Consider the following 230,686-nt stretch of genomic DNA (forward strand, 5'->3'; position numbering starts at 1 on the left):
AGCGGCGTTGATTATGCCAACCCCTGTTTTCATCATTTCAAATTCCTTTTTACCCAACACATAACTTTTTTGAGCGGGAACATGAACGCTGATAAAATCGGAATTTTTCAATACAGATTCCAAATCAATGCTCTCTAGCTCAAACTTTACAGCTTGTCCATCATAAAAAGGAACTTCCAAAGTTGTACTCTCAATAATTTGATCATTGAAAATCACTTTCATTCCCAATCCAAGCGCCATTTTTGCTACGGCTTGACCAATACGTCCAAAGCCAATAATTCCGATAGTCTTTCCTCTTAATTCGGAGCCGCCTGCATAACTTTTTTTAAGTTGTTTGAACTTGCTATCGCCTTCCAAGGGCATATTTCGGTTTGAATCGTACAAAAACCGAACTCCTCCAAACAAATGGGCAAAAACCAATTCGGCAACAGATTCTGATGAAGCAGCTGGAGTATTGATGACATGTACACCTTTTGATTTTGCGTAGGTCACGTCGATATTGTCCATACCAACGCCACCACGACCAATCAATTTTAAACTAGGGCAGGAGTCAATCAGGGATTGCCTGGCTTCGGTGGCACTTCTCACCAATAAAGCGCTTATAGTATTGGTATTGATAAAATTTTCTAATTGTTCTTGGGCCACTTTTGTGGTTATAACTTCAAACCCTTCTGATTGAAGTTTATCTATTCCAGACGGGGCAATACCGTCGTTGGCTAAAATCTTCATTCTATGTTATCCTTTCTTTTCCAATTCGCTCATGATATCAACTAACACACCCACGCTTTCCAACGGAAGGGCGTTGTACATGGAAGCTCTATATCCTCCAACCGAGCGGTGACCATTGATTCCGTTGATTCCAGCTTCTTTACATTTTTCATCGAAAATCTCTTTCAACGTTTCATCTGTAATGTTAAAGGTGGCGTTCATGTTAGAACGGTCTTCTTTAGCTGCAAATCCTGAGAAAACGGGATTCAATTCGATTTCGGAATAAATAAGGTTCGCTTTTCGTTCGTTGATTTCTTCTATTGCAGCTATGCCTCCTAAATCCTTCAACCATTGCATGGTAAGCATGGAGGTGTAAATCGCAAAAACAGGAGGGGTATTAAACATGCTATCCTTCCCTGCATGAACGGAATAGTCTAGCATAGACGGGATTTTTCTAGATACTTTCCCTAAAATATCTTCCTTCACTACCACCAATGTAGTTCCAGCAGGCCCCATATTCTTTTGTGCTCCAGCATAGATTAAATCGAATTTTGAAAAATCCAATTGACGTGAGAAAATATCGGAACTCATATCACATACCAATGGAACATTTGTTTTGGGAAAATCTTTTATCTGTGTTCCAAAGATGGTATTGTTGGAAGTAAGGTGTAGGTAATCCAAATCTTTGGGAATAGTATACCCTTTGGGTATATAGTTGAAGTTTTGGTCTTGTGAAGAGGCCACTTCCATAATCTCACCAAACAATCTAGCCTCTTTTATGGCCTTTAGGCTCCATGTTCCGGTGTTTACATAACCTGCTTTTTTCTCCAGAAGATTATAAGCAGACATTAAAAATTGGGTGCTGGCACCCCCTTGAAGAAACAATGCTTGGTATCCTTTGCCTTCCAATCCCAATAACTCCAAAGCTAGGGACCGTGCTTTGTCCATAATTGCAACAAACTCCTTGCTTCGGTGTGAAATCTCTATTAATGAGAGTCCTATGCCATCTAGTTCAACAACTGCTTCAGATGCTTTTTGCATTACTTCTTGAGGTAAAATACAAGGGCCTGCGCTAAAATTGTGCTTTTTCATGTGTTCGTTTAAAGGGTCATTACTGCAGGATTCTAGAAGAACATCCGGCAGAGTTGTTTTTAATTAAGCGGTAAAGGTCTTAAAAAATCTTGGATATGAAAACTGATTGGTTTCCCTAAAGTTCTAGCAGAAATTTCATGGTGTCGATACCATCGGCGTAATCATCCAACTGGGGTTTTTGGGTTTGGCCAAATGCAACTTCGTTGGCAAACAAGCCATGGGAAACTATACACTGAATGTCTCCTTCTTGAGTAGTCAATTTGTTTTTTAACGCATCCTCTGAATCGTAAAACGAGTAAAACACTGAGGCAATGGGGGAAGAAAAACTCTCATCCTCTTTTAAAATTACAAACCCATTATCCAGAATTTTGAATTCGCTCATCAAATAAACCGCTTTGTTGTAATCGTAATTGTTGGCGTATTTGTTTTGATTGATAATATCTTTATAAGCGAACAATGCATTAAAAAGTTGGTCGAAATCATAGTTTTTAGGAAGGTAGATTTTGGAAACATTTCGACACCCCAATCCCCAATACCTAAAAATATCCTCACCCAAAGCAGTTAGTTGTTTTTCTGTTTCGTTCCCAGTAAGAACGGCCACTGCATTTCTATTTTTTCGAATAATATTGGGCTTTTTGCCAAAGTAATATTCAAAATAGCGACTGGTATTATTACTTCCTGTTGCAATTACGGCATCAAAATGGTCAAACTTTCCTTCGGTAAATTCAATTGCATCCTTTAGTTCAGGTTCTTGATGAACCAAAAAATCTGATAAAAAAGGAAGCAGAACCTTATCATTTGAAGATGTTTTAGCCAGTACCTTATTGCCCGAAAGTAAAATACAAATGAAGTCATGAAATCCCACCAACGGAATGTTACCAGCCATAATCACACCAATGGTTTTAGATTGTCTTTTATCCCTTAATGAATAGTTTGAAAGCCATTGATCTAGATTTTCTTCCGTCAACAATGAAGACCAATGTTGTAATGAATGCATTAGATTTTCTTGTGTAAACCAGGAATTCTGCTGCTCAGCCCTGGTCAATGCATCATCTAGGGATAAAAATTGCTCCGGGGACCGGGAATTACGATTATCACAAAATTCCCTTAGATAATTTCCAAGTTTAACAAAAGCTTTCAATCTTCGGTTATCTGCCGTCATTATATTTGTACACTAATTTGGTAGGGTTTATTTTTGTCCCCCAAAAGTAAGCATGCTGAACTGATTTCAGTATAAAGGAAAAGGAAAATTATGGCAATTATCATAACAGACGAATGCATCAACTGTGGAGCTTGCGAGCCAGAGTGCCCAAACACCGCAATTTATGAAGGTGCTGATGAATGGCGATATAGTGATGGAACTTCTTTGGCAGGAGATGTTGTGCTTCCCGATGGCAAAGCTGTGAACGCTGATGAGGTACAAGAGCCCGTGAGCGATGAAATCTATTATATAGCCCCTGACAAGTGCACCGAATGCATGGGTTTCCATGAAGAACCACAATGCGCAGCTGTATGCCCGGTGGATTGCTGTATACCTGATGAAGACAGGGAAGAGTCTGAAGAGGTGCTTCTGGGAAAACAAAAATTTATGCACCCCGATGGTTAATTGCTAAAGCATTTTAGCTGCTATTTCCTTGAATAATTTTGCACAGACCATTGCAGTCATATCATTGATGTCCTTAGTTGGGTTGTATTCAACGATATCTGCGCCCACAAGCGGAGCTTCAATTTTCTGTATGATGTGGATTACTTGCCGGGTGCTTAACCCACCGGGTTCATGGTGCGAAACTCCTGGAGCGTATGCAGGGTCCAGAGCATCCATATCCAAAGAGAGGTATACTGGATTTTTAAATGCAGGCATTTGAAAGGAATGAAAATCCTTCATCTCATTGATTTTTACTCCAAACTTTTTGGCATTGACTCTCTGGGTATCGTTCAAGGTGCGGATACCTACTTGATATAAATTTTCGGCCAGCCCATTTTTCATGATGTTGTAAAAAGGGCAGGCATGTGAATATGGGTCGCCTTCAAAACTTTCATACAAATCGCCGTGCGCATCAATATGTAGAATATCTAACTGCCCGTGAATTGAGTGAAATGCCTGGATAATGGGAAAAGTAACGGAGTGATCACCACCGAACGTTATCATAGGGCTTCCGATTTCCAAATGTTTTGCAGTGGTTTCTGCAATATCAAAATAATCCTTGATGTTGTAATCACCTGTATCCTTAAATAAATCGGATACTATATTATTACCGTCCTCAGCATAATAATTAGCAGAATTACTGTGATATGCCTTTCGAATCAGAGGTGGAGCTAGGCTCGGACCTCTTAAAAAAGAGGATTTATTATCATATAAGATTCCTTGAATTGTAATTTTACCCATAGTCCAAAGTTAAAAATTGAAAAGAGAAGACTAAACATTAATTCTAACTTCAGCAAAGACCGTATCCTGGCATTTCTTGTTACTTTTGCGTGATCTTGGAAAATGAATCAATGGAAGAAAAGGAAAAGGAATATAGTGGATTCTGGAAGAATGCAGGTTGTATTCTCTCTGTGATTGCCATCTTTGGAATCCTAGCAGTGATTGTTATAGCTGTTTATATGTTTGCAAAAGGTTTTTAGTCCCACAAAACATGGTTTTCCATACAAAACTTCGGCTTATATTTGCAGCCTTAAATCAATGAACAATCGTCAATGTTTAGTAGACAGAAATCAACAACTATAGATTTGAATTCTGACTACTGAAATCTGATAGTAAAATATCTTTTTAATGAAAGCTGGTATTGTAGGATTACCCAACGTGGGAAAATCAACCCTTTTTAACTGCCTGTCCAACGCGAAGGCTCAAAGCGCCAATTTCCCATTCTGTACCATTGAACCCAATATTGGGGTAGTTAATGTTCCGGACCAAAGGTTGGAGAAATTGGAAGAATTGGTAGACCCGGAACGAGTTATTCCAGCTACCGTTGAAATCGTTGATATTGCCGGCTTGGTCAAAGGTGCAAGTAAAGGAGAGGGACTTGGCAACCAGTTTTTGGGAAATATTCGAGAAACAGATGCAATTCTTCATGTATTACGCTGCTTTGACAATGATAACATTGTGCATGTTGATGGTTCTATAGATCCTATAAGAGATAAGGAAACCATTGATATGGAACTCCAGTTAAAAGATTTGGAAAGCGTTGAAAAGAAGTTGGACAAGGTAAAACGTGCAGCAAAAACAGGAAACAAAGAAGCTCAAAAGGAAGCGGCGATTTTAGCACTACTGAAGGAAGGTCTCGAAGCGGGAACATCCGTACGTGCGATTGATGTGAGTGAAGATGGACGAACGGAATTTGTAAAACCCTTGCAGTTGATCACGGATAAACCCGTAATGTATGTGTGCAATGTGGATGAAGGAGCTGCAACAGAGGGGAATGCCTATGTTGAAAAAGTAAAAGAAGCCGTGGCCAATGAAAATGCAGAAGTTATTTTTCTTGCCGTGGGAACCGAAGCGGATATCACAGAACTGGAAACCTACGAAGAGCGCCAAATGTTCTTGGAAGACGTAGGTCTTTCCGAACCAGGATCGGCTAAACTGATTCGTGGGGCCTATACTTTATTGGATTTGGAAACTTATTTTACCGCAGGTGTAAAAGAAGTTAGGGCTTGGACCATACCCGTTGGTGCAACCGCTCCACAAGCAGCAGGTGTTATCCATACCGATTTTGAAAAAGGATTTATTCGTGCAGAAGTTATTTCCTATACTGATTATGTGCACTATGGTACCGAAGCCAAAGTCAAAGAAGCCGGGAAAATGCGTGTGGAAGGAAAAGAGTATATTGTTAAGGATGGAGATGTAATGCATTTTCGTTTCAACGTATAAGTTTTGTATATACGGTATGGTACGAATTGGGCCAATTCCCTAAAACTAATTCTTGCCGAACACCAAATATGCATTTGTTTTACCGAATATAGGTATATCAACAGCATTTGTTGATTACTTTCTATTGCCCACACTTTTATTTTTATAGCTAAATTTTATATTAGCGAGGATTAACCCTAACTAATGTCACAAACCCAGTATACAGAGGAAAATATTCGGTCGTTGGATTGGAAGGAGCATATTCGCATGCGTCCTGGAATGTATATTGGTAAACTTGGTGATGGCTCTTCGGCCGATGATGGTATTTATATTCTCCTTAAGGAGGTCATCGATAACTGTATTGATGAGTTTGTGATGGGTGCCGGTAAAACTATCGACATTAATATCCGGGAAAATGTTGTCAATGTAAGGGACTATGGTCGTGGCATTCCCTTGGGAAAAGTGGTTGATGTAGTATCTAAAATGAACACCGGTGGAAAATATGATACCCGAGCATTTAAGAAATCTGTTGGATTAAATGGGGTAGGTACTAAAGCCGTCAACGCACTATCTAATTTTTTTAAGGTTGAGTCCATTAGAGATGGCAAAATAAAAGCCGCTGAATTTAAAGCCGGTAATCTGGTGAATGAAGAATTGGAAGATTCTTCAAAACGAAGGGGCACCAAAGTAAGCTTTGTTCCGGATGAATCCATTTTTAAAAAATACAAGTATAGAAACGAGTATGTAGAACGCATGCTCAAAAACTATGTGTACCTGAATCCAGGACTTACTATTGTTTTCAATGGCGAAAAATTCTTTTCAGAGAATGGCTTAAAGGATTTGTTAGAGGATAACAATAACCAGGAAGATTTCCTTTATCCCATAATTCACCTAAAAGGAGACGATATTGAAGTAGCCATTACACATAGTAGAACACAGTATAGCGAAGAATATCATTCCTTCGTAAACGGACAGCATACAACGCAAGGTGGAACCCATCAGGCAGCATTTCGGGAGGCAATTGTAAAGACCATCAGGGATTTTTACGGCAAAAACTACGATGCTTCCGATATTCGAAAATCTATTATCTCTGCAGTTTCCATAAAGGTGATGGAGCCGGTTTTCGAAAGTCAGACAAAAACCAAGCTAGGTTCGACCGATATGGGAGGGAAACTGCCCACAGTGCGCACCTACATCAACGATTTTGTTGGAAAGTATCTTGATAATTATTTACATAAGAACCAAACCACGGCTGAAGCCATTCAGCGAAAAATTGTACAAGCAGAAAAAGAACGCAAAGAGCTTTCCGGTATTCGAAAACTGGCTCGAGACCGAGCCAAAAAAGCAAGTCTGCACAATAAAAAACTTCGTGATTGCCGTGTTCATCTTCAAGACATGAAGAAGGACAGAAGATTGGAGTCCACATTATTTATAACAGAGGGGGATTCAGCTTCAGGGTCAATCACCAAATCAAGGGATGTGAATACCCAAGCTGTTTTTAGTTTACGGGGAAAACCTTTGAACTCCTACGGGATGTCCAAGAAAATCGTTTATGAGAACGAAGAATTCAACTTGCTTCAAGCGGCATTGAATATTGAGGAGTCCATGGAAGACCTCCGATACAATAATATTGTTATCGCGACGGATGCCGATGTAGATGGAATGCATATAAGATTACTATTGATTACATTCTTTCTTCAATTTTTTCCGGAATTGATCAAGGAAAACCATCTGTACATTCTTCAAACACCTCTTTTTAGAGTGCGAAACAAAAAGGAAACTATTTATTGTTATAGTGAGGAGGAAAGAAGAAATGCAATTCAAAAACTGACCGGCAAACCAGAAATTACCCGATTTAAGGGATTGGGTGAGATTTCCCCAGATGAATTCCAACATTTTATTGGAGATGATATCCGTTTGGAGCCAGTGATGTTGGACAAAGCCATGAGTATTGATAACTTATTGAAATTCTATATGGGCAAGAATACCCCGGATCGTCAGGAATTCATCATAAAAAACCTTAAAGTAGAACTTGATTTAATAGAAGAAAAATAACTATAAACCAATAAAATGCATTCCTTCTAAATGGAAGAGAACGAAGAACTGAATGATGAAGGTTTAGAGAACCAAGACAATTCCCAAGATACACTTACCCGGGTAACCGGCATGTACAAGGATTGGTTTTTGGACTATGCTTCCTATGTGATTTTAGAACGTGCAGTTCCTGCCATCGAAGATGGCTTCAAGCCTGTGCAACGCAGGATTATGCATGCGTTGAAGGAATTGGACGACGGACGATACAATAAAGTGGCCAATGTTGTTGGGCATACTATGCAATACCATCCTCACGGTGATGCCAGTATTGCGGATGCAATGGTGCAGATTGGGCAAAAAGATTTACTTATTGATACCCAAGGAAACTGGGGTAACATTCTTACAGGTGACGGCGCCGCCGCTTCCCGATATATTGAAGCCAGACTTTCAAAATTTGGTCTTGAGGTAGTTTATAGCCCAAAAATCACAGAATGGCAGCTGTCCTATGATGGACGTAAAAAAGAACCGGTAAATCTTCCGGTAAAATTCCCTTTACTGCTTGCTCAAGGAGCTGAGGGTATAGCGGTTGGATTGTCAACTAAGATTTTACCGCACAATTTTAACGAATTGATAGATGCTTCCATAAAGCATTTACGTGGACAGGGGTTTAAGTTATTTCCCGATTTTCCTACAGCAGGAATTATTGATGTTACCAACTATAATGAGGGTTTACGTGGCGGCAAAATTCGAGTTCGCGCCAAGATATCGACCTTCGACAAAAACACCTTGGTCATCAAGGAAATACCCTATGGAACCAACACTTCATCCCTTATCGATTCCATTTTAAAGGCCAACGATAAAGGTAAGATCAAGGTCAAAAGGATTGAAGATAATACTGCGGCAGAAGTGGAGATATTGGTTCACTTGCCCAGTGGTATTTCTCCGGATAAAACCATCGATGCGCTTTACGCCTTCACCGCTTGCGAATCTTCCATATCGCCTTTGGGCTGTATCATAGAGGACAACAAACCGTTGTTTATCGGAGTTCGTGAAATGTTGGAGCGTTCTACTGATTATACCGTTGAATTATTAAAAGCAGAGCTTGAAATTCAGCTCGGTGAATTGGAGGAACAATGGCATTTTGCCTCTTTGGAGCGTATTTTTATCGAAAACAGAATCTATCGCGATATTGAAGAAGAGGAGACCTGGGAGGGGGTCATAGCGGCAATTGACAAAGGTTTGAAGCCTCATACAAAAAATCTGAAAAGAGCCGTGACCGAAGAAGATATTGTTCGGTTGACCGAAATCCGGATCAAAAGAATTTCCAAATTCGATTTAGAGAAAGCCCAACAGTTAATTGAGGGCTTAGAGGAAAAAATTGCACAGACCAAACATCATTTGGAGCACTTGGTGGATTATGCCATCGATTATTTCAAGGAACTCAAAAAGAAGTATGGAAAAGGTCGAGAACGAAAATCGGAAATAAAAATATTCGATGATATCGAGGCTACGAAAGTAGTAATTCGAAATACCAAACTGTATGTTAATCGTGAGGAAGGGTTTATTGGAACTTCCTTAAGAAAAGATGAATATGTCACCGATTGTAGTGATATAGACAACATTATTGTCTTTACCAAAAAAGGGGAGATGATGGTGACAAAAGTGGATTCCAAAACATTTATTGGCAAAAACATCATCCATGTTAGTGTCTTTAAAAAGAAGGATAATCGCACCACCTATAATATGATCTATAAAGATGGGAGGGGAGGTCCTAGCTATATAAAAAGATTCAACGTAACCGGGGTAACCCGCGATAAAATGTACGAGTTGGCCGGAGGGAAACCGTCAGCGGAGGTGCTTTATTTTTCAGCAAATCCAAATGGAGAGGCCGAGGTAATAACCGTTATGCTGCGTCAATCTGGTAGTATCAAAAAGTTGAAATGGGATCTTGATTTTGCCGATTTAATAATAAAAGGTAGGGCTTCCAAAGGAAATTTGGTCACCAAATATGCAGTCAAACGAATTGAACTCAAGGAAAAAGGAGTTTCAACACTAAAACCCAGAAAAATCTGGTTCGATGATATTGTAAGTCGATTAAATGTTGACGGAAGGGGAGAACTCTTGGGTGACTTTAAAGGGGATGACCTTTTATTGATTATGGATCAGAAGGGAAAAGTAAAAACAATTCCGCCAGATTTGTTGACTCGCTTTAATGACGATATGATCGTGTTAGAAAAATGGAATCCTAAAAAACCAATTTCTGTTGTCCATTATGAAGGCGAAAAAGAACGCTATTATATAAAGCGCTTTTTGATAGAAAACGCGAACAGGGAGGAATTGGTGATTTCGGAACACCCTAAGTCACATCTCGAACTGGCTTCTACAGATTGGAGGCCAATGATTGAAATTGAGTTTTCAAAACCTAGGGGAAAGGATGCCAAGCCAAGCCAACAGGTGGATATTGAGAATTTCATATCAGTAAAAGGTATAAAAGCCGTAGGAAATCAGCTAACCTCAGAAAAAGTCAAGAATATTAACACATTACCCTCATTACCTTTTGAAGAGCCGAAAGAGCCCATTCCAGAAGAGATGGAGGTGATAGATGAGGAAAGCGTGGACTTTTCGAGCGAAAATATGGATTCGAAAGATGATAGTTCAGAACAAACTACTTTGTTTTAATGCATTATTCTACCTATTTTGCCGACCAAGTTGTACACACCTAACCCAAAAGCATAAATTTTTTATATGGATCTCACCAACCCGTTAGTCTACGGCGTACCTGTTTTTATTGCCTTTATTTTATTTGAACTCACATACAGTAAAACGCATGGTGATGATCATTTGTACAATTGGAAAGATTTAGCGGCCAGTGGTTTTATGGGTGTTGGGTCTGCCCTATTGGGACCATTATTTAAAGTAATATTCGCGATAGTGCTTTTTGAATCCGTATACGAATTGTGCAATCCAATTGTAAACGATGTTAGACAAAATGTCCTTGGGTACAAATCTTTTGGTTATGCATGGTATATTTGGCTGCTTTGTCAACTAGCAGATGATTTTACCTATTATTGGTTTCACAGAGCCAACCATGAGATACGAATTTTATGGGCAGCGCATATTGTACATCACTCGTCGGATAACTACAATTTAGGAACAGCAGTGCGCAACGGATGGTTTACCATTCTGTACAAGCCACTTTTTTATATGTGGATGCCGGCCATCGGTTTTCCGCCGGAAATGGTTGTGGTCTGTTTGGGAATCGAAGCACTGTGGCAATTTCAACTGCACTCCGTTTATGTGCCTAAGATGGGGTTTATTGAAAAAATATTCAATACCCATACCATGCACCAAGTACACCATGCCCAGAATGTGGAATATTTGGATAAAAACCATGGGGGATTCTTAAATATTTTTGATAAAATGTTTGGAACTTGGAAAGAACTGGATGATGATATTGATGTGAAATATGGGGTAATTCATGCCCCAGAGTCATACAATCCAGTTGTGATCCTCACTCATGAGTTTAAGGATATTTGGAATGACATGAAGAAATCGAAAAAGCTTTCCCACAAATTCATGTATGTTTTCGGCCCACCGGGGTGGAGCCATGACGGAAGTACTTTAACTGTAAAACAGCAGCAAAAACTTCAGAAAAAGCACGAAAAGCTACACCCAAAATTGGCGTATCAACGGCCCAATTAATTAGTCCTCCAATACTTCATTGTCCTTGGTTTTGTTCTTTTTCATCCTGAGATCAAAGAACTCCACCATAAGAGAGAAGGCTATGGCAAAATAGAGATACCCTTTCGGAATAGCCCCAACTTCATTATCGAAAACGATTAAATGGGATAAGTGTGCCGCCTCGGCAATTAGCATAAACCCAATCAGAATAAGGAATGACAATCCGAGCACTTGAACGGAGGGATGCCTGTTCACAAACTCACCAACAGGATTGGCGAACAGCATCATAATAATAACAGATACAACAACCGCTGTAATCATCAACACCAAGGCGTCGGTGGGATTTGGAGAAATACCATTGGTCATTCCGATGGCCGTAAGTATGGAATCGAATGAGAAAACAATGTTGATAACGGTTATTTGAATAATTGCATTTGTAAGAGAAGAGGACCTGGATTTGGTAACCTCACGCTCATCATGACCTCTATCTTCAATTTTTTCATGTATTTCCTTCGTACTCTTATATAAAAGAAAGAGTCCGCCTAAAAACAAAATTACGGCTTGCCAACTAATACCTCCAGTAACCCAACTTTCGTCAAGCACCAAAAAGGGTTTTTTCATTTTAGTTAGCCAGGTTATTCCAAAAAGCAAGAGTATTCTCATGCCCATTGCCAAGACCAATCCAACGTTGGTGGCCTTCCTTCTGTCCTTCTTTTCAAGCTTTCCTGCGGCTATAGAAATAAAAATAATGTTGTCTATTCCTAATATTATCTCCAAAAAGGTCAGGGTAAGCAATGCCATCCAGGCATCTGGGCTGGTAAAAATCTCAAACATGGTCAGTGTATTTTAAAAGCGGTTCCTTTAAATTTACGTTTATCGCCAATGGCGTTATATTCAAATGTATAAGAAGAATCTGAAGTTGTCAATATTTTTATGTGGATAGATTTCTCCTCTGCTTTGTTTTTAGGATTAAGATTCTTGAGAACATATTCGCAGTCGTTGATCCATCGTACTGAAGATGTATCTTGTTTACCTTCAAAAAAATCGACCTCCGTATCTAAACTTCTAATAAAAGTTGTGGTTTTATCCTCGCCATCAATATTGGTAGTGAACGAGAACTCGCCTGTTTTGAAATTATTACAATTGCGTTCCGGAGGTGCTTCGCAGGCCGCTAAAAGAACCAATCCCGTAAAAAGGAATAAAGATTTAAGCATAGCTGCAAAGTAAAAGCAAAGAATGGAATTTAAGGAACTGTCCTATGTATTTTTTGCGTTAAAAGACTCGAAGGAACCATCGGAATAGAAAATAACAATTTTAACTGCCTCCCTTTCGTTTTGTGAAACAATGGTTTTCGTTATAGCTGACTTAATTTTTTCTTGTGAGCTGTTATCCTCGATAGGAGAGGTGGTTGCCATTTGCGGCTTGGCAGGAAATTCCCCTTTGCCATTTAAGAGCCAATACAAATTCACTTCAGGATAAGTTTGAACAACCTTAAGAACGAAATCAAGACTAGGTCTATTTCTGCCATTCAACAAATGGGAAATACTAGATCGTTGCACACCAATTTTATCGGCAAAGGTAGAAACCGTTAACCCGTAATGCGTTATTATGGTTCGAATTCGCTCTATCATTAAATCATTCACAATTGTACCATTTATCTATATAAAAATAGCTAATAAATAGTTGTATACCAAGTAAAGATGTTAATCAAATTCATGTAAAAGGTTAAAATATACATTAAATAAAACAGATTAAATAATTGATTAGTAGCTTGTTATGCGTTATTCATAATATTGTTCAATTTCTTGTTTACAACTGTATCAATATCACATCAAACACGAGACTCATGTAAATTAATTGAAACAAAATAATTTACATATGTAACTTTTTTATGATTTACTTTTGTAAACTTGGCGAGATAAAAATGTAATGATGAACCACGGGAATTTCAAGGAGGAATCTATTAAGGGCAGGTACATCACTTTGGATAGGTTGGAAAACTATTTGACCAAATTGAAAATTTCCGAAACAAAAGTAGAAGGTGAATCGGTGAATGGACGACCTATCAAATCCTTGTTACTCGGCAAAGGGTCCTTAAAGATTTTGATGTGGTCCCAAATGCACGGCAACGAATCAACCACTACAAAAGCGGTATTGGATTTGGTCAATTTCTTGAAATCCCAAAATAAAATTGCCCAATCAATAGTTGAAACGTGCACCTTATTAATTGTTCCAATATTAAACCCAGATGGCGCGAAAAACTATACGCGAGTAAATGCGAATGCTGTGGACTTGAATAGGGATGCCAAACAATTGACGCAGCCAGAAAGTAAAGTACTTTGTAAACTCTTCAATGAATTCAAACCAGCTTATTGTTTCAATTTACATGATCAACGTACTCTTTTTAGCGTGGGGAATAGTAATAAACCTGCTACGGTTTCCTTTTTGTCCCCTTCAAGCGATGAGAGCAGAAAGTTAACCCCAACAAGGGAAACAGCTATGAGGTTGATCGTGGCCATGAATGCAAAATTGCAAGCATTGATTCCTGGGCAAGTGGGTAGGTATGATGATGGATTTAACGAAAATTGCGTTGGGGATTCGTTCCAAATGGAAGCTGTTCCAACAATTTTATTTGAGGCTGGCCATTACCCAAATGATTATCAAAGGGAGAAAACTAGGGAATTTATTTTTTATGCACTGGTCGGTGGCATTGAAACAATTTCGAATGGGAATATTGAGGAATTCAAAACGGATGATTATTTCAAGATTCCGGAAAATGAAAAATTGTTCTACGATATCCTTGTGTACAATGCTGAAAATGTCAATTCAGAATTGGAAAGTAATACCGGTGTTGGAATTCGCTATAAAGAGGTGCTAGAGGATAACATGATAAATTTTGTTCCCGAGATTGCAGAAATTGAGAATGTAGAGGGCTTTTTTGGTCATGAAACTTTCGATTGCACAAATACAGAAGATTTGAATCTGCTTAATAAAAGGAAAGATGTTCTGGATTTGCTTCAAGATGTAAGAAAATTGTGATGCATTTTGAGTAAACGTTACATTTTGTTTAAAAAATCGCCAATTTTTTTAAATATAATTTCTTAATTAACTAATTTTGCTGCAAATAATCACACAATGAGCAAAGTAAAATTAGACGAGATTGACCACCAGATTTTAGATATGTTGATTGACAATACACGTACACCGTTCACGGATATTGCCAAAAAATTGCTGATCTCTGCGGGAACGGTCCACGTAAGAGTTAAGAAAATGGAAGAATCCGGAATCATTAAAGGTTCTTCTTTGACTTTGGATTATGTTAAACTCGGTTACTCGTTTATTGCATATGTGGGTATTTTTCTTGAGAAAACCCATCAGACCAAATTTGTATTGGAACGTCTCAACCAAATACCTTATGTTACCGTTGCTCATATTACCACAGGAAAGTTCAACATCTTCTGTAAGATAAGGGCAAAGGATACGACACATGCAAAGAATATCATTTTTAAGATTGATGATATTGATGGTATCAGTAGAACGGAGACCATGATCTCTCTTGAAGAAAGTATCAACGATAAAAAACGTTTGATGCATACCATTTTCAACGAACTTTAATTTACAATTACTTAAACAATGCGTGTATCTGATCTTTCCACTTCGGAATACAATCCCTTTTATCATAATTATATTTTATCCGCAGGAGAAAATACGTTGTTAGCCGAATTGAAGAATGGAAAGGCTGAATTGATTTCTTTCCTCGAAAATTTGGCGGAAGATAAATTGGGGCATGCCTATGCAGATGGTAAATGGACTTTAGCGGAACTTTTGATTCATATAATTGATGCTGAACGTGTTTTTCAATACAGAGCATTACGTTTTGCTCGAAATGACAAAACTGCCTTAGCTGGATTTGATCAAGATGTATATGTTCCACAATCAAATGCGGGAGCGAGGACCAAGCAAGATATAATAGAGGAGTACAAGACTGTAAGGGCGTCGACCCAAAGTCTGTTTCGTTCTTTTGATGATGAAGCGTTAAAAAGGGTTGGTGTGGCCAGTGGTTCAGAAATGAGCACAAGGGCCATGGGCTTTATAATTTGTGGACATCAGGCCCATCACCTAAAAATTATTCACGAACGCTACCTAGGACAAGAGTAGATATTTACTATAGGCTATTATTTTCAGTATCGTTCTCTGATTCCATTTCCTGATTCGGCATAGGATTTTCTTCAGTTCCTAAAACAGCTTCTGACTTTGAGGATTTGTCCAGTTCCTTTTCAATGTTTTCTTCGAAATTGGAGATAAAATTGGAAAGACTCTTGCTTATTTTAACCAAATAAATGGCATCGATAGTTTTTACTTCAACCGCTTCTATGATTTCTCCGTTGGGTTTTTTAAGGGTGATAATATCTTCATCCCCATAACCGTAGGGGTAAGAATCAATAAGAACTGCGGCCACATCGTGGTCCAGTTTTTTGTAATCGATTAGGATTCGTTTCATGGTAGATCAGGTTTTTGATTTCTCATCCTAATCTATAAATTTTTAAAACTGATAAACGTAAAGAGTTGTAAACGATGGGTTTTAGTATATGTACCTATTGTTCTTTGTAGTAAGCGAATGCTTTTTCGAAAAGATTTTCAGGAACTCTAACATCAGTAACCGCATTTCCAATGGCGTGCAACAATACAAAGTTTACCTCGCCATGAGAATTCTTTTTATCATAGATCAAAAGCTGCAGTATCGCATGTATATCGTCCTGGTCAAACTCCACCCGTTGAAAATGATTTAGAAAAGTCTCCTTTATCTCTTGAAGCGATAGTTTTGACAAGCCCTTGAGCTCATGTGAAAGATATCCTTCAAGGATCATTCCAATAGCAATCGCTTCCCCATGAAGTAAAGTCGGTTTGTCTTTGCTCTCCAGAAAATAGGATTCTATGGCATGGCCCAGAGTATGACCAAAATTCAAGATTTTCCGAAGACCTTGTTCCGTAGGGTCTTGACTAACGACGTCATTTTTTATGGCTATAGAATGTTTTATACACTTAGCATCTGCAAAATTGTCCATCGAACGCAGACTTTTCCAGTACTCGGCATCTATGATCAGACCATGTTTCAGCATTTCGGCAAAACCACTTTTTATCTGTCTTGTTTCGAGGGTTTTCAAAAATTCAGGAAAAACCAATACCATTTGTGGTTGATTGATAACCCCGATTTGGTTTTTGAGTGCCCCAAGGTCAACACCGGTTTTTCCTCCTATAGAAGCATCAACCATGGCCAGTAGGGTAGTGGGAACGTTAATGAAGTCTATCCCTCTTTTAAAAGTAGAGGCCACAAAACCACCAAGATCGGTGAGCACCCCGCCACCAAGATTGATTAGAAGACTTCTTCTGTCGCCCCCTTGATCAGAGAGCCATTCCCAAACCAATGAACATGTGCCAATATGTTTATGGATTTCTCCGGCCTTTATTTCAAAGACATCATCAGGTGCCATTCCAAGTTTGTTCATAAACTCAGGTAGGCAGTGCACTTTAGTGTTTTCATCAACCAAAACAAATACTTTGGAATAATCACTCTTGGCAATATGTTGCGTAAGCGAAGCTTGGGCGAGCTCCTCCATATGAACTTCGTAAGCGAGTGATTTGATTGATTCCATAATTTGGTTTGCAGTGCAAAATAAAGACTATTTTAATAGATAATCTTCCCAAAGACCGACTTATATTTGAATCTTTAAAAGATTCCTAATAATGCATCCGAATTTTGAGAATACCGCAACGGCATTTCAACTAAAAACCGACTCCGAATTAGAACGAGCTTACTTTCTTTTCAGATTAATTGCGAACGAACCACTGGTAAAAATTGGCACAGCTGTAACCAATTTCGCGTTAAAGGCCCACCTTCCTATTGAAGGTTTGGTCAGGGCTACCGTGTTTGACCATTTTTGTGGGGGAGTAAACGAAGAAGATTGCCTGCCAATCATTGACAAAATGTATGGAAAGGGAGTCTGTTCCATTTTGGATTATTCTGTGGAAGGAAAGGAAATCGAAGATCAATTTGATTTTGCATTGTCCAAAACACTGGAGGTACTAAACTTTGTAAAGGAAAAAGATGCCATCCCATTTGCTGTTTTTAAACCCACCGGCTTTGGACGTTTTGAACTGTATGAAAAAGTCAGTGCTGGGATAGCATTGAATGAAGAAGAATCCCAGGCTTGGGAGCGTATTCTAAATCGGTATGACCAGGTGTGTAAAAAGGCGCATGATTTAGAAGTGGCTTTGCTTATTGATGCGGAGGAAAGCTGGATGCAAGACGCCGCGGATGACATCACCCTGGATATGATGCGAAAGTACAATACCAAGAAAACCATTGTGTACAATACGCTTCAGATGTACCGTTGGGATAGAATGGATTATCTAAAAAAGATATTGGATATCGCTAAATCCGAAGGATTTAAGATTGGACTCAAAGTGGTCCGAGGCGCTTATATGGAAAAAGAAAATGACAGGGCTGAAGAAATGGGATACCAAAGCCCAATTTGTGCATCGAAAAAAGCAACGGATGAGAACTTCGATGCCGCAATTACTTTTATGATGGAGCATTTAAACAGCCTTTCCATTTTTGCCGGAACCCATAATGAGGAAAGCTGCTTAAAGTTGATCAAGCAGATGGAGGAAAAGGGAGTAGCTCCAAATGACTCGAACATTTGGTTTGGCCAATTGTATGGAATGAGCGATCATATTACCTATAACTTAACGGCCGAAGAATTTAATGCTGCCAAGTATGTACCTTATGGTCCAGTAAAAGATGTTATGCCCTATTTGATTCGTCGCGCAGAGGAAAACACTTCCGTGGCCGGACAAACCACCCGTGAACTTTCACTATTGCAAAAGGAAAAGAAAAGAAGGAAGTTGGACCTTTAATTTTCAGGTTGTACATCAACAACGGTGATTTGGTTTTCACAATTCTTTGCCGTTAAAATCATTTCTTTTCCATCAACAGATTGTGAAATATGATAGGTTTTACAAGGCTTGGATTTGGTGTCACTTTTACCAAAGTCGATGTCCCCATCAGTCAAAAAAGACTTTATTAATAGTGTATCTTTTTCTTGGTTGAACTCTTCAGAAAAAACTATTGGTTTAGAACGCATGTCCTTCAAAACCCGGCAATTGGGAAAATAACAGAATTCAATTCCATTTTCACCAGATTTTTTCTTTAAAAAGAAAACAAGAAATACAATTCCAATAGATAGTCCAACCAGATACCATCCCAAGCGTCTCAAAAATGCCATTCGCTATTAAAAAATAAGAAAGTTAATATCGTTGTATGTAAGTCCGAACCAATCCCCAACAGATTTATTGGTCAATATGCCATGATACATATACAATCCGTTTCGTAAGCCTTTATCAAAGCGTAATGAATTTTCCATTCCGCCATCTTCTCCCAATTTTAAAAGATAAGGAGTGAAAATATTACTGATGGAAATCGAGGAAGTTCTAGGATAACGCGATGGAATATTGGGAACTCCATAGTGGATTACCTCAAATTTTTCAATGGTAGGTTTGTCGTGACTGGTCACTTCCGAAGTTTCAAAACAGCCACCCATATCAATACTCACATCAATAATCACAGCTCCTTTTTTCATGTTTTCGACCATGGTGCTGGAAACCACAATGGGGGAGCGGTCCTTTCCTCGGGTCGCTCCGATAGCAACATCGCACCGTTTCAATGCCTTCAATAAATTTTTAGGTTGAATGGTCGAAGTGTATACCGTTTGATTCAGATTGGTCTGTATGTTTCGCAACTTAGTAATTGAATTATCAAATACTTTAATGTTCGCGCCAAGCCCCAAAGCGGAACGGGCAGCAAACTCACCAACAGTTCCAGCTCCGATAATGACCACTTCAACCGGAGGTACTCCGCTTATATTTCCAAACATCAGACCGTTTCCTTTATTTGTGGTAGCCATCAATTCCGCAGCAACCAGTATGGAAGAAATGCCAGCTATCTCACTCAATGAGCGAACTGCGGGATATTTACCATCTTCATCGCGAATGTATTCAAAGGCAATTGCCGTCAAACGCTTTTTGGCCATGGCCTCAAAATATTCCTTGCTCTGCGTTTTAATCTGCAAAGCAGAAATAACCGTGGTCTGCGGATTCAGCAAATCAATTTCAGAAAGGGTAGGAGGTTCCACCTTAAGAATTAATGGACAAGAAAACACCTTTTTGGTGTCTCGGGTAATCTCCCCTCCGGCATTAGTATAGTCAGCATCTGAAAAATTAGCGCCTTCGCCTGCACCGGACTCAATCAACACCCGATGCCCATGGGCAGTAATGGCATTGACCGCATCCGGGGTAAGACAAATTCGTTTTTCTTGGTATTGATTTTCTTTGGGAATGCCAATAAAGAGTTCTCCCTTTTGCTTTAGAATCTCTAAAGTCTCTTCTTGAGGTAAAAGTTGTTGCTTGCTAAACGGAGAGGATGGTTGATTCATACAATGTAAATCTGTTGATGATCCCTAGGCTATGGGAACAAATTTACATTTTTTTTGCAACGGTCTTCTGACGCTTCTCAAGTTTCTCTCGTTCTTTACGGAGTTCTTCCTTTTCTTTTAGAATTTGAAGCTCTGTGTCCATTGCATCCAAATCAATTCCATGTACATGTTTGTCAAACAATTTAACCCTAATAAAATATACAATGGGTACTATGACCATGGTTACCGCGATTACATATAAAATTTCATTTTCATCCACATTTGAATCGGTTGCAATCGCAGAATACAACTGAAAACTAAACATGGCAATCGGAATCAATATAGCATGATACCACCATTGCTTATTGGTGACAAACCAAATAATCAATAAAATTAATGGAACAATTTTTTGCAGATAATACCAAAGTGCGGTTCTAGCATCTGCAAATCCATTGGAGGTGACTTCAAAGAAAATCAAATCCAATACCTCGGTATCATTAGATGTATACTTATAAGAATACGTCAAAACGGGTGATAATGCTATAAACAAGGTAATCAACCCTTCTATAATCAGCTTTTTTTGAATATGTTTTTTGCTGCGCATACACTAATAACTGTAGAAGCTATTTTTTATTGTATAAAAAAACCCCTTGTAAAAAGGGGTTTTTTAAAGAAATACAATTAATATTTCTCAATGCTTGTGAATCTTGCTTCTCTCTACTTGAGTAGTTTGATTCTCATCTATGTCAATAACGTTGGTAGCAACCGCTGTCATTGCCAAAAATGCAACAGCAAGTAATCCAAAAAATAGTCTTTTAGTGTTCATCGTAAAAGAGTTTTTGGTTAATAAATGAATTCATTTCAATAACAAATGTAGGAAATTTTACTTACCCTACGTGCATTTCACCGATAAAAATTGCATTTCATCCTAAAACAAAAGCATTTTATCGACAGATTTGCCGTTTATCGAAACTTCAAAAAAGATAGATGTAATTACTTTCAATCAGCACTAAACTCGATTGAACGAGTGTTTTCATCGATAAAGTGTAAGTAAACGGAGACAATTTCTTCGGGTAGTAGCGATTCAATTTTCTCTGGCCATTCTATAAAAATCCATGCATCGGAATTCAAGTAATCTTCCAGTCCCAAATCCAAAGCTTCCATTTCATTTTCAATCCGGTAAAAATCAAAATGATAGGCCAAAAGATTTCCATTTTGATCATGATATTCGTTGACCAATCCAAAAGTTGGACTGTTGGCATTATCAATTCCCCTTAAGTTTTTGACGATTGATTTAATCAAGGTCGTTTTTCCGGCACCCATATCACCGTAAAAGCAAAGGATTTGGTTTTTTACATTGTCCAATACATATTGTGCCGCTAGGTGCAGTTCATCTTTATGAAATGTCATCTTCAACATTCTATTTTGGCTCCAAAACTACAAAAGGTACAATCATTTCTTCAAGAGAAACCCCACCATGTTGATATGTATTTCGGTAATAACCCACATAATGGTTGTAATTGTTGGGGTAGGCAAAGAACATATCGTTTTTGGCAAAGATGAAACAACTGCTCAAGTTGATATTGGGGAGATGAATATTTTGCGGCTTTTCGGCAGCAAGCACATCTCTTTTTTCATAGGTAAGACTTCTACCTGTTTTATACCTTAAATTAAGACTGGTATCACGATCTCCTATAACCTTGGATGGCTGCTTTACATTTATGGTCCCATGATCAGTGGTCAGAACCAATTTCATCCCCATGTTTTGGGCTGATTGGATAATCTCTAACAAAGGTGAATTCTTAAACCAACTTAAAGTAAGCGAACGATATGCTTTATCATTTGATGCCAGTTCCTTGATGACTTCCATCTCTGTTTTGGAATGGGAAAGCATGTCCACAAAATTATAGACCAAGACGGTGAGGTCGTTATCCTTTTGGGACCTGAAGTTTTGGGCCAATTGTTTTCCTTGTCTAAGACTACTTATCTTATGGTATTCCCATTTTAAATCTAAACCGAGACGTTTTAGTTGAGCTCCCAAAAATTCAGCTTCAAACAAATTTTTCCCGCCCTCTTCGGTGTCATTTTTCCACCAATCCGGATGTCTTTTTTCCATGTCAAGTGGCATCAATCCAGAAAAAATGGCATTTCGGGCATACTGTGTAGCGGTGGGTAAAATACTGAAGTAGGAGTCTTCAAGTTTTTTCTTGTAATGCATGCTCAGCGTTTCTTCAAAAGCCAGCCATTGATCAAACCGAAGGTTGTCTATGACAACCAATAAGGTCTTGTTGCCTTCGAGTTCCGGTTGTATTTTTTTTCGGAAAAGTGTGTGCGACATAATAGGTCCATCACCATCTTGAAACCAATCGGGGTAATTTTTGTCTATAAACTTGCTGAACTGCGAATTGGCCTCAACTTTTTGGGATTCCAATATTTCGGTCATTCCGGTATCCTCGATTTCCTCGAGCTGTAGTTCCCAATAAATAAGTTTTTTATAGAGTTCGGTCCATTCCTCATGACTGTTCACCATTGAAAGGTCCATGGCAATTTTCCGAAACTCTTGCTGGTAATTTGCAGTCGTCTTTTCAGAAACCAATCGGGAATTGTCCAAGCTTTTTTTGAGTGACAACAGAATTTGGTTTGGGTTTACAGGTTTAATAAGGTAATCGGCAATCTTGGAGCCAATGGCCTCATCCATAATATACTCTTCCTCACTTTTGGTAATCATTACAACAGGGACGGAGGCATCCAATTTTTTTAACTCGTTTAGAGTTTCCAAACCGGAGATGCCGGGCATATTCTCATCCAAAAAGACGATATCGAAAAAGGATTTTCGAAGTTCCTCCAAGGCGTCCTGTCCACTTTGACTGGTTACGACCTTGTAGTTTTTGTTTTCTAGAAAAAGTATGTGCGGCTTTAATAGGTCAATTTCATCATCGACCCACAGAATAGTAATCTTGTTCATATAGTGTTTATCTTTGCGCTACTAAAAACTAACTTTCTTGGCAGACACCAATAAGCTCAAAGTATTTAACGATCCAATTTACGGTTTTATTGGAACTCCAAATCAACTTATTTTTGACCTGATTGCCCATCCGTACTTTCAGCGGTTGAGGAGGATTTCACAAATGGGGATGTCTTACCTTGTTTATCCCGGGGCACACCATACCAGATTTCACCATGCACTGGGCAGTATGCACTTGATGACCAAGGCAATCCAAATCCTTAGATGGAAGGGTGTAGAAATAGAACAAGAAGAAGAAACGGGGCTGTTATGCGCCATTCTTTTACATGATATTGGCCATGGACCTTTTTCCCATGCACTCGAAGGGTTCTTTATTAAAGGCATAAACCACGAGAAGCTTTCACTGGAGTTTATGCAAGACCTAAATAGAAAATTTGATGGCAGGTTGGATATTGCGATTTCTATTTTCAAGGGTGAGTACCCCAAACCATTTATGAATCAGTTGGTGTCCAGTCAGTTGGATATGGACCGTCTGGATTATTTAAAGCGCGACAGTTTTTATGCTGGTGTAACCGAAGGTAACATCAATTCGGAACGATTGATATCAATGTTGAATGTTGTTGATGGCAATTTAGTAGTAGAAGAAAAGGGAATCTATGCCGTAGAGAAATTTTTAATGGCCCGAAGATTCATGTACTGGCAGGTGTATCTGCACAAAACAGGATTGATGGCCGAACAGTTGCTCGTTCGAATTATGCATAGAACAAGACAATTACTGTCAGATGGGGTTGAAATTCAAGGAGGGCAGACCGTGCTGTCTTTTCTGCAACATGATGACAATATTATGTTAGATTCCAAAGTTTTGGCGCAGTTTGCCCTTTTGGATGATATTGATGTGCTGGCGGCTATAAAAGCATGGCAATTTCATGATGATTTTGTGTTATCAAAGCTTTGCCAAATGTTATTGAACAGGAATTTGTTGAACATCAAAATAAAAAACAAACCATTTGTCCCACAGAAAATTGAAGCCAAACTAACAACTGTCACAAACAATTTAGGCATTTCGGCATCAGAGGCATCCTATTTTGTATTTCAAGGTGAGATTTCGAACAAGGCCTATAGTGAAGAGCATCAGGCCATACGAGTACTCAAGAAAAATGGGAAAGTGACCGATGTTCTCAAAGAATCGGACCAATTGAGCCTTAAAGCACTATCTAAAACGGTGACAAAATATTATTGCTGTTTCCCCAAAGAAAGCGTTTAACAAATTTTGTTACTTTTGCACAAATGAAATTTACAGCCACCCAAATTGCCGGAATTTTAGAGGGAGAAGTTGAGGGTAATCCTCAGATTGCTGTTCACAAATTATCGAAGATTGAAGAAGGGGAAAAAGGATCGTTGACCTTTTTGTCCAATCCAAAATATACCTCGTATATCTATTCCACCAAAGCATCTATAACCATTGTCAATAAGGATTTTGTTCCAGAACAATCTTTATCCACAACATTGATCAAGGTTGATGATGCCTATAAATCCTTTTCCAAATTATTGGAATACTACAATCAGGTCAAAAACAATAAGGTTGGTATTGAAAGCCCCTCTTATGTTTCTGAAACTGCTGCTTATGGCGAAGGCTTTTATCTTGGTGCATTCTCCTACCTTGGTAATAATGTGAACATTGGTAAAGATGTTAAGGTTTATCCCAATGTATATATTGGTGATAATGTGACCATCGGAGATAATGTGGTCATTTTTGCTGGAGCTAAGATTTATTCTGAATCAATAATAGGAAACGGATGTGTTATACATAGCGGAGCCATTATCGGTGCAGATGGTTTTGGATTTACACCAAATTCCAATGGAGAATACAGCAAAGTGCCACAAACGGGAAACGTAATTTTGGAAGAGAACGTAGATGTTGGCGCTGGAACGACAATTGATCGCGCCACTTTAGGTTCTACAGTTCTCAGACAGGGAGTGAAGCTTGACAATCAAATACAAATAGCCCATAATGTAGAAATTGGTGAGCATACGGCTATTGCAGCGCAAACGGGAATTGCCGGTTCTACCAAGATTGGAAGAAATTGTTTGATAGGCGGGCAGGTTGGCATTGTAGGACATATAACCATTGGAGATAGAGTAAGGATACAAGCACAATCAGGTATTGGTAGAAATGTTAAAGATGATGAAGTTCTTCAAGGGTCTCCAGCATTAAATTATGGTGACTACAACAAATCATATGTTCATTTTAAAAACTTGCCAAAACTGGTAAATAAAATCAACGACATAGAAAAAAAGGTCGAAGGTGAGCAAAACTAGCACGAAACAACGCACAATAAAGGAAAATGTAACCCTAAAAGGAGTAGGGTTACATACCGGAGAAAATGTCACGATGACTTTTGTTCCGGCAAAGGAAAACCATGGATTTGCTTTTAAAAGAGTGGATCTTGAAGGTGAACCAATCATAGAGGCCGATGCCAACTATGTGGTAAACACCCAGCGTGGGACAAATTTGGAAAAGAAAGGTGTTAAAATCCAAACTTCCGAACATGTACTTGCAGCTTTGGTAGGTCTGGATATTGATAATATTCTAATAGAATTGGATGCTCCAGAACCACCAATTATGGATGGTTCCTCCAAGTTTTTTGTACAAGCCCTTGAAAAAGCTGGTATTGTAGAACAAGATAAAGATAGAGAGGAATATGTTGTCAGAGATGTCATTTCATATCGAGACGAGGCTACGGGCAGTGAGATTACGGTGATTCCTTCGGATACCTATCAGATCACCACTATGGTGGATTTTGGAACCAAGGTGCTTGGAACCCAAAATGCAACGCTCGAGAAAATTTCTGATTTCAAAACTGAAATAGCAGATGCTCGAACATTCAGTTTTTTGCATGAACTTGAAATGCTATTGGAGCATGGATTGATCAAAGGTGGAGACCTGAACAATGCAATTGTTTATGTGGATAAGGAGATATCCGAATCTACCATGAAGAAATTGGAGAAAGCTTTTGATAAAAAGAAGCTTTCGGTTAAAACCAATGGCATATTAGACAATCTTACACTTCATTATCCAAATGAGGCCGCTCGACATAAATTACTTGATGTTGTCGGAGATTTGGCTTTAACAGGAACTAGGATCAAGGGAAAAGTAATAGCAAATAAGCCAGGACATTTTACAAATACCCAGTTTGCAAAAAAGCTTCAGAAGATAATAAAACAAGAAAGGCGCAATTATGTTCCTGAGGTAGATTTGACAGTTCCTCCAGTAAAGGATGTCAATCAAATTATGGACATGCTTCCGCACAGACCTCCATTTTTATTGGTCGATAAAATATTGGAACTGTCCAAGGAACACGTAATTGGCTTGAAAAATGTGACCATGAACGAGCCCTTTTTTGTAGGGCATTTTCCAGGAGCACCCGTAATGCCCGGAGTACTTCAAATAGAAGCCATGGCCCAAACAGGAGGCATTTTGGTGTTGAGTACAGTTCCAGACCCCGAGAATTATCTCACCTATCTCTTAAAAATAGACAACGTACGATATAAACATCAGGTGGTGCCGGGAGACACACTTATTTTTAAACTTGATCTTTTATCTCCGATCAGAAGAGGTATCTGTCAAATGCAAGGCCGCGCCTATGCCAATGGCAGACTAGTTTCAGAAGCAGAAATCATGGCGCAAATCACAAAAGTAAAGTGAGAATAATATGAATCAACCACTTGCCTACGTACACCCAGGAGCAAAAATTGCCAAAAATGTGGTCATAGAGCCTTTTACCACCATTCATAACAATGTTACCATTGGTGAAGGAACATGGATTGGCTCCAACGTCACCATAATGGAAGGTGCTCGAATAGGAAAGAATTGCAACATTTTTCCAGGTGCAGTTATTTCTGCCATGCCACAAGATTTAAAATATCAAGGAGAGGAAACCACGGTACATATTGGTAATAATACCACCATTCGCGAATGTGCTACAATTAATAAAGGTACGGCCGATCGCATGAAAACGGTAATTGGAAATAATTGCTTGATTATGGCGTATTGTCATGTTGCACACGATTGTTTAGTGGGCGATGGCTGTATTTTCAGCAATGATTCCACCTTGGCAGGTCATGTAACCATTGGGGAAAATGTGGTTTTGGCCGGAATGGTCGCGGTACATCAATTTGTTTCTATAGGTAACCATGCATTTGTAACAGGTGGTTCCCTTGTAAGAAAAGATGTGCCTCCTTATGTAAAAGCTGCTAGGGAGCCTCTTTCGTATGTGGGAATCAATTCCATTGGATTACGAAGAAGAGGGTTTACGGCGGACAAGATTAGGGAAGTTCAGAACATCTACAGAATACTTTACCAAAAAAATTACAACAATTCGCAAGCTGCGTCAATTATTGAAGCAGAAATGGAGGCCACTCCAGAGCGTGATGAAATTTTGCAGTTCATCCGAGATTCACAACGTGGTATTATGAAAGGTTACTTCAGTTCAAACTAAGATTATGGCAAATACTTCAGATATACGAAAAGGGTTGTGCATCAAGTACAATCATGACATTTTTAAAATCATAGAATTTCTTCATGTTAAGCCAGGAAAGGGACCTGCTTTTGTTCGTACAAAATTAAAAAGTGTTACTACCGGAAAGGTTATTGATAATACCTTCTCAGCAGGGCATAAAATTGATGATGTGCGTGTGGAAACAAGGTCATATCAGTATTTGTACCCAGAAGGTGATACTTTCCATTTTATGAATACGGATGACTACAACCAGATTTCACTTGAGAAAAACTCTTTGGACGCTCCGGATTTGTTGAAGGAAGGGGAAATAGTCACCATTCTTTTTAATACAGAGGACAGCATGCCACTTTCTGTAGAAATGCCTGCAAGTGTTATTCTTGAAGTTACACATACTGAGCCTGGAGTAAAAGGAAATACGGCGACCAATGCCACCAAACCAGCTACGGTTGAGACAGGGGCTAGAATCAATGTTCCACTTTTTATTAATGAAGGAGATAAAATAAAAGTGGAAACAGAGAAGGGGAACTATATGGAACGAGTTAAAGAATAATCGGGAATGAAATTTCCTAAAACTTACACTTTAAAGGAGATAGCGGAAATCATTGATTCAAAGTTTGTTGGAGATGAAAACTTTCCAGTGCTAGGAATGAATGAAATCCATGTTGTTGAAGAAGGAGATATCGTTTTTGTGGATCACCCCAAATATTATGACAAGGCCCTGGAATGCAAAGCATCCGTAGTGCTTATCAACAAAGAAGTGGCATGCCCGGAAGGGAAAGCACTTCTAATTTCTGAAGAGCCATTCACCGATTTCAATAAACTAACCCATTTTTTTTCACCCTTCACAAAAGCGAACAATGCTATCGCTGAATCAGCGGTAATTGGCAAGGATACTGTCATACAACCCAATGTATTTATCGGGAATAATGTGCAAATAGGTGAAAACTGCCTAATACACGCCAATGTTTCCATTTACGATAATTGCGTTATTGGAGATAACGTCGTTATCCACAGTGGCACTGTTCTTGGCTCCGACGCATTTTACTATAAAAAAAGAACCGAAGGGTTCGAAAGACTTTTGTCCAGTGGACGCGTGGTTATAGAAGACAACGTGGATATCGGCGCATCATGCACCATTGATAGGGGAGTGACCGGGGATACCACAATAAAAGAATGGACCAAATTGGATAATCAGATCCAAATCGGACATGACACTGTAATCGGTAGAAAATGTCAAATAGCTTCCCATACAGGTATTGCAGGATGTGTAGTTATTGAAGATGAGGTTGTTCTGTGGGGACAAGTTGGAGTAATTAGCGCCATTACCATTGGAAAAGGAGCAGTGGTATATGCCCAATCAGGTGTTGCAAAAAGCTTGGAGGGTGGTAAAACATATTTTGGAAGCCCCGCAGAAGAGGCAAGATCTAAAATGCGTGAAATCACCACCATTAAAAACCTTCCTTCATTGCTTAAATCCTTGAAAGGAAATACCGAATGAATTACTTTAACTTTTAGAGGCAATAGTATACTTTTGTCGTGGCTAATAAATAAAAAATATGAGCGTCTTAGTAAACAAAGATTCAAAAATAATAGTGCAAGGTTTCACTGGAAGTGAAGGTACTTTCCATGCAGGTCAGATGATTGAGTATGGAACTAACGTGGTCGGAGGTGTAACCCCTGGAAAAGGAGGGCAAGAGCATCTGGGAAAACCTGTTTTCAATACAGTTGAAGATGCCGTTAAAGAAGTTGGCGCGGATACCACTATCATTTTTGTTCCACCAGCTTTTGCAGCAGATGCAATTATGGAGGCCGCAAGTGCAGGCATTAAGGTGATTATCACCATCACAGAAGGAATTCCTGTAGCGGATATGGTTAAGGCGAACGATTATATCAAGAAATTCGATTGTACACTGGTTGGTCCAAACTGTCCTGGTGTCATCACCCCAGAAGAAGCCAAAGTTGGAATTATGCCTGGCTTCGTTTTCAAAAAAGGAACTGTTGGTATTGTTTCTAAATCTGGTACATTGACCTATGAAGCTGCTGACCAGGTTGTTCGACAAGGACTTGGAATTACTACTGCAATTGGAATTGGCGGGGATCCCATTATCGGGACCACGACCAAGAGTGCTGTTGAGTTATTGATCAATGATCCAGAAACCGAATGTGTGGTAATGATCGGAGAAATTGGAGGTCAACTGGAAGCGGATGCAGCCAAGTGGTATAAAGAAAGTGGAAGTAAAAAACCGATAGTTGGCTTTATTGCAGGCGAAACTGCACCAGCTGGAAGAACCATGGGACACGCAGGTGCCATTGTAGGAGGTAGTGATGATACTGCCCAGGCCAAAAAACGCATTATGACAGAATGTGGTATTCATGTTGTTGAATCTCCTGCAGAAATTGGTGTAAAAGTCAAAGAAGTAATAGGATAATCAATAGTTAAATCTATTGTAAATCCCGTTTAATGCGGGATTTTTTTGTGCCAAAACATAAAACAAAAACTATATTTGGTTAGATAACCGGACAAACTAACATTGAACATTATGAAACTTTTAGAAGGCAAGAACGTAATCATCACAGGGGCCAGTAGAGGAATTGGAAGAGGTATCGCCCAAGTATTCGGCCAGCATGGGGCCAATGTGGCTTTTACCTACAGCTCGAGCGAAGCTCCGGCCCTTGAACTTGAAAAGGAACTGTTGAATATGGGGGTGAAGGCCAGGGCGTTTAAAAGTAATGCGGCAAGCTATTCCGAATCAGAGGAATTGATCAAGCAAGTCTTGGAGAACTTTGATTCAATAGACGTATTGATCAATAACGCTGGAATTACCAAAGACAATCTATTGATGCGAATGGGAGAGGAAGATTTCGATAAAGTAATCGAAATCAACCTAAAATCTGTCTTCAATATGACCAAAGCAGTGCAGCGTACCATGCTAAAACAACGCAAAGGTTCCATTATTAATATGAGTAGTGTAGTGGGTGTAAAAGGAAATGCCGGACAAACCAACTATGCCGCGTCCAAAGCAGGGATGATAGGTTTTACCAAATCCGTGGCTTTAGAACTGGGATCACGAAACATTCGTTGCAATGCCATAGCACCTGGGTTTATCGAAACTGAAATGACAGATAAACTCGATGAGAAAACTGTCCAGGGTTGGCGAGATGCCATTCCATTGAAAAGAGGAGGAAGTCCAGAAGATGTAGCCAACGCATGTATATTCTTGGCCTCTGACCTTTCGGCTTATGTTACGGGACAAGTGCTTAATGTTGATGGTGGTATGTTAACCTAACAGTGAATGGAAATACGTACGGTGCTCTTGATTCTTTTGGCTGTTCTTGCAGCTTTTGTCATCGTATATTATCAATATTTCTATAAAAATAAGAGAAAAGGTCAATTCTATACAGTATTGGCAGTATTGCGTTTTTGTACGCTCCTAAGCGTATTTGTAGTATTGGTGAACCCCAAATTCATCAAGAAGGAGTACTTTTTGGAAAAAGCCAACTTGGTCATCTTAACCGATAACTCTTCATCAATTGAACTCGGCGGTAGAGAGCAACTTGCGAATATCATTAGTTCCATCACTGGCAATAGCGATCTAAAAGAACGGTTCAGCATAGAACAATACACCTTTGCTTCGCAATTAGCGCAAAGCGACTCCTTAAACTTTCATGGAACAAACACGAATATTGCCAACGCAATTTCAAAAATTGATGAGATTTATGCTAGTGGGGCCAGTACGATTTTATTGTTTACTGACGGAAATCAAACATTGGGAAGAGATTATGAATTTCTGAATTTGGGTGAAAACATTTCGGTGCATCCCGTTGTAGTGGGAGATACGACCCAATATGAGGATATTTCAATCGGATTGGTGAATAGCAACACCTATGCCTTTTTAAAGAATAAGTTCCCCGTAGAAGTTGCTGTAAACTATACAGGAAACAGAACTATTTCCAAGACCATTAGTATTTCCCTTGATGGAATTACCAAGTTTAGACAAAAGTTGAATTTTGGAAGTAATGAAAACAGTAAGATCATAAATGCTGTATTGGAAGCGGAATCCGTGGGAGTTAAAAGCATTGTTGTTCAAGTAGAAACCCTATCAACAGAAAAGAATACGTTCAATAATAGAAAAGAAATTGCTGTTGAAGTCATAGACGAAAAAACCACGGTCACAATAGTTTCAGAAATCTCGCATCCAGATATTGGAGCTTTTAAAAAATCCATTGAGACCAACGAGCAACGTGTGGTCAATATTAAAAAACCGAGTGAAGCTTTAAACGGAAATGATGAAACTGACCTATTTATATTATACCAACCAACGAGCAGGTTCAAGCCCATATATGATTATCTAAATAAAAGGGGAACCAGCACCCTTACAGTTACCGGACCCAAAACCAATTGGAGTTTTCTAAATAGTGTACAAACCAGTTTTTTCAAAGAAAACTTCAATCAACCAGAAGAAATAGAGCCGGTATTGAACACCGCGTTCGATGCATTCGGACTTTCTGATTTTTCTATGGATAATTTCCCTCCCCTAGAAAGTAATTTGGGTGATATTGATTTAAAGATTGACAGTGATATTTTGGTTCATCAAAAAATTAGGGGAGTAGATTTGGATAAGCCCTTATTTGCCGTGTTAGAAGATGCATCAAAAAGAGAAGCAGTTTTATTTGGCGAGAATATTTGGAGATGGAGGGCTCAAACCTACCGAAATACCCAAAGTTTCAATGAATTCGATGAATTTATGGGCAAACTTATGGTGTATCTGACCAGTAATGGCAGAAAGAGCAGATTGGAATTGGATTACAAGCTAATTTTTGAAAATTCAAGTGAGGCAAAGATTCGAGCATATAGTTTTGACGAAAGCTTCAGTTTCGATTCAAATTCAACCCTAATTCTTAAATGCAGCTCCAAAGATGGTAACTTTGTACGCGAATTGCCAATGTTATTGAGGGGTAACTACTTTGAAGCCGACCTTAGTGATTTTCCGGCTGGGGAATATACATTTACGGTCACCAAACAGGGAGAAAACAGCAAACGCTCCGGTACATTTAAAATTCTTGAATTCAATCCAGAAAAATTGATGATTTCTGCGAATTATCAAAAACTACATCGACTAGCGGAAAAAGCAAATGGCGAAGTTTTTTATATGGATAAAATGAATTCTTTGGTTGATAAACTGAACACTTCCAATCAATTTATTCCTATACAAAAGAGCAGACAAAATGTCGTATCTTTAATCGATTTTCGAATCTTACTCGGATTAGTTGTTTTGACCCTCTCATTAGAATGGTTTATCAGAAAATTTAACGGATTAATATAAAATAAAACTCATGGATAGATTACCAAAAATTGCATTACCAGTAATAGTGGCCATAATTATTGCTGTAATATTAATTTCTAAATCAGCAATTACTATTGGCTCTGGTGAAGCAGGTGTGCTTTACAAAACTTTTGGAGGCGGTGTTGTAACAGATAAAGCTGCTTTAGGGGAAGGTTTTCATTTAGTGGCTCCTTGGAACAAAGTATATGTTTATGAAGTTAGACAGCAAGAGGTTTTTGAAAAAATGCAAGTACTTTCTTCCAATGGTTTAGAAATAAAACTTGACGCATCGGCATGGTTTCAACCAAAATTTGAAGATTTGGGAAGATTACACCAAGAAAAAGGAGAATCTTATGTAGATCGCATATTGTTGCCTACCATTCGTTCCGCTGCCAGAAGTGTGGTAGGGAGATATACTCCAGAACAATTGTATTCGAGCAAAAGGGATGCTATTCAACAAGAAATCTTTGAAGAGACAAAGAAAATTGTAGATGGCCAATACATTCAATTGAACGAGGTGCTTGTAAGGGATGTTACGCTTCCACCAACAATCAAAGAGGCAATTGAGAGGAAATTAAAGCAGGAACAAGAATCATTGGAATATGAATTTAGACTTGTTACCGCAAAGAAAGAAGCGGAAAAAGTAACTATTGAAGCTCAAGGTAAAGCCGATGCCAACCGTATTTTAAGTGCTTCCTTGACTGATAAAATACTTCAAGATAAAGGAATAGATGCTACTTTGGAGCTTTCTAAATCACCAAATTCAAAAGTTGTCATTGTTGGCAGCGGTGATTCTGGTCTACCTTTGATTTTGGGAAATAACTAAATTGTGTTTTTTTGATATAAAAATATATTCTACTTTTGAAGTCGTAATGAAAAACAAAAACACACATCACCACCATTTTTATACTTGCCCTCAAGCGAGATAGAAATGTATTGTTGTTTGTAAAACATATTCTAACCCGTTTGAGAAATCAAACGGGTTTTGTTTTTAATGCCGTTTTGGTTTCCGAACAAAAATTAAAAGTAAAATGACAAAGATTCGCATTGCAGTTCAAAAAAGTGGACGTTTAAACGAAGATTCCCTGAAGATGCTAAAGGACTGCGGCATATCCATAGATAACGGTAAGGATCAGCTAAAGGCCACAGCTAGAAATTTTCCGTTGGAGGTGTTTTACCTTCGAAATGGTGACATCCCGCAATACCTAAAGGACGGGGTGGTAGACATTGCCATAATCGGAGAAAACGTTTTGATTGAGAAGGGCAATGATATCTCAATTGTAGAAAGACTGAATTTTTCCAAGTGCAAGGTTTCGCTTGCCATTCCAAAATCCGTAGCATATAATTCAATAAAAGACTTCCAAGGTAAACGCATTGCTACTTCTTACCCTAATACGGTCAAAGAATATTTTAAAAAGAAAGGTGTAAACGCGGACTTGCACATAATTAATGGTTCTGTGGAAATAGCCCCCAACATTGGTTTGGCGGATGGAATCTGCGATATTGTTTCCAGTGGAAGTACACTTTTTAAAAATAATTTGAAAGAAGTAGAGGTTATTTTGAAAAGTGAGGCGGTACTCGCGGTGTCGCCAAAAATATCAGAAGAGCAAAGAGAAACTCTTGAAAAACTTCAGTTTCGAATTAAGTCGGTATTGCAAGCGAGGCAAAACAAATATGTATTGCTGAATGCTCCAAATGAAAAATTGGATGAAATTATCTCAATTCTACCTGGAATGCGAAGCCCTACGGTGTTGCCGTTGGCAGAAGAAGGATGGAGTTCCGTCCACACAGTTATAAATCGCGACACTTTTTGGGAAGTGATTGACGAATTGAAACAGGCTGGAGCCGAAGGAATTTTGGTTTGTCCAATCGAAAAAATGGTATTGTAATGCAGCGTATTGAATATCCACAGCGAGAAAATTGGTCTACGTTTTTAAAACGGCCCACACAAACTGTTTCCGATATTGAAAGCACGGTCAATTCAATTTTTGAAGAAGTCAAAACCGGTGGTGACTCTGTTGTGGCCAACTATACCGAAAAATTTGACAGGGTCAAGTTGAATTCTTTTGCGGTTTCCAAGAATGAATTAAAAGGAGCGTCCGAACAAGTATCTGATGATTTGAAACAGGCGATTGCCTTGGCCAAAAACAATATTGAAAAGTTTCACGTTGCCCAAAAAACTGAAAAAGTTGAAGTTGAAACCCTGCCCGGGGTGTTGTGTTGGCAAGAAAAACGGCCAATCCAAAAAGTAGGGTTGTACATTCCCGGAGGAACAGCACCCTTATTTTCCACCATTTTAATGTTAGCTATTCCTGCTAAACTAGCCGGTTGTAAGGAAATAATCTTATGCACACCCCCGGACAGCAATGGAAAAATCAATCCTACCATTTTGTATGTCGCTAACCTTTGCGGAGTAACCGAGGTATTCAAAGTTGGAGGCATCCAAGCCATAGCGGCAATGACGTTTGGAACCGAAACTATCCCAAATGTCTTCAAAATTTTTGGCCCGGGGAATCAATATGTAACCGTTGCAAAACAATTGGCAACAAAATATGGTGTTGCTATTGATATGCCAGCGGGGCCCAGCGAATTGCTGGTCGTTGCTGATGATTCGGCTGAGCCGTCCTTTGTAGCTTCAGATTTGTTGAGCCAGGCTGAACATGGAGGCGATAGTCAAGTAATTTTGGTATCTAAATCTGTAAGCTTGCTCAATGCAGTGGAAAAGGAAATTATGGAGCAGATAGCAGTGCTTCCGCGCAAAGAAATTGCGGAAAAGGCTATTGCCAATAGTAAACTGATTTTGGTTGAAAATGACAGCACCGCAGTTGATTTGATTAACGAGTATGGTCCTGAGCATTACATCATCTGCGTGGAAAACGAAGATTTTTATTTGAACAACATCCAAAATGCAGGCTCCGTGTTCATCGGAAATTATACCTCGGAAAGCGCTGGAGATTATGCCTCTGGCACCAATCATACCTTACCCACAAATGGTTATGCAAAACAATATAGCGGCGTTAATCTGGATAGTTTTATGAAGAGCATGACATTTCAGAAAATCAATAAGAACGGAATTGAGAATATTGGGAGGGCAGTTGAGTTAATGGCGGATGCCGAAGGTTTACAGGCACATAAAAATGCCATGACTTTGCGATTAAAAAGTATAGAAAAGAATTAAATGTCAGGTCGAGCGCAGTCGAGACCTAAACAAGGATGAAAAATTTTGATTTAAACATATTGGTTCGGGAAACGGTAAAAGACCTAAAACCCTATTCTTCGGCAAGGGACGAATATGTGTCCGATGGCTCCGATATGATTTTCTTGGATGCCAATGAAAACCCATTTGAAAACGGTGTCAATCGTTACCCTGACCCTCAACAAAGGAGTTTAAAGGCGATTTTGGCAAAGCAAAAAGGAGTTTTAGAAGAAAACACTCTATTGGGAAATGGAAGTGATGAAGTTTTGGATTTGATTTTCAGAGCTTTTTGTGAACCAGGTCAAGACAATATAATCACCATGCCGCCAACCTATGGCATGTACAAAGTGTTAAGTGGTATAAACGCCATTGAAAATAGGGAAGTTTTACTTACGCCAGATTATGAGTTGGACGTTCCAAGCATATTAAAGAATACGGGCACCAGGACAAAGTTGATGTTTATATGCTCTCCCAACAATCCTACCGGCAATGCATTCTCAAAACAACATATTAAAGAATTATTAGATGCTTTTAAGGGTTTGATTGTGATTGATGAGGCTTATATCGACTTTGCAGAACATGAAAGTTGGGTGACTTCCCTTGCGCAATACCCTAATTTATTGGTAACGCAAACACTGTCAAAAGCCTATGGGATGGCTGGTATTCGATTGGGGATTTGTTATGCTTCCAAAGAGGTGATAGCCATCCTGAATAAAATAAAGCCGCCGTACAACGTAAATCAGTTGACCCAAGATAGAGCGCTTGATCGAGTAGTAGCTCCAAAACTTGTTGCAGCAGAAGTGGATAGAATTTTGACGGAACGAGATACACTTGTCAAAACCTTGAATAGATTATCATTTGTAGAAACGGTAAACCCAAGCGATGCGAATTTTGTATTGGTCAAGGTGGATAATGCGGATAAGCGATACAATGAATTATTAAAAGCACAAATTGTGGTTAGAAATAGGAGCAATCAACCGTTATGTGAGAATACCTTACGTTTTACTGTTGGCACTTCCGAAGAAAATGAAAAATTGATCACGATTTTAAAAGAAATGGAATAATGGGCAAAAAGGTACTTTTTATAGATCGGGATGGAACGATTATCAGGGAACCCGCCGATGAGCAGATAGATTCCTTCGAGAAACTGGAATTCTATTCAAAGGCATTCACTTTTTTAGGAAAAATAGCAAAGGAATTGGATTTCGAACTCGTCATGATTACCAATCAAGATGGTCTGGGAACAGAAGTTTATCCCGAGGAAACTTTTTGGCCTGTACATAATTTTATACTTAAATCCTTTGAAAATGAAGGAGTTGTTTTTGACGAGGTATTTATTGATAGAACTTTTGCAAAAGACAATGCAGATACACGAAAGCCTGGTACAGGAATGCTCGCCGAATACTTTACCGAAGCTTATAACCTAAAGAGTTCGTTCGTAATTGGCGATCGATTGACCGATATTGAACTTGCCAAAAATTTAGGAGCAAAGGGAATTTTCATCAATGATGAAACCAACTTGGGAACGGATGAGATTACGGTTAAGCGTGCCGAGTTGGACACTTATATTGCGTTGGAGAGCAATGATTGGGAAAAGATATATGAATTTTTAAAATTGGAATCCAGAGTTTCCAAAATTTCAAGGAAGACGAATGAAACTGACATCATTATTAAACTTAATCTTGATGGAACAGGGAAGAGCAATATTGAAACAGGCTTATCCTTTTTTGACCATATGCTTGACCAATTGGCAAGACACGGCCAAATGGATCTGGAAATAAAAGTGAAGGGCGATTTGCAGGTAGATGAGCACCACACTATTGAAGATACGGCAATTGCGTTGGGAGAGGTATTCTCAAAAGCGTTAGGAAACAAACTAGGTATGGAGCGTTATGGTTTCTGTTTGCCTATGGATGATTGTCTTGCTCAAGTTGCTATCGATTTTGGTGGCAGGAATTGGTTGGTCTGGGATGCGGATTTTAAACGTGAAAAAGTGGGAGACATGCCGACCGAGATGTTTTTGCATTTTTTCAAATCGTTTTCAGATGGAGCGAAAGCAAATTTAAATATCAAAGCGGAGGGCACCAATGAACACCATAAGATTGAAGCAATTTTCAAGGCATTTGCAAAATCCATAAAAATGGCCGTAAAGCGAGATCCGGATAAAATGGTGTTGCCGTCAACCAAAGGAATGCTTTAGAAAGTATGAAATATGAAGTTTGAGGTGCGAAATAATCAATCCCATTTGTGAAATTGGCGCAATTCGTGTCAATGCAAAAAAATTAGAAAGGCATAAAGTGAAAATAGTTATAATCGATTACGGAGCGGGTAACATCCAAAGCATCAAGTTTGCCATAAGGCGTTTGGGGTACGATGCCGTATTGAGTGATAAGGTCGAAGAAATCCAAAATGCGGATAAAGTTATATTTCCCGGGGTAGGCGAGGCCAGTTCCGCAATGCAAAAACTTAGGGTCAGTGGGTTGGACAAGCTTGTTCCTGAACTAAGGCAACCCGTTTTGGGCATTTGTTTAGGCATGCAGCTGATGTGCAACTCATCCGAAGAGGGAAATACAGATGGCCTTGGTATTTTTGATTTGGATGTGGTGAGATTCCCAAACACGGTCAAAGTGCCACAAATAGGATGGAATCAAATTGAGGATTTAAAATCGGACCTATTCAAAGAAGTTCAGGATAAATCATACATCTATTTAGTGCACAGTTTTTATGCCCCCAAAGGAGAAAATACGATTGCGGTGAGTGAGTATGCCTTACCCTATAGTGCGGCTTTGCAAAAAAATAATTTTTATGGAACGCAGTTCCACCCTGAGAAAAGTGGGATGGTGGGCGAAAGAATTTTACAGAATTTTCTAGATCTGGCGTAATGGAGAGATTAACGATATCAACCGATAAAACTAAAATGGATATACCATTGATCCATCAATATTTAAGTCAACAGTCGTATTGGGCAAAGGGCAGAAGTGTTGAGTTGGTAGAGAAAAGTATTGATAATTCGCTTTGTTTTGGAGTATTTGATGAAAATGAAAATCAAATCGCTTTTGCCAGGATAGCGACCGATTTTGTGGTATTTGCCTGGCTTATGGATGTATTTGTAAAAGAATCCCATAAAGGAATAGGTGTTGGAAAACTGCTAATGGATGCCATTGTTTACCATCCAGATTTAACACCGGTAAAAGGTATTGGATTGCGAACCAATGATGCACATAACTTTTACAGAAAGTACGGTTTTGATTCCATTCCGGACCCTGAGACTTGGATGTTTAAAATGAGAAGTAAATGAGAATTATTCCTGCTATAGATATTATTGAAGGAAAGTGTGTCCGACTGTCCAAGGGTGACTATGATACCAAAAAGGTATATAATGAAAGCCCACTGGAAGTGGCCAAACAGTTTGAAGAGCATGGTATCGAATACTTGCATTTGGTTGATTTGGATGGAGCAAAATCCAAACACATCGTCAATCATAAGATATTGGAAACTATTGCTTTAAAAACCAATCTCAAGATTGATTTTGGAGGTGGCTTAAAAACCAATGAGGATTTACACATTGCCTTTGAAAGTGGAGCAACCCAGATAACTGGTGGAAGTATCGCTGTGAAGGATAAAGAAACCTTTTTGGGTTGGTTGAAAACTTATGGAGCTAAAAAAATTATTCTTGGTGCTGATGCCATGGATGAGAAAGTAGCAGTTTCAGGATGGCAGGAAGAATCGGACCAAGCTTTGCTTCCGTTCATTAAATCATATCAGAGCAAAGGAGTGAGCTATGTGATTTGCACGGACATTAGCAAAGATGGAATGCTTGAAGGACCCTCTTTCGAACTTTATGAAAGGATACTGGACAAGACCAAAAAAATTGAAACCCTGGTTACCGGAAGCGGAGTAGAAGATAGGGAAGTCATAGGAGTCAATTTGATAGCCAGTGGAGGTATATCGAGTTTTGATGAACTGCCCAAACTAGCCGAATTGGGTTGTGAAGGGACCATAATTGGCAAAGCCATTTATGAGAATCGAATCAGTTTAAAACAATTGGAAGCATATATTTTAGAAAATGGCAAGCGATAATATTTTTAAGAACGAATTTATTCAGAATGCCTGCTATCGGCTGGATGAAAGCTTACGCATGATCAAAATATGTTTGGACAAGCTGGATGAAGCAGTGATTTGGCAAAAACCCAACGAGTCTGCCAACAGCATCGGAAACCTGATTTTGCATCTGTGCGGTAACATCACTCAATATGGCATTGCCTCGCTGGAAGGTTTGGAAGATAATAGAAATCGAGATAAAGAATTTGAAACCCTTTCAGGATATTCTAAACAAGAACTTTTTCAAAAACTTTCAGAAACTGTGGAAAAAGCCAAACAAAACTTTTCCCATGCACCCGAGCACGAGTTACTTCGTAAAAGGTCGGTTCAAGGGTTTGAGTTCTCTGGAATTGGCAACATTGTTCATGTGGTGGAGCATTTCTCCTATCACACCGGACAGATTGCGCTATGGACCAAATTGTTGAATAATGGCGATTTGGGATTTTATGATGGGATGAATCTCAATGCAAAAAACAAGAATTGAATGTTGACAAAACGAATTATACCTTGTTTAGATATTAAAAACGGAAGAACCGTTAAAGGAATCAACTTTGTTGATTTGCGTGATGCTGGAGATCCTGTGGAACTAGCTGAAATATACGCACGCGAAGGTGCGGATGAATTGGTCTTTCTGGATATTTCTGCAACAGAAGAAAGAAGAAAGACGCTGGCCGATTTGGTCTACCATGTTGCTGAAAAAGTGAATATTCCATTTACCGTAGGCGGCGGAATTTCATCAATAGAAGATGTGGATATTTTGCTTAAAAATGGTGCAGATAAAGTTTCCATAAACTCTTCAGCAGTAAAAAGGCCTGACTTGATCAACGAGTTGGTGGCCAAGTTTGGATCTCAATGCATTGTGGTGGCCATTGACGCAAAACAAATAGAGGAAAATTGGAAAGTGCATCTTGTAGGAGGCAAAGTTCCTACGGAAACAGACCTTTTCGAATGGGCGAAAGAAGTAGAGGAAAGAGGAGCTGGAGAAATCCTTTTCACATCAATGGATCATGATGGCACTAAAAATGGCTTCGCCAATCAAGCTTTGGCCAAATTGTCGAGTGAACTTAATATTCCCATAATCGCATCCGGTGGAGCTGGTGCGGTGTCCCATTTCACCGATACTTTTATCGACGGAAAAGCAGATGCGGCATTAGCTGCCAGCATTTTTCATTTTAAGGAAATAGAAATAAAGCAGTTGAAAGAAGAATTAAAAAAAGATGGAATCCCTATCAGACTATAAAAATGGAAATAGACTTTAATAAAAATCAAGATGGTTTAGTACCCGTAATTGTTCAAGATGTAAAAACCAAAAATGTCTTGATGCTGGGCTATATGAACCAAGAAGCTTTGGATGCCACTGAGCAGACCAAAAAAGTAACCTTTTATAGCCGCAGCAAACAACGACTATGGACAAAAGGTGAAGAGAGTGGAAACTTTTTGGAATTGGTCGACATAAAAAATGATTGTGACAATGATACATTACTGGTTTTCGTAAACCCAGTTGGACCCACATGTCACAAAGGTACCGATACTTGTTGGGGCGAATCCAACAGCCAAGAATACGGTTTTTTATCCCAATTGGAGGAAATCATAACGGCTAGGAAAAATGATGTTGAGAATCCAGATAGCTATGTAGCTTCTTTGTTCAGAAAAGGAATTAACAAGATAGCCCAAAAAGTAGGAGAGGAGGCGGTAGAGACCGTTATCGAGGCAAAAGATTCCAATGACGAACTCTTCTTAAACGAAAGTGCCGACTTGTTGTTCCACTATCTTATTTTATTACAATCCAAGGGTTATCAGTTGAATGATATAGTAAAAGTGCTTCAAGAACGCCATAAATAGCTTGGTTAAACACTAGCGTTAAGTTTTATTTAAATGCATAGCCCTTAAACTGAAATAGTTTAATTTTATGTAATGGCTATGAATACAAGAAAAGGGTTTCGTTTCACTACTTACGAAGCGCCCGACCAAACCCCTTTTGAAAAGCTCTTTGAGATTTTTCAAGAACTCATTACCCATACTTCTGGTGACGTTGAAGAGGCGTTGGATTGGCTCAGGGAACTTGATAAAGAATATGAGCTTACCGATGACGACTATACAATTGATGACTTTATCGAGGATTTAAAAGCAAAGGGTTTTATCCGTGAAGAATTTGATGCCGATGGACAGCAGGACAATGGAGAAGAAGATGGTGAAGACGGCGGCAATGGCAATCTTTCCATTACGGCTAAGCTTGAACGTATGTTGAGGCAACGAGCTCTTGACCAAATTTTTGGCAAATTAAAACGAAGCGGGGCAGGAAATCATAAAACCGGAAAGTCGGGTAGGGGCGATGAGCACACTGGAGAGTTTCGGGAATATCGGTTTGGAGATTCATTGGAGCATATCTCGATGACCGAAAGCCTAAAAAATGCACAGATCAATCATGGAATCGGAAATTTTTCCCTGAGCGAGGAGGATTTAGTTGTTGAGGACACCCAATACAAGGCCCAGATGAGTACTGTTTTGATGATTGATATCAGCCACAGCATGATTCTTTATGGAGAAGACCGGATAACTCCTGCGAAAAAAGTGGCAATGGCACTTGCCGAGTTAATTACCACCCGGTATCCGAAGGATACTCTGGATATTTTGGTCTTTGGAAACGATGCCTGGCCCATTCCTATCAAAGATTTACCCTATTTAAAGGTAGGTCCCTACCATACCAATACGGTTGCGGGACTTCAGCTCGCTATGGACATGTTGCGAAGAAAGCGGAACACCAACAAGCAGATTTTTATGATTACCGATGGCAAGCCTTCCTGTTTACGACTTCCCAATGGAGACTATTATAAAAACAGTGTCGGGCTGGACGATTATATCGTCGAAAAATGTTATGCCATGGCACAACAGGCTAGAAAATTGCATATACCCATAACCACCTTTATGATCGCCCAAGACCCATATCTAATGCAATTTGTAAGAGAGTTTACCAAAGCAAATAAGGGGAAGGCCTTTTATACAGGTTTAAAGGGTTTGGGTGAAATGATTTTTGAAGATTACGAACAAAATAGAAGAAAGCGAATCAAATAATTTGTGCAATTAGTAAAATTCGTGTCAACATAAGCTATTAATGAAAATGAATCATATCAACATAAAAAATCTGGGGCAACTAAAAGCCTCCGGATATCAGAGTAAAAGCATTAAAGATGAACTTCGGGAGAACCTTCTTCAAAAATTATCGAAAGGGGAAGAGACATTTCCTGGAGTGTGGGGTTATGAAAATTCAGTGATTCCAGAGTTAGAACGGGCAATACTCTCCAGACACAATATTAATCTTTTAGGCTTACGTGGTCAGGCAAAAACACGATTGGCCCGGTTGATGGTGCAATTACTGGATGAATGGATTCCCATTGTTGAGGGATCAGAGGTGCATGACGACCCTTTTGAGCCCATATCGCGATATGCAAACGAACTTATAAAAGAAAAAAGTGATGAAACTCCAATAAGCTGGATACACAGAGAGGAACGATTTTATGAAAAATTGGCCACTCCAGATGTGACCGTAGCCGATTTGATTGGAGATGTAGACCCTATAAAGGCGGCCAATCTTAAGCTTTCATATGCAGATGATAGGGTGATTCATTTCGGAATGATTCCACGTGCAAATCGATGCATTTTCGTAATAAATGAACTTCCCGACCTTCAAGCAAGAATTCAAGTAGCATTATTTAATATACTGCAAGAAGGCGATATACAAATTAGGGGATTCAAACTACGACTTCCTTTGGACCTTCAATTTGTGTTTACCGCAAATCCAGAAGATTATACCAATAGAGGAAGTATTGTTACTCCACTTAAGGACAGGATTGGCTCACAAATCCTTACACATTACCCGGAAGATATTGAAACCGCCAAAAGAATTACAAAGCAGGAGGCCTTACTAGATAAAAGACAGTCAGATGCCGTATATGTGCCAGAAATTGCTTTGGATGTGTTAGAACAAATCAGTTTTGAGGCTAGAAATAGCGAATACGTAGATGCAAAGAGCGGGGTAAGTGCGCGTATGAGCATTACAGCATTTGAAAACCTGTTAAGTACCGCCGAGCGAAGGATAATTAAATCCGGGGATAAGAAAACAACGGTTCGCTTAACGGATTTCATGGGTGTTGTCCCTTCCATAACCGGGAAAATTGAATTGGTTTATGAGGGAGAGCAGGAGGGAGCGGGTTCTGTAGCTGAAAATCTCGTAGAGGAAGCTATCAAAACATTGTTTTCCAATTATTTCCCGAAAATTGATAAACTGCAACGCAAAGATGCCGAAACTGTTTATGATGATTTGATAAGTTGGTTCTTTGAAGTGCAAGGGTTTGAGCTTCTTGATGAGGACACGGATACTGAATATCGTAAGAAATTGGATTCCGTACCTCCTTTAAGCCGACTTTTAGAAGAGTATCAACCGGACGTTCCCAAAGAAGATTCATATTTCATAAAAGAACTTTTGCTTTGGGGACTTGTGGCCCATAAAAAATTAAGCAAACATAGATTTGTGAAAGGAGTTCAATTCAAAGATCTATACGGAAGTTACATTCGGGACCTATAAACCTATTACTGCCAAACATTAAGATTGTTGTTGTAGTCGTCAAACTTATAGGCTCCAACCAATCTTTTTCTATACCAAAATGACAATAAGGTCAATGGTGTCAGTAGAGTATAAAGCACTAAGGTTATTATGCTTATTGGCCTGAAAGTGGTTGGTAATACGTGCTCCTGAAATTGGGAATAGGAGTTCACCACCATTGCACTGTCATAAATTTTGAAAAGGTAAACTATCAAAATTGCATAAACGGCATATTCTAAATTACGCATTTTAGGGTCCGGCAATTCACCTTCGCTTATTTTAAACCAAATTACATACAGGTAAAGGAAATGGACGATTCCTAAAATGGGAATTATAAAATTGTCAGGTTTCAAAAAATAAAATCTGTTTGTATAAATGCCATAGAAGTTTAAGACAATCAACACTAACAGGGTGAAAAATATAATCAAATTGACGCTCTTCCAATTGAATATTTTAAGAAGTATGCCCATTTTTTAAAGATTTGGAGTTTAATTATGCTGTAAAGAAAAAGATTACATCTTGCGTGATTAAAATATTTCGATATAGGGGATACTATACTAGATTATTGGAATAGAAAGGCCGGTTTTTGCTATTTCATCAATTTAATAAGCCCATTGTACCTAAATATAAATCCCTTCCGCAGCCAAATGCTATTTTTTCGTATTTTGTGTGAAACCTTTGGTTATGAAAGATTGGCTTTTGATAATTCTGATTATACTGGCGGTGTATGTCTTCTTAAGTGTTTTGCTGTATATATTTCAGGATCGATTCCTATTTAAACCTGAAAAACTACCAAAAGATTTTCAGTTCGATTATACCAATCAGGAAATTGAGGAATATAATGTGGAGACCAGGGATGGTGCCGTAATCAATGGAGTAAGATTCAAGGCAAAGACTCCCAAGGGGGTTGTCTTTTATCTAAAGGGTAATTCAAAAAGTATAAAAGGTTGGGGCAAATTTGCTGTGGATTTCACTCGGCACGGTTATGATGTGATCATGGTAGATTATCGGGGATTCGGCAAAAGTACGGGCCGAAGAACCCAAAAGGCCGTTAAACGTGACATGCAGGTAATCTATAATAAAATAAAGGACAACGTCACAGAAAAATATATCATTCTGTATGGACGTTCACTCGGTTCTGGATTTGCAACAAAGTTGGCGTCCATGAATAATCCAAGAATGCTGATTTTGGATGCACCCTATTATAGTTTGAGCAAGGTGGCAAAAAAGTTTATTCCGTTTATGCCATTATCATTATTGATAAAATTCCCGATGCCAACCTACAAATGGCTCAAATACGTTAATTGTCCCATCCATATTATTCATGGTACCGACGACAAGTTGATTCCATATAAAACCAGTGTAAAACTATCCAAGATCAAGCCAGACCGCACCAAACTCTATACGGTGATAGGAGGTGGACACAAGAATTTGAACAACTTTGAATCTTATCATAAAATGTTATCTGAAATTATACATTCACGCCCTAAAAAGATTGATTTAGAGGGATCTAGCATCGATGTTGTCCATACCTCAAAGCGCGCCAATGCGAAAGCTTAAACGGATAGTTCTTTTAGTTTTAACCTTTTTGACCCTATTTGTTACCATGGTTTATTTTCTTCAGGAAAAACTCATTTTTTTACCTACTACGCTTCCAACGGACTACAGCTACTCTTTTGATAAGGATTTTAGTGAATTTTTCCTCGATGCCCCGGATGGAGCAAGATTAAACGCGCTTCAGTTTCATGTGAAAAGCCCAAAAGGTCTCATTTTGTATTTCCATGGAAATGCCGGAGACTTGTCGCGCTGGGGAAAAATTGTAGAGCCATTTTCCGATTTAGGATATGAAGTGTTGATCATGGATTATCGTAGTTATGGCAAAAGCAAGGGTAGACTAAGTGAAAATGCACTTCATGGCGATGCCCAACTATTTTATGATTACGCAAGAGAGAAATTTGGAGAAGACCAAATTGTGGTTCTAGGTCGTTCACTTGGAGCGAGCATCGCCACTAAGGTTGCCTCAAACAATAATCCTCGAAAGCTTATTTTGGAAACCCCATTTTACAGTTTGCTCGATGTGGCCCAGGAACGTTTTCCGTTTCTGCCAGTGCGGCTTTTGCTGAAATATAAATTTAGATCTTCCAACTATATACAAAACGTTTCATCCCCACTACGAATTTTTCATGGCACTGCGGACAATGTGGTACCATACGAGTCGGGAACCAAGCTTTTTGATGCCGCTCCTATAGCCGATAAAAAGTTTTACACCATTGAAAATGGAGGACATAATGACTTGGCAACTTTTGAATCCTATCAAAAGGCGATTCAAAAAGAATTGGAATAGTTATATAAAAAGGTCAGACGACAAATACCGATCTCCCCGATCGCATACAACGGAAACAATAGTACCGCTTTGAAGTGATTCTGCTAATCGCAGTGCCACTGTTGCAGCTCCACCACTACTTACCCCGGCAAAAATACCTTCTTCCTTGGCCAAGCGTTTAGCCATTTCTTCCGCTTCGGTTTGACTGACCTCCATAACAGTGTCAACCTTTTTGGGGTTGAAGATTTTAGGAAGATATTCCTCGGGCCATTTTCGAATACCTGGAATTCTGGAATCATCAGTTGGTTGTACGCCAACAATTTGCACATCTTTATTTTGTTCCTTTAAATAGGTAGAAGTGCCCATAATGGTGCCCGTGGTGCCCATACTCGATACAAAATGGGTGATTTCGCCATTCGTGTCCTTCCAGATTTCAGGTCCGGTGGTTTTATAATGCGCTTGCCAATTGTCGTTGTTGGCAAACTGGTTCAACATCTGGTATCCGTCATTCATTACTTTAGCTTCTGCATAATCACGTGCGCCTTCTATACCTATGTCAGATGAAGTCAAAGTCACTTTGGCTCCATATGCCTTCATAGTCTGTACCCTTTCTTTTGTCGAATTTTCTGGCATGACCAACTCTATATCCAGTCCAAAAACTCCCGCAATCATGGCCAATGCGATTCCGGTGTTCCCACTAGTGGCTTCTATTAATTTGGAATTGGTATTAAAATCTCCCCGCTCCAATCCACTTTTTATCATGTTGTAAGCAGGTCTATCTTTCACACTACCTCCGGGATTGTGTCCTTCAAGCTTAAAATATAATTTGACATTGGAATTGGTATTCAAAACACGGGATTCCACTAGTGGTGTATTCCCGATAAGGTCTAGAATGCTTTTAGACATTTGTAGGCGTTTTTATTTTGATTTCAGGAGTATGAAATACTGTTGAATTTGCGGGTACAGAATCAGTGATCCAAGCATTTCCACCAATTACGGAGTTTTCACCGATTACGGTTTCCCCACCCAAAATGGTGGCATTGGCATAAATAGTGACGTTAGACATAATGGTAGGGTGCCTTTTGGTCTTTTGCAGGCTCTTTGCAACATAAAGTGCACCTAAGGTAACTCCTTGATAAACTTTTACGTTGTCGTGTATCACAGCCGTCTCGCCAATTACAACACCTGTCGCATGGTCGATAAAGAACGAATTACCAATTTGAGCTCCTGGGTTGATGTCCACACCTGTTTGTCGGTGTGCATATTCTGTCATTAATCGGGGAACCAACGGAAACCCTCTTATATACAGTTCGTGCGCCAAGCGGTAGATTGCAATAGCATAAAACCCAGGATAAGCCATATATATTTCCTGAATTGAAAGGGATGCAGGGTCACATTTTAAGATGGCTTCTGCATCTAGGTTCAATTTTTCCAATATTTCGGGAAGCTTCGCTACATAATTTTCCCAAACCTTACTGCACGGTCTCTTTAGTTCCCAACAGGCTAAATCTACCAATCGGTTAAACTTTTCTTCGAGGACTTCCAAGTTTTCAGCTACCGGAGTGTTAACATCGAACAAAGTATAGAAAAGTGTATTGGTAAAGTCTTCTGTTTCTTGTTTTAATCTATAGTCTAAATAGGGTTGTTTTTTGTGCCTATTCAATTCTGAGATGATTTTTTCCTTATCCATATCCGAAATAAAGTTTAAAAATAGCCAAATGGTTACCACTCAGATAAAGAAATGGCTAACTTTAGCTAAAAAATAACACATCATCGTTGTACTGTGAATAATACCCTAATAACTAAAGACGCGTTTGGCATATTAAAGGAATTGGCCAAGAACAATAACAAGGAATGGTTTGAGAAGAACAAACCTATTTTTAAACAACACGAAGTAGGTGTCAAGTCATTTTTTCTTGCTTTGCAAGAACACTTGGATGTGCATGATGAAATTGAAAAGATGAAAATGTTTCGAATCTACCGGGATGTTCGCTTTTCAAAAGATAAAACCCCTTACAAAACGCATTTTGCAGCATCTTTTTCTAGGCTGGGAGCAAGGCTTCGGGGTGGCTACTACCTTCAATTAAGACCTGGTGGAAGTTTTGCCGCTACAGGATTTTGGGGACCTGAAAAGGAAGATTTATTCCGGATTCGAAAAGAATTTGAAATGGACGCTACGGAGTTTCGAAATGTGATCAATGAAAAGTCCTTTAAACAGATTTGGGGAGATTTAGTAGGGGAAGAGGTCAAGACCGCTCCAAAAGGATTTGATAAGGAACACCCCAATATTGATTTGATCAAGAGAAAACAATTCATTTTTGTCCGTAATTTTACGGACAGCCAAGTGCATTCAAAAGATTTCCTACAAGAAGTGGACAAGTCTTTTAAAGCGATTAGGCCTTACTTTGATTTAATGAGTGATGTTCTGACCACGAATTTAAACGGAGAATCTTTGCTAGACTAACACTTCTGCCTCCAAAAGTTGCACCTGATCCTTAAGTCGTTCTACCACGATATTCATCATTCGCTTGTTCAGTGCAGATGAGTTTTGGATGTATATTTGATATTCTTCGACGGCGAACTGACCTATAACCATTCCCTTAAGGGAATTTCTGAATTTGATATCCTTTTGGATTGAATTTTCAATGTACTCCATCCGCTTTTCCAATGTCAACTCATAGAATGCGCTCTTGTGTTTTCGGATATAGTTTTTAAAAACTTCTAGGAAGAGCGGGTTCTGAAGCTTGATTATTGGACGCAAAGTTTGGTTTTGAAAACGCTCGTCAGAGCTCATATCATCATGCAAAAGACTTTGTTTAAGCTCAGGTCTGATGCCCTTGAGGTAATTGGATCTTGAATCCATGGCCGTAAGTTTCCCTTAAAATTACATAATCATAATACCGACATATCTCGAGGTGATTTTAGTTTTTAACGATGTTATGAACAGCCTGTATTTATTCATAACTTAGTCTCTTCCTAAAAAACGACACATGAAATTTGGAAAGGTTGAGCATCCAGAGTTAATTGATTTTACCATCCCGCAAGACCATCCCGAAACGGAGGTGGTGCTCTCTAAAAACAAGACCAATACCATACCTAACATCTATGTGGGGTGTGCGAAGTGGAACCGACAAGACCTTAAAAATTTCTATCCAAGGGGCACCAAGGATGAGTTGGTTTATTATTCTTCCCAATTCAATAGTATAGAACTGAACGCGACCTTCTACCGGATTTTTCCTGCGGAACAGTATCAAAAATGGTATGATAAAACCCCGGAAGGATTCAAGTTTTTTCCGAAAATGATTCAAAATGTGAGCCATTTGCGTCGATTGAATGATAAGGTTTACGAAATAACCGACAGCTATCTTGAAGTCACTTCTTTATTAAAAGAAAAGCTGGGAACCATTTTTCTTCAGATGCACAATAATTTTGGTCCCAAGAATTGGGACAGAGTAGTTCGTTTTGTTGAATATTGGCCTAAAGAATTTCCTTTGGCCCTGGAGTTCCGTCATACAGATTGGTTCAACGATGAAAAGGTGGCTCAAGAGCTATACCATTTATTGCAAGAGAACAATATGGTCAATGTTTTGGTTGATACAGCGGGTAGAAGGGATTTAATGCATATGCGTTTGACCAACAACGAAGCTTTTGTGCGTTACGTAGGAGCCAATCACAAATCGGATTATCCTAGGTTGGATGATTGGGTAGACCGTATAGCTTCATGGAAAGATAAAGGGCTTGAGAACATACACTTTTTTGTACACCAAAATTTGGAACTCGAATCTCCTTTATTATCCGCATATTTTTTAGAAAAATTGAATAAAAAACTAGGTTCCCAGCTTATCATACCGAGTACCTTGAACAAGGCAAAACCAGATACATTGTTTTAATACGGTATGCCAACCTCTACGAAAGTATTCTTTGTGTGATGTTTGGGAGGAACTGGTGCCGCCATGCAGCAGGTAGAACCCAAATAGAAAAGAGACAGCTCTTGAAGTTTAACTACTTTGTTTCCTTCCGAAATACCTTTTGCCAATTTAATGGTTCCCACCGCCGGTCCACCAACAATGGACAAATACCAGGTTTTACCATTACCATCAACAATATCGATATTATAGCGTTCATTTCTAAATGCAGGCAAAGAAGGATTTTCTTTATAAATCCAAGGGCGCAATACTACCAAATCCCCAGGAACATGCTGAATTCTAGTTATGGTCCCATCAATCGGGGCATGGATACGGTGGTAATTCTTGTTGTGTAAAAATACATTGGTGAACGTATAATCTTTAGGAATTTGTTTATCATCAACACCAAAGACAGCCGCAACTGTTCTTATATCAGATTTTATAGATACCAAACGCAAATTATCTATATGGTCCTCATCACATAAAAGTCCTTCACAGGGCCAAACATATGGGCTATCTATTTTGGGAAGAGTTTTAAATTCCCTTATGAAAAAGTCTTGAAAACATTCAAAATCATTCTTGCCGTGAGGCGGTTTAAACTTTTCCAAATAGTTTTTATCAGAATAATTTAATCGAACGTAGGGTTCAATGATGCTTTTGGAAATAGGCTTGTTGTAAAAGGAACTATACCATGCGGAAATGGCCCTTTGCAAATTACTGGGAATGTTTCCCCAAAGGTCCACAGATAAAAATTTGTAGAGTTTGGCCCGCCATTTGGGAACTTTAAAAACAGTAAAACTTGGGTCGGAGTAGTAGCTGGTTATGACCTCCATGATTATTCGTTGATTTAGATTGACCCTTGAATTTATGGTTATGAAATTTTATAAGCCAACGAATTAAGAAAAGTTTATTTTTTGATTAACAAAATTTATAATAATGCAGAAAATGTTGTTAAAATTAAAATGTGTAGAAAAACTACAAGTGCTTTGATATATGAACCCTAGTTGGTTGTTGCAGCTATGCGTTGTACTTCATCCAAAACCCGTAGTAAGTTTTCGCCCCAAAGTTTTGCGATGTCTTCTTCGGAGTATCCACGCTTAACCAATTCTTGGGTAACATTAAGCGTCTCAGAAGCATCAGACCAGCCTTCGATACCGCCTCCGCCATCAAAATCCGAACTAATCCCTACGTGATCAATACCTATAAGTTTAACCATATAATCGATGTGATCAACAAGGTCGGTAACACCAACTTGTGCAGGAGCGTCTGCAATTTTAGCAACTTTTTCATCACCCAGCTTAGTGACTTTTGGGTAGTTTTCCATGTACTCTTCTTGCTCTGCCTTATCAAGTGATGCGAAGTCCGAACGCTCATACCAATTAACTTCAAGAGAATCTGCGACTTCTTGATAAATTTCTTTCATATAAGCTGCCCGTTTTTCATGCTTTTCGGTATTTAAATATGAGCTGAATGCAACGGTTTGAACAACTCCACCGTTTTTCTTTAAGGCCAATAGTTGCTCATCATCCAGATTCCTGCTATGATCACATAAGGCTCTTGCCGAAGAATGAGAAGCAATTATGGGTGCTTTTGAGAGTTCGGCCATCTGCATCATCGATGCTTTTGAAGGATGTGAAATATCAATCATTATTCCAAGCCTATTCATCTCTTTTACAGCGTCTTTTCCAAGTTCACTTAAACCATTGTGAAGCCAGGTATCATCACTTTCCCCCGTATTGGAATCGCAAAATTGACTGTGCCCGTTATGCGATAGTGAAATATATCGAGCACCTCGTTGGTGATATTCCTCAAATTTAGAAAGGTCTTCCCCAATCGGATAGGCATTTTCGACACCGATCATGGCCACTTTTTTTCCCGACGCAACAATGCGTCTAACATCTTCTGATGTTAATGCCAATTCAATTTGGTCAGGAGCATATTCTTTACACAATCTATGAATGGCTTCAAACTTAGAAATGGCATTGTCAGATGCCTTGGCATATCCATCTGCATTTAGCGAATCTTGGCCGGTATAAACGATTAACCAAGCGACATCGAGTCCTCCAGCAATCATTTTTGGTAAATTAACCTGGGTATTGAGGTTTTGTGTGTAATTGATGCTATCGGTAAAGTTTTTCACATTGATGTCATCATGGGTATCTATCGTGATGACATTTTGATGGATTCGCTTAGCTTTTTCCTCCAAGTTTTCTGCTTTTTTAGCGCATGAAAATAGTAACAAAGTGCCCAATAAAATAGGTAAATGCTTCATGACGGTTGGTTTATACATACAAATAAAGCAATTTGACAACAAAATGGCCGTACTATAGAACAATAAATTGGATACTCTGAGCCAAATCAACACTTTTAAGTTCAACAAAAATGACAAGGAAGTTTGGGAACAAGGGAATTACTTACGTATTTGGAAAAACTGGAGATTGGTCTTAGCAATTTTTCCTACGAAGAACTCGGAACAGTAGAGGCAGGAAAACTCAAAAGATCATTCGATCAATTTAAAAATGGTTTAGAAGATAAAGTCTTTGGAGTACCTGAGATGGAACAACTGGATGTTATTTATGAGCAAATAGGTATTGAAAGCCCTAACAGATCAACAGATAACCTTTTGGAAAATGAGGCATTGGCCAAATTAGGCGATTCCGACCTGTTTATATCATTACTTTCCCTGTTGAAGAAAACAAATTTGGGTCCAAAACAACAAGAAATTGTTAATGCAATGACTGTGGTAAGTCAACGTCTGGTAAAACCTGATGCTCTTGCTTCAACACAACAATTTGATAAATCAAATAGTTCTTCCTCCAATACGCAGCGTATCGAAAGAAATTTTGCATCTTTTCTACAAACTGATAAGGTAAACTTGAAACCTGTGCTTACGGAATGTATGGGCCAAATGGAGCTTTTAGAAGAACTAATCCGTTTATATAAGCAAAATATCTTAGAGTTTATCGGCAGTGTAAAAGTGCACATGCAGACCAAAAACTTTAGAGGGGTGGATTTTGCCTGTCAAAAAATACAGCCCTGTCTTAGAATGATGAAAACCGTGAGTTTGTTAGAAATCACGGAACAAATGATCAATGTTTGCAACACAGACAATGATCTTAAATATCTCAAGTTTCTATATAGCCAATTCTTGGTTGAATTTCCAAAAGTGGACGAATTGGTTGATTTTGAAATAGAAGTACTACGCAATATGTAAAAAACCAAACCCCAACATAGCATGAAAGATTATAGTCTCCCTGAGTACCATCAGAGCATCTTTCATCAGTTGTTTGAACACGCTTCTGACCAAGATTGCAAACTAATTTTACTTAACCAGATTTTAGAAATCGGTGACGAAAAAGAAATTCCATTGTTATTGGAATTGGAAAATAGTCCTGAACCGAGGGTAAGTCAAAAAGCCACCAAAATTAAACAGCAATTGCTGTACAAATTCGATGTGTCGGTATCAACAGTAAAAAAGTTACTGCCCATGAGCTTGTGCTTTTTATACGATGAATTCGACATCAGACCATCCAAATTCAATCCAAGTGCTGGTGTAGATTTCGATATTTCACCCGATATCTATGAAATGGAGTAGGAACAAAGACTACCTGCATGATTTATCTTACAAAAACGGATTTTGAAGATTTCACAACTTGAATGGTGAATTTCACCACAATTTATTGTTAAAGCATAATCTTTCTGTTAGGTTTACGTTATAAGTACAACCCAAATAATAAACTGCCTGTACCATGTTATACGACACCTATGGTGAAGAATATTTATCATTTCTTCACGAATTGAACGAAATTTTGAGCTCGAACGAACTTGTAGAGTTGGATTATCTATAGTAATGCCCCAAAACTATATCTTATGAAAAATCAAAACTTAGAAAACTCAGCTTATTTGAATTTTATACAGGACTTAAATGATATTTTGACAGATTTCAATATCAGTCAATTGAGTCGTCCGTAATTATTTAAAATAAAAGCGCAAAAAAAAAGGGATGTTTTTTAACATCCCTTTTTTTATTTGAATTAGCTATCTAACCTCCCAAATATGATTTTAGGATTTTACTCTTTGAAGTATGCCTAAGTTTTCTGATTGCTTTTTCCCGAATCTGCCGTACCCGTTCACGCGTTAGGTCAAATGTACTTCCAATTTCTTCTAGTGTCATAGATTGTTGGTCCCCAATTCCGTAGTACAAACGCACTACATCAGCTTCCCTGGGAGAAAGGGTTTCAAGCGCCCTGTTGATTTCCGTATATAGGGACTGGTGCATTAACTCACGGTCCGGTTTTGGAGATTCATTGGAATTTAATACATCATACAAACTGGATGTTTCGCCTTCCTTTAAAGGAGCGTCCATAGAAACATGCCTCCCAGTATTCTTTAAAGATTGTTTAACCTCATCTACTGTCATATCAAGCTCTTTGGCAATTTCCTCCGGAGAAGGGGGTCGCTCATGGGCCTGTTCCAAATAAGAAAAGGTTTTTTTGATTTTATTTATAGAGCCAATTTTGTTCAACGGCAACCGTACTACCCTTGATTGTTCTGCCAATGCCTGAAGAATAGACTGCCTGATCCACCAAACCGCGTAAGAAATAAACTTAAAACCGCGTGTTTCGTCAAATCGACGGGCGGCTTTAACCAAACCTACATTACCTTCATTAATAAGGTCGGGTAATGTCAATCCTTGATTTTGATACTGTTTGGCAACCGAAACAACAAAACGCAGGTTGGCATTTGTGAGTTTTTCCAGTGCGAGTTGATCACCTGTTCTAATGCGCTGTGCCAATTCAACCTCCTCTTGAGCTGTGATCAAGTCAATCTTACTGATGTCCTGAAGATATTTGTCAAGTGATTTGGATTCACGATTGGTTACTTGCTTAATAATTTTGAGCTGCCGCATATGAGTATTCTGTTACAGGTGGTTATAGCTTACATAATACATCATAAAAGATAATTATCCAAGTTGCGGTTGATATTATTATCAAAATGTTATAACCAGCTACAAAATATTGAGTTTTTATTTCAATTTTTCTGTTGTTGATAGTAGGTTGATATAAATAAAATCATTCCGCTTATCCATAGGATAAAAACGCCTAATTTTGTAAGGTTTGTTAGTTTCCAACAATTAATGCCGTATTTCTTTGGAATTAGAAAAAGTAGTAAGAAAAAAAACGCTATACGATTATCAACATGAAGATTTAAAGAAAATCTTCAAACATATCAATGAGCATCCACAAGGAACCAATATTTTGTACCAGCTACCGACAGGTGGGGGTAAAACTGTGGTTTTTTCCGAAATAACCCGAAAATATATCCAGGAGACGGGTAAAAAAGTTATTGTGCTCACCCACAGAATTGAGTTGAGCCTCCAGACCTCCAAAATGCTGCATGGGTTCGGTGTTAGCAACAAAATCATTAATAGTGAGGTCAAGGAACTCCATGATCAAGATGAATATACCTGCTTTGTTGCAATGGTCGAAACCTTGAACAATAGACTTCAAGAAGAAAAGGTGTCCATCAACAATATTGGTCTAGTTATAATTGATGAAGCGCACTACAATTCGTTCAGAAAGCTATTCAAGTATTTTGAAAAATCTACCATATTGGGAGTTACGGCAACACCTTTGAGTTCCAATATTAAGTTGCCCATGAAGGACCACTACAAACATCTGATTATAGGTGAGTCCATCAAATCATTGATAGAAAAGCGTTTTTTGGCCAAGGCCAATCTGTACAATTATGATGTAAGTCTACGTACCCTTAAGCTTGGAATTAATGGGGATTATACCGTAAAATCTTCCGATGAGTTCTATGGTAACCATAGTATGTTGGGCAAATTGGTCTCAGCCTATGAAGAAATTGCCAAAGGAAGCAAGACACTTATATTTAACAATGGTATAAGCACTTCACTTTATGTATACGAAACCTTCAAAAAAGCAGGTTACGACATTCGTCACCTAGATAACAAAAACACTGCCACAGAGCGACGTGAAATTTTGGATTGGTTTGCCAATACCCCAAATGCCATTCTCACTTCAGTGAGTATTCTTACCACGGGTTTTGACGAGCCAAGTGTTCAGACCATTATATTGAATAGAGCCACTAGGTCGCTAACTCTTTACTTTCAAATGATAGGTCGTGGTTCGCGTGTATTGGAGGAAAAAGATGAGTTCAGTGTTATTGACCTTGGAAACAATCTTGCAAGATTTGGACCATGGGATGCTCCTGTTGACTGGCAAGAAATTTTTCATTTTCCTGATTTTTATTTGGAAAACATTAAAAATGATGAGGATATAGAGCGCGAGTTCGTTTATGAAATGCCCGATTCCCTAAAGGCCAAATTTAGTAAATCCGAAGACATCACCTTCGATATCAAAGAGCAATATAAAAAGGTGTTTGCCAAAGGCGGAAAATCAAAACAAGTGTTGGAAATGAGTATTGAGCAGCACGCCCAAATCTGTGTAGAGAACAGTGAGGATGTTTTTGATGCAAGGATTCTGGCCAAGGAACTCAAAGAAGAGATTTCTTATCGTGTGCGCCAATATTCCTATTGCATTATGAACAATACGAAGAACTACAAGGAGTGGTTGGAAGAGGATTACGAGCGTAAGTTGCGTTCCAGTATTTCCAAAAAGTTCGCGGCTTTAATGTAGTCAGATGAAGAATTTACTGATTATCGGTTATGTCTGGCCCGAGCCAAATACAACAGCGGCCGGACATCGGATGCTTCAATTAATATATGCCCTTAAAACCTTTGGATATCAAATAACCTTCGGTTCTGCCTCGGTTAAAACGGAGTTTAGTTCAGATTTAGATGCTTTAGGAGTTAACTGTGTTTCGCTTAAATTGAATCACCATAGTTTTGACGATTTTGTAAAACAGGTGGACCCAGCTATCGTGGTGTTCGACCGATTTATGGTCGAAGAACAATTTGGTTGGCGGGTAGCTGAGTTTGCTCCAAATGCTATTCGTATTTTGAACACCGAAGATTTGCACTCATTACGAAAAACCCGTGAAGATTGTCACAAAAAAGGCATTGAATGGACTACGGGAACATGGTTAGCGAACGATAGTACCAAAAGAGAAATTGCAAGTATATATCGAAGTGACCTAACATTAATGGTTTCCACTTTTGAAATGGATTTGCTCACAGAAAAGCTAGATGTTCCCAATGTTATAGTTATGCATCTTCCTTTCATGTTGGAAAACGTGACCAAGGAGCAACAAAAATGGCCTAGTTATGAAGGACGACAGGATTTCATTACCTACGGAAACGGGAAACATGCCCCTAACGTAGATTCCATTAAATATCTTAAGGAATCGATATGGCCACTGATTCGAAAAGTATTACCACAAGCCAATTTAAAGATTTATGGTGCTTATCTTCCTCAGCAAATTCAACAAATGCATAACCCCAAAGAAGGTTTTCATGTTTTGGGATGGGTTGAAAATTTGGATGCAGAAATCCAGAAAGCTCGGATTTGTTTGGCTCCGCTTCGGTTTGGGGCCGGAATCAAAGGTAAATTAGTAGATGCCATGAGAAATGGTGCTCCAACTGTTACCACACCCATAGGAGCGGAGGGCATGCATGGTAAATTACCTTGGAATGGAAGCATTGTTGATGATACAGTCGTGTTTGCCGAGGATGCGATTGCGCTATACCAAAATAAAGAACAATGGGAACAGGCTCAATCCAATGCAATTCGAATTCTTAATGAATTTTATAACAAAACCTTACTTGAAGAAAGGTTGAGAAAAACTATTGAAGCTATGGAATTAGACTTACCAGCACATAGAAACCTTAACTTTATCGGTCAATTGTTACAACATCAAACCGTGGGCAGCGCCAAATACATGGCCAAATGGATTGAGGAGAAGAATCGGAAAAAATAGCAGTTTCGTTATCGGTCTTGTGTATGAAATGTAGCGTGTAAAAAGACACTAACTCTTCGGATTAACACAGAGCCCAAACTTTTTATTTTGCTTTTAAAGCCAAATCTTTTGATTTGGCGGTGTTGGTAAATAGCACAAACATTTTGGAAAGCCTTTATTTACTATGTTTTATACATGTTGTTGGCAATAGTTTTATTTCAGTTTGATGAATTTGATATTATCTATATTTTGGCCAGACAAGACAAATCCATTTATATTTCCTTTTAGGTTAATCTGAAAGTCTAACTCCCCTAAAGGATATGCAGCATAAAAACTGTTTTCTGATAATGGATATAGGGCGATATCACCATTTGTCAAGTGCCTTGCTAGAAGATTATTCTCGATTATTAAAAGTTCATAGAAGGTATTAAACTCCTCATTCTTATAAACACCAACATACTTTTCCAATTCCTTTTTACTTAGAATAGGTGGATTTAAATTTACTTTTTCACAATGGTAGTTAAAATCTGCTATCCTCCAATCCATAGAATTAGGATAAAAAGTAAGATAAGATGTTGGACGATAAAACCATTTGAATTTTTCATCCCCAATCAAAGGAAGTGGTTTGCTATCACCATTACAGTATAGATTTTTGCCATCAGATTCAATCGTCCAATATTGCCCGGGATGTACCTTATAAACTCCTTCGAAATTCCTCAACTCTTCTTCTGTATATGATTTCTTGGTGTGCAATGGTTCTACTAAATAATCTTTTAGGTATAACTCTAATAGATCCTGCACAATTAGTAATCCATCAAAGCTTTCCTGATTTCCTAATGTGACAATTGAAAAATTATGTACTGGAACGTGTAAGATATATGCGCGATAACCACCAGTTCCACCACCATGAAATACGGTTTTAAGCCCATTGTACGTTTCAGTGAATAAACCTAAGCCATAACTCAAATCACTTTTTTTCGACAAAGAGACCGTTTTTGTTATCAAACGATTGATTTGGTTTTGAGTACCTACTTTTGGGTTTTGAAAATTAATTACCCATTTTATCAAGTCAGTTAATGTTGTATGGATGTTAGATGAGCCACACTCCATTTGTCTATTCGGATGCTCGATATAGGTACTCTCATTTTTTGCATACGCTATTGCTTTGTTGGAAACGATAGTGTTAGGGTTATCAATTACGGAAGTTTGGGTCATGTTGAGCGGTTCAAAAATCTTTTCTTTAATGACTAGTGGAAATGGCTTTTGATAGATTCTCTTCAAAATCTCGGCAAGAAGCATAAATCCCGAATTTCCGTATTGATATTGTGTGCCTGCCTCAAAATTAACTTGCTCTGTACTCAACATAGTTTTTACAGCTTGTTCATTACTAATTGGTGTTGTCAAGCCAAACCCTATCATTTCAATTAAGTCAGAGTAATTTGGTAATCCGTGAGTATGATTAGCAAGTTGTTCAATTGTTATCTTATGGGGCAGACTTTCTAATTCGGGCAAATACAGGGTAATATCATCTTGCAATGAGAGCTTTCCCTCTTCTTCTGCCTTAAGTGCTAAAAGAGCTGTGAATTGTTTAGAAACAGAGGCAATATTAAAAGCAGTTGAATCAGTTGCTGCGTATTTATTAGAAAGGTTTGCTACACCTATTGAATTTTGGTATATTATTTTACCATTGTGTACAATGCCAATTGACATGCCAGGTTCTTGAGAATTGCAATAGGATTCTAATATTGAATCTGTCTTTACAACATTTTCCGAAACTGAAATGGTTTGCGCAAAAGTTTTAGTAAATGCTAGGAGTACGAGGAGTAAGATTATCTTATTCATTTGTTCTTTTAATATTATCGCCAACGTTTTTGATATGGTCTCGTTTTAATGGGTTATATCGACCGATAACGAAGATCATGGTTTTTCCTTTCAAATTCAAGCCGAAAACTACATGGCGACCTAGGAGTTTTCAACAGAAGAAGTAAACTGCCATCAGTTCGCAACCCTAACCACAATTTTTCCTTGGTGCTTGCTTTCTCCAAAGTGTTGAATCAAATGCGGAAGTTCTTCAAATGGGTATGGTCCATCGATGAGGCATTTCAACTTATTTTGAACAAAGAGTTCTCCAATACGCTCCAACCCTTTATTGGGTTTTAAAGTCAAAATCTGAAGTTTTTTTGATGTGAATAAGGAGGAAATCTTGCTCCAAACGGCCAAGCTAAGCAATCGACCGATCCTGCCACCTACGGTAACATATGTGCCTTTTGGTGCTAGGGATTTCACATAGGAAAAGGCAGATTTATGGGTTTTGCAGTCCAGTATCACATCATAACGAATTCCATTTTTGGTAAAATCCTCTTTTTTGTAATCGAGCACATAATCAAAACCCTGTTGTTGCATTTCCCCAAGTTTTTCTCCGGAGTCAACCCCGGTAACTTCGCAGTTTTTGAGTTTGCACAATTGAAGTGCCAAAGTGCCTACGCCACCACCGGCGCCGTTGACCAATATTTTTTGACCTTCTTCTAATTTGGCCATTTCAAGGGCCTGCAAGGCCAATAATCCAGCATGGGGTAGGGCAGCAGCTTGAATATAATCCATCCCTTTTGGCATTTTTGCGATGCCATTTTCATGTACACAGACATATTCAGCAAACGTGCCAAAGCCCTTTTCAGAAATATCCCCATAAACATCATCTCCTACTTTAAAACCCTTTACATTGATTCCAACTGCATGGATTATTCCAGCCAATTCCATTCCCGGCACAGAGAATTTTGGTTTGAAAAGCCCAAAAATTAGTCGATATACCAGAGGTTTTCCGGTAACCATGCCCCAATCATAATCATTTACCGTTGTTGTTACCACTTTAATGAGCACTTCATTTGCTGCGGGAGCTGGTTTTTCCAATTCCTTTGGTTGGAGCACTTTTTCGGGTGGTCCATAGGAAGTATAAACGTAGGCTTTCATGAACAGCTTGGATTTTGTAATTTTTATAAAGTCAAAAAAATTGAAACTATACTAAAGGTAACACAATTTGATACCGACCATTGAACCTCTATTCGCATGTTTTTACTTTTGATTTTAAGAATCATTCTTTACCTTTCAGCATGTTCATAATGAAAAATATCAAGAATAATTTAGTCCTTTTTTTGTTCCTTTTGGGCTACAGCGCTATCTCACAAACCTTAATCTCAGGAAAGATTGTCGATAGGCATTCTGGTGATGCAGTTGATTTTGCCAATATCGGTATCGTAGCTAAAAACAAAGGAACGGTATCTGACTTTGATGGGAGTTTTAAAATTTCTCTTTTGGATGCTGATATTAATCAGCAAGACACCCTTCAAATATCGAGAATTGGTTTTACGACCAAAAAGTTCTCTACTAAGGATTTTCTGGAAAAAATGAATTCCAATCCCATTTTACTATTGGAATCGGTCGCTTTTGAGCTTGAAGGTATTGTAGTTAAAAGTAGTGATGCAGAAAAGAGGCGTATCGGTTATCAAAGTCGCTCCAAACGCCTTTTTGGATTTTGGAACGACAGTTTGGCCCTAGGAGGCGAACATGCGTCAAAAATCATGGTGCGAAGAGGTCCACTAAAACTGGAGGATATATCATTTAATGTGATGGCCAATATCTCTGATAGTCTTTTGGTAAGGGTAAATGTGTATGAATTGGAAAAAGGGTTGCCAGGGAAAAATATTTCCAGGGCAAATATTTTACATACCATTAAACAACGTCAAGGAACTATTTCAATCAACCTTTCCCCATACAATATTGTTGTTGATGAACATTTTGTAATTAGCCTCGAATTGCTTAAAATATATGGAGGTAAAGTGGGTATTGGCATCTCTGCCTATGACGATGGAGCCCGCTCTTACACTCGTGTAGCGAGTCAAGGAAAATGGAGAAGAATGCGCAAAGGTTTTACCATTGCTTTCCATTTAAATACCTCGTTGGTTGATGCCAACGACCCTGTGACCAATATCGCAACGTTGAAAAATAGGGAGAATCCAAACGAAATCTCACTCTTATGGGACACGTCAAGGTCAATGGAAAAAAGGGATTTTGATAATGAAATACGGTTTCTGGATGCCTATTTTAATAGGAATAAAAATTTGAAAGTAAACTTTACCCCATTCAATAATCAATGGGCAACAGCTAGAAGTTTTGAGGTCAAAAATGGAAACTGGGATGACTTAAAAACAGTATTGAAATCGACAATCCATGATGGGGGTGCAACACAATCCTTGTGGCACAACATGGAAATAACCAGTCATACCCTGCTATTTACAGATGGCAAAAATTTCCCATCAGAGTTAGGCAAAGACTGGGAGGGAGGTCCACTTTTTATTATAAATGGCAACATTAGTGCAAATCATAGATTATTAAAAGAACTTTCGGAAGATCATGGGGGTAACTATCTGAATTTGGAAAAATTGGATAGCCCGGAAACCGCTGTTGCCTTTACTCAGTACTACCTAAAAGATAATTTAGAATACCGAACTCAAAGAGATATACAAAAAAGTTCTATGATCAAAGGAAGTGTGGGAGATTTGGATTACCCATTGACAAATGTGAAGGTTCAAGTCCGAAATTCAGATAGGACCGCGAGAACAGATTCAAAAGGGAATTTTACAATTCAGGCATTTAACGGGGAGATTTTGGAGTTTTCCTATCCCGGGCGGGAGAAAGCATCCTCAGTAGTGAATACCGGCTCCAAAATGTTAAAGATCATTATGCCAATTGGAGTTACAGCTTTGAATGAAGTGGTTTTGGAAGAAAACCTGAAACTAAAAGAACTACACAAGCCCCTTAATAAGAACATCACCACTCGTTTTGGAACCTTGGATATGGAAAAAGTTGGTTTCAGTGTGAAGCAAATTGATGGGGAAAGGTTGAGCCAAACGGCTCAAACCGTCATGGAGGCATTGCAAGGCAAGTTTCCAGGGGTGAAAATAATCAGGGATTATAATAAAAATATAGACCTCGTCTTTATACGTGCAGACCCTTTACTACGTTTTCCTGCTTCATGGGATGTAGACGGACATATTTATGCTCCTGACCGCCCACCTTTTCATATAAACCTACATAATATCAAAGATATTACCATAATGCCAGCAGCATGGTCTACTGCTAGATATGGAAGATTGGCACCAGGAGGTATTATTATTATAAGGACAATAAGTAACACTTTTGATGAGATTGGAAATTCTCAAGGTAAAAAGAATGAAGCCCAAAATAAATACGCATACGACGCCATAGAATTAGCAACAGGATTATCATCCAAACCTTTGTATGCCCAGCGTATTGCCAAGGCCAAATCTGCAGAAAAAGCCTATCAGCAATATCTAGTGGAACGAAAAAACTATGGCAGCTTGCCAAGTTTTTATGTGGAGAGCAGTAAAATTTTTAATGATTACTGGAGGGACGAGTCGACGGCCCAACTCATAAATTCCAATTTAATGGAACAATTTCCTGAAGATGTCGCAACGCTCAAAATTCTGGCCTATTCCTACGAAGAAAAAGGCATGCTTGCTGATGCAGCACATGTATACAGACATATATTAGGGCAAAACAATAGTCTTCAGGTAAAAAGAGATTTGGCAAGAATAAGTAGTAAGCTTAAAAAATATGATGATGCTTGGACGTACTACAAAGGCTATGTGGGTCAACGAAATAATTTCAGCAACAAAGGATTGGACAAACTTGTCCGAAAAGAAATCTTGACATTTGTACAAAAACATGGAGATGCTGTTGGCATTGATAAAACCAAGTTCAGCAATGAAACAACGGGTGACCTAAGTTTAATTGTAGAGTGGAATGACCCTAATGCGCAATTTGAACTCCAATTTGTCAGCCCTGAGGGTCGATATTTCAATTGGAACAATGCTATTGAGCTGTCGCATAATGAAATTGTTGAAGGTAATCTTTCAACGGTTTTTGACATCGAGGAGCTGCAACAAGGTCAATGGTTGGTAAATATTACCTACTCTGGCAACCAAATCAATTTACCTACTTATCTTAAATTCACTTTAACAAATAATCGAACCGGAGAGGAAAACACCCAAATAATTACACTACGCCAACGCAACGTTAAGTATAAAGTTATGGATATTACCAATCAAGGAATGGTATTCTATTAATTGGCAAAAAGTATCCAAGCAACTAGCGAGGAACTTTATTTCAAGTTAGCATTCACTATTTCAAAACTGAATGTAGCCTTTCCTAAAGTAGCATTCCAAAAATTGTAGAGACTGCCCCATGATCCATCTGGATCTCCTTGCCTTGCAAAATTTTCGAGATTGGAATTAAGGGTGTCCCATTTATCTTGTGCTACAGTTCCCGTTGAAATCACAACGACCAAAGCTTTAAATTCGGTCTGGGCATTTTCGTGTGAAGGTACCCGATTCCCATTTTCTGCAATGATATCCGCCGCAGTATGGGTTGTTATGGCGTCGGCAGTAAAAACACCAAAATCAGCAGTAGCGTTTGGGTTCTCTGCCACCATAACCGATTCAAGTTCATCAGGGCCAATGAATCCCATTGCATAAAGCTCCAGATTGGAATAGGGAACGGAGTTTCCACCATTCGCCACTGTTCCAAAACCAACCTCACCATCTACACTACCTCTGTAGGTACCATTACCTAGATCTTCAATTTCATCAAAACCTCCCAATTGCCCACCTGCACTGGAGTATCCCCAATGTCCGCCAACGGTTGTTGGTATAAGGCCATGATTGCTCCAATAATGTTGTATTTCGTGTAAGAAAGGGCCATTTCTTATATATTCTACCCGGGGCATGTGAATAACGGTCTTTAGGTTTCCTGAAGATCCAAAAGATGCCGAATTGTCCCAAATATTTCTTCCCAAGCCTTCAATATCGTTTTGCGCTGGGGTAGATAGTCCAAAATACAGATCATTGGGCTGTGATTCTTCAACATTCAGGATAATGATAAAATCAAAATCGTCATTGAAATGTTCATACACCTTGTTGGAAACCATTCTCATATCGCCCTCATCCTCCAAGAATTTAGTGTAGTCACTTTCTGAAAGGATAAGGTTGGTGAACTGATGATCCTCATCGATAGTAAAACCAGATTCCAATACTAAAGTATCTGGATTTTCGGAGGTATCAGGATTGTCTGGATCGTCAGGATCTTGTTCATTGGGATTTGAGGTTTCATTTTCTGATCCGGTATCTGGAATCACATCTTCTTCCTTGTTACAGGAAAGAATCAAAAAAGAAAGCAAAAGAAATAGCGTAAAGCGTAAAAAGGATTTAGGGTTATGCATAAGTGTTCATATTTAATAAAATGAACGGATATACATTATACATATTTTAAATATTGGTTAGATCTCGACGAAATGCAATAACCGATCGCGATAACAATTGTATTGGTGATAAAGCTTGTTTACAAGTTTTTCCAATCTGTTTATCTTTGGACAAACTCTTTTTGATGACAAAATCACCCAATTGGCAAACTGCAATAGAATTTGAAGATATTACCTATAAAAAGTGTGATGGGGTGGCCCGGATTGCTTTTAATAGACCCGATGTTCGAAATGCCTTTAGGCCGCATACCACAAGTGAATTAATCAAAGCCTTTTTTGACGCACAGGAGGACACTTCCATTGGTGTTATTCTGTTCTCGGCCGAAGGTCCTTCTACAAAAGATGGAAAATGGGCATTTTGTAGCGGTGGTGACCAAAAATCCCGTGGGCACCAGGGCTATGTGGGTCAAGATGGACAACATAGATTGAATATTTTAGAAGTACAGCGAATGATTCGTTTTATGCCCAAAGTGGTGATCGCTGTGGTGCCCGGCTGGGCTGTTGGAGGTGGACACAGTTTACATGTTGTTTGTGATATGACTTTGGCCAGTAAAGAACACGCCATTTTTAAACAAACCGATGCAGATGTAACCAGTTTTGATGGCGGGTATGGTTCTGCGTATTTGGCAAAAATGGTCGGACAAAAGAAAGCTCGGGAAATCTTCTTTTTAGGAAGAAATTATTCTGCTCAAGATGCTTACGAAATGGGAATGGTAAATGCTGTTGTTCCACATGCCGAATTGGAGGACACGGCATACCAATGGGCACAAGAAGTATTGGAAAAATCTCCGACCTCTATAAAAATGCTCAAATTTGCCATGAATCTTACCGATGATGGCATGGTAGGGCAACAAGTATTTGCCGGTGAAGCCACTCGATTGGCTTATATGACCGACGAGGCAAAAGAGGGTAGAAACGCCTTTTTGGAAAAACGAAAGCCTGATTTTGGAAAGAATAAATGGATTCCATAACCCAGTCGTCAGGGTACAATGAACAATTTACAATTGAATGTCACTTCGAGATTTTATGTTGAGCCGGCACCTAACTAAGCCTAGTATAAAGGACAGCTTGTCGAAGGAGTTCTTTGAGAGATACAACAACGAACTTCCATAAATCAAAAAGAGCCCTGCCACTTGGGTCAAGACTCTTTTACGAGAACACTATATGAAAATGAAAAAATTTACTTTCGTTATTATTACAATGTAAATGTACCATCAGTGTTCCCGCAAATGAAATTATTGTTGTGAAGCGGCGTTTTATTGTGGTTTGCTACTATTTTTATGATATTTTATCGACCTACTGTATTGATTTAACGATGGCTGACAGGAAGCTATTCACGTCAAAATCAGGATCTTCGGCCAATCCGGTACGTACCACAACCAAATTTTTAGATGGAATCACAAACACATATTGTCCCTGATAGCCGTTACAGGAAAACAAATCTTTGGGCACGTCAGGATACTTTCCATTGGCATTCAACCAAAAGTGGGCTCCATACTTGCCATCAGAATGTAAAGTAGGTTCGGTGATGTACTTAACCCATTTGGGACTGAAGATTTGTTCACCGTTCCAAAAGCCTTTATCCAAATACAATTGTCCAAACCTGGCCCAATCCCGAGTACTGGCCCAACTATAGGAAGAACCAACATAATTTCCTGCGATATCTGCTTCGAGAATCATTGAATACATCCCAATTTTATCAATAAAAGAAACATAGGGATAATCTAAATATTCCTGATGTGATCTAAACTGCTGGCGTAAAATTCCTGACAATAAATTTGTAGTACCTGAAGAGTAGTTCCATATTTCGGTCGGTTTGGCAATACTTTTCTTTGTACGCTGTGCTTGGGTCATATCCGTATCTAAAAAAAGCATTTGGGTAACATCCGAAATTTTGGAATAATCTTCATCCCATTCCAATCCACTTTGCATACGTAGCAAATGGTCTAGGGTGATATCTTTGCGTTCATCCTTCTCCCATTCTGTGATGGGGGCCGGCCAGGACATATCCGACTTTCCCTGATGCTCTAGTGTTCCAAAACAGGTAGCCAATACACTTTTGGTCATAGACCACCCTAAAATAGGGGTGTTCTTAGTAAAACCATCTACGTATTTTTCAGCTAAAAGATGCCCTTTGTAAAGAATAAGAACCGTACGCGTTTTTTGAGTTTCAGGATTTTCAAAAGCAGATGCCACTGCCTTGTTCAATTGGTTTACATCAACATCAACAAATATTGAATCAATCGGATTGGCCTGTCCATATGGATAGGGGATAGTATCCAGCTTTTGCACACGAACCGGCATGGGAATAGCTTCTCTTTCATTGTAATCATCATTAACAAGCACTGTTCCTAAGCCTTCCCTATAAATAGCTTTCCGGTTCATTAAACCATAAACAGAGGCGGAAGCCCATTTCTGTTGTGTATCTACCTCGGTTTCCGCAAGCTCAATCAAGGGTACATTATTATCATTCTGAGTGAGCGATGCCGCAGTTCTATTCGCTACAAAGACACCGGATGCCATATTTTTTGAGGCGTAGCCGGAAATAATGGTCAATTTGGGGTAATTCAAGTAAACAATAGCTCCAATGACCAATAGCAATGCGATTAGCGAACGTTTAAGTATTTTCATAGATTAAGATTTGTAACTTTCAGATGCTAAAATAAACATTTAGACTATGTCCAAAATAGGATTGATCATTGAAGAACGTAGTAGGGATATTGGGGATTTTTTAGTTGGTAGGCTTATCCCATTTCGAAAAAAACGGATGATAGGTCCTTTTGTGTTTATAGACCATATGGCACCCGTGCAATTGGGGCCACAAAAATATATGGATGTGGACCAGCATCCTCATATTGGTTTATCCACGTTGACCTATTTGTTTGAGGGTGAAATTATGCATGAGGACAGTTTGGGAACCAAGCAATTGATCAAACCGGGTTCTGTAAATTGGATGACCGCAGGGAAAGGTGTCTCGCATACCGAGCGTACCCCACAATATCTCAGAAATGGAAACACCTTTATGGCGCAAGGCTACCAAATTTGGGTGGCCTTACCAAAACATTTGGAAGATATGGACCCACAATTCCATCATATTGAAGCCGATGATTTACCCAAATGGACAGATGGAGATGCCCAATTCACACTTGTCGCAGGCGAGGGTTATGGTAAAAAATCTCCTGTCCCAACATATTCTCCTTTGTTTATGGTAGAAGTTAAAACCAGCAATAGTTTTCGTTTAAATGTGAATGGCGATTTAAAAGGTGAAATAGGAATCTGTATCGACAAAGGAAGTATTGACGCTTGCGGGGAAGTTATTGAAAAAGGCAATATTTTGGTCAGTAAGGTTGAAGACACTTGCGACATTACTGTACACTCAGGTTCACATTTGTTGTTGTTCGGGGGAGAACCCTTTCCTGAGGAAAGACATATCTATTGGAATTTTGTTTCCACAAGTAAGGAAACAATAACGAAGGCCAAAGAAGATTGGAAAAACAAGAACTTTCCAATGATGGCCAACGATGGGACCTATATACCCCTTCCAAAGGAGGTTTTCAAGAATACGTAACTTTAATGACAATCTTAAACCGCAGCTTTGAATAGGTTACCGCTATTTTTTTTGCTTTTGGTCGCATGTAAAAACCAAACCGATGTTTTGCCAAAGGAATCCTTTGATTGGAGGGGACTTGAGGTTACAGCCTCAGCTTACAACTCGGTTGCCTGGCAAACCGATAGCATAAGCCCTAATATTGCCGCTTGGGGAGATACCTTAAAACCTGGAATGAAAAGCATTGCGGTATCCAGAGATTTGATTAAGATGGGACTCAAGCACAATACCATGGTAAAAATTGACACTTTCCCAGACACGTTTTATGTAAAAGATAAAATGAACAAACGTTGGAGAAATCGAATTGACCTCTATATGGGTCTCGATGTAAAAAAAGCTAGGGAATGGGGAAGAAAGAAATTGTTTATTTGTTATGCTGTGCCCATTGACAGCTTATCCACAACAAATTAAAATGAGAAAAATAGCATATATAGCACTTTTTATCAGCGTGTTTTGGTCATGCCAAGTGCAACAAACCATTGTGGATCGACCCATTGTTTTTGATGATGAACGTATCGCACTGACCAAAGAATATCTTTTACAACGGTACAACGTAGAGCAGAACAACCCTGAAATTAAGCCAACAATGATCGTTTTGCATTGGACAGCTATTCCAACGCTTGAAGGTTCTTTTGATGCCTTTAAGGATACTAAATTACCCAACTGGCGTCCAGATATTGAGAATGTTAGCGGTTTAAATGTTTCAACACAGTTTTTGGTCGACAGAGATGGGACTATTTATAGGCTAATGCCCGAAAATTATATGGGGCGACATGTTATAGGTTTGAACCATTGTTCCATTGGAGTTGAAAATGTGGGAGGCACCGATAAATATCCTTTAACCAAGCAACAGTTGAAATCTAACATTTGGCTGGTCAATTATTTGGCTGAAAAATATAATATTGACTACCTAATCGGTCATTACGAATACATCTTGTTCGAGGGCCACCCACTTTGGTTGGAAGTGGATGATGGTTACCGTACCGAAAAAACCGACCCGGGAACAGATTTCATGAAAAAGGTTAGAAAAGCAACGAAAAAGTTTAATTTTAAACCCGTGCCTTCAAAATAATACTATGCGCAATACAATTTTTCTGCTATTGGGATGCTTCAGCTTTTTAGTATATCCCCAAGAGTCCATTACAACCAATCTATATGAAACCTACGAACAGTACAAAGAATCTTCATTACAAAAGCGAAGGATCAAGCACCATCAAATTCAACCTTTGATTCAGAGATTTGATACCAATCCAAAGTTTGAGGTTCAAAAAGTAGGTGAATCCATCGAAGGCAGGGATTTGAAGTTGATAAGTATAGGTTCGGGACCGACCAATATTTTCCTTTGGTCACAAATGCATGGGAACGAACCGACAGCAACACAAGCAATTTTTGATATTTTAAATTTCTTTGATGCACCGGGATTCAAAAAGGAAAAAAGGGAAATCTTATCAAAACTCAAATTACATTTCTTGCCCATGCTCAACCCAGATGGCGCAGAAGTGTATCAACGCAGAAATGCATTGGGTATCGATATTAACCGAGACGCGCTCAGATTACAATCTCCCGAAGGGAGAACACTTAAAAAAATCCGGGACAGTTTAGATGCCAAATTTGGATTCAATCTGCATGACCAAAGCACCTATTACAATGCTGAACTTACCAATAAACCAGCTACTATTTCGTATTTGGCAACGGCTTTCAATTACGAAAAAGACATTAATGAGGTGCGTTCCAATGCCATGAAGGTGATTGTTTATATGAACAATATTATACAAAAATATGCGCCCGGACAGGTTGGACGATACAGTGACGATTTTGAACCCCGTGCTTTTGGTGATAACATTGCAAAATGGGGGACAAGTCTTATTTTAATAGAATCAGGTGGCTATACCAATGATGTTGAGAAACAAGAAATTCGGAAGTTGAACTACGTTTCCATCCTTTCCGCACTATACACCATTGCTCAAGAAAGTTATTTGGATATCCCAATTGAGGAATATGAAGAAATCCCAAGAAACGATAGAAAACTTTTCGATTTAAAAATTGAAAATGTTACTTATGAGCTTTTGGGGCAAGATTATATTCTAGATTTGGGAATATATCGTCAAGAAGTAGATGATGAAAACCACGATTCCTTTTATAGCAAAAGTATTATTGTAGATCAAGGGGATCTTTCTACTTTTTATGGTTATGAAACCTTTGATGCCTCTGGGTATAAGGTTGTTCCTCCGAGAAAAAGAGGTCAAATGGACTGTAGAAGGAATGATGCCAAATCGTGCTTGGAAGCGGGTATTGCATATGTAAATAATGAACTTCCTTTTAACCTTAATCATAACGAGGAGCCCATACATTTGGTTGGGAAGGATTTTAAATTAGATGAATTTTATCTTGCCCCTGGAGTCAACCCTACTTTCTTTTTGGAAAAAGAAGGAAAATTGACCTATGCCGTTATCAACGGATTTTTGTTGGATTTGTCCAAGTCTTTAGAAAATCAAAAATTTGGTAACGCTTTGATCTATCGTTAGTATCCAAATTGGATAGTCATTTCGGGACCATAGCGAAGCAACACAATCAACATGGTAAGCAGGGTTCCTACAATCGAAGCAAATAGGGAAAGTACTAAACCTTTATATCCATTGGATAACGGACCTATTGCACTGTTCTGAATTATTTCTTTTACTACATCCATAACATTCTTTTTTGAGTTATAAATTAATTTGTTCCTTAGGATGCAATTAGTTGTTGTCTATACTTTAAAAACAATCGTTGGTCTAAAAACCCTACCAAAAGCCGTTCCAAATCAGCTTTTTCCTAGTGAAATTACTACCTTGAGTGCTTGTAAAATCAAGATAATATCAAAAAATGAAAACAAAATTCACCTTAGTTCTTTTTGCGTTGTTCCTAATGCAATTTGGGTATACACAAGAAACAATCAACTTGTTTAATGGAAAAGATTTGGATGGTTGGACCAACAATGGCGATGAAAAGTGGTTTGTTGAAAATGGCGAACTGATTTGCGAAAGTGGCCCAAAAGCAGGTTATGGGTATTTAAGTACCAAAGAGTATTATGATAATTTTGAACTCACCTTAGAGTTCAAACAAGAAAACAATGGCAATAGCGGGGTCTTTATCCGATCTACTGTTGAAGGCACCAAAGTTTCTGGATGGCAAGTAGAGGTAGCTCCTCCAGGACATGCTACAGGTGGAATTTACGAATCGTATGGTCGTGGATGGTTGATAAAGCCAGATGCTGAAAAAGACGAGGCCCTTAAAATGGGGGAGTGGAACACCATGAAAATCTTGGTAAAAGGTGACGATATTACCACTTGGCTCAATGGTGTGGAAATGGTTAAACTTACTGATGAGAAAATTGGAAAAGGCAAGGGTGGCGTTGCTCTACAAATTCATGATGGAGGCGGAATCAGAGTAAAATGGAGAAATATTAAATTAAAACCTATTCAATAAATACAATCAACATCCAATTAAAAAGGGCACACCCGGTTAAGGTATGCCCTTTTTTAATGGTATTAATTCATAGGCGTTACCTCAAATTTTCGAAATTCAACCGCCCCATGGTCACCTTGGATCATAAATGCGCCAGGTTCTCCCTCTTTGCTATCCAAAGCCCCTCCAGTTATTCCAGGGATGGTTTGGTCGGAAATCACAGTTTTCCCATTGGCAACTATGGTAACCCTGCGACCAATTAGTGTAATGTTATAAGTTTGCCATTCCCCAGGAGCTTTTGCAGTATTTTCATTGGGTTCAAGAAATCCATAGATACCGCTAAAGTATATGTCAGATGGTTCAAAACCCATATTATCGGCTATCTGAACCTCGTAGCGTCCCCTTAAATAGATTCCGCTATTACTTCCTTTTGGGTAACGAAATTCGACTTTTAGATTAAAATCGGTAAACTTTTCATTGCTGATGAGGTTTGCGCCTCCCTTGGTATTTTTCAATATTCCATTTACTACAGTCCATTGGCTATTATCTGAATCCATATGCCAGCCGTCAAGACTTTTACCATTGAAAAGAGCCATGGGTTTACCTGGCTTTGGATGTTCTGCTGCCTCCAATTTTGGAGCTCGAACACCTGTCCAACTGGAAACACTTCCATCTGTGTAGATCATAGAGCCTTTGAGCATATCATCAACCAATTCTCCGTGCAACACCATATCGTTTCCTTCGGGTTCCCATTGTCGTGGAATAGCAAAGCTGAATTTGTTTCCATGGATTTTCACTTCAGCCACTGGACGGGCGCTTCCCATCATAAAAACAAACCGACCAACCAAAGTCTCTACCCCTGAATGCCTCACTTCCAACCAAGATGGAACTGTTTCTCCCTTGAAATCCATTTCTAAATCCCACCTACCTTCAAGCTGGTGAAACTTTTGTGCGTGGATTTGAAATGAACTTAAAAAAACAATGTTGAGTATAAATAAATAAGAAAGTTTTCTGCCAAAAATCATGATAAAGTACATTTAATTTGGAGCCCAAGATAACAATTTAAAACAGACTCCGACCTCCTCTTTTGTTACATGAAAAACAAACTGGAAAAACTTCTTACTCACATCCGCCAGTGAATCCGTTGGCGCTGAATTTGGTCTGTACAGCGCCTTGTAAACCACCCTCGGTCAGTTGAATGACCAAATTGTTGTCTCCGCTACCGTCGCGTTTTGGTGTGCAATATTCAAATAAGTAAAAGCTATTGGCCTGTTCAGAAACCCTTTGGGAAATTTGCGTGAATGTAGTCTCCAATTCTTCCTTATTATTGGCAAAGACACTGGCAGTTTTTCCAATTTCATCCAAAACATCGGCATCAATCTCTGCTCCAAGTCCAATGGTAAAGAAGGAAATATTACGATCTGCTTGATCAACTGCTTTCAGTGCTGCATCTTTTGTGAATCTAGATGCTTGGTCGGTTCCATCCGTAAAAAGAACAATAGAGGCGGCCCCAATTATTGAGGCTTGATTGCTTTCTTGCAATAGATTCTCAGCGACATCCACAGATTTAATAACCGCTCCGTACAAATCGGTAGAAGGGTCACTACTAATATCTGCAGTAATCCCATCAATTGCGGCAGTTAATTCAGTGGTGGATGAAGAAAGATCATTTAATAGATGAAGTTCATCCTCACCGTCAAACCAATAAATGGCCATTTTAAATGAGTTGGTTTCCGGACCAGGCATTACATTATTGATAAAACTGGTGGATGCTGCTTTTAGTTCTTCCAAACTGCTTTCCAGTACACTGTTACTCAAGTCCAATACCAATAAGGTATTGTTGCTGAACACCTGTGAATTGGAAGATATTCTTGCAAATGATTCTGATGATGAGATGGTATTGAAGCAATCATCATTTCTGCCTTGCTCGTATATGGTGAATTGATTTGCGGTTAGTCCGGAAATCGGATTTCCCAACAAATCGGATACCTTAAATAGAATAGAAACTTTCCCAGGTAGTGTGGTAAACTGATCTTGGATGGAAAGTAAAAGTTCATTGCTTTCAAAACCCAGGCAATTGTCAGGTTCCTTTCCTTGTCCCAATTCTCCTTGATTGATATCAAAATTGACATCATCATCGGCATTGCCACAAGAAATGAGAAGGATTGTAAAAAGGGTGAATGATAAATATGCGAATACGTTTTTCATTTTCGTAAAGTTGAGGTTCTGCTTGAAAAACGTTCGATTTCGCTGAAAATTATTTTGAAGGGCCATAATAGATTTAAAGAAAAGTTAAAAAAGGTCGGTAGCTGTTAAAAAAAAAACTGTCAGATTAAATTTTGGTAACTTCAAGCAGACAACATCTCAATTCAAAAAACTATGCCAACGTATCAGATTAAAGTAAATGGAGAATCACGGTCAGTTGATGTGGCTGAAGACACTCCGGTTTTATGGGTGCTACGTGATCATTTGGATCTTGTAGGCACCAAATATGGTTGCGGAATTGGACAGTGTGGTGCGTGTACCGTCCATGTTGACGGAACTGCCATGCGCAGCTGTTCCCTGACCTTATCCCAGATTGACGGAAAATCGATAACCACAATCGAAGGACTTTCAGAAGATGGAACCCATCCTGTACAAGAAGCTTGGAAAGAAGTTGATGTTCCGCAGTGCGGTTATTGCCAAGCAGGACAAATTATGACAGCCTCCGCTTTCCTGGAGAACAATCCTAACCCTTCCGAGGAGGATGTAAATAATGCCATGCACGGAAATATTTGCCGATGCTCGTCCTATTCTAGAATTCGTAAAGCAGTGATGATTGCTTCAGAGAATATGGATTAATCTTCCATTGTACACCTAAAAACTAAGAAATGTCAACAAATAAATCCACCACATTAAGTAGAAGGGCCTTTATCCGTAATTCTTCCCTAGCAGGAGGAGGTATGGTTATAGGTTTTAACCTATTGCAATCCTGTAAGCCAAAAGTGATTGCCGAACCGGCCATAGATTTGGCCAGTTTGGATTACAGTGATTTCAACGCCTTTATTAAAATAGCCGACAATGGTGCGGTAACCATATTTTCACCAAACCCTGAAATTGGACAAGGAGTCAAAACTTCCATGCCCATGATCATAGCCGAGGAGTTGGATGTAGCCTGGAAAGATGTTTATGTAGAACAAGGCATATTAGATACCGAAAACTATCAGCGTCAAGTTGCTGGAGGTAGTCAATCCATTAGATTTGGATGGGATGCTCTGCGGCAAACTGGAGCCAAGGCAAAACATATGTTGGTAAGCGCTGCTGCCACCCGTTGGGGAGTAGACCCTTCGGAATGTACTGTAAGTGAAGGAGTAATTACCAATGCCGCTGGTGAAACTTTAGGCTATGGAGATGTGGTCAATGAAGCGGCACTTTTGGAAATCCCTGAGGAAGTTCCTTTAAAGGAGCCCAAGGACTATAAAATTATGGGCAAGAATGCTTCCAATGTTGATATTAATAAAATTGTTACAGGAGAACCTCTGTTCGGATTGGATTATAAAGCCGACGGCATGGTTTACGCTGCCGTTGTACGCCCACCTTCCTTTGGACAGAAATTGGTTTCTTTTGACGACACCGATGCTCGGGCCATGTCTGGTGTGTTAGATGTTGTTACCATTGGAGAAAAAGTAAGGAGTCTTTTGGAAGAAGATGCAGGTTTTGGCAGCAAAATTTCTTCAAGTGATAAGGTGGTGGTCATTGCCGAATCTACTTGGCAGGCCATGAAAGCAAAAGAAGCTATAAAAGCAGTTTGGGAAGAGGATTCCAAAGTTGAAAGCACTGAAGAGCACGATAAGATTTTAAACGATTTATTGGACGGTAATGAGTTCAATACCATGCGTTCCGATGGAAATATCAAAAAAGCCTTTGCTGAGGCCGACGAAATTTTGGAGCGCACCTACGAATCACCTTTTTTACCACACAACTGCATGGAACCTATGAATTTCTTTGCAAATGTGACCGACGAAAAGGTGCACCTGGTAGGTCCCATTCAAACTCCGGCCTGGAAAGCGGGGTTGGTTTCCAAAATGTTGGGCAGGGAAGAAAAAGATATTCATCTTGAGATGACCCGTATGGGTGGAGGATTTGGAAGAAGACTGTATGGAGACTTCGTAATTGAAGCCGCTGAAATTTCAGATAAAATCAGAAAACCGGTCAAAGTAGTCTACTCCAGAGAAGATGATATGGAGGATGGTATTTACAGAATGGCCATTAAATATAGAATCAAAGCAGGGTTTAAAGATGGGAAAGTTACTGCTTACCACCTGAAAGAAGCTGCTGTTAACGATAATATGTATGGGCTTATACCCAATTTCTTTCCCGCTGGTGCAGTAGAAAACTATCAAGTGGATGCCGCAAGTTATGACAGTAATATCACCACGGGGGCATGGAGAGCTCCTTATACCAACTTCTTGGCCTATGCAGAGCAAAGTTTCTTTGATGAATTGGCCGAGGTAATGGATGTGGATAAGATTCAACTGCGTTTGGATTTGCTTCAAAATGTAAAAGGCACTACAGATGAACGCATTCAATATTCTCCAGAACGGATGGAAGAAGTGATCAAAGTGGCCGTGGAAAAATCTGGATGGGGAACCAAACCCAAAAATGTATACCAAGGATTTGTAAACTACTACTGCCATAATTCTCACGTAGCCCAGGTTGCTGATGTTGAAATTGAGAATGGAGAACCTGTTGTAAAGAAAATAACCTGTGTGGTGGATTGCGGAATTGTGGTGAATCCTCTAGGCGCGCTCAATCAAATTGAAGGTGGTGTAATAGATGGAGTAGGGCATTCGATGTATGGCGAGTTACAATTTAAGGACGGAAGACCCACAGCAAACAATTTTGATAAATATCGTCTGATTCGGATGAAGGAAGCACCTTTGGTCGAGACGCATTTTATACAAAATGAACTTTCACCAACAGGTTTGGGAGAACCAACGCTTCCTCCTGCCGGAGGAGCCATAGCAAATGCCTTTAAAGCAGCTACGGGCAATAGACTCTACAAACAACCATTCACCAAAACACCCGAATTATTAAAAGTACCTGAAAAGGAAATTATAGGTTGATTTTATGACGATATTATTGTTTGGGATTACCAAGGACATTGTGGGAAGCTCCACCTTGTCCGTTCCCACCTCTAGTGCCACAGGCCGTAAAGTTCCAAAAACAGTAAAAGAATTAAAGCAATTTCTGGGTGAAACCTACCCAGAACTCAACAAGCTTTCCTCTTTGGCAGTTGCTGTGAACAACAATTATGCTGAGGACGGCGAACTTATTAATTCTTATGATGAAATTGCACTGATTCCCCCTGTAAGTGGAGGGTAAATAAGTGCAGAAGTAGTATCTTTCAAATACTTTGACCAAAATATATGTTGATTGATAATCACAATAGAAAAATAAACTACCTAAGACTCGCAGTTACAGACCGCTGTAATCTTCGTTGCAATTATTGCATGCCTTCTGAGGGAATCGATTTTGTTAAAAACAACAAGCTCCTCACCATAGATGAGCTCTCCAAAATCAGTGAGGTTTTGGTGGGCCAAGGAATCGATAAAATCAGAATTACAGGGGGCGAACCCTTTGTTCGGAAAGATTTGATGGTTTTATTGCGGAAATTGAGCGCATTGGATGGACTTAATGACATTTCAGTAACCACGAACGCTACATTGATAGGTCCATATATTGATGAACTAAAAGCGTTGGGCATTAAAAACGTCAATGTTAGTTTAGATGCCATTAATAAGGAAACCTTTGAACGCATTACCCGTCGCAATCAATTTGATACAGTACATAATAACCTCATTCGATTAATTACGGAAGGATTCAATGTACGAATCAACTTCATTGTACTCGAAGGTCAGAATGAACAGGATATAGTCCCTATTTTGGAGCTGATGAAACATTATAATGTTTCCGTTCGGTTTTTGGAAGAAATGCCATTTAATGGTGGCAGCAAAAGCTTTGTTGGCATCAAGTGGAATTACAAGGCCATTCTAGAACATGTTTCCACAACGTATCCAAATTTCCAAAAGCTCGAGTCACCACCAACTTCCACATCCATCAACTATAAAATTAATGGACACAAAGGTACTTTTGGTATTATCCCTTCGTTCAGCAGAACTTTTTGTGGCAGCTGCAATAGGCTACGGATTACGGCAACAGGCGATGTAATTACCTGCCTTTATGGAAAGCCAAAGGCAAATCTTAGGGATATCATTAGAAGGAAAAATGAGGTTGAAGAAGTTCAAAATGCTATTTTAAAAGCGGTTGGAAATCGTGCAAAAACTGGGTTTGAAGCACAGGAGGAACACGCTAGTACCATCTTTGACAATTCCATGACCTCAATAGGAGGATAATAAATCAAGAACAAGAAAATGATTCAGGATATACCAAAATTATATGGTTTGGTCTTGGCCGGTGGAAAAAGTACCCGAATGGGTTCCGACAAGGGATTGCTAAAGTATCATTCCGTTCCCCAACAAGAATATTTATATAATTTGTTGGATGAAGTGTGCAATACGGTATATCTAAGCATGCGTAAAGATCAAGAAAATCATTTGGCAAACAATTTTAAGGTTATTGTTGACCAAAATGAATATCGTGGGCCGTTTAACGGCATACTTAGCGCCCATAAAGCTCATCCTGAAGCAGCTTGGCTAGTGCTGGCCTGTGACCTTCCTTTAATAGACTTGTCCTCATTAAAAAGATTGGTCGATGGAAGAAATCCGGAAAAATTGGCAACTTCATTTGCAACAAAAAAATCTGGATTACCAGAACCTTTGATTACGATATGGGAACCGAAGGGTCTTGCGAAAGCGATGACCTATTTGGAGACCGTAGAAAGTAGTTGTCCACGTAAGTTTTTGATCAATTCGGAAATAACCTTGACTCATCCAGAACGGGATGAGATTTTATACAATGCCAATTCTCTTGAAGATTATGAATTTATAAAATCCAAAATTGCATTATCCGATGGAGTCTAGGTATGCTCGACAGACAATTCTCAAGGATTTTGGTGAGGCCGGACAGGCCAAGCTTACCAAAGCTAAGGTGCTTGTGGTGGGTTTGGGTGGTCTTGGACTTCCTGTTTTGCAATATTTGAATGCCATGGGTGTGGGAACTTTGGGGCTGATGGACCAAGATGTAGTGGAGTTACATAACCTTCAGCGACAAATTTTGTATGCAGAACACGACTTGGGAAAACAAAAATTGGATGTTGTGTTTCAGAAGCTTAATGAACAAAACTCTTCCACAACATTGATTATGCATGATTCATTTTTGACCAAAGAAAATGCATTGGATACCATTAGGGATTATGATGTAGTTGTTGATGCTACCGATAATTTCCCAACCCGCTATCTTATAAATGACGCTTGCGTTATTCTAGACAAACCTTTTGTTTATGGTGCTTTACACGGATTTGAGGGCCATGTTAGTGTCTTTAACCATCTAGATGGTCCAACCTACCGTTGTCTGTATCCAAATATGCCATCTCCAGATGAAATGCCAAATTGCAATGAAAATGGTGTTTTGGGAGTTGTACCTGGAATCATCGGGACATTACAAGCCCTAGAGGTGGTCAAAATCTTAACTGGAATAGGAGAGGTGCTTTCTGGGAAACTATTGTTGTTCAATGGGCTGAATCAACACATTAGTAAAATTGGTTTTAAACCGAATTCAGAAAATAAAAACATTAAAAAACTTCAAGAGTTCTATGAACCATTGGATTGTGAAGTGATTTCTACCGTGAGTGCAGAAACGTTTCAAACTATTCGAGAATCCGAATCAAAAATCACCCTTATCGACGTACGAACTGAAGAGGAATTTGAGGGTCATCATTTGGAAGAAGCATTGCATTTGCCTTTAAATCAAATAAATCAATATGCTCCGACTAAAGGGGATATGGCAATTTATGTGATTTGCCAATCGGGAAAACGGAGCGAAATAGCTGTCAAACATCTTCAGGAAGCCCATCCTAACTTAACTTTTTATTCTATTTTAGGAGGAATGAACAAAATGTTGGCCATATGTCCATAGCCTCTGGCGACTTTATCTTGTTACTTTTTTCATTTTTTATTGTAGCCACCTTATACTCCGCAGTCGGTTTTGGTGGTGGGTCAAGCTATTTGGCCATTCTTGCATTGGTAATTACCAGTTTTTTAACCATTCGGAGCACGGCCTTACTGTGTAATCTTGTCGTGGTGTCCGGTAGTTGCATTTTGTTTTATAAAAGTGGACATCTCCATATTAGAAAATTCCTTCCGTTTGTTATCACTAGTATCCCTTTGGCATTTTTGGGAGCATCCTTTCGATTGGAAGAACACATCTTTTTTATTATTCTGGCGTTGGCACTCATAACATCGGCCTTGGCCTTGATTTACCAATCTACAATGCTAAAACCAAATAATAAATTGAAAAAATACCCTGTTTACCTTTCCTATTTGTTGGGAGGGGCAATCGGATTACTGTCGGGATTGGTCGGAATTGGTGGAGGTATTTTTTTGGCACCTGTGCTCCACCATATGAAGTGGGATAAACCTATTGTTATTGCGGCCTTGGCCAGCTTCTTTATTTTGGTCAATTCAATTTCTGGAATAGGAGGTTTATTCTGGAGTGATTCCTTTAGAATTTTTTGGCCTGAGATTCTAGGATTGCTGTTCGCAGTTTTACTGGGTGGGCAATTGGGTGTAAGAATTAGTATTGGAAAGCTTTCCGCAAAACGCATTAAATTACTTACCGCGTTTTTGGTGTTATTTGTTGGTGTGCGTGTATTGGTGAATAATGGACTTCAAATAAATTTGTTCTCATGATCTCTTTTGAAACAGCAATAGCGAAGGTTTTGGAGCAAACCGAAGATTACGGAAGTGAATTGATATCGCTACAATCAGCATGTGGTCGAATTCTTGCCGAAACCATTGTTGCCGACAGAGATTTTCCACCTTTCGATAGGGCCACAAAAGATGGGATAGCGCTAAAATTCAACAAGGATATTGATGCTGATACAGCATTCAAAATAGCAGGAATAGCCCAAGCAGGAAGCCCGCAATTGACTTTGGTAGATGATTCAACATGCATTGAAGTAATGACAGGTGCGATGGTGCCCAAAAATGCGGACACCGTTGTAATGTACGAGCATACACGCAAAGAAGAAGATAGTTTTGTTATCACTAAATCCATCAAAAAAGGGCAAAATATTCATGATAAAGCGAGTGACACGTCTACAGGGGATGAATTGCTCAGCATAGGAACCGAAATAACTACAGCGGAAATTGGTGTTTTGGCTACTGTTGGTAAATCTAAAGTTCTGGTAAAGAAATTACCCAAGGTTGCTGTCATTGCCACTGGTAATGAACTGGTCGATATTGTTGAAATTCCGCTGCCTCATCAAATAAGAAAATCGAACACTTACACGCTAAATGCACTGTTGCAAAACGAGTCTATCATAGCAGATTCATATCAGTTGACCGATGAGCCAATTGTTTTAAGGAATAAAATCGAGGAATTATTGGAACAATATGATGTTTTGGTCTTGAGCGGAGGGGTTTCCAAAGGAAAGTTTGATTATTTACCCTCTACTTACGATGGATTAGGGGTGCAAAAGATTTTTCACAAGGTACTCCAACGTCCTGGCAAACCCTTTTGGTTTGGAAAACATCGACTACATAATACGTTGGTTTTTTCATTTCCGGGAAATCCCGTTTCCACATTTGTGAACTACCACGTTTATTTTAAACCCTGGCTTAACAAAACTTTGGGAGTGACCACTCCACAAATTGCTGTATTTTTAAGTGAATCAATTGTCAATGACACTGATTTGACCAGATTAGTTGGTGTTGAAATCAGTTGGGATGATGGAAAATTGCTAGCGAGTAAAATTGCCACTACAGGTTCGGGGGATTTGTTAAGTCTGGTGAGAATCAATGGCTTTATCAAACTAAACCCGAAAGAACATCTAGAGGTCGACAGTTTGGTTCCATTTATTCCGGTAAAAAGGATTTTGTAGGTATGACACACGAATTAAAAACCATTGTTAGCCATTATGAAAAGAAACTTCCGGACGGTGAACTGGCAGTTTTGGCCACCGTGGTTGCTTTGGATGGGTCATCATACAGACGTCCCGGTGTTCGAATGTTGATTTTTGAAAGTGGTGATATAGTCGGGGCAGTGAGCGGAGGATGTGTCGAAAAAGAAGTCTTGCGACAAGCGCAGGCTGTATTCCAAACCGGAATATCCAGAATTATGGTATACGACGGTCGATACCGATTGGGTTGTGAAGGAATCCTATACATTTTGCTTGAGGTTTTTGAGCCTAGTACAGCGTTTTTATCCCAATTCTGGAATACCGTTCAAAAGCGTTTACCATTTCGCATCCAATCCTATTATGAAAAGAATCAGGGTGACAGTCAAGACTACTTTACCTGTTTTCATTTTGCCGAGGCTTCACTCCCTGTAAATCAGCATACAAAAAATATTGAAAAAGAGCTTCTTGACTTTGAACAAGAAATGCATCCTTGTTTTCAATTGGTCATTATAGGGGCCGAACACGATGCCGTACAACTTTGCAAATATGCCTCCCTTACTGGATGGGAAGTTACCATTGTTTCAAACCCTAGGGAAGAGAAAACCACTGAAGATTTTCCAGGAATCCATAAGCTACTTACGGTTGAGCCAGAAGCATTTCAATTGACCTTGGACAAACAGACTGCCGTGCTGGTCATGACTCATAGTTTTGTAAAAGACCTTCAATTTTTGATATCCTTAAAAGAGGAGAGAGCTGCATATATAGGACTTTTGGGTCCTTTTAGACGAAGAGAAAAGTTATTTGCTGAACTCATGGAAAGATGTCCAGATATTTCTGAGGAGTACATCGAACATATTCATGGGCCTGCAGGTATCGATATTGGTGCCGAAACACCTCAAGAGATAGCAATTTCTATTTTAAGTGAAATACTTTCGGTTGTAAATAACAAAGAGCCATTACTACTAAAGCATAAAATGGGTAACATACATAGCTAAATCATGCCCAAATCCATCGCTGTTTTAATATTAGCTGCAGGAGCTTCTACCAGAATGAATGGAATGATCAAACAACTTTTGCCTTGGGGAAAAACCACCCTACTGGAAAATACTGTTCGCCATGCAAAGGGAGTTTCGGACAGTATTTATGTAGTATTGGGAGCACAGTTTGAAAAAATTTTGGAATCTGTATCCATTGATGCAGAAGTAATACGCAATTTCAATTGGGAATCGGGAATGGGAAGCTCCGTTTCATATGGATTAAAACATATTCTGGAAAGAGAGAAGCCTGATGGGGTGATGCTAATGGTAGCAGACCAGCCTTTGATGGATACAGCATATCTATCGCAGTTAATACAAGATTTTACTGAAACTGAATCCAAGATCGTGGCAACTGCCTACCAAAATGGCGCAGGTGTCCCAGCAATTTTTGACAATTCCCTGTTTTCAGAACTCAAGGATTTGCAGGCAGAGTTTGGAGCAAGAAAAATCATTAAAAAATACAAGGAACATGTACAATTAATAAATCCAAATGGAAAAGAGATTGATATTGATACAAGAGAAAAATATAGTCAACTAACTGGAATACATAAATTTAAACATGAATAAATATACCATTACTTTAATTCTTATTCTTCTATTTCTGATTTCTACTATTGAAGCTCAAGAAATGAGTTTTGAAGATTATAATCCAAAATCAACCTTAGTTGTACCGGAAAATCCTGTGGAAAAAGCAAAATTTCCGTTTATAGATGTCCACAGCCATCAATTTAGAATGGCAACACAAGATTTATCCCAATTAATAGCCGATATGGATGAACTTAATATGAGTGTGATGGTGAATTTAAGTGGTGGGTCTGGAGAAGGATTACGAGCTATGCTCAAAAATGTGAATGACAATTATCCAAATCGGTTTGTAGTCTTCGCAAATGTTGATTTTGATGGAGTTGGTAATCCAAATTGGGGTGAAATGGCGGCAGCGCAGCTTGAACTTGACGTAAAAAGTGGAGCCAAAGGGCTGAAAATCTATAAAAGCTTGGGTCTTCGAAATAAGGATATCAATGGAAAAAGAATTGCCATTGACGATCCAAGATTGAATCCTGTATGGAAAAAGTGCGGTGAGCTTGGAATCCCTGTGCTGATTCACGCTGCTGACCCAAAATCGTTTTGGGACGCTATGAATAAAGATAATGAGCGTTGGTTGGAGTTAAAAACCAGGCCTAGAAGAAAACGTTCAGCCAACAATCCTGCGCCTTGGCAGCAAATAATTGATGAGCAGCACCGGATGTTCAAAAAACATCCAAAAACAAAGTTCATCAATGCGCATATGGGGTGGTATGCGAATAATTTGGATAGGCTAGGGGAGTTGATGGAAGAAATTCCTAATATGTCTGTTGGTATTGGAGCCATTATCGCCGAATTGGGCCGCCAGCCCCGAAGGGCAAAACAGTTTTTCATGAAATACCAAGACCGTATTCTATTTGGTAAGGACAGCTGGAAACCGGAAGAATTCCCAACCTATTTCCGGGTTTTGGAAACTGCGGATGAATACTTTCCGTACTATAAAAAATACCATGCGTTCTGGGCTATGTACGGATTGGACCTTCCAGATGAAGTATTGGAGAAGGTGTATTTCAAAAATGCCTTGAATTTGATTCCAGGATTGGATAAATCCTTGTTTGTCAAATAACTCTAATCAGAAAATTTAGAGATTTTCGTTTGGTTCTGCCTGGTATTCTCCACATCTTGGAAAATTCCGCATGAAATTTGCCTTTTAACCAATGATTTGGACTTTTTATTTTTTACCAAGGTTTCAATTTCTCTATTTAAAAATTTCATGTAAGGCGTTTAATAATACTTAACGAAGAATTGATCTTCATATTTTAGGCAGTTGCCAGTATTCTTTTTTCAACGTATTCCAATACGGACATCCAATTCATTTTAAGAATCAAAGCAGCTGTTGGGGTGTTATCTTCAGCAATAGCCTCTACTATAGCTACACTCTGGTGATCAACATTTGCATAAAACCCTGTGTCTCGCGCAAAACCATATTCGTAAAAATGAAGTCTGGCCTTTAAATCATCCAATATTTGCAATAAAACGGTGTTATCACACCTGTGCACCAACAGTTTATGAAATTCAAATCGGGCATGCAATTTATCCATAAAGTTGTCCGCCTGGTTCAATTCAAGCCGTTTAGATTCCAATTTTTCTAAATCCTCTTGATCAAAACTGGAGTTTTCCAGGGCCATTACCTCCAATTGCGCTATGGTTCCATATAAATCTCTGGCTTCTTTCTGACTTAACCTGGTTACTATAAACCCCCGATTGGGAATGGCTTCAATAATTCTAGCCTGTTCCAGTTGACTCAATGCTTCTCGAATAGGTGTTACACTAATTCCTATCTTTCTTGCAAGAGCTGCTAAATTGATGGTTTTTCCAATTTTTAATTCGCCTTTACGGATTTGATCAAGCAAATGTGACCTGACTTCGTCACGGAGGTTAGAGGTTGATTGCATACCACTAAAGTACGAATCGTATACGATTTCGGTGAATTTTTGTTGTAATCCATTCAAATACCGTAGGGAATTAAACTTGAAAGGTGTACAATGCAGAAAAATTGGAAGACATTATCCGACATGGAACCAATTGAAAATATTTGCTTACTTTCAATATCAACTTTATTATGCATAAAACTGACTAGCACTTATGAAACTGAATTATTGCCTTGTTTCCCTGTTTTTTTTACTCATCTCAGCATGCAAAAAACAACCTGAACCAGTTGATAGCATTTACGAGACCGAACTTTTTAAGGCTGTACAATTGAGTGACACTTTCAAAGATTCCAAAACCTTTGTCGATTTGGTTCCAAAAAAAGATGCTATCATATTGGAAGCGGAATATCTAGACCAAAAAGACAACGAAGATTTTGATATTAAGGCCTTCGTTAATCAGAATTTTGACGATATGTCTATGAAAGCTCTGGAATTTGAAACAGATACAACCAAAACCATGTATGAGCATATTAACTTAATGTGGGATAAGTTGACACGAGGACCTGATTCTTTGATTCCATATTCATCCAGAATACCCTTACCCTATAAATATGTTGTTCCAGGCGGACGTTTTCAGGAAATATATTACTGGGATAGTTATTTTACACTAGAAGGGCTTTTGGCAGATGGTAGGGATGACTTGGCTAAAACCATGGTAGATAATTTCAGTTTTTTGATTGATTCCATTGGTTTCATACCAAATGGTACAAGGGATTACTACAAAACTCGATCACAACCCCCGTTCTATTCTTTAATGGTGGACGCTCTGGCTAGAAAAGATGAAAATTTACTCTTGTATTATCTGCCAGAACTGGCAAAAGAATATGCCTTTTGGATGGAGGGCAGTGATAAAGTGGTGCAGGCAAGGCCACAAAAACATGTGGTAGACCTTGGCATGAAGACATATCTTAATCGTTATTGGGATGAGGGAGACTCACCAAGACCAGAAGCCTATAAGGAAGATTTGCATTTAGCAAGTGAACTGGAAACAGATTCATTAAAGCAGCTCCTATTTAGAAATCTGAGGTCGGCTGCTGCCTCCGGTTGGGATTTTAGTTCTAGATGGTATGGCCAGAAAGATAATTTTGGTAGTACTGAAACCACCGCTATTTTGCCAATCGATCTTAATTGCCTCTTATATGCTATGGAACGTTTGCTCTATAGGGCATGTGGTCTAAAAGGTGATCAAGAGGCTAGGACAGACTTTTTTAGAAAGTCCCAATCAAGAAAATCAGCCATCAGACAATATTTTTGGAATGAGGAGAGTGGTTTTTTCCATGATTATAACTTCCAAAAAGAAGCTACAACACCAGAACTGACTTTGGCCGGAGCCTATCCTTTATATTTTGGTGTGGCTACTCGAGATCAAGCAGAAAAAGTCAAAGAAGTGATTATGGATAAGTTTTTGAAAGATGGAGGGCTGGTCACAACGTTGGAACATTCTGGACAACAATGGGATGCTCCCAATGGTTGGGCTCCTTTGCAATGGATAGCCGTTAAAGGATTGCTTAATTATGGATATAAAGATGAGGCTATCGAAATTATGCAACGATGGTTGGCCTTAAATAAAAAGGTATATAAAAACACGGGCAAAATGATGGAGAAATATAATGTGGAAGACCTTACATTACTTTCGGGTGGAGGAGAATATGAGACCCAGGACGGTTTTGGATGGACCAACGGTGTTGCTATAGGTTTTAAGCAGCTATTGGAAGATTTGGAAGAACAGGCTAATAAGTAAGCTTTAGTTCTTTTGCCAGACCAATACCACAATAACCTCAATCAAAAAAATGTCCAAATCACTGCTATTCATTCCTGATATCTCCGGATATACCAAATTTATTCAAACCACGGAAGTTGAGCACAGTCAGCATGTAATTTCAGAACTATTGGAGGTGTTGGTCAATGCCAACACCCAAGAATTAAAATTGGCAGAGATTGAAGGTGATGCGCTTTTCTTTTATAAAGAGAATGATATTCCTTCCCAGGAAAATCTTTTGGCTCAAATAGAATCCATGTTCACGGCTTTTTATAGTCACTTGAAAATGCTTGAAAAGAATAGGATATGTCCATGTAATGCTTGTGCTACAGCACCAAATCTAGAGTTAAAAATCATTGCCCATAGTGGCCATCTGCAACATATTGAAGTGCAAGGAACCCGAAAACCCTTTGGCGAACAAGTTATAGAAGCGCATAGATTACTTAAAAATTCGGTGGAGAGTGACAATTATGTGCTTATCAGCCGGACCTTGGCCTTGGACATTATGCTGTCACCTTATTATTCCAGTAAAATATATAGATTCAGACAAGGTTCCGATTCCTATGACGACAAACAGGTAGAATACATCTATTCGGTAATTGATCCGAAAGAATTGAAACTTCGGAGTTTTTCAAACCCAAAGAAAGTATCTTTTGAAGGACCAGCGCAAATTGTTGTTAGGCAAAAATATCCTGTTTCGGCAGCAGAGTTATTGGAATATGTGACCAACTATTCGTTCCGGCACTATTGGACGGAGGGCATCGATCGGTTGGACTATAACGCAAAAGAGGTAACAAGGGTGGGGTCGGAACACCTATGCGTGGTCAATGGAAAACATTTGAACTTTACCACCATAACCAAAGATCCCCGTCCAGGTAGTTTAATCTATGGAGAATTCACTGCAAGTGCACCCATACTGGACGGTTATTATCAGTTCTATCACTTCATTCCAACCGGAGAAAACAGCTGTGACCTGGAAATTGAAGCCTATTGGAAAGCTAAATCACCGATAAAAAAGCTCGTCATTGCCTTAATGGGAAAGAAATTGTTCCGCAAAAACATAGAAAAGGCATTGTCCGGTCTGCTTCATTTTGTGGAAAAAACAAATTGAGGTTATTTGGAATCCAAAAAATCTCCCAGATTGTCCAGCGTGGTATCCCAGAATTTCTCATAAAAACTTACCCATTCCGTTATTTGCTTTAAAGGCTCTGCATCGGCAATGCAAAATCGTTCCCTGCCACTGGAGGTGATTGCAACTAAACCAGCTTGCTCCAATGTTTTTATATGTTTGGTCACCCCTTGTCGGCTCATATCAAACTGCCCAGAAATCTGTGAAATGGATAGGGCGGAGGAGGCAATGATCAAGGCGTGAAAAATTTCACGCCTTTTGGGATCGGCAATTGCTTTAAGAATTTTGGTGATATTATCCTGCATGGACTTCTTTGCTTAGGAATGATGTTAAGCTATTAATACAATCGTTCCAGCCCCCATTGTAGTCGTTGAAATACTTGACAGCAGATTCGCCGGGATAACTCGAGATTCCAGAATGTTCCAAATAAAGTTTGGTTCCAGTTTCAGTTTCCTTCAAATTCCAGGTAACAACAGTTTCAGTGGTGGTATTTTCCACCACCCATGTATAAATCAAAGTATAGGGTTGTGCACTTTTAACCTCTCCGGTAATATTCAGACAACCGTGTTCTTCGCTTGCGGTGAAGGTGTATTGATAACCTTCTTCAGCCTTAAAATCGGCCTTGATAAACCAAGTGGATATTTCCTCCGCTATCGAAATGGCTTCCCAAACTTTTTGGATTGGATGATCGAATACATGCTCTTTGGTGATTACATCTTTCATAATATTCTTTTTTAGATTTATAAATGCAACTAATCGGTTGCTAATATACAAAACATATTTTATTATGCAACTTTACAGTTGCTTTTTATAAAATGCCACTTCATTATATTTGATAACAAGAATAATATAGATGAAGAAAAAATTCTGGCTTTCGGACAAATTGGTGGGATTACTCTCAATCCAATATCGCTCTATTTATGATGATAAGTGGCGTATTGCTTCAAAAAAGGGAGCTCCCAGAAAAGCTTAGCGACTAAATTATGCCTGCAGGATATTCAGGAACACCACTTGCGAAGAAATTGGGAATTAAGGAGGGATGTACCATGCTGTTGCACAATCCCCCGAAACAATATTTCAATCTATTTTCTGATTTTCCCAGTAATGTGATAATTCTTGATAAGCCCGAAGGAGAAGCACTGGACTTCATTCATGTTTTTACCACCACAATTCAAGAGCTAAAGGAAATAACGAATCAATATAAACCCTTTCTTAAAAAAAATGGACTACTTTGGGTCAGCTGGCCCAAGGGTTCTTCAAACATTCCAACAGACCTGAAACGAGATCCTATTCGAGAGTATTTACTATCGATCGGATTGGTAGATGTTAAAGTTGCAGCAATCGATAAAGATTGGAGTGGATTGAAATTTGTCTACCGTCTTAAGGACAGAGCGTAACAAACCCTTGAAGAACAAATTATTTTCACATTTTTTTTAGATTTAAGGCTAATGCTTTTGGTTATCTTTCAATGCTAATTCAACGAAAACTAAATTATATGAAATACTGCTCAAAATTCACCTATGTCCTAATCTTTACTTTTCTCTTTTCCCTGCAATCGTTTTCCCAAAAACCAGACTCCACAACCTTTAAAGGTTTAGAGTGGAGAAGCTTGGGGCCTGCACTGACCTCAGGTCGGATAGCTGATATCGCCATCCATCCAAAAAATGAAAGTGTTTGGTATGTTGCGGTAGGTTCAGGTGGGGTTTGGAAAACCACTAACGCTGGAACAACTTGGAAACCAATTTTTGATAAGCAATCTAGCTATTCAATTGGATGTGTAACCATAGACCCAAACAATCCAAGTACAATCTGGGTGGGTTCAGGTGAAAATGTAGGAGGAAGGCATTCAGGTTTCGGTGATGGAGTTTACGTAAGCCATGATGAAGGAAAAACGTGGAAGAATATGGGGCTCAAAGCCTCAGAGCATATTTCCAATGTTATTGTACATCCCGAAGATTCAAATACCATTATGGTTGCCGCACAAGGCCCTTTATGGAGCAAGGGTGGACAACGAGGTTTTTATAAATCCACAGATGGTGGAAAAACATGGAAAAAAACATTGGGCAACAATGAATGGACCGGAGTCACCGACATTGTTCTAGACCCTAAAAACTCAAACATATTATATGCAGCTACATGGGATAGACATAGAACCGTAGCTGCCTATGTGGGTGGCGGACCTGGTTCCGGTCTCCATAAAAGTACCGATGGGGGAGAAACCTGGTCAAAATTGAGCACTGGGATACCAAAATCTAACCTTGGGAAGATAGGATTAGCCATTTCTCCATTCAATAGTGATGTGATCTATGCAGCCATTGAAACCGATCGTAGAAAAGGAGGGCTTTATATTTCAAAAAACCAAGGTGCTTCTTGGAGCAAGCAGTCTGATGCTATTTCCGGTGGAACGGGTCCACATTACTATCAAGAATTGTATGCTTCCCCACATCAAGAAGGAAAATTATACCTGATGAGCAATTATGTGCTTGTTTCAAACGACCATGGAAAGCATTTTTCGCAAATGAACGAGAAGAGTAAACACGTGGATAGTCATGCCATGGCTTTTAAAAATTCTGACCCTGATTATGTGTTGTTCGGGACCGATGGAGGTTTGTATGAATCTTATGACCTAACAAAAACCTGGAGGTACTTCAATAACCTTCCCATCACACAATACTATAAAGTAGCTGTAGATGATTCGGCACCCTTTTACAATATATATGGAGGAACACAGGACAACGGTTCGCATGGTGGTCCTTCGAGAACACGAAGTAGTGCTGGAATCTTTAATTCGGACTGGTGGATTACATTGGGGGCAGACGGACATCAATCTGCCACCGAGCCTGGAAATCCGGATATCACCTATGGTGAATTTCAACAAGGTTGGTTATGGAGAATTGACCAAACAACAGGAGAAACTGTTTTTATACAACCGCAACCGGCAGCGGGGGAACCGCATGAACGTTTCAATTGGGATGCGCCAATTTTAGTGAGCCCGCATAACCCCAAGCGTTTGTATTTCGCATCCTACCGTGTATGGAAATCAGATAATAGGGGAGATGATTGGACAGCAATTTCTACAGACCTTACCCGAAATGAAGAACGATTGGCTTTACCAATTATGGGTAGGCAGCAAAGCTGGGATAACCCATGGGATGTTTTGGCCATGTCCAATTACAATACGATAACATCTCTTGCCGAATCACCCTTGCAAGAAGGATTGATCTATGCGGGAACCGATGACGGTATTCTTCAAGTGACGGAAGATGGCGGTAACAGTTGGAGAAAAGTAATGCTCGGAAACATTAAAGGTGTTCCCAATAGGGCATTTGTAAATGATGTTCGAGCCGACCTTTATGATGCCAATACTGTTTATTTGGTTTTGGACAATCACAAAGAGGGAGATTACAAACCTTATCTTCTAAAGAGTAGGGATAGAGGTAGAACCTGGTCTTTTATGAACGGCAATCTTCCCCAGAAGCTGATAACATGGAGAATTGTACAAGATCATGTAAAACCCGGATTGTTGTTTGTTGCAACAGAATATGGGATTTATTTCAGCAGCAATGGTGGAGTAAACTGGATGGAACTCAACAGCGGATTGCCTACTATTTCCTTTAGGGACATCACCATGCAACGCAGGGAAAACGATCTTGTAGCGGCCTCATTTGGGCGTGGTTTTTATGTGCTTGATGATATGTCGGCTCTTCGCGATTTCGATACCTCCAAAATGAACGAGGCCACATTATATTCGGCAAGACCCGCGTATTGGTATATCGAGAAGGATGGAGTTTATGGTCAGGGCAATACCCAATACATGGCCAAAAATCCTGCCTTTGGCGCTACGTTCACCTATTATCTTCCAAAAAAATTAAAATCATTGGAAGAAACACGAAAAGAAAGTGAGAAGAAACTCAACAAGCAGAAAAGTAATGTTTCTTTCCCCGGATGGGACGCTCTGGATGACGAAAAGAACCAAGAGAAGCCCTCAGTGGTTTTATTGATAAAAGATGACCAGGGCAATGTTGTTAACACCGTAAAGGGCACCAACAAGAAAGGGTTCAATAGAGTGGCTTGGGATCTTACCTATGCAGATAGGACCGGCGTGAAGCTTAAGAATCCAAAAAGCGATGATGATGATGATTTCTTTGGATCTCCGTTTTTGGCCACACCAAGTACATATACTGTTGAACTATATCAACGTGTAAATGGTGGAATGCAGCAACTTTCAAACGCCCAATCCTTTGAGGTGAAGCCTTTGACCAAAGGAGCATTGCCCGCCAAACCTACTTCGGAAATTGACGCGTTTAGAGAAATGTACCAGTCTTTCCAACAAGATTTGACCGCAACAAATTCGGTGTTAAGCAAGAGCGTGGAAAAGGTAGGTGCCATGAAGCGCGCTTTTGATGAAGCTGAAAGACCGACTAAAGCACTAGCTACAAAACTTCACAATGCAAAAGGTCAGTTACAGGAGTTGAACAAACAAATGAACGGCAGTCCGGCAAGAAACGAGATAGGAGAGAAGACCCCTCCATCGCCACAGGATGGTAGTTTTATTGGGCTGGTGGCATTGCGAAATACCTATGGCCCGACGGGTAATCAGAAAGCCGCAATACAACGTGCCAAAAATCAATTGGAGCAAATCAAAAATGAGTTAAGAGCTCTTACCAACAGCACTTTACCTGCTATTGAAGCAGAACTTAAGGCGGCTGGAGCTCCATGGATTGAAAGTCAAGGACTTATACAAGAATAAACTATAAATGAATACTCACCGTTCCTTCCTTTTTATTGCACTGTTATCATTAATGGGACTAAATGCCCAATACAGCGAGGAAGATTGGAAGGAACGCGATGAGTGGATGAAAACCGAAGCACTACTGCAACTTGCCAAACTATCTGAAGGGGATAGGGTAGCCGATATTGGTTGCCACGAAGGCTATCTCAGTATCCATTTGGCTAAAAAAGTGAAAAATGGGAGGGTATATGCGGTTGATGTCCGTGAGGATCGACTAAAAACCTTAAGGGAGAATGCCAGTGACAGGAATCTGAAAAATATTATCACCATTTTAGGTGATTATGATGACCCAAAGCTCCCGGAACGTGAGCTGGATATGGTATTTGTTATTGATACGTACCATGAAATGGGTTCGCACGAAAAAATGCTAAGACTCATTAGGCGATCTCTTAAACCTGGAGGAAAAATTATGATTCTTGAAAAGTTAAAAGAGTGGGTAAGGGGCAAATCGAGGGAAGAGCAGGTGAGTTCCCATTCACTTGGCCCCGAATATGTTCGAAAAGAATTGAAACAAGCTGGATTTACCATCATTTCTGAAATAGAAGATCATGGAAAATGGGAGCGGGAAGATAATAAACAAATGTGGGTGATTGTTGCCCAGAAAGCGCCGTAATAGCTTTATTCCCTGTTCAATTCTTCCTGTAATTGCTCGTATGAAGCTATCCAACTGTATAATTTTCCACCCAAACTGATAATGGGGTTGGAAATGGAATCCATCGCTTCCGGTGATTTGGCCAAAAATTTACCGAGTTGTTCCTTGACCTCAGGTTGTTCACTTAGCAAAATATTCCTGAAAAGATAATTGTCCACCGTAAGTTTGGAAACAATACTATCACAAGTTGCGCAATCCGTGGTGCTATAAATCGTAATCTGTTTTTTGGGCTTGATCTTAGGAAGTGGAACATCTAATTTTTCATATTCCTTTTTCAACGCCCTACGAGAAAGACTATCATTTACTTTAAGACTTTTGGTAAAAACAGGCTGTTTGTCCCTAAAAAGAATAACGGTTTTCAAATTCACCCTTGAGGTTGCGGGAACATGAATCCATCTAGGCCTTGCCGCGCTTTGTCTAAAGTTCTTTCCTTTTACCTCAAACAGCACATCGTATGGGGTAAAGGTTTTGTTTACAGCATAGAAGGTAATGCGGTTGTTGGCTTTTTTTTCTTCAATTTTAATGGGGTTTACCTGCGCCTGCAATTGCAACGAACCAAAAACCAAACAGAGAATTAGAACTAGAAATTTGCGCATCATGCTAAATGAATCTTAATAATACAAAATTGTCGTTATGCTATCACTATGGTCTCAAGGCGTAAACGTAACTCTGCACTCCTGGCAGAGCGTCCCCAACCTGATGCACCAGTTGACCATTGATTATATTAAAAGGAACAGGAGCATTGTCCCCACTAAAAGAAACCAATGTCTCGCTTGCTGTCCAAGTTCCCGATGAGGAACTATTGCCCGAACAATCGGCAAAAAATAAACCTCCCGTAATGGTGGTAATAGTTACAATGGACTGTTCCAAAGTCCAAGCCAAATCACCATCGATCAATAGCGTTCCAGAAATGCAATCCACCTCGTCCAATAGATTGGAGGAAGGAGTTCCATCGTTATCAATATCCTGTGCACTGCTGATATTCACTTCCACCAAATCCCAGATACCTATAACGTCGGAGTTTATTAGGGTGGAACCGCCATCGTCATCCGAACTACAGGAAACCAAGCTAATCAATAGGACTAAGAGAGGGAGAATTTTAAGAGTTTTCATGGTACAATCTTTTTCAAACAATATTTTCTGTAAAATAAAACATTTTTCGCGAAAGCCTAGAAATACACGCTTTTTAACAGAATGACGGCGATAATCAGCGAGCCATCATCTTTCTTTCTGCATTTCGTCGATAAATCAACCTAGAAAACACTAAAAATCCATGGTTTTCGTTCACCATGCATAACCCTCAAAACTTAAGTAGTATGTACAGACTTGCAAAAAAGACCTCCGTATTTGCATTTTTAGCCTTTGCCCTAATTTTTCTGGAAGGATGTAGTGAAGACGCGAAGCCTTTGGGCGATGGACAAGAGCTGACTCAGACCGAATTAAAAACCATATTGGAAACGGATGATGTTACCGGGGCAGTGGATACTGTTTTAGCCGAACTATATAGCAATAATGCCGTAGGAAAGTCTACGCAAAAAGCAAACGATTGCTATTCAGTAGAATATTCGCAGAGTGGTTTTGTAGCCACTTTTAACAATTGTGTGCTCAATGGAACCGAAAATATAAACGGAAGTTTAACAGTTGCCTATCAAACCGAAGGAGAGACCATTGCTTTTACAGCGGTATATTCAGATTTTTATGTTGGTACCATAAAAGTAAATGGAACCAGGACCTTTGTGTTAAGCGGTGATGCCGAACAGGGCACAATTTCATTTACCGTTACCAGTGAACTATCGGTAGAGATGGAAGATGAGAGCGTGATTACAGAAAACGGCACTAAAACTTTTAGTTTCAGCTTTGGTGATAGCTTAGAAAACAGCACTTTTAGCATTTCCGGAAATTGGACGATTACTGCAGAAGGCAATACCTATAGTGTAGAAACTGTGGATGATCTTACAGGAGGATTAGGTTGTGAGTATATTACCAGTGGTAGTATGACAGTAGCCAAAAACGGATTGGAAGTAACGGTAGATTTTGGAGATGGAGAATGCGATGATGCCGCAACTTTGACATATCCTGATGGGACTATTGAAGAAATTGAATTATAATTCTTCTTATTCATAAAAGTTTTAAAGCATCGACTTAGGTCGGTGCTTTTGTTTTAAGGAGTTCCTTGTGTCAAGAATATTGGAATAGAAGGGTTTTCAAATATTCTATTTTACATAATATCAATTATAGTACAAATGTATTGTTTTGCTTTTATAGCGGTTTATCCATTTGATAGCTATAATTCTATTATGTAAAATATCCCTCAACATTTGGTCATTTATGCGAATTATGAACAGGGTCATGAAACATTCCCTAGCGGTCGGCTACGCCGCATCTTTTCATTTGTATCTATAATTTGCCGTTATGTAAAATAGCCGCTCGGCCAACAGCATATTGCTTTCATAAAAAGTAAATGCCCTTGCATTTATTTTTATACGCAATTCTCAGCCGCTTGGCCAGCGCCATTAAAAGCTCTGTTTTTAGTATTTGTTGAAACCTCTGGTTTAATTGAAAATTTGGAGAAGAAAAATTTCACTGGCTATTCGTCAGCTTGTCGCAAAAGCTTAAAATTTCTCTGAGAGCAAATTTCTAAGCACTTGCTCACATCCTCCTCCGAATCAGCTTTTTGTGAGAACACCCTTGACATTATGTCAAATAGAAATTAATCTTATCTTGGAGAGAACGTTAAATCATATCTACTTCCATCGACTACTATAGTAATTTGAGGTGGACTCCAACGCCATAGTTCAATTTCGTATTCGTTATTAAAAATTAACATTTTTGTGTTACCCTCAGTTATATCAGACAGCTCAAGGCTTCTAGTTTCAGTATTGGTTCCATTCAGTCTGTCAACCAAATTTCCATAGTTTGAATCATTATTTAAACCTACAATTAAATTGAATTCGTTTCCTAACCATAAACCTTGGAGATCATTCAGTGTTAATTCTTGCATATCACTCGTCTTTTTTCAGTTAAATATCTTCATAAATCTCATGATAGGCTTTCTATCTTTTGCCTTGATGCAAAAGAAACAAAAAATCAAGAAGAAAATATGCTTCCGCGCGCCCTTTGTGTCTGATAGCTTCGCTATTTAGGTGCTACGCACCTTACACAAAGCCCAGGGCAATGGCTCTTTGTGCCAATCCACAAATTCACTCCTTCGCAAGCCCGCATTTTCTTCCGGCCACAACTTCAATTTTTACTTTAAAGTACTTGTTTAATTAAATTGGATTGGAATTCTCAAGAACTTATCTTTTAATTCTCTGAATACATTAGGCTTAAGTGCATCATAAAGCTGACGGCATTTCCACTCCGAAATAGCATCAAACGCACATTGTTCTAAAAATTTTTGAATTTCTTCGTATTTATTAAACGTTTTAAAGTAAGGATGAATTAAGTTAATAACTCCAATGATTTCGTTTTCTTGTGATGAAAAATCTAGATATAAATACGGCTCTAAATCACTGACTTGAGAATTAAAAAACTTTATGTAAAGAGGGTCAGGGACAAGTTCTACCTGGGCGGTGAAAAACGGTATTTTCTTACCTTTAATATTTACAACTTCTCTAACAAAAATCTCTTGTAGTTCCTCATCTCTAGTCTTATGAGCAATAAATTGTTCGACGGTATTTACGAAATTTTTGGACTCAATGTACTTTTTTACCGGTTCTGAAGCTTGAATGAACGTATTTTCGATATTTAAACCAGAGGGTTGAGTGGGCGAAGTTGAGTTTTTTGCAATCTCAATTGCCTCTTGAGAGTAAGAAAATAACCTTTGGGCAAGCTCTTCCTCGTCGTTTGCCTCCCAAATAATTGCGTCTTTCTGGTGACTAACATCAAATCCTTCTAGTTCTAAAACTCCTACAACCCTTTGGTTTACTAAGGTGTTACTTCCACCTAATTGTTCTCCAAAAATTGTTTCGGGTTTATAAGCTGCCGGTGGACAAACGATGACTCTATCGTTCATCTGAATAGTGAATCCAGCTTTTTCACGGCTACCTGGCAGAATAGCAGAGACCCAGCCAGATATGGACTTTTTGTCAGAGCCTTCGTCCCCCACAGTAAAAGAAAATTCCTTTTTATACTTCTTACCTTCTTCGTTTAGATAAAGTCCTTCTTCTTGATCAAAACTCTCTAGTTCGTTTTCTTGAAACTCAATTGTAAGCTCATTGTTTGCAATATCAATATAATATATCCTTTCTAGAAAACTCTTGACTTTTTTCAGAGTATTCCCGTGCATTATTTTGTGCAATTTTTCAATTTTTACATGGGTATAGTGCTCCTTTTCATCAACTAACTTTTCCTTGATTTTAATTGTGTCATCCTCATTTTCAATGATTTCACTTACAGAGACAGTACAACTATATTCCTTTCCTTCACCTAGCTTACATGTTTTTATACTCCATTTATCGCCAAACCAACAAGCTGCAGTTTTCATCCCAACACCGTATTTAGAACGACCTTTAGAGTATTTGGTGTCTCCTATGTGCAAAGCGTGTTTGAACCTATCAAGGTCCATTCCCATAGAATTATCTTCAATGGTTAGGCAAGAGTCTTTTCTGGAATAGTTTACTTTAACAACTAGCCTATCATCTTCTCCATAAATCTTATCTAACTCCTTTTTATTATTAAAATATGCTTGGGTTGAATTATCAACAAATTCTGCAATTGCGTACCAGGCTTTGTAAGACAATCGCTTATACGTTGAAATAATATTTTTCCCAACCATTAATTTAGTTGTATGTTCCATTTTAATAGATGTATTTAAGTTCAAGCCTAGTTTCTCTAATAACTAACAAAATATTATTCACCATATTGGAAATTGGAAATCCAGTACCATGGTAGAATAACTTAACATGTTTAGTTCCCTTTTTTAATTTCCACAAATGATTTTCGGACTCTAGATAAATTTCAATTTCACTACCATCAGAATGGCCTACAAAAAATGATGTGCCGTTTTTAAAGTTTAGACATCGATTTATTAAGTCAACTTGGACGTATTTTTTATGATAAATATTTGAAAACGCCCCTTCATCATTTATTCTTAAAAGTTCATTTTTATTCTCGTCTGAATAAATCTGAAAAGTGCAATTGAAACAATTTAATTTCAAATCTTTAAGTTTCTGTCGCCAGTTAACTGGAATATGTTCTGCCATCAATACGACCTCCGCTTTTCTTGTTGATATAAGACTTTCTAATCCCTCATGATCTTTAAAAAAAGGGTCTATTTGATTTAGTTGATTCGTTATATAATCTAATTCGTTTAAAATTGATTTGAGTGAATGATTGATAAATGTATCTATTTGTTCCATTGCATGGCTAACACCAGGTTTTATTAGTTCAAGTTCAACTATAAACCAAGTTTTTAAACTCTTATGGATAACCATCATATCAGGTGTATTCGGCCTTCCTGTTTTTTGGTTGATAATTTCTTTCTTGTATGGAATTATATAACATTTATTTCCAATAAGCTGTCGCAAACCACTTATAACTATATTTTCAAATAACGTTTCAGAATAATGTCTAGAACTGATGAGTTTTGAATATTCCCTAGCATTTATGGTGTTTTCAGCTTTTTGAACTGATTCTATCTTGGTTGGATCTATTATAAAATCTGGTCTTGTATGAAAAATTAATGCCACTCTATATATTAATATTTTGAAAAGCTTGAACTGACTTGAACTTTATCAAACCGCCCTATTGAACCTTTAATGTAATCATCATTCGGTTCAACAGAAATCCACTTTCGATTGAGCAATTCCGCAACTTTCCCTGTAGTATTGCTACCTCCGAAGGGATCTAAAACTAAATCATTCTTGTTAGTCAAAAATTTTATAAAGAATTCTGGAAGTGCTTTGGGCATTCTAGCCGGATGCAATTGAATTTCTTTTTCTTTACAATATTTCTGGTAATCTGAACTTGAATGAGTGTTTGCAGCAGTGATCACGTTAGAGGGTATTGCCCCTTTATTGTTAGTCAAAAAAGATTTTTCGCCAATGCTGTGTTCAGAGGGTCTGTTACCCGAATTATATTTTTTTGTTTTAAGTAAATTCTTCATTGAATCACTATATTCTACCAACACTTTTCTGTTGTCAGCTTTTGGATATGGTGTTTTACTCATCCACCAGAAATATGTAAAAGAATCTTTGACTCTGTTCCTTTTTACATTGACCCATTGAGCTGGACTTGGTAGCTTAGCTGGGTTATTCCATACAAATTGTTGACAAAGATGTAAGTCGCCTTTTTCCAGAAAGGCAAGTAATGATTTGAGAGCTAGTGTAGACATCACAGGTACCCCAGGCTCCCAAGAATTACCGACTTCCATTACTATAGACCCGTCATCTGACAAATATTCACTAAAAAGTGGTGCTAATTCAGAAAGCCATTTAACATATTCGTCTCCTTGCAGGTTTCCATATTTTTTCTTTCTATTTAAAGGAAATGGAGGACTCGTAAAAATTAGATTTACTCGGCCTTTGTATTTATAAAATTTCTTCGACGCCAGCACTTTTTCAATGGTTCCTTTGTAAAAAATACCTTTATCTGTCTTGTACGCGATTTTCATTTATATGTTCTCCAACTATAGTTGGGATATCTTGGTTAGGTTCGAATTAAAGTCAAAGATAAGATTTGTGTTTTTTAACGTTTCATCCGGTATTTTAAAGATTACTCTTGACATCTAAATCCTATATAATATTTGGGTATTGTCCTTTGCAATATAGAAATTGGTCTCAAAATCACATTGCACAAAAAACATAGAAATTCTGGGATTTTTCCACAATTTTTGAACCGCAAGGTATTCCTAAGAGAAATAGGAAATTATCATTTCGTCGGCACCAAAAGTTCCCGAATATCCACATCTAGAATTTGGGCAATTCTTTTAAGGTCTTTTAGATGCGGTTGAGATTTGTTATTACAAATTGAAGTTATTGTATTAGGATTTCTATCCATTTTAACCGCCAATTCTTTTTGGCTAATCCCTTTTATAACAAGTACTTCTTTTATTCTATTTATTCGCTCAGGCATAGCCTAAAGCTAGGTATAATCAAGATTTTTGACAATAGGACATTTTCTGTGACATATATAAAAACGATAAAAATATTGTTTTAAACAATATTAATATAATTTTATAGTATGAATTTATTTTCATTTTTATAATTAAAACCTATATTTATATAGTTTTTAACAGTATTAGTATGTGAAAAACAAATAAAATTGTCCTGAAATGAGCTTAAAAGTAACTGACCTACACCCCCTACTCTCTTATATCCAAGAATGCCACGAGGGTGACCTTCTTTCTTTTACTCAAAGTTTAGACAAAACCATTTTTATGTTCCACTTTATTCCGATGGACACCTTTTCAGATTTGGAGCGTCAAAATTGTTGCCATGTTTTAGCGGAACTCAAAGAGGCGGTTATGGAGGTTTATTTAAATAATAATAAAGGTAATTAGTCCTCCATATTGAAATCACAATCGTATTCCTCCTTTTCAAAATCTTCCCAAGTTTTGGAATCCAAATCTTTAAAGAGTTTTTGAGTGAGTAAGTTTTTTACAATACCACCAATTGCATAAGGAACAGAATAAATATTGTTGTTTTTATTTCTTTCATTTCCAATATGTTCATATCCTAGATTATGACAGTACTCATGAATAATATTCTGGGAAACCAGGGAATGCAGAAGTTGGGGATTGTTTTTATACTTGTTCATTCGGTAATTCAAGTTGTTAATGTTAATCCAACTTTTATATGTTCCTTTATATGTTTTACCAACTTTGTTTCTTTTTGCTTTATACGGAATTACCCATACATCCAAATCATTATCACCTAGTTGATTTTGGTCATCCGGATATTTATCAACAAACTTGTCATCACCAGAAAGTATTTTTTTATAAATTACAGAGTTAGAATCTTTCGTATGGTTAAACCCTTCCTTGCCTTTCCAACTATACCTAATAACTTCATTTTCGAAATCCCTAGAATTCAATATTTCTAAAAGAGAATTCGAAGATTCCCGAATTAGTTCTTTTTGATCTTTGGTGAATTCAAGCTTATTTTTTCCTATATCAAATTTTAGGTCAATTTCCAACATAAACTCTTTTCTTTATTACTTGATTAATTTTTGTGCGTCTTCGGGGTTTATTCTTGTTTTTAGTTGGATTGAAATTTCAATCTGCTTCTTTTTCCTGGCAACGATGAAGTTCCTACCTTTAATACTAATGCTCCTAAATTCAATTGCAATATCAATTGGACTATGATGTCTGAGGCTTTTATTTTTATCATCGACCATAGTTGTTTTTATATCTAACACTGTCTTCTCAAAAAGTTTAGAAATACTATTTTCATCCATACTTTAAGGTTTAATTTTTCTCAACATCCTTATCTTCTTCTAAATCGATATCAATTTGCCCACTAAATCTGAAACTTATTGAACCATTTTTGTGAACAAGAAGTTTGTCCCCTACGGGGTCAGCCTTCAATGCAATTTCATAATCCACATCTCCGACCAACATAGCGGTTGGAACATTCACGTCCTCCTTATTTGATCGCTCCTTATTTGTAGAATCTGTAACTCTGCTAAATGACTTTTGCAAAATAATCATCAACTCTTCCAAATAAATTTTATCTTCGTTCTTGGTATTCATCCTTTTTCAATTTCTGATAAATTTATTCCCCCAATTTTTTCACTAGAGTATCTAAATCTGCTGGACTTTGAATAGTTAAACCATGGTCCTGCACATATTCCCTGAGAGAAGTTGAATTATTACTAATGGCAAATCTTGTTGAAGCTTGAAGAACGCTTTCTTGACTACTTTCCGTACTTGAAGTGAAACTGATATTGGCGTGAATTGGAGCTAGTTGTAATCCAAAGTCAACACCGGTCTTCTTTTTTCTAACTTCACTAATTCTCATGGTAATAGCAACGTTAATTGAACCATCAATATTAATAATAGGTATTGTATCTAAAATAATGTCTATGGCTTTTTTTTGGACATCTTTACTTTGATCTTTTAATTGACTTTCAAGTAATTTTCTTTTCATTTCAATCCATTTAATCCAACTCTCCCTATATTTTTTATCTGCCTCCACCACTGCCTCCAGTGGTGCTTTAAATAACTCTGAAAATACTGTGGTTAAATCTGCTGATGCCATGATTTTATTTTTTTTGTTAAAATTCCAATTGATAACTACCAAAATTCTACTAAAACCCAAATGAATACACCGATATGGTTTAATTCATTGTCACATAATGAATTAGAAAAACCAAGTAAAACTCTTGATAATTTGAAAATATGCTTTGGGGGAGAATCAAGAATAATTCTTGACCTTTTAAATATATGAATTGACCACAAAAACTTGTTGTAGAAAAACCTTAGAAATTCTGGGGGTTTTCTACTATTTCAAGGTGTTTTTGGCTGTTTTTATTAACAATCTAGATTTTAGTCCATTCCATACACTTTCACCTCCCCTACTCTCCTACTTCGCTTTTCAAGCTACGAAGGATTCGTTTACGGTTCGGCAAAACAGTATTCCATTACTTTTTTAAAGAAGTTTTTGAGAAGAAATTTTTCATGAAGTATGGTACAAACTTTCGCTTTTACCAAAGCTCAAGTTACATAACACGGTACATTATGGAACAAATTGTTTCATTTCCATAATAAGCCATTATGTAAAATTGCTTTGGAAGTCGTTTTTGGGTTAAATAACCTTACCGTAGTTTTTAATTTGCTTCTTATACAGAATAAACTGCGGCACTATTGCTCAGGTACAAGGCGAATAAGTCTGCCGGGGCCCTCTACCGCAATGTATAGATAACCGTCTGTACCCATATGTGCGTCACGTACCCTGCCTATACCATCTACCAGCGTTTCATGGCCAATAACCTCGTTGCCATTCATCTTTAAACGATGGAGGTATTCGAATTTGAGCGAGCTGACGAACAAGTCATTTTTCCAGTTTCCATAAAATTCGCCAGACACAAACGTCATTCCACAAGGAGCAATAGAAGGAGTCCAGTAGTACACGGGCTGTTCCATACCAGCCAATGCGGTAAGGTCTGTAAATGTGGTGCCATCATAATTGATACCGTATGAAATCACGGGCCAACCATTGTTGTTCCCGGCTTCCAAAATATTGATTTCATCACCTCCCTGAGGCCCATGCTCGCCCTCCCAAAGCGCTCCAGTTTCTGGATGTAGACTCATGCCTTGCGGATTACGTGTTCCATAGGTAAAAATTGAATTGACAGCTCCCGAGGTATTATAAAAAGGGTTATCGGTAGGAATTTGACCATCGTCATGGATACGGTGTATTTTTCCGTGAGCATTGTCCAATTCTTGAGGATAGGCATCTCTGTTGCCACGATCACCAACGGATACATATACGTAGCCATTGTTATCAAATACTAGTCTTGAGCCATAATGGTGAGAACTATTGAGATACGGAAGTGCCGTAAATATGTTCTCCACTTCAACCAAGTTGTTGCCCTCAAGCCTAGCTCTTGCCACTGCAGTGGTCCGCTCAGATGAATTATTGGGGTTGATACGGGAATAGGATAGATAAACCAATGAATTGTTTTCAAAATCTGGATGTATGAGCACATCCAACAATCCACCCTGCCCTTGCGAGGCAACATCTGGGACACCGGTAATTTCTATCAATTGCTTATCGTTCCGTACCAAAAACAGCCCTCCCCCACGCTCGGTCACCAAAATTTCACCATTGGGCAATTGTGCTATCCCCCAAGGAATGCCGGGAATCTCATCTGTTATGGTTTCCAGTCGAAATGTAAGGTCATCGGAGGTGATCAAGCCCGACAAATCAGGGTTATCCTCCTCCAACATCGCTTTGGTTTTCCCATCGATCTCGGTAAGTATAAAGTTGGTCAAATCCTCGATTGCTTGAGCACTTAAAGCAGACCCATATGCTGGCATACCATTGCCTGCGTACCCATCCGTTATCGAATTAATGATATTTTCTTGAGAATCACCGTAGGTCCACTCACGTTCAACAAATGAGCCAAGGTCTTGACCATGGCAACCCCCACAGTTGTTTCTATAATTGAGGGCAGCATCTCCTGAATCCATAATTTCATTATCAGGATCAATTGCATCTTCGGGCGACACGGGTTCCAGCGAATTATTGCAGCTTAACAGTACTGACAAAAACGAGAACATCACCAATTTCGTGGATGTTTTTAACCATTTGTAGGTGTACTTTAAATTGAAAGTTATCTCAGAAAACGGATTTGGGGTGATTGGGGCCATAATTGTCCATTTTAGCACTTAGTGTATAAACGTTACATATATGTAACGTTGACAATTAAAATAAAGTATTGGGTTGGGAAGTCAAAATGACACTGGTTATCAGTAGATTACCACCAAGTACCTATGGAACTTTATCCGAGTTTTATGGCTTAGGCCTAAGATCTTCAATCACCTTTGCATCTACCCAAAAGATATCTACATTTTCGTAATTGGATGAGCCTACATTTCTATTGAAGAAAAGATATTTTCCATCGGGCGTCACAAACGCGGTTGACTCCCAAGCTTCTGTATTTATAGTACTTCCCATATTAATGGCCTTACCCCATGAACCATCTTTCTGTTGAAAGCTGATATATAGGTCAGAATCACCATAACCGCTCTCTCTTTCGCCATCCCATATAATATAGGACTCATCAGGTGCAATAAAAGGATGGGCATTATATTTGCCAGTATTAATCTCTTTGCTGAAAGGTTTTGGCGCTTCTCGCTTGCCGTTAATTAAGCGAGAATAACGAATAACGCCATCTCCATCTTCAGAACCTACTTCATCAAAAACAAAAGTGCCTTTGGATGAAGACGTAAGACGCATAATGCGAATGTCTTCAAAATAAGAACCAAGGCTTTTCACTTCCGACCAACCTGTCCCGGTACGTACCATATATTTCTTTCCCAAATGCAAGGTCTTACCATCTGGTGAAAACACTGGTCTGCCTATTCTGGGCATTACATAAGACTCGCTCCATCGATTTTCTATATTTTTAAAAACAACCAATTCGTGCTTTTCGTAGCTACCGCCATTCCTATTAAAGTAAAACTCCTTTAAATCTGGCGAGAAGAATCCACTCAGTTCTCGATGTTCCGTATTAACAATTCCGGGTGCAAAAGGTATGGCAGTAAAACCGGGTGGTTTTTGCCCAAGATAGGGACCTTCCAAAACCAAGCTTGCAGGTTTAACCGCATCAATGACTTTAGCATCTACCCAATAAATATTCGACAACTCCCCTTCTTCATTATACCGGCTAAAAAACAAATATTTCCCGTCCGGAGTCAGACTTGGGCAGGTTTCCGTATAATCGGAATTTACGGAAGTACCCAGATTAATGGGTTGGGTCCAACTCCCATTGGGCCTTTTAAAACAAACGTGAATATCCCTGTCTTTTGTATTATCATTTTCTTTTTTGGCATCCACCAGAATAAAATCCTGAGATGGGGAAATAAATCCGTGTGTCCCGTATTCAATGTCAAGTTCATGCACTTCAGGATAGTTGCCATTTTTATTGGGGGCATAGTACATCTTTCCCTTTGAGATACTAGTATAAAAAAGATCGCCATTCTTCGCTACGTTCGGATAAAAAACAAGATCTTCATTTATGGGTGAATCAAGTGGTTCGGCTTCGCTCCAAGACTGACCCAAACGTTGGGCAATCCATATTTTCTCATCTGAAAAAATGGAATCATAAGCTGCAAAGAACAATTTGTTGCCCTGGGGATTTACAAAGGCCTCAAATTCACTCTTCTTCTTACCCTTGGTAAATGTTATTTTTTTGGGAGTCGTCCATGTACCCTCCTTGAGCTCTGAAAAATGCACCTCTTGAGGGCTATCTTCTTTTTCCCCTGAGAAATATAGTTCCTTAAAATCTGGAGAAAAGGAAACGGCATACTCATAACGTCCGTTTACCGAAACAAGCCCCGGAGCAAAAAGCTGGGGAGTCATTCCCGGTGGCTCTTGTCCAAAATAGGAAGTTTCTTCGGACGTGGATTCATTGTTCTTTGCATGCTGTTTTTTAGTATCGCAGGCATTTAAAAATAGTACCCCTATAAACATCCAAATGAAATACGTTTTTCTCATCTCTTAGATTTTAATACTAGTTGTTATTTCTTGATAAATGCAGGCAAGATCTCCTCTGCCGTCATTCTCAGAGTACTGGGATAGCGATTATTATGACCAGTAGTCACAATTACAAGATCAAGGTCTTCAATTAAAATGATAAACTGTCCACCACCACCTTGAGCATTAGCGGTGAAGTAACTTTTATTATCAACTTTCAGATCTGCATTCCAACACAAATAACCATATCCTTCATTAGAGACACCTATAGAACCACCAAAGTAAATAGCATTATCGCCGGTATCAACAACCTTACTGGTAGCTTTGGTGATAAACGCCTCAGGAATCAGCTGTTCACCTTTCCATTTACCTTTATTTAAGGCCATTATTCCAATTTTGGTCATGTCCCGTGATGTTATACTTATCCTCCAGCCAGATTGAGGTAGTCCACTTGGAGCAGCTGGCCAATCATAATTAGTGATCCCCATTTTGTCTAGGAATTCATTTTTTATAAAATCCTTAGCTGTCCCTGGTACGACAGCATCAATTACTTGCATCACTAATGCAGGTCCGGCACTATAACGAAACACCTTTGACTCTGGAGTTATAGGGTCACTATATTCAAACAGTGCTTGAACTTCTCCCTGCCCTTCTAACTTTTCTGGGTTTTTTTGCATTTTTTCTCGATTTTCATCACTAACATGAATGCCTGTCGTCATGGTTAATGCCTGATGCAATGTTGTTTTCTCTACGTCTTCAATAAATTTTGATGGATCCAGATCTTTCAAGAAACTGACCAAGGGCTTGTCTAGATCAGCCATAGTTAGATAACCGAGCTGGATTGCACGACCAAGCAACAAACCTGTGTAAGTTTTCGTCGCTGAAGCTTGCGGATGTGCTAAATTGATGCGGCCACGTGTATAATAAGATTCAAACAGGAGCTTCCCTTTATGAGCTATAAGAAAGCTATCGTAATTACCATATTGATTGACAGCAATACCTCGAGCCAGCCTAAGAATCATCTCTTTATCACCACCATCAACGCCTAACTCTCCCAAGGGAATACCATCTTTTCTATCTTTTGGAGTTGTATCTATAAAAGCTTCTTTGAGCATTGGAATATCCCAGAATGAGGCCTTGGCTTCTTCAGCTGTAGCCTCCGGTGCGCGATGACCATTTTGTTGTGCAAAGACAGTGTTATATGACAGAAAGATTACGAGCATTAGAAATTGGGTAGTTCTCATTTTCTATTTTATTTAATGGTTAGTACGTTTGAAATTTCCAGGCGTTCAGATAACTTCATTTTGTGAGGTGTCCATTAGCTATTTTCAACCATGCAGCCTGTCCCCCATTGGAGATTATTTTTTTCACTGAACTACCATCGGTATTCATCATATGAACATCTCTGTTTTCCCCCATTCTTGTGTGAAAAATTAGTTGAGAGCCATCAGGAGACCAAGAAGGCATAGAATCACGAAAATCATTATATGTTAATCGTTTTTGATTGGAGCCATCTATATCCATCACATAAATTTCAAAATTTCCATCTCTATCAGACATAAAAGCAATTTGCTTTCCATCAGGAGATACATCTGGATGCCATTCTTTAGCCCCTTTATTATTTGTCAACCGAATGATATTTTCCCCATCAACATCTGCAATACTTATTGCACTACTCTTATCTTCAAATTCTTGAGAAAAGACAATTCTACCATCTGGGGTAAAAAAAGGATTACTCCCTTTTAGTGACTTTATTTGAGTCTGCTCGCTACCGTCTGAATTCATAATCCAAATTTCGTATTGCCAAATTCCTTTAGAACCTTTATATTCTCTTGCAAAAACAATTTTTGTTCCATCAGGAGACCAATCAGGTGCATTATCCCATTTGTTTTTTACATGCGTTAATCGTTTTCTATTCGTACCATCACTATTCATCGTATGAATAGACCATGTCTTCTTTTTATCATATTTTGCATAAAAAGCAATCCGTTTTCCATTAGGAGACCAAGCTACATAACCACCATTTTCATTTGTGCTTTTAATAATTGGTCTGCCTTCAGTAGATCCTTGATAAATTTCTACAATGCCCGATGATAATGCTGTATAGGCAATTGTAAGTGAAGTTGGTTTAGACTTTTCACTATTCTGACAATACAAATTGACAGATAGTAAAGTCAAAAAAATGGACAAGATTTTTACTCGGTCGAGATTTTTAGTTCCCATTGAATTCTTTTTTTTAGTATGTTTTGGCATACACAGATTTATAACAGGCGTTTTTGATGCCTTTGTATCTCACAAAAGATGTATTTTTCTGTCATGTTTTCAATCTAAATTTTGTCAACTGCTCCATACCCTAATGAACTACTCTAAAAAGCCAATTTATAATGGTTAGTTTGCATGAGTAAAACCAGATCAAAATGAAGTTGAGGTCTTCATCTTATTTTCTTTTAGTGTGCTTTATACTATTTGCGAGTTCTTGCTCCCAAAGTGCAAATCCTGTTTTCAAAAGATATCGAACCGTATTTAAAATAGGGGATCAACAAGAATGGGCATCCAAAAACCTGAATGGTCAGCAATGGAAAACACACTTGACGTTGGTACCTGATGGTCAGGTTTTCTGGTCAAGGACACCCATCGATATCCTAAAAGCTCCAGAAGCCTTACAGCCTTATGGCCTTCGATTGGAAGCCTATGGCGAGTATGAAGTATTTTGGGACGGGGTTTTGATTGGTAAGAACGGAAACCCGGGACAGGAAGCAGATTTACCTCCTGAAGGTGAATTGTGGATTACCTTTAGCATTCCTACCCATTTGACCAATGAAGGTGAACATGTAATGGCCTTGCGGTTGAGTAATTATTATTATCCAGACCATATTGGTAATTATGGGTTGCGGATAGATGATTACCATGACCTTTTAACCGACCGACTCATCCAAAACTCCTATATGCACGTTTTTGCGGGAGCTTTTCTTATCGCATCTATCTATTTTCTTTTTCTATTCTTAGGAAATAAAAAGGAATACCTCACACTTATTTTCAGCATTAGTTGTTTGTTCTTTTTTTGCTTAACAATGACCCACTTTGTGAGGACAACCATACCAATTCATTACAGCTTTCATGTTGTACGGTTAGAAGTTATTACTAGCCTAATGTTCGGTATCTCATTTTTGATTCCACTCTATTTCTCCATGCAGTTTCCCTTTCCCAAACGGAAAATCTTCTTAGGCATTTACACTGCTGTTCTTTTGTTTATATTTTCTATTGAACACCATTTATTTGATTATACAATTTTAAATATGGCTGTTAGCTTGTTGGTGTTTTCCATAGGCATAGTCGCTTATGGCGTATACAAGAGAGCAAAAGGCGCTCTTTTAGTACTACTTACACTGCTCCTTTGCATATTCATTCGTTATACTGTTTCATTAAATGTTAGTCTATTCACGGGTTTTAGCCTAATTCTGCTTAACATGCTGTACTTACTTTCCTTGCGGATTAAAGAACAACGATTGGCTTATGAAAATTCTTTGGTCCAATCCACGCGCCTACGTTTGGAATTGCTGAAAAAAAACATTCAACCCCATTTTCTAATGAACACTTTAACTTCATTGATAGATTGGATAGAAGAGTCTCCTAAAAAAGGTGTTTTGTTCATAGAAGCCCTAGCCAAAGAATTTGACCTTTTGAATCAGATAGAAAATAAAACATTGATTCCGATAACTCAGGAAATTGCCCTTTGCCGCACACATTTGGAGATAATGGAGTACCGCAAAGAAGTGAACTATTTCTGGGAAGAAGAGGGCATCGATATCAACGAAAAAATACCTCCCGGAATTCTACATACCTTGTTGGAAAACGGAATTACGCACAGCCTGCCCCTAAAAGATAACAGTATCACATTTAAGTTGATTTTTGAAGTAAACAATCAGTTCAAGTCCTATACATTTTTAACGTTTGCTGGAGCAGTACGATCAGAACCAAGAAATAAAGCGGATGGTACTGGATTTAAATATATTAAGGCGCGGTTGACAGAAAGTTATCAGACAAAATGGGATTTTACCTCAGAACCTACCAGTCACGGTTGGAAAAACACCATAAAACTATATTCTTAAGGAGATGAACATTTTAATTGTTGAGGATGAATTAAGGATTGCCAAAAGAATAGAACGCATGACCCGTGATATTTTTGGAAATGCCTTACAATCGCTAAAGCATATAAATTCACTCCATGAAGCATTACAGTTCATTGATAACAACACATTGGACCTGGTGCTATTGGACTTAAATCTTAACGGGGAAAATGGATTTCATCTTTTGACAAAGGCAGTATCTGAATCATTTCATACAATTGTCATTTCCGCTTATAAAGATCAGGCTATTACTGCTTTTGAACATGGAGTTTTAGATTTTGTACCCAAACCTTTTAACCAAACTAGGTTAGTGCAAGCCTTTAATAGGGCAAATGCAAAGGAAAAAGTAGAAAACAGCAAAATCAAGTTTTTGGCTGTAAAGAAAAAGGGCAGGATGCAACTAGTACCTATTGAAGATGTCATTTATATAAAAGGAGCTGGAGCCTATACCGAACTCTTCTTAACGAATGGAAGAAAAGAATTACATGATAAATCCCTCGAAAAACTGGAGCAGCTCTTGTCCTATTCTTTTGAACGCATACATAAATCATATTTGGCAAAGATGTCCGAGGTAAATCAAATTATCGTAGAATCCGGAAGTAAGTACATGGCCGAATTAAAAAATGGAACGCGTATCCCAATTGGAAGAACAAAATACAAAGACCTAAAGGTGAAATGGCTTTAATTTAAGGAATAGAAGAAAATTAGTAATTATATCCTTTTCATAAACTTTTGACTCCCCTACTATCCTCTTCCTATTTTCGAGCTTCGAAGGATTCACCTGTGGTTTAGTAAAAAAGCATCATATCTCGCTCCATTTCTCTTGTATAAACCTCGTGAATCTTGAATGAATTTGGCTTTATCAGGGCCACGACTCCAACCCACAACAAAAAACACCTGCCACAATGATGGGCAGGTGTTCGATTGTGTTACAAAACTAATTATATAAAGTTAACATTTGCTTATTGGTACTTGTAAGCATTTTTATTGAACACTAGCCGTGGCTTCCGCCTTTTGTTTCATAGCTGCTTCCCACATGGGTATGGCCTTAAAGGAAGTGACCATGTCATAATCCAGACCTATTTGACCAGGCCCGCCGTCCATTGGCGTTTTTCCGTCATTGCTCTGAAACCATTTCATCCAATCCTGGGATCCCGGGTCGTATACTTCAAGGGCATCCCCTATCTGTTTTGGTGGAAATGGGGCCGGCATCAAGAAAGATTTACTTTTATATTGCGCGCTACTATGGCACCCAAGGCATCCCACTGTTGCCAATGCATCATATTTTACCTTGCTTGTGGTGATGGCTGGAGCAACTACAGCGCCATCATTTGGCCCGGACAAACGTCCGTCCCAACCCAACGTGCTTCTTGCATAATCCGGAGTGTTCATATTGATCCAATTTTGGGACAAGCTTGGATTGACCGTAACTGGAGGGATCAAAGCTGATTGATTTAGGTTGATTACATCAGGATTATCTCCCCAAGTGGCTCCAAGTGGCACCATTTTATCCCAGGCATCATTTCCCGGAGCATTTTTGTCATAGACCAGGGTACTGAACACCCAACCTGTTTGCGGTGCGGCCTGGCTATCTTTAACAATAATATCGAACTGCATTAGATACAGGTCCATCATCTTGGGTTCCCCTCCGGTAGGCTGTCCGGTTGCTGGATCAACATCTGTGTAAACGGTCCAAGTGGCGGCACTCTCCATTGGTGACCATTCTTCGCCAGATGCGGTAACAAATGCAAATTTTACAATAACACTGCCCTCAATATATTGGGCTGCATCTACATCCGATAGATTCGGGTTTTCTGCACCATACAGATCGGCACCCCAAATCCTGTTAAGTGTCACGGCCGAAGTGGCATCATATAAAGTATACACAAATGTGGTAAGGTTGATGTCTTGTTCCGCCAGTGTACCTGCATTAAATTCCGAACCTACATACATTCCATGAATCGGTTCTCGTTGTGTTCCCAGCCATATAGATTGCCACCAAGGCATTGTTTTATCGTTCCAGTTGTTATAGTCAAATATGAGCTTGTGCATATCGGCCGAAACATATTCCTTTAGAGCATTTACATAGGCCAAAGAATTGTTTTGGGTTATGAGTCCGTCGTTGGTCACTTTTTTCCATGGAAAATCAGCTGGCGGAGGTGCTTCTACAGGATAATCATGCTTAAGATCAAAAGAAGGCCCGGTATAACCTTCAGGCAGGGTGAGATATGAATTAAGAAAAGGGTCTATCTCATTTACATAGGTATGTTGGTTTATGCCCCTTTTGCCAACCAAGGCAATAGTTTTTAGTTCTTGTTTTTCTTCTTGGACTTTGTCCACTTGTTTGTCTGCCTTGGGTTTACAGGTAATGACCAAGCATGATAGCACTGCTAAACATATAGATTTTGACCCTGCACTGATTTTAGCTTTCATAATTTTTGTTTTTAGAGTTAGTTATGCGCCGAAATTGGGTGATGGCTACATTTCGGCATTCGGTTGTTGTAATTGCAATCGGGGAAATAAAAATCTCGAGGGGTAATCAATATACTGATTATCAGCGTAAAAGAATTGCACGGAAACCTTAGAAATTCAAGGGTTTTTACCCAATTTCCAATGACATTTTTGGTTTGTCCATTATAAAGGTTTCCCTTGCCGAAGGCGCCCCGGACCATTTAATTTTAGCTCTTTTGTGAACTAACGCCATCTTACCAAAGAGAATCCAATACCAAAAGTGGTCTGTTTGTGGTTGTAATCAATAAGGCTCTCACCATAGCCATGAAATACCTGCGCATGTAGGTGCAGATAATCCAGAATTTGAATTGCGTAATCCAAACGGAGGCTGCCCCTGTTTTCGTTACCCCCATTAAGGGAATGTCGTAGAGCAAGGCTTATATTGTGCCTGTTCTTGGAAAAGGCGCTAAGTAATTCGGCGCGGCCTACGTAATTTTCAATGTTTGGATTGTTGTCATCTATAGTATCTTCCTGAAGGCGTATCCAAGGGTTGAGGACTATGCTCCAATTTTCGGATTCCCAACCCGCTTGGAACATTACACGGTTCCAACTCCTTGAAAACGGATTGGACCTCCCATTGCTTTGATGATTGAATCCGATAGCCATATAAACCCCGTCAAGTCCTAAAAATTTATATTCCATAGGTAGTACCATGAGTACTTCGGGCTCATAATTTGTCTCTCTGAAAGGTCTAGAAATAAGTGCATTATAAAATTGCCATTTAGATAACTGGGTATAGGCCACCCAGAGGTCCACCTTTTGTTTCTTGTTTTTGAACAAACGCACCATCCTTGTCTTAAAACTTAATTGAAAGGTAAGCTCTGCCTTAATATATTCAGTAGGCGTAGCGATCACGTTCAATGGGTTATCGCTCTGTGGTAAGTTGTTTATGTTGTCGGTATGGTTAACCCCCAAAACATACACAGGTTTGTACGGAAGTACCCTAAAGGTCTTGGCACTGTCATTTTTAATCAACCAACGTTCACTCAGGCTTGAGCCATCTAGCACCATTAATTGCTTTTGCTGCTGACCATAAACATGACCACACAATAGCATACCCAGTAAAACAATTGAAAATTTGTATTTCATACGCTGATTTTTATTCTAAATGATTTGATCTATGGTCACAATTTTGTTTTAATACCCTTAAACAGGTGTTTTTGGGGACTATAGAAGTTTGCAATTTGTATACATCGATATATGTCAAATTTCTACTATTTATTGGGGAAACAAAGCAAAGAGAAAACCTTGCGTTTTAAATTTAAGGAATAGTACCATAACCTCGTTGCTTAAAAGCCCCAAACTTCGGTGTTATACCCATTTCAAAGGGTTTTGGGAAGTAAGTTTTGCGTCTCTCGGGCCAACCCTTCACCTAACATTTCAGTTTTATTCCATCCAAACAAAGAAAACCAATGCGAGAACATTATAATACAATTTTTAATTAACCTGGAATAGATTTACGCTATAAAGTCTTAATACTCAGTGTATGTAATTTAATTTTTAACGACTAAGCAAATTATAACCAATACAAAAAATCTATCCATGCTTAAAAAAAAACATTTTGTTCTGTTGTTCATACTCTTTCTGGGTTTTTCCGCAGAAGTTATAGCGCAAAAAGCGAAGTATTTTAACTATAGCGAAATTAGGGATCCCAAAGCAGATGATAATCTTATCCCTCTTGAAAAAGGGAACAATCCACAAGTTATTACTTGGCAAACAGTTGAGCAGTATACACAGATTATTGAAGACCTAAAACAAAAAGGCTATACAATAGTAGGTATGTACTTAGGCCATCCTTCATTCAAGACCTCTTTGAATAAAAAGAGAGCTATTGCTGCAGCAAAAAAAGCGAAAGCAACTATAATAGTTTCAAATGGCTTTATCTCAAGCACATGTTACGCAATGCAGAAAGTGAAACCAAAACCTATTGTTAATGTTGCGCCTGCGGCTACAGGACAAGTTTCTGGTAAGATAAAACTTGGTGTGTCATTACGTGATCTTACACTTGAAGAACGTACTGATATAGAGCGTAATAAAGGTGCATTTGTTGTTGATGTCATAGAAGACACTCCTGCATTTGAATCAAACATCATTCCCGGAGATGTCTTAATAAAAATTCATGGACTTCAAGTGAAAGATGCTAATCAGGCAATACTATTAATTAATGCAATAGATACCAATGAAGATTTAAAAGTAACCGTTTTCCGAAAAGGTGGACTTAGAGAGCTAGTGGTGAAATTTAATTAATGTTATTTTCCAAAGACCTCGATGGTTATAGCCCCTATTGATGCCATGATCAAGAAAAATGGTGCGCTGGAGGATTCTGTAAGTGACAATTAACAACTGATTTTCAATAAGATGATATTAATCATTTGATATTTATCATTTGAATCGGAAATTATGTCAATCCTGTTCAACATGGTGTCACTAAAATTTAACTGTCATGAATCCATTTTTCTTTCTCTACATTCTCCTTGCTTTATTTTTACTTGCTGGAATACGCATTGTTTTTGAATACAAAAGAGCTTTAAAATTTCGATTTGGAAAATACGTTAAAACCCTGCAACCAGGCTTCCGTTGGATCATACCACTTGTAGAAACCATTCAAGTAGTGGATATTCGAGTGATTACCATTAACATTGTCTCCCAAGAAGTGATGACAGAAGACAATGTACCCTGTAGTATTGATGGGGTGGTCTTTTTTAAGATCAATGATCCCGAAAAAGCTGTTTTGGAAGTAGAAGAATACCATTTTGCCATCACTCAGCTGGCGCAAGCAGCACTCCGCGATGTTTGCGGAAAAGTGGAACTGGATACCATTCTCTCTAAACGTGAGGAAATGGGCAAGAACATCAAGAATATTGTTGAGACGGAAACCCATCACTGGGGTATAGAAATCATTGATGTAAAAATCAAAGACATCCAATTGCCGGAAAACATGAAACGGATGATGGCCAACCAAGCTGAGGCGGAACGTTCCAGAAGGGCCCGTATTATACTTGCAGAGGCGGAGGACCAGGCTGCTGGAAAGCTTTTGGCAGCTGGTCTACAGATAGATAAATCGCCCTCTGCCATCAAATTAAGGCTCTATCAGACCTTGTCAAACATTGCCTCTGAAAAAAACTCCACCATTCTATTCCCGTTTCCTGAGGAGGTATTACCCAAAAAGTCTAAAGAAACCGATAGTTAACTTGGGCCTGTCCTTTTCTAAGCGTAAAATTCAATTGCATAATACGGGATGAATAAAAACTCCCTACCAATTAAACCAATGTGTAAATTTTAAGGTAAGCGACCAACTTTTTCCAATATTGGGGTCCAATAATTGCGTATTTGTATAAACTATGAAGAGGTCGGAGGCTGGTTTATACCGCCACTGAAAACGGGAGTTGAGATTAAAGTTTCTTGACTGCTCATTGTATTGAAACAAAGTTGCGAAAAACAGTTTGTTGGTAAAGGTGACATCCACTTCAGAACCGATTAACCAAAATTCAGTGTTGTTCCAAGGTGCCGGTAAACTAATATGGTTATAGCTAAGATTTGCATTTAGGCTTACATAGGGCTGAAAGCGATATCCCAGTTCTCCATTAAGATTAATGCGTTTACCATTAAGGTAATAACCACCAAAACGCCCTCCTGCCGTATAGGTGAACATACTTTGCGGTTTGGAGCGGTAATCAAAACGTACAGCGTTCCAACGGTGTTTGGTTCCTATGTTCAAAGAATCCTTGCCGGATTGTGTAGGGTCAAAGGGAGCTAGTAATTCAACATATTCATTGACCAATCCAACCTCAAAACTACTCCGATTTCGGAAACTTAATAGGTATTCCAATTCGTTAAAATTGTCCGTTCGCTCTAATCTTTTATTCAAAAAATAGCTCGTGTTCAATTTTGGTCCGTGACTCAACACCCTACTTTCTGTACTTTTTGGAAAAAAAGTATGCCCTAAAAAGGAATTTATATTTACATAATCCTTCCGAGGTACAAAACCCACTTCTGCCGTGTAATCTTCTCCAACCGATTGCTCTTGAATTCCCCAATTCCATTTACGGCTTTTGTACTCCAAATGTGCGGCTTGGGTTAGCCCGTTTCCATCTATTCGGCTTGGAGAAAAGGATTTAAGAACAAAGGCCTTACCTGTCCATAAGTTATTTGAAGATGCCAAATTGTACTCCAACCCTAGATTGCGATTGAATTTGGGAAATTGGGTGCGCAACGAATCTGCATCCTGTGGATAACGAAGCGATTCCTTGTCCACAAACATCAACCCAATACTGGACCGGCTAAATACCTTTCGTTGTAATGACAATACTGCAAAATTCTGATTGGGACGCCCAACATCGTCAATGCTGGATGTTTGCATATCCATTACACCCAAACGCCATTTCTCATTTAAATTACCACTTAGCCTAGCTCCTGCCCGTATGGGCACCCCCAATCCGATACGTCTGGAAAAAAAAGGACGGATTGTAGGATATCCAAAATTTGCGAACAAGTCTCCATTTTCTAAGAAAAACTGTCGCTTTTCTGGAAAAAACAGTTCAAATCGGTCTAAATTGGTTACTTGACGGTCTACTTCCACCTGCGAAAAATCAGGGTTTACCGTCAAATCTAGATTTAGGGAAGAACTAATACTGATCTTTACATCGCCCCCTACCCTTTTTTGAAAAGTATTTTCTTCATCAAAATCTTGAGTAACACCTCCCAGTACATATGGAATTACGGAAATATTGGTTTTTGGTGCTGGTGGGGGTGCATCCCAAACCAACACTCCGGTATAGGCCAAGGATGCCGTGGGAAATTGCCTTGGTATTGGTGTCCAACTTGATTTTTCACTCGATTTTAGGTCTAGCCTACTAAAATTAATGCCCCATTCGGTAACTCCACCCTCATATCGAATCGATTTAAAAGGGATGGCCATTTCTATTACCCATTTGTCTGGGTCTTGTTTTACTTTGGAAACCCATTTGGTATCCCAATTCAAATCCACACTTCCTCCTCCAAACATGGTACCGTCCCACTGTGCCCCTGCAGCATTGGAACCAAAAGAAAAACCTGTAGTCTGATTATTGAAGGGGTCGATAAAGAGTAAAAAGTTGTCATTCTTTCCAAAGGAAAAATCCCGTCGTAGTGATTCCACATAATATTTAGCGGGAACGCTGTTAAAAAAGGTTGCAGCCAAATAAATGTTTTTGTCATCATAGGCCATCCGTATTTCGGAAGTTTCTCTTGCCCTTCCCGAATCCATCGGCAAAACCATGAAGAAATCATCTGCTACATCGGTCTCCTGCCAGGCCTTTTCATCCATTACCCCATCAATACTAATGGGATGTACTGTTTTACGAATATGATATCGGAAATCTGCGTTTTTTTTCTGGGCATTCCCAAGAAAGACCCCAAGCCCCATGACAAGAAGTAGGATGCCAACATCCCGTGAATGGTAAAAAGTGCTATTGAATCCCATGGCTAACAGGTGATGAAAATAGGGCTTTCACATATAATCCAACCTCTTTTTATCCAAACGACGTTGTTCTACTTATGAAGAACAGTAGTTTACAACTATTAACCAGTAAAGAATCAAAAGTTTAACTTTTCAAGAAACTTAGACAAATAAGGTTTGCTCTGGGTAGGCGGAGAAACATTCCAAAGAACATTATGGTGCATTGAAATTTATATTTTCCGTAAAATTTTATCCATCTTTCTGCCTTTGGCCAATTCATCAACCAATTTATCCAAGTATCTCACTTGTTTCGTAATCGGGGTTTCAATTTCTTCAATCCGGTAGCCACAAATCACTCCTTTAATCAAGCTGACGTTTGAATTCAGTTCTGCATTTTCGAAAAAGGCCTTAAAAGTTACTTTATCAGCTATCAATTTTTGAATCTGCTTATCATCATAACCAGTGAGCCAAGTAATAATTTGATGCAGTTCCTCTTTAGATTTGCCCTTTTTTTCAACTTTGGAGAGATAATGTGGGTATACTGACCCAAATATCATTCTGGCAATTCTGTCGTCATGTTCAGGAGTTGTTGCCATTTAAAATTAATTTAAACTAAATATTGATTTCTAAGGTATCCCCGATGTTGATTTAATTAGTAAATGAACTCATTTCGGATAAAACTATAATCGGTCAGTTTGCTTTACAAAATATTCAACTTTTGTGCGAGTAGGTCTATCGGAATTATCTTTAAAACTTGTTGTAGTAGTTATTTTGAGTTTTCCCGCGATTAGTTCAAACACCATATCCCTCTCAGCAAATTCATGATCCCAAATAAAATTAAATTTTTCAATGTCATTTTTTTCCTGATCTGACGCTTTTTCGCCCCAATCACAATCTTGTGGAGAGCATGAAGCCCATACATGTACAATGAAGTGCCCGTTTTTGTACTGAATATTACATTTTGTTATGCCTCTAGTTTGATTGTCTTCACTTATCCATATACCAATCAGCGGAAATTTATCGTTTTCAACCGTGGCAACATGGTTTTCCGAATTCCAAACGGTTGTCAGTATTAAGAGAATATAGATAAACATTTTCATAAGCATGAAATTAATCTGTATCTAATATACTCAAATTCCCAATCTAGTTCTCTTCTTTTTTCCCCTCAACAAATATTTGCCAAGCATCCATGGTAAGTTCACTCCCTGTATCCGAATTGGTATATATTATGTAGCCCATTTTCAATTTGTCATAAACTTCGAACTGACATTTGAAATCCCCGTTGTTTCCGCCATGGTAAAAAGTATCACCAAAATCTGTTTTGCGAATGAAAATACCGAGTCCCGCACCTTCAGCCTTATCCGGGTAATTCCAAAATTCTGGATTCGATTCGGTATGAATCTTTAAAAATTCGGAATATGTTTGCGGTTTCAATCCTTTTCTTTCCAAAATGGTAAGGGCATATTGGGCAAAGGCTTTAGCTTCTGTATGCATGCTAAAGGCCATGCCCGCTTCTTGGGGAATGCCCCAATTGGTAGGGTGATTACCCACATGTCCATCAGATACAACCTCTCGCAAGGCTTCACTATCACTAAATTCCATATGGTAGAGGCCATTGGGGGCGATTAGCTCCTCATTTAAAATTTGCTCTATTGGTTTGCCGGTAATTTCTACCACAACACGTTTAAGGTATTCAAAGCCTTCCCCGGAATATCCATATTTTTCTCCCGGCTCATTAATCATTTCAATGCCCCAATTTGGTAGTCCGGTCCGATGAATCAATACATGTCTTGCTGTTATTTTTTTGTACTCTGGATATTTCGCAAGCTGTTCAAATGGTAGGTATTCATACAACGGTTTGTCAAGGTCGATTATATTACGGTCAGCCAATCTCAGAACTACAAAGGCAAAAACAGGTTTGGTGATCGAGGCGGCCTCGAACAGTGTTTTTTCATCGACCGGTTCCTTAGTCACGGAGTTCTTTACCCCATATGTTTTGTGATAGACCACTTTGCCTTCTTTAATCAGGGCCAAGGACACACCTGGAATGTTATAATGCGCCTGATACGCCATAATTATTTCGTCCACATGTTCTTTAGACTCATTATTGAAGTCATGTAACAATCCTTTTGCTGGAATTATTTCGGGTTCAGGAAGCATTTTAACCTCAAGGGTAGGAATAGGATCGTGGCCATCTTTTCCCAATGCAAAAGTTATCAGCTCCGTTGGAGCTAGTTTATGGAATCGGTAATCGAGTTCCACAATTTTCGTTGGAACTTCAATTTGGTAATTACCTAAGGGTAAGGGAAGGGAGAAATTTCCTGTGGAATCGACAATAGTCTGAACCCACATTTTCTCATTTTCCGTATTGCTCACTCTAACACTTATGGGTATTGGTTTTGCTTGAAGGTTAGAGGTGTTCACCTTACCTTTAACCCTTCCAATTTCAGTATTATCCGCTATAAAAATCACATTGCCCAATCTATCTGGATTCGTTAATTTTTGTGTACCCTTTCCCCATGAGAGCCAGGTAAAAGTGTCATCATCATCTTTGTCAATCGCTACCAAATCAACTCCTAAGGACATGCCTTCTTCAATTGGCTTGTCTAGCTTTACCTTCCACTCCACAGTTTTACCATTTTCCGTTACATTTTTTGCCATCTCAACCTTATCCCACGCCGTCCTTGCTCCATAAGCATTACGATCATTGCCATATTCGCTGTATTGGGTAATTGGTGAACCCGATTTTAAACTTTTTTCATTGATGTATAATTCTAGACCATCTTGATTGTCCCAAAAAGACACATCAGGTGATTCAATAACCAGGGATTCATCAGAGATTTCCATTGCTATGTAAATTTCGCTTTGCCCTACATTATAACCAATGCGAAAATTGCCTTGAAAATCTTCATTGCTTTTCGGGATTTCACCAAGCTCGGCATTTTGGATTTTGTATAGGGTCATGTCCTTTGGCCAATCCGACAGGTCACCATCCAAGTTTATGGCATCGATGGGTATGGCATAAGCAATCGCATCATCCGTTGTGACCATGCTATTCTCTTTCGGGTTTTGACATGATAATATCAAAAAAACAAAGAGGGGAAAAGGGTGAAAAATTAAACGGGTTTGTGAATGGCGCAAGAAATTTTTCATGACGTGGTCTTTAGTTGTTTAACTAATGAGTCATTAAAAATCAAACTGTTACAGTTAAATATTAACCCTTATTAGGATGTTTTATTAACCATCAATTACAATTTACGCTGGTTTGCTGGTAATCGGATAGCTTAAGTGTAGGGATTTCTTGCCCATTTTGAATTTGAATACATTCCAAATCTTGATTTCTGTTTGCACTTAAATAATTCAGTTTATCAAAATTGCTAACATCCAAGTTGTTCAATAGGTTGCTAAAACAAGATAAGTAAGTAAGATGCTCTTTGGGTCCGAAATCGATTTGGGTCAATTTGTTGTCCCCGACATTTATAGTCTCTAATAAAGTATTATGGGTTAGGTCTAAATGGGTTATTTTGTTGATCAAGATATATAGGCTCTCTAGATTGGTCGCTATGCTAGGGTCAAACGACTCTAATAAATTATTACTCATCAGAATGTTTTCCAAACTTGGATTTTCAATGGTATAATTTTCAAAATAGTTAAAGGATAGATTCAACCATTTCAGATTTGTTGCCGCAGATAAACCTGTTATTGAAGTTAGATCGTTCACTTTTAAATCTAGCATCACCAATTGAGTATTATTGCTTAAATCAATTGTAGAAAGATCGTTTCCGGATAAATTAAGGGTGTCAAGGTGTATATTTCTACTTAGATCTATCGTTGACAACCTGTTTCCTATTGCAAACAACCTTTTTAAATTTGTAAAGCCTTCAATACCTGTTAAATCCGTAATTTCCTCGGAAACGGTTTCACTGGACAAATCCAAATATTCTACATTGACAGCATCTGATTTCAGTACTTTTTTATTTGTTTTCCCATCGGTATCAATGCCAAGACTGATCAAACGTTTCTCAAATTGGGCATCTGGAACATAAATTTCTATGGCAGAATCTAAATTGTCATCATCATTTGAACAGGATCCAAGAAGTGCTATTAGGGTTAGGGTAAAGCAAGTTGTTTTAAGATTCATGAGGTATTGTACGTTATTTTGGTGTTATAAAATTCAAGAATCATTTCTGGCAATAACCATGCCTAAAACAACGTATACTTGCTGGGCTAAAAATGAGGTTTTTAGCATTTGACAAAGTGGTTCGCTACTGCCCTTTTGGCAGAAAAGTGTATCCCTCTTACTTCATATTTATAAACAGGTTTCTATAAATAACAAGGGGCATCATATAGATGTCCCCTTTTTTATTTACAATAACTTAAATTAAGTTATGTATTTCGGAATGTAAGTTACAGATGTTCAATACAATCTCACCTATTGGAACTTCCAGCTCGTAAATAGCCTTTTACGAAAACATTTATCTCTATTTGGCGACAAGAAAAAGAACGAAAATTGGCTTATACGAATCAACTTACTTCATTATTGGCAATTTCCAATATTAAAATTCAGCTCAATGGGATTTCCTGGTATCAATGGTCTCCCAGCGAAAGCTGGATAGTCTGGACTGTACCTTAGGGCCCTAAAAATATTACTTACAGGCTCTTCCCCTTGGTTAACAATTGTTCCATCAGATTTTTCAGGATTAATATACTCCCAGACAATTTCTCCGTTAGGATCAATTTCAAAAAACTTCCCCTTAGTACCCTCGCATACAAGAGTGTTGCCATTCTTCAACCGCTGTGCGCTGGATACTATTCTTGAATAAAACAATGTTGGGTCGTCAGGATTGGCATAGGTCCAATCTGTTGAAGTCGGACCATAAGCAATACCCGTATTGTAAGTATAATTATTAGAACCATCCAAAGGTGTGGTAATTATTTCAACGGTGGAAAAATTGGTGTCTCTTCCCAAACCGTTGTTAAAAATCAACAGTTTTTCTTCATCGGGAAAACCTTTGGGAATCCAATGCGGAAAATGTTGACCATACAAGATTTGGTCAGTTTCAGTTCCATGATCATAGGCAATAGGATTTCCCCAACGATATAGTATATCGCCTCCTTTGCCATATGTACCCCCGAAACCTTTGGCAGCCTCTTCTGTTGTGGTTGTATGGTCGATGACATAGATTTCACTCAGTTTTTGTGAACTCAGAATAATCTGATTGAAATCTTGATTGTACTGCAACGAATTGAAGTGTAACCAGTCTTTTACCCCAGTTGAATTGGTTGTCCCCGTGAAATTAATATCGATAAGTTGAGGGTTATCAAATATATTGCCGAAGTTGTCTTTAGTATCATCAAAATCTTGTACCAAATGATCCCATGCATTCCATTCCCAGACAATGTTCCCTCCATTATTACCGATAGGCTTAATTTCTAGAATTTGTTCGTTGAAAAGTTCATCGTCCACTAGATTATTGGGATCCCTGCCGGCCTGGATAGCTTCGTCGCTTGTCTTGCGAGTTGCAACCAAAGTAAGAATGTTTCCATTTGGCAGTTGGTAAAGACCATGATGTTGACTTAACATAGGTGTCGAAAGAGTGTAGTCCCATAGTAAATTTCCATCCCAATCAAACCTTTCGATGATGCCTCCTAAGCCCCCATATGGGAGGTTAGGGTTTTCTATTTTTCCTGCTCTTAGAAGTGAGCCATCTTCTAAAAGATAGAATCCTCCTCCTCTTTCGTATTCACTTACCCAATGTTTGATTACTCTTCCACAGTGATCAATTAGGTATGTGTCTTTATGGATTGTAAAAAGAGTATAGCCATCAAACACTCCACTTTCTTTTTTTAAAACACCAACTGTATTGGAAGAGGGAATCACAATTTTAAGGTCTGGGAGCGGCCGTGAACCAAGGTCATCGTTCATAGCAGATGGATTATTGTCGCTAGAACATGAAAACACCAACAGATATATTATATGCCAAAAAATAGGGATGAATAACTTTTTCATTATTAGGAGGTTTTCTAAATATTGGTTAACCAGATGTAACAATAAACAGCCTCTGGAAAATTCCCAGAGGCTGTTGTCCTTTAATTAAGGGTAATGGATATAATAGTTATTGAGTGAAAAGGTCGGGCCAATCGGCACCACCTTCCCTAGATATAATAACATCACCACTATCACCATAATCATTGGACCAATTTATGGATAGCTCAGATCCAGTTACATCGGTGATTACCCAAATATAAGTAAGTCCATACTGGTCAAGTCCGCCGCTCGTAATAAGCCCACATGCATCCACAAAGGTTGCAGCAACACTTGTGGCGGGGCCGTCACTCCAGCAAGAACTCGGATATTGTCCAAACCCAAGATCAGAAACCAAATATGTTCCTCCACCTTGATCTGTAAAAGTCACTGTTCCTTCAACATCGCCTACCGGGCATGGATTACCATTGGCAGCTTGTAAGTTACTAGACACATATGGATGGTCTCCAGCCAAATCACTGGGACAAACCAGTGAAGCCCTGTATGAATATGGTGAAGAAAAGAATGAACCACCTGACACCCTGCCAGTTGCATCAATATCAGTAAATGAATTTCCATCCGATAGGTTAAGCAGCAACCGGAAGGCAATTTGGTCACCTCCTTCATATTCGCTTTCTAACAAACCTAGAGCTCCAGTTACTTCAGCCAATGTAACCTTAATACTCACTCTTGGAAGTCCATTGGGACCGGATGAAAATGCTGAGGCAGCCACCGATTTTAACAGGGTCTCTGTTTTGGTCGTGGTCCCATTGTCTGGAGTATTGTCCACAAAACCAGCATAAACCTCAACATTAGACAATAGGTCTCCATCCTCATGATCCTGTTCCTCGATTGTAACTTCCCAGAAAGCCTCTGTATCCAATATATTAAAGCTAGAGCTTTCTGTGGATACAGTTCTTAGGACAGCGCCCCTTCGAACAGTATTTTGTATTTCGACGGTCACCTTGTCATCCTCGCTACATGAAGTTACGAGGCCCACAAATGCCAACACTATATATAATCTTAAATTTTTCATGTATTCAAATTTTATTTTCATTGCCCTTTTTTATTAGTTAGCCGCAGGAACCCCAGCAGTATCCCAGAAGACAGGCTGTTGTTGATCGGTTTTTTGATTGATGTTCGAGTTGTTGTTCACCGAGTTTGTAGGGTAATACATGGAGCGAATGAAAACATCCGGGTTCGGTTCTAAGTTCGGTTGTAGGGTCGTTGGGAACCCAGTTCTTCTATAGAAGTTGTATGGCTCCACCCCGTTTCCAAAACTTGCAATCCAGTACTGTTCTGCAAGGATGTTCCACCGACCATTGGCGTCGGCCGCATCCCAAGCCGCATCAAGGGAATCCCTGTAATTTGAGATGTCGGTAGCGGTCGGCTCAAAGGAGGCGTCCGCACCAGCCAATCTTGTGGAAGCAAATGCCTGTACCTTGGTAACCGACTTGTCATATCCAGCAAGCATCGCTGCCTTGGCGCCAACAGCATCTCCAGAGACCATTGCTGCCTCTGCAATCATGAAGTCGGCACCAAATGCGGTCAAAAGGTTGGAGATACCTGCCCCCGTGGCACCTGCCACCAGTCCAATAGCGGCGAAAGAGTCATCATCGAACTTGCCGCCCACTGGATAGGTTCCATATACTGTTCTAATAAGACCGTCCGGTGGGGTACCCTCGGCATTGCCATGATCACGTCCCCAATAGCCATTGGGAAGGTTACAGAAGGTAAAACCTCCATTAATATAATGTTGCGGTGGAGCCTGTAAAGAACAGGTGAGTGTTTGCTCATCAGGGTCTGTACCATCCTCGCCAGGAACAGTAGCGTTCTGCCTGTAAAAGTAGTAACGGATTCTGGGATCGTCAGTGGTGTCCATCAGGTTCATCAACCAGTTGGACATGTACTCCCCTGCACCTGAATCGGTATAGTTGATACCGTACCGTGGGTGTCTGTTATCTGGCTGAGAGGGACTAGTCGCTCCCCAGGCGAAGATAAGGTCGTCCATGGTATCATCGATATAGTTCCCGCTGGCCACAATGGCATTGAAATTTGCCAATGCACCACCATCGACCAATCTTCTCTGGAGGTAGACCTTCATCTTCAAAGTATTGCAGGCCCTTATCCATTGATTTTCGTTACCTCCATAATAGAAATCCGTCAGTGGCTTAGCTGAAGGATTACTGTTGAAGTTTGCAATAGCCCGATCCAACAATACCAACGTGGCATCATAAATGGATGCCCCCGAATCCGGTCCAGGGTTGAAATTATCATCAGCAATGGACGCCTCGGAATAAGGAACGTCTCCAAAGAAGTCCACCATGGTCACAAACAGATAGGCCTCTATAAACTGTCCTATCCCGATATGATGCGTAAGATCAGCTTCGGTTGCCAATGGTTCCATTGTCCTGATGTTGGCCAAAATTCTATAGGCATTGGACCATTCATCGGACATATCACTTCCCTGATAGGCGCTTACATAGTTCCTGCCTGCCATATTAACGATACGAGTAAGTTCCATTCCAAGTTCGTTGAAACCGTCACCGGTAGTGTTACCACCCGATGCCCAGTTATCATTAGGGTCGTTGTCCGCATCCCCTTCAAATTGTCTCACGAAGTCCTCTTGAATCGAGTTCAAAAGGAAATCCGCACTTGCCAAATCTGGAGTCAGAGCATTGGGATTCGATGTAAGATCCAATTCGGTGGTCTCACAGGAAATCAACACTAGCGCCACTGCGCAAAATGCTGTAAATATATTTGTACTTGTTCTTTTCATTATCTTTTAATTTTTTGTTCTTAGAATGTTGCCTTTACACTAAGACCATATCTTCTCGCACTAGGTCCGTTGATAAAATCAAAACCAGCTCCGTTGGATACACCCAGACCTGTGGTATTGGGATCGAAGTTTGCACCTTTAGGAGTGTTGATGGCTCTGAAATATAGATTGTTGCCGGAAGCCGTAAAGGTCAAATTTCCAAATGGGGTCTTGTCCAAGAACTTCTTTGGCAGCGAATAACTCAATGATGCCTCCTGCAATCTTACAGTGGTTGCATCGTATACCTGTAGTTCGTTTGGTCCAAAAAGGATATTGCTGAACCAGAAGGTGGAGTTGTTAATCTGCAGGTTGTTGATATTTCCGTTGGCATCAACACCTGGAAGCACATATGTATCTTCTCTGTCGATGGTCTCCGTAATCATTCCCCTACCCATAAGTGTGGAAATTGTACTAGAGTAGATATCACCACCCTGTGTATAGTTCCACTGGAAACCTAATGTGAAGTTCTTATAGGAGATATTATTCCTTACGTTTGCCACCCAGTCTGGGTTTGGATCACCAATAATGTCATCGTCGGGATCCTGTACGTAGTTACCATCAGCGCCCACTACAAAGTCCCCATTGGCATCCCTTAGGATACGGCTACCGAAGAACACGCCCAATGGCTCCCCTACAAGCGCTGCGTTACCAAGGTTGGCGAAACCTGAGTATATAACTTGATCTGTATCCAGACCAAGGTCAAGTACGGTTGTCTCGTAGGCGGTAAAGTTAAGGTTGGTCTCCCAGCTGAAGTCCCCTTCCTCTTTACCCCTGAACCATTTAATGCCCAAATCGGCCTCTATACCCTTGGACTCAATCTCACCAATATTCACCGCAACAACTCTAGTTCCAAGATCAGCTGCTGGATCCAATGGCCTATCCAAGATAAGATCATTAGTGTTCCTTTTGTATACCGAAGCATCCAAAGAGATGCGCCCGTCCAACCAGCGGGACTCGAAACCAATCTCAATTTCTTCTAAGGTCTCAGGCTTGAGGTTTGGATTACCTGTTCTAACTCCCACTTCGTTAGTCACTATATTGGCCCCTGACCCGTCCTGTACATCCTGTGTGTCCAAGATAAGTGTACTTGCGATCGGATAGGCAGAAGACTCAAAGTTTGCTGATACCCCGATACCTCCTCGGATTTTCAGGTAGTTCAGTATGTTCTCCGACTTCAGGCCATCGATGGCAGCGGTCGGTATGAACGAAACACTGGCAGATGGATAGAACTGGGTCCTATTCTCCTGTGAGAAGTTCGATACCCAGTCATTGCGTCCTGCAAAGGTCATATATACCCAGTTGTCATAGTCAAAATCAACCTGTCCGTAAAGCCCTACTAAGTTTCTTTCTACAAATGCCTGGATTTCGTTCTGATTCAAGTAGTTGAAGTGCCTCAGCACGTTGAACACCTGTTGACCATCACTGGCCACACCGTTCTGGTCAAAAATTTCACGTCTTGAGGTCGCACCCGCGTTGAAGGTGGTCCCGATCTTGTCAGTGACATCGTAATCACCATTTATAAGAACATTGTGGTCCCAGATGGTGTTGGTATTGTTCCAAGTTTCATAGAAACCGCTCACCGTTCTGGCTCCACCACCGATACCACCCTTATTCTGGAAGTTGGTGTTGTTCTCACTATAGATATCGATACCAGCTCTGTATACTAGATTTAGGTTATCGCTGATGTCATACTGGATGGAGGCCTGACCGAATACCCTATTGGTCCCCTGGAAACTTCCAGCGTTGTTCGCTGTCCATAAGGGATGCTGGATATCATTGGTCTGTCTGTAGTAGACGCTACTACCATCGATAGGGTTCTGGAAAGGCAATCCTTGAACGTCGATACTCCTTGGTGTGAACCAAAGGTGACCGAACACTGACGAACCAGTACCAGTGGAACCGTTACCTTGGCTCAATGCTACAGGAGGTGATGTGAACTTCGTCCTTGCAAAGTTCAAGGTCCCCATTGCCGTAAACCTGTTGCTCAATTTGGCCCTACCACCTACCGAAAGGGTGTTACGTGTAACACTGTTGTTGGGTGTGAAACCGTTATCCTTAAGGTAACCGTAGTTTACGTTGTAGCCTATCTTTCCATCGTCAGAAGCTCCCCTAACGTTTATGGAAGTGTTGGCGACCGTTCCTGTTTTGAAGAAGTTCTTGACATTGTCATAGGGTCTCCAGTCATATCTGGCTCCCTGGAACTCAGGGAATGCGGCTTGAACAGCGGCTGTTGAAGTTGAGTATGGGTGGGCCAATGTACCGTTGTCATCAATGGCTGCCTGACCTCCCCATCCTGCTGCCCCCTCTCTTCTGAAGCTTGGGCCCCAGTTAGAGAAAAACCACCCGAAAGCTTGGTCAAATCCGTTCCCAAATTCGTTCTGAAAATCTGGAAGTGATGCGATCTCGTTGAAGAAGATGGATGAATTTACCGTAATCTCGGTCTTCTTAGGACCAGCAGCTCCGCTTGAACCACCTTTGGTTGTGATAAGAATCACTCCATTTCTACCTTGCGAACCATAAAGTGTGGCGGCTGCAAGACCTCTAAGAACGTTTACGCTCTCGATACTATTGGGGTCAAGGTCAAGGAATCTACTAGATCCGTTGTTTCCATTAACAAAGTCGTTTCTGGCACCCTGTCTACCTTGTGAGTTGGTATCGGTGCTAAAAGGGACACCATCTACAATGAACAGCGCTTGGTTACTGGAGCTGAATGTTGAAAGCCCCCTAATTATTATATTTGTACCTGAACCGGAAAGACCACTTTGGTTTGTTATTTGTACCCCGGCAGCCTTACCTTGAAGGACCCTGGCGACATCACCATCTGGTCTCTGTTCAAGATCTTCGCTACCTACCTCGGTAACCGCATAACCCAGCGCCTGCTTCTCTCTTTTAATACCAAGAGCGGTAACAACCACTTCTTCCAGGGCTTGGGTATCGTCCTCCATTTGGACATTGATTACACTCTCAACGCCTATTGCCCTACTTGCGGGTCGTTGCCCTATATAGGTGAAAAGAAGTGTTTGACCTTGACTGGCACTGATCGAATAGTTTCCATCAAAATCTGTTTGGGTACCGTTGGTGGTACCTTCGACGACAATGTTGACCCCAGGTAATGGCAGTCCGGAGGAATCCGTAACTGTACCACTAATTGTTTTCTCCTGGGCAAGGGAAGAGGTGCAGCAAAAAATAAATAGCACCAAAACCCTAAGCAGTTTTTTTACTTTCATAGAATTTGAGTTTCGTTAAAAATTATTGAGTTAGCGCAATTGAGAAAGGAAGGTGGGAGTGAAGCTTTTGATAGCTAATTCAAAATAACTTCTAAAATGAGAACAAAACACACGTGTTTTTTCCCAAGAAGTAAGGCTTCTCACCACCTTACCTTTACAATTGCGGGGTAAAACAACATAAATGATAACTCATAAATGCAAAGCCTTATAAACCTTTCGATTTTTGCCGTTAATAATTAAAAACTCTATTTGTGTCCAAAAGCTGTTCACGGTATTTGGAAGGAGTGAGGCCCGTATTTTTTTTGAAAGCCTTATTGAAAGAAACTGTATTGTTGAACCCAGCTAAGTAGCCCACCTCAGATAGGGTGACTTCTTTTTTCTTAATTTCCAGAAGTTCTACGGCCTCAGCAACTCTATGCGAATTAATGAAATCAAAAAAATTAGAGTCAAAGTACTCATTGATAATTTGCGAGGCATGGTGTCTGCTCGCACCCAAAAGTTCGGCCAAATTATCCAATCGTAATTCACTGTTCAAATGTGGCTTGTCATTTAACATCAAGGCTTCCAGTTTGCCTTTGAGTTCTAGAGAATAATTTTTAGAAAGTCCTGTCTTTTTGTATTTAACGGAAGGGATTACGTTTTCAACTAGCGTGTCGTTAAAAATTGTATTATAATTAAACGCAAAAATTGTAATTATAAGTGCCAAAATTGGAAGGAAAAGTATAATGCCATAGTCTTGTTCCGAGGATAGAAAACCAAAAAAATACAATCCGTAATACAATGTAAAACTAAATACGCAACCAAGAAATACCAAGATAATTGCCCGGGTCCAAGTTCTTAGATTCCCATTTCCCTTGTACGTTTTCCAGTATTTATTTACAATAGTAATCCCATAGGTAACCATAATGAGAACCAAAATAGCATCAAAATAACCAAATGGAAATAACTGATATGCATTTACACTTTCTTCACCATTCAAAAACAAATTCATTTTGTTGGTGCCTAAGAAGAAGTAAAAAGGATTTATTGCAGTTACGGAGTATATCAAAGGGATAAAGTGCCAAAAGTCTTTCTTTAAACTTATCGATTTGTCTGTGATAATCTTTCGAATATAGAAAAAGAACAAAGGGGCAAAAGATGAAAGGGGGATATAATATGTTAGAACGAAATGGGCACGTTGCCCATTGAATAGCAATTGCGTCCAAAATAGTACGGTTAAGATAAACATCCAAGAAGTAATCAATAAAAAGAAAGCCCAAAGAATGTTGGTGTATTTTGTGTTGGATTTTCGAAATACAAAAAGAATAGCAATCAGAAGTGATTGAAATGCCAACACCAAAAACAATAAATAGGTGAAATCCATATTTTTTTTAGTAATTAAATCTGAAAGTAATCAACACAAGGCTTATAGGGATTACAAATTGATATTTGCCCTTTATTGTTTGACCAAAGATCAAAAAATGGAAAATCTACTTCTATAATACTATTTGGAACGGGAATTGTTTTCCCGATAGATAGAAGGTGTAATTCCTTCAAATTTTTTAAAGGCACTATTGAATGAAGATAAACTGCTAAAACCGGAATCAAAAGCAATGGAAGCAATGGTGTAATTCTCGCTATCCGAACTCACAAGTAGTTTTTTTGCTTCTTGAATCCTGTAATGGTTGATGAAATCATTAAAATTTTGCTTGGCATGTTGATTAATGATTTCCGAAGCCTTTTGTGTTGTTATACTGATCAATTTACTAAGACTGGAAAGTGATACATCTGGTTCCAGATAGAGCTTGTTCGATTCTATAAGTGTGGTTATTTGGTTGAACAGGCCCGAATCGACATTCTTTTTAAATACATTTCCGTCTATATCTGTCACTTTATGTTGAAATGCTTTAAAACTTAGAAAGTAAACCACCATGGAGTACATAATTGGTCCTGTTATGTAGGGAACGGTATCTTCAATAATATTTAAAAAATATGAAATCCAAATAATTACAAAACCCATAATCACAAGACCTAACCAAGTTAGAATTGCTTTTTGGGATTTTGTTCTCAATTCAACCGGAAAGTTTCGCTTTGCTTTTCTAACTGCTCTTGCGGCGTTAAAAATGTAAAAGGCGAAATGGAGATAAATAAAGATAAGAACACTGCCAAAAATGATAACAACTTCTTTGCTATTGGTTTCAAACCAATTTTTTGTCACAAAGAGGCTTCCCAAGAACAACAACCCAAATGGTATTAATTCTATGACATAATATTTTGGCAATTTAAAGGCAACCGTGGTCATTCCTGAAACGTACCAGCGCAATAATGGACCTATCAGCAATAAAAAAGCCAAGCCCGTAAAAATAAATACGGGCTCTAAATCGTTGCCAAAATTCAGCATAACAGACTTACCTATTCTAAAGGCCATAAAAACCAGAATTAAGGCCAATATGTAATTGGATATTGTTTTTTTCTTCTTAAAAAAGCATAGGTAAAGTGCAAATGCTATTCCATGTAAAAGACCTGCACTGCTAATTATGACAAGAAGTATATCCGATAAGCTCAAGAAACTATTTTTCCAAATTTACCTATATTTTCTCTGTTTGGGATTCACATTTTTTGGCATACGAAACTAAACCAATGAGATTGGGAAAATCACCCAATTGACCTTTCATTACGGAAATTATACCGTGTTTTGCCAATAAAATCCTGTCCATGGATTTCTTTTCCTTTTGTAGGGTTTCAATCATTTTCCTTGCCTGCTTCTTCCCATGTTTCTCATAAGCTAGTAAAACTTTCATCGCATTTTCCTCAGCAGTTATTTTCCTATATTTTGGGGTATACCCCAATTGCTGAACCATCCGCTCTGCCAAGCTCCAGGTTGACCAAGGGTTTTGACCTGTAATCAAATTACGGTCGTGGCTAATTTTATCCAAATACATACCACCTTCATTAAACCTTGCGCCTTGTTCAATCATTTTATCCTGCAAAAGGAAAGGGAATATTGATTTCGCATCGGAGATTAACAACAGTTCCTCTTTATTGGTAAAAGCGCTAACGTTTTTGTTTTCCAATAGATGATGTCCATTATCCAATTTCACGTTGACCAAAGCTGAGGGTCCATGACATACTGCTCCAACAACTTTGTTGGACTGGTAATAATTTTTTACCAAGGATTGAATTGCTTTATTATCGGGAAAATCGAACATCGCTCCTTTTCCTCCCACAAAAAAAACCGCTTCATAATCTTCTGCAACAACATCTTCCATAGCAATGGTATGGCTTGTTTTATTTTGTGCAATTGAATCTTTTAAAAATGCGAAGTCAAAAGCCCCCATATCTTCATCATCGATAACCACAGGTGGCTTCCCTCCTTTTGGACTTGCTATATCCACCTCAAAACCATTGGCTGTAAATACATAATACGCTCGCGCCAACTCCGTTAATTCGTACCCTGTGGTTTTATCACTATCTCCCATCATATCCATACTCGTAACCACCGCCAGTATCTTACCTCTGTGTGATACGATGTTTTCTGATAAATAAGGTAAATCATTTACTGTTGCCAATTCAACGCTATGATCCATCGGAGGTAATAGACTTTTAAACCAAAAACCAAAACAAACTATTCCTACTATTAAAAAGACAATAAAAAGGGATATCCATTTAAGGACCCGATATTTTTTAAACATAACTTTTCGTTTACAATTATTGGCTAAATAAGAGTAGAAAGCCAACAAAGGCTGTCGAAATGATAATTTCGTCAGAGTAAAAAATCATTTTGTAACCGAGAAAGTATTCTGTTGCCTTTTAATGAAAGTTTACAGGCAACTTTTATATATACTTCAATTTAGGCCCTCACCAAATTTTGTTGAATATTGTCGGGGACCGTCTCAAAAGAAGAGAACACCGAATTAAAAGTGGCCTTGCCCTGTGTAAGCGAACGCAGGTTGGTGGAATACCCATACAGCTCTACCTCTGGGGTGTTGCATTTGAGGATTTGATAGCGATCCGCATTGTCTATCCCAAGGATGATAGATCTGCGTGACTGTAGATCAGTCATTACACTGCCCACCATTTCTTCAGGTACTTTTACAGTTAATTCGCGAATGGGTTCTAACAACTTGGGTTTGGCATTTAAAAATGCAGCCTTAAAGGCATGGGCACCTGCAATTTTAAAGGCTATGTCGTTCGAATCCACGGAGTGCATCCGCCCGTCGTGGACCATAACCCGTACATCCCTTATGTACGAACCTGTTAACGGACCTGACTCCATCACCTCTAAAATTCCCTTCCTGATAGACGGCAAATACCGAATGTCGATTACCCCACCCACAATACAGTTATAGAAAACCAATTTACCACCCCATGGTAGCGCCACTTCTTCCTTTCCTCTAATATTGAACCCTTCGGGTTCTGGCATGCCCTCGTACCAGGGCTCAATTTTTAGATGTACCTGAGCAAACTGCCCTGCCCCACCAGATTGCTTTTTATGACGGTAATTGGCCGTTGAAGAACGTTTTATGGTCTCCCTGTATGCAATCTTTGGTTGTTCAAATTCCGCTTTTACCCCATAGCCATTTTCAAGTATCCATCCTATGGTTGCCAAGTGCAGTTCACCCTGACAGCCCAAAATCTGTTGCTTCAATTCTTTGGAATAGCTAACCACCACCGTGGGGTCTTGACTATGGAGTTTCTTTAAAGCATCGCTCAATTTTTCTTCATCGGCCTGCTTTAACGCCACTACAGATTTACTGGTTCTGGGCTCTGGATAAATTATGGGCCTTATGGTCAACTTATGACCTTGCTTGTACAGCGTATCGTTCGTCTCTGTATATTTCAGTTTTAGGGTAGCACCTATATCCCCTACCATCAATTTTGAAACGGGTTCCCGTTTTTTTCCATCCATAATAAAGAGTTGGTGCAGAATCTCGGTCTCTCCAGTTCTGGAATTCACCAATTTATCATTGGCATTGACCACCCCGGATTTTACTTTAAAGAAAGTTAGCTGCCCCAAGTTGGGCATATGCACTGTTTTAAAAATGAACAAGGCCGTTGGAGCTTCTGTTGTACGCAAAACGGTTTTGTCCTCCACACTCTGCTCCGGTTTTAAATCGGCCGCAGCGGGGGCCACATTGTCAATAAAGCCCATTAGCCTTCCACTGCCCATATCCTGAAGTGCGGATACGCAGAAAATGGGAAAAAGTTCATGGTTCAGCATCCCAGCTTTAATACCCTGGCGCATTTCGTCCTCGCTCAGTGTTCCTTTTTCAAAGAATAGTTCCATTAAATCCTCATCGTTCTCTGCAGCTTTTTCCACCAGTTCATTGTGCAATTGGTCGGCCAGCTCTTTTTGATCTTCCGGTATGGGCAATTTTTCGGGCTTTCCGCCTTGCGGAGGAAATTTGTAGAGTTTCATTTTCAATACATCCAAAATGCACTGAGCTCCATCAACGACCAAGGGATATTGAATCTTCACCGCATTATTGCCCACCAATTCCTTGATTTCCTTAAAACTATCCTCAAAATTGGCACTTTTATGGTCTATCTGGTTTACGACAAACAAGGTGGGTTTATTGTAATGATCAATATGGTTCCAGATGATCTGGGTGCCTATCTCCACCCCGTGACGGGCATTTACAACGGTCACAATGGTATCCGCCACCCTTATGGAAGAAAGTATCTCGCCAATAAAATCATCCAGGCCCGGAGTATCTATAATGTTGATCTTATAATTGCGCCATTCGGTATGCAAAGGGGTAGCAAAAACAGAAGCACCTCTCTGGTGCTCTATTTCATGATAATCCGATACCGTATTTTTACCTTCCACCGTACCTCGCCTATTGATCAGGCCGGCCTCAAAAAGCATGGTCTCGGCCAAGGTGGTCTTACCGCTGTTGTGGGCACCCACAAAAACAATGTTCTTTATGTGTTTGTCATCGTATACCTTCATAACCCTAATGTTTAGTGTATAAAAATCCCAATTTCTTTGTTCTTAAAACATGACATTTAGCACCTCTTTATCTGAAATAAAAAGTGCTTTTGGCATAAAGAGAAGTGTTGGAAAAATTTGGGTTTATTGGATTCATTATCAATATAATAAATATCTAGTGAGCATACAATATGTGTTTTAAAAGAAAGCAACCTAATGGGAAGGTTATTTTGTAATTGCCAATTTTTATTGCTTTTGCCCGCTCGCAGCATTCCCCACAAATTGTATATTTGAAATATGAACGTCCGTCTTACCAAAGAACAGAAAATTAAGGTCTTAAATTCTGTTGATATCTACTTTGTAATGCAGCAGATATTGCTGCGCGAAAACAAAATCCGCCGTAACCAAGAACATTTTTGGGTAGTGGGGCTCGATACCAAAAACAAGGTTTTATTTATAGAATTGATAGGCCTTGGTGCGGTAAACCGGGTAAATGCCGACCCGCCCGATGTGTTCCGTATGGCCATTTACAAACTGGCGGTAAAGGTGATCTTGGTGCACAACCACCCTAGTGGCGTTGTGGATGCCTCTAAAGGAGACCATGAGTTTACCGACCGTATGCTAAAGGTGGGCAAGCTGATCAATATTGAAGTAGTGGACCACCTGATCATTACCGAAGACGGTTATACCAGCTTTGCCGATAAGGGGATCATGGGCGAACTACGCAAGTCTGGACTGTTTGAGATCATGGGGCCCGAAAAAAAGGAGCTGGAACAATGGAAGATTGATACCGAGCGTAAAAGGGCCGAAAAACAAAAGGCGAAGGATATTGCCAAAGAGCTAAAAGCTCAAGGTGTTGATGTTGAAATTATTAAAAAAGCTACTGGGTTGAGCGATGCTGCGGTGAGGAGGTTGTAGTGGTAGTCGGTTTGAGCATTCAACAGAACTTAGAATGAATCAATTTGAATTTCATGAATCAAAGCCAATTATTTGACAATAACATTCTAGCTTAAGTAGGAGTCGAAGGAGAAACCATTAGTTTATGCGCTTTGTCAAAGACATCATATTTTTTTATAATTGGATTTCCACCAGCTATAACTGCCCAATTCTCTTACAAGTGGTTCCAGACTCTCATCAACATTTTTTTGAGCATCAAAGGTACATTTGCTGGCAAGAATCTCAGAAATTGCCCTATACTTAGCTGTTAACAGAAAATAACCAGCTTCAATATTGTCAATGGTCTCTTCCTCTTTCCAAGAAGCTAATATTTCTTCATCAGTCATATCTTCTTGCTCATTATAAAAGTTATCAAGATCTCTTACTTTGTCAGTTTTTAAGGAATAATTTTTGAATAAATCGAAATCTTCCTTTGACATAGAATTTTTTATCGACTCAAACTGAAACATAGAAATGAAAGCTCCCATTGGATAATTAAAACCAAATTTCCTTGGAATGTCTTTTGGATTGAAAAGCATAGGGTGATTTATATAATAACACCAAAGTATAATGTTTATAGTTGAATTCAGTTCTAACCAAAAATAAAAAGTATCCAAGGAATACTCATGCTGTAATTTTCCTTCTCCTCGATTTGAATCAATTGGTTTATAAGCATGAGAAGAAGTTGTAGAAATATTCTTTAATATGAGTTGAATTTTCTTTTTTATGGGTTTGGTAAAACTATTGTTTGGCAAAAAACTATTTACCATTTTCAAGTTACTTGGTGCAATCCCGTTTTTGAAATATTCTGTTAAAGGAGCAAATGAATCATTTTGTTGACACTTGAAGTCAAAATAATTTTGTTTTATGTTGAATTCTATAAAAGTTCTTAATAGGTGTGATGAAGCTGATAAATAATTGTTCAATCCACAGTAAAAATACTCTCTAAGAATGTGTAAGCCTTCATAATAAAAATAGGACTTTCCCGTAAATGTTTCAATACTATAGTCATTGTATATCACCCCTTCGAATGCATCCTGAATGTTTATTAAACTATTAATTTTCCACTTAAGGTTTTGAAACAAGTCTTGATATGGAAATTCCTTATCCTTTTCTAAAGTATCTAAAATAATCAATGCCTCTTTAGAGAAACGACTTTTATCTAATTTCAAAATAGTGGCTAATTCAATTGAATCAATATTTTCTTTTTCCGTGGTTGCGCTCACAAACGAGCCTACGATTGTTTCTTTTTGAGAATTGAAAATATTTTTGAATAGTTCCTCTTTTGTCATTGTTACGGACTTCCATTGATAAACAATATCATGCATTGTAAAAATTGGTAAACGAATCCCTAAAACAAATCAAAGCTTGCGGGTATCTTTTAACTATTTGCTTTTTTGCCCTTTTATAGTTAGGTGGGATAATTCTTTGATAATCCGAATTTTCTGAATCCTTAGCAGTTCGATGCTCCAGCTTATTCCTACATTCATACAAATTATCCATGATTCTCCCAGCTTTTTCAGCATCATTTTTCTTTTGATTGATTTGAATATATCTGGAACGTTCAGGACCTGCATCTCCCTGTTTTACAGGAGTTTCTTCGAGGATTTCTTGAAGATAATGTAAAGCTAAATGATCCGTAAATCTAATAGCATTCTGAATCCAAGAATATAAAGATGAATTATCCTCAATTTTCTTAAATGAAGAAAACGTATTTAGGCAATTTGTTGCGTCCCCCTGTGCTAACTGGTACACCTGTGTAGTTAAAACTTCTTCAAATTCAAACTCTAAATCATTATTTATAACATCTTCATAGAAATAAATGAATATATCTTGGTTTATTGCGATGGACTGTTGTTCCTTCTCGATTAAATCTATTACTATAAGTTTATTGGGCGCCGTGAGTTCTTTGCCGTTACCGATGGAATCCTTTATGTCATTAAGTGTTTTTAAATAATCCATTACAAAAACCAAGATTTTAAGTTATCGATAGGAATATTTAAATGTTTAGTGTGAATCAAGTTTAGAACCGTTTCCTGTACATAAGTCTCTGTCTCTGACTTAATCAGATGAGCCAAAGAATCAGATATTTGAGAATTCAACTTTATTTTTTTAACTAACATTTTATAATAACCTAACCTCACAAGAGGACTATCTTCATTATTAATTTTTTTGATTATTAAATTGACCTTCGAACTATTGAAATCTACTGTTTTGTCATATACAGCAAGTAATTGATATTTTACCCACTCATAATCCTTGAACTTGTTCATTAGTTCATTGAAGTCCTTATGATAATCCGACAAATCATCATAATAAGTCAGATTCCAAATAAGATTGTTTGATTTCCAATAGATGCGTGAAATTCCAAACAACCAAATATGGACCATTTCATAATCAGGAACTTTATCATCAAGATCTATAAGGTTTTTAGTAATTAATCTCCATTTTTGTGCAAGAGTTAAAAACCTTCTTACAAGCTTAACATCAGTGAGGAAGGAAGATTCTAAAATATTTTCATCTTTTGTTTTATAGTAGATATCTGAAAGCTCATCTTCAATTTCCTGAATCGCTTTATAATAATAGCTTAATGCCTCTTTATTATTGATAGCTGTAATATTTTTCTCTTCATCCCCGCTTATTTGGGATGAATCGTGTTCCAGAATATCCACATCTACCTCTTTAGATTTTTTGGTTTTCTTGATTTTTATACCTGACGCATCCAACAACCGTCCCTTTTCTTTTTCCAAATGCTCTACTTCTTGAATAGAGGTTTTTTTAATGTTTATTGAGAGAGATTTGCCTTTTAGATGTCTGTCAAAACTTATCAAAGCCGAATTAAGCCTTTTCTTATCAGAGTCATAAATTCTAATATCATCCATGAATCTGAAATAGGTCAAATCATTTTCCATTGCCATTCTGTCAAGGCTGTCTAAAATTAGATTTGCAAAAAAATAAGAAGCAGCGGGACCTTGAGGGATTCCCACTCCAATTGTTTCAGAATCTCTTGTGCCGGACCAAAAATTAAGACAGCTACTTAATAATTCTAAAACATCCTTATCTATTTTAAAACGATTGAGTTCAATTACTAATGTAGAATGTGGAATGGTATCAAAAAAGCTCGTAATATCTGTTTCTAATCTATATATTATTGAAAGTTTGTCAACGGTCTCATTTATGCTTTCTACAAATCGATTATAAAGACTCACGTAATACTCGAAAAAATAAAAGTCGATAACGTCCTCGTTTAGAATACTCACGCCCTTTTTTACATCCGGGCTTAAAACACTTCCAAATACAAAATGCTTAGTTTCAGTAAAATAATCGTAAGTGAGTTCCGCAACATAGTTTGCAATTGCCTGATATACAATTGCATCCTTAATTCCAAGTACGGTTTTAGTTCTCTGGGTACCGTTTAATTTCGGCTCATAATATTTGAATGGTCTTGTTGGGTAATATTCTCCATTTTCTAGTTCCAGAGTTAGTTTTTTTAATCTGTCACTTAGGTTTGAGCTATAGAGACTTATTCCGAAATAATCCTTAGCATCGGTTCCAACACTGGATATTACCCGTTCCCAAGCGAGAAGAATTGAGTCTGAAGAAAAGCATTTTTTGTATCCTTTACTATTCATCTAAGATTAGAAATATTCATAATTGACCATATTTTATATAAAATATTATTCTTTTATTCAATCAAATAAAGAACTTTATATTTTTCTTTGGTTTTATTATTTTTTCTTTCCCTTGCTAAAATAATCAAAGAATTAATACTTAAATTCTTACTTTTAAGAAATACGCTTCTGAACCTCCGCAAACAATTGTTGGTATGTTGGCACGTCAACACTAAAGTGTTGTGCTGCGGCCACCACATAACCTACCAAAGCCTCTACTTCGGTATGGGCTTTTTTGGCGGTAACATCAGAATGCAGTGAAGAGGTTGCTCCATAGGGCAGACTTTCCAGTTTGGCCAATACCTGTTCGGCCATATTATCGGAGATGGCAATCCCTTTTTGCTTTGCAATTTGGGCCACTTCGTTGACCAAAGCAATCACGGTGTTTCGTTTGTCAGGGTCGGCAACTATGGGGCCTACGGACTCATCAAAATAGGTGGTGGCCGTGGCCGTTACCGAGATAAAGACAAACTTTTCCCAGATCACCTTTTCAATCTGTTGGGTCAGGGTCACCTCTACCCCAGCCTCTTGGAACAGCTTTTCCAAGACCTCCAATCGGGCATCGGAACTTCCCTCAACCCCAAAAAACAGTTTTTTTATGTTTCCCAGGTTCTCCACCACCCCAGGCCGAGACAATCGGGCAATAATATACACACAACCATCGCACACCAAGTTGTTGGGCAATAGTTTTTGGATACGTTCCCTACAGTCCACCCCATTGAGCAGGGGCAAAATCACCGTTTGCGGGCCAATACAGGGTGCAAGCTGCTGCATGGTCTGCTCCAGGTCATAACTTTTGGTAGCAACTATTATATAGTTTACCACACCAATTTGGTGGGCATCATCCGTGATCAACTTGGGAATGGCCACAAACTGTTCGTCGCCTTCAATAACGGTTAATCCCGACTTTTGTATTTGCTCCAAATGTGCCCCACGGGCGAGAAAATGAACGTCAACAGTTTTACTGTCCTCAAATTGTTTGGCGAGTAAGCCTCCAAAAAAGCCTCCCACCCCTCCTATTCCGGCAATCAATATTTTTGTTGTGGCCATTGCTCGGCTTTTAGCAAACTGCTTTTGGGTTTGGATAATTGTCCGATTGATCTTCGGTTGTCTCATCCATACAGACAAAATCCTTTTCCACTAGCAAAAACAGAGTATTTCCATTATCCAAGGTCACTGTATGCTCAAAACCTACTTGGTTGTTCACATTCCAACCTTTGCAAATCGCTTCGGGTACAATCAGCGTAATGGTATCATCCACAAATTCGGCATCCATATGGGTTTTGGTCTCCGATATTTTTACGGCATAGGTGAATTTACGGTCATTGAACTCCGTGGTTTCGGCAAAATGACCGGTATGGCAAAAAGTTTCCACCTCACTTCGCGTAAGTCGATATCGGATGGAGTTCCCTTTGATTCTTATTTTCATCTGTTTATTTTTTGTTTTCTTATTGGATGTCACCTCGAGCGCCGTCGAGAGGTCTTTTAAAATTGACCTGTTTAATTAGGTCTCACTAGCTCCTTCCATAACACTTCGACAGTCCTTCGACAATCCTTCGACAAGCTCAGGATGACATTGCTCAGGATGACAGCTCGACCTGACACTTTTTTTCAACATTTCAACTCAACAACAATTAAGCTGTTTCTGATTCCAGCACTTTCTTTTTCTTGTATCGCAATTTGCCCAGTTCAATACCAATGGAGGTTTTTGCCAACATGGTAAAGACAAAGGCGCCCATGGCCCAAATACCCAAAGTTACCCAGATTTCAATCCAGGTGGGGGTGTATTCCGCTATTTTTCCGTAGGGTCCGGGAATAAAGCCGGGAACGATCAAGCCAAATCCTTTTTCTATCCAAATGGCCACAAACAGAATAAAGCAGCAGAAATACAAGACCTTAAAGTTATTGCGAAGTTTATGGAATGTCAATAGTACGGTTGCTAAAATATTTAAGGGGATGGCTGTCCATATCCAAGGCAGCAATGCGGTTTTTCCTTCCAATCCAAAAAACAGATAATAGGCACTTTCGCTGTGGTGCGTAGGCGCATAAAATTCTTTAAAGAGTTCTGAAACCAGCATAATCAGATTAATCTGCGCCGCAACGGTAACGATCATGGCTATTTTGCTGATGGTCTTATTCTCTATTTTGAATTCTGAAAATTTTCGGATAGCTGCCAATACCAGGATAATCAAAGCAGGGCCAGCGGCAAAGGCCGAAGCCAAAAATCGAGGGCCCAAAAGAGCATTATTCCAAAACGGACGTGCTTGAAGTCCTTCATACAAGAAAGCAGTGACCAAATGGATGCCCACGGCCCAAAGAACTGATAAAATGGAACCAGGAACATATATTTTGGACTTTGCCTCTTTTCCTTGATAATGTCGAAAGAGAATATACAGCGGAATGGTAATATTGATAAAGAGGTAACCATTGAGCACAATTACGTCCCACGCCAGCATGGAGTTGGGGAAATTAAAGACCCCAATCCCCGGAATCATATGCCACAATACCGAAGGGCCTCCCATATCGGCCACCACAAAGGCCAGACACATAACAAGGGCTGCTACGGCCAATCCTTCCCCGATCAAGACCGCCTGTTTAAAATCAATGTCCTTTAGGACATAGGTGGGCATGACCAGCATAACGGCAGCGGCGGCAACCCCGACCAAAAAGGTGAAATTGGAAATGTAAAGCCCCCAGCTCACACGATCGTTCATTCCCGTTACGCTCAGGCCTTCATCCAACTGAATGGAATAGCAATACATGCCAATAAGCATGATCACGGTTAAAAATATCATCCAAATATGGTATGTTTTGGACCCATGGGTGATGTAACCCAAACTGTCCTTGACCATACTTCGAAATGCCCTAACTGTTTCCATTCAATTTATTTTTTGATACTGCCTGACATATTTGTTAATCCATAAAATACCAGAACTTGGGTTCGGTTCCCAAGTCTTCTTTTAATCGAAATACCTGCTTGTTTTCCAGCACCCATCTGATCGTGCTATCGGGATCCAATAAATTACCAAAGATTCTAGCTCCGGTGGGACAGGCCTCAACACAGGCAGGATCCTTCCCAGACCTAGAGCGCTGTACACAAAACGTGCATTTTTCCATCACTCCTTTTTTACGCAATCGATTTCCGAGGTAATGTTGGTTCTTGTTCACTTCCTCTTCGGGTACTTCGGGCTTGCTCCAGTTAAAACGTCTACCGTCATACGGGCAGGCTGCCATACAATATCTACAGCCAATGCACCAATCATAATCGATTACTACCAAACCATCTTCTTCGCGCCATGTGGCTTCAACGGGACACACTTCTACACAGGGTGGATTGTCGCAATGAAAACACTGCGTGCCCATATAAAAATGCCCCTCTGCAGGTACCTCGTGGTAATAATTGTCATCTGCCTCATTGAATTTAAAGCCCTCTCCATCCTTCATTTCATGAATGCGGATATACTGCATTTCCGAATTCCTGTCTTGATTATTTTCCTTCACACAGGCACTTACGCAATCCATATATCCCTGGCATTTGGAAATATTGAATGCATAGCCAAAGAGCACATCTTTGGAAGCGTCCGTCGCCGTCATTTTTATGTTTTCCTTTTTCCGCAACTGGTAGGATCTTACCAAACGATCTACGGTAGCTTGCTTTTCTTCTTCGGTCATCAGTTTGTAGTTGCCCTTAAACTGTTCTTCCCAATCCAATTGTGCTTTTTCCTTCGTTTCTTCACCAGCGGTCACACTACAGGAAGTGTGTACAGCTCCCGCACCTACCAACAAACTTGCAGTCAATTTGCGAAAAGCGGACCTTCTATCCATTTTCACATCAAACACCTGCTGAAAACCATCTTTTCGGGTCTGCCCTACCATGGTTTCTTGGGTAAGTTCTTGCTCTACGGCCGCATCAAATTCCGCTGAAGAAATGGCATGCCCAGTTTTTGGAGGTTCCGCAGCATGGGAACCACAGCCTCCGCTTGTTTTGCCGCAGCCACAAGTTCCAGCATTAGGTTGCTTCTTATTGAGGCCTAAATCTAATTGAAACCATTTCTTTTTGTCTCCCATGATGCGTTTGTTAAATGGTTATTTTCTTTCTTTTACTTTTTCTGTATTGAATCGTGCAGGCCATTTTGAGGCTATCTGCGGTTCATGTGGGTTATGGCAATTCACACAGGTAAATGCTGCCCTTGGTTTTGCCCAACCGCCTATATTCTTGCCATGGGCACCGCCTTTCCAATCTTCAACCTGATTATTATGGCATTGCGCACACAATTGGTAACTCTGGTTAAAGTCTATGGTATTGCCAGTTAAACTATGCAAATTGTCCATGTCATTTCCGTTATGACAGGTAGCACAGTTCATCGCATTCGCATTCGCATGATTCATTTTGATATCCCAATGCGCCTTTTGTTCCCCCGGCTCATTTTGCATTTGTTCCAAAGGTTTAGAATGGCATTCGGTACAGGCAAATGATTTTATCTGACTTTTACGCTCAGGAATCAAAAAGGTGTGCTCCCCTTCGGTTATTTCGATGGTGTTGATATCGCCAATATATGCTTCTGAAGAAATTCCAGGGTCCGCATAATGTTTGCTCTCTTCCTCTATTTTCTCCTTTAAACTATGGTATTCGCCCTCTTTGTGCTTGCAGGAAAACAAACCGCAAAGCATAATCAAGCTACAAACTATTCCAAACGTTTTCATTTCAGATTGGTATTGGCCCTAACGAACAGTTCAACATTTTTCACCTCTTGTTTTTTAGGCACGTGACATTGCCTACAGTTGACCCTTTCTGGATGGTCTATCCAAAGTTCTTTTACAGCAGCAGGTCCTGCATGACAGGAAAGACAGTTTTCCCGCATCTGTAATTGATGTGGGATGGTAGGTGGACTTCCGGGCAAGGCATTGTTGACACCTACATCTGGAGCTGGTTTTTTATAAAAATTGGTAGCCACAAAGGTTGATTGTGTTTGTTGCTCCACGTGACATTGCTTGCAGTTGATCATTTCAGGATGGGGCGTAACCGGTGCATAGGCATTGAACTTCTCTACAAAACCACCATTTTGGTGACATTGTAAACAGACATTGGCCCCCATGCCCAATTTTTCCTTTACGGGATGCGGAATGCTAGGTGGTGCCCCCGGATATGCTCTATTATTATAATAGGTATCCAATGTTCTTTGGTGATTTTCATCCACGGGCATGTTGAGATAATCCAAAGCATATCTTGACCGCTCAAAAACTTTTTTCTCTGAGGGAATAACAGGAATGTCACTGGTTTCATGAACAGGAATATAGGCTTCTTCTAGACCTTGGTAGTAGCTATAGGTCCAGTTTGCTAAAAACCCAATGAACAAAAGGGCAAAAACCAATAAGATTCCGACTCTTTTTTTCATCTTAGGCTTTTTCAACTTTTACAGCACACTTTTTATAGTCCGGTTCTTTGGAAATGGGACAGAATGAATCCAAAGTGATATCATTTATGAGCATATTTTCATCAAAAAAGGGTACAAAGACCTGCATTGGTGCCGGTACGCCCCTTTCATTGACCGAAGCAGGTAAGGTAATTTCCCCTCTTCGTGTTGTGAGTTTTACCTTGTCTCCAGTTCTGATTTGCAGGCGTTTAGCATCGTCTGGGTGTAGCTCTACATAAGCATGTGGCATGGCTTGATGCAGTACAGGGATACGTCTTGTCATGGACCCTGTATGCCAATGCTCCACTACCCTACCCGTACCCAACCAATATGGGTATTCGGTATCCGGTTCTTCTGCAGCTGGTTCATAAGGGCGTTGCCAAATGATTGCCTTTCCGTCTTTCTTTCCATAAAAATGAAAGTCTTTTCCATTGGAACAAGCGGGGTCGTACTTGGCATTAAAGCGCCATTTGGTCTCTTTTCCGTCCACATAAGGCCACATTGCACCAGATTGGGATTTTAGCACCTCAAGCGGGGCCATATTGTGCTTTTTGTTATCGTGATGCCTTCTGTATTCCGTATAGATTTCCTCAATATGGGTTTCGTCCTTATAATAGAACTGTTTTTCAAATCCCATACGCTTCGCCACTTCAATCAGTTGCAGTGTATCACTCATTGCTTCCCCGGGGGGTTCCACCATCTGTTCAAAATATTGGGTACGACGTTCGGAATTTCCATACATCCCCTCACGTTCCACCCACATGGCCGAAGGCAAAATTACATCTGCAATATCGGTTGTTGGGGTTGGATAAATGTCCGAAACCACAATAAAACGACCTTCCTTTTTGGCGCCATCACGATATCTTTTCAGCTTTGGCATGGTGACCATGGGATTCGTAACCTGAATCCACATAAATCGGATATCACCCCTATCCAATGCCCGGAACATTTCTACGGTATGGTAGGTGGGTTTTGATGGGATATTTTCAACAGGAACATCCCAAATTTTAGCAGCAAACTCTCGATGTTCTTTGTTCATGACCACGCCATGTGGTAATTTATGCGTCAATGTTCCCACTTCCCGCACCGTTCCGCAGGCACTGGGTTGGCCTGTTAAAGAGAAAGGACTATTACCGGGACTTGAAATTTTTCCCGTAAGCAAATGGATATTATACACCAGATTATTTATCCAGGTACCTCTGGAATGTTGATTCATTCCCATACACCAAAAAGACATTACCTTTTTGTTAGGATCCCCAAAGTGCGCCGCAAGATATTTGATGTCTTTTACTGAAACTCCGGTTAGTTTGGAAACTTTTTCTGGGGTATAATCCTCTAAAAATGCTTTGTAATCTCCAAAACTTATGGATTCCGGTTTGTCCGTGAATTTGTAATTGTCCTCAAGACCATATCCCATTTTGGTCAAACCTTTGCTGAAATTGCAGTGTTCTTCTACAAAAGCCTTGTTCATCCAACCATTATTGATGATCTCATAACATATCGCATTAGCAACTGCAAGATCGGTCTGCGGATTAAAGATGATGGATTTGTCCGCAGCCATACTTGTTCTTGTAGTACGAGTGGCAAAATCTATGATTTTCACACCACGCTTAAGACGTTGATCCAATAATCTGGAGAATAAAACCGGGTGCATCTCTGCCATATTATTTCCCCAAAGCACAAAAGTATCGGCATGATCAATATCTTCATAACAACCCATGGGTTCATCCAATCCGAAGGAGGTCAAAAAACCGGTAACGGCCGTAGCCATACATAAACGGGCATTGGCTTCAACATTATTAGTTCCGATACATCCTTTAAAAAGTTTGGATGCCACATAACCATCTGGTATGGTCCATTGACCAGAACCATAAATGGAAACAGCGTCCTTCCCATGATCTTTGATGGTTTCCTGCATTTTGGAAGCCACCAAATCCAGTGCTTCTTTCATTGAAGTTTGTACGTACCTTCCATTCTTTTTGACCAAAGGTTTTGTCAATCGGTCCTTCCCATACATCGCCATAATGGAATGGTAACCTTTTACACAACATAACCCTTTATTAACTGGTGATTTTGGGTCGCCTTTTACTGCGATGGCTTTCCCATTTTCCGTTCCGATGAGTACCCCACAGCCTACCCCACAGAAACGGCATGGAGCTTTCTTCCAATCTAGATTGGCACCGGCTGGTATTCCTTCTTCTTGTTCTTTGGCGAAAATGATTCCCGGGAACATGCTGGCAGCGGCTGTCATGGCGGACAACATGGCCATTTTTTTGATAAAATCGCGCCTATTGGTGTGTACGGATTGATACATACTATGCATTTTTTGGAGTGTCAAAGCCGGACACCATGGCCATCAACTTTATATCACTTATTTGTTCTAATTTTTCCTTAAGTATTTCCTCTTCTTGTTTTGAGTTCGTCTCGGTGACCAAGATCAATACTTCTTCGTTTTCCGCAGGCAATACCTCACAATGCTCCATAATGGACAGCTGCTGTGTCAATTTAGCTTTTTTTCCTTCCGATGGATGCACTAAATAGCTTTTTATAGGCATACCTACTGATCAAGATTTGTTTGAAAAAGTGTCGGTTTAATCGTCAACATGACCCATCCCCAATAATTGGCATTGTCATCAAAATTGTTTTTTAAGAATTCCATTCCTTCGGAAGCGAACAAATGGGAATACCCTACTTTGATATTGACATCCTTTTTAAAATTATAATTGAGGACAAAGTCAGCCTCAATTCCCAACTGTTTGGAATCGGTGGTTGCTAAATCAGCTGCAGCGGAAAAGTTATGGATGCGCGCATTGAGAGAGGTTTTTTCTCCCAAGCCAATAACAGACCCCACGTAAACATCCAAAAGCCCCACATTATTGGCATGGTTGCCAACAAAAAAGTAGTCCATTAGACCATTGAACTTGTGATTAGTACCATAAAATGGGGTAAAAGCCTTGTTTTCACCACCGGAAGGCGCTCCATTATCATTGCCACTCAACAATTCCCCACCAAGAACCAAAGACCATTTGGGTTCTATTTTATAGCTTCCCTCAAGGGCCAATAAATAGGCACTTAGATCATTATCGCCAACATCATTTCCAAATTGATAATACAAGTTGGCTAGCCATGTCAGCTTTTCCTTGGAACCTTTAAGGTGCGTGCCGATAGTTTGACTGAATCGTGTTTCATTGTTATCCGAATCAAAAGCATCAATAAACTGTAAGCCATTATTCAGAAAAAGAAAGCTGGCTGATATCCCATCCCAATCCTGATGAAACCAGCCATATTGAATACTTTTATATGTATTTGCTGTGGTAAGCACATTGTTTAGGTTGGATTCACCGTCTTGATTAAAGGCCGCTCCAACATGAAAACTGGATTGATCTTTTTTGAATTTCAATACGGCAACATCATGGCTTCTGGCTTGCTGAGCCCATGCCACGCCCCCAAAAATTCGTTGGTCATCATAATTAAGCACCTGCCTTCCCAATTTCAAGGAAAACTCAGGTGTGAACAACAATTCGCCCCAAGCTTGATGAACACCAAAACCATTACGATCGGCCCGATTCAATTGCGGAACATCTCCCCAAACCCTGATATCCTGAACGCTCAAATAGAAATTTAAATATTCATTTTTATACCCCACATTCAATCGCGTACGCTGTGATATAAAAGCCGAAGGATCAGCGTTATCTGGGAAGAGGGATTGAAAACCATGTCTGAACTCAAAACGTGGTCTTAGCTCTGCATCAACCTTAAGCTGCGCATGAGCGGTAATTATTGTAAATAGAAACAAGAACGAGCATATCCCTATACGAATCATTCGGTTGAAAGTTGGTTGTTGTAATGGGTAGACTGAATGTACAACTTTTTTGTAGAAAAATTCCATCAAATTGAACTATTTTGGGTTTGTATATCGCTTGGAAATTTCCGATTTAAAAGAGAGTCAAAACATGACGTTTATCATGTTTCCTTGAATTGATTTTTGTATGTCAACCCGACTTCTAACAGAATTTATCAATAACATGAGGATATTTTTAATAAGATCAAAGGCTTTCGAGCTTATCATCGATTCGAACTTAATATTCGAACATGGTTGAAGATTTTTTGAAAGCGATATTTGTACTTTTGTCTCAACATGGAATTTGAAATCTCGAAAGGCTCTCCTCTATTTAAATCTTAATGAATGAAAATTAAAACAGAAAAGATCAAGGAGCTGATTGCTCAAATTGAAGTCATCTTGGAGGCCATCCGCCAATCCGAACCAAAGTCTAAAGACTTTTTGGAGCAAGTGGACCCTGTTTATTCAAAGAGTGCCAGAAACCTTGTTCACTATACCACTTTTAGAACATTCGATTTAAGAACCACCCAAAAAAGATTGAAAAATATTTCATTAACACGACTTTCAAAAGCAGGAGGGCATTTAAAATCCAGCTTATTGAAAACAAGGTACATTTTATATAGTTTACTTGGAGAGCCTCCTACTCCAAATGGTAAAGCCGGCCTATCCATAAAAAATGGCAAACGGTTGTTGACCCGAAATACCAAAGAACTTCTGGGTTATCGTTCTAAAGGGCGAAGGGTACGAATCATGGTAACCCAACCCACAGAGGCGGCTTTCAATTATCAAATGGTCCATGATATGGTGGGCAATGGCATGAACTGTGCTCGAATCAATTGTGCCCATGATGATAAAGAAGTCTGGGGGAAAATCATTGCCAATATTAAGAAGGCCTCCATGGCATTTGGAAAACAGGTTAAAATAGCTATGGACCTTTCTGGACCAAAAATAAGGACAGGAGAAATTACTCCCGGACCAAAGGTTAGAAAATTTACCCCTGACCGTGACGACTCTGGAAACATTATCAATCCGGCCGAGCTTATTTTTGTATCAGAAGTGACAGAAGATTCGGAGCCCAATACCATACCCGTTCCTTTGGAATGGCTCAAAAAACTACATCTTGGGGATGAATTAAAGCTAACGGACACACGAAACAAATTGCGGCGACTGAAAGTTGTGCATATTGATGAGCTTCAAGTACAAGCCCATTGCTATGAGACTTCATATATTGGAACTGGCACGGTTATTCGCAGTCAAAATCCCATATTGGAAGATACTGAGGTTGGTGAACTTCCTCCAATTGAACAGTATATTCTACTGCGTACCGGTGATCTTCTGACCATAACCAAGGCGGAGATACCTGGTAATCCTGCAAAATTTGATGAGGACGGTAACCTTCTTGAGAGTGCAAATATCTCATGCCAATTACCTGAGGTTTTTGAACGGATAAAGAAGGATGAAATTATATTGTTCGATGACGGAAAAATTGAAGGTTGTATAGAAGCAGTCTATACTGATCGGTTTGAGGTTCGTATCACCAGAGCAAAAGAAAAAGGCTCCAAACTCAAGGCGGAAAAAGGAATGAACTTTCCTGATACAGATTTGAGAATTAGTGGCCTAACAGCTAAGGATAAAGAGGATTTGGAATTTGTCGCAAAGCATGCTGATATTGTAAATTTTTCTTTTGTGAACTCCAAAGAAGATGTTGAAGAATTGCTGGTGGAACTGGAAAAATGGAAGGTGACCAACAAACTGAGCGTCATTCTTAAAATAGAGACCAAATCTGCATTTGATAATTTGGTTGAAATACTCCTAACCGCCATGAGGGTGAAATACATTGGAGTGATGATCGCAAGGGGCGATCTTGCTGTAGAGACTGGATGGGATTCCATTGGAAAAGTACAAGAGGAAATATTGTCCATATGCGAAGCGGCACATATTCCTGTGGTATGGGCAACACAAGTCTTGGAGAATTTCGCAAAAAAAGGGCTTCCCTCAAGGGCTGAGATAACGGACGCCACCGCCTCATTAAAAGCAGAATGTGTAATGTTGAATAAGGGTCCTTATATAAATGAGGTGTTGCAATTACTCAATAACATCTTATCCAATATGGAACAATTTCATGACAAAAATGATGCAATGCTACCAAAAATGGAAAAGGCTTAAATCATTCTCTATCGGCTTTCTTGGATTCTTACCTTTTGAATTGATTTATATATTTTCCAACAACGGCCGCGGTTATGATCACCAGATAAAACTGCCCCATTAATCCAATTAGCACGGCTGCCTTTTGTGCTAAGGAGGTAATAGGCAAGATATCTCCATAACCAATGGTAAGCAGGGTAATAAAACTGTAATAGAGCATTCTTTCCGTAAGTTGTTCTGGTCCGGTTTCAACAAGGAACAGTCCTTGAAAAGACCCAGGATATGTCATCTCAATGCTCAAGCAAATAAAGAATCCTAAAAGTCCCAATGAGATATATCCACTGATCAAACCTAATATCACGTTCTTATTGACCTTTTTTATGGACCACACCTGTGTTATGATTTCAATGGTCACCACAATATAAAACAAGAAAAAAGCAGCCATTTGCAAATAATCATAAACCTTGGTTGCATGTTTCTCTAGCAGTGTTGAGCCAAATGCGAAAAGTGTGACCGCCAAGAGAACCGCGAAAAACCACATCAGTTTCCTTCTTTTAGAAATCAACACAATTCCCGCCACTAGATTTGCCACAAAAAGTAATGGTGCCAAAATAGTTTCGAAAAATATTGGAGGAAAAACGAGGGAACCGAATAAAATTGTAACCTGACTGAAAAAGAAAATTTCAAATCGATATTTATATAGCTTGTCCATCATAACCTAAAATGTATAGCCTAGTTTTACCCCATATCGAAAAGAGGGTAAGGTGATATTAGTGTCTTGGTTTCCATTGATCCTGAAATCAGGATTCAACCATTCGAAAAAACCATATTCTGCAAGTGCATCTGATAAATCATCGTAAAATTCTTCTGGAACAGGTTCTATTTCATCCAAGCTGATTTCATTAAAACTGATTCCTGGACCTGCAATTAAAAAATCAATATAAAAGCGTTTTCTGATTGGTAACTTGTATCCCACTTCTAACCCAAAACCCAAAGTCCTGATCTTGGCATTGATCAAAATGTCTATGTCTTGCTGATTACTATCTTCATAAATCCCAGAAATGTCATCTTTGAAATTTTGATATTTGGCATATGCACCAGCGTAAAATCCAAAGTACCCACTTTCGGGTTTCTGAATATACCATCTAAACTCAGGAAGCAATTTGATGCCGTTGAAATTAAAATCTTTGGTTGAAATGCGATTGACATCAATACCAGATACTTCAAAAATTCCTGAAGATGTTTTGAGTCCTAAAGACAGACCTATAGTGCTGCTTGCTCCCAACGCCCTTTCATACTGAACCTGATAGGTGCCAAAAACGGGTAGGAAAGGATCTACACTTAGATGGTTTTTCTTTGTATCGCTCCCTTGTGCGAAAAACTTAGTTATGGAAAAAGAAATCCAAAATGCTAAAATTATCCCTCTCTTGATTTTTGACCTAGGCATCTTTTTCAATCTTTTATCAATTATTTATTGAATTTTCCCTTTACATAAAATACTACAAAATGTAGGAATGTACAATGGGCTAGTTACTATTCCAAACGGCAAGTTAGGTGTCAAGAAAAACTTCAAAACGATGTTAATCAAATTATTGATAATAGTGCGCAATGGAATAAATCTTAATTTCTTTCTGTTTTCCTTTCAATAATACATCGCCAATGGGTTTGGATGAAAAAGATTTTTTTTCTTTTAAATCATTCAATAGCTTTTCAGACAATAAGAAGTTTACATTGTGCTTGTTGCACTCAGCTTGAATACGTGCCGATGTATTTATAACGTCTCCATGATATGCCAATTCTTTCTTTATAAAACCTACTTCGGCAGCCATTAGGGTACCCCCATGCATTCCGGCTTTAAATTCTGGAAAGACGCCATATTTTCCCAAATAATAAGCATTTCTTGATGTCCGCTTCACTTCAAAAGCGAAGAAAACCTCTATGCAATTGCTATTTGACAATCCTTTCTTATAAGACCAGCTTAAAACAGCTTCGTCCCCAACATATTGGTAAATCTCAGCTTCATATTTAAGAACTACTTCATTGAGGTCGAAAAAACAATCTTGTATAAACTGACTGTACTTATGGTGACCCAATTGTTCTGCTATTGCGGTGGAATCTTTTAAATCCAAAAACATAAAAATACGTTCCTCTTCCTTCGGATTGCTATAGGCACCTCTTAACATTTTTAGAAAAACACCACTCCCAAATCGCTCCACCGCGATTTTTAAAGTGGAAAAAACAAGCGATGCAATCAATATGTAAAAAAGCAAGCCCCAGACCACTTTTTCTCTTAGCCACCAGCCCAGTTCAACATCAATATGAATAAAAGTGAACACCCTGGAAACTATGGTTGCAGTAATGCTGAGGACTGCAATGGTGAAGACAAATTCCGTAAAGGTCTTTACAATCAACATAAGACCCAGACTTAATCGTTTTGAAATCAATTTGTCAAATAAAAAATCTATGGAAGCGTAAAGCATGCCTAATACAGCTCCCATGGCGCTAAAGGACGCCAAAGGTTTTAAAAATCCCGTCGGTCCAGCGATATCATTGATTACGGTAATTCCGTTTTCCTCATCCAACCCAAAATATCGAAATATAGCAAAACAAGCTAAAGCAGTACTCCAAAAGATGATGGACTGCCATAGCAGGTTCAGGTAACGTTTTAGGTTGTGCCCCATAGTAAATGGTCTAGGCATCCAGTAATTCTTGGTTGAATTCGTAGTTTTTGTAACTCACTTTAAATAAAGCGCTGTATAAGGCGGGAATGAACAATAGGGTAATTATTGTACCAAACAATAATCCGACCATTATGCTCACGGCCATCCCTTCCCACATTTCACCTCCACTAAGGTAAAGCGGAATCAATCCCAAAACAGTGGTAAAAGTGGCTAGCAAAATTGGTCTGAAACGCTGTAAACAAGCACCAATAACTGCATCCTGTTCGGTACGGCCCAAATCTTTCTGTTCAATTTCCATTCGATCAATAAGTACAATGGCGTTGTTGATTACAATCCCCGCCAAAGAAATGACCCCTAAAAATGGCATAAATCCAAAAGCTTCCCTAAACACGAGCAACCCAATTACAACGCCGATGACAGCCAAGGGTATTGTGAGAACTACCATAGCCATTTTCCTAAAGGAATTGAATTGTATGATCAATAGCAATACAATAATAAATGCCGAAACTGGTAAGTAACCAATAACTGACCCCATACTTTCTGCCGTGCTTTCTGCATCTCCACCAAATTTATAGGTATAGGCTTCTGGCCATTGGGTGGTTTCTTGGTCCAGCCATGGGGTGATCTCAGCTGTTATTGCAGAAGCATTTGCGCCTTCGCGTAGTTCACTACTGATATTTATGGTTCTGCGTAGGTCCAAACGTTTTATTTTAGAGTATTGCCAATCCGGAATAATAGATGCAACCTGCAATAACGGTACGGTTTTACCAGAATTTTGAGAATATACATTCAAGGTCTCCAATGAAGCCAAAGATTGTTGTTGAGAGGCATCACTACGCATGATAATTGGAATTGATTTGTCATCTTCCCTGTATTCTCCGGTTTGAAACCCATCAAGAACCGTTTGTAAGGATGTTGCAATATCTTGACTGGTTACCCCGGCAATCTGTGCTCTATTTTGGTCTATTTCAACCAAAAACTTTTTGCTTTTTGGACCCCAATCGTCCTTTACATTTTTGGTGCCGGTTATACTGGCTAATTTTAACTTGATGTTTTCAGAAATTTTTGAGAGCTCATCAGGATCACTCCCAGAAACTTTTATTTCTATAGGGGTACCACTTCCACCAGAACCCAAGGCTCCCACCTTAATATCGGCATTAGGAAAATTATCGAAGGTAAACCTATCCAGTTTGGTAATCATCAAACTATTCTCATTAAAAGAGGAAGTGTTGACCAGTATATGCGCATAATTGGAGTTGGCTTCATCTGGCGAATATCCCAAATCATACGACTCAGGCCCCTCTCCAACATAGGAAGACCAATCCACGATTCCCAAAGCCCTTGTGTTGTTCGTCTTTAGTGAATCAGTCATAAACCTTTCAATTTTATTGACCACCTCAGTTGTGCGCTCAATCTTGTTCCCTTCAGGGAGATTGATGTCTATGGTAATCATGTTTCGGTCGCTATCAGGAAAGAATATGAACGGAATCTTGGTAAAACCGTAGAGTGACACGAAAAACGTAAGAAATATGGCAATGATAACTTTGTATTTGTTTGCCAAGGCCATCAGAATTAAATTTTTATAATAATTCTTGCAGGCATTGATCACCTTGTCTACCAAACTAAGCTTCTTCTCTCCTTTAGGAGCGACTTTGAGGAACAAATAACAAAACATCGTAATTACAGTAAGGGCAATGATCCATGATGACGTTAAAGCAATAGTAATCACCACAAATATGGGACCTACAATATCTCCCATTACCGTTGGTGATAAATAAAATGCCAAAAATGCTGCAGATGTCGTCAATGTAGATATGAGCAGAGGCATCCAAAGTTCTGAGAAAGCTTCCACAGCCGCTTTCTTTTTTTCAATGCCCTGTTCCAGTTTTACCATAATGGTCTCAGCAACAACAATAGCATTATCTACCAACATACCCAGTGCCATGATCAAGGCCGCCAAGGTTACCTGGTTCAATCCGATATTAATGAGCCCCATGATCATTAAGGTCATAATGGTTACAATGGGGATAAGACTTGCAATAACAAACCCCGTACGAAAACCAAGAAAAATGAGCATAACCAATAAAACTATGGTTATTGATTGTAGTAGGTTGTTAATGAAGTCGCTTACCTTTACATCTATATAGGTATCCAAGGAAGAAACCCTGGTCAACTCCAATCCAATGGGAAGTTTCTTTTTCCAACCATCTACTACCTGGTTTACGGCTTCACCCAGTGCTACAATATTCTTATTTTCTTTTAGGTTGACATGAAGTGAAATAGCCTCTCTCCCATTTATACTTACAATTTGATTTGGCGGATCAATATAGCCCTTGGAAACCACAGTAATGTCACCCAGCTTTACCAATTGGTTTCCATCACCAACAGCAATTAACATGTCACGAATTGCTTCAACAGAATCAAAGTTTCCTGTAGGTTCCAGAATAATGCGTTCGTCTCCAACGTTCACCTGACCTCCAGAATTAAGAATGTTTATGGCAGATATACTCTGCTGCAGTTTGGATGCAGAAAGTCCGTATTCCTTTAGTCTTGTATTGTCAAACTCTACAAAAATGCGTTCTTCTTGAGCCCCTCCTAGCTCAACTTTGGCGGCATCTGGAAGTTTAATTAGTTCATCTTTGATGTCATCTGCATATTCCTTCATTTCGGAATAGGAATATCCATCCGAAGTCAAGCCTACCACTATGCCATAGACATCTCCTACGCCATCATCATTTAAATTTGGGTTTACACCGTTTGGCAAACCTTGAATGGAATTAAGCTTTCTTCGCAATCGGTCCCAAACAGCTTGCATTTTTTCTTTGGCTACTTCATCTTTTAAGGTGACACTAACAATGGAAAGCCCTGTTCTTGAGGTGCTCTTCACCTCATCAAGCTCTGGAAGTTCCTGTGCAACTTTCTCAATTTTATCCGTTACCAGTTGTTCAACACGTTCGGGACTTGCACCGGGAAATGAAGAGACCACCGTTGCCACCCGAATCGTATATGGGGGCATACTATCTCTGGAAAGCCCGAAATACATAGAAACGCCCAGTAAAATTATGGTTGCAAGAACCATAAAGGTTATTCTATTCTTTTCAATGGAAAACTTAGCTAAATTCATAGGTTGGTTTTTGTTCGGACGGTTTATTGCAATTTTACTTCTTGCCCATCTAAAAGGGTTTGCAATCCTGCGGTGGCAATTTTTTGTCCTTTGGACAATCCAGATGTTATCTCAAAACCATCAGATGCAAGGTTGCCAATCACAACAGCTTGTTTTCTTACTTTGGTCATTTCTCCTTCTTCTTCAATCAAAAAAACAAATCGTCCATTACTGTCCTCGCCTACAGCATGGGCAGGAACAACCAATCGATTTTCATCAATCTCACCGTTTCCAAAATCGAAAGCTACATTGGCAGCCATTCCACTTTTAATTGCCTCACTTGGATTAACAACAGTTACCCTGACCGGATACGTAGCTGTGTTTGAATCTACAGCTGGAGCTACTTCTGTGACCTTAGCTTTGAAAGTTTGGTCGGGTATTGATGAAAAATCGACAGCAACTTCCATTCCTTCCCCCACTCCGTTGATTACACTCTCAGGTAAACCCAGCGAAATTTCCATATCAGTTCCAGAATTGAGAATAGCTACGGATGACCCTCCTTGAATGTTTTCGTCGAGTTCTGCAGAAATAGAGGCAATAATACCATCTTCAGGCGCATAGATGTATCCATAATTTATTTGATCTTGCTGAATTTCGACACCACGTTTTGCGGACTTGTAGCTTTCCTCGGCATTTTTAAATGAATTTTTTGCTGCTTCAAAATCACTTAATGAAGTGCTCCCTTTTTCATATAGCGAACGAATTCTATTTAAGTTCAATTTGCTTGTGTTCATTTGTGAAGCTGCGCTGTTTAGCTGGGTAATCGATTGCTCATAGGCCAATCTGGATTGTACATTGTCCAATTTCCCCAGCAATTGTCCTTTCTTTACTTTTTGACCTAGTTTGATATCAAACTGGGTAATAATCCCGGAGCTTCTAAAACTTAAGTTGATGATTTTGTCTGTACGAGCAGTTCCGCTAAAGGTTCTGATCCGCTCACCTCCGAGAAATCCTACCTCCTGATATTTAACCGGTCGCAAGAACTTTTCTTCCTTTTTTTGTTCACCACCACAGGATAAAAACAATCCTGCAAGGACAAGGACACTGAACAAACTTAATTTTGATATGAATCTCATCAGTTGGTATTTTTTGTAATTAATTTCTAGTATTTAAATATTCAAAAAAGCTTTGCCTAAACTCATTGTTCTTTTCTTCAGAATTCAATAAAAAGTAGTAGCCCAAAAAACGCTCTACTTGAAGTGAATTGATCAAATAGTTATAGGTTGCATTGGCCCTTGCCAATTGGGCATTCAAAAAATTATTCTGTGCATCCAATAACTGTACAATATTGACAGCGCCTCCTGAGTAGGAAGCCTGTGTGAGTTCCAAAGCTTCTTCTGCGGTTTCTTCTGATATTTTTGAAAGTTGGATATTGGACATTTGATTCACAAGATTGAATATTGCATTGCGAATGTTTACTTCAATTCCCAATTCAACATTATTTTTATTGATTTCCAGCTGTTCTTTTTGAATCATTGCCGTTTGGCGGTTGATATTGGATAAGTTCTGATTTACAATAGGGATGGATAAATTGAGACCTGCATTGTAGGTATTGTCCAGCAGTGAAACGCCTTGTGGAGGTGTGCTCCCTGCACCTGACCGACTAAAAGTGGAACTGTATTGACCCTGCAGCGCCAAAGTCGGCAAGAGTCTACCATAACTATTGAGTTTAATATTTCGTTCGGTAGCAAGAAGGTTGTAGTTCAACGATTTTAGTTCGGGAGCATTTTTATTGGCTTCTTGGATTAGAAAATCGATAAAAGGTTCTCGCAATGTGGGGTTGTCCAACAAATTAAAAAAATCTTCATAGTTATATCGTTCAAAAATGCCTTCGTTGAAGTGTACATCTTCCACATCTATTTCAAGGTTCACAGGGTTGTTCAGCAACTGGTTGAGCACTAAAAAACCCTGTTCTAATTGATTAATAGCTTCCACCATTGACTGGGTATTTTGCGCCATTTCACTTCGAAATCGAAGCATATCAGATTTTCCTGATTGGCCAGCTTCAAAATTTTGTTGGGCAATTTCAAGATTTCGCCTGGTCAAGTCTACATTTCTGGATTGAATCTGAGTATTGACCTTTAAAATTAGCGCATTGAAATAGGCATTGGTCACATCAAAAATCAAATCCAGTTCAGCGGCATTAAAATTTGCCTCTTGGGCTTTTTGAAGGTTCCGTTGTATGGCAATATTGGCATTGGACGCTTCAGAAAACAAAGTTTGGTTCAGCGTTATATTCCCTCCAGTGGAGAATTCTGGATTTTGACCACCACTTCCTTCAGCAGCATCAGGGTCAATATAAGTGGCCGTGCCAGCAGCTGTCAAACTGGGCAGATAATTGCTATTGGCCGACTTTACATCCTGTAGTGCCAATTCCACATCCTTTTTATTGGAACTAAGGGATAGGTTATTCTCTAGGGCTTCATTGATTGCCGTTAATAAATCATAATCTTTTTCAGAAATGACATTTTTAAACTCCCCAACAAAGTCAGTTTGCCCCACTAAACTATATTTAATAGGTACTCCGGTCGCTTCAGCAGTATTATAATTAATGGTTAATCTTGGGGTATAATCAACATACACTGGAAGTTCGGCTAGTGATGTACCCGAAACATATGCTTCAATGGTCAAGGCTATACGTCTAAAAAATTGATCAAGGTTATCATCGGACTGATATGTTGCCATGAAACCATCTCTTACATCTTCCGTACCGTTAACTGTAAAAGAAGGAAGTTTGAACTGTATAAAGGTATTTGCCAACTGCTTTTTCTCTTCTTTGCTCAGAAAAAAGCCTCCCGCCATATAAATGGCATCAATTCCTTCTAAGTTTGAGGTGATGTCCTGAATAGTGGTGAAAGGGATTAACTTGTATTCAGAATCAAGCGCTTTTAATTCCCTATCAAAAGTTTCTTTGAGCGGTAAAATCTCGAGAAATGGCGTATCCACAACGATCCCCAAATTTGTAAAATTCGTTAGCTCCTTGAATTTCTTGAAATCCTCTTCATACGACTCTGATTCTACCAAATATGTAAAGTTTTCTATTCCAGAAGATGTGTTCGTCAAATCAAGATCATGAAGGTCCCGATTTACTGCACCAAAAAGGATCGTCGGTTTTTCATGTACTTTGATTGGGCTAATAATTTGATTATTCACAATCCCAAATGCCAGTATAATATCAGTATCATTGTTCAAAAGCTGGTCATAATTCTGCCTAGCCTTCATTAAATCGAAATCATTGACCAAAATGTTTTCTTGAGGAAACTGTATGTCTGCATCCTCCCCCACTACTGCTACAATTTCTGATTTTAATTTTTCGAGCAAGGGTGACATCTCTGGATTTATCTTATCTATGAGAATGCCAATCTGGTAGGTTTTGTTAGTCTGTGAAACTAAAGTCAACGAAAAAAATAAGAACAGTAAGGGCAGTTTTCGTTTCATATTTAAAGAACCGATGAAACGGAAATTCAAAATTATAGTGTTCATGGGAGGTTTTTGTGTCTTACTAAATGTAGCAAAAAATAAGTCTTCGGTGAAGAAAAACAAAATCAAGTAGCCGTTTTACGCTTTGGTAAGTAGTCAAATGAGTGACTACAACACTTTAACCTAAACAATCAGTTAACCATAGCGCATAATATGCCCACTATCAAATATAACCTGGAACAACGAATTACGATGGCAGTGGACTGTATTATATTTGAGTTCAATTTGGATGAAGTTCCAGAACTCATTTTGGACCCTGAGCAAATAGTGCAAGACCCTATTCGGAAACCAAGACGATTTCCTTATGTTCAAAAGTTCAGTGCATCGACTTTTTACGCACCTGTTTCTTCAGTGTTTGACGGGGTGGATTGTTTTTCTTTAAAATAGAATCCAATAATGAAACCCAAAGGTCCCGACAAAATGGAAGATACTGTAGTTAGCAGGTCCTTATAATCATTTGTTTTAAAATCACTGGTATTATAACCAATAATAAAGGTCACAAAAATCACACAAAAGAAAAGTATCACAAATACCATAGCCAATACTCCACGGTTCTTTTCACGCTTTTCATCCACGTTGGGTTTTATTACAATATTCTCTAATCTTTGTCCTATGTTGGATAGTATGTTGCCTTCCATATCAGTTTATTTTTTTCGAATTTTATAGGAGGGATATTCCCTTTCAAGCTCATTTTTTAATTCTTCCTGCATCTTGTCCACCTCTTGCTCATCTGGAGTGCTTAGGTCTTTATCTTTGTTCAATTCTATGATTCGTTCCAAGATTTTCTTGGTCAATCTTAGTTCGTATTCCATTTCTAATCTGGATTTTCTTACCATATTATTACAATTAATATTTCAATTCTATTATACCAAAGACTTGATCAAGTTGGGATCATTAACCGTTTCCTTGATCGCAAGACCGGTTTGTGTTAGAAACTCGTTGGAGAATAATTTTTGCATTTCATCACTCAATAGCGCGCATCGATATTCACGCCATGTTTTGGCATCTTGTCCATACATATGATCAATAAGTCCTGGAAACGCCCAATCAGCATTCTTTCCCCAATGGATGGTAAATGGAATATTGCTGTTTTTTAAGGCTTGTATCATTTTTTTGGAAAAACCTTTCAAGGTCCCTATGTTCTTTTTCTCGTTCCATAGCACCCCGTCAATCTCAACCATACAGGTTGTAGGGAATCTGGCAAATGATAAGGTAGCCTTGGATTTTTTAATAAAACGCATAGCAAAAATTCCAGGTATTGGACCTTCATCAATGCTCACTTTTGTAAGTACTTCCAAGGCTTTTTTAGAATTTTTATGATCCACTCCGAAGGAGCAGGCAAAGGCAGGGCCTTGGTATGGTGCATCCCAAAATGTTTCTGCCAAAGTCCCTGTTGATTCTTCGTTCACCTTGGGCAGTATTGAATTTTTAAGGGCATTGATAAATATGGGAATGGTACTCGGGACCCTAGAACCAATTTCCACCGCGAGATTTACCAAATCTCTATAAATCGATTTTTTGATTACTGGAAAGGGATCAGGATAATTTAGCTTAAACGGCTTTTTGTACATAAGCTCCACCACATAGTTACCGTTGTCTTTATATTGATTTACAAATACTTTATAGTGATATGGAATGTTTCCGTTTCCGGCCGAATCCAGTTCGGAAGGAATGGATTTAAATCCTTTAAAATCCAAACTCTCGGCCAAAGCAATGGCCTTGTCCTTTTTCAATTCTCGTACGTAGCGCTTGATCAAAAACAGATTTTGGGCCTCTATGACCACGCCATGAATAAATCCAAAAGAACCTAAGCCCACCAATGCGGCATTGAAGAGTCCATCGTTTCTTATTACCCGCGATCTCAACTTTTGCACAAACACATCGTTCAATGCCGGCTTGGTATGTCGTTCCAAGTACACAATATCCCCTGGGTCCGGACCAATAATAAGATTCAATCCAACAACATAATCTTGAACAGAGCCAACATTGATTCCAGAACCATGGACCCCAGTCGAAATACAACCTGCTATGGTCTGGCCATTACTTGCTCCTGAAGTTTTTAAAGATTTACCATGTCCCGCCAACTTTTCCGAGACCTCCTTGATATTGTTTCCACATTGAAACAGAAATAGATTGGACGCTTCATAACTGGATAGCGCATGTAAATCTTGGTCCATAAAGGAAAAATAGGTGTTCATATGGCCATTGTAGTGCATGCTATCCTTTTGATGCGCAATTTTAGACATGGACCATGCTGAGCCATATGCCCTAAACCCCATGTTCTTGTTCTTGGCTTCCTTTATCAATTTCTGGATTTCTTGTGCGGCATCATTATAGCGATCAAGTGTTGACGGCATAAGTGCAGAGGCTTCCAATTTGGTCTTGTAAAGCGTTTTTAAGGGGAAAGGTCCATTTGCGTGGAGTGTGTCCCAGTCGTTCAGTGAAAGTTTTGTTGTTCTGGCCATACCAATTTTATTTTAGGTTATTTCATGCAGACATATTTTATTTTCACCAATCGTTTTCTGCCAAAGGTGATGGTACTAAGCAGCACTCCACCCAACGTATTGCGGTACTCCACAGTATGCAATTTTCCTGTAGGGCATTTGTCGTTAACTTTAATCAAATACGTGAAATCCTTGTCGGCGACACCAATGGTTATAACGGTATCGAGCTCAATGACCTCCATATCCCTATAATAATCGTCCCGTACAATGGGAGCTGCCGGATTATAGGCCCCCTCAACACTTCTTAAACGGACCGAGTAACAGGAATTGAATAACAAAATCAGCAAAAACAAACTGAGTATTACCGTTATAACATGTCTTTTAATATTCATATGATATTTTTTTGTAAAAAGTATTGATATAACAAGCCAAACCTGTTAGACAGGCGGATACTTCTTTAATAATAAAGGGGGAATTTTAGCCCAAGAAGAAATTCTTGAGATTTAAATTTATGAAATAATCGGCATACTCCATTGCAGAAAAACCTTAAAAAAATTAAGGTTTTTCTTTGATTGTTAGGACATTACAATGGAAATTGGATGCTATTCAAAATATTGCCGCCAACAATCTAACACTACATTTTATTGTATTAACCGCTAGATCAATACTATTTTAAAATCATTTTGTCGGTTGATTTTAATAATGAGGCCAAAGTATCAGGTATGGGTTTGGAATGTTGTTACTTTATCTTTAATCCTTCAGAATTTGTAAATCTTCCGGTGACCAGCCAACCTCCAAAGTCCTCTGAAACAGCCATTATAAGCGTATTTTTTCCTTTCTTAAGATTGAGATAGACACCATCAAAAAGCCCTATGGTACCCAGATATCTGTAATCTCTTGTTTGAAACTTATTGGTGCCCCTGTAAATGGGTTCTCCATTTAGAATGACCACTACCCTATCGCTATACCCAAATTGAAATAACCTGGAAACATCCGAACTGGAAGTAATGGTAATTTTGGCCAAAACCGTATTTCCGGGTGTTTCGTTTCGCAATTCAACTGCTCTGGAGATATTGGCGGCGACACCCTCTTCCACGTAAATTTTTTTGTTCCATTTTAAGCGGGAGATCAAAGAGCCAATGTTTTTTGTGGCCTCCAGTTCTTTTTCCTCGAATTTGTCAGATACCGCCCACTCCCCTATTACATTCTCAATAGGTTCCCTCGTTCCTGGGTCAAAGTTTTGGATGACCGGAGTCTGTTGGTCGATTTTGATGTTGGCAATATGAAAACCACGAACAAGTCCACCTGAAAAACTTACCCCTCCTGCTTTGGGCTCATGAAATAACTGCCAAGAAAGATGTGGTGTTTCCGAATAATCTAAAAATATCTGGGCCCGACGGTCGTTGACTACAATTTTTACATGGGTCCATTTATCAAAGGTATATTTATGTCGGAACGAATACTTGGGGCCAAAGTAAAACTGCCAATTAGAAAGTCCATTGATTACGGGATTAGCTTGGTTAGCATCTGGATTTCCAGATTGATGTGGCCGGATGTAAAATTGCTCCGAGTTACTATCATTTATTCTGAAGTAGACTCCAGGAAATCCGCGATCTTCGGTTAAATAAATGTCATACTCTATGGTCCCGTTTAAAAAGGATATATCCTTTAAACCAACTGTCCCCCCTTTAAAATAGATGGTCTTATGTCCCTTGAAATCCTCAAAGATGTACGACTGTGTGTTCATTTCCAGATGAACTGTGTCCAAGGGAATAGCTTCTTGACTGAGACTAAATAATAGATTAAAAAGAAAGAGAATGGATAAAATGATTGTTTTGTTCATGACTTCGTATTTTTTGATGTTTCGAAGCTCCAACAAGAGATGCAAAAAGCAAAAACAAGTTCGTTCAAGATGGTTCATTCCCATTCAGGCTGCATTTTTTTTGTGATCTTTGTTTTGTAAAAACTAAAAATGCGTTCGGAACACCAATTGGTAAAAAAATGTTTGTTGCGCATCGAGAATATCCTTGGATGGGGAGCTTCCGATGCTTGGCATAATGATATGTTCCTTGAACTTAGCGATCGCATTCAGCAACAGACCAAAGTACTTCTGAGTCCTGTTACCCTAAAAAGGGTTTGGGGCCGGGTCGATTATAAAAGCGCTCCAAGCATTACCACGCTAAATACACTTGCCAAATTTGCAGGTTTTGAAAATTGGAGGGATTTTAAAAGTAAAACATCAACAAGAAAAAATTCTAGGATTTCTAAATTGATTGCCGCCAATCTCGGCGTGATTATGTTGGGTGCTTCGGTGATGACCATCATTTTTATTTCATTATTCTCCTTAAAAGGGCCTGCTGAAGAAGATGAACCAATCGATGTTTCCAAAGTGGTTTTTGAAAGCAGACCTATTGCCAAAGGACTGCCCAACTCAGTTGTTTTTAACCTTGATCTGAGCGAAATCGATGCGGACAGCATACACATTCAACAATATTGGGACCCAACCAAGACCATAAATTTAAATCAAGGACAAAAACAGGCCACAGGGCAGTATTATTTCCCGGGCTATTTTAGAGCGAAATTATTGGTAGATGGAAAGGTGTTGAAGCAACACGATCTATTTATTAAAACAGAAGGTTGGTTGGGCACATTGGACTATAGACCAATTCCAAAATATGTCAAATCCAATGCTATTTATGATGGCAAACTTTCTATGCCACCCCATATTTTAACAGAAATTGCAAACGTCGAAGAACCTTTTTCTTCCACATTCCATATGGTAAAGGATTTTGAGTCCATTTCCGGCGACAATTTCGAGCTTCGCTCAACCATCCAAAATACATATCGTGATAAATGGGCAGTATGTCAAAAGGCCTTTATCATTGTTTTGGGAACCAAAGGCGCCATGGTGATCTCATTTGGCATACCTGGTTGTGCCTCGGAATTATATGTGATGATGAATGACACCTATCTAAATGGTAAAGAACATGATCTTTCAAAGCTTGGTTTAGACTTGTCTGAAGCCAAAGACATTAGAATAGAAGTCAAGAGCAAGCAACTCAATATTTTTGTTGAAGACCAGCAACTTTTTTCAGGAAGTTATAAAGAAAGTATGGGTAGAATTGCCGGGGTACGTTATCGATTTTTGGGTGCGGGAGAAGTTTCACAGAGTAAACTTGCCAACTTGGATGGAAGCTCCAGTATCGACTTTTTGGACGAAAACGTTTTGCTGAAGTAGACAAGAAAATTCAGTTTGTTAGAAATGGTACTTTATTTTCCATTTTTGGAGAGTTCTTCATTATTAACCGTACAATCCCTAATATTGATGTACAATAACTTCAAAAAAAATGAAAACGTACAAGGTACTGGTCGTAGGATGTGGAAATATGGGTACTTCACATGCCAGGGCTTATCATAAACTACCACAATTTGAGATTGTTGGATTGGTCAGCCGAAATCCAGAGAGCAGAAATCGATTATCCGATGAATTGGGTGGATTACCTACTTATTCAGATTTTGAAGAGGCCCTAAAATTGGCCAAGCCCGATGTTGTTTCCATCAATACCTATCCCGAAACACATGCCGACTATGTTCGAAAAAGTTTGAACGCAAAGGCCCATGTTTTTGTTGAAAAACCTATAGCCACTACGGTCAAGGATTCCATAGAATTGGTGCAATTGGCCAAAGCCAACAACCTTAAATTAGTCGTTGGATATATTTTGAGAGTTCACCCTGCTTGGAAGAAATTTGTCGCTCTTGCCCAGGATTTGGGAAAACCTTTGGTTATGCGCATGAACCTGAATCAGCAGAGTTGTGGAGTTCAATGGGAGACACACAAGAATCTTATGAAATCTATGTCCCCTATTGTAGACTGTGGGGTCCACTATGTGGACATCATGTGCTTAATGACCCAGGCAAAACCTGTTAAGGTCAGCGGTATTGGCGCCAAATTATCCCATGAAATTGATGCTGAAATGTACAATTACGGACAATTACAGGTAACTTTTGATGATGGTTCCGTGGGTTGGTATGAAGCTGGCTGGGGGCCCATGATCAGTGAAACAGCTTTTTTTGTAAAGGATGTTATGGGGCCAAAAGGGAGTGTGAGCATAGCCGAAAAAACAGATACAGCATCGCAAAATATTGATGAACATACGCAGACTGGAGCTTTACACATGCACTATAGCGATATTGATGAAAGTGGTAATTTTCTTAGAAAAGATGAGTTGATCCCAATTGAAAATGAGCCTTCCCATGATGAACTTTGCCAACTGGAGCAGGAGTATTTACTAAAAGCCATTGAAGAGGATTTAGATTTGGACCAACATTTAGAAGATGCAGTTAATAGCCTAAATATTGTTTTGGCGGCAGATGAATCATTCCGAAGTGGAAAAACGGTCTATCTCGATTAATCCATAACAAAACAATCAACATTGTTATGCATCCACAAGAAGGAAGCCGGGCATTGCGGGTCCACTTTTGAGGACAAAAGCTGCTGTTTTGCTTTCTCCTTTCCTTCCCCAGAGATCAAAAGGACCACTCTTTTTGAATTCAGGATATCCTTGATGCCCAAAGTCATACCAAATTCTGGTTTTTGCATTTGATTTGCTATCATATTGTGCTGTTGAGATTCAGCGGCCAAATGTGCCACATGACATTCTTGAGTGGAAGAAGCAGGAGGTTCGTTGAATCCTAAGTGTCCATTTTTGCCCAATCCTAAAACACATAGATCTATTGGCCCCTCTTCAATTAACTTACGCTGTATTCGAATACATTCTTTTTCAGGATTTCTGGTTTCCTCGTCGAAAGCAATACAATTCTTTGTTGCAATTTTCAGCGGTTTAACGAGCTCTTTTTGCAGGTATGTTTCGCAACTTCCATTCTTGTCCTTCAATCCTATCCATTCATCCAACTTGATTATTCGCAATCTTGCATAGCGCTCCGAATTAGATATAGCGTCCTCCACCAATTTTCTGTAGACCGGTAATGGAGAATTCCCTGTTGCCGCACATAAAAGCAAATCAGGTTTTCTATCAATTTCTTTTATCAATAATTCAACCGCAGCAGTTGCGAAGGGCTTTTTGTTTTCAAAGTGATGAATTCTCATGTCCTTATTGCGTTTTCACTTTTTCCACAAGTCGTATAGTAAACCATCCGCTAATCAATCCAATACACAGTAAAATTGATGCGTAGAGGTATCGTCCGAGCACAGCATGTCCAACACTGAAAAGAATACTATTTAAAAAAACAACACCAAGGGCAAACCCCATCCAACTCATTTTACTTCCTTCAAACGAGGTCCTGCCAGTTGTTATCTGAGATGCTATTGGACCCCACCATCCTTTAGGACTCACCTTTTTATAAAAAGTGATAAGTGTTTGGTTAGCAACAGGTTTTGTCATAAAGGTGACTAACAAACTAACGACAGTACACATTAGTAAAATAACTGTTGCCCTGATCAGTGCATGCTCATCATTGTACCAAATGTTTACTTCCATAAGAAAAGAATCGCTGATCCATCCCATATTATATAACCCTTTGGCAAGCAAATGACCATTGGCAAGAACTAAAGCTGAAATCATTGCGGTTATTTCGGACCACGCGTTGATTCGCCACCAAAACCATCGGAGCATTAGAATTATGGCTATTCCGGATACAATTTCAATGATATAGATCCAGGCTCCTGCTATGCTGTCCATTTGCCAGGCCGCCATTGCTGAAAGCACTAATAAACCTGTAATTCCGATACGGGAAACCAATAAGTAATGTGAAGGAGTGGCATCCTTTTTTATAAAGCGTTTGTAAATGTCATTCACAATGTACGATCCTCCCCAGCAGAGGTGTGTATCCACCGTGCTCATAAAAGCTGCCATAAATGCAGCCACCAATAATCCTTTCAAACCTGAAGGCAAAACTTCCAAAATCATCATTGGATAAGCCAACTCAGGGTCAGCAATCAAAGCGGTCGAAGCTTCTGAAATAGGTAAGATTACAATAGACCCTAAGCCAACCACAATCCAGGGCCATGTGAGAATGACCACTCCGGCAACCGCAAACCATAATGAAGCCTTTATAGCATGTTTTTCGGTTTTGGCAGAAAAAAGTCGTTGAACAATGTAACCGTCTCCTTGTGCTTGCCCCAGCCATAGTATTCCAATGAGGCATACAAATGCAATCATCTCAGTGGGACCAATATGGGAAAGATTGGGCAGCATATCCAATACCCCTGCGGGAGCATCTGATCGCAACGCAATCTGGGAAGCAAGTTCTGTGGGGCCGCCAATTTGAACCAAGATCAAAATAGCCAAAAGAATGGTACTGATCGTACCTGCCGAAAAGTGAAGCATATCCAAAATGACAACACCTTTAATACCGGAAACCAAAGTATGTATCAATGCATAACCACAGGTAACGATCAACGCAAATTCGGCACTCCAGCCCAGCATAATTTGGGAAAATTTCAGCATGGCCAGCATTACCCATCCCAATGTTATGCAATTCTTGAAAATTCCGTAGAAAGCTGCTGTGAATCCGCGAAGTACGGAAGCTGATTTGCCGCTGTATCTCATTTCAATAAGTTCGGCATCGGTTAAAATTTCGGCTCTTCGCCAGTATTTGGCATAAAAGAACACCATCATCATTATCCCGATACCCAGGTACCACCATAGCCAATTGCCATAAATACCCTTGCTTCTTACCAAAGCGGTTACAGCGAGTGGGGCATCTGTGGCAAACCATGTAGCAGCAATTGAGGTTCCCAACAACCACCAAGGCAGACTGCGCCCTGCAACAAAAAAATCCGTGATATTCTTGGATTTGTGTTTGGCAACAAAAATGCCTATTGTGATCGTAACTAGCATGTAAGCTATAATTACAATCCAATCCAGTGTTTCAAGACCCATAAATCACGTAATTTAATTTCTGATTTGCATACATAATTAGTGCAAGGCAGGTAAAACTTCTTTTTGTAATTCCAACATTTCATTGCACATGTCCACTGCATTTCGATACGAATCGACAGTGGGTTCGATTAGGATGGCCTGTAACAGCTTGTCTTTGGATTTTTCGGAATAGGCTTCAACCAATAACTGATGAATGCTTGCATGCAGGCGTATGGTGGCTGCTATCCCTTCTGGTATGGGTTCAAGTTGGATTCCCTGAATTCCTGCTGCATCACAATAGGCTGGTACTTCCACAACAAGATCATCCGGTAAATTGGGGATGGCCCCTTTGTTTGGAATATTGACAGCTTCGAGCCATTGTTTATGCCCTGTGACCATGGATTCCATAATCAGTGTGGCAATTTCTCCAGAACTTTTAAAGCTTCCATCCTCGTTCTCCAGAACAATTTCTTCTGTGCTGCCCACCGGCAATAGTTTTTTGCTCCAATCTTTATTCCATGGTCGGTCATAATCTACACGATCAACGGTATAAACCCCTTCTGGAATTTGATTGTTTTCCCACGGATGTCCATCATAAGGGTCATAAAAAAACTGTAATTGCGGAATTACAAACTCTTCGGCCCAACGAATATATTCGCCATAATGGTTGGATGCCGGGGATGGCCATAGGCCGAACCTGCGGAAAAGTATTCTGCCCAGCGCCAATTCGTGCCATTTGGCCAGCCAATCTCCTTTTTGTTCGATTTCACGTAATCTGGGATAAAGGTTCTCCCCGGTGGATTTGTTTTTTATCTCTTGAAACCACGTAAAATGATTTATCCCACATGCTTTGGTCTGCAACTCATGCAACGGAATGTTGAGCAATTCCGATAGCTGCTCACGTCCCATAAAAACTCCATGACAGAGCCCGACGGCTTTAATGTTGGTCAATCGGGTTACGGCTTCACATATTTTGTGCTCAGGATTGGAAAAATTCAGTAATAATGCATTTGGGCATAGGTCTTCCATGGCTTTCGCCAATTCCATTATAACCTTGATATTTCGCAACGCATGAAACAAGGAGCCTACTCCCCCATTTTCACCATAAACTTGTTTAAATCCATACTTTCTGGGAATATGAAAATCTTGGGACCAATACACATTGCGGTCTTTTTCAAGTGCGCAAATCACAAAGTCCGCATTTCTGATAGCATCATCCCTATTGGTTCCAGAAACAATTTTTGCGTTCCGTTTCAATTTTTCATTGACGTAGGTTGCATGCGAATGCACATGATCTAAATGGGATTTTTCAATATCCATTAGGTATATTTCCAAACCTCTGGAGCACAATTGTTCGTTCAGCAAAATATCTTGAACTATAATGGGGCCAAATTGAAGACTTCCGGCACCGATGTAGGCAACTTTTATCATAGTATTGGTTGGTTGTTGGTCATAAACAATCCCGTAAAATACGATTTGATTTAAAGTTAGGACAGTTCAATGGAAAAAATCAACAATAACCTGTAAAAGACGCTATCTCATAAAAATAAAAGTCTATAGGTTTTGAAATACCTTTTGCAGCAGTTCGTTAACCAGCTCATATCTTAAAAGGGGGCCATTTTCGGACCTACTTTGATTATTGAGCATGGCAATGCTTACCTTGGTCGTGGAGTCATAGAACATATAAGAACCATACCCACGCATACCTCCGGTATGACCCCACATAGATCTACCCGCAAAGGTTACCTCTCGTACACCCAAACCGTATCCCGTAAAAATTGTATCGTCAATCGGGGTAAAACTTAACATCATGTTCTTTGTTTCTTGGGATAAAAGAGCACCATTGAATAGGTGTTGTGGCCACATGGATAGGTCAGAAGCTGTAGAAAACACATCCGCTGCGGTATAGAAGACACTATGGTAGGCTGCACCGAACTCGCTGGATATATCTTGTAAAGTGCCGTCGCCGTTGCTGTCTCTCCAAGGAGTGGCAATAGGCCCGACCAAACTTTCATTGGCTGGGAAATAAGTGTTTCCCAATTGTAGAGGGTTGAACAATTTTTCACGAAAAACTTCTCCAACTGTTTTCTGGGTCACTGCCTCAATAATCAGCCCTAATATCAAATAGTTGGAATTTGAGTATTCATACCTGTCTCCTGGCGCAAATTTGGGCTCACCGACATAATCAGCCAGTTCAACAGGCGGAATGGCCATTTCAAGGTTTCCCTCAACCCTGGGCCAGATATCTGGATGTCTGAAATAACCCAATAGACCCGTAAAATGCCCTAGTAATTGTTGCACGGTTATGGACTCATCGATGTTTACCGAGTTAAGGGGCAGCCACTTACTTATTGGGTCGTCTAAATTCAATTGCCCTTCTTCCATCAATTTAAGGACTGTGGCGGCAACAAAAGTTTTGGTAATACTGGCAATTCCAAAACGCATGTCGCCAGTTACTGGGGTATCAACTTCTGAAGTACCTCCCTGTAATTTCCATCTTTCTTCCCCATCGACCCTTATGGAAACTGAAACTCCAAGTAATTTGTCCGAGCCAAGCTTTGAATCGATGACATTTTGAAGTTCAGTTACAAACAGTGCTTCTTCATCAATCGGATTTTCATCTTTTGATTCATCATTGGAACAGGCAACAATTAGTAAAATCCAAACAAAAACTTTTAAAAATTTCATATAAAATGATGATAAATGTTTCCTACAGCCATGTTTGATTTTTCAGAGATTTGGGCCATGGAGGTCTTTTGAATACCTTGATTCACAAAGAGTGTTAAGGAAGCTTCCAATAGATCCATTTTTTTATTCACGATTTTCATCATATTGACTGAATGTTCATTCGATAAGATATAAAAACATAATTAAATACCAAGTGAGCTCTTCTTCATAAATCACGACACGTGTTTCCTCAATTCAAAACGGGTATTCATCAATCGGACTTCTTCATGAATGCTGAATTACAATAGCTTGTGTGAAAAATATTAGGAAAATGACTACGCTAGAACTTATAAACGGATTACAAATCGCCTCTTTGGTAATCACTGCAATCATATTATATCTATTCGGTTTTCTCCATGGCATGCACTGGAAAAAAAGGAATGGGATATGAGGGTATATTACATAGTGCCATTAATTGTATTTCTGTTGCTTGCTTGCTGTGATAATTCCAATACAAAAGACAAGTTGAGCCAAACGGAAGAAATTCATGTTGGTTATCAGAAAGAGATTCTAAATGAGAACGATGGAGATATGAAAAAGGCACTTTTGGAGTATGACAAGAATGTTAAAACCAATCTCGTTCTTTGCGATAATTTCGAGTTCACGATTCGGGTAGATCGGCTTATGGACCATTCTTTAAGGTATGCCTGTTGGAAAAAACCCAAATCGGCATATGATGTTCCTGATTTTATAATTAATAATGGAGTAATATTTGAAAACACTTTGGACGATCGAAAAGAATATACGTTTTCAAATACGGATTGGAACTACTCCATTGAAAGAATAATTTCCCTGGACGCTCCCGAGGTGGTTCATATATTTCTTGAAATACACAATAAAAATGGAAAGGAAAACTATGCTTGGAAAATGCGTGATTTATCGCACTCTAGATATGCAGAAAGCAAATAACCTTCCAATGACATTATTTATAGAAACCGCTGAAGGTTATCTTTAAAATAGGTCGCACTATCCGTTATACTTTGGATTGAATTTTTTGCAAAGTTGCCGCCTTGTTCCAAGTAATAAAATTGCAAGCCAGATTTGTCCAATTTCGGTAACATGTCGATATAATCAATGGATCCATTGCCCAATTCTGAGTAATCACGGGTTACTTTGTCCATATCTTTTATATGCCACATCACATAGCGTTCCGGTTGCTTTGCAATGATTTCCATTGGTGTTCTTTTTGCGGAATGCTTTACCCAATATAGATCTATTTGAAGTTTAACCAATGAAGGGTCGGTACCTTGAAGAACAATCTCATACCCATTTGTGCCTCCAAGATCATCAAATTCAAAGCCATGGTTGTGATAGGCGAACCTCAAACCTACTTTGTTTATCCGCTCCCCTATTTTGTTCAATAAACCGGTTAGTTTTTTATAGCCCTCTGCATTCCTGAATTTTGGGTCGAGCCATGGCCAGGTAATAAAATCTTGCTTTAATGTTGTCGCTCCTTCAATGCATTGATCTACATAGCGCATCAAATCGGATTCAGATTTGTCAAAGAAGTTCATTAATCCATAATGCCCGCTTGATGTGGTCAAATTATGATCTTCCAATATCTTCTTGAAATCAGCGGTTTTGTATCCGTAATAGGTATCCTCTTCCCCATTGTAACCATAGATCTCAAGATCTTGGTATCCCAAATCCTGTACTTTTTTTAAACTTCCAATAGGGTCCTTTTCCATCACATCACGAATCGTGAAGAGCTGAAGACCCATTTTGTATTGTGGTTTTGTTCCTAATGAAAATCCCGACACGGAAAGTGGAATGGTTGAACCGGCCATTGCTAAAGTGGATTGTTTTATGAAGTTTCTACGCTGCATCGCTCTTATCTCTTAATTAAAAGGAATTTAGTTATAGGTTACCCGGTAAATAGCATCCCCGAAATCATCAGATATCAACATGGAACCATCTTTTAGAAACAGCATATCCACTGGTCTACCAAAAGCTTCTTGTTTTTCGTCATCAAGCCAACCATCTATGAATGTTTCATAACTAACAGCTTTATCCTCCTTTAGTTTGACCAGGGAAATACGATATCCCACTTTCGATGAACGATTCCACGAACCATGCTCTGCTACGAATGCATAGTCTTTATACTTTTCTGGAAACATGCTTCCTCTGTAGAACTTCACTGCCAATGGGGCCACATGTGCACCCATGGCTTGTACTGGAGGTTCAAAGTCGGAACAGGGGAATTTATCACCGAATTCTGGGTCTTTTACCGTTCCACCATGACAATAAGGGTATCCAAAATGTTGACCGATTTCGGTCACCCTGTTCAACTCGCAAGGCGGAATGTCATCCCCTAACATATCCCGGCCGTTATCAGTGAACCAAAGATTGCCCGTTTCTGGATGCCATGTAAATCCGACAGTGTTTCTGACCCCTTTTGCATAAATCTCCCGATTGCTACCATCAGGATCCATTCGGGTTATGGTAGCAAAACGCTCATCTTCTCCCGAACGCTCACAAATATTGCATGGCGCACCAACAGGCACATATAACTTATCATCAGGTCCGAAGGCAATGTATTTCCATCCGTGGTGAAACTCCGTGGGATAATCATCATATATAACCTCGGGTTCCTGTAAATCAGATAATTGTTGTTCAATATTGGGATAACGTAGCAATCTGCTTACCTCGGCCACATAGAGTGCCCCATCTTTAAAAGCGACACCGTTGGGAGCTTCTAACGTGGTGTCCAAAACCATTACTTTTTCAGCATAAAAATCATTGTCCAAGTCTTGAAGTGCATAGATAGTGTTCTCATTACGGGTTCCCACAAACAAAGTGCCATTGTCTCCCATCGCCATGGACCTTGCGCCATCCAATCCTTCAGCAAAAACCTGAATTTTAAATCCGTGTGGTAAATTTAAATTGGCAAGTGGTAGGCTTGTTTCATGTTCAATGGGTTCTTGAGTCTCTGTTCTTTGACCTTCTATCTCCTCTTTTTTTGATTGCTCTTTTTTAGTATTGCAGGAATAAACAAAAAGGGATATAGCGATTAAAAAAGTTATTCTCTTTAGCATATTTAGTTTGATTGTTGTGACTTTTTATGAAATCATTGATAAAACGACCATAGCTTGGTCGCGAGATTTTCTGTTCTTTACAAGAACCATTTTTACTGCATACGAAACTTCTAAAATACATAAAACTTGCTCTTATTTGATTTCATAAATGGAAATACACTATCGATCTGATGACATTTCACAAAGAGTCGGCACCGTGTTAGTTTTGATTCAACGGTTATTTCACGACACCATCATACAGTTTCAAGACAAACCGCCCAAACGACACTGATAAAATCTGTCAATTATTACTTTTTTGTAATATCATATTAAATCGAACGGTAATGGACAGAAAAACATTTCTTAAACAGAATCTGCTCTTAGGAGGAGCAATAACTATGGGAGCTGGTACACTAATGGCTGGAACTGGACAAGCTCAAAACGATATTTTTAATCACGAATTAATTTTGGAGTTTGTATTTGCAGCTCATAAAAGTTTGGACGAAACACAAAAGCTACTTGATAAATATCCGCTGTTGCTCAATAGCACAAGTCAGTTTAAAAAAGGGGATTTCGAAACAGCTGTTGGCGGTGCCTCGCACATGGGACGAAAAGATATTTCCGACTTTTTGGTCAGCAGAGGTGCCCGACTGGATATATTCAATTATGCTTTTTTAGGTTATGATGATTTCGTAAAAAAATGGATTACTGACTATCCCAATTTTTTAAATGCTCCAGGACCACATGGTTTCACCTTGCTCCATCATGCTGAAGTAGGTGGACGCAAAGCTTTGGCTGAATGGTTACAAGACAAAGGTTTGCATGAAAAGATGTTCAAAGGAGTTTTTGGGTAGACCCCTAATATTTAAACCACACTTTTTAGTATTATTTGGTAACTTACATGGACTCTTTTTAAATTATAATACAGGTGTTGATTGTTCGAAACGAAAAAAGGTTCTTGTACATATCTGCGATTGTACTGATTGCAATTTTTGCGATTACCTTGGTTCAAAATATCATTAGATATAGTAACCATGCAAGCTACAGCATATGGATATCCATAGTTTATTTATGTGTTTCAGTGCTCTTATTTATTCCAGTAATTGCGGTTTCCTTAAAAATTCAGATTGCGATCCGCAAAAAATTTCCTGAAAAGTTTTGGGGACTTGTTTTATTCCTTATTCCTATTAGTCTTTTCCTTTTTTACCTGATTTCCAATGTGGTGCTTCATGTGTTGGGCTATTTTGATCACTATGTCGATATGGAATATGCGCGCTATTATTTTGGACGTGAGGCCCTGTATCATTTGATCATGCTAATTGGGTCTGCAGTTTACGTTCATCTTAGTAAACAAAAATTCCCGACCATAGATGTCTTTAAAGGACGCAAATTGATGACCATTGACCTTAAAACCGTAGAATGGATTGAAGCCGATGGCCATTACGCCAATTTTTATGTGGAAAACGAAACATATATTAAAAGAGATAAACTTGGTTTACTGGCCAAAACTTTAGGTCCTGACTTCGTACGAATCCACAGAAAGTACATCGTGAATAAAAGTCAAATCAAATCCAAAGAAAAACAGGGAAGGGATGAATATCTTATCCTTACTTCTGGAATTCGGTTAAAAATTGGACAATCATTTAAACCTATAACTTGGTAGCACTACTCCGAACTATACTTTGCCACACTACCGTTATACCAAATTGCGGTTCTGTGCGTGCTATTGATATTAATGGTACTCGATAAATCAGGTAGTAACTCTGCCGAAACATCAAATGCCTCCGTTCCACTTCTAATTCTAAACTGGACTGTATAGCCAGAAGTCTTTTCATTGGGTGAAATCTCAAAATCCTGAGGAATACCGTCAAACCGAACGCCAGTGTTCTTGGAATTATAGGGTGCGGATATTTGCCGTTCCCCATAATACGGAAGGTTGGCAGTCACGCTATCTTTAACCACTCTCAAAAAACTCGACATGCCGGTCAAATCAATTCTGCCAACATTGCTGCCCGGGGGCAAGAGTCCAGCATTGGCAACCCTGCTTACCGTTCCCGTGGCCAATGGTCTGGCCGTATTAACATTGATCACAAAGGATTTGTTGGAGACCAACGCATTTAAATCTTCAATTTGTGCCGTTGTTGAGGGCACTTGTTTGTTAGAACCACAACCAAAAGCTATCAAAAGAAACAATAGAAGTGAAAATTTGTTGAATACTGACATAGCTTGTTTTTTCAGCTTATACAAGATACACAATCCGTAAATAATTTCCGATTTAAACAGTATCTTTAACTTTTAACCAGACCAACATTTATGAAAGTTCTGCTTCGCAGTGCTGTCTTTTTTTCAGCCTTGTTTTCTTTGCCATTAGTTGCGCAAAATAACATTATCCAAGATTCCATTCAGAACAAACCCCAATATACGGCTACCGAACTTGCCCAAGGTCCGAAGGTCGATGGCGATATATTGAATGATCCCATTTGGCAAAGTGTTCCTCCCATTGGAAATTTAGTGCAATTACGACCCAATTATGGCCAAGCCGTTTCCGAAAAAACCGAGATACGAATAGCCTATACCTCAAATACATTTTATGTATCTGTTGTATGCTATGACACGGATGCCACTAATATTGTGGTTTCCGATTCACGGAGGGACGCCAGTTTAAACGACGAGGATAGCTTCCTGTTCATTATCGATACCTATAACGACCAGCAAAATGGTTTTCTGTTTGGTACCAATGCCCAGGGAATGGAATATGATGCCCAAATTGACAACGAGGGAAAGGGCAATTTCAATACAAACAGACAACAAGGAGGGGTAATCGGCGGAACTAATTTGAATTGGGATGCCACTTGGACGGTCAAATCGGAATTGGGGGATTACGGATGGAGTGCCGAATTTGCCATTCCATTTAGGTCACTCCGATTTGCTTCTGGCAAGAATAAAACCTGGGGGCTTAATTTTAGACGAAACATTAGCAAGAACTCTGAAACCGCATATTGGACTTCCCTTCCATTAGGTTTTGATATGAAAAGGCTCTCCTTGGCCGGAAAACTGAACGGATTAAATCTAAAGAACCCCGGCAACCTAAAGCTGATTCCATATGCTTTGGGGCAATTTGTAAACGATAAATCAGTATCGCCAAATGAGACTGATACTAACTTTGAGGTTGGTGCCGATATCAAATACAGCATCACCCCGAGTTTAACCTTGGACCTTACTTATAATACGGACTTTGCCCAAGTTGAAGTAGATGACCAGCAAGTAAACTTGGACAGGTTTAATCTATTTTTTCCGGAGAAACGAGCCTTCTTTTTGGAAAACGCCGGTCAATTCAGTGTGGGTAGCCCCGGTGAAGTAGATCTCTTTTTCAGCAGAAGAATCGGCATTGGTGATGATGGAAGTCTTGTTCCTATTATTGGAGGAGCACGGCTGTCGGGAAAGGTAGGACAAACCAATGTTGGACTGCTAAGCATGTTCACGGAAGATGTTGAGACCGCAGGAATTGAAAAGAACAATTTCTCCGTGGCAAGGGTAAACCATGATTTTCAAGGAACAAGATCATCCCTTGGTGGTATTTTCATCAACAGGGCCGGACTTGGTAGCATGGATGATGATTACAACCGTGTGTATGCCATGGATGGAAAGTGGGGAATTGGCAACAAAGCCGAAATCAATGGGTTTGTGGCAAAAAGTACTACCCCGGGCGTTGAAGAGAATGACCATGCCTTTAAAATTTTGGGCAATTACAATTGGAACGGTTGGGATTTGCGGGCAGGATACACCGAAGTAGGACAAGGATTCAACCCAGAAGTAGGATTTTTGCAACGAACAGCGTTTCGAAAGCCTGAATTCTTGATCTTTAAGGCACATCGATTTAAGGATGCAGGAAAACTATTGGAAATTCGACCTCATGTTTCCTATCGAGGTTATTGGAATTTTGATGATGAGCTCATAACAGGTTTTTTGCATGTGGACAATCATTGGGAATTTAAAAGCGGCTTCGAGGTCCATACCGGAATAAACTTTACCACGGAACGCGTATTACAAGATTTTAATATTTCGGATGTTACGGTGCCGATTGGAAATTACAAGAACGAAGAACTGCAACTCATTCTAATTACGAACAGAAACAATGCCTTTTCTTTGGACACGCGTACGATTATTGGTGGGTATTTTAACGGTAACCGAATAACAAACAGTGGCACAGCCCGGTATCGGATTGGGGATCGGTTTAATTCTTCCTTGATTTTCAGTCATAGCGACATTAAACTGGACACGGGCAATTTAACAGCCTTGGTAGGCGGTTTGCGCTTGTCCTACTCGTTTACTCCACGAATGTTTGTTCAAAGTCTTATCCAACGTAACAATGTTTCCGAAATCACCTCGGTAAATGCGCGTTTTGGATGGCTTCAAAATGCCAACACAGGTCTCTTTGTGGTCTTTAATATTGTAAAGGATGATGACGACCTCGACTTGTTGAACAATCAAATTATCACAGTGAAATATACCCACCGTATAGATCTTCTCAATTAATGTAATTGGATTGCACCTGAGGAGATGCGTGAATAACTATCTTTTAAACCTTGCAAAGATGGTCAAGCTCTTTTTGGTGTTTATAAAATAAACACCCGTAAGTAAAATCACCGCAGCAATGATGGATTGGAAGGTAATTTCTTCCTCCAGAAAATACCAACCCAAAATAAGAGCAACAATAGGGTTGACATAAGTGGAAGTGGCAACTTTTTCCGGAGAAACCGATTTTAAAAGATAGTTGAATGAGGTGAACGCCAAAATGCTTCCAAAAATTACCAGCAATACCATTACTACCTGCACTTTTGTGGTCCAATCTGCGGGAGAGGACCATTCTTCACCCAAGCCAAAGCTCATTAGGGCCAAAATTATTCCACCGGTGAACATTTGGTAGCCGGTGTTTACAAAGTAATTGGATGGAAGGTCGGCTTTTCCAACAAAAAGACTTCCGTAACCCCAGCTCAACATACAAGCAAAGATCATGATCATTCCCAAAACGGACCCTTCTTTCGTTATGATCTGCTTTTGACTCACCAATAAATAAATACCAATGATGCCAAAAATCACCCCGATTATGGACATCGGCTGAATCTTTTTCCCCTGTAAAATCCACATCAATAATAATATGATCAGGGGTTGGGCTGATATTTCCAAAGCGGCAAAGCCCGAATCTACATATTTCAATGCCCAGACCACTACCCCATTGCCAAAGCTTAAGAACAAAAAGCCCGCGATAATGGTATTTTTCAACTGCTTTTTGGTAATGGAAACATTAATGCCCATGATTTTTGCCCAAACAAAGATCAAAACCCCTGCTGTGGTAAATCTGAAAGAGGCCAACATAAACGGCGGAAGCTCCAACACAGCAATCTTGTTGAGCAAATATGTAGATCCCCAAATCACATATATGGCAAAAAATGCGAGGATTACCAAAGTAGTATTTGAGGATTTGGCCATAACAGAGCTTGGTTACAGCCTACAATATTACGGATGTTTGTAGGAGTAGAAAACTGAAGGGAGAAGTTTTATACCAACTTTCTGATCTAGCAAAAAAAGATGTTTTCTAAAAGTATTGATTGGTAGCCAAAAGATAAGCGGCCATATCCTTTTCCAACTCACCAAACCTTTTGATGTGCCCCTTAATGTCGGCATCAAGTTCTGTGGTTAAGACGGGTTTGGATTTTAGAAGTGCCATAATTCTGCTTTGATGGTTATCGAACAACTTAAAACCGCGTTTGAGCGTGTACAATTTTTCAAAACAGGAAGAATCATGGGGTTCACAGGTGTAGGAATTGAGCTTTTTGGACAGCTTTTGGATAATGGTATTGTTCCTGTCCATACGAATTATCAACTCCTGAATTTGGCGCTCTTTCTTTTCGGCAAGACCTCCCATACTGTTTTGTTTAATGTTTGTAGTTGTAAAACTTCCCAATAAGTTACTAATTATCTTACAAAATGCGACAAAATTAACGCCAATTTATATTTCAGAACCTTTCCACTGCTTAATATTTAAACATATAATAATTTAATAATCAAAAGTTTACAAATATGACATCATCCATTCCATTCCAAGCGTTATTCATTGTGAACCTGTCCTAAGAATTTCTAAAAAGTTCAACAAAATGTCTTTTTACAACCACTTGTAAGTATCTTGCACTGTCCGTGACCAATAAACTATTCGGAAAAATGCAGCACATGAAATCATTTATTGCCCTATTCATGTTTCTTGGACTGGTGGCAGCACCCTCAAAGTTCCATGCCCAACAAGTTGGAATTAAGAAGGCCGAAATCTCCTTTGTCTTTGTTTCAAAAGATGTAAAAGGAACCTTCTTAGGGTTTGAGTCAGCATCGCAAATAGATTTGGATAATATTGAAGCTTCAGTTTTTGAAGGCTCCGTGCTTTCCGAAACTATTGACACCAATAACGGGCTACGCAATTGGTCTTTGCGCAGCGGCAAGTATTTTGATGTGGACGATTTTCCACGAATCTCCTTTAAAAGTACCAAAGTGATGAAGGATGGGGATAATATTGAAGTACAGGGCAACCTGACCATAAAAGAAACCACCAAGCCCATTACCATCTCCTTTAAAAGAGCACAAAATACATGGGTCGGCACAACTTCGTTGTATTCCATCGATTATGGCATTAAAATCAAGAAAAAACGGGAAGACAATCTGGTGAAGGTCAAAATGGTTTTTGAGATAAAATAGCTTCTCAAGGTATCAGGTTTCAGATATCGCACACCAGGCATCAGACTTCTGCGAAAGTTCAAATTTAAAATCAAAGTTCAAGTTCAATACTTTCGCCCTTCACCTTTTACCAATAACCTTTTCAACCTCAAAACTCAGGCTCAAAGCCAAAGTTCAAAATACAAAACTTCTTACCCCTCACTTCCATTCCCTAACACCCTTCACCCTCAACCCTTAACCCACACTAAGCGAAGCCGAAGCGTCAACTCAAACCCAACACTGGTCAATTGGCCCCACTTTAAAATAACCCACTCAACTAGCTTGCGGTTTTAACCTAAAATTTTAAATCATGAAAGTAACAAGACTACTAATAATGGGCTGTATGGCCTTGAGCATAGGCTTTATGGCATGCTCTGGTGAGGACGGCATGGATGGTGATCCGGGCATTCAAGGAACACCAGGAACACCCGGGAAAGCTGGCAACAACGGGGATAACGGCAGTGACGGTGTTAACTGTTGGGATACCAATGGCGATGGCGACAACCAAGACAGTGAAGACATTAACGGTGATGGGGAATTTAATGGATTGGACTGCCAAGGAGACAACGGTGATGACGGCAATCCAGGCAATGACGGTGAGGATGGCATTGATTGTTGGGATTTGAACCGTGATGGTATCGGCAATCTCCCTCCAGAAAATCAGGAAGGCAATGAAGCTGAAGTGTATTCGGAGGACATAAACGGCGACGGAGTTGTTGATGCCCTGGATTGCCGTGGAGAACAGGGAGAACAAGGTGAGCAAGGTGACCAGGGAGAACAAGGCAATGCCAATGTGATTCAATATGATTGGGATTTGTCCAATTATGGTATGGATTCAGGTTTTGACTTTAACATTCTAGATGAAATGGATATTTCGGAACAAGATTTACCTAACTACACCTTTCTTTTTTATCTAGTAGAAGCAGAGGATAATTTGGTATTTCCTGTACCAGCAATCATTTACATAGTTAATGGCTACAGGTTTGTGCGAGTAGTATATGTGGAAGAGCCTAATAATATAAATGAAGTAGGAGACGTATTCTGTAGTTTTAGTACACTTTCCGATGAAACCGCATACAATGCACTCCCTTTCGGACATTTTTCCTCTTTCAGAGTTGTCGCCATCGAAGTATCAACAGTAATCAATAAAAATGGCAATAGCAGTGGTGATGTTATGGCCCATCTAAAAGCTGCGGGTGTAGATACCAGCGACTACCATGCCGTAATGGCCTATTTTGGCTTGGAAGAGTAGTTTCTTTATACCATTTGTTTGTTGAAAGGAGGGCCCGAAAGGGCTCTTTTTTTCTGTCTAAAGGCTCCTTTCCCTGTGCAGGGAAAGGTATCCCGACGTAGGAGGGACGGAAAGGGTGAACCTACCCATCCCTTCCGTCTTATGGCAAGCCACAATCCACCTTCCCTTAAAAAAAGAAGGAGTAAATACAAATTCTAAAAAAATATTCGTAAAGATTCGTGTCAAAGCAGTCCTTCGACAGTCCTCCGCACGAAACTTCGGAAGGAGGAGCTCAGGATGACACCCTTCACCCTTCACCTTCCTTCCCTACCAAAAAGCGAAGCATAAATTTTACCTACCCCCCAATTCCCCAATGGAAAGTAGAGTGCAAAAAAGAGTGCCATCCCCAAACTGAAGTTTCTAATATTAAAAAACTGATCTAATATGTTATCCGGAAAGGCATAGGAAGTCTGCAGGGCGTAACCACCAAATTCCAAGAGTCCCATAGCCACAAGTCCGTAGGCGTATTGCGCATGAAAAGGAAGCCCCCGTAACAAGAGCGAAATAGGAACCATGTAAACAATATAGCAGGTAATCACCTGCCACCAATAGGTGAATTTTGCAATTTCGACCTGGGTGCCGAACCAGTCCATGCCCATTCCCCATAAAAAATATACAATACAGTAAATGGCAATAAGGCGTTTATCTACCTGTAATTGTTGTTTTGCGTATTTGATGAACTCTTTCATAATTAAATGGTGTGGGTTATTTGTCCGCTATTTTGGTGTTGATAATTTTTAATGCATCTTTTACCGTTTGCATACCGTCCATATCTTCATTTTCCAACATAATATCGAAGGCATCTTCCACATCCAAAACAATATCCACCAAATTGGCAGAATTGATATTGAGTTCTTGGGTAAAATTGCTGTCCAAGGTTATGGCATCTGCGGCAACATCATCGGGCAGATAAGTTTGAACAATTTCTTTTAATTGTTGATAGCGTTCTTCTTGCATTGGGTTAGTTTTCTTATTCATATTTTTTTAAAAATAATACAGGCGTTTACGTCACCAAAGCCAAAACTGGCCTTTGCAATAATTTTTGGTGCAAAATTCAACGTTGTCTGTGGAATTTTGGAATCGTCCACCACTTCAAGGATTTCTGGGTGGATATCCCCACAGTTTACATTCCCGAAAATTTGATTTTCCTCGAACTGTAGCAGCGTCCCAACGCATTCGATACTTCCGGCAGCTGCCAAGCAGTGTCCTATCAATCCTTTAAAGGAATTTATGTATGGGAAATCTTCCCCGGATCGGTTCAGTGCTGTGCTCCAGTTCTGCACTTCGGCAGGGTCTTTGGTCGTTGCGGTCAAATGTCCGTTAATGGCGTCGATTTGATTGGGGTTTATGTTGGCATCAGTTACCGCATTTTGAATGCATTTGATAACGGCTTTGCTGTTGGGGGCCGTCATGCTGCCTCCTCCACGCTGTCCCCCACTGTTAATGTTGCCGCCGATGATCTCGCCATAAATCTTTGCGCCACGCCCTAATGCACTTTCCAAGGATTCCAATACCAACGCTCCCGCACCACTTCCGGGAACAAACCCAGCAGCCGATGCGCTCATTGGTCTACTTGCGCTCTCGGGGTCATTGTTATAATTTCTTGGGAGTATACGCATAGCATCAAAACCTCCCCAGATATAAGGTCCGCTGTCGCCACAGCTTCCAGCCAGAATTCTAGTTACCTTTTTAGCTTTTATCCGTTCGTAAGCCATTAAAACAGCCTCCGTTCCGGTTGTGCAAGCTGATGAGTTTGTAGTTACTTGATTGCCGCAGCCCAACATGCCTCCCAAATAAGCACTAATACCACTCGCCATGGTCTGAACCACCGTGGTGCTGCCCAAACGCCTTACATTCCCTTCATCTACTTTATAGATGGCCTCTCTGAACTTGTCCACCCCTAAAATTCCAGTTCCGAAAATGATACCGCTGTCCCAATCTGGATGTTCTTTATCCGCAAAGGTCAATCCTGCATCTTTCCATGCATCTTGGCCTGCAACTACACCATAAACCAGCCCGCTTGCGTTCAATTCTTTTAGTTGAACATTAGTGAAGTATTCATTTAAGTTAAGGCTATCAATTCTCGGTTTACCAGCAATTTGACATGAAAATTTTAAGTTTTCCAATTCCGGTTGAAACCGAATACCACTTTGCTGATTCTTAAGGCTTTTTACAAAACCAGGTATTCCAACTCCGTTTGGCGCGCACACTCCCATTCCGGTAACCACTACCCTATTTTCCATGTGCTTCAGCTTTAATCATGCCTGCCAATATCCCTTTACATACCAGTTTCTGCTCTGCGTTGAACATTTTTACCTTGCATTTCAATTTATTGAAACGGAAGTATTCCTTTTCAGCGACAACTTTTATGGTTTCGCCAGGAAATACGGGAAGATAGAACTCCATTTCGGAACTGGACATTCCTATTTGTAATTCTTCTTTGTTATCATCTTGCCCCAAAGTCTGGTTCAATAGGTGAATTCCCATACAGACCAGGCCTATTTGTGCACAGCACTCGGTTAAAATAACCCCTGGTGTCACTGGTTTGTCTTTAAAATGGCCTGTATAAAAATCCAAGGTTTCTTTGAAGGTGTATGTGCCTTCCACTGAATTTTCATCGACGTGACTTAGTTCATCCACAAAGTGGAAGGGTTTGGAATAGGGTAATCTTGAAAGTATTTTATTTTTATCCACCATTTACTGCAAACTTTCACCTCCATCAACTTTGATAATCGTGCCAGTAATCCATTTAGCCTCATCCATTGACAGCAAATATGCTGCATTGGCAACATCTTCAGGCCTGGTAAGTCGGTTGTTGGGATTTCTTTTTAGGGCTTCTTCTTTTAAAACTTCATTATTTGGAATCATTCGTAGGGATTTGGTATCTGTAACTCCCGCCTGAATGCAGTTTGCCTTGATTCCTAAATCCGCAAATTCCAATGCTATATTCCTAACGATGGCCTCCAAAGCCACTTTGGCAGCAGAGACGGCAGCATAGTTTTTCCACGCTTTGGTATTTCCCTCGCTGGTATAGGCTACAATTCGAACGTCATCTGAAAACATGCTATGACCCACCAGTTCCTTCACCCAATCGTATAGGTTTATCGCCATAGCATCAACGGTTAAATGAAAATCTTGATTGGTCAGGGTATTTTTATCATCATGCATCGGCTTTAAATTTCCTTTGGCCACACTGTGCACCAGAACATTGATTTTTCCGTGGCCAATGATTTGTTTGATGCTTAGATGTGTTTCGTTTCTTTTTTCTGGATTGATGGCATCAGCATTGAAACTATGAAATCCCGAAGCGTTTTGAGCAATCTGTTGAAAATGGTTTTGGATTTCTTCCATGTCGGTCTTTCTATCCCTATGCACAACAATAACCCCATAGTCATTGGCTGCAAATTTTTGGGCCGTGGCCAACCCAAGACCACTGCTGCCACCTATTATCAAAACCCATTTATCATCCTTATTCATACTCTTACCATTCTAACAATACCCGTTGTGCTGAAAATCCAGGGCCAAAACTCAACACCAAGCCTTGCTCCCCTTTTTGGATGTCCTTCTCCAAAAAACGTTCTAGTACATACAGCACTGTGACGCTGCTCATATTCCCATATGTACGTAAAACTTCTCTTGTATCGTCAATATTCTTTCCTAATTTACCAAACAATTCTTCCACGGTTCGAACAATCTTTTTTCCTCCCGGATGAAAAACAAGATGGTTCACTTTTTCAATGGATGTTCCATGTTTTTCAAGAAAAGGATGGACTATTTTGGGAAAATGTTCGGCGATTACCTCAGGAACTGCTGGATCAAGAATCATTTTAAGTCCGGTGTTGGTCAAATCAAAACCCATAAGATGTGTAGCATCGGGAAAATGATACATTTCTTCTCCCAAAATTTTTGGTCCTGCCAAATTTTGTTCCGAAGACAACAAAGCACAGGCAGCGCCGTCCCCAAAAATAGCGGCACTTACCATATTGGCCATGGAATAGTCATTCAATTGAAAAGTAGCGGTAGGGCTTTCCACAGCAACAATGGCAGCACGTTTGCCTGGATTAGCCTTTAGGAAGTTTGTGGCATAGATCAACCCCGAAACTCCGGCAGCGCAACCCATTTCCGTCACTGGAAGTCTAACCACATTGTTACTAAGTCCAACGGCATTGATGAGATAAGCATCCAATGATGGAATCATAATTCCGGTACAACTCACCGTAATAATAAAGTCTATTGACTCTGGGTCCCAATTGGATTTTGCCAATGCTTTTTTTAGCACTTGTTCGCCCAATTGTTTGACTTCACGAACATAGCCAGTGTTCTTGTCCTCAAATGAAGCAGCTGCAAAAACCTCGTCAATATCCATGATTCCATAACGGTGGTCCACTCCGGCGCCCTCAAATATTTTTACCACCTTACGCCTAAAGCGGTCTTCCTGACCGGAAAGCCACAGATTGACAAAAGGGATGATATCCGAGGTTTTTCTATTGTATTTTGGCAGCTGTTTTGCAACTGAAACGATATGTACTTGCTCCATTTAGTATTGGGGGTTAAGTTTCATTGTCCAGACATATCTAAAAGCCCATTTCCATCTAATTTCATGCATAACATCTGGTATTTTTTTTGAGAGTGCCACAAGCTCCCTCTTTTTAAAACCTTTTAGTATGGACACCAAACCGTCATATCGAGCCACCTCGGTCCTTAGGAACAAATGACTGAAAACTTTGAAAAGGTAATATGCCAAACCACTTCTATGTAGGTCGTTGATGACCACTCCTGACTTGGCCAATTTTACAAATTGCATCAAAAAGGCATCGATGCGTTCTTCGTCAAAATGATGCATTGTCAAGGTATTGATCAGTATATCACACTCAAAGCTCGAATCCGCCTTTAGAATGTCCATTTTTCTAAATTCTATATTTGGATAGCCAACCGTTTTTTCTTGGGCAATTTGTAAAACATCGTCTCTTAAATCGACCCCAATCATCCGATGGGAAACATTGTATTTATTGAGAAACTTGGATAATTTCAACAACATTGTTCCGTCGCCACAACCCATGTCCAAAATCGTATACGATTTATTTTTGTCACCTTTGATCAAATTCCACACAGCATTGATGGTTATATCGTCTCCTCCTAGCCATTTGTTGCATCTATTGATATCGGTATAGGCATCCTTAAGCTCTTCAAAACCCATATTTGGGTCATCCATTAATTCAAAGGCCCGGCTTCGTATGGTTAAATCCATTAGTTTAAAATTGGGGTTCCATGGGTTGTGCGTATCAGGCTTCTTACCAGTGTTTTTGAATTCGCCAATGTATTCATTCCAAGATTAAACCACTTGGTATGCATCATTAATCCTTGTAATTGTCTTCCCATCCAAAGGCGCCTTCTGAAGTTTTCGTTCCACAATGATTTATAGCTCCCTTCCATATCTGTTCTGGAGAAATTTGGATTTTCCAAGAAGTTAACCACTTGATCTGCCGCTATTTTTGCACTTTGGATTGCCATGGCCATACCATTGCCGCACAAAGGATGAATTAGGCCTGCTGTATCCCCACACATTAGTATGTGGTTCTCCACTGGTTCTTTTCTATGGAATGAAATTTGGGCAATTGTTTGAGGTTTTTCAAATATGGCGGTTGAGTTTGACAAAAAATTCTGAAAAAAAGGGTTTTCCGATACCACCTGTTCATTGAAAGAGGTTATATCCCCCTCACTCTTGAAATTTTCATATTTCACCAAATAACAGAAATTCACCTTCCCTTCTTCTATTTGTGACAAGCCACCATACCCTCCTTCAAAATTATGTAAGGAAACCAAATTGGCCGGCTGTTCTGTATTTAGATAGTGGCATTTAACCGCGAGCCAGGGTGATTTTTCTTGGGTGAACCTCCGCTTCAATGTCAGGTCTAGGTTAGAACGCTTTCCATGAGCCCCCAATACCACTTTAGATTTAAACGAGTTATTTTCTAATGTTCTTACCTGGAATTCATCGTTGTCAAACATAATATCGACAGCCGTTTCATGCAGAAATTCCACCCCATTGTTCAAGCCGAGTTGGTAGAGTTCATTATCGAATTTATACCTACTAATTCCAAAACCGCCTAAAGGAAGTTCAACCTCAATTGCACTACCTTTAGAAGTGCTCAGTTGCAGTGTGTCGATTTGAGGGAGACTCATGGTATTGAGCTCAAGACCCAACTTTTGCAAATAGGGCCTTACTTCGTTGGAAACATATTCTCCGCAAACTTTATGATTCGGGTATTTATTCTTCTCAATGAGCAAAACCTGCTTTCCCCTTCTGGCCAAATCAAGGGCAGCTGTAAGTCCGGCAAGTCCTCCGCCAACGATAATTACTTCAAATTGATTCACTCTTTGAAGATAGTCGATTAGAAACAAAAAAACCGACATAAATATGTCGGTTTTAACAAATCTTCTTTAACAAAGGTGATTTATCCTTTTGTTTTTTCGTAAGCTTCTTCCTTGAGCTCCTCACTGGCCACAATGGCTAATTCAACCCTTCTGTTTTTGGCTTTTCCTTCTGAAGTTTCATTGCTTTCTCTAGGTTGGGTTTCTCCGTACCACTTTGTGGTAAACCTTCCGCTTGAAACTCCTTTACTTACCAAATAACTGGAAACGGATTCAGCTCGTTGTTGGGATAAGTTCCAATTATACTCTTCGCTCCCAGCACTATCCGTGTGTCCTTCAACTAAAATAATGGAATTTGGGTATTCCTTAAAGATTCCTGCCAATTTATCCAAGGTTGTTGCAGAAGTTCCTTTTACATCTGATTTGTTGGTATCAAAATACACTCCAGCATCTTCATTAAAAGTTACATTGATACCTTCACCAACTCTTTTCACCTCTGCTCCTGGAATTTCTTCTTCAATACGTTCAGCTTGTCGGTCCATTCGGTTACCGATGTATCCACCAGCTGCTCCACCTACAACGGCCCCTATAATGGCTCCAAGTGCTGTATTTCCACCTTTGCCAACGTTGTTTCCGATTATTCCTCCAATTACAGCTCCACCTGCAGCACCTATTGTGGCACCTTTCTGGGTGTTATTGGCATTTTTAACCGCATTGCAACTTACCACTAGGCTAAGCGCCATAACCAATGCTGTACTTTTGATCAGTATATTTTTCATGTTATTATTTTTTTGTGAATTGGTAAACGATTGTAACTAGTTCTCCATCAACGGATACATTGGATTTCAGGGTCATTGACTGTTCATTGATATTTGCAATGGTCAATCGATAACCTGCTCCTCCTGAAATATCCTTTCGTTTTTCATCAATAAATTTGAACTGTAGCTGGCTGCTATAATTTTGAGAAGGCTCTACAACTGACCATCTGAAAAAACGATCTCCGCCTTGGCACAAAGTGCTTTGGGAAATGGTATACCTACCTGTACTGTTGTTGTCCCTAAAAAACCAGTCACTCCCCTCGAAACAGATGTCCTCTGCATCATTAAAGATTACCGATTTAAAATTTCCTGTGTTGTTCTCATAAGATACATTGTCCAGGGTCCAGGAACCACTAAAAAGGTTTCGCTGTGTCCTTGCGCTTTTAGAAACGGAACAGGACATCATTAAAAACCCAATCAATGCTGTAAAAATTAGTGTTTTTTTTGCCATAAGAATTGGAATTAAATTTTAGTATATACGATTGAGACACCATATCTACCTTTACGTTTTGTTAAATTTTTGTTAAAACAAAAGGGTCAATATGAGATAAGCTCCAATAAAATGACCTCGAATCTTTTTTTCGGAAGGTAGTTTTCCTCCAATGCTTTAGCAAAGGGCACTGGGGTTTCCAAACTCCCTACTCTTCGGACCGGCGCGTCCAGATATTCGAAGCAGTTTTCCATGACCATTGCTGCGATATCGCTTGCGATGCCACCAAACATGGTATCTTCATGTAAAACAATTAGTTTTCCTGTCTTTTTCACCGAATTGTAGACAGTTTCTATATCAAGAGGTTGAAGTGTACGCAAATCTATAACATCCGCGTCAATTTCTGGATGTTTTTCCAAAACTTCCAAAGCCCAATGCACCCCAGCGCCATAGGAAACCACTGAAACCGAAGCACCCTCCCTAATAACACTTGCTTTACCAAAGGGCAACGTATAATATTCAGTTGGCACATCACCATATACACTGCGGTAAAGCCCTTTATGTTCAAAGAACAATACGGGGTTGGGGTCGTTTACGGCCGTGTTCAAAAGTCCTTTTGCATCGTGTGGAAACGCAGGATATACTACCTTGAGCCCAGGAGTTTTGGTAAACCATGCTTCATTGGTCTGCGAATGAAACGGGCCGGCTCCAACACCGCCACCACAGGGCATTCGAATCACGACATCAGCATTTTGTCCCCATCGGTAATGTACTTTGGCCAAATAGTTTACAATCGGATTGAATCCGGAACTGACAAAATCAGCAAACTGCATCTCCATCACTGCCTTCATTCCGTTGATGGAAAGACCCATTGCCGCAGAAACGATGGCTGATTCACAAATAGGTGTATTTCTGACCCTGCTTTTGCCAAATTTGCTGATGAAACCTTCAGTTATCTTGAACACGCCACCATATTCAGCTACATCTTGCCCCATAATTATGAGTTCGTTGTACCGCTCCATGGATTGTTCCAATCCTTCAGATATCGCATCGACAAATCGAATGTTTTTTACACTTTCACCTGGTTTAATATTTTGATATTCAAATTCTTGGTAAACTTCTTTTAATTCTTTTGTTTCAGTTGATTCAATCGCTTTTTCATCAAAAGCCAATTTCAAGTTTGTATTGATTTCCTCGCTAATGTCTAACTTTAGTTTATCAATTTCTTCTTGAGAAATGACATTTTCCCTCAGCAAAAAGTCCTCGTAGTTGGAAATCGGGTCCTTTTTCGACCATTTTTTCATCAATTTCTCTGGAACATATTTGGTGCCACTAGCCTCTTCATGCCCGCGCATCCTAAAAGTTTTGAATTCAACAAGTATAGGACGAGGTCGCTTTCTAATTGATTTGCATAGCTCATTCACCTTGGAGAACACCTCAAGAATGTTATTGCCATCGATGATACGTGATTCAATACCATATCCTCTTGCCCTATCAGCCAAATGCTTGCAGTTGTATTGCTCATTGGATGGTGTTGAAAGTCCATATCCATTATTCTCGATACAAAACAGAACAGGTAGATTCCATACTGAAGCCACGTTCAACGCCTCATGAAAATCCCCTTCGCTTGTTGCCCCCTCTCCCGTGAAAACAGCGGTGACGCGCTTCTTTCTTCGTAACATATCGGCAAGTGCAATGCCATCGGCCACACCTAACTGAGGGCCCAAATGGGATATCATCCCGACTATCTTATACTCTTGGGTGCCAAAATGAAAACTTCGATCCCTGCCCTGTGTAAACCCTCCGGGTTTGCCTTGCCATTGCTTAAAAAGACGGTGTAATGGGATATTTCTTGAAGTAAATACCCCTAAATTGCGGTGCATTGGCAGAATATACTCTTCAGTTTTTAAGGCCTGGGTAACCCCGACCGAAATTGCTTCTTGCCCTATTCCACTAAACCATTTAGAAATTTTACCTTGCCGTAGCAAAACCAACATTTTCTCCTCAATCATTCTGGGCCTGAGCATTCCAGTATACAAGTCCAGTAGTTTTTGTCGGTCCAATCCACCAATATGATATCTCATTCAATATAAATTCAATGGGGCTAAATGTAATAAAAAAGCTATCGATGAAGCGCTATAATTTCAGAAAGGTTGCGCAATATTCTGTACTTTTGGAGTAAAGTAAATTTGATATTATGAGTGCAATACCAAGTGTTGATCTAAGAGATTTTGTTTCTGGAGATTCTTCAAAAAAAGAAAAGTTTATACGTGAAATAGGCGGTGCATTTGAAAATATCGGTTTTGTTGCCCTAAGCGGACATTTTCTGTCCGATGAATTGGTAGAGCAGCTTTATGCCGAAATAAAAAAATTCTTCCAGTTACCGCAAGATGTCAAAGACAGCTATGAAATAGAGGGCATTGGTGGACAAAGGGGTTATACTTCCTTTGGAAAAGAGCATGCCAAAGGCAGAAAAGAAGGCGATTTAAAAGAATTCTGGCATTTTGGCCAATATGTGGTGGACAATCCAAAACTGGAGGCAGAATATCCTGATAATGTTTCGGTAAGTGAACTCCCCGATTTTGATATGGTTGGAAAAGAAACCTATAAAATGCTTGAAAAAACTGCGCAGTTTGTGCTTCGGGCGCTTGCCTTGCACTTGGGTCTCAACGAAATGTACTTTGATGAATGGATCAAGAATGGAAACTCAATTTTAAGACCCATACATTACCCGCCTATTACCAGTGAACCAAAAAATGCTGTAAGGGCAGCTGCTCATGGAGATATTAATCTGATTACTTTATTGATGGGCGCCCATGGAAAAGGTCTGCAGGTCAAAAACCATCAAGGCGAATGGGTAGATGCCATTGCAAGACCCGACCAACTCATGATCAATGTGGGGGACATGCTTTCAAGACTTAGCAATAACAAGTTAAAGTCCACCATTCACCAAGTTGTAAACCCACCCAGAGAACTTTGGGGAACATCCCGTTATTCGATTCCATTTTTTATGCATCCCATAAGTGAAATGCCATTGGATTGTTTGGAAAACTGTATTGATGAATCCCATCCAAAAGGTTTTGAAGACATCACAGCTGGCGAATATCTTCACGAAAGACTCATTGAACTTGGTTTAGTAAAAAAATAACACATGGACCTCCAGGACCAGCTAAAAAATCTATTCCCAGACCACACTCCAAGCGAAACTGAAGGCTCTGAGGATGTTAAACCCAAATATTGGATGCAAGAAGCACCGATTGTCTGCAAATACGAAAAAAGAAAAGGAAAACCGGTGACCATTTTGGAAGGGTACACGGGTGCTGATAGCGATTTCAAAAAACTTGCAAAAGATATTAAATCCCTCTTAAGTGTTGGGGGGAGTTATAAAAACGACACCATTATAATTCAGGGGGATTATCGTGATAAGATTATGGACTTTCTAAAAAGTCGCGGTTTTGCAGTAAAAAGAGTCGGTGGTTAGGGCATTTTTTCGGATAATTTTATGTAGATTTTTCATACATTGTTAAAATTAAGCCTTGACACCCAATGTTTTATGAAAAAATTTTTGTGTTCTTGGTTTAAATCTTACTTTTAATCCTTCTAACCGACGAAAACTGAACTGAAAATGAAATCACTGTTGCATATTACCAACGGGGACAATTTCACGTCAAAACTTCAATCACTAGATCTAAAGGGGGATATTATTACATGGAGGGAGATGCTTTGCGAGGGGAAAACCCTGTGCAACGTTGGGAGTGAATCTTTTTGGAAGACACGTTTTGAATTTTTGAACAAGAACTACAAAGTGTCCAAATCCTGGTTCGTTGAAAAAACCCTTAAAGAATACAGATCTTTATGCAACCACAAGCAACAGGATCAAATTGTGCTTTGGTTCGAATACGACCTTTTTTGCCAAATCAACATGTTGGCAGTTCTTAGCTGGCTCAAAACGCATAGAAGACATGCAGAAATCTCATTGGTATGCAGTGGGAATGAAGATGAAAGCGACAAACTCTACGGACTTGGGGAACTGAATGACGAAAAATTAATGGAACTCTATGAAAATAGAACCATTCTCACCCAAGATGATATAGAGTTTGCAGATTATGTATGGCAACTGTATTGCAGCGACAATCCAATTCGATTAGAGAATCTTATCCAACATAACAGTTTTCAATTTGAATACCTTTCAGATGCTTTAAAAGCCCATTTAAAGCGCTTCCCAACTATAAAAAATGGACTTAACGAATTGGAAAATCGGGTTTTGGAGACAGCTGTGTCCAAAAAGCCCACATCAAGAAAGGAATTACTACAAGAGATCTTGACCGATCAAGGGTATTACGGCTTTGGAGATACACAATACGACCGAATCATCACTTCGTTAAAGCCACTTTTTGGTTCTTTCAATCCAGTTAAGCTTACCAAAAAGGGAAAGGATATTCTAGAAAACAAAGCCAATTATTATTCGCAAATACGTGATAACCAATTATATTTAGGAGGTTCTTTAAAGTATAACTTCCTATATAATACTGCAACAGATCGTATCTTAAAACTCTAATATGTCCACATTAGGCAGCTCAGAATTAATTCTGAATCCTGATGGCAGTATTTACCATCTCAATCTTTTACCAGAGGATATCGCCACTACCATAATCACCGTAGGTGACCCCAATCGCGTGTCCATGGTCAGCAAATACTTCGATTCTATTGATATTGACAAGGGGAAACGGGAGTTTTTAGCCCATACTGGTTCGTATAAAGGAAAAAAGATAACCGTAATATCTACTGGAATTGGAACTGACAACATCGACATCGTTTTCAATGAATTGGATGCATTGGTCAATATTGATTTCGCCACACGCGAGATAAAACAAAATAAAACACAATTGGATTTTATCCGAATTGGCACATCAGGTTCCATACATTCCGATATTCCTGTAGATTCCTTTCTTTTAAGTAGTAAGGCTATTGGTTTTGATGGACTTATGCATTTTTATGAGGGTGGACAAGTCAGAAATAAGGACTTGGAACAAAAGCTCAACCAATTTCTGGGTTGGGGAGGGCATAATATTGTTGCATATGCAGTGGACGCCGATATGGATTTGAGCAAAAAGCTTAGCTCAAATCATATACGATTTGGCATAACAATAACAAATTCAGGATTTTACGGTCCTCAAGGCAGAAGCCTTAGACTAGCACCGAAGGTTTCGGACTTCAATACCAAACTGGCCGCTTTTTCCTATCAGAATTTACCCCTTACCAACCATGAAATGGAAACAGCGGGCATGTACGGGCTAGCAAAACTACATGGACACCGTGCAGTTTCTCTCAATGCCATTTTGGCCAACCGGGCCACTGGGGAATTTTCAAATAATGGTCGCAAAACCGTAGATGATTTGATCAAATATACCTTGGAAAAAATTGTTTCTTGAAAGGAAGCTTAACAATTGGGATATGTACAGAATGATGCTTCCACAACTTTTAAATACTAAATGAAAACGGTTAGGATAATTGGAGTTCCAGAACACTTTAACCTTCCTTGGCACTTGGCCATGGAGGATAATGCTTTTGAAGATCGTGGAATTCAATTGGAATGGACAGACATTCCTGAAGGTACTGGGAAAATGTGTCAAATGTTAGAAAATGGCGAAACCGATTTGGCCATCATCTTAACGGAAGGAATCATTAAAAGTATTTCTCAAGGCAATGCGGTGAAAATTGTTCAAGAATATGTTTCATCTCCATTGCTTTGGGGAATTCATGTTGCTGCCAAAAGCCAAAGAAAATTCATTTCAGAGCTAGAAGGTGACAAGGTAGCCATAAGTCGTTTTGGTAGTGGAAGTCAATTAATGGCCTATGTACACGCACAAAACCAAGGCTGGGACACGGCTTCAATGGAGTTTGAAATCATAAATAATCTGAATGGAGCTATTGAGAACCTAAGTTCCGGATCCGGAGCATATTTTATGTGGGAGCATTTTACCACAAAGCCCTTGGTTGACAATGGCACGTTTAAGAGACTTGGCGACTGCCCTACCCCTTGGCCCTGCTTTGTTATTGCTTCAACCGATTCTTTCTTGGAATCACATGCAAATGTTCTTAAACACATTCTTGAGGTCATAAACATCTACACTTCAGAATTCAAGCAAATTCCAAGCATAGACCGAACGTTATCCAATCGGTATGAACAAAAATTAGAGGATATACAAGATTGGCTTTCTAAAACCATCTGGGGACAATCACAGATATCGGAAGCCGTGGTCAACGAAGTCCAAAAACGGCTTTTAAGCTTAAACTTGATTGAGGATATAAAAAATCCAACTGGATTTATATATCCAGATTAGGAGAAGTACTTGTTGATCAAAACTCTAAATTTTAAGTCCGATAAAGGTTTTTGGGCGGTATCGGTAACATTTGGATTTGCCAGGGCCAATGCAGTAATTTCCTCTGTATCCAAGGCTGTAAGCATGACCACTACCACATTCTTTCTAAAATTTTCATCAAACTTGTTTTCATAAGTATCCAAGAACTCCCACCCATTCATAACCGGCATATTAGTGTCCAAAATAAGCAAACATGGCATGTTTTCCTCACTGGGAGCGCCTTCTAAAAACTCAATGGCCTCCTTACCATTGCTTGCAGTATTGACAGTTAGGTTATTATCCAACTGCTTCACGAAAAACCGGTTCAGGAAATTGGTGGTGTCATCGTCATCAACGAGAAGTACTGATTTCAATCTGCGCAAAATATAAGAATTTTCCTATACGGGGGTTATATTCCTAAACGTACGAATTCTTATTATATTTTCAGAAATTACTTTCAAAAATTAATTCACCAACTTATCAACGGCTTCCCCATTTGGGAGAGAAGATCGTTGGTTTTGCTAAAATGTTGATTTCCAAACCAAAACCCCCTATTCGCACTTAAAGGCGATGGATGTCCAGAGGTTAGTATGTGATGTTTGCTTTGATCTATCAAATTAGATTTTCGCTTGGCGAAGCCTCCCCAAAGTAAAAAAACAACACCTTCAAGCTCCGAAGAGATTATTTTGATCACAGCATCCGTAAATTGCTCCCATCCTTTCTTTTGATGACTACCAGCCTGATGCGCCCTCACAGTCAAGGTTGCATTCAACAATAATACACCCTGTTGCGCCCAACGTTCCAAATTTCCACTTTTAGGATAGGGTTTTTCAACATCTACTTTGATTTCCTTAAAAATATTTACCAATGAAGGAGGATGTGGAATACCATCTTTTACAGAAAAACATAGGCCGTTGGCTTGATTTGGACCATGGTACGGGTCTTGCCCAATGACAACTACCTTGGTATCATGAAACGGACAATGGTCAAAAGCTGCAAAAATCTCTTTACCCTTTGGGTAACAGGTGTGCTGGCCGTATTCCTGCTTTACAAATTGTGCTAATTGGTGAAAGTAGGCTAGCTCAAATTCTTGCCGTAAATGATGTTGCCAGCTCGGGTCTATGTTTACGTTCATTAATACGTCTGTAGTTTCTGTGGATAAATCTAAAAATAATATCTTTCTTGTCAACTAAAGATAATACCAACCTATGTCCATTTTGAAAAAAATGAAATTTCCAACGGCTCACACCATTCTATTCATTATTGCAGCAGTAGTTTGCCTGCTCACCTGGGTGATTCCTGCCGGACAATATGATCGCTTATCGTATAATAGTGATTCGGAGACTTTTACCGTTCAATCCGGAGATACCAACCAATCTTTACCGGCGGCACAAGCTACTTTGGATGAACTTTCCATTCAAATTCCTTTGGAAAAATTCACCAGTGGTGCCATTTCCAAACCAATTAGCATTCCGAACACTTACAAAACCCTTGAAGGCAATCCACAGGGACTTGTCGGGTTTATACAGGCTCCTTTGAAAGGAATCATGCAATCCGCTGACATTATCTTATTGGTATTGATCATTGGGGGACTAATCAGTATTGTAAACGCCACCAAAGCCTTTGAAGCAGGAATAGCTTGGTTGGCCGAAAAACTGAAGGGGAGAGAATTCATCCTTGTCATTATGGTAACCACTTTGATTGCACTTGGCGGAACAACTTTTGGCCTAGAAGAAGAAACCATCGCATTTTATCCAATATTGATTCCCATTTTTTTAGCGGCAAAATACGACGCATTGGTCTGTGTAGCCTCCATCTATGTTGGTTCCTCCATCGGTACTTTGGCTTCGACAGTAAACCCTTTTAGCACAATTATAGCTTCCGATGCCGCCGGTATCAGTTGGACTGAGGGATTAAATAGTCGGTTGATTATGCTGATTCTTGGGCTTATTTTATGCATTGCTTATATCATTAGATATGCACAACGGGTTAAAAAGGATTCTAAACGTTCATTTATTCACGATCAAAAAGAGGAAATAGAAAAACTATTTATGGGACCCGTAGAATCTGTCACGACTAAACTCACCGGGAAATTGAAATTGGTTCTTGTCATTTTTGCCAATACTTTTCTAATTATGGTATATGGCGTTTCGCAACTGGGATGGTGGTTTTTGGAAATGACCTCAGTTTTTTTAGCTGGAGCGCTACTAATTGGTCTCATTGCAAGAATAAACGAGAAAAAGTTTGTTGCCGAATTCATGTCCGGTGCAAAAGATTTGCTCAGTGTGGCTTTTATAATTGGCATCGCTCGAGGTGTTACCGTATTGATGGAGGATGGACAGGTTAGCGACACTTTATTGTTTTATGCCTCCGAATTGACATCGGGGATGCATAAGGGGTTTTTTATCAACGTTACTTTTGCGCTGTATAATGGACTCGCTTTCTTTATCCCTTCTTCGTCGGGAATGGCCGTGCTTACCATGCCTATCATGTCACCATTAGCCGACAGTGTTGGTATAGGGCGTGAAATCATGGTCAATGCCTATCAATTTGGGGTTGGACTTTTTAAGTTTATCAGTCCAACGGGAATTCTTTTGGCATCGTTGGCTTTGGTCAACGTGGGTTATAATAAATGGCTTAAGTTTATTATTCCATTGGTCATATTGCTGGCTGTTTTGGCCATGATTATGTTAACCCTAGGCGTATATTTCTAAATTAAATGACACTATGAAGATTCTAATTATAGGAGGAAATGGAACCATTGGCAAAAGAGTTAGTCAACATTTCTCTGAAAACCATGAAGTTTTGATTGCAGGAAGAACGAATGGAGATGTCACTGTTGATATTGCAGATAGTGCTTCCATAAAAAAAATGTTTCAGCAAACTGGCAAACTTGACGCTATTATCTGCATAGCAGGGGAGGCAAAATGGGCAGACTTCAATCAACTTTCCGAGGAGGACTACTACATCGGTATTAAAAGCAAGTTGATGGGACAAGTCAACCTTGCACGTATTGGGCAACACTTTTTAACCCCAGGCGGCTCCATAACGTTATCTACCGGTGTTCTTGCCGACAATCCAGTGCCCAAAACAGCAAGCGCAGCAATGGTAAATGGAGCAATACACAGCTTTGTACTTGCAGCCGCATTGGAAATCGAAAATGGGATTCGACTGAATGTCGTTTCTTTAGAACTTGTAATCGATGCCTACGAGAAATACAAAGACTATTTCCCTGGACACAATCCCATTTCCATGGAGAAAAGTATCAACGCCTATGTTCGAAGCGTAATGGGGCGAAGAAATGGTGAAATCATTCGGGTTTACAACTAACTCAGAAAGTTGCATTACCCTTATCTTTATAGCAAATAAACGCACTTCCGACTTTGAAACAGGGCATACGAACTGTATTGATTCTATTGGCACTAATCTTTTTGGCCAATTGTAGAGGTCCGCAATCCAAAGAAGTATTGGTGGCAGCAACCCCTCAGGCCATTCCTACTGTTGATGCTTTACCAGCCCAGGTAGTACATCCAAAAGATAATCCAACGTCCCGGGCAAAAGAAACCTTGGGCAAGTTACTGTTTTACGACCCTGTACTTTCGGGTAATAAGGACGTTTCTTGTGCAACCTGCCATCATCCGGAGATGGGATATGCCGAATTTTTGGACATCTCCATCGGAACCAATGCTAAAGGTTTAGGAAGTAAGAGAAAGTTCAATATTCCAAACGATATCCCATTTGTAAAAAGGAATGCACAAACCATCTTGAATTCTGCTTTTAACGGGCTTCAAAGTCATAAAGTCTATGTTCCCGAAGATGCGACCATGTTCTGGGACGACCGCGCCAAAAGTCTGGAAAAACAGGCATTGGAGCCGATAAAGGCCCTTGAGGAAATGCGTGGGCATGCTTTCAGTGAAGCTGAAATCCTTCAAGTTGTCGTTAAGCGATTACAAAACCTTCCAGAGTATCAAAAACTCTTTAAGGAAGCTTTCAACGAATCGGAGCCGGTTACCATCGAAAACCTTGGCAAAGCCATTGCGGCGTTTGAAAGAACTTTGGTTGCCAATAATTCTCGCTTTGACCAATATATTAGAGGTGATGGTAGAGCAATTTCAATCAGTGAAAAGGATGGTTTTGAACTATTTAAAAAAGTAGGCTGCATCAATTGTCATAATGGACCCATGTTTTCAGATTACAAAATGCATGTTTTGGGTGTGCCTGAAAATTCTAAACTGCTCACCGCTGATTTAGGCGTAACAGATATAAGCTCAAAAGATAGTTTTGCGTTCAGGACCCCTACCCTCAGAAACCTAAGGTTTACAGCTCCCTATATGCACAATGGTAGTTTCATGACCTTACGACGGGTATTGGAGTTTTACGAAGACATTTCCAACAATATTCAACGTAACCCTAATGTTGCCCCGGCTCAGTTTGATCCTTTTGTTCGTGAACTGCGCTTGTCCGTTAAAGAAATGGCATTGATCATTTCATTTTTGAACACATTGAATGATGAGGAATTCGACAAGTCCATTCCAGAAAATGTACCAAGTGGTCTCCCAGTGGGAGGTCTTATAAATTGATTGTCGTCTACCCTTGTCACATGAATTGAATAGCTATCTTTGCCCCGCTAGCAAAGGAAAATGCAAAACATTCATCCTAAAACACTTCAAGATTTAGAATTTCCAACGGTTTTGGAACAAGTTGCTGCGCGTTGCAATACCGAATTGGGTAAAGAGCAGGCATTGAAAATTCAACCCTTTGCTGACAAAGGTTTACTCAAGGATGTGCTAGGACAAACTTCTGAATATCTAGCATCATTTTCCAATGATAACCGGATTCCAAATCATGGTTTTGACAGTGTCAATACAGAACTGAAGTTGTTGAAGATTGAAAATACGACTTTGGAAATCTCAGGTTTTCGAAGAATCGGAAATATTTGCAAGACCGTTGCACTGCATCAAAAATTCTTTAAAAAATTTAAAGAGTACTACCCGCTGCTCTTTGTGCAAGCGCAAAAGTTAGAGGCAAATATCGAAATTCCGACTTCGATAGACCATGTAATTGACAAGTTTGGTGAAATCCGGGATGCTGCTTCTGAGGAATTACGTAGCATAAGGATGCAAATCAACGAAGTCCGCTCAAAAATCAATCAAAGCTTTGCTGCTGCTCTTACTCGGTACCATTCTTCAGAGTTGCTTGATGAAATAAAAGAGTCTGTGATGGAAAACCGTAGGGTGTTGGCGGTTAAGGCCATGCATCGGAAAAAAGTTAAAGGAACGGTAATGGGCAGCTCCAAAACTGGTAGTATCGTATATATCATTCCTGAAGCTACCCTGTCATACACTCGTGAGTTGAGCAATCTCGAATTTGAGGAAAAGGAAGAAATCCAACGCATACTAAATCAACTCACAGACGACATTCGTCCTTTTGATTACCTACTTGCAGATTATCAAGATTTTCTAACGCATATAGATATTACTGCGGGAAAAGCAAAGTATGCCTTGGATATGAATGCGTTATTGCCCAAAATTAACGACGAAAAAGAGTTGTTCCTTAGGGATGCATATCACCCTTTGCTCTATTTGACCAATAAGCTTAAAAGGGAAAAGACCTGGCCGCAGACCATTCAATTGCATACCGAAAATAGGATTATTGTTATTTCAGGACCTAATGCTGGTGGAAAAAGCATCACTTTAAAGACAATTGGTATACTTCAAGTAATGCTTCAATCAGGGCTTCTAATTCCCGTTCATGAAAGAAGTTCCGTTTGTTTATTTGATAAAATATTAACAGATATCGGTGACAATCAATCCATAGAAAACCATTTGAGCACCTATAGCTATCGATTAAAGAACATGAATCAGTTCTTAAAGAAGTGTAACAACAAAACCTTGTTTTTGATTGATGAATTTGGTACTGGAAGTGATCCGGAATTGGGAGGAGCTCTTGCGGAAGCCTTTTTAGAGGTTTTCTATGAGCGAGAGGCCTATGGGGTAATTACCACGCACTATGCCAACCTAAAAGCGCTCGCCGATGAACTCCCACATGCTACTAATGCCAATATGTTGTTCAATTCCAAAACACTGGAACCTACGTTTCAGCTGATTTTAGGCGAAGCAGGCAGCTCTTTTACGTTTGAAGTAGCTCTAAAAAACGGCATTCCCTATAGTCTTATCAACAAAGCGAAGAAGAAAATTGAACGCGGTAAGGTGCGGTTTGATGCGACCATTGCCAAACTGCAAAAAGAACGTTCTAAAATGGTTCAGACCGGCTCTCGTTTGCAAGATGAAGAGTCAAAAGTCCGAGAAGAAGCAGAACGTTTGGAAAAATTGAACACAAAGATCAAATCCAAACTGGAGAACTATCAAGAGCTCTATGATCATAACCAACGTATGATTCAATTGGGCGATAAGGTCAACACCGCGGCGGAAAGATATTTTGTCGACAACAAAAAGCGTCCATTGATTTCAGAATTACTTCGCATTGTAGAAACTGAAAACAGTAAACGCAAAAAAACCACCGCAAAACAATCCAAGGCCAAACAAGCTCAGAAAAAGCAAGTGGCGCAAGAATTGGAAAAGAAAATTGTCAAAGTCCGGCACGAGAAAAAGATTGAAAAGAAAAAGGCCATCCAAAAAGAAAAGAACAAGCCCAGACCGGTTTTTAAAATTGGTGATCGCGTTCGCTTGCAGGATGGAAAAGCCGTGGGCAGCATCGATACATTAGAAAAAAACAAGGCCGTAGTCAACTACGGTATGTTTACCACTAATGTAAGTGTAGATCAATTGGAATTGGTAGAGGCCTCTAAGAATTAACAATGATCAATGTACAATTGAACAATTCTCAATAGTTTTTCATTGGATATTGCTAGTTGTTCATTGAAAGAACAGCCGGCATCAAGTTGTTGAACCCAACCTGAGCGGCCGACTGCATAGCTAAATTATTTAAAGCGCATAGGGGCCTTCATCTTCACCTACCAAATTATTTATGGACATTAGTCCATCTGTGGTGAAATATAATATACGCTGTATGGAGTTTCCATTGATATTCATTTTGCAAGCTGCTTCCACTGACCCTCTCACTTCGCTAAGATCTTTTTCAGACTCCCAACAATTAAAGTCACCAAAACCTATGGTTCCACTTGGCAATGATACTGAATAAGGATTGTAATAATTCCTTCTGCTATAGGTAGTGCCATTGGTGTCCAACGGGAAAAAATAGGCTGAGGTTACCTCACCATTAATTATCCTTGTAGAAAAATCCTCTGTATAAATACCAACAGGTTGAATGTATCTATAGCGCCTCGCAGCAGCCTTTATACCCTTACCAAATAAAGGAAAGGATACACAATCCACATCTCGTCCTTCAGGGCCGACAAATGAGCCATCAGCAAAGTTACTGTTCACCTCATTTTCACTCGAAAAACTATCATTCACTACCCATCTCCTATTCGCCCCATCACGTTGTCGGTAAGTACCAATCGGTGTTGTTGGCATGCTCTGGACGCCATTATAATCATACTCCAAAACTTCATATTCTGTGCCTTGTTCGTTAAAAATGTAGATGTCATCCAAGAACTGTCGTAAAGCAGCACCAACGCTATCAAAAGTCGTAACGCCTAAAGGGGCACTAGGGTCTTTAATACTGTAAGGATCGGAGACGGCTCCACTAGATGCATCAAATATGACATATTCAGTTCCAGCGCCATTGAAGATAGCGGTGTATTCATTTTGAATTTGTGTGGCCGCACCAATTCCATCTTCAAAAAGGTCCACCAAGTTTGAATACAGAACTGGGGGCAACACACCTTTTAATTGACACTCCACAACCTCCATTTCAGTAGAAATATTGGTTCCAACTTGTTTGGAAGGGTCTTCTAGAGAGTAGATTTCATAAGATAATGGCAACCCGGTTCTAATATCAGTACTCGCAGCTAGCATATTGGCCAATTCGGAAATGTTTGTCTCTCCCAAACCAGAAAACGTATTTTGAGAATCACCTCCGTAGGCAATAACTTTTATCTTGAGGTCTTCCATTTTCTCCATGCTATCCGTTTCCAAATTTCCAGATATCTCCTTGTCAAAACTTTTGTAGGAAGCGTCAATTTGCGTGTTCATTACTTCCAAAGAAGAAGTGGATTCAACAAGCATGTAAAAGATTCTACCATAGGTCACTTTTTTAATATAAGTAGCAGGATTATCTGGCTGTATATATCGGTCCAAATCATCTGGAGTTACACTAGCATCAAAAACATCATCATAACTCGTTGGAAAATCATAACTGACATCATAGTATGATTGATAGAGTTTTATCAATACCCGATTATAGGTTTTATCTTGACTAAACGACAGTTTACCTTCGGCCTTTACTCCATATCCTTCAAATGAGAGACCCATTTGCAACGCAACTTGTTTTTCGGAGAAAACGTTCTCGTAGTCCAAATCAAAATTGGCGGGTACCACTCCAGTGCTTCCTGCAATAATATCGTTCATCGCTTGGCGAACTTGCGACTCACTCATTTCCGTAAGATCTTGCGATGCTTCTGGGTTCCCATCATTTAGATTATAGGAGATACTACCTCCAGCTCTTTTCAGCGGGATGCCTTGTGGCTTTACATTGTTTATAGTTTTTCCCTGCAATAATGCTCCAGGAAATATTTCACTGGCAACACCGCCCAATGTTTGAAATTCTCCGGCACCATCCGTCACACTCACAGTTCTTGATTTACAGATAAATCGTAGCGTTTCAGCATCGGAGCCACTACCCGAAGTATAATCATCGGGGTATTCGTCACCTTCTGCCAAAGTTTCGTCTGTTCTTGACTGTGGTACCTCTTCAAATTCACCACCTTGTTCAACCACTCCCCTAAATGTGGTTGGTGTTGGCCCATCATCATCTTGGGAAATGGGGTCATCGTCTGTTGGAATCTCCGGGGAATCGCTATCGCTGCTGCAAGAAAAGAGTAACAGTACAAATATTGTTAGCAACGGTAGCAATTTTAAATGAGATTGATTTGTTTTCATAATTATTTGGTTTTTAGGATTCAACACCCCAAACCTAGATGAGAAAATACCCCATCCCTAATTTTGAGTATGGACAAAGTATGGACAAGCAGCATGGATTTGATATAAAAACGGTATGGACAACAGTTTTCAACTTGATTGCTCAAATTTTATAAATGGTCAATAAAAACAACATTTCAGAAGAGTTTTTAAAGTAAATTTTTAGCCAAAATACATGGACTTTTTATGGACAAGTGTTTTTTGAACTCTAGAATACCTGTTTCTAGGAAAGGATATTATCGATATCTTGGTAAACCAATCAACCTCTCATGAAAACTCTTAATATTTTTTTTCTTCTTATTTTTTCGATTGTGTGTCAGTTATTGTTTTCACAAGACCAACGCGAAATAGATAGTCTTAAGACTTTGTTACAACAAGAACTTGATTCGGAAAAAAGAATTAAACTTTTGGAAGAATTGCACTCAAGCCTAATTTACAGAGCCCCTAAACAAGCTCTTAATTTTGCTAAAGATGGTCTAAAATTGTCTTTGGAAACAGCAGACAGAAATGCGCAACTAAATGCTTATTATAATATCGGTGTCGGCTTTATGACCTTGGGCAATATAGATTCGGCAAAATATTATCACCTAAAAGGAGAAGCTCTTGCAAGAGCACTAGAGCAAAAATTACAACTTGCATATTCAATTTCTGCAATTGCAAATATTAAGGCGTTAGAAGGCGATTTTGATGAATCCATTGCAACATATGAAAAAGCCAACGAAATATTTAAAGAGAAAGACTCCTTATTTGATTTGGGAATAGGAATTGGCAATGTTGCTAGCATATATATGGCGAAAGGCAGCAACAAGATTGCCCAAGCGAAATCAATGGAAGCATTAAAAGTTCTTGATAACTTTCAACGTGATCCATATAGAAAGGCAGATATATTAAGAAGAATTGGCCATATACAATATAACATAAAAGACTTTCAGGAATCAATTAAATACTTTAATCAAGCCCTTAAGGTCTACTTAGAAACGGATGACAATGTTTATGCCTCCGAAACATATGTTGATATTGGCACCTCACTCGCTGAAATGGGAGAGTACAAAGCCGCCATTTCACAATTCGAAAAGTGTATTGCCCTAACAGAAAAATATGATTTAAAGGGTACGCAAGCTATTGCTTACACCAATTTGGGGAACGCTCTTAGGAAGATTAAGGACTATAATACGTCATTCCTTTATCTAAAGAAAAGTTTAGATTACCAACTTGAACATGGGTTTGTAAATAATAAAATTGAAGTTTTGAAGAGTATGAGCGAATTGTACTTTGATCAAAACCAGACATCTAAAAGCATTGAATACATCAACAAAGCTATCATAATTGCGGATTCTGTTAAATCCATTGATTATCTCATGAACACTTACCTTTTGAGATCTCAGATTTTCGAAAAACAAGAGAGAAATATGCTTGCACTCTCAGATCGCAAAAAACATGAAGTTTTCAAAGACAGTATTTTTAATATCAAAAAGGTTCAGCAAATTGATGAACTAACTACTATCTATGAAACCGAAAAAAAGGAAGCGGCTCTAGCTCTACAGGAAGAAGAAATCAACACCCTAAATGAAAAGGCTAAGGTAGACAAACTCACCAAAGGATTGTATGCCGGTGGTATGGCCTCTGCCCTAGCCCTTTCAGGGCTTTTGGTATTTGGATTTCGACAGCGCATCAAAAAGAACAAAATAGCGCGCGAAAAACAGGAGGAAATCTACAGACAAGAAATCGCCCACAAGAAAAAGGAACTAGCCAGCCAGACCCTGCATTTGGTGCAGAAAAACACCTTTATCCAAGAGCTTAAAGAAAATCTGGAAAACTTAAAAAATTCTCCGGAAAAGTTCAAAGTGGAGTTTCGGCGCATTGTGATGCTCCTTAAAAAACAGAATGCCTCCGACAAGGATTGGGAGGTCTTTAAATCCTATTTTTCCGAAGTTCATAACGACTTTGACCAAAAGCTCAAAACACTCTATCCTGATATTTCAGAAAAAGAGATCCGCTTGACGGCCTTTTTACGCATGAACCTGACCACCAAAGAGATTGCAGCTACGCTGAACGTACTTCCCGATAGTATCCTGAAATCCAAATACCGACTGAAAAAGAAATTGGAACTGGACAAGGATATAGATTTAACCAGTTTTTTAAATACCCTCTAGAAAAAAATCCATAAATCGAATTTTAGCCTTATTTTGAGGGAAATAGTACGAAACGACCATAATATTCAACCAAATGAAAAACCATTTGCTCGCGCTTGCACTTGTCCTGAGTGCATCCGTATCCTTGGCCCAAGAAAAATCAGAAAAAAAAGAGATTCCTGATGGGGAAATCTTCGCCTCCACCCAATCCGTGACCATAAACGGCAAAACCATAACCCTTGCTACAGAAACCGGCACCGTTCAATTACGCGATGAAAACGACAAACCCATAGCACTGTTTGGATTCACACATTATAGAAAAACCAATTCCAATACAAACAGACCTATAGTTTTTGCGTTTAACGGAGGCCCATTGTCCGCTTCCTTTTGGTTGCATTTTGGGGTACTGGGGCCAAAGCGTATAGAAATCAACGACCCTTCATACACCAAGCCAGCACCTTATAAGGTGGCAAACAACGAGTTTTCCATTTTGGACAAGGCAGACCTAGTAATGATTGACCCTGTTGGTGTTGGATTCAGCAAACCCATTGGAGATTCAAAATGGGAAGATTTTTGGGGTGTAGACCAAGATATTAGAAGTATTGGGCTGTTCATAGAACAGTTTATCATAAAGACGGGCAAAATGAATGCCCCCAAGTATCTGCTCGGAGAAAGCTATGGTACTTTTAGAAATGCTGGATTGGTAAAACATCTGCAGGACAAGGGAATTGCCATGAACGGTGTAATTATGGTATCGGCTGTTTTTGACCTGCAACATTTATTGTTCGGTCCGGGTGATGACACTGCCTATCTTATCCATTTTCCCACCTATGCTGCAACAGCTTGGTACCATAACAAAGTAAAAAACAAAGGAGAAAGTCTGGAGTCATTTTTAGATGAAGTCAGAAATTTTACCGAGAATGAATATGCTCCAGCCCTACTCAAAGGCGATCAATTGAGCAGCTCAGAAAGAGTGTCCATTGCCCAAAAACTGGCAGATTACTCCGGTTTAAGTCAAGATTTCTATTTGAAAGCTGACCTAAGGGTCACTAACGGTGAGTATTTTCAGGAACTTCTTCAGGATAAAGGACTTACGGTGGGTCGTTTGGACTCAAGGTTTACCGGTATTAATGAAGATTTATTGGCGCAATCCTCTCTTACGGATCCACAGAGTGATGCCATTTCCCCGCCTTACATTTCAGCATTTAAAGACTATTTGTACAATGACCTTAAGGTCAGAAAAGATTTAAGCTATACTACTACTGCAAGCACAAGAAAAGGTTTTAAGTGGGATTGGAACCACGGGGGCAATATAATCTGGAACATGCAAGTGGCCGTGACCACATTACCGGATATGACCTCAGCGATGAAACGAAATCCAGACTTAAAAATCCTTATTCTGAATGGCTATTATGATCTGGCCACGGTTTTCTATGGTGTGGAGCATTCCATCAATCATATGGGATTGGATGCCAATTTAAAAAAGAACATCATTATGAAATATTACGAGGCCGGTCATATGATGTATACCCATTTACCTTCTATGGCAAAGTTCAAAAAGGATGTGGACAATTTCATTGATCAAACCTCGAACTAAGCGATATTCTTTACTTAGGTTTTATACGCGGTAAAATGCTTATTCATTCGTTATAGTAACCCCTAAAGAATTGTATTCACTATGAATCGCGGATAACAGTGAATACTCGTCAAAAGAATCTTGCCCTAATTCCCAAATCATAATACCCCCAAGGTTTTCATCATTTGCCAAACCTACCTTGGCTTTTATGGTGGGAATACCATTATAATAAGCGTTTCCAACATTGTTCAAGTTGGCATAGCTTTCATCTATCCGAACCATATCGTTAAAGGTAAAGGCAGTTGCTTCTGTAGGGCTTATAAATTCATATCCATAAAAAGGTACACCGAGGGTGAGCTTTTCCGAAGGAATACCAATACTGTTTTTCCAAAGGTTGATTCCATCTTTGGAAAACTGTAGCGAACTATGTTGCCCAGGGGACGATGGATTCCAAGGACCCGTAGCATCGTAGGACATGATGTTTATAAAGTCATAAGCCGCTAACGCCTCATCCGTGATATTGGCAAACCTAGTTTGCGGTAAGGCTGCGGTCAATAGTTTGTCGTGGGCATCCAAAGCGGTGTTCAACGCCAGCACAAATGGGCTATAGCCAGGAGTAACGTGATCCCATTCCAAATCCACATCAATGCCATCCAGATCATTGTCAAGAACATAGTCTACAATTTTGACAACAAAGTCCGGTATGTTGCTTCCGTCATCAATCAAGTTGGACCAATTTGTGGCCTGTTCATCTGATAAAGCTCCACCAGCCAAGGATAGGCAAATAACAATATTCGGATTGGCCGACCTGGCATCCGATACTATCGAAGCAATACTTGGCATAACAAGATTTCCATCACTATCCGGGTTTGCAAAGGCAAGGTTTAGATGGGTAAGTTTCTCATAAACTATGCTTTCACTTAAAGAAAATCGATATGTAGGCAGGTAGCCCACAATACGAGCTTCCTTGGCTCCTTGTTCCATGTCATCATCTTCTGGCCGGACAATCAGATCATCCGTGCTACAAGACATGGTAATTACAAAAATTAGGTATAATGCTACTCTTCTACCCATTATTCAAATGCTATGACCATCCTAAAATAGCGATTATGACAAACCGCCAAATAGAATTTTAGCTTAACCACACTTCTCAAAAGATATAAAACAAGGAAAAGTTCAGCTTTGCACCTAGCATATCTTGATTGTAACGGGAATTTCATCGAACTTAGCTCGGCCGTTACCATAACTTTATACACCGTAAACATGTTCCAAGTTAAAAAACCAACCTCTTTTACATTACTGTTGCTTTTGATGTCCTTTGCAGTTTTTGCTCAACAAGAAAACAAAGTCGAAACCCTAAAGGTGATGAGCTATAATATTTGGAATGGCTTTGATTGGGGCAAGGATGATGCACGAAGGGAAGAATGCGTGGAATGGATCAAGAGCAAAAAGCCAGATGTAGTAGCACTACAGGAATTATGTGGTTATACTGAGGAAATGCTAAAAGAAGATGCCTTAAAATGGGGACACAAATATGTGCAACTGTTAAAAACCAAAGGCTACCCAACGGCATTAACCTCTAACCGTCCCATTGAGTTGAAGCAGCGGAAAATGGACTCTTTTTGGCATGGCCTATTGCATTGCAAAACATACGGTATTGACTTTTATGTGGTTCACCTCTCTCCCGCCGATGCTAAATTTAGGCTGCGTGAAGCTAAAATGATTGTACAGGACATTCAAGAAAGCCAGAGTAATAACTATGTTATCCTTGGAGATTTTAACGCCAACTCCCCGTTTGATGCCTATGCGCTAGAGCAAAACCATGGCTTACGGAAAAAATACAGACCAAAAAACACCGATGCTAAACATTCCAACCTACTGAACGGAAATTTTGACTACTCTGTAATTGGTCAGTTTTTAGCTTGTCCGGCAGTGGATTTAGCTCTGAACAAAGTAGATCTGGTCAACAAAGGGCACACCTTCCCTACTCCTGCCTTAACGGGTAAATACAACAATACCGATAAATCGATTGTGGAAAATCGGGTGCGTATCGATTATATTTTCGCAAGTCCAAATTTGGCCAACTCCTGTAAAGGTTTTGAAATATTCAATCAACAAGAAACACATGGACTGTCTGATCATTATCCTGTAATGGCTGAGTTTAGGCTGTAAAAGCCGTGGTCCATAACACCACCAAAGGTGGTCTTGGTATGAATTTTGTGTGCAGCATGTACTATGCGCACAATTTTAAGTAGAATACTATTTTTGTTCACTCTTTTGTTTTGCCTTTCCATATCGGCGCAAAACAAATCATATAAGGAAGGTTACATTATTCAGCACAATGGCGACACCATAAAAGGTTTTGTCAAGGATAGATCCGCAGAACCATTTGTTACGCTTTATACCAAAATTCGATTTAAGCAGGACGGCTCTTCAAGGGTTAAAAAATATGATGCCGATGATATTTTGGGATATGGCTTTGGTGAGAATCATTTTCTATCCATTCCCTTTAGGGAAGAGCAAGAAATGTGGATTATCAGATACTATTCAGACCTGGGAGCCCCTCGAAAGTTCTTAAAAGTAATACAGCAGTCCGAAGAATTGGTGTATTATGAGCAGCTGTTTGTGCATGACAACAATTTTTATCTGGATTCCATTCCCTTTTTCCACAGACCCAATGCCAATCAAATGGTACGCGTCACCCAGGGGATTTTGGGGTTCAAAAAAAAGAGGTTGCTCGAATATTTTCCCGAATGTCCTCATATGGTTCAAGCTTTATCTGCTAAAAATTCTAGCACTCCAGATATTGTTGGGCTTTATGAATTTTATTTGGAGCACTGCCTCCAATAGCCTAATTTAAAACACATAACTTTTGCAAAAAACATAAAATACCCCCTGACACACCTTTGTCATCACACGGCTCTAATTTTGCATATTACTAACTAAAAAACTATACAAATGGAAATATTTACTATTGTAACGCTAGCGCTTTCAGGTCTTTTACTGCTTATGGTCGGTATAGCAAGACTAAGCAATCCCATAAGCAATTATGCCAAAAACTCCGGGATTACCATTGCCAACGATGTTGACCTCCTAAATGAAGTCAGAGGAACCAGCGCCGTTATGCTGCTCGGTGCAATTCTGGTGCTCTTAGGTATCCTAGTCCCTGATTTGACTCTCACCTCACATATAATCGCCACTTTGCTCTTTCTTGGATTTGCGGTAGGCAGATTTGTAAGCATCGCAGCCGATGGCCAACCCAATAAAAAAATAAAGCAAGGAATAGTGTTTGAACTTGTTTTGGGCACAGCAAATGTGATCTGCCTTGTCCAAATACCTGGGTAGACCCCTGCTAGCGCAAGAATGTACCTTGTGGTCACAAAAAACCATAGCTTAGACCTTTGCAAACAATTTAAAAATGAAAAAAATAATAAGGTATATAATCGGATTTATCATCGGATTTATTTCTGTATTCGTTATTCAGTTTGCACTTACAAAGATTTGGTCTCTAGCTGGAGTAGAATGGGGCCCTGAAAACCTGCCTGTTGAGAATATTCAAAAAATGGCTGTATTGTCTTCCACTTTTATTTCTGGGTTAATAGGGCCTTTTATTTCCCTCTTAATATGTAAAAACTCAAAATGGATTATTATTGGTCTTTTCTTTTTAATTGCGATGTCTATTGACTTGTATGCAGTACTTAATCCCTTAAAAGAATTAGAATTATGGTTTAAACTTGTTTTCGTTATTCTGATTCCAATACAATTACTACTGGCCATAAAACTCTTTGATTTCTTTAAGAAAAAAACCAATTTACATTAACCTTTGTAATTCATCACTTTAGATTTTCTCCCGCTCCCGTAAGATTGTATCTTGTGGTGCATTACCAGAACTGACAATCTGAATCTGAAATATATGGATGACAATTATTATAGGACCAAAGCATCCGTTGAGGAATATATTAAATTAGCAAAAGGCGTTGATGGAGTTGAATTGATTCAGAAGTTAAACAACTACCTGCCCTCAAATGCATTGTTACTAGAAATCGGATCTGGACCTGGCACTGATTTTCAACTATTAAAGAAAGATTATCGCGTTGTTGGTTCCGATTATTCAACACAATTTCTGAATCGATTGATCAATACTAATATAAATGATGAATTTTTACATTTAGATGCAATAACACTACGAACCGACAAGAAATTTGATGGCATATATTCCAATAAAGTCCTTCAACATTTAACCGATGAAGAATTAAGAAAATCCATTACAAGACAAGTTAATGTATTAAACTCCGATGGTATAATTTGCCATTCATTTTGGAAAGGTGAAGGTGATGAGGTATTCAAAGGATTACTTGTTAACTACCAAACCGATGAAAGCTTAAGAACTTTGTTTCAGGCTGATTTTGAAATTTTACTACTAGAAGCATATAAGGAGTTTGAAGACGGAGACTCATTGGTATTAATTGGAAAGAAAAAATAGCTGTCCCCCGCTCCCGCAAGATTGTATCTTTCAACACTACGCGCCATAGCCGTGGGGCCATTGTGTGCAATTTGAGCCCAAAAAGCCTGCGTTGTAACATTAAAACTGTTGTGTCGTCTTCAGGTTAAAATATGAAATGAATATACTTAGAAGCCTTATTTTAATTATCCCAATATTATGTGTTATTTCCTGTAATTCTAATCCGAAGAAATCCCAAATAGGGAAAGTAAATGTTGGCTTTCAAGAAGACTCTCTCAAGTTTACGGAATCACAAAAAGTTTTCATCAGTAAAATTATAAGCAAATCAGAAGACGAGGTTCGCGAGCTTTTACCGAATCTACCAGATAGCATAAAAGTTATTGTCGAAAACGTAGATTGGAATCTTGATATTGTGAATGGAGTAACAGGAAGAACAGAAACTAATCATCCACCTCTTGTTCTACTTCAAATATCAAATAATTATAAGGGAGGAATAATCGATTCGGTATATCAAGGCATTAAAACTACAATTTTTCACGAATTCCATCATTTGTCAAGAGGCTGGGCGATTCAGGATAACAAATTTAGTTATGGAATCCCCAATGCAATGGTTAATGAAGGTCTGGCCGTTGCGTTTACAGAAATATATACAGGAAACATAAATGAGGTAAACTCCTATCCTATTGAGGCTGATAGTTGGGTAAAAGAGATTTTGGCTCTTCCTCTAGATGCAGATTATTCTCATTGGGTAATGGGTGAGCATCCTGATGGAAGAACATATATAGGATATCGCACTGGAAATTTTTTAGCGAGACAAGCAATGAAAAAATCAGGAAAAAGTATTTTAGAGTTAAGTAACCTTATGCCAAATGAAATAATAAAACTAGCTGGTTATTAATAGCACAAAAAACTACACACAACACTGCTGTGTCACCCTGCTGCCACAAAATCAATTCGCTTGGCTCAGTACCAGTGTATCTTGTGGCCTTATTTCCGCTAGGCTTTCATTTTAAGCCTCCGTACCTTTGCCATCGCCCAACATTAAATAACACTCAAAATCAAATGAATATTAAAAAGATTATACGTACCCTATGCCTAATCGGATTGATTACGAGCAGTGCTTTGGCAAATACCAATGCTGATTTTGAGGTAACCCGAATCACTGAAAATGTGTATAGCATTATTTCACCTTCATTTGGTTTGCCTACACCAGAGAACAAAGGTTGGAATTCTAATAGTCATTTTGTGGTTACCAAAGAAGGAGTGCTACTTTTTGATTCAGGTTCCTCTGAAGCAATCGGCAACAAAATTAAAAGCGCCATTAAAACGATCACGGACCAACCGGTTCGTTGGGTGGTGAATTCGCACAGTCATGCCGATCATTGGTTGGGCAATGCTGCCTTTGCTGATACTGCAATTGAAATCATCACAAGTAGTCAAGCGCTAACGGTAATGAAAAAGTATGGAGAGGAAGATGTAAAATTTTATTCTAAAGTGACCAAAGGCACAATTGGCCCTACCCAACTTGTGTATCCTACTTTATTATTGACCCAAGGGCAAAAACGTAATTTTGGAGGAGTAGATGTTGAATTCATTTTTGCCAATGACGGGCATTCACCAGGAGATGTTTTGATGTGGTTGCCCAAAGAGAAGATCATATTTGGCGGAGATGTATTAAGTTCGGATTGGATGCCCGTGATCACGGGCCATGGAAATGTTCCAAATTTAATAAACACCCTTTACGCCATAGCTAAGCTAAACCCCACTATGGTTTTAACCGGTCATGGTAGCGCAACCACTGCAAAGTCAGTAAAAAGGGATGCCTATTTATTATCCAGCGTTTGGAAGCAGGTAAAAACGGACTCTAAAAATGATAAAACAGCTGATGAGACCCTGTTAAATATCAGAGCCAAACTGGGACCAAAATATGAACCCTTATATAAAGATTTCACCTCGGAAATTGAACGCCATGTTAAGCTGATGTATAAACTACAGCGGACGTAAGAATCATTTGGTTGCCAACCATTTCCCTCTACCAAAAGATTACCTCGCTGAGTTCAGTATATACGTTTCATTGGGATTCCTACCTCACTCTTACTAGGCTCTCACCCGAAGGCTCCGTATCTTTGTGGTATGGAAACACAAGATTCCCGCCTTCATGGGAATGAAATAGAGAATAAAAAAATAATTCTGTTTGACGGGGTCTGTAACCTTTGTAACGGAGCTGTGCAGTTTATTATTAAACGAGACAAAAAAGATATGTTCCGTTATGCGGCGCTACAAAGTAATTTTGGTCAACAATTGATTGCAGAACGAGCCATTGATACCACCAAAGTGGATTCCATAATCCTAATTGAGCCCGGAGTGGCCTATTTCACCAAATCGGATGCCGCTTTGCACATAGGAAAAGGGTTTGGTGGGCTATGGAACCTATTGGGCATTTTCAGTTGGGTGCCTAAATCATTTAGAGATGTTGTTTACGACCTTATCGCAAGCAACAGATATAAATGGTTTGGCAGAAAAGATGCCTGTATGATCCCAACCCCTGAGTTACAGGCCAAATTTTTAGATTCATAATGCACATGGAAAAACTATCACATAAAATCTATGATCTTTTAATTAATTCGGGGTTATCCGAAGCGTGGGCTTCCTATATCAATCTAGCCATACTGTTGATTGGCCTTCTTGTTGTGCTGTTCTTGATTGATTTTGCCCTACGGAAAATATTGGTTGGCCTATTCACGCGACTATCGGTAAACTCAAAAACCCATTTTGACGACCTATTGGTCAAGAATAGGGCTCCACGAAATATCGCTCACGTCGTTCCCTTGGTTCTACTCTACAAAACCATTCCGTTTGTTTTTCGTGATTTTCAAGAAGCTGAGCCCTTTCTATCAAAAACAATAGAGGTCATTGGTATTTTTCTTTTTTTATGGATTGTTAGAAGCCTTCTCCACACCATTAAAGACTTTCTCAAAACCCTGCCTATCTTAAAAGATAAGCCCATTGACAGCTATATTCAGGTGTTCATGATCTTTGCATGGGCCTTTGGACTGTTCTTTGCCATTTCGGTAGTCACTGGAGTTGAACTATGGAAATTCTTTACCGCTCTGGGCACTGCTTCTGCCGTAATCATTTTGGTGTTCAGGGACACTATTATGGGTTTTGTTGCCAGTATTCAGGTCTCTATCAACGACATGGTTCGTATTGGCGATTGGATCACTTTTGATAAATACGGAGCAGATGGAGACGTTATAGAAATCAATCTTGCCACGGTAAAAGTCCAAAATTTTGATAAGACCATTACCACCATTCCTACCTATGCCCTTATTTCAGATTCGTTCAAAAACTGGCGGGGCATGACCAATTCTGGTGGCAGACGAATTAAGAGAGCCTTGCTGATCAAACAAGAAAGTATTCGTTTTCTGGATAAAAGTGATGTGGAATCCCTTCAAAAAATCGAATTGATCTCAAAATACCTGAAAACCCGAAGTGCCGATATTGACAAGTACAATACCGAGAATGATATTGATAAATCCATGCATATAAATGGTAGAAACCTGACCAATCTCGGTATTTTCAGAAAGTATATGGACGCATACCTTAACAATCATTCTGGTGTAAATAAAGAAATGACCATTATGGTACGTCAACTAGACCCAACCTCACAGGGTATTCCAATGGAAGTCTATGCCTTTAGCAATGATAAGCGCTGGGCCAACTATGAATATATTATGGCCGATATTTTTGATCACCTTTTGGCCGCTGTTCCATACTTTGACCTTGAAGGTTTTGAATTGCCCAGCAGTACAAATTTCAAGTCAAAGTAGATTCGAGCATGCATTTAGCACAAAATCTTCACCCCACTGACATAGGGTTGTCACTGCTCTAATTAATTTTGCCTTAAAATCATCTAATTCAATGGCAGAATTATTTAAGAACATCTACAGTCCAACATTTTTTGGTCGATTTACAGCGTGCATGGAAGAGGTATTCCCAGCGTTTGATACCAATTCTTTTTTGAAGGATATTTATAATGACGATTGGGACAACAAAGAACTAAAACAGCGGATGCGACATATTACCCATGTGCTTCAAAGTCATTTGAACAATGATTTTAAGGCCAATGTTGAAATCTTGCTTAAGCTCATTCCCATTTTAAAGCAAAATGACTTTAGGTCGGATAATCTTGAATTTATTTTCCTCCCAGACTTTATAGAAATTTATGGGATCGATGATTACGTCACTTCCATCTACGCATTTGAGGAAATCACCAAATTTGCGAGTTGTGAGTTTGCAGTGAGGCCTTTTATTATAAGTCATCCCAAAAAAATGATACAACAAATGATGGTTTGGTCCCATCATAACCATTCAATGGTCAGGCGGCTTGCATCCGAAGGATGCAGGCCTCGATTACCTTGGGCCATGGCCTTGCCTGAGTTAAAAAAAGACCCAGCACCGATCTTGCCCATTCTTGAAAAATTGAAAGCGGATGAATCGGAATCCGTTCGACGCAGTGTTGCCAATAATTTAAATGATATTTCCAAGGACAACCCCGACATCGTTATCCAACTGGCCAAAAAATGGAAAGGTAAAAGCAAAGAAGTTGATTGGGTGGTAAAGCATGCCTGCAGAACATTGCTAAAGCGGGGTATTCCGGAGGTGATGCGTTTGTTTGGTTTTGGTAAGGTGGATAATATCAACATTGAAAAATTCAAGGTATCAACACCAGTTGTCTCCATAGGTGGGGATTTACAATTCTCATTTATGCTTAATAACACCAATGGTAAAAGTTCCAAAATCCGATTGGAATATGGGCTTTATTATCAAAAGGCCAATGGTACCTTATCCAAAAAAGTATTCAAGATCAGTGAGAAGGAGTATGCCAGTGGTTCATCCACAACAATCTTCCGTAAGCAACCTTTTAAAATAATTACCACAAGAAAGTTACATGTAGGACTTCATGAGATTTCACTAATTGTCAACGGAGTTGAGCTTACTAAAAAGGATTTTCAGCTGATTGAAAAATAACTAAACATCCTCTCCTATAATATTTTTGTGTCCAATGTTCCAGTGCTATCCGAAAAGCTTTCGGTTTCAATGTCCAAGGTGTTCAACATGTTCACAAACAGATTGGACATAGGTTTCTCATCAAACTTTTGATAAGACCCATGATTTAGGCCCATATTGGCGCCTCCGGCCAATACCAAGGGATAATTGACCGCATTGTGAGTTGTACTGCAAGCACTGCCATAAAGTATCATGGTGTTGTCCAATAGAGACCCGTGTTCGTCATGCGTATTTTTCATACGATCTAAGAAATAGGCAAACTGTTTGGCCAACCACTGGTCATATCTACCCCACTCTTCCCAATGTCCGGCACTAAGATCATGGCTAATGGTATGATGTCCTTTACTTAATCCCAATGCCAATTTTGGGAAGTTCTCACCTAGACCCAATCCATCTTCACGGGCCATCATATAGGTCATTACGCGGGTAAGGTCAACTTCCATACCCAAAACCATAAGATCAAAGGTTGTTTTGATATACGCTTCCGGGTCGACTTTTACATCCACATTAAAATCAATGTGACCGGTACTAAAATCCTTCATCGGGATGTCCAACCATTGTTCATTACGCTTTACCTGCTCTTCCACAGAATTTAAGGAATGCATGTATTCATCCATTTTGGTCTGGTCGTGCTTCCCTAAACGTTTGTGCAATCGTTTGCTGTCTTCCAGGATCAAATCCACAATTTTCTTGTCCTGCTGGATGCTTTTTCTACGGGCTTGGGTGGTGGCCCCTCCTCCTGGCGCAAAGTACCGTTCAAAGATTTCACGGTGTCGGTGTTCCGAAGGAATAGGTTTACCTGATAGATCAAATGACAAGGTGGAAACCCTTGACTTATAGCCAATTCCACCATCTGTGGACAGAGCTAAATATGGATAACGCGTATGCTTACTGAACTTTTGGGCTACCAATTGATCAACAGAAATGCTGTTCATATAAGCACTTCCTCTAACATCACCTCCCGTTAACCAGGTATCACCCGCCAAATGTCCCAAAAGGGCTCTACTACGTGGGTGACTCAAACCACCAATAATGGACATATTTTCCCGATGTGCCTCCAAAGGTTTTAGGGTCTGGGTAAACTTGTAATCCCTTCCCTCTCCCATGGGGAACCAACTCCATTTCTTATGAAATGAACTTTCTGCAGGTGGCAGACCTACCCCATTTGGGAAATACACAAAACAAAGTCTTTTCATGGCTTCACTCGAGGTACTTGTGCTTTTAAGAACACTTCCCATGCCCATTGCTTCCATATACGGAATCATGCAACTGACGCCAAGTCCTTTGACGAACGTTCTTCTATCTAAATGCCATGATTTTCGGGCCATAATTGAATTATTTAAAAGTCACCAACAAATGATTTACTGGTTATAATATGTTCAAATACTGATTGAAAATGATATCCATCTTCCTTGATGGCGCTAACTATGGATTCAATCTCAGGTTCATCAACAAAGGTGACATCGCGTCCCACTGCATAGGTAAACAGATGTTTGACCAAAGACCGCGTAAAGTCGTCTATTTTTTCATTTAAAATATACGCTTTTATTTCATCAATCCCATCAACTTCCTTACCGTCAGGTAGTTCAGTTTTTACATCGATAGGATTACCGTTATTGGAAACCGTTTGAAACAGCCCAACAGCGTTGTAGTTTTCGAAAACAATTCCGAAAGGATCAATCTTTCTATGACAATCCATGCACGAAACCTTGTTACGATGCAGAAACAACTGTTCTTTTAAGGTCATTTTATCAAAACCGGGAGTCTCTGGGTTCAATTCGGGTACATTTGGTGGAGGGTCAGGTGGTCTATCTCCTAAAATCCGAGATCGTAGCCATACAGCTCGCTTTATTGGGTGAGCCTGGGTTCCATCGGAATGTCCACTTAAAAAGGAACCCTGCGAGAGAAGCCCTCCTCTTTTAGAATCCGGAGCTAATGCAACCGGCCTAAAGTGATTTCCCTTTACCCCTTCTATACCATAAAATTCGGCCAAGTTTTGGTTCAACATGGCAAAATCGGATTCAATTAAATTACCGATGTACATATTACAGTTGAGCACATGATGTACAAACTGATAGGTTTCCTCGGCCATATCCCGTTTTACAAATCGGGTGTAGGCTTCATATTCATTTACATTGGTGCTCATGGTTTCATGACGATCTAAGCGAAGCCACTCTTTGGAAAAATTACGGACCATTTCCCAAATCTTATCATCTTGCAACATACGTAGCACCTGCTTTTTCAATTCTTTTTTGCGATGCAGTTTACCTTTGTCGGCCAATGTCAAAAGCTCTTGGTCCGGTGGGGAATCCCAAAGGAAATAGGACAAACGCGACGCTAAGAAATACTCCCTTTCATCATCAGAGGTTCCTTTTTCCGGTTCGGCCAAATAAATAAAGCTTGGGGAACAAAGTATGGCGACAAGTACCTCTTTTACCCCATCCTCGTAGCGTGCATAATCATCCTTTATGCCTCTCCAAAATGCCAAATAGGGTTCTACCTCTCCTTTATCCAGAGGACGCCTGAAAGCTCTTTCCATAAACCTAGACAATACTTGGGTTGTATATTTCTCTTTGTCCTCACTGTCTGTAGAGTCGAAAAATATTGAGGTATGACTCTTGGCAGGCCATTCGGGGTAATAAGGAGCTTCAAATTCTATTTCATGGACCAATAATGGTGGTCCGGAATCCCTATTGTCTTTCACCAAATAATCATTCCATATACCCATTCCCATAATGTTGGCCAAAATCTCTGTTTCTAAAGTATCAATTACAGGAATCGGCAAATCTTCAAGCCTTCCTTTGAAAATATATTGTCTTGGTGTTTCTGAATTAATAACATTTCGGTATTCATCAAAGTTTTGGTAATCGATACCATCATCGGTACGAGAGCCTGCAAAAACACGCATAATGGGTGAGGCAAGTTCATATTTTAGCCTACTTTCTTCCTCTTCATTATCCAACTGAATGGCAACAGGGTGGTCATCAGGAAAAGGGGTTACGATTACTTCACCAAAGCCTACAAAAAAACGTCCGCCAATTTCCAGGGTATGTTCTCCTTCTTCCAAATAGGCCAAAGTGAGCGGTGTGACCATATCCAATTCCTCTCCTTCTGGCTTTCTCAAATGCAGACGTTCTTGCAAACGAAATTGGTCCAGGCGAATGTTAATAGAAGGCATACCATCTTGAGCTGCGTAGGGGTGCGTAAAATCCAGTTGATAATAGCCCGTTTTGGGAGCAAAAAAGGTGGTTTTTGCGTAGCTGTATTTGGTCAAGTCCTCTGCGAGGGAGTATTTTCCTTTACTTAATAGGTTGGTCTTATTTGTAAATGCCTTGGCCCGAAGCGATATGGTACTTTCCATTTTCTCTGCCGGAACCGGAGTACGCAGACTGATTAGTCCTTCCTTTTTTACATGTTCTTGATACCCTTTGGAAGCTTTAACCCGAAATTCGAAATCGCCTTCCATGGGAAAATAGTCCTTGACCAATAATTTTAGATTTGGAGAAGGTCCTTGCCAAGATTTGGGGCTTACTTCTTTATGTGGCAAAGCGGAATACAGAATAACACCATTTTCTACCACTTCGTAGCGATCGGCATGTGAACCTCGCATACCAACCCCAATGTTTTTTTTGACCTCGATAAAATAAGCTTCTTCCAGGCTATCCTTTGGTTGAACAGGTAATCCATTTTCATCCAAAATATCAACTACAAGGTCATCTGAACTAATTGGAGCGCTTTGATATCCTCCTACCATTGCCGATGGCAAATCGACCCCAATGTCTTTGCCGAATTTAATTCGATAGTGAGTGGATTTTGGGATTTCGATGGGTGCAATGGCTTTGTCCAAAGCTTCACGGGCAATTTGCTGATAATATTCAATGTGCAAAGCTGATGTCTGTAGTTCATGCCCATTATTGCTGAAACCCATTTCAGACTTTTCGTCATCTGGTAAAACGTCACCAAAATTGACAGTAACATTCAATAATTCATTGAGTGAATTGGTGTATTGCTTTTTGGTCAACCTTCGTATTATGGATGTCTGACTGGATTTTTTAATTTTTATAGCATTTTGCACTGATGCTGTAACCCAATCTACCAACATCCTACGTTCCTCGTCGGTTAGTTGCTCCTCTTCTTCTGGAGGCATTTCACCGCTATTGATCATGTCCAGCATTCCTCGCCAAGTCGAAGCATCTGGTCCTTTAATCAAATCCGGGTTGATCCCATCTAACCGAAGTCCAGCTTTTTGTTCTTCGGGTCCGTGGCATTGTACACAGTATTTTTCGATTACAGGTTGAATGTCCGCATCGAAATCATAGGTGCTTAAGGTTTTGTTCACCTTGGAGTTGTCCATGGCCACCAAACCTTTTAATGCATAAGGGTCATCACCAAAAATTGAACGAATACCATCAGGAAGGTTTTTGGTCAAATAGTCGGAGCCATGGGTTACAGAGCCTCCGTAGTGCCCGGCAATAGTCAGTAAAACCACATTTGTAAAGAGTGCCACTTGATAAACGGAAAAGCGTCCTATTTTTTTTGCAATTTCTTTTTTATGGATTACATAGAGCCAAATACTAAAAAGTGCGGTCGCCAAACCAAACCATTTATGAAGCCTAAACACATCACTTCCATAGCTGCCAGAGGCTGCTAAAAGGGTGCCAGCCAATACCGAAGGTATTGCCGTGATAACAACAAACTTGAGAATTACTCCTCGAATGTGTGACATATGTGGTTTTGGCACTACTATTTCAAGAATGAACAGACACAATAGGGTACCAATAGGAAGATGTACCAAAATGGGATGGAATTTCCCGAAGAAATCCAAAAACCAAGGTATTTCGTTCCCTTTTATGGGTAAGAAAGGAATCGCCACAAGTACCATGGACAGTACTAAGATTTTAATTAAGCTATTGCCCTTCATTTAGTGTTAAGTTTATTAGAACTGCCTTAATTTTATCCGCAAAATCAAATGCGGTTGGCATGTTGTAACAAAATTAGGTGAATAAAACACTGAACTTCACCAAAATACTTGCATCATTCAATACTTAAATTGCATAGTAGCAATGAAAAAGTTAAAATTTGAACAAAATTGTAGTGATTTGATAATTACAATGGGAGTAACAAAGGGTGATTGGAATTATTTCAAATATTAGCGTATCAACATAAGCAACGGTTTTAAATTTCGTTTATCTAAATATAAAAGCCTGGTAGTATGAAGCATTTGCTATTTGCAGTTATCTTGGTCACATCCTTAACAAGATGTTCCAACAACGATGATGATATGAAGACTGATATTATATCTGGCACTTGGAGCATTAGCAATATTAGTGGTGGGTTCGCTGGAATCAATGACGACTATGCATCTGGAATAATCACTTGGACGTTTTCTGCAACAACTTCAAAACTACAAGTGGTAAACAATAACGGTTTGGCCGGGATTATTTATGACGGATTACCGACCGGTACATATGATTATACCATTCTAGGCACGGAAAAAGAGTCTTTTCTTAGCATCAATGGGCAAGAATTTGCTGGAATTATTGTTTCCGAAGGTCAGCTGGTACTTGATCAGAATAAAATGTCCTCAGGTTCGGGTGCGGATGGGTTTGTATTACGATTCAATCCTTAGCAGCGCTTCCATTTTTTACTTACTCAACCAAAATACTACTTCACCTTTAAATGTACTTCGTTCACACATTTAAGGTTTCAATCCCACTTCTTAGGATTTAAGTTCACCCAAACTTTAAATCCAACTGTCATGAAAAAATTACTATTCTTTTTCGTCCTCTGCCCTATATTGGGGTTTGGGAATGATAAAAAAGTGCCATCATCAATTAAAGATGTAACAGTCTATTTAAGCGGAGCTCAAATCTTTCGCAAGGCACAATGTCAACTTAATGAAGGCAAGAACAAGCTTGTTTTCACTGGGCTTTCTCCAAAAATTGAGGAAAGCAGCATTCAAATCTCGGGTCTACAATCAGTTTCTATTTTATCCATGTCCTACGACCTGAATTATTTAGCGAAAACAGAAAGTGACCCCAATGTGAAACAATGGGAAGATGAAATCGTGGAGCACCAACATCAAACAACACTACTTAACCATATCATTGTAGGTTTGGATGAGGAAGAGAAAGTGATTACCTCCAATAGATCAATCAATAATAGGGTTCAGTCGTTGGATTTAAATCGCGTTAAACAAATAAGTGCTTATTATAGAGAACGTATCACAGAAATACGAAATGAAATATTCAAAACAAACCTCAAAATAAACGAGCATAAACTTGAAATCAACAAACTCCAAAAGCAATTGGCTGAAATCAACAATGCCCCAGAAGAAGAACAAGGTGAACTTACCATAACTTTTGATGCTCCGATTTCTATTGATTTGAATCTATCCATATCCTATTTGGTTAGGGATGCAGGTTGGATTCCAAATTATGACATCAAATCTAAAAAACTCAATGCTCCTATAGATTTAGCTTACAAGGCCCATGTATACCAAAAAACTGGGAAAGACTGGGACAATGTCAAAGTGACCTTGTCCACGGGCAACCCCAAGGTTAATGTAAGTAAGCCCAATTTGGGTACCAAATACCTCAACTTTGTGAGTAGATATGCCAAAAGACCTAAAGCTACCCCTAAGAAAAAAGGGTACGCTTATAACCCCTTGGTCCGAAAAATTACGGGAACTGTTGTTGACGCTTCCGGTGCGCCTTTACCAGGAGCCAATGTGGTGGTCAAAGGTACCCGTAAAGGTGCACAGACCGATTTTGATGGAAATTTTGAACTTAACGTGTCATCAGGCAAAGAACTTTCCTTTTCTTATCTAGGTTATGTTACCCAGCAAATCCCTATTTATTCCTCAGTAATAAATGTGCAATTAGAAGAGGATGCTGTTGCATTGGATGAGGTTGTGGTTACTGGAATGGGAATAAAACGTGAAAAAAGAGTAGTTGGATATGCCCTGTCCTCTGTTTCTGCGGAGCAAATGCTTCAAGGGAAAGTAGCAGGTGTGAATGTGAGAGGCCGCTCAAGCAATTCGATTAGAGCGAACTCAAACATATCAAGAATACTGCCCCCACTTTATATTGTGGATGGTATGCCTTTGGCTGGATTTATGGAAGGTGATCTGGATGAAAATGAAATTCAAAGCGTCGAAGTATTAAAAGGAGCTGAAGCCTCTGCAATTTATGGCAATCGTGGAACAAATGGGATTATAGTGATCACTACCAAAAAGAGTACCATTCAAGATGATTTGACGAATACCAAATTTGTAATCAAAAAGACCTACTCCATAATTTCAGATGGAGATATCACGGCTATTGAGATCAATACTTTCCAATTGCCAGCTGAATATGAATATTTTGCTGCTCCCCTGATAAATGAAAATGTCTTTCTAACCGCAAGCTTGAAGGATTGGGAAAAATTCCAGTTGTTACCTGGTGAAGCGAATGTCTATTTTGAAGGAGGTTATGCTGGTAAAACGAACATTGACCCCTTTACAGTTAAAAAGGAAATGATCCTTTCATTGGGAATTGATCCAAATATTACCGTGAGCCGTAAACAACAACGTAATTTCAAAAGCAAATCCTTTACCGGAAGCAACCGTATTTTAGATAGAACCTATGATCTGGAAGTGAAAAACAACAAAAACTTGGCAGTTAACTTGAAGTTAATCGACAGAGTACCCATTTCCCAAAACAAGGACATCAAAGTAGATGATATCGAACCTCAAATGGCAAACTACAATAAGAAAACTGGCTTGTTGACATGGAATATG

The 230,686-nt window shown here is 39.3% G+C and carries 213 protein-coding genes (2 of these 213 only partly in view); 102 read left to right on the top strand and 111 right to left on the bottom strand.

The window, feature by feature from the left end:
* The 3 genes from IAG46_RS01805 to IAG46_RS01815 all read right to left on the bottom strand — a co-directional run.
* A protein-coding gene (locus tag IAG46_RS01805) for a D-2-hydroxyacid dehydrogenase (RefSeq protein ID WP_190808608.1) crosses the window boundary here: on the bottom strand, nucleotides 1-729 show its 5' portion. The gene continues 222 nt to the left of window position 1, outside the view; 729 of the gene's 951 nt are visible here — the first part of the coding sequence; its start codon is at nucleotides 727-729; its stop codon lies off the left edge, out of view.
* Between the two features lie 6 nt (nucleotides 730-735).
* A complete protein-coding gene (gene serC, locus IAG46_RS01810; RefSeq protein WP_190808609.1) occupies nucleotides 736-1,800 on the bottom strand; it encodes a 3-phosphoserine/phosphohydroxythreonine transaminase in 1,065 nt (354 codons plus the stop codon).
* Nucleotides 1,801-1,915: 115 nt separating this feature from the next.
* A complete protein-coding gene (locus tag IAG46_RS01815; protein WP_190808610.1) occupies nucleotides 1,916-2,962 on the bottom strand; it encodes an acyl-CoA reductase in 1,047 nt (348 codons plus the stop codon).
* Between the two features lie 90 nt (nucleotides 2,963-3,052).
* On the opposite strand from IAG46_RS01815, the gene IAG46_RS01820 reads away from it, so the two are divergent.
* Nucleotides 3,053-3,406, top strand: coding sequence for a 4Fe-4S dicluster domain-containing protein (locus tag IAG46_RS01820; protein WP_190808611.1), 354 nt, complete (start codon nucleotides 3,053-3,055; stop codon nucleotides 3,404-3,406).
* Nucleotides 3,407-3,409: 3 nt separating this feature from the next.
* Here the strand turns inward: IAG46_RS01820 and IAG46_RS01825 are convergent, their stop codons facing one another.
* Nucleotides 3,410-4,186 (bottom strand): agmatinase family protein, encoded by a 777-nt coding sequence (locus tag IAG46_RS01825; RefSeq protein ID WP_190808612.1) that lies wholly within the window; start codon nucleotides 4,184-4,186, stop codon nucleotides 3,410-3,412.
* Nucleotides 4,187-4,296: 110 nt separating this feature from the next.
* Here IAG46_RS01825 and IAG46_RS17730 point away from each other — a divergent pair, with 110 nt between their 5' ends.
* From IAG46_RS17730 to IAG46_RS01845, 5 genes are all read left to right on the top strand, one after another.
* Nucleotides 4,297-4,425 carry a hypothetical protein gene (locus IAG46_RS17730; RefSeq protein WP_255512456.1) on the top strand — a complete coding sequence of 43 codons (129 nt, stop codon included), beginning with the start codon at nucleotides 4,297-4,299 and terminating at the stop codon, nucleotides 4,423-4,425.
* Between the two features lie 148 nt (nucleotides 4,426-4,573).
* Nucleotides 4,574-5,668, top strand: coding sequence for a redox-regulated ATPase YchF (gene ychF / locus IAG46_RS01830; protein ID WP_190808613.1), 1,095 nt, complete (start codon nucleotides 4,574-4,576; stop codon nucleotides 5,666-5,668).
* A gap of 183 nt (nucleotides 5,669-5,851) precedes the next feature.
* Nucleotides 5,852-7,702: a DNA topoisomerase IV subunit B gene (locus tag IAG46_RS01835; RefSeq protein WP_190808614.1), complete on the top strand. Its 1,851-nt coding sequence runs from the start codon at nucleotides 5,852-5,854 to the stop codon at nucleotides 7,700-7,702.
* Between the two features lie 30 nt (nucleotides 7,703-7,732).
* Entirely contained in the window at nucleotides 7,733-10,360 is a 2,628-nt protein-coding gene (locus tag IAG46_RS01840; protein WP_190808615.1) for a DNA gyrase/topoisomerase IV subunit A, read from the top strand.
* Nucleotides 10,361-10,426: 66 nt separating this feature from the next.
* Entirely contained in the window at nucleotides 10,427-11,383 is a 957-nt protein-coding gene (locus IAG46_RS01845; protein WP_190808616.1) for a sterol desaturase family protein, read from the top strand.
* Here IAG46_RS01845 and IAG46_RS01850 read toward each other — a convergent pair whose 3' ends face one another.
* The 3 genes from IAG46_RS01850 to IAG46_RS01860 are packed head-to-tail and all read right to left on the bottom strand — an operon-like array spanning nucleotide 11,384 to nucleotide 13,005.
* Nucleotides 11,384-12,196, bottom strand: a complete 813-nt coding sequence (locus tag IAG46_RS01850; RefSeq protein ID WP_190808617.1) for a TerC family protein — start codon at nucleotides 12,194-12,196, stop codon at nucleotides 11,384-11,386.
* A 2-nt stretch (nucleotides 12,197-12,198) separates the two neighbouring features.
* Entirely contained in the window at nucleotides 12,199-12,576 is a 378-nt protein-coding gene (locus IAG46_RS01855; RefSeq protein ID WP_190808618.1) for a DNA topoisomerase IV, read from the bottom strand.
* A 42-nt stretch (nucleotides 12,577-12,618) separates the two neighbouring features.
* On the bottom strand, nucleotides 12,619-13,005 hold the full coding sequence (locus IAG46_RS01860; RefSeq protein ID WP_368668159.1) for a helix-turn-helix transcriptional regulator: 387 nt from the start codon (nucleotides 13,003-13,005) through the stop codon (nucleotides 12,619-12,621).
* Nucleotides 13,006-13,291: 286 nt separating this feature from the next.
* On the opposite strand from IAG46_RS01860, the gene IAG46_RS01865 reads away from it, so the two are divergent.
* The 3 genes from IAG46_RS01865 to IAG46_RS01875 all read left to right on the top strand — a co-directional run bounded on the left by IAG46_RS01865 (nucleotide 13,292) and on the right by IAG46_RS01875 (nucleotide 15,520).
* Nucleotides 13,292-14,401, top strand: coding sequence for a M14 metallopeptidase family protein (locus tag IAG46_RS01865; RefSeq protein WP_190808619.1), 1,110 nt, complete (start codon nucleotides 13,292-13,294; stop codon nucleotides 14,399-14,401).
* Between the two features lie 96 nt (nucleotides 14,402-14,497).
* Nucleotides 14,498-14,977 (top strand): Lrp/AsnC family transcriptional regulator, encoded by a 480-nt coding sequence (locus IAG46_RS01870; RefSeq protein ID WP_055392737.1) that lies wholly within the window; start codon nucleotides 14,498-14,500, stop codon nucleotides 14,975-14,977.
* 18 nt (nucleotides 14,978-14,995) lie between these two features.
* Complete coding sequence (locus IAG46_RS01875) at nucleotides 14,996-15,520, top strand: DinB family protein (protein WP_190808620.1); 525 nt, start codon at nucleotides 14,996-14,998, stop codon at nucleotides 15,518-15,520.
* A gap of 7 nt (nucleotides 15,521-15,527) precedes the next feature.
* Here IAG46_RS01875 and IAG46_RS01880 read toward each other — a convergent pair whose 3' ends face one another.
* The gene (locus IAG46_RS01880) at nucleotides 15,528-15,863 is read right to left on the bottom strand and encodes a hypothetical protein (RefSeq protein WP_223826547.1); all 336 of its coding nucleotides are present in this window, start codon (nucleotides 15,861-15,863) and stop codon (nucleotides 15,528-15,530) included.
* 94 nt (nucleotides 15,864-15,957) lie between these two features.
* Nucleotides 15,958-17,016: a 3-dehydroquinate synthase gene (aroB, locus tag IAG46_RS01885; RefSeq protein WP_190808621.1), complete on the bottom strand. Its 1,059-nt coding sequence runs from the start codon at nucleotides 17,014-17,016 to the stop codon at nucleotides 15,958-15,960.
* 91 nt (nucleotides 17,017-17,107) lie between these two features.
* Here aroB and IAG46_RS01890 point away from each other — a divergent pair, with 91 nt between their 5' ends.
* On the top strand, nucleotides 17,108-18,280 hold the full coding sequence (locus IAG46_RS01890; protein ID WP_190808622.1) for a proline dehydrogenase family protein: 1,173 nt from the start codon (nucleotides 17,108-17,110) through the stop codon (nucleotides 18,278-18,280).
* On the opposite strand, the gene IAG46_RS01895 is transcribed toward IAG46_RS01890, so the two are convergent.
* The 5 genes from IAG46_RS01895 to IAG46_RS01915 all read right to left on the bottom strand — a co-directional run bounded on the left by IAG46_RS01895 (nucleotide 18,277) and on the right by IAG46_RS01915 (nucleotide 22,798).
* Nucleotides 18,277-18,648 carry a DUF4258 domain-containing protein gene (locus IAG46_RS01895; protein WP_190808623.1) on the bottom strand — a complete coding sequence of 124 codons (372 nt, stop codon included), beginning with the start codon at nucleotides 18,646-18,648 and terminating at the stop codon, nucleotides 18,277-18,279. The genes IAG46_RS01890 and IAG46_RS01895 overlap by 4 nt on opposite strands.
* A gap of 6 nt (nucleotides 18,649-18,654) precedes the next feature.
* Entirely contained in the window at nucleotides 18,655-19,854 is a 1,200-nt protein-coding gene (locus tag IAG46_RS01900) for an alanine dehydrogenase (RefSeq protein WP_190808624.1), read from the bottom strand.
* 43 nt (nucleotides 19,855-19,897) lie between these two features.
* The gene (locus IAG46_RS01905; protein ID WP_190808625.1) at nucleotides 19,898-20,437 is read right to left on the bottom strand and encodes a hypothetical protein; all 540 of its coding nucleotides are present in this window, start codon (nucleotides 20,435-20,437) and stop codon (nucleotides 19,898-19,900) included.
* 395 nt (nucleotides 20,438-20,832) lie between these two features.
* The gene (tsaE, locus tag IAG46_RS01910) at nucleotides 20,833-21,243 is read right to left on the bottom strand and encodes a tRNA (adenosine(37)-N6)-threonylcarbamoyltransferase complex ATPase subunit type 1 TsaE (RefSeq protein WP_368668160.1); all 411 of its coding nucleotides are present in this window, start codon (nucleotides 21,241-21,243) and stop codon (nucleotides 20,833-20,835) included.
* A gap of 10 nt (nucleotides 21,244-21,253) precedes the next feature.
* A complete protein-coding gene (locus IAG46_RS01915) occupies nucleotides 21,254-22,798 on the bottom strand; it encodes a PglZ domain-containing protein (protein ID WP_190808627.1) in 1,545 nt (514 codons plus the stop codon).
* 37 nt (nucleotides 22,799-22,835) lie between these two features.
* Between IAG46_RS01915 and IAG46_RS01920 the strand changes: the two genes are divergently transcribed.
* From IAG46_RS01920 to IAG46_RS02025, 22 genes are all read left to right on the top strand, one after another.
* Nucleotides 22,836-24,062 carry an HD domain-containing protein gene (locus IAG46_RS01920; protein WP_190808628.1) on the top strand — a complete coding sequence of 409 codons (1,227 nt, stop codon included), beginning with the start codon at nucleotides 22,836-22,838 and terminating at the stop codon, nucleotides 24,060-24,062.
* 23 nt (nucleotides 24,063-24,085) lie between these two features.
* Nucleotides 24,086-25,117, top strand: a complete 1,032-nt coding sequence (gene lpxD, locus IAG46_RS01925) for a UDP-3-O-(3-hydroxymyristoyl)glucosamine N-acyltransferase (protein WP_190808629.1) — start codon at nucleotides 24,086-24,088, stop codon at nucleotides 25,115-25,117.
* Entirely contained in the window at nucleotides 25,104-26,504 is a 1,401-nt protein-coding gene (locus IAG46_RS01930) for a bifunctional UDP-3-O-[3-hydroxymyristoyl] N-acetylglucosamine deacetylase/3-hydroxyacyl-ACP dehydratase (RefSeq protein ID WP_190808630.1), read from the top strand. The genes lpxD and IAG46_RS01930 overlap by 14 nt, the downstream gene beginning before the upstream one ends.
* A 7-nt stretch (nucleotides 26,505-26,511) precedes the next feature.
* Nucleotides 26,512-27,297 carry an acyl-ACP--UDP-N-acetylglucosamine O-acyltransferase gene (lpxA, locus tag IAG46_RS01935; protein WP_190808631.1) on the top strand — a complete coding sequence of 262 codons (786 nt, stop codon included), beginning with the start codon at nucleotides 26,512-26,514 and terminating at the stop codon, nucleotides 27,295-27,297.
* Between the two features lie 4 nt (nucleotides 27,298-27,301).
* Nucleotides 27,302-27,868: an elongation factor P gene (gene efp, locus IAG46_RS01940; RefSeq protein WP_190808632.1), complete on the top strand. Its 567-nt coding sequence runs from the start codon at nucleotides 27,302-27,304 to the stop codon at nucleotides 27,866-27,868.
* A 6-nt stretch (nucleotides 27,869-27,874) separates the two neighbouring features.
* The gene (locus tag IAG46_RS01945; RefSeq protein WP_190808633.1) at nucleotides 27,875-28,816 is read left to right on the top strand and encodes a UDP-3-O-(3-hydroxymyristoyl)glucosamine N-acyltransferase; all 942 of its coding nucleotides are present in this window, start codon (nucleotides 27,875-27,877) and stop codon (nucleotides 28,814-28,816) included.
* 58 nt (nucleotides 28,817-28,874) lie between these two features.
* A complete protein-coding gene (gene sucD / locus IAG46_RS01950) occupies nucleotides 28,875-29,747 on the top strand; it encodes a succinate--CoA ligase subunit alpha (RefSeq protein ID WP_190808634.1) in 873 nt (290 codons plus the stop codon).
* Between the two features lie 111 nt (nucleotides 29,748-29,858).
* On the top strand, nucleotides 29,859-30,605 hold the full coding sequence (fabG, locus tag IAG46_RS01955) for a 3-oxoacyl-[acyl-carrier-protein] reductase (RefSeq protein WP_190808635.1): 747 nt from the start codon (nucleotides 29,859-29,861) through the stop codon (nucleotides 30,603-30,605).
* Between the two features lie 6 nt (nucleotides 30,606-30,611).
* The gene (locus IAG46_RS01960; RefSeq protein ID WP_190808636.1) at nucleotides 30,612-32,642 is read left to right on the top strand and encodes a VWA domain-containing protein; all 2,031 of its coding nucleotides are present in this window, start codon (nucleotides 30,612-30,614) and stop codon (nucleotides 32,640-32,642) included.
* A gap of 10 nt (nucleotides 32,643-32,652) precedes the next feature.
* Entirely contained in the window at nucleotides 32,653-33,468 is an 816-nt protein-coding gene (locus IAG46_RS01965; RefSeq protein ID WP_190808637.1) for a prohibitin family protein, read from the top strand.
* A gap of 205 nt (nucleotides 33,469-33,673) precedes the next feature.
* A complete protein-coding gene (gene hisG, locus IAG46_RS01970) occupies nucleotides 33,674-34,531 on the top strand; it encodes an ATP phosphoribosyltransferase (protein ID WP_190808638.1) in 858 nt (285 codons plus the stop codon).
* Complete coding sequence (hisD, locus tag IAG46_RS01975) at nucleotides 34,531-35,820, top strand: histidinol dehydrogenase (RefSeq protein ID WP_190808639.1); 1,290 nt, start codon at nucleotides 34,531-34,533, stop codon at nucleotides 35,818-35,820. The genes hisG and hisD overlap by 1 nt, the downstream gene beginning before the upstream one ends.
* 35 nt (nucleotides 35,821-35,855) lie before the next feature.
* Nucleotides 35,856-36,902: a histidinol-phosphate transaminase gene (gene hisC / locus IAG46_RS01980; RefSeq protein WP_190808640.1), complete on the top strand. Its 1,047-nt coding sequence runs from the start codon at nucleotides 35,856-35,858 to the stop codon at nucleotides 36,900-36,902.
* Complete coding sequence (gene hisB, locus IAG46_RS01985) at nucleotides 36,902-38,038, top strand: bifunctional histidinol-phosphatase/imidazoleglycerol-phosphate dehydratase HisB (protein ID WP_190808641.1); 1,137 nt, start codon at nucleotides 36,902-36,904, stop codon at nucleotides 38,036-38,038. The genes hisC and hisB overlap by 1 nt, the downstream gene beginning before the upstream one ends.
* Before the next feature lie 97 nt (nucleotides 38,039-38,135).
* Nucleotides 38,136-38,720 (top strand): imidazole glycerol phosphate synthase subunit HisH, encoded by a 585-nt coding sequence (gene hisH / locus IAG46_RS01990; RefSeq protein WP_190808642.1) that lies wholly within the window; start codon nucleotides 38,136-38,138, stop codon nucleotides 38,718-38,720.
* A 35-nt stretch (nucleotides 38,721-38,755) separates the two neighbouring features.
* Nucleotides 38,756-39,136, top strand: a complete 381-nt coding sequence (locus IAG46_RS01995) for a GNAT family N-acetyltransferase (RefSeq protein ID WP_223826548.1) — start codon at nucleotides 38,756-38,758, stop codon at nucleotides 39,134-39,136.
* Nucleotides 39,133-39,918: a HisA/HisF-related TIM barrel protein gene (locus tag IAG46_RS02000; protein WP_190808644.1), complete on the top strand. Its 786-nt coding sequence runs from the start codon at nucleotides 39,133-39,135 to the stop codon at nucleotides 39,916-39,918. Before IAG46_RS01995 ends, IAG46_RS02000 begins: the two co-directional genes overlap by 4 nt.
* Nucleotides 39,905-40,423 carry a DinB family protein gene (locus IAG46_RS02005; RefSeq protein ID WP_190808645.1) on the top strand — a complete coding sequence of 173 codons (519 nt, stop codon included), beginning with the start codon at nucleotides 39,905-39,907 and terminating at the stop codon, nucleotides 40,421-40,423. Before IAG46_RS02000 ends, IAG46_RS02005 begins: the two co-directional genes overlap by 14 nt.
* Nucleotides 40,424-41,179 (top strand): imidazole glycerol phosphate synthase subunit HisF, encoded by a 756-nt coding sequence (hisF, locus tag IAG46_RS02010; protein WP_190808646.1) that lies wholly within the window; start codon nucleotides 40,424-40,426, stop codon nucleotides 41,177-41,179.
* 2 nt (nucleotides 41,180-41,181) lie between these two features.
* Entirely contained in the window at nucleotides 41,182-41,781 is a 600-nt protein-coding gene (gene hisIE / locus IAG46_RS02015; RefSeq protein WP_190808647.1) for a bifunctional phosphoribosyl-AMP cyclohydrolase/phosphoribosyl-ATP diphosphatase HisIE, read from the top strand.
* 72 nt (nucleotides 41,782-41,853) lie between these two features.
* The gene (locus tag IAG46_RS02020) at nucleotides 41,854-43,011 is read left to right on the top strand and encodes a VWA domain-containing protein (RefSeq protein ID WP_190808648.1); all 1,158 of its coding nucleotides are present in this window, start codon (nucleotides 41,854-41,856) and stop codon (nucleotides 43,009-43,011) included.
* 40 nt (nucleotides 43,012-43,051) lie between these two features.
* Nucleotides 43,052-44,521 (top strand): magnesium chelatase, encoded by a 1,470-nt coding sequence (locus IAG46_RS02025; protein ID WP_190808649.1) that lies wholly within the window; start codon nucleotides 43,052-43,054, stop codon nucleotides 44,519-44,521.
* Nucleotides 44,522-44,526: 5 nt separating this feature from the next.
* On the opposite strand, the gene IAG46_RS02030 is transcribed toward IAG46_RS02025, so the two are convergent.
* Nucleotides 44,527-45,009 (bottom strand): hypothetical protein, encoded by a 483-nt coding sequence (locus tag IAG46_RS02030; protein ID WP_190808650.1) that lies wholly within the window; start codon nucleotides 45,007-45,009, stop codon nucleotides 44,527-44,529.
* A gap of 214 nt (nucleotides 45,010-45,223) precedes the next feature.
* On the opposite strand from IAG46_RS02030, the gene IAG46_RS02035 reads away from it, so the two are divergent.
* Entirely contained in the window at nucleotides 45,224-46,099 is an 876-nt protein-coding gene (locus IAG46_RS02035) for an alpha/beta hydrolase (RefSeq protein ID WP_190808651.1), read from the top strand.
* Complete coding sequence (locus IAG46_RS02040) at nucleotides 46,086-46,883, top strand: alpha/beta hydrolase (protein ID WP_190808652.1); 798 nt, start codon at nucleotides 46,086-46,088, stop codon at nucleotides 46,881-46,883. Before IAG46_RS02035 ends, IAG46_RS02040 begins: the two co-directional genes overlap by 14 nt.
* Here IAG46_RS02040 and cysM read toward each other — a convergent pair whose 3' ends face one another.
* Together cysM and epsC are read right to left on the bottom strand one after the other, a co-directional pair.
* The gene (gene cysM, locus IAG46_RS02045; RefSeq protein ID WP_190808653.1) at nucleotides 46,884-47,768 is read right to left on the bottom strand and encodes a cysteine synthase CysM; all 885 of its coding nucleotides are present in this window, start codon (nucleotides 47,766-47,768) and stop codon (nucleotides 46,884-46,886) included. It abuts the gene before it with no gap.
* Entirely contained in the window at nucleotides 47,761-48,552 is a 792-nt protein-coding gene (epsC, locus tag IAG46_RS02050; protein ID WP_190808654.1) for a serine O-acetyltransferase EpsC, read from the bottom strand. Before epsC ends, cysM begins: the two co-directional genes overlap by 8 nt.
* 93 nt (nucleotides 48,553-48,645) lie before the next feature.
* Between epsC and IAG46_RS02055 the strand changes: the two genes are divergently transcribed.
* A complete protein-coding gene (locus tag IAG46_RS02055) occupies nucleotides 48,646-49,326 on the top strand; it encodes a DUF2461 domain-containing protein (RefSeq protein ID WP_190808655.1) in 681 nt (226 codons plus the stop codon).
* Here IAG46_RS02055 and IAG46_RS02060 read toward each other — a convergent pair.
* Nucleotides 49,318-49,725, bottom strand: coding sequence for a glyoxalase (locus IAG46_RS02060; RefSeq protein ID WP_190808656.1), 408 nt, complete (start codon nucleotides 49,723-49,725; stop codon nucleotides 49,318-49,320). The genes IAG46_RS02055 and IAG46_RS02060 overlap by 9 nt on opposite strands.
* Nucleotides 49,726-49,852: 127 nt before the next feature.
* On the opposite strand from IAG46_RS02060, the gene IAG46_RS02065 reads away from it, so the two are divergent.
* Nucleotides 49,853-50,752, top strand: a complete 900-nt coding sequence (locus IAG46_RS02065) for a DUF72 domain-containing protein (RefSeq protein ID WP_190808657.1) — start codon at nucleotides 49,853-49,855, stop codon at nucleotides 50,750-50,752.
* On the opposite strand, the gene IAG46_RS02070 is transcribed toward IAG46_RS02065, so the two are convergent.
* Together IAG46_RS02070 and IAG46_RS02075 are read right to left on the bottom strand one after the other, a co-directional pair.
* Nucleotides 50,749-51,600, bottom strand: coding sequence for a phosphatidylserine decarboxylase (locus IAG46_RS02070; protein ID WP_190808658.1), 852 nt, complete (start codon nucleotides 51,598-51,600; stop codon nucleotides 50,749-50,751). The two genes, IAG46_RS02065 and IAG46_RS02070, sit on opposite strands and share 4 nt — an antisense overlap.
* Nucleotides 51,601-51,767: 167 nt before the next feature.
* On the bottom strand, nucleotides 51,768-53,039 hold the full coding sequence (locus IAG46_RS02075; protein WP_190808659.1) for a dipeptidase: 1,272 nt from the start codon (nucleotides 53,037-53,039) through the stop codon (nucleotides 51,768-51,770).
* Between the two features lie 123 nt (nucleotides 53,040-53,162).
* Between IAG46_RS02075 and IAG46_RS02080 the strand changes: the two genes are divergently transcribed.
* Together IAG46_RS02080 and IAG46_RS02085 are read left to right on the top strand one after the other, a co-directional pair.
* Complete coding sequence (locus tag IAG46_RS02080; RefSeq protein WP_190808660.1) at nucleotides 53,163-53,981, top strand: hypothetical protein; 819 nt, start codon at nucleotides 53,163-53,165, stop codon at nucleotides 53,979-53,981.
* Nucleotides 53,982-54,002: 21 nt separating this feature from the next.
* Nucleotides 54,003-54,362, top strand: coding sequence for a hypothetical protein (locus IAG46_RS02085; protein ID WP_190808661.1), 360 nt, complete (start codon nucleotides 54,003-54,005; stop codon nucleotides 54,360-54,362).
* Between the two features lie 447 nt (nucleotides 54,363-54,809).
* Here IAG46_RS02085 and IAG46_RS02090 read toward each other — a convergent pair whose 3' ends face one another.
* The gene (locus tag IAG46_RS02090; RefSeq protein ID WP_190808662.1) at nucleotides 54,810-55,676 is read right to left on the bottom strand and encodes an RNA polymerase sigma factor RpoD/SigA; all 867 of its coding nucleotides are present in this window, start codon (nucleotides 55,674-55,676) and stop codon (nucleotides 54,810-54,812) included.
* A 241-nt stretch (nucleotides 55,677-55,917) separates the two neighbouring features.
* On the opposite strand from IAG46_RS02090, the gene IAG46_RS02095 reads away from it, so the two are divergent.
* Nucleotides 55,918-57,429, top strand: coding sequence for a DEAD/DEAH box helicase (locus IAG46_RS02095; protein ID WP_190808663.1), 1,512 nt, complete (start codon nucleotides 55,918-55,920; stop codon nucleotides 57,427-57,429).
* Between the two features lie 4 nt (nucleotides 57,430-57,433).
* Nucleotides 57,434-58,669 (top strand): glycosyltransferase family 4 protein, encoded by a 1,236-nt coding sequence (locus tag IAG46_RS02100; RefSeq protein ID WP_190808664.1) that lies wholly within the window; start codon nucleotides 57,434-57,436, stop codon nucleotides 58,667-58,669.
* A 192-nt stretch (nucleotides 58,670-58,861) separates the two neighbouring features.
* Here IAG46_RS02100 and IAG46_RS02105 read toward each other — a convergent pair whose 3' ends face one another.
* Nucleotides 58,862-60,490 (bottom strand): serine hydrolase, encoded by a 1,629-nt coding sequence (locus IAG46_RS02105; protein ID WP_190808665.1) that lies wholly within the window; start codon nucleotides 60,488-60,490, stop codon nucleotides 58,862-58,864.
* Nucleotides 60,491-60,643: 153 nt separating this feature from the next.
* Nucleotides 60,644-61,615, bottom strand: a complete 972-nt coding sequence (locus IAG46_RS02110) for an NAD(P)-dependent alcohol dehydrogenase (protein WP_190808666.1) — start codon at nucleotides 61,613-61,615, stop codon at nucleotides 60,644-60,646.
* Between the two features lie 149 nt (nucleotides 61,616-61,764).
* Here IAG46_RS02110 and IAG46_RS02115 point away from each other — a divergent pair, with 149 nt between their 5' ends.
* A complete protein-coding gene (locus tag IAG46_RS02115; protein WP_190808667.1) occupies nucleotides 61,765-64,791 on the top strand; it encodes a carboxypeptidase-like regulatory domain-containing protein in 3,027 nt (1,008 codons plus the stop codon).
* A gap of 35 nt (nucleotides 64,792-64,826) precedes the next feature.
* Here the strand turns inward: IAG46_RS02115 and IAG46_RS02120 are convergent, their stop codons facing one another.
* Nucleotides 64,827-65,942: a hypothetical protein gene (locus IAG46_RS02120; protein WP_190808668.1), complete on the bottom strand. Its 1,116-nt coding sequence runs from the start codon at nucleotides 65,940-65,942 to the stop codon at nucleotides 64,827-64,829.
* Between the two features lie 164 nt (nucleotides 65,943-66,106).
* Here IAG46_RS02120 and IAG46_RS02125 point away from each other — a divergent pair, with 164 nt between their 5' ends.
* Nucleotides 66,107-66,952, top strand: coding sequence for a 1,4-dihydroxy-2-naphthoyl-CoA synthase (locus tag IAG46_RS02125; protein WP_190808669.1), 846 nt, complete (start codon nucleotides 66,107-66,109; stop codon nucleotides 66,950-66,952).
* A 325-nt stretch (nucleotides 66,953-67,277) separates the two neighbouring features.
* Here the strand turns inward: IAG46_RS02125 and IAG46_RS02130 are convergent, their stop codons facing one another.
* The gene (locus IAG46_RS02130; protein WP_190808670.1) at nucleotides 67,278-68,612 is read right to left on the bottom strand and encodes a serine hydrolase; all 1,335 of its coding nucleotides are present in this window, start codon (nucleotides 68,610-68,612) and stop codon (nucleotides 67,278-67,280) included.
* Between the two features lie 46 nt (nucleotides 68,613-68,658).
* On the opposite strand from IAG46_RS02130, the gene IAG46_RS02135 reads away from it, so the two are divergent.
* The 4 genes from IAG46_RS02135 to IAG46_RS02150 all read left to right on the top strand — a co-directional run bounded on the left by IAG46_RS02135 (nucleotide 68,659) and on the right by IAG46_RS02150 (nucleotide 72,113).
* Nucleotides 68,659-69,549: a pirin family protein gene (locus IAG46_RS02135; protein WP_190808671.1), complete on the top strand. Its 891-nt coding sequence runs from the start codon at nucleotides 68,659-68,661 to the stop codon at nucleotides 69,547-69,549.
* 87 nt (nucleotides 69,550-69,636) lie between these two features.
* On the top strand, nucleotides 69,637-69,999 hold the full coding sequence (locus IAG46_RS02140; RefSeq protein ID WP_223826549.1) for a 3D domain-containing protein: 363 nt from the start codon (nucleotides 69,637-69,639) through the stop codon (nucleotides 69,997-69,999).
* Nucleotide 70,000: 1 nt separating this feature from the next.
* Nucleotides 70,001-70,660, top strand: coding sequence for a peptidoglycan recognition family protein (locus IAG46_RS02145; RefSeq protein WP_190808673.1), 660 nt, complete (start codon nucleotides 70,001-70,003; stop codon nucleotides 70,658-70,660).
* Nucleotides 70,661-70,664: 4 nt separating this feature from the next.
* Nucleotides 70,665-72,113 carry a M14 family zinc carboxypeptidase gene (locus tag IAG46_RS02150; protein WP_190808674.1) on the top strand — a complete coding sequence of 483 codons (1,449 nt, stop codon included), beginning with the start codon at nucleotides 70,665-70,667 and terminating at the stop codon, nucleotides 72,111-72,113.
* Here the strand turns inward: IAG46_RS02150 and IAG46_RS02155 are convergent.
* On the bottom strand, nucleotides 72,110-72,277 hold the full coding sequence (locus tag IAG46_RS02155) for a hypothetical protein (protein ID WP_190808675.1): 168 nt from the start codon (nucleotides 72,275-72,277) through the stop codon (nucleotides 72,110-72,112). The two genes, IAG46_RS02150 and IAG46_RS02155, sit on opposite strands and share 4 nt — an antisense overlap.
* A 173-nt stretch (nucleotides 72,278-72,450) precedes the next feature.
* On the opposite strand from IAG46_RS02155, the gene IAG46_RS02160 reads away from it, so the two are divergent.
* A complete protein-coding gene (locus IAG46_RS02160; RefSeq protein WP_190808676.1) occupies nucleotides 72,451-73,053 on the top strand; it encodes a DUF1080 domain-containing protein in 603 nt (200 codons plus the stop codon).
* Between the two features lie 62 nt (nucleotides 73,054-73,115).
* On the opposite strand, the gene IAG46_RS02165 is transcribed toward IAG46_RS02160, so the two are convergent.
* Nucleotides 73,116-74,069 (bottom strand): DUF1080 domain-containing protein, encoded by a 954-nt coding sequence (locus IAG46_RS02165; RefSeq protein ID WP_223826550.1) that lies wholly within the window; start codon nucleotides 74,067-74,069, stop codon nucleotides 73,116-73,118.
* Nucleotides 74,070-74,151: 82 nt separating this feature from the next.
* Nucleotides 74,152-75,240 (bottom strand): VWA domain-containing protein, encoded by a 1,089-nt coding sequence (locus IAG46_RS02170; protein ID WP_190808678.1) that lies wholly within the window; start codon nucleotides 75,238-75,240, stop codon nucleotides 74,152-74,154.
* A 171-nt stretch (nucleotides 75,241-75,411) separates the two neighbouring features.
* Here IAG46_RS02170 and IAG46_RS02175 point away from each other — a divergent pair, with 171 nt between their 5' ends.
* From IAG46_RS02175 to IAG46_RS02225, 11 genes are read left to right on the top strand one after another with little or no spacing between them, the layout of a single operon-like run.
* A complete protein-coding gene (locus IAG46_RS02175; protein ID WP_190808679.1) occupies nucleotides 75,412-75,873 on the top strand; it encodes a (2Fe-2S)-binding protein in 462 nt (153 codons plus the stop codon).
* Nucleotides 75,874-75,902: 29 nt separating this feature from the next.
* Entirely contained in the window at nucleotides 75,903-78,137 is a 2,235-nt protein-coding gene (locus IAG46_RS02180; RefSeq protein WP_190808680.1) for a xanthine dehydrogenase family protein molybdopterin-binding subunit, read from the top strand.
* Nucleotides 78,138-78,141: 4 nt separating this feature from the next.
* The gene (locus IAG46_RS02185) at nucleotides 78,142-78,396 is read left to right on the top strand and encodes a MoaD/ThiS family protein (RefSeq protein ID WP_190808681.1); all 255 of its coding nucleotides are present in this window, start codon (nucleotides 78,142-78,144) and stop codon (nucleotides 78,394-78,396) included.
* A 44-nt stretch (nucleotides 78,397-78,440) separates the two neighbouring features.
* Nucleotides 78,441-79,427, top strand: a complete 987-nt coding sequence (gene moaA, locus IAG46_RS02190; protein ID WP_190808682.1) for a GTP 3',8-cyclase MoaA — start codon at nucleotides 78,441-78,443, stop codon at nucleotides 79,425-79,427.
* An 18-nt stretch (nucleotides 79,428-79,445) separates the two neighbouring features.
* Complete coding sequence (locus tag IAG46_RS02195) at nucleotides 79,446-80,054, top strand: NTP transferase domain-containing protein (RefSeq protein WP_190808683.1); 609 nt, start codon at nucleotides 79,446-79,448, stop codon at nucleotides 80,052-80,054.
* Nucleotides 80,044-81,108 carry a HesA/MoeB/ThiF family protein gene (locus IAG46_RS02200; protein WP_190808684.1) on the top strand — a complete coding sequence of 355 codons (1,065 nt, stop codon included), beginning with the start codon at nucleotides 80,044-80,046 and terminating at the stop codon, nucleotides 81,106-81,108. The genes IAG46_RS02195 and IAG46_RS02200 overlap by 11 nt, the downstream gene beginning before the upstream one ends.
* Nucleotides 81,099-81,881, top strand: coding sequence for a sulfite exporter TauE/SafE family protein (locus IAG46_RS02205; RefSeq protein WP_190808685.1), 783 nt, complete (start codon nucleotides 81,099-81,101; stop codon nucleotides 81,879-81,881). Before IAG46_RS02200 ends, IAG46_RS02205 begins: the two co-directional genes overlap by 10 nt.
* Nucleotides 81,878-83,074: a molybdopterin molybdotransferase MoeA gene (locus IAG46_RS02210; protein WP_190808686.1), complete on the top strand. Its 1,197-nt coding sequence runs from the start codon at nucleotides 81,878-81,880 to the stop codon at nucleotides 83,072-83,074. The genes IAG46_RS02205 and IAG46_RS02210 overlap by 4 nt, the downstream gene beginning before the upstream one ends.
* A 2-nt stretch (nucleotides 83,075-83,076) precedes the next feature.
* Nucleotides 83,077-84,087 (top strand): XdhC family protein, encoded by a 1,011-nt coding sequence (locus tag IAG46_RS02215; RefSeq protein ID WP_190808687.1) that lies wholly within the window; start codon nucleotides 83,077-83,079, stop codon nucleotides 84,085-84,087.
* Nucleotides 84,088-84,090: 3 nt separating this feature from the next.
* Entirely contained in the window at nucleotides 84,091-84,696 is a 606-nt protein-coding gene (locus tag IAG46_RS02220) for an NTP transferase domain-containing protein (RefSeq protein ID WP_190808688.1), read from the top strand.
* Nucleotides 84,689-85,777: an amidohydrolase family protein gene (locus tag IAG46_RS02225; RefSeq protein WP_190808689.1), complete on the top strand. Its 1,089-nt coding sequence runs from the start codon at nucleotides 84,689-84,691 to the stop codon at nucleotides 85,775-85,777. Before IAG46_RS02220 ends, IAG46_RS02225 begins: the two co-directional genes overlap by 8 nt.
* A 193-nt stretch (nucleotides 85,778-85,970) precedes the next feature.
* Here the strand turns inward: IAG46_RS02225 and IAG46_RS02230 are convergent, their stop codons facing one another.
* Nucleotides 85,971-86,663, bottom strand: coding sequence for a GntR family transcriptional regulator (locus tag IAG46_RS02230; RefSeq protein ID WP_223826551.1), 693 nt, complete (start codon nucleotides 86,661-86,663; stop codon nucleotides 85,971-85,973).
* 133 nt (nucleotides 86,664-86,796) lie between these two features.
* On the opposite strand from IAG46_RS02230, the gene treF reads away from it, so the two are divergent.
* A complete protein-coding gene (gene treF / locus IAG46_RS02235; protein WP_190808691.1) occupies nucleotides 86,797-88,383 on the top strand; it encodes an alpha,alpha-trehalase TreF in 1,587 nt (528 codons plus the stop codon).
* A gap of 49 nt (nucleotides 88,384-88,432) precedes the next feature.
* Nucleotides 88,433-89,512: a DUF2652 domain-containing protein gene (locus tag IAG46_RS02240; protein WP_190808692.1), complete on the top strand. Its 1,080-nt coding sequence runs from the start codon at nucleotides 88,433-88,435 to the stop codon at nucleotides 89,510-89,512.
* A 2-nt stretch (nucleotides 89,513-89,514) separates the two neighbouring features.
* On the opposite strand, the gene IAG46_RS02245 is transcribed toward IAG46_RS02240, so the two are convergent.
* Both IAG46_RS02245 and IAG46_RS02250 read right to left on the bottom strand, forming a co-directional pair.
* On the bottom strand, nucleotides 89,515-89,835 hold the full coding sequence (locus IAG46_RS02245) for a helix-turn-helix transcriptional regulator (protein ID WP_190808693.1): 321 nt from the start codon (nucleotides 89,833-89,835) through the stop codon (nucleotides 89,515-89,517).
* Nucleotides 89,825-90,253 carry an SRPBCC domain-containing protein gene (locus IAG46_RS02250; protein WP_190808694.1) on the bottom strand — a complete coding sequence of 143 codons (429 nt, stop codon included), beginning with the start codon at nucleotides 90,251-90,253 and terminating at the stop codon, nucleotides 89,825-89,827. The genes IAG46_RS02245 and IAG46_RS02250 overlap by 11 nt, the downstream gene beginning before the upstream one ends.
* 260 nt (nucleotides 90,254-90,513) lie before the next feature.
* Here IAG46_RS02250 and IAG46_RS02255 point away from each other — a divergent pair, with 260 nt between their 5' ends.
* The 3 genes from IAG46_RS02255 to IAG46_RS02265 all read left to right on the top strand — a co-directional run bounded on the left by IAG46_RS02255 (nucleotide 90,514) and on the right by IAG46_RS02265 (nucleotide 94,935).
* On the top strand, nucleotides 90,514-90,927 hold the full coding sequence (locus tag IAG46_RS02255; RefSeq protein ID WP_190808695.1) for a DUF3052 domain-containing protein: 414 nt from the start codon (nucleotides 90,514-90,516) through the stop codon (nucleotides 90,925-90,927).
* 98 nt (nucleotides 90,928-91,025) lie between these two features.
* Nucleotides 91,026-94,280 (top strand): glycosyl hydrolase, encoded by a 3,255-nt coding sequence (locus IAG46_RS02260; protein WP_190808696.1) that lies wholly within the window; start codon nucleotides 91,026-91,028, stop codon nucleotides 94,278-94,280.
* 7 nt (nucleotides 94,281-94,287) lie between these two features.
* Nucleotides 94,288-94,935 carry a class I SAM-dependent methyltransferase gene (locus tag IAG46_RS02265; RefSeq protein WP_190808697.1) on the top strand — a complete coding sequence of 216 codons (648 nt, stop codon included), beginning with the start codon at nucleotides 94,288-94,290 and terminating at the stop codon, nucleotides 94,933-94,935.
* 5 nt (nucleotides 94,936-94,940) lie between these two features.
* On the opposite strand, the gene IAG46_RS02270 is transcribed toward IAG46_RS02265, so the two are convergent.
* Nucleotides 94,941-95,573 carry a hypothetical protein gene (locus tag IAG46_RS02270; protein WP_190808698.1) on the bottom strand — a complete coding sequence of 211 codons (633 nt, stop codon included), beginning with the start codon at nucleotides 95,571-95,573 and terminating at the stop codon, nucleotides 94,941-94,943.
* A gap of 43 nt (nucleotides 95,574-95,616) precedes the next feature.
* A complete protein-coding gene (locus IAG46_RS02275) occupies nucleotides 95,617-96,087 on the bottom strand; it encodes a hypothetical protein (RefSeq protein WP_190808699.1) in 471 nt (156 codons plus the stop codon).
* A 203-nt stretch (nucleotides 96,088-96,290) separates the two neighbouring features.
* Here IAG46_RS02275 and IAG46_RS02280 point away from each other — a divergent pair, with 203 nt between their 5' ends.
* Nucleotides 96,291-97,082: a hypothetical protein gene (locus IAG46_RS02280; protein ID WP_190808700.1), complete on the top strand. Its 792-nt coding sequence runs from the start codon at nucleotides 96,291-96,293 to the stop codon at nucleotides 97,080-97,082.
* 608 nt (nucleotides 97,083-97,690) lie between these two features.
* Here the strand turns inward: IAG46_RS02280 and IAG46_RS02285 are convergent.
* The 5 genes from IAG46_RS02285 to IAG46_RS02305 form a co-directional block, all read right to left on the bottom strand.
* Nucleotides 97,691-97,975, bottom strand: a complete 285-nt coding sequence (locus IAG46_RS02285; RefSeq protein ID WP_190808701.1) for a hypothetical protein — start codon at nucleotides 97,973-97,975, stop codon at nucleotides 97,691-97,693.
* 264 nt (nucleotides 97,976-98,239) lie between these two features.
* Nucleotides 98,240-99,772, bottom strand: a complete 1,533-nt coding sequence (locus IAG46_RS02290) for an ATP-binding protein (protein WP_190808702.1) — start codon at nucleotides 99,770-99,772, stop codon at nucleotides 98,240-98,242.
* Between the two features lies 1 nt (nucleotide 99,773).
* Nucleotides 99,774-100,664, bottom strand: coding sequence for a hypothetical protein (locus IAG46_RS02295; RefSeq protein WP_190808703.1), 891 nt, complete (start codon nucleotides 100,662-100,664; stop codon nucleotides 99,774-99,776).
* Between the two features lie 8 nt (nucleotides 100,665-100,672).
* The gene (locus IAG46_RS02300) at nucleotides 100,673-101,587 is read right to left on the bottom strand and encodes a site-specific DNA-methyltransferase (RefSeq protein ID WP_190808704.1); all 915 of its coding nucleotides are present in this window, start codon (nucleotides 101,585-101,587) and stop codon (nucleotides 100,673-100,675) included.
* A 257-nt stretch (nucleotides 101,588-101,844) separates the two neighbouring features.
* Complete coding sequence (locus IAG46_RS02305; protein WP_190808705.1) at nucleotides 101,845-102,048, bottom strand: helix-turn-helix transcriptional regulator; 204 nt, start codon at nucleotides 102,046-102,048, stop codon at nucleotides 101,845-101,847.
* Nucleotides 102,049-102,247: 199 nt separating this feature from the next.
* Here IAG46_RS02305 and IAG46_RS02310 point away from each other — a divergent pair, with 199 nt between their 5' ends.
* Complete coding sequence (locus IAG46_RS02310) at nucleotides 102,248-102,475, top strand: hypothetical protein (protein WP_190808706.1); 228 nt, start codon at nucleotides 102,248-102,250, stop codon at nucleotides 102,473-102,475.
* Here the strand turns inward: IAG46_RS02310 and IAG46_RS02315 are convergent.
* The 8 genes from IAG46_RS02315 to IAG46_RS02350 form a co-directional block, all read right to left on the bottom strand.
* Nucleotides 102,472-103,113: a hypothetical protein gene (locus tag IAG46_RS02315; RefSeq protein ID WP_190808707.1), complete on the bottom strand. Its 642-nt coding sequence runs from the start codon at nucleotides 103,111-103,113 to the stop codon at nucleotides 102,472-102,474. The two genes, IAG46_RS02310 and IAG46_RS02315, sit on opposite strands and share 4 nt — an antisense overlap.
* 15 nt (nucleotides 103,114-103,128) lie before the next feature.
* Nucleotides 103,129-103,371, bottom strand: a complete 243-nt coding sequence (locus IAG46_RS02320) for a hypothetical protein (protein ID WP_190808708.1) — start codon at nucleotides 103,369-103,371, stop codon at nucleotides 103,129-103,131.
* A gap of 10 nt (nucleotides 103,372-103,381) precedes the next feature.
* On the bottom strand, nucleotides 103,382-103,666 hold the full coding sequence (locus IAG46_RS02325; RefSeq protein ID WP_190808709.1) for a hypothetical protein: 285 nt from the start codon (nucleotides 103,664-103,666) through the stop codon (nucleotides 103,382-103,384).
* 22 nt (nucleotides 103,667-103,688) lie between these two features.
* Entirely contained in the window at nucleotides 103,689-104,174 is a 486-nt protein-coding gene (locus tag IAG46_RS02330; RefSeq protein ID WP_190808710.1) for a hypothetical protein, read from the bottom strand.
* 602 nt (nucleotides 104,175-104,776) lie between these two features.
* On the bottom strand, nucleotides 104,777-106,288 hold the full coding sequence (locus IAG46_RS02335; protein ID WP_190808711.1) for a PQQ-dependent sugar dehydrogenase: 1,512 nt from the start codon (nucleotides 106,286-106,288) through the stop codon (nucleotides 104,777-104,779).
* A 142-nt stretch (nucleotides 106,289-106,430) separates the two neighbouring features.
* Nucleotides 106,431-108,137 (bottom strand): hypothetical protein, encoded by a 1,707-nt coding sequence (locus tag IAG46_RS17615; protein WP_223826552.1) that lies wholly within the window; start codon nucleotides 108,135-108,137, stop codon nucleotides 106,431-106,433.
* 23 nt (nucleotides 108,138-108,160) lie between these two features.
* Nucleotides 108,161-109,360, bottom strand: a complete 1,200-nt coding sequence (locus IAG46_RS02345) for a serine hydrolase (protein WP_190808712.1) — start codon at nucleotides 109,358-109,360, stop codon at nucleotides 108,161-108,163.
* A gap of 55 nt (nucleotides 109,361-109,415) precedes the next feature.
* Nucleotides 109,416-110,369, bottom strand: a complete 954-nt coding sequence (locus IAG46_RS02350; RefSeq protein WP_190808713.1) for a DUF5050 domain-containing protein — start codon at nucleotides 110,367-110,369, stop codon at nucleotides 109,416-109,418.
* Nucleotides 110,370-110,533: 164 nt separating this feature from the next.
* Here IAG46_RS02350 and IAG46_RS02355 point away from each other — a divergent pair, with 164 nt between their 5' ends.
* Nucleotides 110,534-112,225 (top strand): histidine kinase, encoded by a 1,692-nt coding sequence (locus IAG46_RS02355; RefSeq protein WP_190808714.1) that lies wholly within the window; start codon nucleotides 110,534-110,536, stop codon nucleotides 112,223-112,225.
* A gap of 4 nt (nucleotides 112,226-112,229) precedes the next feature.
* Entirely contained in the window at nucleotides 112,230-112,928 is a 699-nt protein-coding gene (locus tag IAG46_RS02360) for a LytTR family DNA-binding domain-containing protein (RefSeq protein WP_190808715.1), read from the top strand.
* A gap of 299 nt (nucleotides 112,929-113,227) precedes the next feature.
* Here IAG46_RS02360 and IAG46_RS02365 read toward each other — a convergent pair whose 3' ends face one another.
* Together IAG46_RS02365 and IAG46_RS02370 are read right to left on the bottom strand one after the other, a co-directional pair.
* The gene (locus tag IAG46_RS02365; RefSeq protein WP_190808716.1) at nucleotides 113,228-114,676 is read right to left on the bottom strand and encodes a hypothetical protein; all 1,449 of its coding nucleotides are present in this window, start codon (nucleotides 114,674-114,676) and stop codon (nucleotides 113,228-113,230) included.
* A 261-nt stretch (nucleotides 114,677-114,937) separates the two neighbouring features.
* Nucleotides 114,938-115,843 carry a phospholipase A gene (locus IAG46_RS02370; RefSeq protein ID WP_190808717.1) on the bottom strand — a complete coding sequence of 302 codons (906 nt, stop codon included), beginning with the start codon at nucleotides 115,841-115,843 and terminating at the stop codon, nucleotides 114,938-114,940.
* 453 nt (nucleotides 115,844-116,296) lie between these two features.
* Here IAG46_RS02370 and IAG46_RS02375 point away from each other — a divergent pair, with 453 nt between their 5' ends.
* On the top strand, nucleotides 116,297-117,001 hold the full coding sequence (locus tag IAG46_RS02375; RefSeq protein ID WP_190808718.1) for a PDZ domain-containing protein: 705 nt from the start codon (nucleotides 116,297-116,299) through the stop codon (nucleotides 116,999-117,001).
* Nucleotides 117,002-117,197: 196 nt separating this feature from the next.
* Nucleotides 117,198-117,944: a slipin family protein gene (locus IAG46_RS02380; protein WP_190808719.1), complete on the top strand. Its 747-nt coding sequence runs from the start codon at nucleotides 117,198-117,200 to the stop codon at nucleotides 117,942-117,944.
* A 63-nt stretch (nucleotides 117,945-118,007) separates the two neighbouring features.
* Here the strand turns inward: IAG46_RS02380 and IAG46_RS02385 are convergent, their stop codons facing one another.
* The 13 genes from IAG46_RS02385 to IAG46_RS02445 all read right to left on the bottom strand — a co-directional run bounded on the left by IAG46_RS02385 (nucleotide 118,008) and on the right by IAG46_RS02445 (nucleotide 138,193).
* The gene (locus IAG46_RS02385; protein WP_223826553.1) at nucleotides 118,008-120,215 is read right to left on the bottom strand and encodes a carbohydrate binding family 9 domain-containing protein; all 2,208 of its coding nucleotides are present in this window, start codon (nucleotides 120,213-120,215) and stop codon (nucleotides 118,008-118,010) included.
* 206 nt (nucleotides 120,216-120,421) lie between these two features.
* Entirely contained in the window at nucleotides 120,422-120,787 is a 366-nt protein-coding gene (locus tag IAG46_RS02390; protein ID WP_190808720.1) for a DUF2200 domain-containing protein, read from the bottom strand.
* Nucleotides 120,788-120,871: 84 nt separating this feature from the next.
* Nucleotides 120,872-121,291: a hypothetical protein gene (locus IAG46_RS02395; RefSeq protein ID WP_190808721.1), complete on the bottom strand. Its 420-nt coding sequence runs from the start codon at nucleotides 121,289-121,291 to the stop codon at nucleotides 120,872-120,874.
* A gap of 43 nt (nucleotides 121,292-121,334) precedes the next feature.
* Nucleotides 121,335-123,242: a serine hydrolase gene (locus IAG46_RS02400; RefSeq protein ID WP_190808722.1), complete on the bottom strand. Its 1,908-nt coding sequence runs from the start codon at nucleotides 123,240-123,242 to the stop codon at nucleotides 121,335-121,337.
* Nucleotides 123,243-123,435: 193 nt separating this feature from the next.
* Nucleotides 123,436-124,332 (bottom strand): leucine-rich repeat domain-containing protein, encoded by an 897-nt coding sequence (locus tag IAG46_RS02405; RefSeq protein WP_190808723.1) that lies wholly within the window; start codon nucleotides 124,330-124,332, stop codon nucleotides 123,436-123,438.
* Between the two features lie 396 nt (nucleotides 124,333-124,728).
* A complete protein-coding gene (locus IAG46_RS02410; RefSeq protein WP_190808724.1) occupies nucleotides 124,729-126,201 on the bottom strand; it encodes an aryl-sulfate sulfotransferase in 1,473 nt (490 codons plus the stop codon).
* Nucleotides 126,202-126,307: 106 nt separating this feature from the next.
* Nucleotides 126,308-127,252, bottom strand: a complete 945-nt coding sequence (locus tag IAG46_RS02415) for a hypothetical protein (protein WP_190808725.1) — start codon at nucleotides 127,250-127,252, stop codon at nucleotides 126,308-126,310.
* 33 nt (nucleotides 127,253-127,285) lie between these two features.
* Complete coding sequence (locus tag IAG46_RS02420; protein WP_190808726.1) at nucleotides 127,286-128,995, bottom strand: SusD/RagB family nutrient-binding outer membrane lipoprotein; 1,710 nt, start codon at nucleotides 128,993-128,995, stop codon at nucleotides 127,286-127,288.
* A gap of 20 nt (nucleotides 128,996-129,015) precedes the next feature.
* Nucleotides 129,016-132,261, bottom strand: a complete 3,246-nt coding sequence (locus tag IAG46_RS02425; protein WP_190808727.1) for a SusC/RagA family TonB-linked outer membrane protein — start codon at nucleotides 132,259-132,261, stop codon at nucleotides 129,016-129,018.
* Nucleotides 132,262-132,490: 229 nt separating this feature from the next.
* Nucleotides 132,491-133,624 carry an AraC family transcriptional regulator gene (locus IAG46_RS02430; RefSeq protein ID WP_190808728.1) on the bottom strand — a complete coding sequence of 378 codons (1,134 nt, stop codon included), beginning with the start codon at nucleotides 133,622-133,624 and terminating at the stop codon, nucleotides 132,491-132,493.
* Nucleotides 133,625-133,744: 120 nt separating this feature from the next.
* Nucleotides 133,745-134,668 carry an AraC family transcriptional regulator gene (locus IAG46_RS02435; protein ID WP_190808729.1) on the bottom strand — a complete coding sequence of 308 codons (924 nt, stop codon included), beginning with the start codon at nucleotides 134,666-134,668 and terminating at the stop codon, nucleotides 133,745-133,747.
* Nucleotides 134,669-134,828: 160 nt separating this feature from the next.
* Nucleotides 134,829-135,827 (bottom strand): type 1 glutamine amidotransferase domain-containing protein, encoded by a 999-nt coding sequence (locus IAG46_RS02440; RefSeq protein ID WP_223826554.1) that lies wholly within the window; start codon nucleotides 135,825-135,827, stop codon nucleotides 134,829-134,831.
* A gap of 263 nt (nucleotides 135,828-136,090) precedes the next feature.
* Nucleotides 136,091-138,193, bottom strand: a complete 2,103-nt coding sequence (locus IAG46_RS02445; protein ID WP_190808731.1) for a translation factor GTPase family protein — start codon at nucleotides 138,191-138,193, stop codon at nucleotides 136,091-136,093.
* Between the two features lie 276 nt (nucleotides 138,194-138,469).
* Here IAG46_RS02445 and IAG46_RS02450 point away from each other — a divergent pair, with 276 nt between their 5' ends.
* The gene (locus tag IAG46_RS02450) at nucleotides 138,470-139,090 is read left to right on the top strand and encodes a JAB domain-containing protein (protein WP_190808732.1); all 621 of its coding nucleotides are present in this window, start codon (nucleotides 138,470-138,472) and stop codon (nucleotides 139,088-139,090) included.
* Between the two features lie 143 nt (nucleotides 139,091-139,233).
* Here IAG46_RS02450 and IAG46_RS02455 read toward each other — a convergent pair whose 3' ends face one another.
* The 12 genes from IAG46_RS02455 to IAG46_RS02510 form a co-directional block, all read right to left on the bottom strand.
* Nucleotides 139,234-140,400, bottom strand: coding sequence for a hypothetical protein (locus tag IAG46_RS02455; protein WP_190808733.1), 1,167 nt, complete (start codon nucleotides 140,398-140,400; stop codon nucleotides 139,234-139,236).
* Nucleotides 140,401-140,428: 28 nt separating this feature from the next.
* Nucleotides 140,429-141,070, bottom strand: coding sequence for a hypothetical protein (locus IAG46_RS02460; RefSeq protein WP_190808734.1), 642 nt, complete (start codon nucleotides 141,068-141,070; stop codon nucleotides 140,429-140,431).
* Complete coding sequence (locus tag IAG46_RS02465; protein ID WP_190808735.1) at nucleotides 141,070-142,740, bottom strand: RNA-directed DNA polymerase; 1,671 nt, start codon at nucleotides 142,738-142,740, stop codon at nucleotides 141,070-141,072. The genes IAG46_RS02460 and IAG46_RS02465 overlap by 1 nt, the downstream gene beginning before the upstream one ends.
* A gap of 153 nt (nucleotides 142,741-142,893) precedes the next feature.
* Nucleotides 142,894-143,829 (bottom strand): ketopantoate reductase family protein, encoded by a 936-nt coding sequence (locus IAG46_RS02470; protein ID WP_190808736.1) that lies wholly within the window; start codon nucleotides 143,827-143,829, stop codon nucleotides 142,894-142,896.
* Between the two features lie 10 nt (nucleotides 143,830-143,839).
* The gene (locus IAG46_RS02475; protein ID WP_190808737.1) at nucleotides 143,840-144,208 is read right to left on the bottom strand and encodes a hypothetical protein; all 369 of its coding nucleotides are present in this window, start codon (nucleotides 144,206-144,208) and stop codon (nucleotides 143,840-143,842) included.
* 205 nt (nucleotides 144,209-144,413) lie between these two features.
* Nucleotides 144,414-145,658 (bottom strand): sulfate reduction electron transfer complex DsrMKJOP subunit DsrP, encoded by a 1,245-nt coding sequence (gene dsrP / locus IAG46_RS02480; RefSeq protein ID WP_190808738.1) that lies wholly within the window; start codon nucleotides 145,656-145,658, stop codon nucleotides 144,414-144,416.
* A gap of 34 nt (nucleotides 145,659-145,692) precedes the next feature.
* On the bottom strand, nucleotides 145,693-146,847 hold the full coding sequence (locus tag IAG46_RS02485; protein WP_190808739.1) for a 4Fe-4S dicluster domain-containing protein: 1,155 nt from the start codon (nucleotides 146,845-146,847) through the stop codon (nucleotides 145,693-145,695).
* A gap of 18 nt (nucleotides 146,848-146,865) precedes the next feature.
* Nucleotides 146,866-147,483 (bottom strand): cytochrome c3 family protein, encoded by a 618-nt coding sequence (locus tag IAG46_RS02490; RefSeq protein ID WP_190808740.1) that lies wholly within the window; start codon nucleotides 147,481-147,483, stop codon nucleotides 146,866-146,868.
* Nucleotides 147,480-148,175 (bottom strand): nitrate reductase cytochrome c-type subunit, encoded by a 696-nt coding sequence (locus IAG46_RS02495; protein WP_190808741.1) that lies wholly within the window; start codon nucleotides 148,173-148,175, stop codon nucleotides 147,480-147,482. The genes IAG46_RS02490 and IAG46_RS02495 overlap by 4 nt, the downstream gene beginning before the upstream one ends.
* A gap of 1 nt (nucleotide 148,176) precedes the next feature.
* Nucleotides 148,177-150,507, bottom strand: a complete 2,331-nt coding sequence (locus tag IAG46_RS02500) for a molybdopterin-dependent oxidoreductase (RefSeq protein ID WP_190808742.1) — start codon at nucleotides 150,505-150,507, stop codon at nucleotides 148,177-148,179.
* Between the two features lies 1 nt (nucleotide 150,508).
* Nucleotides 150,509-150,748 carry a chaperone NapD gene (locus IAG46_RS02505; protein ID WP_190808743.1) on the bottom strand — a complete coding sequence of 80 codons (240 nt, stop codon included), beginning with the start codon at nucleotides 150,746-150,748 and terminating at the stop codon, nucleotides 150,509-150,511.
* A 2-nt stretch (nucleotides 150,749-150,750) separates the two neighbouring features.
* Complete coding sequence (locus IAG46_RS02510) at nucleotides 150,751-152,016, bottom strand: alginate export family protein (protein ID WP_190808744.1); 1,266 nt, start codon at nucleotides 152,014-152,016, stop codon at nucleotides 150,751-150,753.
* Between the two features lie 363 nt (nucleotides 152,017-152,379).
* Here IAG46_RS02510 and IAG46_RS02515 point away from each other — a divergent pair, with 363 nt between their 5' ends.
* Entirely contained in the window at nucleotides 152,380-154,200 is a 1,821-nt protein-coding gene (locus tag IAG46_RS02515; protein ID WP_190808745.1) for a pyruvate kinase, read from the top strand.
* A gap of 28 nt (nucleotides 154,201-154,228) precedes the next feature.
* Here IAG46_RS02515 and IAG46_RS02520 read toward each other — a convergent pair whose 3' ends face one another.
* The 11 genes from IAG46_RS02520 to IAG46_RS02570 all read right to left on the bottom strand — a co-directional run bounded on the left by IAG46_RS02520 (nucleotide 154,229) and on the right by IAG46_RS02570 (nucleotide 167,790).
* Nucleotides 154,229-154,894, bottom strand: a complete 666-nt coding sequence (locus IAG46_RS02520; protein WP_190808746.1) for a two pore domain potassium channel family protein — start codon at nucleotides 154,892-154,894, stop codon at nucleotides 154,229-154,231.
* A gap of 3 nt (nucleotides 154,895-154,897) precedes the next feature.
* Complete coding sequence (locus IAG46_RS02525) at nucleotides 154,898-155,626, bottom strand: DUF3575 domain-containing protein (RefSeq protein ID WP_190808747.1); 729 nt, start codon at nucleotides 155,624-155,626, stop codon at nucleotides 154,898-154,900.
* Nucleotides 155,627-155,768: 142 nt separating this feature from the next.
* A complete protein-coding gene (locus IAG46_RS02530; protein WP_190808748.1) occupies nucleotides 155,769-156,860 on the bottom strand; it encodes an adenylate/guanylate cyclase domain-containing protein in 1,092 nt (363 codons plus the stop codon).
* A 10-nt stretch (nucleotides 156,861-156,870) separates the two neighbouring features.
* Entirely contained in the window at nucleotides 156,871-159,984 is a 3,114-nt protein-coding gene (locus IAG46_RS02535) for an efflux RND transporter permease subunit (protein WP_190808749.1), read from the bottom strand.
* Nucleotides 159,985-160,007: 23 nt separating this feature from the next.
* Entirely contained in the window at nucleotides 160,008-161,099 is a 1,092-nt protein-coding gene (locus tag IAG46_RS02540; protein ID WP_190808750.1) for an efflux RND transporter periplasmic adaptor subunit, read from the bottom strand.
* 19 nt (nucleotides 161,100-161,118) lie between these two features.
* Nucleotides 161,119-163,506, bottom strand: coding sequence for a TolC family protein (locus IAG46_RS02545; protein WP_190808751.1), 2,388 nt, complete (start codon nucleotides 163,504-163,506; stop codon nucleotides 161,119-161,121).
* Nucleotides 163,507-163,835: 329 nt separating this feature from the next.
* Nucleotides 163,836-164,141 carry a hypothetical protein gene (locus IAG46_RS02550; RefSeq protein ID WP_190808752.1) on the bottom strand — a complete coding sequence of 102 codons (306 nt, stop codon included), beginning with the start codon at nucleotides 164,139-164,141 and terminating at the stop codon, nucleotides 163,836-163,838.
* 6 nt (nucleotides 164,142-164,147) lie between these two features.
* Entirely contained in the window at nucleotides 164,148-164,315 is a 168-nt protein-coding gene (locus IAG46_RS02555; protein WP_190808753.1) for a hypothetical protein, read from the bottom strand.
* Nucleotides 164,316-164,366: 51 nt separating this feature from the next.
* Nucleotides 164,367-165,968: an FAD-binding protein gene (locus IAG46_RS02560; RefSeq protein ID WP_190808754.1), complete on the bottom strand. Its 1,602-nt coding sequence runs from the start codon at nucleotides 165,966-165,968 to the stop codon at nucleotides 164,367-164,369.
* A 17-nt stretch (nucleotides 165,969-165,985) separates the two neighbouring features.
* Nucleotides 165,986-166,339: a hypothetical protein gene (locus IAG46_RS02565; RefSeq protein ID WP_190808755.1), complete on the bottom strand. Its 354-nt coding sequence runs from the start codon at nucleotides 166,337-166,339 to the stop codon at nucleotides 165,986-165,988.
* A 347-nt stretch (nucleotides 166,340-166,686) separates the two neighbouring features.
* Entirely contained in the window at nucleotides 166,687-167,790 is a 1,104-nt protein-coding gene (locus IAG46_RS02570; protein ID WP_190808756.1) for a hypothetical protein, read from the bottom strand.
* Nucleotides 167,791-167,919: 129 nt separating this feature from the next.
* Here IAG46_RS02570 and IAG46_RS02575 point away from each other — a divergent pair, with 129 nt between their 5' ends.
* Together IAG46_RS02575 and IAG46_RS02580 are read left to right on the top strand one after the other, a co-directional pair.
* Nucleotides 167,920-169,185: a hypothetical protein gene (locus IAG46_RS02575; protein WP_190808757.1), complete on the top strand. Its 1,266-nt coding sequence runs from the start codon at nucleotides 167,920-167,922 to the stop codon at nucleotides 169,183-169,185.
* Between the two features lie 109 nt (nucleotides 169,186-169,294).
* Nucleotides 169,295-170,359 carry a Gfo/Idh/MocA family protein gene (locus IAG46_RS02580; protein ID WP_190808758.1) on the top strand — a complete coding sequence of 355 codons (1,065 nt, stop codon included), beginning with the start codon at nucleotides 169,295-169,297 and terminating at the stop codon, nucleotides 170,357-170,359.
* Here the strand turns inward: IAG46_RS02580 and IAG46_RS02585 are convergent.
* The 5 genes from IAG46_RS02585 to IAG46_RS17800 all read right to left on the bottom strand — a co-directional run bounded on the left by IAG46_RS02585 (nucleotide 170,356) and on the right by IAG46_RS17800 (nucleotide 175,659).
* A complete protein-coding gene (locus IAG46_RS02585; protein WP_190808759.1) occupies nucleotides 170,356-171,054 on the bottom strand; it encodes a galactosamine-6-phosphate isomerase in 699 nt (232 codons plus the stop codon). The genes IAG46_RS02580 and IAG46_RS02585 overlap by 4 nt on opposite strands.
* 4 nt (nucleotides 171,055-171,058) lie before the next feature.
* Nucleotides 171,059-172,807, bottom strand: coding sequence for a sodium:solute symporter family protein (locus IAG46_RS02590; protein ID WP_190808760.1), 1,749 nt, complete (start codon nucleotides 172,805-172,807; stop codon nucleotides 171,059-171,061).
* Between the two features lie 78 nt (nucleotides 172,808-172,885).
* Entirely contained in the window at nucleotides 172,886-174,259 is a 1,374-nt protein-coding gene (locus tag IAG46_RS02595; RefSeq protein WP_190808761.1) for an alpha-galactosidase, read from the bottom strand.
* Nucleotides 174,260-174,382: 123 nt separating this feature from the next.
* Nucleotides 174,383-175,516: a serine hydrolase gene (locus tag IAG46_RS02600; RefSeq protein ID WP_190808762.1), complete on the bottom strand. Its 1,134-nt coding sequence runs from the start codon at nucleotides 175,514-175,516 to the stop codon at nucleotides 174,383-174,385.
* On the bottom strand, nucleotides 175,513-175,659 hold the full coding sequence (locus tag IAG46_RS17800) for a TetR/AcrR family transcriptional regulator (RefSeq protein WP_368668161.1): 147 nt from the start codon (nucleotides 175,657-175,659) through the stop codon (nucleotides 175,513-175,515). The genes IAG46_RS02600 and IAG46_RS17800 overlap by 4 nt, the downstream gene beginning before the upstream one ends.
* Before the next feature lie 283 nt (nucleotides 175,660-175,942).
* On the opposite strand from IAG46_RS17800, the gene IAG46_RS02610 reads away from it, so the two are divergent.
* Nucleotides 175,943-176,464 carry a hypothetical protein gene (locus IAG46_RS02610; RefSeq protein WP_190808764.1) on the top strand — a complete coding sequence of 174 codons (522 nt, stop codon included), beginning with the start codon at nucleotides 175,943-175,945 and terminating at the stop codon, nucleotides 176,462-176,464.
* Nucleotides 176,465-176,481: 17 nt separating this feature from the next.
* On the opposite strand, the gene IAG46_RS02615 is transcribed toward IAG46_RS02610, so the two are convergent.
* Entirely contained in the window at nucleotides 176,482-177,381 is a 900-nt protein-coding gene (locus IAG46_RS02615) for a sugar phosphate isomerase/epimerase (protein WP_190808765.1), read from the bottom strand.
* Between the two features lie 27 nt (nucleotides 177,382-177,408).
* Nucleotides 177,409-178,590: a sorbosone dehydrogenase family protein gene (locus tag IAG46_RS02620; protein ID WP_190808766.1), complete on the bottom strand. Its 1,182-nt coding sequence runs from the start codon at nucleotides 178,588-178,590 to the stop codon at nucleotides 177,409-177,411.
* Nucleotides 178,591-178,913: 323 nt separating this feature from the next.
* Here IAG46_RS02620 and IAG46_RS02625 point away from each other — a divergent pair, with 323 nt between their 5' ends.
* A complete protein-coding gene (locus IAG46_RS02625) occupies nucleotides 178,914-179,423 on the top strand; it encodes a hypothetical protein (protein WP_190808767.1) in 510 nt (169 codons plus the stop codon).
* A 104-nt stretch (nucleotides 179,424-179,527) separates the two neighbouring features.
* The gene (locus IAG46_RS02630) at nucleotides 179,528-180,232 is read left to right on the top strand and encodes a LytTR family DNA-binding domain-containing protein (RefSeq protein WP_190808768.1); all 705 of its coding nucleotides are present in this window, start codon (nucleotides 179,528-179,530) and stop codon (nucleotides 180,230-180,232) included.
* 2 nt (nucleotides 180,233-180,234) lie between these two features.
* On the opposite strand, the gene IAG46_RS02635 is transcribed toward IAG46_RS02630, so the two are convergent.
* Entirely contained in the window at nucleotides 180,235-180,792 is a 558-nt protein-coding gene (locus tag IAG46_RS02635; protein WP_190808769.1) for a DUF4251 domain-containing protein, read from the bottom strand.
* 90 nt (nucleotides 180,793-180,882) lie between these two features.
* Here IAG46_RS02635 and IAG46_RS02640 point away from each other — a divergent pair, with 90 nt between their 5' ends.
* Nucleotides 180,883-183,105 (top strand): DUF5916 domain-containing protein, encoded by a 2,223-nt coding sequence (locus IAG46_RS02640; RefSeq protein ID WP_190808770.1) that lies wholly within the window; start codon nucleotides 180,883-180,885, stop codon nucleotides 183,103-183,105.
* Between the two features lie 36 nt (nucleotides 183,106-183,141).
* Here the strand turns inward: IAG46_RS02640 and IAG46_RS02645 are convergent, their stop codons facing one another.
* Nucleotides 183,142-184,059, bottom strand: coding sequence for an EamA family transporter (locus IAG46_RS02645; protein WP_190808771.1), 918 nt, complete (start codon nucleotides 184,057-184,059; stop codon nucleotides 183,142-183,144).
* Between the two features lie 106 nt (nucleotides 184,060-184,165).
* Entirely contained in the window at nucleotides 184,166-184,495 is a 330-nt protein-coding gene (locus IAG46_RS02650) for a hypothetical protein (protein ID WP_190808772.1), read from the bottom strand.
* Nucleotides 184,496-184,797: 302 nt separating this feature from the next.
* On the opposite strand from IAG46_RS02650, the gene IAG46_RS02655 reads away from it, so the two are divergent.
* Entirely contained in the window at nucleotides 184,798-185,313 is a 516-nt protein-coding gene (locus IAG46_RS02655; RefSeq protein WP_190808773.1) for a YceI family protein, read from the top strand.
* A 328-nt stretch (nucleotides 185,314-185,641) separates the two neighbouring features.
* A complete protein-coding gene (locus IAG46_RS02660; RefSeq protein WP_190808774.1) occupies nucleotides 185,642-186,583 on the top strand; it encodes a collagen-like protein in 942 nt (313 codons plus the stop codon).
* Between the two features lie 293 nt (nucleotides 186,584-186,876).
* Here the strand turns inward: IAG46_RS02660 and IAG46_RS02665 are convergent, their stop codons facing one another.
* The 11 genes from IAG46_RS02665 to IAG46_RS02715 form a co-directional block, all read right to left on the bottom strand.
* Nucleotides 186,877-187,311, bottom strand: coding sequence for a hypothetical protein (locus IAG46_RS02665; protein ID WP_190808775.1), 435 nt, complete (start codon nucleotides 187,309-187,311; stop codon nucleotides 186,877-186,879).
* Nucleotides 187,312-187,327: 16 nt separating this feature from the next.
* A complete protein-coding gene (locus IAG46_RS02670; protein WP_223826555.1) occupies nucleotides 187,328-187,600 on the bottom strand; it encodes an acyl carrier protein in 273 nt (90 codons plus the stop codon).
* Nucleotides 187,597-188,865, bottom strand: a complete 1,269-nt coding sequence (locus tag IAG46_RS02675) for a beta-ketoacyl synthase (RefSeq protein WP_190808776.1) — start codon at nucleotides 188,863-188,865, stop codon at nucleotides 187,597-187,599. Before IAG46_RS02675 ends, IAG46_RS02670 begins: the two co-directional genes overlap by 4 nt.
* Nucleotides 188,855-189,319, bottom strand: coding sequence for a 3-hydroxyacyl-ACP dehydratase FabZ family protein (locus tag IAG46_RS02680; RefSeq protein WP_223826556.1), 465 nt, complete (start codon nucleotides 189,317-189,319; stop codon nucleotides 188,855-188,857). Before IAG46_RS02680 ends, IAG46_RS02675 begins: the two co-directional genes overlap by 11 nt.
* Nucleotides 189,320-190,099 carry an SDR family oxidoreductase gene (locus IAG46_RS02685; RefSeq protein WP_190808777.1) on the bottom strand — a complete coding sequence of 260 codons (780 nt, stop codon included), beginning with the start codon at nucleotides 190,097-190,099 and terminating at the stop codon, nucleotides 189,320-189,322.
* A 4-nt stretch (nucleotides 190,100-190,103) separates the two neighbouring features.
* Nucleotides 190,104-191,159: a type III polyketide synthase gene (locus IAG46_RS02690; RefSeq protein WP_190808778.1), complete on the bottom strand. Its 1,056-nt coding sequence runs from the start codon at nucleotides 191,157-191,159 to the stop codon at nucleotides 190,104-190,106.
* Nucleotides 191,160-191,870, bottom strand: a complete 711-nt coding sequence (locus IAG46_RS02695) for a methyltransferase domain-containing protein (protein WP_190808779.1) — start codon at nucleotides 191,868-191,870, stop codon at nucleotides 191,160-191,162.
* Entirely contained in the window at nucleotides 191,870-193,036 is a 1,167-nt protein-coding gene (locus IAG46_RS02700; protein ID WP_223826557.1) for an NAD(P)/FAD-dependent oxidoreductase, read from the bottom strand. Before IAG46_RS02700 ends, IAG46_RS02695 begins: the two co-directional genes overlap by 1 nt.
* 41 nt (nucleotides 193,037-193,077) lie before the next feature.
* Entirely contained in the window at nucleotides 193,078-193,773 is a 696-nt protein-coding gene (locus IAG46_RS02705) for an OmpA family protein (protein WP_190808780.1), read from the bottom strand.
* A 4-nt stretch (nucleotides 193,774-193,777) separates the two neighbouring features.
* Nucleotides 193,778-194,263, bottom strand: a complete 486-nt coding sequence (locus IAG46_RS02710) for a lipocalin family protein (protein WP_190808781.1) — start codon at nucleotides 194,261-194,263, stop codon at nucleotides 193,778-193,780.
* Nucleotides 194,264-194,349: 86 nt separating this feature from the next.
* Nucleotides 194,350-196,326, bottom strand: a complete 1,977-nt coding sequence (locus IAG46_RS02715; RefSeq protein WP_190808782.1) for a thiamine pyrophosphate-dependent enzyme — start codon at nucleotides 196,324-196,326, stop codon at nucleotides 194,350-194,352.
* Nucleotides 196,327-196,439: 113 nt separating this feature from the next.
* On the opposite strand from IAG46_RS02715, the gene IAG46_RS02720 reads away from it, so the two are divergent.
* The 5 genes from IAG46_RS02720 (at nucleotide 196,440) to IAG46_RS02740 (ending at nucleotide 200,586) form a co-directional block, all read left to right on the top strand.
* Nucleotides 196,440-197,390, top strand: a complete 951-nt coding sequence (locus IAG46_RS02720; RefSeq protein ID WP_190808783.1) for an isopenicillin N synthase family oxygenase — start codon at nucleotides 196,440-196,442, stop codon at nucleotides 197,388-197,390.
* Nucleotides 197,391-197,393: 3 nt separating this feature from the next.
* A complete protein-coding gene (locus tag IAG46_RS02725; protein WP_190808784.1) occupies nucleotides 197,394-197,723 on the top strand; it encodes a translation initiation factor in 330 nt (109 codons plus the stop codon).
* 144 nt (nucleotides 197,724-197,867) lie between these two features.
* Nucleotides 197,868-198,800, top strand: coding sequence for a DUF1835 domain-containing protein (locus tag IAG46_RS02730; protein ID WP_190808785.1), 933 nt, complete (start codon nucleotides 197,868-197,870; stop codon nucleotides 198,798-198,800).
* Nucleotide 198,801: 1 nt separating this feature from the next.
* A complete protein-coding gene (locus tag IAG46_RS02735) occupies nucleotides 198,802-199,674 on the top strand; it encodes a nucleoside phosphorylase (protein ID WP_190808786.1) in 873 nt (290 codons plus the stop codon).
* A 60-nt stretch (nucleotides 199,675-199,734) separates the two neighbouring features.
* Nucleotides 199,735-200,586, top strand: coding sequence for a substrate-binding domain-containing protein (locus IAG46_RS02740; protein WP_190808787.1), 852 nt, complete (start codon nucleotides 199,735-199,737; stop codon nucleotides 200,584-200,586).
* Here the strand turns inward: IAG46_RS02740 and IAG46_RS02745 are convergent.
* Nucleotides 200,583-200,987, bottom strand: coding sequence for a response regulator (locus tag IAG46_RS02745; protein ID WP_190808788.1), 405 nt, complete (start codon nucleotides 200,985-200,987; stop codon nucleotides 200,583-200,585). The two genes, IAG46_RS02740 and IAG46_RS02745, sit on opposite strands and share 4 nt — an antisense overlap.
* An 86-nt stretch (nucleotides 200,988-201,073) precedes the next feature.
* Nucleotides 201,074-201,739: a uracil-DNA glycosylase gene (locus tag IAG46_RS02750; RefSeq protein ID WP_190808789.1), complete on the bottom strand. Its 666-nt coding sequence runs from the start codon at nucleotides 201,737-201,739 to the stop codon at nucleotides 201,074-201,076.
* 73 nt (nucleotides 201,740-201,812) lie between these two features.
* On the opposite strand from IAG46_RS02750, the gene IAG46_RS02755 reads away from it, so the two are divergent.
* From IAG46_RS02755 to IAG46_RS02770, 4 genes are read left to right on the top strand one after another with little or no spacing between them, the layout of a single operon-like run.
* Nucleotides 201,813-203,318 (top strand): YfcC family protein, encoded by a 1,506-nt coding sequence (locus IAG46_RS02755; protein WP_223826558.1) that lies wholly within the window; start codon nucleotides 201,813-201,815, stop codon nucleotides 203,316-203,318.
* Nucleotides 203,319-203,331: 13 nt separating this feature from the next.
* Entirely contained in the window at nucleotides 203,332-203,934 is a 603-nt protein-coding gene (locus IAG46_RS02760) for a short chain dehydrogenase (RefSeq protein WP_190808790.1), read from the top strand.
* Between the two features lie 53 nt (nucleotides 203,935-203,987).
* Nucleotides 203,988-205,184 (top strand): cytochrome-c peroxidase, encoded by a 1,197-nt coding sequence (locus IAG46_RS02765; protein ID WP_190808791.1) that lies wholly within the window; start codon nucleotides 203,988-203,990, stop codon nucleotides 205,182-205,184.
* A gap of 60 nt (nucleotides 205,185-205,244) precedes the next feature.
* Entirely contained in the window at nucleotides 205,245-207,419 is a 2,175-nt protein-coding gene (locus tag IAG46_RS02770; RefSeq protein ID WP_190808792.1) for a DNA mismatch repair protein MutS, read from the top strand.
* 129 nt (nucleotides 207,420-207,548) lie between these two features.
* Here IAG46_RS02770 and IAG46_RS02775 read toward each other — a convergent pair whose 3' ends face one another.
* On the bottom strand, nucleotides 207,549-209,627 hold the full coding sequence (locus IAG46_RS02775; RefSeq protein ID WP_190808793.1) for a thiol-activated cytolysin family protein: 2,079 nt from the start codon (nucleotides 209,625-209,627) through the stop codon (nucleotides 207,549-207,551).
* 308 nt (nucleotides 209,628-209,935) lie between these two features.
* On the opposite strand from IAG46_RS02775, the gene IAG46_RS02780 reads away from it, so the two are divergent.
* Both IAG46_RS02780 and IAG46_RS02785 read left to right on the top strand, forming a co-directional pair.
* Complete coding sequence (locus tag IAG46_RS02780) at nucleotides 209,936-211,819, top strand: tetratricopeptide repeat protein (RefSeq protein WP_190808794.1); 1,884 nt, start codon at nucleotides 209,936-209,938, stop codon at nucleotides 211,817-211,819.
* A gap of 73 nt (nucleotides 211,820-211,892) precedes the next feature.
* Nucleotides 211,893-213,395 (top strand): S10 family peptidase, encoded by a 1,503-nt coding sequence (locus IAG46_RS02785; RefSeq protein WP_190808795.1) that lies wholly within the window; start codon nucleotides 211,893-211,895, stop codon nucleotides 213,393-213,395.
* Between the two features lie 39 nt (nucleotides 213,396-213,434).
* On the opposite strand, the gene IAG46_RS02790 is transcribed toward IAG46_RS02785, so the two are convergent.
* Nucleotides 213,435-214,448: a glycosyl hydrolase family 18 protein gene (locus tag IAG46_RS02790; RefSeq protein ID WP_190808796.1), complete on the bottom strand. Its 1,014-nt coding sequence runs from the start codon at nucleotides 214,446-214,448 to the stop codon at nucleotides 213,435-213,437.
* A 189-nt stretch (nucleotides 214,449-214,637) separates the two neighbouring features.
* On the opposite strand from IAG46_RS02790, the gene IAG46_RS02795 reads away from it, so the two are divergent.
* The 10 genes from IAG46_RS02795 to IAG46_RS02840 all read left to right on the top strand — a co-directional run bounded on the left by IAG46_RS02795 (nucleotide 214,638) and on the right by IAG46_RS02840 (nucleotide 222,867).
* A complete protein-coding gene (locus tag IAG46_RS02795; RefSeq protein ID WP_190808797.1) occupies nucleotides 214,638-215,546 on the top strand; it encodes an endonuclease/exonuclease/phosphatase family protein in 909 nt (302 codons plus the stop codon).
* Between the two features lie 63 nt (nucleotides 215,547-215,609).
* Nucleotides 215,610-216,224: a hypothetical protein gene (locus tag IAG46_RS02800; RefSeq protein ID WP_190808798.1), complete on the top strand. Its 615-nt coding sequence runs from the start codon at nucleotides 215,610-215,612 to the stop codon at nucleotides 216,222-216,224.
* A 108-nt stretch (nucleotides 216,225-216,332) separates the two neighbouring features.
* Nucleotides 216,333-216,719 (top strand): DUF4345 domain-containing protein, encoded by a 387-nt coding sequence (locus tag IAG46_RS02805; RefSeq protein WP_190808799.1) that lies wholly within the window; start codon nucleotides 216,333-216,335, stop codon nucleotides 216,717-216,719.
* 73 nt (nucleotides 216,720-216,792) lie between these two features.
* Complete coding sequence (locus IAG46_RS02810) at nucleotides 216,793-217,194, top strand: hypothetical protein (RefSeq protein ID WP_190808800.1); 402 nt, start codon at nucleotides 216,793-216,795, stop codon at nucleotides 217,192-217,194.
* A 93-nt stretch (nucleotides 217,195-217,287) separates the two neighbouring features.
* Nucleotides 217,288-217,857 carry a trans-aconitate 2-methyltransferase gene (locus tag IAG46_RS02815; protein ID WP_190808801.1) on the top strand — a complete coding sequence of 190 codons (570 nt, stop codon included), beginning with the start codon at nucleotides 217,288-217,290 and terminating at the stop codon, nucleotides 217,855-217,857.
* A gap of 136 nt (nucleotides 217,858-217,993) precedes the next feature.
* On the top strand, nucleotides 217,994-218,734 hold the full coding sequence (locus IAG46_RS02820) for a DUF2268 domain-containing putative Zn-dependent protease (protein ID WP_190808802.1): 741 nt from the start codon (nucleotides 217,994-217,996) through the stop codon (nucleotides 218,732-218,734).
* Nucleotides 218,735-218,898: 164 nt separating this feature from the next.
* Complete coding sequence (locus tag IAG46_RS02825) at nucleotides 218,899-219,840, top strand: MBL fold metallo-hydrolase (RefSeq protein ID WP_190808803.1); 942 nt, start codon at nucleotides 218,899-218,901, stop codon at nucleotides 219,838-219,840.
* 129 nt (nucleotides 219,841-219,969) lie between these two features.
* Entirely contained in the window at nucleotides 219,970-220,413 is a 444-nt protein-coding gene (locus IAG46_RS02830) for a thiol-disulfide oxidoreductase DCC family protein (protein WP_190808804.1), read from the top strand.
* 5 nt (nucleotides 220,414-220,418) lie between these two features.
* Nucleotides 220,419-221,666, top strand: coding sequence for a mechanosensitive ion channel family protein (locus IAG46_RS02835; protein ID WP_190808805.1), 1,248 nt, complete (start codon nucleotides 220,419-220,421; stop codon nucleotides 221,664-221,666).
* A gap of 91 nt (nucleotides 221,667-221,757) precedes the next feature.
* Complete coding sequence (locus tag IAG46_RS02840; protein WP_190808806.1) at nucleotides 221,758-222,867, top strand: DNA alkylation repair protein; 1,110 nt, start codon at nucleotides 221,758-221,760, stop codon at nucleotides 222,865-222,867.
* Between the two features lie 14 nt (nucleotides 222,868-222,881).
* Here the strand turns inward: IAG46_RS02840 and IAG46_RS02845 are convergent, their stop codons facing one another.
* Both IAG46_RS02845 and IAG46_RS02850 read right to left on the bottom strand, forming a co-directional pair.
* The gene (locus IAG46_RS02845) at nucleotides 222,882-224,234 is read right to left on the bottom strand and encodes a DUF1552 domain-containing protein (protein ID WP_190808807.1); all 1,353 of its coding nucleotides are present in this window, start codon (nucleotides 224,232-224,234) and stop codon (nucleotides 222,882-222,884) included.
* An 11-nt stretch (nucleotides 224,235-224,245) separates the two neighbouring features.
* The gene (locus IAG46_RS02850) at nucleotides 224,246-227,827 is read right to left on the bottom strand and encodes a DUF1592 domain-containing protein (RefSeq protein ID WP_190808808.1); all 3,582 of its coding nucleotides are present in this window, start codon (nucleotides 227,825-227,827) and stop codon (nucleotides 224,246-224,248) included.
* A gap of 291 nt (nucleotides 227,828-228,118) precedes the next feature.
* Between IAG46_RS02850 and IAG46_RS02855 the strand changes: the two genes are divergently transcribed.
* Together IAG46_RS02855 and IAG46_RS02860 are read left to right on the top strand one after the other, a co-directional pair.
* Nucleotides 228,119-228,535: a hypothetical protein gene (locus tag IAG46_RS02855; RefSeq protein WP_190808809.1), complete on the top strand. Its 417-nt coding sequence runs from the start codon at nucleotides 228,119-228,121 to the stop codon at nucleotides 228,533-228,535.
* Nucleotides 228,536-228,664: 129 nt separating this feature from the next.
* Nucleotides 228,665-230,686, top strand: partial view of a DUF4139 domain-containing protein gene (locus IAG46_RS02860; protein WP_190808810.1) — the 5' portion only. The gene runs 81 nt beyond the window's last position; 2,022 of the gene's 2,103 nt are visible here — the first part of the coding sequence; the start codon lies at nucleotides 228,665-228,667; its stop codon lies off the right edge, out of view.

This window comes from Flagellimonas sp. S3867, assembly GCF_014698935.1.
Classification (GTDB): Bacteria; Bacteroidota; Bacteroidia; order Flavobacteriales; family Flavobacteriaceae; genus Flagellimonas.

Excerpts from the sequence above, each read along its gene's own strand:
- IAG46_RS02355 (WP_190808714.1), top strand. The coding sequence starts at position 110,534 with ATGAAGTTGAGGTCTTCATCTTATTTTCTTTTAGTGTGCTTTATACTA.
- IAG46_RS02700 (WP_223826557.1), bottom strand. The coding sequence starts at position 193,036 with ATGTCGGTTTTTTTGTTTCTAATCGACTATCTTCAAAGAGTGAATCAA.
- IAG46_RS02600 (WP_190808762.1), bottom strand. The coding sequence starts at position 175,516 with ATGAAATTTTTAAAAGTTTTTGTTTGGATTTTACTAATTGTTGCCTGT.
- IAG46_RS02530 (WP_190808748.1), bottom strand. The coding sequence starts at position 156,860 with ATGGGGCACAACCTAAAACGTTACCTGAACCTGCTATGGCAGTCCATC.
- IAG46_RS02000 (WP_190808644.1), top strand. The coding sequence starts at position 39,133 with ATGAGAATTATTCCTGCTATAGATATTATTGAAGGAAAGTGTGTCCGA.
- IAG46_RS02415 (WP_190808725.1), bottom strand. The coding sequence starts at position 127,252 with ATGAAAAATTTAAGATTATATATAGTGTTGGCATTTGTGGGCCTCGTA.
- IAG46_RS02540 (WP_190808750.1), bottom strand. The coding sequence starts at position 161,099 with ATGAGATTCATATCAAAATTAAGTTTGTTCAGTGTCCTTGTCCTTGCA.
- IAG46_RS02850 (WP_190808808.1), bottom strand. The coding sequence starts at position 227,827 with ATGAAGGGCAATAGCTTAATTAAAATCTTAGTACTGTCCATGGTACTT.
- IAG46_RS02305 (WP_190808705.1), bottom strand. The coding sequence starts at position 102,048 with ATGCCTGAGCGAATAAATAGAATAAAAGAAGTACTTGTTATAAAAGGG.
- IAG46_RS01875 (WP_190808620.1), top strand. The coding sequence starts at position 14,996 with ATGCGTGTATCTGATCTTTCCACTTCGGAATACAATCCCTTTTATCAT.
- IAG46_RS02215 (WP_190808687.1), top strand. The coding sequence starts at position 83,077 with ATGACACACGAATTAAAAACCATTGTTAGCCATTATGAAAAGAAACTT.
- IAG46_RS02790 (WP_190808796.1), bottom strand. The coding sequence starts at position 214,448 with ATGGGTAGAAGAGTAGCATTATACCTAATTTTTGTAATTACCATGTCT.
- IAG46_RS17800 (WP_368668161.1), bottom strand. The coding sequence starts at position 175,659 with ATGATGAAAATCGTGAATAAAAAAATGGATCTATTGGAAGCTTCCTTA.
- hisC (WP_190808640.1), top strand. The coding sequence starts at position 35,856 with ATGAAAAATTTTGATTTAAACATATTGGTTCGGGAAACGGTAAAAGAC.
- IAG46_RS02180 (WP_190808680.1), top strand. The coding sequence starts at position 75,903 with ATGTCAACAAATAAATCCACCACATTAAGTAGAAGGGCCTTTATCCGT.
- IAG46_RS02160 (WP_190808676.1), top strand. The coding sequence starts at position 72,451 with ATGAAAACAAAATTCACCTTAGTTCTTTTTGCGTTGTTCCTAATGCAA.
- dsrP (WP_190808738.1), bottom strand. The coding sequence starts at position 145,658 with ATGGAAACAGTTAGGGCATTTCGAAGTATGGTCAAGGACAGTTTGGGT.
- IAG46_RS02845 (WP_190808807.1), bottom strand. The coding sequence starts at position 224,234 with ATGGCCCGAAAATCATGGCATTTAGATAGAAGAACGTTCGTCAAAGGA.
- IAG46_RS02515 (WP_190808745.1), top strand. The coding sequence starts at position 152,380 with ATGAAAATTAAAACAGAAAAGATCAAGGAGCTGATTGCTCAAATTGAA.
- IAG46_RS02725 (WP_190808784.1), top strand. The coding sequence starts at position 197,394 with ATGGACCTCCAGGACCAGCTAAAAAATCTATTCCCAGACCACACTCCA.
- IAG46_RS02610 (WP_190808764.1), top strand. The coding sequence starts at position 175,943 with ATGAGGGTATATTACATAGTGCCATTAATTGTATTTCTGTTGCTTGCT.
- lpxD (WP_190808629.1), top strand. The coding sequence starts at position 24,086 with ATGAAATTTACAGCCACCCAAATTGCCGGAATTTTAGAGGGAGAAGTT.
- IAG46_RS02450 (WP_190808732.1), top strand. The coding sequence starts at position 138,470 with ATGAACGTCCGTCTTACCAAAGAACAGAAAATTAAGGTCTTAAATTCT.
- IAG46_RS02800 (WP_190808798.1), top strand. The coding sequence starts at position 215,610 with ATGCGCACAATTTTAAGTAGAATACTATTTTTGTTCACTCTTTTGTTT.
- IAG46_RS02085 (WP_190808661.1), top strand. The coding sequence starts at position 54,003 with ATGAAAGATTATAGTCTCCCTGAGTACCATCAGAGCATCTTTCATCAG.
- moaA (WP_190808682.1), top strand. The coding sequence starts at position 78,441 with ATGTTGATTGATAATCACAATAGAAAAATAAACTACCTAAGACTCGCA.
- IAG46_RS02460 (WP_190808734.1), bottom strand. The coding sequence starts at position 141,070 with ATGGATTATTTAAAAACACTTAATGACATAAAGGATTCCATCGGTAAC.
- IAG46_RS02275 (WP_190808699.1), bottom strand. The coding sequence starts at position 96,087 with ATGAAAACTCTTAAAATTCTCCCTCTCTTAGTCCTATTGATTAGCTTG.
- IAG46_RS02280 (WP_190808700.1), top strand. The coding sequence starts at position 96,291 with ATGTACAGACTTGCAAAAAAGACCTCCGTATTTGCATTTTTAGCCTTT.
- efp (WP_190808632.1), top strand. The coding sequence starts at position 27,302 with ATGGCAAATACTTCAGATATACGAAAAGGGTTGTGCATCAAGTACAAT.
- IAG46_RS02390 (WP_190808720.1), bottom strand. The coding sequence starts at position 120,787 with ATGGCAACAACTCCTGAACATGACGACAGAATTGCCAGAATGATATTT.
- IAG46_RS02425 (WP_190808727.1), bottom strand. The coding sequence starts at position 132,261 with ATGAAAGTAAAAAAACTGCTTAGGGTTTTGGTGCTATTTATTTTTTGC.
- lpxA (WP_190808631.1), top strand. The coding sequence starts at position 26,512 with ATGAATCAACCACTTGCCTACGTACACCCAGGAGCAAAAATTGCCAAA.
- IAG46_RS02680 (WP_223826556.1), bottom strand. The coding sequence starts at position 189,319 with ATGGTGGATAAAAATAAAATACTTTCAAGATTACCCTATTCCAAACCC.
- IAG46_RS01835 (WP_190808614.1), top strand. The coding sequence starts at position 5,852 with ATGTCACAAACCCAGTATACAGAGGAAAATATTCGGTCGTTGGATTGG.
- IAG46_RS02375 (WP_190808718.1), top strand. The coding sequence starts at position 116,297 with ATGCTTAAAAAAAAACATTTTGTTCTGTTGTTCATACTCTTTCTGGGT.
- IAG46_RS02570 (WP_190808756.1), bottom strand. The coding sequence starts at position 167,790 with ATGAACAAAACAATCATTTTATCCATTCTCTTTCTTTTTAATCTATTA.
- IAG46_RS01840 (WP_190808615.1), top strand. The coding sequence starts at position 7,733 with ATGGAAGAGAACGAAGAACTGAATGATGAAGGTTTAGAGAACCAAGAC.
- IAG46_RS02660 (WP_190808774.1), top strand. The coding sequence starts at position 185,642 with ATGAAAGTAACAAGACTACTAATAATGGGCTGTATGGCCTTGAGCATA.
- IAG46_RS02320 (WP_190808708.1), bottom strand. The coding sequence starts at position 103,371 with ATGGATGAAAATAGTATTTCTAAACTTTTTGAGAAGACAGTGTTAGAT.
- IAG46_RS01895 (WP_190808623.1), bottom strand. The coding sequence starts at position 18,648 with ATGGCATTTTTGAGACGCTTGGGATGGTATCTGGTTGGACTATCTATT.
- epsC (WP_190808654.1), bottom strand. The coding sequence starts at position 48,552 with ATGGATAAGGAAAAAATCATCTCAGAATTGAATAGGCACAAAAAACAA.
- IAG46_RS02170 (WP_190808678.1), bottom strand. The coding sequence starts at position 75,240 with ATGAAAAACGTATTCGCATATTTATCATTCACCCTTTTTACAATCCTT.
- IAG46_RS02070 (WP_190808658.1), bottom strand. The coding sequence starts at position 51,600 with ATGGAGGTCATAACCAGCTACTACTCCGACCCAAGTTTTACTGTTTTT.
- IAG46_RS02495 (WP_190808741.1), bottom strand. The coding sequence starts at position 148,175 with ATGAAAAAAAGAGTCGGAATCTTATTGGTTTTTGCCCTTTTGTTCATT.
- IAG46_RS02590 (WP_190808760.1), bottom strand. The coding sequence starts at position 172,807 with ATGCTAGTTACGATCACAATAGGCATTTTTGTTGCCAAACACAAATCC.
- IAG46_RS02325 (WP_190808709.1), bottom strand. The coding sequence starts at position 103,666 with ATGAATACCAAGAACGAAGATAAAATTTATTTGGAAGAGTTGATGATT.
- IAG46_RS02420 (WP_190808726.1), bottom strand. The coding sequence starts at position 128,995 with ATGAAAAGAACAAGTACAAATATATTTACAGCATTTTGCGCAGTGGCG.
- IAG46_RS02755 (WP_223826558.1), top strand. The coding sequence starts at position 201,813 with ATGTCCATTTTGAAAAAAATGAAATTTCCAACGGCTCACACCATTCTA.
- IAG46_RS02165 (WP_223826550.1), bottom strand. The coding sequence starts at position 74,069 with ATGTACTTTATCATGATTTTTGGCAGAAAACTTTCTTATTTATTTATA.
- IAG46_RS02595 (WP_190808761.1), bottom strand. The coding sequence starts at position 174,259 with ATGATAAAAGTTGCCTACATCGGTGCCGGAAGTCTTCAATTTGGCCCC.
- IAG46_RS02625 (WP_190808767.1), top strand. The coding sequence starts at position 178,914 with ATGGACAGAAAAACATTTCTTAAACAGAATCTGCTCTTAGGAGGAGCA.
- IAG46_RS02825 (WP_190808803.1), top strand. The coding sequence starts at position 218,899 with ATGAATATTAAAAAGATTATACGTACCCTATGCCTAATCGGATTGATT.
- sucD (WP_190808634.1), top strand. The coding sequence starts at position 28,875 with ATGAGCGTCTTAGTAAACAAAGATTCAAAAATAATAGTGCAAGGTTTC.
- IAG46_RS02555 (WP_190808753.1), bottom strand. The coding sequence starts at position 164,315 with ATGGAATACGAACTAAGATTGACCAAGAAAATCTTGGAACGAATCATA.
- IAG46_RS17615 (WP_223826552.1), bottom strand. The coding sequence starts at position 108,137 with ATGAGAAAAACGTATTTCATTTGGATGTTTATAGGGGTACTATTTTTA.
- IAG46_RS02040 (WP_190808652.1), top strand. The coding sequence starts at position 46,086 with ATGCGAAAGCTTAAACGGATAGTTCTTTTAGTTTTAACCTTTTTGACC.
- IAG46_RS02265 (WP_190808697.1), top strand. The coding sequence starts at position 94,288 with ATGAATACTCACCGTTCCTTCCTTTTTATTGCACTGTTATCATTAATG.
- IAG46_RS02400 (WP_190808722.1), bottom strand. The coding sequence starts at position 123,242 with ATGGTCACAACGGATGATGCGATTGCTTATGCCATACCCATCGATGCC.
- IAG46_RS02200 (WP_190808684.1), top strand. The coding sequence starts at position 80,044 with ATGGAGTCTAGGTATGCTCGACAGACAATTCTCAAGGATTTTGGTGAG.
- IAG46_RS02185 (WP_190808681.1), top strand. The coding sequence starts at position 78,142 with ATGACGATATTATTGTTTGGGATTACCAAGGACATTGTGGGAAGCTCC.
- serC (WP_190808609.1), bottom strand. The coding sequence starts at position 1,800 with ATGAAAAAGCACAATTTTAGCGCAGGCCCTTGTATTTTACCTCAAGAA.
- IAG46_RS02645 (WP_190808771.1), bottom strand. The coding sequence starts at position 184,059 with ATGGCCAAATCCTCAAATACTACTTTGGTAATCCTCGCATTTTTTGCC.
- IAG46_RS02475 (WP_190808737.1), bottom strand. The coding sequence starts at position 144,208 with ATGAAAATAAGAATCAAAGGGAACTCCATCCGATATCGACTTACGCGA.
- IAG46_RS02655 (WP_190808773.1), top strand. The coding sequence starts at position 184,798 with ATGAAATCATTTATTGCCCTATTCATGTTTCTTGGACTGGTGGCAGCA.
- IAG46_RS02820 (WP_190808802.1), top strand. The coding sequence starts at position 217,994 with ATGAATATACTTAGAAGCCTTATTTTAATTATCCCAATATTATGTGTT.
- hisF (WP_190808646.1), top strand. The coding sequence starts at position 40,424 with ATGTTGACAAAACGAATTATACCTTGTTTAGATATTAAAAACGGAAGA.
- IAG46_RS02370 (WP_190808717.1), bottom strand. The coding sequence starts at position 115,843 with ATGAAATACAAATTTTCAATTGTTTTACTGGGTATGCTATTGTGTGGT.
- ychF (WP_190808613.1), top strand. The coding sequence starts at position 4,574 with ATGAAAGCTGGTATTGTAGGATTACCCAACGTGGGAAAATCAACCCTT.
- IAG46_RS02020 (WP_190808648.1), top strand. The coding sequence starts at position 41,854 with ATGGCTATGAATACAAGAAAAGGGTTTCGTTTCACTACTTACGAAGCG.
- IAG46_RS02405 (WP_190808723.1), bottom strand. The coding sequence starts at position 124,332 with ATGAATCTTAAAACAACTTGCTTTACCCTAACCCTAATAGCACTTCTT.
- IAG46_RS02695 (WP_190808779.1), bottom strand. The coding sequence starts at position 191,870 with ATGGATTTAACCATACGAAGCCGGGCCTTTGAATTAATGGATGACCCA.
- IAG46_RS02730 (WP_190808785.1), top strand. The coding sequence starts at position 197,868 with ATGAAATCACTGTTGCATATTACCAACGGGGACAATTTCACGTCAAAA.
- IAG46_RS02440 (WP_223826554.1), bottom strand. The coding sequence starts at position 135,827 with ATGGATCATAGCGTTGAATTGGCAACAGTAAATGATTTACCTTATTTA.
- IAG46_RS02775 (WP_190808793.1), bottom strand. The coding sequence starts at position 209,627 with ATGAAAACAAATCAATCTCATTTAAAATTGCTACCGTTGCTAACAATA.
- fabG (WP_190808635.1), top strand. The coding sequence starts at position 29,859 with ATGAAACTTTTAGAAGGCAAGAACGTAATCATCACAGGGGCCAGTAGA.
- IAG46_RS01815 (WP_190808610.1), bottom strand. The coding sequence starts at position 2,962 with ATGACGGCAGATAACCGAAGATTGAAAGCTTTTGTTAAACTTGGAAAT.
- IAG46_RS02620 (WP_190808766.1), bottom strand. The coding sequence starts at position 178,590 with ATGCTAAAGAGAATAACTTTTTTAATCGCTATATCCCTTTTTGTTTAT.
- IAG46_RS02520 (WP_190808746.1), bottom strand. The coding sequence starts at position 154,894 with ATGATGGACAAGCTATATAAATATCGATTTGAAATTTTCTTTTTCAGT.
- IAG46_RS01905 (WP_190808625.1), bottom strand. The coding sequence starts at position 20,437 with ATGCGCAGCAAAAAACATATTCAAAAAAAGCTGATTATAGAAGGGTTG.
- IAG46_RS02760 (WP_190808790.1), top strand. The coding sequence starts at position 203,332 with ATGAAGATTCTAATTATAGGAGGAAATGGAACCATTGGCAAAAGAGTT.
- IAG46_RS01845 (WP_190808616.1), top strand. The coding sequence starts at position 10,427 with ATGGATCTCACCAACCCGTTAGTCTACGGCGTACCTGTTTTTATTGCC.
- IAG46_RS02580 (WP_190808758.1), top strand. The coding sequence starts at position 169,295 with ATGAAAACGTACAAGGTACTGGTCGTAGGATGTGGAAATATGGGTACT.
- IAG46_RS02565 (WP_190808755.1), bottom strand. The coding sequence starts at position 166,339 with ATGAATATTAAAAGACATGTTATAACGGTAATACTCAGTTTGTTTTTG.
- IAG46_RS02505 (WP_190808743.1), bottom strand. The coding sequence starts at position 150,748 with ATGCCTATAAAAAGCTATTTAGTGCATCCATCGGAAGGAAAAAAAGCT.
- IAG46_RS02285 (WP_190808701.1), bottom strand. The coding sequence starts at position 97,975 with ATGCAAGAATTAACACTGAATGATCTCCAAGGTTTATGGTTAGGAAAC.
- IAG46_RS02120 (WP_190808668.1), bottom strand. The coding sequence starts at position 65,942 with ATGCATAACCCTAAATCCTTTTTACGCTTTACGCTATTTCTTTTGCTT.
- IAG46_RS02585 (WP_190808759.1), bottom strand. The coding sequence starts at position 171,054 with ATGAGAATTCATCACTTTGAAAACAAAAAGCCCTTCGCAACTGCTGCG.
- IAG46_RS02740 (WP_190808787.1), top strand. The coding sequence starts at position 199,735 with ATGAAAACGGTTAGGATAATTGGAGTTCCAGAACACTTTAACCTTCCT.
- IAG46_RS02270 (WP_190808698.1), bottom strand. The coding sequence starts at position 95,573 with ATGATGCGCAAATTTCTAGTTCTAATTCTCTGTTTGGTTTTTGGTTCG.
- IAG46_RS02685 (WP_190808777.1), bottom strand. The coding sequence starts at position 190,099 with ATGAATAAGGATGATAAATGGGTTTTGATAATAGGTGGCAGCAGTGGT.
- IAG46_RS02245 (WP_190808693.1), bottom strand. The coding sequence starts at position 89,835 with ATGCAGGATAATATCACCAAAATTCTTAAAGCAATTGCCGATCCCAAA.
- IAG46_RS02490 (WP_190808740.1), bottom strand. The coding sequence starts at position 147,483 with ATGAAAACGTTTGGAATAGTTTGTAGCTTGATTATGCTTTGCGGTTTG.
- IAG46_RS01890 (WP_190808622.1), top strand. The coding sequence starts at position 17,108 with ATGCATCCGAATTTTGAGAATACCGCAACGGCATTTCAACTAAAAACC.
- IAG46_RS02145 (WP_190808673.1), top strand. The coding sequence starts at position 70,001 with ATGAGAAAAATAGCATATATAGCACTTTTTATCAGCGTGTTTTGGTCA.
- IAG46_RS02240 (WP_190808692.1), top strand. The coding sequence starts at position 88,433 with ATGTCCAAATCACTGCTATTCATTCCTGATATCTCCGGATATACCAAA.
- IAG46_RS02035 (WP_190808651.1), top strand. The coding sequence starts at position 45,224 with ATGAAAGATTGGCTTTTGATAATTCTGATTATACTGGCGGTGTATGTC.
- IAG46_RS02830 (WP_190808804.1), top strand. The coding sequence starts at position 219,970 with ATGGAAACACAAGATTCCCGCCTTCATGGGAATGAAATAGAGAATAAA.
- IAG46_RS02225 (WP_190808689.1), top strand. The coding sequence starts at position 84,689 with ATGAATAAATATACCATTACTTTAATTCTTATTCTTCTATTTCTGATT.
- IAG46_RS02710 (WP_190808781.1), bottom strand. The coding sequence starts at position 194,263 with ATGGCAAAAAAAACACTAATTTTTACAGCATTGATTGGGTTTTTAATG.
- cysM (WP_190808653.1), bottom strand. The coding sequence starts at position 47,768 with ATGTCTAAAAGCATTCTAGACCTTATCGGGAATACACCACTAGTGGAA.
- IAG46_RS01965 (WP_190808637.1), top strand. The coding sequence starts at position 32,653 with ATGGATAGATTACCAAAAATTGCATTACCAGTAATAGTGGCCATAATT.
- IAG46_RS02075 (WP_190808659.1), bottom strand. The coding sequence starts at position 53,039 with ATGAAGCATTTACCTATTTTATTGGGCACTTTGTTACTATTTTCATGC.
- IAG46_RS02380 (WP_190808719.1), top strand. The coding sequence starts at position 117,198 with ATGAATCCATTTTTCTTTCTCTACATTCTCCTTGCTTTATTTTTACTT.
- IAG46_RS02195 (WP_190808683.1), top strand. The coding sequence starts at position 79,446 with ATGATTCAGGATATACCAAAATTATATGGTTTGGTCTTGGCCGGTGGA.
- IAG46_RS02785 (WP_190808795.1), top strand. The coding sequence starts at position 211,893 with ATGAAAAACCATTTGCTCGCGCTTGCACTTGTCCTGAGTGCATCCGTA.
- IAG46_RS02465 (WP_190808735.1), bottom strand. The coding sequence starts at position 142,740 with ATGAATAGTAAAGGATACAAAAAATGCTTTTCTTCAGACTCAATTCTT.
- IAG46_RS02720 (WP_190808783.1), top strand. The coding sequence starts at position 196,440 with ATGAGTGCAATACCAAGTGTTGATCTAAGAGATTTTGTTTCTGGAGAT.
- IAG46_RS02220 (WP_190808688.1), top strand. The coding sequence starts at position 84,091 with ATGCCCAAATCCATCGCTGTTTTAATATTAGCTGCAGGAGCTTCTACC.
- IAG46_RS02795 (WP_190808797.1), top strand. The coding sequence starts at position 214,638 with ATGTTCCAAGTTAAAAAACCAACCTCTTTTACATTACTGTTGCTTTTG.
- IAG46_RS02780 (WP_190808794.1), top strand. The coding sequence starts at position 209,936 with ATGAAAACTCTTAATATTTTTTTTCTTCTTATTTTTTCGATTGTGTGT.
- IAG46_RS02105 (WP_190808665.1), bottom strand. The coding sequence starts at position 60,490 with ATGAATAAGATAATCTTACTCCTCGTACTCCTAGCATTTACTAAAACT.
- IAG46_RS02670 (WP_223826555.1), bottom strand. The coding sequence starts at position 187,600 with ATGAATAAGAAAACTAACCCAATGCAAGAAGAACGCTATCAACAATTA.
- IAG46_RS02560 (WP_190808754.1), bottom strand. The coding sequence starts at position 165,968 with ATGGCCAGAACAACAAAACTTTCACTGAACGACTGGGACACACTCCAC.
- IAG46_RS02500 (WP_190808742.1), bottom strand. The coding sequence starts at position 150,507 with ATGTATCAATCCGTACACACCAATAGGCGCGATTTTATCAAAAAAATG.
- IAG46_RS01915 (WP_190808627.1), bottom strand. The coding sequence starts at position 22,798 with ATGAACAAGATTACTATTCTGTGGGTCGATGATGAAATTGACCTATTA.
- hisG (WP_190808638.1), top strand. The coding sequence starts at position 33,674 with ATGACAAAGATTCGCATTGCAGTTCAAAAAAGTGGACGTTTAAACGAA.
- IAG46_RS02650 (WP_190808772.1), bottom strand. The coding sequence starts at position 184,495 with ATGGGAGGTCTTGCCGAAAAGAAAGAGCGCCAAATTCAGGAGTTGATA.
- IAG46_RS02435 (WP_190808729.1), bottom strand. The coding sequence starts at position 134,668 with ATGGCCTTTAGAATAGGTAAGTCTGTTATGCTGAATTTTGGCAACGAT.
- IAG46_RS02330 (WP_190808710.1), bottom strand. The coding sequence starts at position 104,174 with ATGGCATCAGCAGATTTAACCACAGTATTTTCAGAGTTATTTAAAGCA.
- treF (WP_190808691.1), top strand. The coding sequence starts at position 86,797 with ATGAAACTGAATTATTGCCTTGTTTCCCTGTTTTTTTTACTCATCTCA.
- IAG46_RS02175 (WP_190808679.1), top strand. The coding sequence starts at position 75,412 with ATGCCAACGTATCAGATTAAAGTAAATGGAGAATCACGGTCAGTTGAT.
- IAG46_RS02205 (WP_190808685.1), top strand. The coding sequence starts at position 81,099 with ATGTCCATAGCCTCTGGCGACTTTATCTTGTTACTTTTTTCATTTTTT.
- aroB (WP_190808621.1), bottom strand. The coding sequence starts at position 17,016 with ATGGAATCAATCAAATCACTCGCTTACGAAGTTCATATGGAGGAGCTC.
- IAG46_RS02690 (WP_190808778.1), bottom strand. The coding sequence starts at position 191,159 with ATGGAGCAAGTACATATCGTTTCAGTTGCAAAACAGCTGCCAAAATAC.
- IAG46_RS02210 (WP_190808686.1), top strand. The coding sequence starts at position 81,878 with ATGATCTCTTTTGAAACAGCAATAGCGAAGGTTTTGGAGCAAACCGAA.
- IAG46_RS01960 (WP_190808636.1), top strand. The coding sequence starts at position 30,612 with ATGGAAATACGTACGGTGCTCTTGATTCTTTTGGCTGTTCTTGCAGCT.
- IAG46_RS02395 (WP_190808721.1), bottom strand. The coding sequence starts at position 121,291 with ATGAAAATGTTTATCTATATTCTCTTAATACTGACAACCGTTTGGAAT.
- IAG46_RS02385 (WP_223826553.1), bottom strand. The coding sequence starts at position 120,215 with ATGGGATTCAATAGCACTTTTTACCATTCACGGGATGTTGGCATCCTA.
- IAG46_RS02315 (WP_190808707.1), bottom strand. The coding sequence starts at position 103,113 with ATGTTGGAAATTGACCTAAAATTTGATATAGGAAAAAATAAGCTTGAA.
- IAG46_RS02150 (WP_190808674.1), top strand. The coding sequence starts at position 70,665 with ATGCGCAATACAATTTTTCTGCTATTGGGATGCTTCAGCTTTTTAGTA.
- IAG46_RS17730 (WP_255512456.1), top strand. The coding sequence starts at position 4,297 with ATGGAAGAAAAGGAAAAGGAATATAGTGGATTCTGGAAGAATGCAGGT.
- IAG46_RS02675 (WP_190808776.1), bottom strand. The coding sequence starts at position 188,865 with ATGGAAAATAGGGTAGTGGTTACCGGAATGGGAGTGTGCGCGCCAAAC.
- hisB (WP_190808641.1), top strand. The coding sequence starts at position 36,902 with ATGGGCAAAAAGGTACTTTTTATAGATCGGGATGGAACGATTATCAGG.
- IAG46_RS01820 (WP_190808611.1), top strand. The coding sequence starts at position 3,053 with ATGGCAATTATCATAACAGACGAATGCATCAACTGTGGAGCTTGCGAG.
- IAG46_RS02025 (WP_190808649.1), top strand. The coding sequence starts at position 43,052 with ATGAAAATGAATCATATCAACATAAAAAATCTGGGGCAACTAAAAGCC.
- IAG46_RS02155 (WP_190808675.1), bottom strand. The coding sequence starts at position 72,277 with ATGGATGTAGTAAAAGAAATAATTCAGAACAGTGCAATAGGTCCGTTA.
- IAG46_RS01945 (WP_190808633.1), top strand. The coding sequence starts at position 27,875 with ATGAAATTTCCTAAAACTTACACTTTAAAGGAGATAGCGGAAATCATT.
- IAG46_RS02470 (WP_190808736.1), bottom strand. The coding sequence starts at position 143,829 with ATGGCCACAACAAAAATATTGATTGCCGGAATAGGAGGGGTGGGAGGC.
- IAG46_RS02090 (WP_190808662.1), bottom strand. The coding sequence starts at position 55,676 with ATGCGGCAGCTCAAAATTATTAAGCAAGTAACCAATCGTGAATCCAAA.
- IAG46_RS02130 (WP_190808670.1), bottom strand. The coding sequence starts at position 68,612 with ATGAAAATACTTAAACGTTCGCTAATCGCATTGCTATTGGTCATTGGA.
- IAG46_RS01825 (WP_190808612.1), bottom strand. The coding sequence starts at position 4,186 with ATGGGTAAAATTACAATTCAAGGAATCTTATATGATAATAAATCCTCT.
- IAG46_RS01880 (WP_223826547.1), bottom strand. The coding sequence starts at position 15,863 with ATGAAACGAATCCTAATCGATTACAAAAAACTGGACCACGATGTGGCC.
- IAG46_RS02735 (WP_190808786.1), top strand. The coding sequence starts at position 198,802 with ATGTCCACATTAGGCAGCTCAGAATTAATTCTGAATCCTGATGGCAGT.
- IAG46_RS02545 (WP_190808751.1), bottom strand. The coding sequence starts at position 163,506 with ATGAACACTATAATTTTGAATTTCCGTTTCATCGGTTCTTTAAATATG.
- IAG46_RS02350 (WP_190808713.1), bottom strand. The coding sequence starts at position 110,369 with ATGCCAAAACATACTAAAAAAAAGAATTCAATGGGAACTAAAAATCTC.
- IAG46_RS02810 (WP_190808800.1), top strand. The coding sequence starts at position 216,793 with ATGAAAAAAATAATAAGGTATATAATCGGATTTATCATCGGATTTATT.
- IAG46_RS02125 (WP_190808669.1), top strand. The coding sequence starts at position 66,107 with ATGACAAAATCACCCAATTGGCAAACTGCAATAGAATTTGAAGATATT.
- IAG46_RS01995 (WP_223826548.1), top strand. The coding sequence starts at position 38,756 with ATGGATATACCATTGATCCATCAATATTTAAGTCAACAGTCGTATTGG.
- IAG46_RS02335 (WP_190808711.1), bottom strand. The coding sequence starts at position 106,288 with ATGGCCCCAATCACCCCAAATCCGTTTTCTGAGATAACTTTCAATTTA.
- IAG46_RS02100 (WP_190808664.1), top strand. The coding sequence starts at position 57,434 with ATGAAGAATTTACTGATTATCGGTTATGTCTGGCCCGAGCCAAATACA.
- IAG46_RS02635 (WP_190808769.1), bottom strand. The coding sequence starts at position 180,792 with ATGTCAGTATTCAACAAATTTTCACTTCTATTGTTTCTTTTGATAGCT.
- IAG46_RS02840 (WP_190808806.1), top strand. The coding sequence starts at position 221,758 with ATGGCAGAATTATTTAAGAACATCTACAGTCCAACATTTTTTGGTCGA.
- IAG46_RS02665 (WP_190808775.1), bottom strand. The coding sequence starts at position 187,311 with ATGAAAGAGTTCATCAAATACGCAAAACAACAATTACAGGTAGATAAA.
- IAG46_RS01900 (WP_190808624.1), bottom strand. The coding sequence starts at position 19,854 with ATGAATCAACCATCCTCTCCGTTTAGCAAGCAACAACTTTTACCTCAA.
- IAG46_RS02750 (WP_190808789.1), bottom strand. The coding sequence starts at position 201,739 with ATGAACGTAAACATAGACCCGAGCTGGCAACATCATTTACGGCAAGAA.
- IAG46_RS02550 (WP_190808752.1), bottom strand. The coding sequence starts at position 164,141 with ATGGAAGGCAACATACTATCCAACATAGGACAAAGATTAGAGAATATT.
- IAG46_RS02345 (WP_190808712.1), bottom strand. The coding sequence starts at position 109,360 with ATGAGAACTACCCAATTTCTAATGCTCGTAATCTTTCTGTCATATAAC.
- IAG46_RS02535 (WP_190808749.1), bottom strand. The coding sequence starts at position 159,984 with ATGAATTTAGCTAAGTTTTCCATTGAAAAGAATAGAATAACCTTTATG.
- IAG46_RS02705 (WP_190808780.1), bottom strand. The coding sequence starts at position 193,773 with ATGAAAAATATACTGATCAAAAGTACAGCATTGGTTATGGCGCTTAGC.
- IAG46_RS02510 (WP_190808744.1), bottom strand. The coding sequence starts at position 152,016 with ATGATTCGTATAGGGATATGCTCGTTCTTGTTTCTATTTACAATAATT.
- IAG46_RS02250 (WP_190808694.1), bottom strand. The coding sequence starts at position 90,253 with ATGAAAGATGTAATCACCAAAGAGCATGTATTCGATCATCCAATCCAA.
- IAG46_RS02430 (WP_190808728.1), bottom strand. The coding sequence starts at position 133,624 with ATGGATTTCACCTATTTATTGTTTTTGGTGTTGGCATTTCAATCACTT.
- IAG46_RS02365 (WP_190808716.1), bottom strand. The coding sequence starts at position 114,676 with ATGAAAGCTAAAATCAGTGCAGGGTCAAAATCTATATGTTTAGCAGTG.
- IAG46_RS02805 (WP_190808799.1), top strand. The coding sequence starts at position 216,333 with ATGGAAATATTTACTATTGTAACGCTAGCGCTTTCAGGTCTTTTACTG.
- IAG46_RS01850 (WP_190808617.1), bottom strand. The coding sequence starts at position 12,196 with ATGTTTGAGATTTTTACCAGCCCAGATGCCTGGATGGCATTGCTTACC.
- IAG46_RS01865 (WP_190808619.1), top strand. The coding sequence starts at position 13,292 with ATGATGAACCACGGGAATTTCAAGGAGGAATCTATTAAGGGCAGGTAC.
- tsaE (WP_368668160.1), bottom strand. The coding sequence starts at position 21,243 with ATGACATTTCATAAAGATGAACTGCACCTAGCGGCACAATATGTATTG.
- IAG46_RS02135 (WP_190808671.1), top strand. The coding sequence starts at position 68,659 with ATGTCCAAAATAGGATTGATCATTGAAGAACGTAGTAGGGATATTGGG.
- IAG46_RS02640 (WP_190808770.1), top strand. The coding sequence starts at position 180,883 with ATGAAAGTTCTGCTTCGCAGTGCTGTCTTTTTTTCAGCCTTGTTTTCT.
- IAG46_RS02060 (WP_190808656.1), bottom strand. The coding sequence starts at position 49,725 with ATGGATTCAAGATCCAATTACCTCAAGGGCATCAGACCTGAGCTTAAA.
- IAG46_RS02445 (WP_190808731.1), bottom strand. The coding sequence starts at position 138,193 with ATGAAGGTATACGATGACAAACACATAAAGAACATTGTTTTTGTGGGT.
- IAG46_RS02770 (WP_190808792.1), top strand. The coding sequence starts at position 205,245 with ATGCAAAACATTCATCCTAAAACACTTCAAGATTTAGAATTTCCAACG.
- IAG46_RS02255 (WP_190808695.1), top strand. The coding sequence starts at position 90,514 with ATGCCTGCAGGATATTCAGGAACACCACTTGCGAAGAAATTGGGAATT.
- IAG46_RS02575 (WP_190808757.1), top strand. The coding sequence starts at position 167,920 with ATGCGTTCGGAACACCAATTGGTAAAAAAATGTTTGTTGCGCATCGAG.
- IAG46_RS02110 (WP_190808666.1), bottom strand. The coding sequence starts at position 61,615 with ATGAAAGCCTACGTTTATACTTCCTATGGACCACCCGAAAAAGTGCTC.
- IAG46_RS02615 (WP_190808765.1), bottom strand. The coding sequence starts at position 177,381 with ATGCAGCGTAGAAACTTCATAAAACAATCCACTTTAGCAATGGCCGGT.
- IAG46_RS02410 (WP_190808724.1), bottom strand. The coding sequence starts at position 126,201 with ATGAAAAAGTTATTCATCCCTATTTTTTGGCATATAATATATCTGTTG.
- IAG46_RS02290 (WP_190808702.1), bottom strand. The coding sequence starts at position 99,772 with ATGGAACATACAACTAAATTAATGGTTGGGAAAAATATTATTTCAACG.
- IAG46_RS02310 (WP_190808706.1), top strand. The coding sequence starts at position 102,248 with ATGAGCTTAAAAGTAACTGACCTACACCCCCTACTCTCTTATATCCAA.
- IAG46_RS02360 (WP_190808715.1), top strand. The coding sequence starts at position 112,230 with ATGAACATTTTAATTGTTGAGGATGAATTAAGGATTGCCAAAAGAATA.
- hisD (WP_190808639.1), top strand. The coding sequence starts at position 34,531 with ATGCAGCGTATTGAATATCCACAGCGAGAAAATTGGTCTACGTTTTTA.
- IAG46_RS02855 (WP_190808809.1), top strand. The coding sequence starts at position 228,119 with ATGAAGCATTTGCTATTTGCAGTTATCTTGGTCACATCCTTAACAAGA.
- IAG46_RS02030 (WP_190808650.1), bottom strand. The coding sequence starts at position 45,009 with ATGGGCATACTTCTTAAAATATTCAATTGGAAGAGCGTCAATTTGATT.
- IAG46_RS01870 (WP_055392737.1), top strand. The coding sequence starts at position 14,498 with ATGAGCAAAGTAAAATTAGACGAGATTGACCACCAGATTTTAGATATG.
- IAG46_RS02455 (WP_190808733.1), bottom strand. The coding sequence starts at position 140,400 with ATGACAAAAGAGGAACTATTCAAAAATATTTTCAATTCTCAAAAAGAA.
- IAG46_RS02065 (WP_190808657.1), top strand. The coding sequence starts at position 49,853 with ATGAAATTTGGAAAGGTTGAGCATCCAGAGTTAATTGATTTTACCATC.
- IAG46_RS02300 (WP_190808704.1), bottom strand. The coding sequence starts at position 101,587 with ATGAAAATCGCGTACAAGACAGATAAAGGTATTTTTTACAAAGGAACC.
- IAG46_RS02525 (WP_190808747.1), bottom strand. The coding sequence starts at position 155,626 with ATGCCTAGGTCAAAAATCAAGAGAGGGATAATTTTAGCATTTTGGATT.
- IAG46_RS02115 (WP_190808667.1), top strand. The coding sequence starts at position 61,765 with ATGAAAAATATCAAGAATAATTTAGTCCTTTTTTTGTTCCTTTTGGGC.
- IAG46_RS02835 (WP_190808805.1), top strand. The coding sequence starts at position 220,419 with ATGGAAAAACTATCACATAAAATCTATGATCTTTTAATTAATTCGGGG.
- IAG46_RS02485 (WP_190808739.1), bottom strand. The coding sequence starts at position 146,847 with ATGGGAGACAAAAAGAAATGGTTTCAATTAGATTTAGGCCTCAATAAG.
- hisIE (WP_190808647.1), top strand. The coding sequence starts at position 41,182 with ATGGAAATAGACTTTAATAAAAATCAAGATGGTTTAGTACCCGTAATT.
- IAG46_RS02005 (WP_190808645.1), top strand. The coding sequence starts at position 39,905 with ATGGCAAGCGATAATATTTTTAAGAACGAATTTATTCAGAATGCCTGC.
- IAG46_RS02815 (WP_190808801.1), top strand. The coding sequence starts at position 217,288 with ATGGATGACAATTATTATAGGACCAAAGCATCCGTTGAGGAATATATT.
- IAG46_RS01855 (WP_190808618.1), bottom strand. The coding sequence starts at position 12,576 with ATGCTTAAATCTTTATTCCTTTTTACGGGATTGGTTCTTTTAGCGGCC.
- IAG46_RS02715 (WP_190808782.1), bottom strand. The coding sequence starts at position 196,326 with ATGAGATATCATATTGGTGGATTGGACCGACAAAAACTACTGGACTTG.
- IAG46_RS02260 (WP_190808696.1), top strand. The coding sequence starts at position 91,026 with ATGAAATACTGCTCAAAATTCACCTATGTCCTAATCTTTACTTTTCTC.